The sequence below is a fragment of the Sphingobium sp. TomTYG73 genome (genome assembly GCF_055394245.1).
In genome coordinates this window covers 1455189-1677586 of the sequence record NZ_AP027339.1, presented here as the reverse complement: position 1 = coordinate 1677586, position 222398 = coordinate 1455189, and the positions used below count along the sequence as shown (strand labels likewise).

General features: G+C 61.7%; 226 protein-coding genes, 4 tRNA genes and 4 pseudogenes (2 of these 234 cut by a window edge). 100 read left to right on the top strand and 134 right to left on the bottom strand.

Annotated elements, in window-relative coordinates; genetic code table 11:
• From ACZ5TH_RS08475 to queE, 6 genes are all read left to right on the top strand, one after another.
• A protein-coding gene (locus tag ACZ5TH_RS08475) for an acetylornithine transaminase (RefSeq protein ID WP_464793609.1) crosses the window boundary here: on the top strand, positions 1–484 show its 3' end. It extends 710 nt beyond the left edge of the window; the window shows 484 of its 1194 coding nt (coding positions 711–1194); its start codon lies beyond the left edge, outside the window; the stop codon is at positions 482–484.
• A 102-nt stretch (positions 485–586) separates the two neighbouring features.
• On the top strand, positions 587–1516 hold the full coding sequence (argF, locus tag ACZ5TH_RS08470) for an ornithine carbamoyltransferase (protein ID WP_464793608.1): 930 nt from the start codon (positions 587–589) through the stop codon (positions 1514–1516).
• Positions 1517–1615: 99 nt separating this feature from the next.
• Positions 1616–2521 (top strand): Hsp33 family molecular chaperone HslO, encoded by a 906-nt coding sequence (gene hslO, locus ACZ5TH_RS08465; RefSeq protein WP_464790826.1) that lies wholly within the window; start codon positions 1616–1618, stop codon positions 2519–2521.
• Positions 2522–2667: 146 nt separating this feature from the next.
• Positions 2668–3078, top strand: a complete 411-nt coding sequence (locus ACZ5TH_RS08460) for a DUF3617 domain-containing protein (protein WP_464793607.1) — start codon at positions 2668–2670, stop codon at positions 3076–3078.
• A 45-nt stretch (positions 3079–3123) separates the two neighbouring features.
• Positions 3124–3816, top strand: a complete 693-nt coding sequence (gene queC, locus ACZ5TH_RS08455) for a 7-cyano-7-deazaguanine synthase QueC (RefSeq protein WP_464793606.1) — start codon at positions 3124–3126, stop codon at positions 3814–3816.
• Positions 3817–3827: 11 nt separating this feature from the next.
• Complete coding sequence (queE, locus tag ACZ5TH_RS08450; RefSeq protein ID WP_464793605.1) at positions 3828–4475, top strand: 7-carboxy-7-deazaguanine synthase; 648 nt, start codon at positions 3828–3830, stop codon at positions 4473–4475.
• Positions 4476–4729: 254 nt separating this feature from the next.
• Here the strand turns inward: queE and ACZ5TH_RS08445 are convergent, their stop codons facing one another.
• The 3 genes from ACZ5TH_RS08445 to lipB form a co-directional block, all read right to left on the bottom strand.
• On the bottom strand, positions 4730–5419 hold the full coding sequence (locus ACZ5TH_RS08445; protein WP_464793604.1) for a hypothetical protein: 690 nt from the start codon (positions 5417–5419) through the stop codon (positions 4730–4732).
• Positions 5420–5527: 108 nt separating this feature from the next.
• Entirely contained in the window at positions 5528–5803 is a 276-nt protein-coding gene (locus ACZ5TH_RS08440) for a hypothetical protein (RefSeq protein WP_464793603.1), read from the bottom strand.
• Between the two features lie 74 nt (positions 5804–5877).
• Entirely contained in the window at positions 5878–6582 is a 705-nt protein-coding gene (lipB, locus tag ACZ5TH_RS08435) for a lipoyl(octanoyl) transferase LipB (protein WP_464793602.1), read from the bottom strand.
• 74 nt (positions 6583–6656) lie between these two features.
• Here lipB and ACZ5TH_RS08430 point away from each other — a divergent pair, with 74 nt between their 5' ends.
• The gene (locus ACZ5TH_RS08430; RefSeq protein ID WP_464793601.1) at positions 6657–7445 is read left to right on the top strand and encodes a DUF7847 domain-containing protein; all 789 of its coding nucleotides are present in this window, start codon (positions 6657–6659) and stop codon (positions 7443–7445) included.
• On the opposite strand, the gene ACZ5TH_RS08425 is transcribed toward ACZ5TH_RS08430, so the two are convergent.
• From ACZ5TH_RS08425 to ACZ5TH_RS08415, 3 genes are read right to left on the bottom strand one after another with little or no spacing between them, the layout of a single operon-like run.
• Entirely contained in the window at positions 7427–8026 is a 600-nt protein-coding gene (locus ACZ5TH_RS08425) for a GNAT family N-acetyltransferase (RefSeq protein WP_464793600.1), read from the bottom strand. The genes ACZ5TH_RS08430 and ACZ5TH_RS08425 overlap by 19 nt on opposite strands.
• Positions 8027–8030: 4 nt before the next feature.
• Positions 8031–8894 carry an oxygen-dependent coproporphyrinogen oxidase gene (gene hemF / locus ACZ5TH_RS08420; RefSeq protein ID WP_464793599.1) on the bottom strand — a complete coding sequence of 288 codons (864 nt, stop codon included), beginning with the start codon at positions 8892–8894 and terminating at the stop codon, positions 8031–8033.
• A gap of 13 nt (positions 8895–8907) precedes the next feature.
• Complete coding sequence (locus ACZ5TH_RS08415) at positions 8908–9366, bottom strand: tRNA (cytidine(34)-2'-O)-methyltransferase (protein ID WP_464793598.1); 459 nt, start codon at positions 9364–9366, stop codon at positions 8908–8910.
• A 210-nt stretch (positions 9367–9576) separates the two neighbouring features.
• Here ACZ5TH_RS08415 and petA point away from each other — a divergent pair, with 210 nt between their 5' ends.
• The 5 genes from petA to ACZ5TH_RS08390 all read left to right on the top strand — a co-directional run bounded on the left by petA (position 9577) and on the right by ACZ5TH_RS08390 (position 13611).
• Positions 9577–10143 (top strand): ubiquinol-cytochrome c reductase iron-sulfur subunit, encoded by a 567-nt coding sequence (gene petA, locus ACZ5TH_RS08410; protein WP_449473787.1) that lies wholly within the window; start codon positions 9577–9579, stop codon positions 10141–10143.
• Between the two features lie 11 nt (positions 10144–10154).
• On the top strand, positions 10155–11474 hold the full coding sequence (locus ACZ5TH_RS08405; RefSeq protein WP_449473786.1) for a cytochrome b: 1320 nt from the start codon (positions 10155–10157) through the stop codon (positions 11472–11474).
• A gap of 17 nt (positions 11475–11491) precedes the next feature.
• The gene (locus ACZ5TH_RS08400; protein WP_449473784.1) at positions 11492–12340 is read left to right on the top strand and encodes a cytochrome c1; all 849 of its coding nucleotides are present in this window, start codon (positions 11492–11494) and stop codon (positions 12338–12340) included.
• An 81-nt stretch (positions 12341–12421) separates the two neighbouring features.
• On the top strand, positions 12422–12958 hold the full coding sequence (locus tag ACZ5TH_RS08395) for an adenine phosphoribosyltransferase (protein ID WP_464793597.1): 537 nt from the start codon (positions 12422–12424) through the stop codon (positions 12956–12958).
• Positions 12959–13029: 71 nt separating this feature from the next.
• Positions 13030–13611 (top strand): 5'-methylthioadenosine/S-adenosylhomocysteine nucleosidase, encoded by a 582-nt coding sequence (locus tag ACZ5TH_RS08390; protein WP_464793596.1) that lies wholly within the window; start codon positions 13030–13032, stop codon positions 13609–13611.
• Between the two features lie 530 nt (positions 13612–14141).
• Here the strand turns inward: ACZ5TH_RS08390 and ACZ5TH_RS08385 are convergent.
• The 3 genes from ACZ5TH_RS08385 to ACZ5TH_RS08375 are packed head-to-tail and all read right to left on the bottom strand — an operon-like array spanning position 14142 to position 18174.
• Positions 14142–16007, bottom strand: a complete 1866-nt coding sequence (locus tag ACZ5TH_RS08385) for a glycosyltransferase family 2 protein (RefSeq protein WP_464793595.1) — start codon at positions 16005–16007, stop codon at positions 14142–14144.
• A gap of 24 nt (positions 16008–16031) precedes the next feature.
• Positions 16032–17555 (bottom strand): N-acetylneuraminate synthase family protein, encoded by a 1524-nt coding sequence (locus ACZ5TH_RS08380; protein WP_464793594.1) that lies wholly within the window; start codon positions 17553–17555, stop codon positions 16032–16034.
• Positions 17470–18174, bottom strand: a complete 705-nt coding sequence (locus tag ACZ5TH_RS08375) for an inositol monophosphatase family protein (RefSeq protein WP_464793593.1) — start codon at positions 18172–18174, stop codon at positions 17470–17472. The genes ACZ5TH_RS08380 and ACZ5TH_RS08375 overlap by 86 nt, the downstream gene beginning before the upstream one ends.
• 89 nt (positions 18175–18263) lie before the next feature.
• Here ACZ5TH_RS08375 and ACZ5TH_RS08370 point away from each other — a divergent pair, with 89 nt between their 5' ends.
• Together ACZ5TH_RS08370 and ACZ5TH_RS08365 are read left to right on the top strand one after the other, a co-directional pair.
• Positions 18264–18467: a hypothetical protein gene (locus tag ACZ5TH_RS08370; RefSeq protein WP_464793592.1), complete on the top strand. Its 204-nt coding sequence runs from the start codon at positions 18264–18266 to the stop codon at positions 18465–18467.
• Between the two features lie 273 nt (positions 18468–18740).
• Entirely contained in the window at positions 18741–19298 is a 558-nt protein-coding gene (locus tag ACZ5TH_RS08365; protein WP_464793591.1) for a CatB-related O-acetyltransferase, read from the top strand.
• Between the two features lie 127 nt (positions 19299–19425).
• Here ACZ5TH_RS08365 and ACZ5TH_RS08360 read toward each other — a convergent pair whose 3' ends face one another.
• The 16 genes and pseudogenes from ACZ5TH_RS08360 to trbL form a co-directional block, all read right to left on the bottom strand.
• The gene (locus tag ACZ5TH_RS08360) at positions 19426–20595 is read right to left on the bottom strand and encodes an AbfB domain-containing protein (protein WP_464793590.1); all 1170 of its coding nucleotides are present in this window, start codon (positions 20593–20595) and stop codon (positions 19426–19428) included.
• Between the two features lie 10 nt (positions 20596–20605).
• Complete coding sequence (locus ACZ5TH_RS08355) at positions 20606–21337, bottom strand: acylneuraminate cytidylyltransferase family protein (RefSeq protein ID WP_464793589.1); 732 nt, start codon at positions 21335–21337, stop codon at positions 20606–20608.
• A 73-nt stretch (positions 21338–21410) separates the two neighbouring features.
• A complete protein-coding gene (locus tag ACZ5TH_RS08350) occupies positions 21411–22568 on the bottom strand; it encodes a polysaccharide biosynthesis/export family protein (protein ID WP_464793588.1) in 1158 nt (385 codons plus the stop codon).
• Positions 22553–24211, bottom strand: coding sequence for a glycosyltransferase family 2 protein (locus ACZ5TH_RS08345; RefSeq protein ID WP_464793587.1), 1659 nt, complete (start codon positions 24209–24211; stop codon positions 22553–22555). The genes ACZ5TH_RS08350 and ACZ5TH_RS08345 overlap by 16 nt, the downstream gene beginning before the upstream one ends.
• A 25-nt stretch (positions 24212–24236) precedes the next feature.
• Positions 24237–25346 carry a UDP-galactopyranose mutase gene (glf, locus tag ACZ5TH_RS08340; protein WP_464795080.1) on the bottom strand — a complete coding sequence of 370 codons (1110 nt, stop codon included), beginning with the start codon at positions 25344–25346 and terminating at the stop codon, positions 24237–24239.
• Between the two features lie 28 nt (positions 25347–25374).
• Entirely contained in the window at positions 25375–25953 is a 579-nt protein-coding gene (locus tag ACZ5TH_RS08335; RefSeq protein ID WP_464793586.1) for an ABC transporter ATP-binding protein, read from the bottom strand.
• Between the two features lie 74 nt (positions 25954–26027).
• The gene (locus ACZ5TH_RS08330) at positions 26028–26837 is read right to left on the bottom strand and encodes an ABC transporter permease (RefSeq protein WP_464793585.1); all 810 of its coding nucleotides are present in this window, start codon (positions 26835–26837) and stop codon (positions 26028–26030) included.
• Positions 26837–27727: a KpsE/RkpR family capsule polysaccharide export protein gene (locus ACZ5TH_RS08325; RefSeq protein ID WP_464793584.1), complete on the bottom strand. Its 891-nt coding sequence runs from the start codon at positions 27725–27727 to the stop codon at positions 26837–26839. Before ACZ5TH_RS08325 ends, ACZ5TH_RS08330 begins: the two co-directional genes overlap by 1 nt.
• 676 nt (positions 27728–28403) lie before the next feature.
• Positions 28404–28477 (bottom strand) — tRNA-Gly (locus tag ACZ5TH_RS08320).
• A 237-nt stretch (positions 28478–28714) separates the two neighbouring features.
• Entirely contained in the window at positions 28715–29098 is a 384-nt protein-coding gene (locus tag ACZ5TH_RS08315; protein ID WP_464793583.1) for a hypothetical protein, read from the bottom strand.
• Positions 29099–29768: 670 nt separating this feature from the next.
• Complete coding sequence (locus ACZ5TH_RS08310) at positions 29769–29999, bottom strand: DUF2274 domain-containing protein (protein WP_464793582.1); 231 nt, start codon at positions 29997–29999, stop codon at positions 29769–29771.
• A gap of 2 nt (positions 30000–30001) precedes the next feature.
• On the bottom strand, positions 30002–30352 hold the full coding sequence (locus ACZ5TH_RS08305; RefSeq protein WP_464793581.1) for a TraB/TrbI/VirB10 family type IV secretion system protein: 351 nt from the start codon (positions 30350–30352) through the stop codon (positions 30002–30004).
• A 58-nt stretch (positions 30353–30410) separates the two neighbouring features.
• Positions 30411–30593 (bottom strand): annotated as a pseudogene (locus tag ACZ5TH_RS08300) (TrbI/VirB10 family protein); the annotation flags it as partial.
• Positions 30594–31195: 602 nt separating this feature from the next.
• The gene (gene trbG, locus ACZ5TH_RS08295) at positions 31196–32044 is read right to left on the bottom strand and encodes a P-type conjugative transfer protein TrbG (RefSeq protein ID WP_464793580.1); all 849 of its coding nucleotides are present in this window, start codon (positions 32042–32044) and stop codon (positions 31196–31198) included.
• Positions 32041–32841, bottom strand: a complete 801-nt coding sequence (gene trbF, locus ACZ5TH_RS08290; RefSeq protein ID WP_464793579.1) for a conjugal transfer protein TrbF — start codon at positions 32839–32841, stop codon at positions 32041–32043. The genes trbG and trbF overlap by 4 nt, the downstream gene beginning before the upstream one ends.
• A gap of 3 nt (positions 32842–32844) precedes the next feature.
• Positions 32845–34056, bottom strand: a pseudogene (trbL, locus tag ACZ5TH_RS08285) (P-type conjugative transfer protein TrbL); the annotation flags it as partial.
• Here trbL and ACZ5TH_RS08280 point away from each other — a divergent pair.
• Positions 34044–34652 (top strand): hypothetical protein, encoded by a 609-nt coding sequence (locus ACZ5TH_RS08280; RefSeq protein ID WP_464793578.1) that lies wholly within the window; start codon positions 34044–34046, stop codon positions 34650–34652. The pseudogene trbL and the gene ACZ5TH_RS08280 sit on opposite strands and share 13 nt — an antisense overlap.
• 130 nt (positions 34653–34782) lie before the next feature.
• Positions 34783–36171, top strand: coding sequence for a diguanylate cyclase domain-containing protein (locus ACZ5TH_RS08275; RefSeq protein WP_464793577.1), 1389 nt, complete (start codon positions 34783–34785; stop codon positions 36169–36171).
• 7 nt (positions 36172–36178) lie between these two features.
• Here ACZ5TH_RS08275 and ACZ5TH_RS08270 read toward each other — a convergent pair whose 3' ends face one another.
• The 6 genes from ACZ5TH_RS08270 to ACZ5TH_RS08245 are packed head-to-tail and all read right to left on the bottom strand — an operon-like array spanning position 36179 to position 46507.
• On the bottom strand, positions 36179–37180 hold the full coding sequence (locus ACZ5TH_RS08270; protein ID WP_464793576.1) for a glycosyl hydrolase family 8: 1002 nt from the start codon (positions 37178–37180) through the stop codon (positions 36179–36181).
• The gene (gene bcsD, locus ACZ5TH_RS08265) at positions 37170–37610 is read right to left on the bottom strand and encodes a cellulose biosynthesis protein BcsD (protein ID WP_464793575.1); all 441 of its coding nucleotides are present in this window, start codon (positions 37608–37610) and stop codon (positions 37170–37172) included. The genes ACZ5TH_RS08270 and bcsD overlap by 11 nt, the downstream gene beginning before the upstream one ends.
• Positions 37611–37630: 20 nt before the next feature.
• Positions 37631–41098: a cellulose synthase subunit BcsC-related outer membrane protein gene (locus ACZ5TH_RS08260; protein WP_464793574.1), complete on the bottom strand. Its 3468-nt coding sequence runs from the start codon at positions 41096–41098 to the stop codon at positions 37631–37633.
• Positions 41095–45450, bottom strand: a complete 4356-nt coding sequence (gene bcsA / locus ACZ5TH_RS08255) for a UDP-forming cellulose synthase catalytic subunit (protein ID WP_464793573.1) — start codon at positions 45448–45450, stop codon at positions 41095–41097. Before bcsA ends, ACZ5TH_RS08260 begins: the two co-directional genes overlap by 4 nt.
• Positions 45447–46157 (bottom strand): cellulose synthase operon protein YhjQ/BcsQ, encoded by a 711-nt coding sequence (locus ACZ5TH_RS08250; RefSeq protein ID WP_460986346.1) that lies wholly within the window; start codon positions 46155–46157, stop codon positions 45447–45449. The genes bcsA and ACZ5TH_RS08250 overlap by 4 nt, the downstream gene beginning before the upstream one ends.
• Entirely contained in the window at positions 46157–46507 is a 351-nt protein-coding gene (locus ACZ5TH_RS08245) for a hypothetical protein (RefSeq protein ID WP_460986345.1), read from the bottom strand. The genes ACZ5TH_RS08250 and ACZ5TH_RS08245 overlap by 1 nt, the downstream gene beginning before the upstream one ends.
• Positions 46508–47155: 648 nt before the next feature.
• On the opposite strand from ACZ5TH_RS08245, the gene ACZ5TH_RS08240 reads away from it, so the two are divergent.
• The 4 genes from ACZ5TH_RS08240 to ACZ5TH_RS08225 all read left to right on the top strand — a co-directional run bounded on the left by ACZ5TH_RS08240 (position 47156) and on the right by ACZ5TH_RS08225 (position 49028).
• Positions 47156–47455: a DUF736 domain-containing protein gene (locus ACZ5TH_RS08240; RefSeq protein WP_464795079.1), complete on the top strand. Its 300-nt coding sequence runs from the start codon at positions 47156–47158 to the stop codon at positions 47453–47455.
• A 159-nt stretch (positions 47456–47614) separates the two neighbouring features.
• Entirely contained in the window at positions 47615–47845 is a 231-nt protein-coding gene (locus ACZ5TH_RS08235) for a helix-turn-helix domain-containing protein (RefSeq protein WP_464793572.1), read from the top strand.
• A complete protein-coding gene (locus tag ACZ5TH_RS08230; protein ID WP_464793571.1) occupies positions 47842–48423 on the top strand; it encodes a S26 family signal peptidase in 582 nt (193 codons plus the stop codon). Before ACZ5TH_RS08235 ends, ACZ5TH_RS08230 begins: the two co-directional genes overlap by 4 nt.
• Positions 48411–49028 carry a lytic transglycosylase domain-containing protein gene (locus ACZ5TH_RS08225; RefSeq protein WP_464793570.1) on the top strand — a complete coding sequence of 206 codons (618 nt, stop codon included), beginning with the start codon at positions 48411–48413 and terminating at the stop codon, positions 49026–49028. The genes ACZ5TH_RS08230 and ACZ5TH_RS08225 overlap by 13 nt, the downstream gene beginning before the upstream one ends.
• Positions 49029–49266: 238 nt before the next feature.
• Here ACZ5TH_RS08225 and ACZ5TH_RS08220 read toward each other — a convergent pair whose 3' ends face one another.
• Complete coding sequence (locus ACZ5TH_RS08220; protein ID WP_464793569.1) at positions 49267–49545, bottom strand: hypothetical protein; 279 nt, start codon at positions 49543–49545, stop codon at positions 49267–49269.
• Positions 49546–50149: 604 nt separating this feature from the next.
• On the opposite strand from ACZ5TH_RS08220, the pseudogene ACZ5TH_RS08215 reads away from it, so the two are divergent.
• Positions 50150–51829, top strand: a pseudogene (locus tag ACZ5TH_RS08215) (DUF3363 domain-containing protein).
• Positions 51830–52081: 252 nt separating this feature from the next.
• Here ACZ5TH_RS08215 and ACZ5TH_RS08210 read toward each other — a convergent pair.
• From ACZ5TH_RS08210 to ACZ5TH_RS08170, 9 genes are read right to left on the bottom strand one after another with little or no spacing between them, the layout of a single operon-like run.
• Positions 52082–54070 carry a hypothetical protein gene (locus tag ACZ5TH_RS08210; protein ID WP_464793568.1) on the bottom strand — a complete coding sequence of 663 codons (1989 nt, stop codon included), beginning with the start codon at positions 54068–54070 and terminating at the stop codon, positions 52082–52084.
• On the bottom strand, positions 54025–55569 hold the full coding sequence (locus ACZ5TH_RS08205) for a hypothetical protein (RefSeq protein ID WP_464793567.1): 1545 nt from the start codon (positions 55567–55569) through the stop codon (positions 54025–54027). Before ACZ5TH_RS08205 ends, ACZ5TH_RS08210 begins: the two co-directional genes overlap by 46 nt.
• Complete coding sequence (locus ACZ5TH_RS08200) at positions 55566–56582, bottom strand: glycosyltransferase family 2 protein (RefSeq protein ID WP_464793566.1); 1017 nt, start codon at positions 56580–56582, stop codon at positions 55566–55568. Before ACZ5TH_RS08200 ends, ACZ5TH_RS08205 begins: the two co-directional genes overlap by 4 nt.
• Positions 56579–56965 carry a GtrA family protein gene (locus ACZ5TH_RS08195; protein ID WP_464793565.1) on the bottom strand — a complete coding sequence of 129 codons (387 nt, stop codon included), beginning with the start codon at positions 56963–56965 and terminating at the stop codon, positions 56579–56581. The genes ACZ5TH_RS08200 and ACZ5TH_RS08195 overlap by 4 nt, the downstream gene beginning before the upstream one ends.
• Positions 56962–57876 carry an NAD-dependent epimerase/dehydratase family protein gene (locus ACZ5TH_RS08190; RefSeq protein WP_464793564.1) on the bottom strand — a complete coding sequence of 305 codons (915 nt, stop codon included), beginning with the start codon at positions 57874–57876 and terminating at the stop codon, positions 56962–56964. Before ACZ5TH_RS08190 ends, ACZ5TH_RS08195 begins: the two co-directional genes overlap by 4 nt.
• Complete coding sequence (rfbG, locus tag ACZ5TH_RS08185; protein WP_464793563.1) at positions 57873–58967, bottom strand: CDP-glucose 4,6-dehydratase; 1095 nt, start codon at positions 58965–58967, stop codon at positions 57873–57875. The genes ACZ5TH_RS08190 and rfbG overlap by 4 nt, the downstream gene beginning before the upstream one ends.
• Positions 58949–59725 carry a glucose-1-phosphate cytidylyltransferase gene (gene rfbF / locus ACZ5TH_RS08180; protein ID WP_464793562.1) on the bottom strand — a complete coding sequence of 259 codons (777 nt, stop codon included), beginning with the start codon at positions 59723–59725 and terminating at the stop codon, positions 58949–58951. Before rfbF ends, rfbG begins: the two co-directional genes overlap by 19 nt.
• A gap of 37 nt (positions 59726–59762) precedes the next feature.
• Positions 59763–60626 (bottom strand): transketolase family protein, encoded by an 864-nt coding sequence (locus ACZ5TH_RS08175; protein ID WP_464793561.1) that lies wholly within the window; start codon positions 60624–60626, stop codon positions 59763–59765.
• Positions 60619–61467, bottom strand: coding sequence for a transketolase (locus tag ACZ5TH_RS08170; RefSeq protein WP_464793560.1), 849 nt, complete (start codon positions 61465–61467; stop codon positions 60619–60621). Before ACZ5TH_RS08170 ends, ACZ5TH_RS08175 begins: the two co-directional genes overlap by 8 nt.
• Before the next feature lie 60 nt (positions 61468–61527).
• On the opposite strand from ACZ5TH_RS08170, the gene ACZ5TH_RS08165 reads away from it, so the two are divergent.
• The 5 genes from ACZ5TH_RS08165 (at position 61528) to ACZ5TH_RS08145 (ending at position 65488) form a co-directional block, all read left to right on the top strand.
• Entirely contained in the window at positions 61528–62448 is a 921-nt protein-coding gene (locus tag ACZ5TH_RS08165; RefSeq protein WP_464793559.1) for a class I SAM-dependent methyltransferase, read from the top strand.
• Between the two features lie 50 nt (positions 62449–62498).
• The gene (locus ACZ5TH_RS08160) at positions 62499–63260 is read left to right on the top strand and encodes a class I SAM-dependent methyltransferase (protein WP_464793558.1); all 762 of its coding nucleotides are present in this window, start codon (positions 62499–62501) and stop codon (positions 63258–63260) included.
• Positions 63261–63361: 101 nt separating this feature from the next.
• Positions 63362–64873 carry an ArnT family glycosyltransferase gene (locus ACZ5TH_RS08155; RefSeq protein ID WP_464793557.1) on the top strand — a complete coding sequence of 504 codons (1512 nt, stop codon included), beginning with the start codon at positions 63362–63364 and terminating at the stop codon, positions 64871–64873.
• A 62-nt stretch (positions 64874–64935) separates the two neighbouring features.
• The gene (locus ACZ5TH_RS08150) at positions 64936–65187 is read left to right on the top strand and encodes a type II toxin-antitoxin system RelE/ParE family toxin (protein WP_460986326.1); all 252 of its coding nucleotides are present in this window, start codon (positions 64936–64938) and stop codon (positions 65185–65187) included.
• A gap of 13 nt (positions 65188–65200) precedes the next feature.
• The gene (locus ACZ5TH_RS08145; RefSeq protein ID WP_449473697.1) at positions 65201–65488 is read left to right on the top strand and encodes a HigA family addiction module antitoxin; all 288 of its coding nucleotides are present in this window, start codon (positions 65201–65203) and stop codon (positions 65486–65488) included.
• Between the two features lie 95 nt (positions 65489–65583).
• Here ACZ5TH_RS08145 and ACZ5TH_RS08140 read toward each other — a convergent pair whose 3' ends face one another.
• Complete coding sequence (locus tag ACZ5TH_RS08140) at positions 65584–66621, bottom strand: tyrosine-type recombinase/integrase (RefSeq protein WP_464793556.1); 1038 nt, start codon at positions 66619–66621, stop codon at positions 65584–65586.
• Between the two features lie 547 nt (positions 66622–67168).
• Positions 67169–67243 (bottom strand) — tRNA-Val (locus ACZ5TH_RS08135).
• A gap of 128 nt (positions 67244–67371) precedes the next feature.
• Between ACZ5TH_RS08135 and ACZ5TH_RS08130 the strand changes: the two genes are divergently transcribed.
• Positions 67372–68706 carry a dicarboxylate/amino acid:cation symporter gene (locus ACZ5TH_RS08130; RefSeq protein ID WP_464793555.1) on the top strand — a complete coding sequence of 445 codons (1335 nt, stop codon included), beginning with the start codon at positions 67372–67374 and terminating at the stop codon, positions 68704–68706.
• Between the two features lie 7 nt (positions 68707–68713).
• Here the strand turns inward: ACZ5TH_RS08130 and cpdR are convergent, their stop codons facing one another.
• Positions 68714–69091 (bottom strand): cell cycle two-component system response regulator CpdR, encoded by a 378-nt coding sequence (gene cpdR / locus ACZ5TH_RS08125; protein WP_449473629.1) that lies wholly within the window; start codon positions 69089–69091, stop codon positions 68714–68716.
• A 147-nt stretch (positions 69092–69238) separates the two neighbouring features.
• Here cpdR and ACZ5TH_RS08120 point away from each other — a divergent pair, with 147 nt between their 5' ends.
• Positions 69239–70132, top strand: a complete 894-nt coding sequence (locus tag ACZ5TH_RS08120) for an N-formylglutamate amidohydrolase (RefSeq protein WP_464793554.1) — start codon at positions 69239–69241, stop codon at positions 70130–70132.
• A 66-nt stretch (positions 70133–70198) separates the two neighbouring features.
• On the opposite strand, the gene ACZ5TH_RS08115 is transcribed toward ACZ5TH_RS08120, so the two are convergent.
• Positions 70199–71503 (bottom strand): sugar MFS transporter, encoded by a 1305-nt coding sequence (locus ACZ5TH_RS08115; RefSeq protein WP_449473626.1) that lies wholly within the window; start codon positions 71501–71503, stop codon positions 70199–70201.
• Between the two features lie 165 nt (positions 71504–71668).
• On the opposite strand from ACZ5TH_RS08115, the gene ACZ5TH_RS08110 reads away from it, so the two are divergent.
• Both ACZ5TH_RS08110 and ACZ5TH_RS08105 read left to right on the top strand, forming a co-directional pair.
• Positions 71669–72763 carry an aldose epimerase family protein gene (locus ACZ5TH_RS08110; protein ID WP_464793553.1) on the top strand — a complete coding sequence of 365 codons (1095 nt, stop codon included), beginning with the start codon at positions 71669–71671 and terminating at the stop codon, positions 72761–72763.
• A 3-nt stretch (positions 72764–72766) separates the two neighbouring features.
• The gene (locus ACZ5TH_RS08105) at positions 72767–73624 is read left to right on the top strand and encodes an SMP-30/gluconolactonase/LRE family protein (RefSeq protein WP_464793552.1); all 858 of its coding nucleotides are present in this window, start codon (positions 72767–72769) and stop codon (positions 73622–73624) included.
• On the opposite strand, the gene ACZ5TH_RS08100 is transcribed toward ACZ5TH_RS08105, so the two are convergent.
• On the bottom strand, positions 73621–74610 hold the full coding sequence (locus tag ACZ5TH_RS08100) for a LacI family DNA-binding transcriptional regulator (RefSeq protein WP_449473622.1): 990 nt from the start codon (positions 74608–74610) through the stop codon (positions 73621–73623). The two genes, ACZ5TH_RS08105 and ACZ5TH_RS08100, sit on opposite strands and share 4 nt — an antisense overlap.
• Positions 74611–75199: 589 nt before the next feature.
• Here ACZ5TH_RS08100 and ACZ5TH_RS08095 point away from each other — a divergent pair.
• Positions 75200–77815, top strand: a complete 2616-nt coding sequence (locus ACZ5TH_RS08095) for a GAF domain-containing hybrid sensor histidine kinase/response regulator (RefSeq protein ID WP_464793551.1) — start codon at positions 75200–75202, stop codon at positions 77813–77815.
• Positions 77816–77986: 171 nt separating this feature from the next.
• Here ACZ5TH_RS08095 and ACZ5TH_RS08090 read toward each other — a convergent pair whose 3' ends face one another.
• The 3 genes from ACZ5TH_RS08090 to ACZ5TH_RS08080 are packed head-to-tail and all read right to left on the bottom strand — an operon-like array spanning position 77987 to position 81512.
• Complete coding sequence (locus ACZ5TH_RS08090) at positions 77987–78751, bottom strand: FadR/GntR family transcriptional regulator (RefSeq protein WP_464793550.1); 765 nt, start codon at positions 78749–78751, stop codon at positions 77987–77989.
• Positions 78752–78762: 11 nt separating this feature from the next.
• Complete coding sequence (locus ACZ5TH_RS08085; RefSeq protein WP_464793549.1) at positions 78763–79692, bottom strand: Gfo/Idh/MocA family protein; 930 nt, start codon at positions 79690–79692, stop codon at positions 78763–78765.
• Positions 79693–79709: 17 nt separating this feature from the next.
• Entirely contained in the window at positions 79710–81512 is a 1803-nt protein-coding gene (locus ACZ5TH_RS08080; RefSeq protein ID WP_464793548.1) for an IlvD/Edd family dehydratase, read from the bottom strand.
• Between the two features lie 99 nt (positions 81513–81611).
• On the opposite strand from ACZ5TH_RS08080, the gene ACZ5TH_RS08075 reads away from it, so the two are divergent.
• A complete protein-coding gene (locus ACZ5TH_RS08075; RefSeq protein ID WP_464793547.1) occupies positions 81612–82514 on the top strand; it encodes a 2-dehydro-3-deoxygalactonokinase in 903 nt (300 codons plus the stop codon).
• Positions 82511–83140 (top strand): 2-dehydro-3-deoxy-6-phosphogalactonate aldolase, encoded by a 630-nt coding sequence (locus tag ACZ5TH_RS08070; protein ID WP_460986277.1) that lies wholly within the window; start codon positions 82511–82513, stop codon positions 83138–83140. Before ACZ5TH_RS08075 ends, ACZ5TH_RS08070 begins: the two co-directional genes overlap by 4 nt.
• A gap of 192 nt (positions 83141–83332) precedes the next feature.
• Here the strand turns inward: ACZ5TH_RS08070 and ACZ5TH_RS08065 are convergent, their stop codons facing one another.
• A complete protein-coding gene (locus tag ACZ5TH_RS08065; protein ID WP_464793546.1) occupies positions 83333–85369 on the bottom strand; it encodes a hybrid sensor histidine kinase/response regulator in 2037 nt (678 codons plus the stop codon).
• 140 nt (positions 85370–85509) lie between these two features.
• Here ACZ5TH_RS08065 and ACZ5TH_RS08060 point away from each other — a divergent pair, with 140 nt between their 5' ends.
• From ACZ5TH_RS08060 to ACZ5TH_RS08040, 5 genes are all read left to right on the top strand, one after another.
• A complete protein-coding gene (locus ACZ5TH_RS08060) occupies positions 85510–86553 on the top strand; it encodes a COX15/CtaA family protein (protein ID WP_449473608.1) in 1044 nt (347 codons plus the stop codon).
• Positions 86550–86870 (top strand): divalent-cation tolerance protein CutA, encoded by a 321-nt coding sequence (gene cutA, locus ACZ5TH_RS08055; protein ID WP_464793545.1) that lies wholly within the window; start codon positions 86550–86552, stop codon positions 86868–86870. The genes ACZ5TH_RS08060 and cutA overlap by 4 nt, the downstream gene beginning before the upstream one ends.
• A 131-nt stretch (positions 86871–87001) precedes the next feature.
• Positions 87002–87481 carry a 50S ribosomal protein L13 gene (gene rplM / locus ACZ5TH_RS08050; protein WP_097092068.1) on the top strand — a complete coding sequence of 160 codons (480 nt, stop codon included), beginning with the start codon at positions 87002–87004 and terminating at the stop codon, positions 87479–87481.
• Entirely contained in the window at positions 87481–88014 is a 534-nt protein-coding gene (gene rpsI / locus ACZ5TH_RS08045; protein WP_464787091.1) for a 30S ribosomal protein S9, read from the top strand. The genes rplM and rpsI overlap by 1 nt, the downstream gene beginning before the upstream one ends.
• A gap of 140 nt (positions 88015–88154) precedes the next feature.
• Positions 88155–88337, top strand: a complete 183-nt coding sequence (locus tag ACZ5TH_RS08040) for a CsbD family protein (protein WP_464793544.1) — start codon at positions 88155–88157, stop codon at positions 88335–88337.
• A gap of 64 nt (positions 88338–88401) precedes the next feature.
• On the opposite strand, the pseudogene ACZ5TH_RS08035 reads toward ACZ5TH_RS08040, so the two are convergent.
• Positions 88402–89799 (bottom strand): annotated as a pseudogene (locus tag ACZ5TH_RS08035) (alanine/glycine:cation symporter family protein).
• An 88-nt stretch (positions 89800–89887) separates the two neighbouring features.
• Between ACZ5TH_RS08035 and glmM the strand changes: the two are divergent.
• The 5 genes from glmM (at position 89888) to ACZ5TH_RS08010 (ending at position 93827) form a co-directional block, all read left to right on the top strand.
• Positions 89888–91228 (top strand): phosphoglucosamine mutase, encoded by a 1341-nt coding sequence (glmM, locus tag ACZ5TH_RS08030; RefSeq protein ID WP_464793543.1) that lies wholly within the window; start codon positions 89888–89890, stop codon positions 91226–91228.
• Positions 91228–91452: a DUF1272 domain-containing protein gene (locus ACZ5TH_RS08025; protein ID WP_460986271.1), complete on the top strand. Its 225-nt coding sequence runs from the start codon at positions 91228–91230 to the stop codon at positions 91450–91452. The genes glmM and ACZ5TH_RS08025 overlap by 1 nt, the downstream gene beginning before the upstream one ends.
• Complete coding sequence (thiD, locus tag ACZ5TH_RS08020) at positions 91449–92210, top strand: bifunctional hydroxymethylpyrimidine kinase/phosphomethylpyrimidine kinase (RefSeq protein ID WP_464793542.1); 762 nt, start codon at positions 91449–91451, stop codon at positions 92208–92210. The genes ACZ5TH_RS08025 and thiD overlap by 4 nt, the downstream gene beginning before the upstream one ends.
• Entirely contained in the window at positions 92203–92802 is a 600-nt protein-coding gene (locus ACZ5TH_RS08015; RefSeq protein WP_460986269.1) for a ribonuclease HII, read from the top strand. Before thiD ends, ACZ5TH_RS08015 begins: the two co-directional genes overlap by 8 nt.
• A 362-nt stretch (positions 92803–93164) precedes the next feature.
• Positions 93165–93827: a L,D-transpeptidase family protein gene (locus ACZ5TH_RS08010; protein ID WP_464795078.1), complete on the top strand. Its 663-nt coding sequence runs from the start codon at positions 93165–93167 to the stop codon at positions 93825–93827.
• Positions 93828–94214: 387 nt separating this feature from the next.
• Here ACZ5TH_RS08010 and folP read toward each other — a convergent pair whose 3' ends face one another.
• Both folP and ACZ5TH_RS08000 read right to left on the bottom strand, forming a co-directional pair.
• On the bottom strand, positions 94215–95339 hold the full coding sequence (gene folP / locus ACZ5TH_RS08005) for a dihydropteroate synthase (protein ID WP_464793541.1): 1125 nt from the start codon (positions 95337–95339) through the stop codon (positions 94215–94217).
• A gap of 116 nt (positions 95340–95455) precedes the next feature.
• Positions 95456–96595, bottom strand: coding sequence for a DNA methyltransferase (locus ACZ5TH_RS08000; RefSeq protein ID WP_464793540.1), 1140 nt, complete (start codon positions 96593–96595; stop codon positions 95456–95458).
• Between the two features lie 287 nt (positions 96596–96882).
• Here ACZ5TH_RS08000 and ACZ5TH_RS07995 point away from each other — a divergent pair, with 287 nt between their 5' ends.
• The 4 genes from ACZ5TH_RS07995 (at position 96883) to ahpF (ending at position 100460) form a co-directional block, all read left to right on the top strand.
• Entirely contained in the window at positions 96883–97227 is a 345-nt protein-coding gene (locus ACZ5TH_RS07995; RefSeq protein WP_449473592.1) for an ArsR/SmtB family transcription factor, read from the top strand.
• Positions 97228–97314: 87 nt separating this feature from the next.
• On the top strand, positions 97315–98046 hold the full coding sequence (gene betI, locus ACZ5TH_RS07990) for a transcriptional regulator BetI (RefSeq protein ID WP_464793539.1): 732 nt from the start codon (positions 97315–97317) through the stop codon (positions 98044–98046).
• A 106-nt stretch (positions 98047–98152) separates the two neighbouring features.
• Positions 98153–98716, top strand: a complete 564-nt coding sequence (ahpC, locus tag ACZ5TH_RS07985) for an alkyl hydroperoxide reductase subunit C (RefSeq protein WP_196224206.1) — start codon at positions 98153–98155, stop codon at positions 98714–98716.
• A gap of 163 nt (positions 98717–98879) precedes the next feature.
• Entirely contained in the window at positions 98880–100460 is a 1581-nt protein-coding gene (ahpF, locus tag ACZ5TH_RS07980; protein ID WP_464793538.1) for an alkyl hydroperoxide reductase subunit F, read from the top strand.
• 317 nt (positions 100461–100777) lie between these two features.
• Here the strand turns inward: ahpF and ubiG are convergent, their stop codons facing one another.
• Positions 100778–101512, bottom strand: coding sequence for a bifunctional 2-polyprenyl-6-hydroxyphenol methylase/3-demethylubiquinol 3-O-methyltransferase UbiG (ubiG, locus tag ACZ5TH_RS07975; protein ID WP_464793537.1), 735 nt, complete (start codon positions 101510–101512; stop codon positions 100778–100780).
• A gap of 389 nt (positions 101513–101901) precedes the next feature.
• Here ubiG and ACZ5TH_RS07970 point away from each other — a divergent pair, with 389 nt between their 5' ends.
• From ACZ5TH_RS07970 to ACZ5TH_RS07960, 3 genes are all read left to right on the top strand, one after another.
• Positions 101902–103167: an aspartate kinase gene (locus tag ACZ5TH_RS07970; protein ID WP_464771108.1), complete on the top strand. Its 1266-nt coding sequence runs from the start codon at positions 101902–101904 to the stop codon at positions 103165–103167.
• Between the two features lie 131 nt (positions 103168–103298).
• Positions 103299–104312, top strand: coding sequence for an NAD(P)H-dependent flavin oxidoreductase (locus ACZ5TH_RS07965; protein WP_464793536.1), 1014 nt, complete (start codon positions 103299–103301; stop codon positions 104310–104312).
• A gap of 189 nt (positions 104313–104501) precedes the next feature.
• Positions 104502–105284, top strand: coding sequence for a hypothetical protein (locus ACZ5TH_RS07960; RefSeq protein ID WP_464793535.1), 783 nt, complete (start codon positions 104502–104504; stop codon positions 105282–105284).
• Here the strand turns inward: ACZ5TH_RS07960 and ACZ5TH_RS07955 are convergent.
• The gene (locus tag ACZ5TH_RS07955; RefSeq protein WP_464793534.1) at positions 105281–105949 is read right to left on the bottom strand and encodes a winged helix-turn-helix transcriptional regulator; all 669 of its coding nucleotides are present in this window, start codon (positions 105947–105949) and stop codon (positions 105281–105283) included. The two genes, ACZ5TH_RS07960 and ACZ5TH_RS07955, sit on opposite strands and share 4 nt — an antisense overlap.
• A gap of 123 nt (positions 105950–106072) precedes the next feature.
• Here ACZ5TH_RS07955 and ACZ5TH_RS07950 point away from each other — a divergent pair, with 123 nt between their 5' ends.
• The 16 genes from ACZ5TH_RS07950 to ACZ5TH_RS07875 all read left to right on the top strand — a co-directional run bounded on the left by ACZ5TH_RS07950 (position 106073) and on the right by ACZ5TH_RS07875 (position 121664).
• Complete coding sequence (locus ACZ5TH_RS07950; RefSeq protein ID WP_460986258.1) at positions 106073–106516, top strand: VOC family protein; 444 nt, start codon at positions 106073–106075, stop codon at positions 106514–106516.
• Positions 106517–106547: 31 nt separating this feature from the next.
• Positions 106548–106904, top strand: coding sequence for a DUF1428 domain-containing protein (locus ACZ5TH_RS07945; protein WP_464793533.1), 357 nt, complete (start codon positions 106548–106550; stop codon positions 106902–106904).
• 25 nt (positions 106905–106929) lie between these two features.
• Positions 106930–107733 (top strand): VOC family protein, encoded by an 804-nt coding sequence (locus ACZ5TH_RS07940; protein ID WP_464793532.1) that lies wholly within the window; start codon positions 106930–106932, stop codon positions 107731–107733.
• An 11-nt stretch (positions 107734–107744) separates the two neighbouring features.
• Positions 107745–108233: a VOC family protein gene (locus tag ACZ5TH_RS07935; protein ID WP_464793531.1), complete on the top strand. Its 489-nt coding sequence runs from the start codon at positions 107745–107747 to the stop codon at positions 108231–108233.
• A complete protein-coding gene (locus ACZ5TH_RS07930) occupies positions 108230–108697 on the top strand; it encodes an SRPBCC family protein (RefSeq protein ID WP_460986255.1) in 468 nt (155 codons plus the stop codon). The genes ACZ5TH_RS07935 and ACZ5TH_RS07930 overlap by 4 nt, the downstream gene beginning before the upstream one ends.
• Before the next feature lie 221 nt (positions 108698–108918).
• A complete protein-coding gene (gene ptsP, locus ACZ5TH_RS07925) occupies positions 108919–111195 on the top strand; it encodes a phosphoenolpyruvate--protein phosphotransferase (RefSeq protein WP_464793530.1) in 2277 nt (758 codons plus the stop codon).
• 90 nt (positions 111196–111285) lie between these two features.
• Positions 111286–112215 carry a helix-turn-helix domain-containing protein gene (locus ACZ5TH_RS07920; RefSeq protein ID WP_464793529.1) on the top strand — a complete coding sequence of 310 codons (930 nt, stop codon included), beginning with the start codon at positions 111286–111288 and terminating at the stop codon, positions 112213–112215.
• A 132-nt stretch (positions 112216–112347) separates the two neighbouring features.
• Positions 112348–113253, top strand: coding sequence for a hypothetical protein (locus ACZ5TH_RS07915; protein WP_464793528.1), 906 nt, complete (start codon positions 112348–112350; stop codon positions 113251–113253).
• 9 nt (positions 113254–113262) lie between these two features.
• Complete coding sequence (gene tilS, locus ACZ5TH_RS07910) at positions 113263–114213, top strand: tRNA lysidine(34) synthetase TilS (protein WP_464793527.1); 951 nt, start codon at positions 113263–113265, stop codon at positions 114211–114213.
• 210 nt (positions 114214–114423) lie between these two features.
• Entirely contained in the window at positions 114424–114615 is a 192-nt protein-coding gene (locus ACZ5TH_RS07905) for a hypothetical protein (protein WP_196224194.1), read from the top strand.
• Between the two features lie 73 nt (positions 114616–114688).
• Positions 114689–116638, top strand: coding sequence for an ATP-dependent zinc metalloprotease FtsH (gene ftsH, locus ACZ5TH_RS07900; protein ID WP_196226569.1), 1950 nt, complete (start codon positions 114689–114691; stop codon positions 116636–116638).
• A gap of 88 nt (positions 116639–116726) precedes the next feature.
• Entirely contained in the window at positions 116727–117077 is a 351-nt protein-coding gene (locus ACZ5TH_RS07895; protein WP_464793526.1) for a hypothetical protein, read from the top strand.
• 154 nt (positions 117078–117231) lie between these two features.
• Positions 117232–118689: an IMP dehydrogenase gene (guaB, locus tag ACZ5TH_RS07890; RefSeq protein WP_464771099.1), complete on the top strand. Its 1458-nt coding sequence runs from the start codon at positions 117232–117234 to the stop codon at positions 118687–118689.
• A 12-nt stretch (positions 118690–118701) separates the two neighbouring features.
• The gene (locus tag ACZ5TH_RS07885) at positions 118702–119877 is read left to right on the top strand and encodes an RsmB/NOP family class I SAM-dependent RNA methyltransferase (RefSeq protein ID WP_464793525.1); all 1176 of its coding nucleotides are present in this window, start codon (positions 118702–118704) and stop codon (positions 119875–119877) included.
• A 77-nt stretch (positions 119878–119954) separates the two neighbouring features.
• On the top strand, positions 119955–120473 hold the full coding sequence (locus ACZ5TH_RS07880) for a tetratricopeptide repeat protein (RefSeq protein WP_464793524.1): 519 nt from the start codon (positions 119955–119957) through the stop codon (positions 120471–120473).
• Between the two features lie 339 nt (positions 120474–120812).
• Positions 120813–121664, top strand: coding sequence for a hypothetical protein (locus ACZ5TH_RS07875; RefSeq protein ID WP_464793523.1), 852 nt, complete (start codon positions 120813–120815; stop codon positions 121662–121664).
• A 76-nt stretch (positions 121665–121740) separates the two neighbouring features.
• Here ACZ5TH_RS07875 and rsmA read toward each other — a convergent pair whose 3' ends face one another.
• The 4 genes from rsmA to ACZ5TH_RS07855 all read right to left on the bottom strand — a co-directional run bounded on the left by rsmA (position 121741) and on the right by ACZ5TH_RS07855 (position 127314).
• Positions 121741–122589, bottom strand: coding sequence for a 16S rRNA (adenine(1518)-N(6)/adenine(1519)-N(6))-dimethyltransferase RsmA (gene rsmA / locus ACZ5TH_RS07870; RefSeq protein ID WP_464793522.1), 849 nt, complete (start codon positions 122587–122589; stop codon positions 121741–121743).
• Positions 122579–123616, bottom strand: coding sequence for a 4-hydroxythreonine-4-phosphate dehydrogenase PdxA (pdxA, locus tag ACZ5TH_RS07865; RefSeq protein ID WP_464793521.1), 1038 nt, complete (start codon positions 123614–123616; stop codon positions 122579–122581). Before pdxA ends, rsmA begins: the two co-directional genes overlap by 11 nt.
• Entirely contained in the window at positions 123594–124979 is a 1386-nt protein-coding gene (locus ACZ5TH_RS07860; protein ID WP_464793520.1) for a peptidylprolyl isomerase, read from the bottom strand. The genes pdxA and ACZ5TH_RS07860 overlap by 23 nt, the downstream gene beginning before the upstream one ends.
• 100 nt (positions 124980–125079) lie before the next feature.
• Entirely contained in the window at positions 125080–127314 is a 2235-nt protein-coding gene (locus ACZ5TH_RS07855; protein ID WP_464793519.1) for an LPS-assembly protein LptD, read from the bottom strand.
• Between the two features lie 225 nt (positions 127315–127539).
• On the opposite strand from ACZ5TH_RS07855, the gene ACZ5TH_RS07850 reads away from it, so the two are divergent.
• The 3 genes from ACZ5TH_RS07850 to ndk all read left to right on the top strand — a co-directional run bounded on the left by ACZ5TH_RS07850 (position 127540) and on the right by ndk (position 129934).
• Positions 127540–128985, top strand: a complete 1446-nt coding sequence (locus ACZ5TH_RS07850) for a leucyl aminopeptidase (RefSeq protein WP_460986243.1) — start codon at positions 127540–127542, stop codon at positions 128983–128985.
• Positions 128985–129422: a DNA polymerase III subunit chi gene (locus ACZ5TH_RS07845; protein WP_464777835.1), complete on the top strand. Its 438-nt coding sequence runs from the start codon at positions 128985–128987 to the stop codon at positions 129420–129422. The genes ACZ5TH_RS07850 and ACZ5TH_RS07845 overlap by 1 nt, the downstream gene beginning before the upstream one ends.
• An 89-nt stretch (positions 129423–129511) precedes the next feature.
• Positions 129512–129934, top strand: a complete 423-nt coding sequence (ndk, locus tag ACZ5TH_RS07840; RefSeq protein WP_009820765.1) for a nucleoside-diphosphate kinase — start codon at positions 129512–129514, stop codon at positions 129932–129934.
• Between the two features lie 272 nt (positions 129935–130206).
• Here ndk and ACZ5TH_RS07835 read toward each other — a convergent pair whose 3' ends face one another.
• Entirely contained in the window at positions 130207–130881 is a 675-nt protein-coding gene (locus ACZ5TH_RS07835; protein ID WP_196224182.1) for a glutathione S-transferase family protein, read from the bottom strand.
• A 167-nt stretch (positions 130882–131048) separates the two neighbouring features.
• Between ACZ5TH_RS07835 and ACZ5TH_RS07830 the strand changes: the two genes are divergently transcribed.
• Entirely contained in the window at positions 131049–131843 is a 795-nt protein-coding gene (locus ACZ5TH_RS07830; protein WP_464793518.1) for a sulfite exporter TauE/SafE family protein, read from the top strand.
• Between the two features lie 8 nt (positions 131844–131851).
• Here ACZ5TH_RS07830 and ACZ5TH_RS07825 read toward each other — a convergent pair.
• Positions 131852–131925: transfer RNA gene (locus tag ACZ5TH_RS07825), tRNA-Cys, on the bottom strand.
• A 189-nt stretch (positions 131926–132114) separates the two neighbouring features.
• On the opposite strand from ACZ5TH_RS07825, the gene ACZ5TH_RS07820 reads away from it, so the two are divergent.
• From ACZ5TH_RS07820 to ACZ5TH_RS07800, 5 genes are all read left to right on the top strand, one after another.
• Positions 132115–132747, top strand: coding sequence for a protein-L-isoaspartate O-methyltransferase family protein (locus ACZ5TH_RS07820; protein ID WP_464793517.1), 633 nt, complete (start codon positions 132115–132117; stop codon positions 132745–132747).
• Positions 132748–132762: 15 nt separating this feature from the next.
• A complete protein-coding gene (locus tag ACZ5TH_RS07815; protein WP_464793516.1) occupies positions 132763–134223 on the top strand; it encodes a TolC family outer membrane protein in 1461 nt (486 codons plus the stop codon).
• A gap of 18 nt (positions 134224–134241) precedes the next feature.
• Positions 134242–134718, top strand: coding sequence for a DUF2497 domain-containing protein (locus tag ACZ5TH_RS07810; RefSeq protein WP_464793515.1), 477 nt, complete (start codon positions 134242–134244; stop codon positions 134716–134718).
• A 108-nt stretch (positions 134719–134826) separates the two neighbouring features.
• Positions 134827–137526: a valine--tRNA ligase gene (locus ACZ5TH_RS07805; protein ID WP_464793514.1), complete on the top strand. Its 2700-nt coding sequence runs from the start codon at positions 134827–134829 to the stop codon at positions 137524–137526.
• Positions 137527–137561: 35 nt separating this feature from the next.
• Entirely contained in the window at positions 137562–139013 is a 1452-nt protein-coding gene (locus ACZ5TH_RS07800; RefSeq protein ID WP_449473540.1) for an MATE family efflux transporter, read from the top strand.
• Positions 139014–139016: 3 nt separating this feature from the next.
• On the opposite strand, the gene ACZ5TH_RS07795 is transcribed toward ACZ5TH_RS07800, so the two are convergent.
• Positions 139017–140669: an ATP-binding protein gene (locus ACZ5TH_RS07795; protein ID WP_464793513.1), complete on the bottom strand. Its 1653-nt coding sequence runs from the start codon at positions 140667–140669 to the stop codon at positions 139017–139019.
• A 222-nt stretch (positions 140670–140891) separates the two neighbouring features.
• Here ACZ5TH_RS07795 and ACZ5TH_RS07790 point away from each other — a divergent pair, with 222 nt between their 5' ends.
• Positions 140892–141989 (top strand): acyltransferase family protein, encoded by a 1098-nt coding sequence (locus ACZ5TH_RS07790; protein ID WP_464793512.1) that lies wholly within the window; start codon positions 140892–140894, stop codon positions 141987–141989.
• On the opposite strand, the gene ACZ5TH_RS07785 is transcribed toward ACZ5TH_RS07790, so the two are convergent.
• The 11 genes from ACZ5TH_RS07785 to ACZ5TH_RS07735 all read right to left on the bottom strand — a co-directional run bounded on the left by ACZ5TH_RS07785 (position 141982) and on the right by ACZ5TH_RS07735 (position 152585).
• Entirely contained in the window at positions 141982–142971 is a 990-nt protein-coding gene (locus ACZ5TH_RS07785) for an LLM class flavin-dependent oxidoreductase (protein WP_464793511.1), read from the bottom strand. The two genes, ACZ5TH_RS07790 and ACZ5TH_RS07785, sit on opposite strands and share 8 nt — an antisense overlap.
• A 56-nt stretch (positions 142972–143027) precedes the next feature.
• Positions 143028–143468: an Hpt domain-containing protein gene (locus tag ACZ5TH_RS07780; RefSeq protein WP_449473535.1), complete on the bottom strand. Its 441-nt coding sequence runs from the start codon at positions 143466–143468 to the stop codon at positions 143028–143030.
• Positions 143469–143552: 84 nt separating this feature from the next.
• Positions 143553–143768, bottom strand: coding sequence for a sulfurtransferase TusA family protein (locus tag ACZ5TH_RS07775; RefSeq protein ID WP_449473533.1), 216 nt, complete (start codon positions 143766–143768; stop codon positions 143553–143555).
• Entirely contained in the window at positions 143755–145134 is a 1380-nt protein-coding gene (der, locus tag ACZ5TH_RS07770) for a ribosome biogenesis GTPase Der (protein WP_464793510.1), read from the bottom strand. The genes ACZ5TH_RS07775 and der overlap by 14 nt, the downstream gene beginning before the upstream one ends.
• 116 nt (positions 145135–145250) lie before the next feature.
• Positions 145251–146600, bottom strand: coding sequence for a PQQ-binding-like beta-propeller repeat protein (locus tag ACZ5TH_RS07765; protein ID WP_464793509.1), 1350 nt, complete (start codon positions 146598–146600; stop codon positions 145251–145253).
• Positions 146601–146610: 10 nt separating this feature from the next.
• Positions 146611–147309: a tetratricopeptide repeat protein gene (locus ACZ5TH_RS07760; protein ID WP_464793508.1), complete on the bottom strand. Its 699-nt coding sequence runs from the start codon at positions 147307–147309 to the stop codon at positions 146611–146613.
• Positions 147310–147383: 74 nt separating this feature from the next.
• Positions 147384–148256, bottom strand: a complete 873-nt coding sequence (panB, locus tag ACZ5TH_RS07755; protein WP_464793507.1) for a 3-methyl-2-oxobutanoate hydroxymethyltransferase — start codon at positions 148254–148256, stop codon at positions 147384–147386.
• A 195-nt stretch (positions 148257–148451) separates the two neighbouring features.
• Entirely contained in the window at positions 148452–150932 is a 2481-nt protein-coding gene (locus ACZ5TH_RS07750; RefSeq protein WP_464793506.1) for a TonB-dependent receptor, read from the bottom strand.
• A gap of 174 nt (positions 150933–151106) precedes the next feature.
• The gene (locus ACZ5TH_RS07745) at positions 151107–151298 is read right to left on the bottom strand and encodes a YezD family protein (RefSeq protein WP_464793505.1); all 192 of its coding nucleotides are present in this window, start codon (positions 151296–151298) and stop codon (positions 151107–151109) included.
• 96 nt (positions 151299–151394) lie between these two features.
• The gene (locus ACZ5TH_RS07740; RefSeq protein WP_449473522.1) at positions 151395–152069 is read right to left on the bottom strand and encodes an RBBP9/YdeN family alpha/beta hydrolase; all 675 of its coding nucleotides are present in this window, start codon (positions 152067–152069) and stop codon (positions 151395–151397) included.
• A gap of 150 nt (positions 152070–152219) precedes the next feature.
• The gene (locus ACZ5TH_RS07735) at positions 152220–152585 is read right to left on the bottom strand and encodes a PRC-barrel domain-containing protein (protein WP_449473521.1); all 366 of its coding nucleotides are present in this window, start codon (positions 152583–152585) and stop codon (positions 152220–152222) included.
• Positions 152586–152671: 86 nt separating this feature from the next.
• Between ACZ5TH_RS07735 and ACZ5TH_RS07730 the strand changes: the two genes are divergently transcribed.
• Complete coding sequence (locus ACZ5TH_RS07730; RefSeq protein WP_449473520.1) at positions 152672–153103, top strand: OsmC family protein; 432 nt, start codon at positions 152672–152674, stop codon at positions 153101–153103.
• On the opposite strand, the gene ACZ5TH_RS07725 is transcribed toward ACZ5TH_RS07730, so the two are convergent.
• From ACZ5TH_RS07725 to ACZ5TH_RS07690, 8 genes are all read right to left on the bottom strand, one after another.
• Positions 153095–153931, bottom strand: a complete 837-nt coding sequence (locus tag ACZ5TH_RS07725; RefSeq protein WP_464795077.1) for a DMT family transporter — start codon at positions 153929–153931, stop codon at positions 153095–153097. The two genes, ACZ5TH_RS07730 and ACZ5TH_RS07725, sit on opposite strands and share 9 nt — an antisense overlap.
• A gap of 212 nt (positions 153932–154143) precedes the next feature.
• Positions 154144–155673 carry a CpaF family protein gene (locus tag ACZ5TH_RS07720; protein ID WP_464793504.1) on the bottom strand — a complete coding sequence of 510 codons (1530 nt, stop codon included), beginning with the start codon at positions 155671–155673 and terminating at the stop codon, positions 154144–154146.
• A 217-nt stretch (positions 155674–155890) separates the two neighbouring features.
• Positions 155891–156145 carry an ATP synthase F1 subunit epsilon gene (locus ACZ5TH_RS07715; protein ID WP_449473518.1) on the bottom strand — a complete coding sequence of 85 codons (255 nt, stop codon included), beginning with the start codon at positions 156143–156145 and terminating at the stop codon, positions 155891–155893.
• Positions 156146–156303: 158 nt separating this feature from the next.
• Positions 156304–157749 carry a F0F1 ATP synthase subunit beta gene (gene atpD, locus ACZ5TH_RS07710; RefSeq protein WP_449473516.1) on the bottom strand — a complete coding sequence of 482 codons (1446 nt, stop codon included), beginning with the start codon at positions 157747–157749 and terminating at the stop codon, positions 156304–156306.
• 25 nt (positions 157750–157774) lie between these two features.
• Complete coding sequence (locus ACZ5TH_RS07705) at positions 157775–158659, bottom strand: F0F1 ATP synthase subunit gamma (protein WP_460986206.1); 885 nt, start codon at positions 158657–158659, stop codon at positions 157775–157777.
• A gap of 137 nt (positions 158660–158796) precedes the next feature.
• Positions 158797–160326 carry a F0F1 ATP synthase subunit alpha gene (gene atpA / locus ACZ5TH_RS07700; protein WP_460986205.1) on the bottom strand — a complete coding sequence of 510 codons (1530 nt, stop codon included), beginning with the start codon at positions 160324–160326 and terminating at the stop codon, positions 158797–158799.
• 2 nt (positions 160327–160328) lie between these two features.
• Positions 160329–160883, bottom strand: a complete 555-nt coding sequence (locus tag ACZ5TH_RS07695; protein ID WP_460986204.1) for a F0F1 ATP synthase subunit delta — start codon at positions 160881–160883, stop codon at positions 160329–160331.
• Between the two features lie 201 nt (positions 160884–161084).
• Positions 161085–162632, bottom strand: a complete 1548-nt coding sequence (locus ACZ5TH_RS07690) for a S1C family serine protease (RefSeq protein ID WP_464772614.1) — start codon at positions 162630–162632, stop codon at positions 161085–161087.
• A gap of 104 nt (positions 162633–162736) precedes the next feature.
• Between ACZ5TH_RS07690 and ada the strand changes: the two genes are divergently transcribed.
• Entirely contained in the window at positions 162737–163801 is a 1065-nt protein-coding gene (gene ada / locus ACZ5TH_RS07685; RefSeq protein ID WP_464793503.1) for a bifunctional DNA-binding transcriptional regulator/O6-methylguanine-DNA methyltransferase Ada, read from the top strand.
• A 119-nt stretch (positions 163802–163920) separates the two neighbouring features.
• Here ada and ACZ5TH_RS07680 read toward each other — a convergent pair whose 3' ends face one another.
• Genes ACZ5TH_RS07680 through ACZ5TH_RS07670 form a run of 3 tightly spaced genes read right to left on the bottom strand, consistent with a single transcriptional unit; the run spans position 163921 to position 166988 of the window.
• Entirely contained in the window at positions 163921–164091 is a 171-nt protein-coding gene (locus tag ACZ5TH_RS07680) for a DUF1289 domain-containing protein (protein ID WP_464793502.1), read from the bottom strand.
• Positions 164092–164105: 14 nt separating this feature from the next.
• Positions 164106–166277 (bottom strand): primosomal protein N', encoded by a 2172-nt coding sequence (locus tag ACZ5TH_RS07675; protein ID WP_464793501.1) that lies wholly within the window; start codon positions 166275–166277, stop codon positions 164106–164108.
• A gap of 45 nt (positions 166278–166322) precedes the next feature.
• Positions 166323–166988: a DUF2490 domain-containing protein gene (locus tag ACZ5TH_RS07670; protein WP_460986200.1), complete on the bottom strand. Its 666-nt coding sequence runs from the start codon at positions 166986–166988 to the stop codon at positions 166323–166325.
• 138 nt (positions 166989–167126) lie between these two features.
• Between ACZ5TH_RS07670 and fsa the strand changes: the two genes are divergently transcribed.
• Both fsa and ACZ5TH_RS07660 read left to right on the top strand, forming a co-directional pair.
• Entirely contained in the window at positions 167127–167780 is a 654-nt protein-coding gene (fsa, locus tag ACZ5TH_RS07665; RefSeq protein ID WP_464793500.1) for a fructose-6-phosphate aldolase, read from the top strand.
• Between the two features lie 140 nt (positions 167781–167920).
• Positions 167921–168271, top strand: coding sequence for an antibiotic biosynthesis monooxygenase family protein (locus ACZ5TH_RS07660; protein ID WP_449473499.1), 351 nt, complete (start codon positions 167921–167923; stop codon positions 168269–168271).
• A 128-nt stretch (positions 168272–168399) separates the two neighbouring features.
• Here the strand turns inward: ACZ5TH_RS07660 and ACZ5TH_RS07655 are convergent, their stop codons facing one another.
• The 8 genes from ACZ5TH_RS07655 to ACZ5TH_RS07620 all read right to left on the bottom strand — a co-directional run bounded on the left by ACZ5TH_RS07655 (position 168400) and on the right by ACZ5TH_RS07620 (position 172613).
• Positions 168400–169965 (bottom strand): recombinase family protein, encoded by a 1566-nt coding sequence (locus tag ACZ5TH_RS07655; protein ID WP_464793499.1) that lies wholly within the window; start codon positions 169963–169965, stop codon positions 168400–168402.
• A gap of 158 nt (positions 169966–170123) precedes the next feature.
• A complete protein-coding gene (locus tag ACZ5TH_RS07650) occupies positions 170124–170267 on the bottom strand; it encodes a hypothetical protein (protein ID WP_464793498.1) in 144 nt (47 codons plus the stop codon).
• 83 nt (positions 170268–170350) lie between these two features.
• Positions 170351–170593, bottom strand: coding sequence for a DUF2312 domain-containing protein (locus ACZ5TH_RS07645; RefSeq protein ID WP_464793497.1), 243 nt, complete (start codon positions 170591–170593; stop codon positions 170351–170353).
• An 85-nt stretch (positions 170594–170678) separates the two neighbouring features.
• Positions 170679–171089, bottom strand: a complete 411-nt coding sequence (locus tag ACZ5TH_RS07640) for a hypothetical protein (protein WP_464793496.1) — start codon at positions 171087–171089, stop codon at positions 170679–170681.
• A gap of 103 nt (positions 171090–171192) precedes the next feature.
• Positions 171193–171531: an ogr/Delta-like zinc finger family protein gene (locus tag ACZ5TH_RS07635; protein ID WP_464793495.1), complete on the bottom strand. Its 339-nt coding sequence runs from the start codon at positions 171529–171531 to the stop codon at positions 171193–171195.
• The gene (locus ACZ5TH_RS07630) at positions 171531–172019 is read right to left on the bottom strand and encodes a hypothetical protein (RefSeq protein WP_464793494.1); all 489 of its coding nucleotides are present in this window, start codon (positions 172017–172019) and stop codon (positions 171531–171533) included. The genes ACZ5TH_RS07635 and ACZ5TH_RS07630 overlap by 1 nt, the downstream gene beginning before the upstream one ends.
• The gene (locus ACZ5TH_RS07625) at positions 172016–172210 is read right to left on the bottom strand and encodes a hypothetical protein (RefSeq protein WP_464793493.1); all 195 of its coding nucleotides are present in this window, start codon (positions 172208–172210) and stop codon (positions 172016–172018) included. The genes ACZ5TH_RS07630 and ACZ5TH_RS07625 overlap by 4 nt, the downstream gene beginning before the upstream one ends.
• Before the next feature lie 109 nt (positions 172211–172319).
• Positions 172320–172613 (bottom strand): carph-isopro domain-containing protein, encoded by a 294-nt coding sequence (locus tag ACZ5TH_RS07620; protein ID WP_464793492.1) that lies wholly within the window; start codon positions 172611–172613, stop codon positions 172320–172322.
• A gap of 56 nt (positions 172614–172669) precedes the next feature.
• On the opposite strand from ACZ5TH_RS07620, the gene ACZ5TH_RS07615 reads away from it, so the two are divergent.
• The 5 genes from ACZ5TH_RS07615 to ACZ5TH_RS07595 all read left to right on the top strand — a co-directional run bounded on the left by ACZ5TH_RS07615 (position 172670) and on the right by ACZ5TH_RS07595 (position 176562).
• Positions 172670–173230, top strand: coding sequence for an XRE family transcriptional regulator (locus tag ACZ5TH_RS07615; protein WP_464793491.1), 561 nt, complete (start codon positions 172670–172672; stop codon positions 173228–173230).
• A gap of 314 nt (positions 173231–173544) precedes the next feature.
• A complete protein-coding gene (locus ACZ5TH_RS07610; protein ID WP_464793490.1) occupies positions 173545–173727 on the top strand; it encodes a hypothetical protein in 183 nt (60 codons plus the stop codon).
• Complete coding sequence (locus ACZ5TH_RS07605; protein ID WP_464793489.1) at positions 173721–174239, top strand: hypothetical protein; 519 nt, start codon at positions 173721–173723, stop codon at positions 174237–174239. The genes ACZ5TH_RS07610 and ACZ5TH_RS07605 overlap by 7 nt, the downstream gene beginning before the upstream one ends.
• Positions 174240–174256: 17 nt before the next feature.
• Positions 174257–175612 (top strand): ATP-binding protein, encoded by a 1356-nt coding sequence (locus tag ACZ5TH_RS07600; protein ID WP_464793488.1) that lies wholly within the window; start codon positions 174257–174259, stop codon positions 175610–175612.
• Entirely contained in the window at positions 175609–176562 is a 954-nt protein-coding gene (locus tag ACZ5TH_RS07595) for an O-methyltransferase (protein WP_464793487.1), read from the top strand. The genes ACZ5TH_RS07600 and ACZ5TH_RS07595 overlap by 4 nt, the downstream gene beginning before the upstream one ends.
• A gap of 7 nt (positions 176563–176569) precedes the next feature.
• Here ACZ5TH_RS07595 and ACZ5TH_RS07590 read toward each other — a convergent pair whose 3' ends face one another.
• The 18 genes from ACZ5TH_RS07590 to ACZ5TH_RS07505 all read right to left on the bottom strand — a co-directional run bounded on the left by ACZ5TH_RS07590 (position 176570) and on the right by ACZ5TH_RS07505 (position 191197).
• Complete coding sequence (locus tag ACZ5TH_RS07590) at positions 176570–176956, bottom strand: very short patch repair endonuclease (RefSeq protein WP_464793486.1); 387 nt, start codon at positions 176954–176956, stop codon at positions 176570–176572.
• A 44-nt stretch (positions 176957–177000) separates the two neighbouring features.
• Positions 177001–178086, bottom strand: a complete 1086-nt coding sequence (locus tag ACZ5TH_RS07585) for a DNA cytosine methyltransferase (RefSeq protein WP_464793485.1) — start codon at positions 178084–178086, stop codon at positions 177001–177003.
• Positions 178087–178232: 146 nt separating this feature from the next.
• The gene (locus ACZ5TH_RS07580) at positions 178233–179243 is read right to left on the bottom strand and encodes a contractile injection system protein, VgrG/Pvc8 family (RefSeq protein WP_464793484.1); all 1011 of its coding nucleotides are present in this window, start codon (positions 179241–179243) and stop codon (positions 178233–178235) included.
• A complete protein-coding gene (locus ACZ5TH_RS07575; protein WP_464793483.1) occupies positions 179240–179644 on the bottom strand; it encodes a phage tail protein in 405 nt (134 codons plus the stop codon). The genes ACZ5TH_RS07580 and ACZ5TH_RS07575 overlap by 4 nt, the downstream gene beginning before the upstream one ends.
• Positions 179645–179654: 10 nt before the next feature.
• Positions 179655–182105, bottom strand: coding sequence for a phage tail tape measure protein (locus ACZ5TH_RS07570; protein ID WP_464793482.1), 2451 nt, complete (start codon positions 182103–182105; stop codon positions 179655–179657).
• Positions 182105–182236, bottom strand: coding sequence for a GpE family phage tail protein (locus ACZ5TH_RS07565; RefSeq protein ID WP_464793481.1), 132 nt, complete (start codon positions 182234–182236; stop codon positions 182105–182107). The genes ACZ5TH_RS07570 and ACZ5TH_RS07565 overlap by 1 nt, the downstream gene beginning before the upstream one ends.
• 8 nt (positions 182237–182244) lie before the next feature.
• Entirely contained in the window at positions 182245–182553 is a 309-nt protein-coding gene (locus ACZ5TH_RS07560) for a phage tail assembly protein (protein ID WP_464793480.1), read from the bottom strand.
• A 59-nt stretch (positions 182554–182612) separates the two neighbouring features.
• A complete protein-coding gene (locus tag ACZ5TH_RS07555; RefSeq protein WP_464793479.1) occupies positions 182613–183125 on the bottom strand; it encodes a phage major tail tube protein in 513 nt (170 codons plus the stop codon).
• Between the two features lie 37 nt (positions 183126–183162).
• The gene (locus ACZ5TH_RS07550; protein WP_464793478.1) at positions 183163–184335 is read right to left on the bottom strand and encodes a phage tail sheath subtilisin-like domain-containing protein; all 1173 of its coding nucleotides are present in this window, start codon (positions 184333–184335) and stop codon (positions 183163–183165) included.
• A 15-nt stretch (positions 184336–184350) separates the two neighbouring features.
• Positions 184351–184701, bottom strand: coding sequence for a GPW/gp25 family protein (locus ACZ5TH_RS07545; RefSeq protein WP_464793477.1), 351 nt, complete (start codon positions 184699–184701; stop codon positions 184351–184353).
• Positions 184701–185300 carry a phage baseplate assembly protein V gene (locus ACZ5TH_RS07540; protein ID WP_464793476.1) on the bottom strand — a complete coding sequence of 200 codons (600 nt, stop codon included), beginning with the start codon at positions 185298–185300 and terminating at the stop codon, positions 184701–184703. The genes ACZ5TH_RS07545 and ACZ5TH_RS07540 overlap by 1 nt, the downstream gene beginning before the upstream one ends.
• A 97-nt stretch (positions 185301–185397) precedes the next feature.
• The gene (locus tag ACZ5TH_RS07535; protein WP_464793475.1) at positions 185398–185904 is read right to left on the bottom strand and encodes a hypothetical protein; all 507 of its coding nucleotides are present in this window, start codon (positions 185902–185904) and stop codon (positions 185398–185400) included.
• Between the two features lie 207 nt (positions 185905–186111).
• Positions 186112–186588 (bottom strand): hypothetical protein, encoded by a 477-nt coding sequence (locus tag ACZ5TH_RS07530; protein ID WP_464793474.1) that lies wholly within the window; start codon positions 186586–186588, stop codon positions 186112–186114.
• Between the two features lie 119 nt (positions 186589–186707).
• Entirely contained in the window at positions 186708–187526 is an 819-nt protein-coding gene (locus ACZ5TH_RS07525; RefSeq protein WP_464793473.1) for a DNA adenine methylase, read from the bottom strand.
• Between the two features lie 170 nt (positions 187527–187696).
• Positions 187697–187951 (bottom strand): hypothetical protein, encoded by a 255-nt coding sequence (locus ACZ5TH_RS07520; RefSeq protein WP_464793472.1) that lies wholly within the window; start codon positions 187949–187951, stop codon positions 187697–187699.
• 26 nt (positions 187952–187977) lie between these two features.
• On the bottom strand, positions 187978–189744 hold the full coding sequence (locus tag ACZ5TH_RS07515; RefSeq protein ID WP_464793471.1) for a hypothetical protein: 1767 nt from the start codon (positions 189742–189744) through the stop codon (positions 187978–187980).
• Positions 189745–189755: 11 nt separating this feature from the next.
• Complete coding sequence (locus tag ACZ5TH_RS07510) at positions 189756–190307, bottom strand: phage tail protein I (RefSeq protein ID WP_464793470.1); 552 nt, start codon at positions 190305–190307, stop codon at positions 189756–189758.
• The gene (locus ACZ5TH_RS07505; RefSeq protein ID WP_464795076.1) at positions 190304–191197 is read right to left on the bottom strand and encodes a baseplate assembly protein; all 894 of its coding nucleotides are present in this window, start codon (positions 191195–191197) and stop codon (positions 190304–190306) included. Before ACZ5TH_RS07505 ends, ACZ5TH_RS07510 begins: the two co-directional genes overlap by 4 nt.
• A gap of 167 nt (positions 191198–191364) precedes the next feature.
• On the opposite strand from ACZ5TH_RS07505, the gene ACZ5TH_RS07500 reads away from it, so the two are divergent.
• Positions 191365–191916: a hypothetical protein gene (locus tag ACZ5TH_RS07500; protein ID WP_464793469.1), complete on the top strand. Its 552-nt coding sequence runs from the start codon at positions 191365–191367 to the stop codon at positions 191914–191916.
• Between the two features lie 68 nt (positions 191917–191984).
• Here ACZ5TH_RS07500 and ACZ5TH_RS07495 read toward each other — a convergent pair whose 3' ends face one another.
• From ACZ5TH_RS07495 to ACZ5TH_RS07445, 11 genes are all read right to left on the bottom strand, one after another.
• Entirely contained in the window at positions 191985–192692 is a 708-nt protein-coding gene (locus tag ACZ5TH_RS07495) for a phage virion morphogenesis protein (protein WP_464793468.1), read from the bottom strand.
• On the bottom strand, positions 192689–193204 hold the full coding sequence (locus ACZ5TH_RS07490; RefSeq protein ID WP_464793467.1) for a phage tail protein: 516 nt from the start codon (positions 193202–193204) through the stop codon (positions 192689–192691). The genes ACZ5TH_RS07495 and ACZ5TH_RS07490 overlap by 4 nt, the downstream gene beginning before the upstream one ends.
• A gap of 132 nt (positions 193205–193336) precedes the next feature.
• Positions 193337–193735, bottom strand: a complete 399-nt coding sequence (locus tag ACZ5TH_RS07485) for a hypothetical protein (RefSeq protein WP_464793466.1) — start codon at positions 193733–193735, stop codon at positions 193337–193339.
• Positions 193732–194184 carry a D-Ala-D-Ala carboxypeptidase family metallohydrolase gene (locus tag ACZ5TH_RS07480; RefSeq protein WP_464793465.1) on the bottom strand — a complete coding sequence of 151 codons (453 nt, stop codon included), beginning with the start codon at positions 194182–194184 and terminating at the stop codon, positions 193732–193734. Before ACZ5TH_RS07480 ends, ACZ5TH_RS07485 begins: the two co-directional genes overlap by 4 nt.
• A gap of 3 nt (positions 194185–194187) precedes the next feature.
• Positions 194188–194520 carry a hypothetical protein gene (locus tag ACZ5TH_RS07475; RefSeq protein WP_464793464.1) on the bottom strand — a complete coding sequence of 111 codons (333 nt, stop codon included), beginning with the start codon at positions 194518–194520 and terminating at the stop codon, positions 194188–194190.
• A gap of 2 nt (positions 194521–194522) precedes the next feature.
• Positions 194523–194768 (bottom strand): tail protein X, encoded by a 246-nt coding sequence (locus tag ACZ5TH_RS07470; protein ID WP_464793463.1) that lies wholly within the window; start codon positions 194766–194768, stop codon positions 194523–194525.
• Positions 194768–195250: a head completion/stabilization protein gene (locus ACZ5TH_RS07465; protein ID WP_464793462.1), complete on the bottom strand. Its 483-nt coding sequence runs from the start codon at positions 195248–195250 to the stop codon at positions 194768–194770. The genes ACZ5TH_RS07470 and ACZ5TH_RS07465 overlap by 1 nt, the downstream gene beginning before the upstream one ends.
• Positions 195247–195474: a hypothetical protein gene (locus tag ACZ5TH_RS07460; protein WP_464793461.1), complete on the bottom strand. Its 228-nt coding sequence runs from the start codon at positions 195472–195474 to the stop codon at positions 195247–195249. The genes ACZ5TH_RS07465 and ACZ5TH_RS07460 overlap by 4 nt, the downstream gene beginning before the upstream one ends.
• Before the next feature lie 121 nt (positions 195475–195595).
• On the bottom strand, positions 195596–196447 hold the full coding sequence (gene gpM, locus ACZ5TH_RS07455) for a phage terminase small subunit (RefSeq protein WP_464793460.1): 852 nt from the start codon (positions 196445–196447) through the stop codon (positions 195596–195598).
• 42 nt (positions 196448–196489) lie between these two features.
• Positions 196490–197542, bottom strand: coding sequence for a phage major capsid protein, P2 family (locus ACZ5TH_RS07450; protein WP_464793459.1), 1053 nt, complete (start codon positions 197540–197542; stop codon positions 196490–196492).
• 39 nt (positions 197543–197581) lie between these two features.
• Entirely contained in the window at positions 197582–198424 is an 843-nt protein-coding gene (locus ACZ5TH_RS07445; RefSeq protein WP_464793458.1) for a GPO family capsid scaffolding protein, read from the bottom strand.
• 116 nt (positions 198425–198540) lie between these two features.
• Here ACZ5TH_RS07445 and ACZ5TH_RS07440 point away from each other — a divergent pair, with 116 nt between their 5' ends.
• Positions 198541–200442: a terminase large subunit domain-containing protein gene (locus tag ACZ5TH_RS07440; protein ID WP_464793457.1), complete on the top strand. Its 1902-nt coding sequence runs from the start codon at positions 198541–198543 to the stop codon at positions 200440–200442.
• Entirely contained in the window at positions 200439–201485 is a 1047-nt protein-coding gene (locus ACZ5TH_RS07435; protein WP_464793456.1) for a phage portal protein, read from the top strand. Before ACZ5TH_RS07440 ends, ACZ5TH_RS07435 begins: the two co-directional genes overlap by 4 nt.
• Positions 201486–201962: 477 nt before the next feature.
• On the opposite strand, the gene ACZ5TH_RS07430 is transcribed toward ACZ5TH_RS07435, so the two are convergent.
• Entirely contained in the window at positions 201963–202136 is a 174-nt protein-coding gene (locus ACZ5TH_RS07430; RefSeq protein WP_464793455.1) for a hypothetical protein, read from the bottom strand.
• Positions 202137–202376: 240 nt separating this feature from the next.
• Between ACZ5TH_RS07430 and ACZ5TH_RS07425 the strand changes: the two genes are divergently transcribed.
• From ACZ5TH_RS07425 to ACZ5TH_RS07405, 5 genes are all read left to right on the top strand, one after another.
• Positions 202377–202748 (top strand): hypothetical protein, encoded by a 372-nt coding sequence (locus ACZ5TH_RS07425; protein ID WP_449472027.1) that lies wholly within the window; start codon positions 202377–202379, stop codon positions 202746–202748.
• 70 nt (positions 202749–202818) lie between these two features.
• Positions 202819–203283: a helix-turn-helix domain-containing protein gene (locus tag ACZ5TH_RS07420; protein ID WP_449472029.1), complete on the top strand. Its 465-nt coding sequence runs from the start codon at positions 202819–202821 to the stop codon at positions 203281–203283.
• A gap of 59 nt (positions 203284–203342) precedes the next feature.
• Positions 203343–203726, top strand: coding sequence for a hypothetical protein (locus ACZ5TH_RS07415; protein WP_449472030.1), 384 nt, complete (start codon positions 203343–203345; stop codon positions 203724–203726).
• A 25-nt stretch (positions 203727–203751) separates the two neighbouring features.
• Complete coding sequence (locus ACZ5TH_RS07410; RefSeq protein WP_464793454.1) at positions 203752–204231, top strand: hypothetical protein; 480 nt, start codon at positions 203752–203754, stop codon at positions 204229–204231.
• Positions 204185–204742, top strand: a complete 558-nt coding sequence (locus ACZ5TH_RS07405) for a hypothetical protein (RefSeq protein ID WP_464793453.1) — start codon at positions 204185–204187, stop codon at positions 204740–204742. The genes ACZ5TH_RS07410 and ACZ5TH_RS07405 overlap by 47 nt, the downstream gene beginning before the upstream one ends.
• 132 nt (positions 204743–204874) lie before the next feature.
• Here ACZ5TH_RS07405 and ACZ5TH_RS07400 read toward each other — a convergent pair whose 3' ends face one another.
• The 3 genes from ACZ5TH_RS07400 to ACZ5TH_RS07390 form a co-directional block, all read right to left on the bottom strand.
• Positions 204875–207142, bottom strand: coding sequence for a TonB-dependent receptor (locus ACZ5TH_RS07400; protein WP_464793452.1), 2268 nt, complete (start codon positions 207140–207142; stop codon positions 204875–204877).
• A 468-nt stretch (positions 207143–207610) separates the two neighbouring features.
• Entirely contained in the window at positions 207611–208294 is a 684-nt protein-coding gene (locus tag ACZ5TH_RS07395; RefSeq protein WP_464793451.1) for a hypothetical protein, read from the bottom strand.
• A 104-nt stretch (positions 208295–208398) separates the two neighbouring features.
• A tRNA-Arg gene (locus tag ACZ5TH_RS07390) sits at positions 208399–208475 on the bottom strand.
• Between the two features lie 87 nt (positions 208476–208562).
• Here ACZ5TH_RS07390 and ACZ5TH_RS07385 point away from each other — a divergent pair.
• Entirely contained in the window at positions 208563–209282 is a 720-nt protein-coding gene (locus ACZ5TH_RS07385; RefSeq protein ID WP_460986198.1) for a queuosine precursor transporter, read from the top strand.
• Positions 209283–209322: 40 nt separating this feature from the next.
• Here ACZ5TH_RS07385 and truA read toward each other — a convergent pair whose 3' ends face one another.
• Positions 209323–210060, bottom strand: a complete 738-nt coding sequence (gene truA / locus ACZ5TH_RS07380; protein WP_464793450.1) for a tRNA pseudouridine(38-40) synthase TruA — start codon at positions 210058–210060, stop codon at positions 209323–209325.
• Between the two features lie 127 nt (positions 210061–210187).
• Positions 210188–211096, bottom strand: coding sequence for a methionyl-tRNA formyltransferase (gene fmt, locus ACZ5TH_RS07375; RefSeq protein WP_464793449.1), 909 nt, complete (start codon positions 211094–211096; stop codon positions 210188–210190).
• A gap of 53 nt (positions 211097–211149) precedes the next feature.
• Between fmt and recR the strand changes: the two genes are divergently transcribed.
• The gene (gene recR / locus ACZ5TH_RS07370; RefSeq protein ID WP_460986194.1) at positions 211150–211746 is read left to right on the top strand and encodes a recombination mediator RecR; all 597 of its coding nucleotides are present in this window, start codon (positions 211150–211152) and stop codon (positions 211744–211746) included.
• 48 nt (positions 211747–211794) lie between these two features.
• The gene (gene def / locus ACZ5TH_RS07365) at positions 211795–212325 is read left to right on the top strand and encodes a peptide deformylase (RefSeq protein ID WP_449473490.1); all 531 of its coding nucleotides are present in this window, start codon (positions 211795–211797) and stop codon (positions 212323–212325) included.
• Positions 212326–212520: 195 nt separating this feature from the next.
• Here def and phoB read toward each other — a convergent pair whose 3' ends face one another.
• From phoB to ACZ5TH_RS07330, 7 genes are all read right to left on the bottom strand, one after another.
• Positions 212521–213222: a phosphate regulon transcriptional regulator PhoB gene (gene phoB, locus ACZ5TH_RS07360; protein WP_464793448.1), complete on the bottom strand. Its 702-nt coding sequence runs from the start codon at positions 213220–213222 to the stop codon at positions 212521–212523.
• A 2-nt stretch (positions 213223–213224) separates the two neighbouring features.
• Positions 213225–213920 carry a phosphate signaling complex protein PhoU gene (gene phoU / locus ACZ5TH_RS07355; RefSeq protein WP_449473488.1) on the bottom strand — a complete coding sequence of 232 codons (696 nt, stop codon included), beginning with the start codon at positions 213918–213920 and terminating at the stop codon, positions 213225–213227.
• A 17-nt stretch (positions 213921–213937) separates the two neighbouring features.
• Positions 213938–214726, bottom strand: a complete 789-nt coding sequence (gene pstB / locus ACZ5TH_RS07350) for a phosphate ABC transporter ATP-binding protein PstB (RefSeq protein ID WP_449474654.1) — start codon at positions 214724–214726, stop codon at positions 213938–213940.
• Positions 214727–214731: 5 nt separating this feature from the next.
• A complete protein-coding gene (gene pstA, locus ACZ5TH_RS07345; RefSeq protein ID WP_464793447.1) occupies positions 214732–215976 on the bottom strand; it encodes a phosphate ABC transporter permease PstA in 1245 nt (414 codons plus the stop codon).
• A complete protein-coding gene (gene pstC, locus ACZ5TH_RS07340) occupies positions 215976–217370 on the bottom strand; it encodes a phosphate ABC transporter permease subunit PstC (RefSeq protein WP_464771071.1) in 1395 nt (464 codons plus the stop codon). The genes pstA and pstC overlap by 1 nt, the downstream gene beginning before the upstream one ends.
• Before the next feature lie 9 nt (positions 217371–217379).
• Entirely contained in the window at positions 217380–218435 is a 1056-nt protein-coding gene (locus ACZ5TH_RS07335) for a substrate-binding domain-containing protein (RefSeq protein ID WP_449473484.1), read from the bottom strand.
• A gap of 145 nt (positions 218436–218580) precedes the next feature.
• Entirely contained in the window at positions 218581–219834 is a 1254-nt protein-coding gene (locus ACZ5TH_RS07330; protein ID WP_464793446.1) for an ATP-binding protein, read from the bottom strand.
• Between the two features lie 200 nt (positions 219835–220034).
• Here ACZ5TH_RS07330 and ACZ5TH_RS07325 point away from each other — a divergent pair, with 200 nt between their 5' ends.
• The 4 genes in view from ACZ5TH_RS07325 to ACZ5TH_RS07310 are tightly spaced (at most 59 nt apart) and all read left to right on the top strand, a layout consistent with a single transcriptional unit that may run on beyond the window.
• Positions 220035–220373: a hypothetical protein gene (locus ACZ5TH_RS07325; RefSeq protein ID WP_449474653.1), complete on the top strand. Its 339-nt coding sequence runs from the start codon at positions 220035–220037 to the stop codon at positions 220371–220373.
• 59 nt (positions 220374–220432) lie between these two features.
• The gene (locus ACZ5TH_RS07320; RefSeq protein WP_464793445.1) at positions 220433–220714 is read left to right on the top strand and encodes an HPr-rel-A system PqqD family peptide chaperone; all 282 of its coding nucleotides are present in this window, start codon (positions 220433–220435) and stop codon (positions 220712–220714) included.
• Entirely contained in the window at positions 220711–221574 is an 864-nt protein-coding gene (locus tag ACZ5TH_RS07315; RefSeq protein ID WP_464793444.1) for an HprK-related kinase A, read from the top strand. Before ACZ5TH_RS07320 ends, ACZ5TH_RS07315 begins: the two co-directional genes overlap by 4 nt.
• Positions 221571–222398, top strand: the 5' portion of a protein-coding gene (locus ACZ5TH_RS07310) for a nucleotidyltransferase domain-containing protein (RefSeq protein WP_464793443.1). The gene runs 204 nt beyond the window's last position; 828 of the gene's 1032 nt are visible here — the first part of the coding sequence; it begins with the start codon at positions 221571–221573; its stop codon lies beyond the right edge, outside the window. The genes ACZ5TH_RS07315 and ACZ5TH_RS07310 overlap by 4 nt, the downstream gene beginning before the upstream one ends.

The window sequence follows — 222398 nt, the reverse complement described above, 5'->3', positions numbered from 1 at the left end:
CGACATCATGGCCGTCGCCAAGGGGATCGGCGCGGGCTTCCCGCTCGGCGCCTGCCTCGCGACGGAGGAAGCGGCCAAGGGCATGGTGTTCGGTACCCATGGCTCCACCTATGGCGGCAATCCGCTCGCCATGGCGGTCGGCCTGACTGTCCTGGACGAAGTGCTGGGCGAAGGCTTCCTCGACCATGTGAACAGCATCGGCGCGCGCCTGCGTTCCGCGCTGGAGCAGCTCATCCCCAACCACGACATGTTCGAGGATGTGCGCGGCCTTGGCCTGATGCTCGGCGTCAAGCTCAAGGATAGCAGCGACGCGCGCGACTTCGTGGCGCATCTGCGCGACAATCACGGGCTGCTGGTGGTGTCGGCGGGACAGAATGTCGTCCGCATCCTGCCGCCGCTCATCATTGACGAGAAGCATGTCGCCGAATGCATCGAAAAGCTGTCCGCTGGCGCCCGCAGCTTCGCGGAGGCTTCAGCGGCTTAGACACTAACCACCGTTCGCCCTAAGCCTGTCGAAGGGCTTTCCTTTCTTAAAAAGAGAAGGCTTCGACAGGCTCAGCCCGAACGGGTTGGAGGTTTACTCCCTATGACCAGACATTTCCTGAATCTCTCCGACGCTGGCGCCGACGCGCTCGCCGCCATGCTTTCCGACGCCATCGACCGGAAAACCGCCCGCAAGGCCCTGCCTAAGGGCCAGGCCGATGCCGACGCGCCGCTCGCTGGCCACACGCTGGCGATGATCTTCGAAAAGAACAGCACCCGCACCCGCGTCAGCTTCGACATGGCGATCCGCCAGCTTGGCGGCACCTCGCTGATCCTCGACGGCGCAACCAGCCAGCTTGGCCGGGGCGAAACCGTGGCGGACACGGCGCGCGTGCTCAGCCGCATGTGCGACATGATCATGATCCGCACCGATGACCATGCCAAGATCGAGGAAATGGCCCGCTATGCCACCATCCCGGTGATCAACGGCCTCACCGACCTGTCGCACCCGTGCCAGATCACCGCCGACCTGTTGACCTTGGTCGAACATGGCGTCGCCTTGCCGGGCAGCCAGTGGGCATGGCTGGGCGATGGCAATAATGTCCTCCACTCGATCATCGAAGCGGCGGGCCTCTTCAAGTTCGACCTGCGCATCGCCGTGCCCGAAGGCTATGAGCCCGATCACGCCTTCATCAAGGAGGCGCAGGCTCTGGGCGCGGGCATCACGCTTACCCGTGATCCCGTCGAGGCGGTCGCTGGGGCCGACGCGGTCGTCACCGACACCTGGATTTCCATGGGTCAGGCGCATGCGGACGAAAAGCTGAAGGCCATGATGCCCTATCAGGTCACGCAAGACCTGATGGCAAAGGCAAAGCCCAGCGCGAAATTCCTGCACTGTCTGCCCGCCCATCGCGGCGAAGAGGTCGTGCCGGAGGTCATCGACGGTCCACAATCGCTGATCTGGGACGAAGCGGAAAACCGCATCCACGCCCAAAAGTCCGTGCTGCTCTGGGCGGCCGGCCGCCTTGGTTGAGTTTGCCGGACATATTCCTATCTAGCAGCGAACCGGCCGGGCGATAACGCCCGGCCGCCGCTATATTCCCGCCCTGCACCGGGACTAACGGAGCTTGTCTTGAACGCATCCGATATCGATCAGGCCCTGGGCTTCACCATCCCGTCGCGTCACGCGCGCGGGCGCATCCTTCGCCTTGGGCCGGTGCTGGATCAGGTGCTTGCCGCCCATGCCTATCCCCCGCCAGTCGAACGGCTGCTCGCCTCCGCGCTGGTCCTCGCCGCGCTGCTCGGCTCGACGCTCAAGGATGCGGGCGGACAGCTGACGCTACAGGCGCATAACGAACATGGCGTCGTCAGCCTGCTCGTCGCCGATTACAAGGGCGGCGAAGTGCGCGGCTATGCCAAATTCGATGCCGATCGGTTGGCGGAGCTGGGGCCTGACCCGACGCTGTTCGGTCTGTTCGGCAAGGGCTATCTTGCCATCACCTTCGACCAGGCGGTCACGGGTGAGCGCTATCAGGGCATCGTCCCGCTCGACGGCGATTCGCTCGCGCAGGCGGCCGAACATTATTTCTTCCAGTCCGAACAAATCCCCAGCGTCGTCCAGATCGCCGTCCGGCACGAAGCGGGGCAGGGCTGCTTCGCCGCAGGCATGCTGCTTCAGCATTTGCCCGAAGGCGAAGTGGGCCGCGAACGTCTCCACACACGGCACGATCATCCCGAATGGGAACATGTTCAGGCGCTGGCCGTCACGCTCAGTGATAATGAACTCACCGACGAAGCGCTGCCGCTGACCGATATCGTCTGGCGCCTGTTTCATGAGGAAGAGGTGGTGCGCGTTACTGACCCGGTCGACCTGACCAAGGGCTGCCGCTGCGATCTTGCCCATATCCGTAGCGTGATCGGCCGTTTCCCCGCTGAAGAACGCGCCCAAATGGCTGATGAACAGGGGGTCATTGGAGTAGATTGCGCCTTTTGTTCGCGTCTGTTTCCAGTTTCGCTGGACAGTTTCGCGCAAGGCTGACACGAATTTATTGCGACTTCGGAACAGGTTGGGGCGTTAGCGGGGGCTGGCGCTATCAACCCGCCGGATTTGGGTGCATGAAGGCCGTGCCGCCATGCACGCGGCGAGCCGCTCCGGAGTCCGCGATGAAATACGGGGGCTATTGAATGACGTCAGGTCTGCACGTCTTGAGCGCGGCCATCGCGATGCTGATCGCTGTATCGCCGGTCGGGTCGCAGGCGCTTTCCGAACCGCCGCTCAGGGGGCTGGAACCGGGCGAATGGGAATTGCGCGAACGGCCGGAGGAAGGCGGGAAGGGCGATATACGCCGCATCTGCCTTACCGATATTCGCCAATTGATTCAGCTTCGCCATGGCCGCAACAGCTGCAAAAGGCTGACGATCGACGAAAGCGCCAAACGGCTGACGGTCAGCTACGATTGCGCTGGGGCTGGGGGCGGGCGCACCGACCTGCGCATCGAAACGTCCCGGCTGGTGCAAATCCACGCTCAGGGGATTGCGGGCGGCGCGCCCTTCTCCTTCAGCATGGAAGGACGGCGCATCGGCGCCTGCCATTGACCGCACCGCTTGCGCCAGCGCGCCTGTGGCGGTAGCGGAGCGCCCATGACTGCCAATGATGGGAAAATCGCTGTCGTCCTGCTGTCGGGCGGGTTGGATTCGATGGTCGTGGGCGGCCTCGCGCGCGAGGCGGGCTATGAACTGGTCGCGCTGACGATTGATTATAATCAGCGGCATCGCGTCGAATTGAACGCGGCCGCGCGCATCGCCACTGTTCTTGGGGTCCGGCGACATATCGTCCTTCCGCTCGATCTTACCGCCTTTGGCGGATCGGCGCTGACGGCGGACATCGCGGTGCCGAAGGACGGGGTGGGACCGGGCATTCCCAACACCTATGTGCCCGCGCGCAACACCATCTTCCTGTCGCTGACGCTTGGTCTTGCCGAAGTGTCGGGAGCGAACGACATCTTCATCGGCGTCAACGCACTCGACTATTCGGGTTATCCCGATTGCCGTCCCGAGTTCATCGACGCCTTCCAGAATATGGCGGCACTCGCGACCAAGGCTGGCGTCGAAGGGCATCCAGTCCGGATCAACGCGCCGCTTCAGCATATGAGCAAGGCCGACATCGCGCGAGAGGCGAACCGGCTGGGGCTGGATGCGGGGATGAGCTGGTCCTGCTACGATCCCGCGCCGGGCGATCAGCATTGCGGGCTTTGCGATAGCTGCCGCCTTCGCTCCAGGGGTTTTGAGGAAGCGGGCCTGCCCGATCCAACTCGCTACGCAGCCAAGCCATAAAGGACAGGCGGATGAGCTATGCCGTCAAGGAGATGTTCCTGACGCTTCAGGGCGAAGGCGTCCATAGCGGCCGCCGCGCCGTCTTCATGCGCTTTGCCGGGTGCAACCTGTGGACCGGTCGTGAAGAGGATCGGCGCAAGGCCGTGTGCCAGTTCTGCGATACCGATTTCGTTGGCACGGATGGCGACGGCGGCGGCAAATTCGCCGACGCGCAGGCCCTTGCCGACGCGGCTCTCGCCTTCTGGGGGACAGGCGAAGAAGGCCGCTACATCGTCATGACGGGCGGCGAACCCATGTTGCAGGTCGATGACGCCCTGATCGACGCGCTCCACGCCCATGGCTTCACCATCGCCATCGAAAGCAACGGCACGATCGCGGCGCATCCCGGCATCGACTGGGTCTGCATCAGCCCCAAGGCAGGCAGCGACGTCGTGCAACGCAGCGGCAATGAACTGAAGCTGGTCTGGCCGCAGCCGGGCAGGGGTCACAGCATCGCCGATGTGGAGGCGATGGAGGGCTGGGCTTTCGACAACCTGCTGATCCAACCCCTCGACAGCGCGGACGCGGCGGCGAACATGCGGGCGGCGATCGATCTGGTCATGGCGCGGCCGAAATGGCGGCTAAGCCTTCAGTCGCATAAATATCTGGGGCTTAGGTGAAAGCATAGGCGATCAAACGCCGACCGCCCTCCACTGTTCGCCCCACGCTTGTTGCAGCGTCATTGATACAGAATTATCGGCACTAAGGCTTCTTTTCCGTCACCCCGGACTTGATCCGGGGTCCCGCTTCGTGAATTTTGCCGAGGCAGCGAGACCCCGGGTCAAGCCCGGGGTGACGATCACTCAAACATGATCATGCTTTATTGATCGGAGCCCCGACAACCGCGCTCCTCACATATCACGCCATCAAAACATCACTTAGCCGCCACCTTCTGCTCATAAGCCACCTGGCATTCCGGCCGCAGCTTATCCTTCTTCCAGCATTTCTTGTCGAAAGAAGGCAGGGTCAGCGTATAGCTCCGCCCCGGATCGCCGTAAAATTGCTCACCCGCCAGCACCAACGACTTCTTGATCGACCCCAGCCCCGTGCGCGCCACCTCATGCAGCGATCCACGATTGGCGAAGATCGCCTGCCGTCCGACCTGACCCGCCGCCTGGCAGAAGCCGCGCTGCGCCTGGACGGTCGAATAGCCCGAATAGATGCGCGTGCCATATTTGTCGGCTGCGGCCTGGCCGGGCTTTCCCTTGCCAACGGTGCGCTGGAAATAGCCGAGCAGGACCGACTGGGCCGCGTCCAGTTCCGCGTCATGATGCGCGATCATCGCATTATAGTTGCTGATCGACAGCAGTGTCGGTTCGAACTGGCACTGAAGCGCCGCGACGTTGAGCGCCGCACGCAGGTTCCATACCAGGCCCGCGCGAATTTCTTCCGCCGTGGCGCCGGGCAGGCCAAGCGCGGTCGCAGCGTCCGCGTCCGTCAGCGGCGGGCTGGAAAAGTCGGGCGGCGACCAGAAAAACTGGGCGGCGGCCGGCTGAGCCAACAGCGGCGCGGCGGCAATCATCAATCCGGCACAGACCCGGCGCAGCGTGGAACAGGATGTCATGACTTCCCCTTTAAGAATGGCGGCCTTTGTGAACGACGATTGGGCAGGCTTCTCTTATGCTATGCCTTGCGTCCGGCGCCTGTATTGCGCCTGAACGCCTCTCTCCGTCTATTGATCCGACAGTATCTCTGCCTCGCCTTGCGTCGCATTGGCTGCGGCAGGTTCCGGCTGAGGTGCGGCAGCGGCGCTGTTATTCCCTCCAGCCGAGGGCAGGGCGGCCGACGGCGCTTCGCTCTGCACCCCGTCCAGGTCCGTCATGGCGTCGGTCGTCGTGCCGTCGACGACCTCCAGATCCTTCATCTGGACCGTGTTGCTCCCCTTGTCGTCCTTGCCGCACGCCGCCAGCGCGGTGCAGCCGGTCAGCAGCAAGGCGGTAAAGATCATCCTCGCTTTGCAGCGCATCCGGGTCTCCCAAACATGTGATGCCCGGCGGCCCCCACCCGGCGAAGGCGCCGACCCTAGCCGCCCGATCCGCATTGCTCAACCCCCGCGCCACAGCGCCGCAACCTGCCCAGAAAGGCAGGGAAATGCGCCTTCAAAGCCGCGTCGAGATCGGCCATTGAGGCATTCTTGCCCAGCGCCGCGATGCTGGTGACGGGATATTCCGCAAGCCCGCACGGCACGATGCCGCCAAAATGGGACAGGTCGGGGTCCACATTGATCGAAAAGCCATGCAGCGTCACCCACCGCCGCACCCGGATGCCCAGCGCGCCGATCTTCGCCTCGCGCCCGTCGCGATCATCGGTCCAGATGCCGATCCGCCCCTCCGCCCGCCGCGCCGCGATGCCAAGGTCGCCCAGCGCGTCGATCATCCACCCTTCCAGATGATGGACGAAGTTGCGCACATCCTTCCCCCGCTCGCGCAGATCGATGTTGAGATAGCCGATCCGCTGCCCCGGCCCATGATAGGTATAACGCCCGCCGCGCCCCGCATCATGCACCGGAAAGCGCGGGTCGATCAGCTCTGCCGGATCGGCGCTCGTCCCCGCCGTATACAGCGGCGGATGTTCGAGCAGCCACACCCGCTCGCCCGCCTCACCCTCAAAGATCGCAGCCGCCCGCGCCTCCATGTCGGCGAGCGCTTCCGGGTAATCCACAAGCGCCGAATCGACCCGCCATTCGATCTGTTCGGCCACGGCAGGCGAAGGGGAAGAGGATGACATGGCACTTCCTTGACTTGGGCGAGGGGAGCGATCAAGTCTCCTCCCCGATTTTAAGTACGGGAAAAGGCGAAGATATGGCGGCGATGTCGATCGGCAAGGCATGGGAAGAAGCGGTCGCCTTCGTCGCGCGCGAACGCAGCCTGCTGTTTCCCGTCGCCTTGCTCTTCGTGGCGCTGCCTGGCCTCATCCTTCAGGAGATGACGCCGCCCGAACTCGCCACCTGGACGATGGACAAGGGCGCCATGCCCGACATCCCGCCCAGTTTCATCCTGTCCACGCTGATCGGCGTCATCATCATCTGGTTCGGGTCACTCGCCCTGTTCGCACTGGCGTTAAGGCCCGGCATCAGCGTCGGCGAAGCATTGCGGCTCAGCCTCTCCCGCCTGCCCGTGCTGCTCGGCACGGCGCTTGTCGTGATCGGCGTCCTGCTTGGCATAGCCATCGTCGGCATGATCGTCGTCGTCGCCTTCTCCATGGTGGCAAAGCCCGTTGCCGCAGCCCTCGCCGCGTTGCTGGTGACCGCTGGCGGCGCCGTCATGCTCTTCGCCAGCGTGCGGCTTCTGCTGCTCAACCCGGTGGTAATCGACGGCCACGAAGGCGTCATGGCCTCGCTCCGGCACAGCTGGGCGCTGACACGCGGCCATTTCTGGCGGCTGCTCGGCTTCATCTTGGTGCTGACGCTGCTCTCCGCCATCGTCGGCTCAGCCGCGCAAGTCATCTTCGGCCTCTTCGGTCGCCTGATCGCCGGAGCGGAAGGCGCGCGGCTCATCGGCGGCGTCGCAGCGGCCGTCGTCTCGACCGTGGTGCAGGTCTATATGCTCGTCATGCTCGCCCGGCTTTATCGTCAGGCGGAGGCGCGCTGACCCAGCATTGGCACATGCGGCGCCGCATCGGCGCTCAATAAACCGGCCAGCCGAGGATCAGCGAAGGTCTCAACCTCCCGCTTATAGGGCACAAATCCCGCCCGCTGATAGAAGCTGAGCGCACCCGGACTGTCCAGCGTACAGCTATGCACCCAGAACCGGCGCACCTCCTTGCGCCATGCCAGCGACTTCGCCTGCGCCATCAGCCAAGCCCCAAATCCCTTGCCGGTCAGCTCAGGTATAAGGCCAAGGAAGCTCAACTCGCAGTCCGGCAGCGCCCGGAAATCCAGCTCCAGCAATCCCACTTCCACGCCGCGCGGATCGGTGATCGCAAAAACCTGCACCGCCGGATCGTGAATAATCGCCGTCAATTCCGCATCACTCAAGACAAGGCGTGAGAACCAGAGCCACGGCTCCCCCACCCGCCGGAACAGCGCGCGATAAGCATCCAGCGCAGGTGCCTTCCACGGCACCAGCCGCAACGGAGCAGGCGGAATCGGCGCGGGCCGGGGACGCTCCACCATCTCCAGATAGGTCACGATCGTCGCAATCTGATCATTGGCGACCGGCGTCAGCGGCATGGGTTCAGCTCCAACTCGCCATCGGCGGCAGGCTCATCAAAATCGCGTCGACATTGCCGCCGGTCTTCAGCCCGAACAGCGTGCCCCGGTCATGCACCAGATTGAATTCCGCATAACGGCCGCGCCATTCCAGCATCCTGGCGTAATCCTCCTCGCTCCAGCTTTCGCCCATCCGCCGCCGGACAATCGGGGGAAAGGCTTTCAGGAACGCATCGCCCACCGACCGGGTAAAGGCGAAATTCGCATCAAAGCCGGCATCATCCTCGCACTCCAGATGGTCGTAGAAGATGCCGCCGACGCCGCGATGAACGCCCCGGTGCGGTATGAAGAAATAGTCGTCGGCCCACGCCTTGAAGCGGGGATAATAGTCCGCATCATGCGCATCGCATGCCGCCTTGAACTCGCCGTGGAAGCTCGCCGTGTCCTCATCCCGGGGCAGGGGAGGGTTAAGGTCCGCGCCACCACCAAACCAGCTTTTGGACGTGATCAGATAGCGCGTGTTCATATGCACGGCGGGCACATGCGGGTTGGCCATATGCGCGACCAGGCTGATCCCCGTCGCGAAAAAGGCCGGGTTCTCCCCCGCGCCATGGATGGTCTTGGCAAAATCCGGCGCGAATTCGCCCGAGACGGTGGATACATTGACCCCGACCTTCTCGAATATCTTGCCCTTCATGACCCCCCGCACGCCGCCGCCGCCTTCGCCCGGCGTCAGTCCCGGCGCTTCGCGGTCCCATGGTGTGTAGGCGAAGGAGGCATCGCTGCCCGTCTCACGCTCGATCGCCTCGAATTCCGCGCAGATGCGGTCGCGCAGCGATTCGAACCAGTTGCGGGCGGCCTGCTGTTGGGGATTGAGGACCAAGGTCATTGGGAAATCTCGATCATGTTGGAAATTGTCCAGTCTGGCGAAGGGCTTCGGCAACCGCGATGCCCGTGGAAACGGCAATGTTCAAGGACCGGAAGCCCGCAGCCATGGGGATTCGGACGCGCAGGTCGGCCATGTCGCGCACCGCGTCGGGCACGCCCGCACCTTCCGATCCCATCAGCAACACGTCATTCCTGTCAAAACGCACCTCCGGCAGGGGCTGTGAAGCATGGCTGCTCATCAGCACCAGACGACGGCCCTCCGCACGCCGGACCTCGTCAAATGCCTCGAAATTGGCGTGGCGAGTCACCTCCGCCGCCGCGCCATAATCCATCGCGGCGCGTTTCAACTTGGCGTCGGAAAAGGCGAATCCCATCGGCATGATGATGTCCACGGGCACGGAAAAACAGGCGGCCAGCCGCAATATGGCGCCGACATTCCCGGCAATCTCGGGTTGATAAAGAGCAATACGCATGCCCCGCGCATAAAGCAGCGGGGCAAATTGTCATAGCCATGGCCAAATTGCTGTTGGCAAAGAAGCTACAGTGGGTCTATCAGGCCCCCGAACCACGCCAGGGGGAAAGGCGAGGCCCATATTCCGTGGGCGGCGCTACTCTCTCGATAATCAGGGCCGGTGACGGCAATGCGGCGGGTAACAGGGACGTCTTTGCAAGGGTTGAGGTGCATGGCGAGCGTTGAACATACGGACAGCCAAGGTCTATCCGGCGAAGGTGGAGTGCGTCGTCGCGACTTCATCAATATCGCCGCAGTAAGCTTCGCGGGGGTCGGGGCTGTCGCCGTCGTCATTCCGCTCGTGGATCAGATGAACCCCAGCGCGGACGTGCTGGCGCTGGCATCGACCGAGGTTGATATCTCTTCGATCCAGCCGGGTCAGGCGATCAAGACGACCTTCCGCTCGCAGCCGCTTTTCGTGCGTCATCTGACGGACAAGGAAATCGCCGAAGCCGACAAGGTTGACGTTTCCTCGCTGCGCGATCCGCAGACGCTGGAACAGCGCACCGTCGCTGGCAAGAAGCAGTGGCTGATCACCATGGGTGTTTGCACCCATTTGGGCTGCGTGCCGCTGGGTGCGGGCGAGGGCGAGAATCGCGGTGAATTTGGCGGCTATTTCTGCCCCTGCCACGGTTCGTCCTACGACACGGCGGCCCGCATCCGCAAAGGCCCCGCGCCCAAGAACCTGGAAGTGCCGAAGTTCAGCTTCACTTCCGACACCGCCATTCTCGTAGGCTGAGGTAAGAAACCATGAGCTTTCCCTGGGCTGAGCATTATACTCCCAAGCATCCCGCGATGCAGTGGATCGACGAGAAGCTGCCGCTTCCGCGCCTCGTCTACAACGCGATCGGCGCCGGTTACCCGGTCCCGCGCAACCTCAACTATTTCTGGAACTTCGGTGTTCTCGCTGGCCTCGCGCTGGTGATCCAGATCGTCACCGGCGTGATCATGGCGATGCATTATGGCGCCAACACGCTGGTCGCGTTTAGCACCGTCGAACAGACGATGCGCGACGTGAACGCGGGCTGGCTGATGCGCTATGCGCATGCCAATGGCGCCAGCTTCTTCTTCATCGTCGTCTATCTCCACATCTTCCGCGGCCTTTTCTACGGTTCCTACAAGGCGCCGCGCGAAATGGTCTGGCTGCTCGGTATCGTCATCTTCCTCCTGATGATGGCGACCGCCTTCATGGGCTATGTGCTTCCCTGGGGGCAGATGTCCTATTGGGGCGCGAAGGTGATCACCGGCCTGTTCGGCGCGATCCCGGTCGTGGGTGAGCCGATCCAGACCTGGCTGCTCGGCGGCTTTGCTCCTGGCAATGCGTCGCTCAACCGCTTCTTCTCGCTGCACTTCCTGCTGCCCTTCGTGATCGCTGCGGTCATCATCCTGCACATCTGGGCGCTGCACATTCCGGGTTCGTCGAACCCGACCGGCGTGGAAGTGAAGGGTCCGCAGGACACCGTGCCTTTCCATCCCTACTATACGGCGAAGGATGGCTTCGGAGCGGGCGTGTTCCTGATCCTCTTCGCGATCCTGTTGTTCTTCGCGCCGAACTATCTCGGCCATCCGGACAACTATATCGAAGCGAACCCGCTTTCGACGCCTGCGCATATCGTTCCTGAATGGTATTTCTGGCCCTTCTACGCGATCCTGCGCGCCTTCACCGTGGACTTTTTCTTTGTCCCCGCGAAGCTGCTGGGCGTGCTGGCAATGTTCAGCTCGATCCTGATGCTCTTCTTCCTGCCCTGGCTGGATACCTCGCCGGTGCGTTCGGGCAATTATCGTCCGACCTTCAAGAAGTTCTTCTGGATCCTGATCGTTGACGTGCTGATCCTGGGCTATTGCGGCGGCGCGCCTGCTGCCGAACCCTATGTGATGATCTCCCAGATTGCGGGCGCCTATTATTTCGCCCACTTCCTGATCATCCTCCCGCTGATCTCGCGCTTTGAACGGCCGCTGCCGCTGCCGGGCTCGATCACGGAATCGGTGCTTAACCGCTATAACATCAAGGGCGAACAGGATGCGCTTCCCGGAATGGGCGCGGATCCGCAGCCGTCGAACGCCGGCTAATAGGGGACAAGATCAACATGGTTCGCATCGGCGCATTTCTCGTCGGCCTCTTCTTTGCTGGCTGGCTGCTGATCTCCTTCCTTGTGGGCGCTGTGGCCTATGTCTCCGAACCGCCCGCTGCGACGGTGGAGCATGAATTCCACAAGCATCCCAAGGAAGTGGACTTCTCCTTCAACGGCCCGTTCGGCAAGTTCGATCAGCCCCAGCTGCAGCGCGGCTTCCAGGTGTTCAAGGAAGTTTGCTCGGCCTGCCACAGCCTGAAGTTCGTCGCTTTCCGCGACCTCAAGGGCATCGGCTACAACGAGGCGGAGATCAAGGCGATCGCCAAGCAGTGGGCGATCAAGACGCCTGACGTTGATCCCAAGACGGGTGAAATGTCGACGCGTGCTCCGGTTCCGGCGGATTACTTCCCCAAGCCCTTCGCCAATAATGTCGCGGCGATGGCGGCGAACAACAATGCGATCCCGCCAGATCTGTCGCTGATGACCAAGGCGCGCCATGAGGGCTCGGCCTATGTCTACTCGCTGCTGACTGGTTTCCAGAACCAGCCTGCCGAGCTGCTGAAGCACTTCCCGGATGCCAAGACGCCGCAGGGGCTGCACTACAACCCCTATTTCGCCAACCTGAACCTCGCCATGGCCCCGCCGCTGACGGCTGACGGTCAGGTGACCTATGGCGACGGCACCAAGGCGACCGTTGACCAGATGGCGAAGGACGTTTCGGCCTTCCTGACCTGGACGGCAGAGCCCAAGCTTGAGAACCGCCGCCGCGCGGGTCTGGCGACCATCGTCTTCCTGCTGATCGCAACGGCGCTGGCCTACATGTCCTACCAGAATATCTGGGCCGACAAGAAAAAGGCCGCCTGACCGCCTTTCGGCCAAGGGAATGAATAGGGAAGGGGCGCGGCGTCATGATGACACCGCGCCCCTTTTTCATTGGGAGTTTACATGGATCTAGATGAACTCGCCGCGCTGGTCCGGACCATTCCCGACTTCCCCAAGCCGGGCATCCTGTTCCGCGACATCACCACGCTGCTGGCCGATGCGGAAGGCTTCTCGGCGCTCGTTGGCAACCTCGCGGCGATCGCCCGGCCGCTCGACGCGGACATCGTCGTTGGCATCGAGGCGCGCGGTTTCGTGCTTGGATCGGCACTCGCTCACGCGCTCGGTCTCGGCTTCGTTCCGATCCGCAAGTCGGGCAAGCTACCCGGCAAGACCGTCGGCATCGACTATGTGCTCGAATATGGCACCGACCGCCTCGAATTGCATGAAGGACAGATAGGGCAGGGCGCCCGGGTCCTATTGGTCGATGACCTTATCGCCACCGGCGGCACCGCCCTCGCCGCCGCAGAGCTCCTCCGCGAACAAGGCGCCACCTTGCTCCTGGCCCTCTTCGCCATCGACCTCCCGGACCTCGGCGGCCGCTCCGCCCTCGAAGCCGACGGCATCGCCACCGCCGCCCTCCTCAAATTCCCCGGCAATTAACGGTTTCCTTCATGAATTTCCCCCGCCAACCAAATTGCGAGCTAATCGCCGGAAAGCGCATCCTCTTCCTAATGGCGATAGAGGATGAATATGGCCCACATCTGCGTTCCCGCTTCACGCCGCTGATGACGGGCGTCGGTCCCGTCGAAGCCGCGATCACAACCACCTTGGCGCTTCAGCACCTTCACCAGCATGATGCTCTGCCTGACCTTGTTGTGTCACTGGGCTCAGCTGGCTCCCGCGCCTGTCAGTTGGGGGAGGTCTATCAGGTCGCGAGCGTATCCTGGCGCGACATGGACGCCTCCCGCCTTGGTTTCGCAAAGGGAGTGACTCCGTTCATAGATCACCCCGTCGATCTACCGTTGCACGCACCTCTCGACATTCCCGCGGCGCGCCTTTCAACCGGCGCAAACATCGTAGGCGGCGAGGAATATGCACTGATTGACGCCGATATGGTCGATATGGAAACCTTCGCCATCACCCGAGCCTGCCAGCGCTTCACTGTTCCCCTGATGGGACTGCGCGGCATATCCGACGGCCCAGGAGAACTGAACGATATGCTCGGTTGGACACAACTCCTCGCATCGCTAGACGAGCGGCTGGCGGTAACAGTTGATTTACTGGCCGATACGTTGAACCAGGTGAGCATCTAATTTCGCAAAAAGATGGCAGAGACATGCGAAGCCCACCAGTCATTCGCTGAATCGAACGTCAGTGTTGGGCGTGCCAGACCGATTTGGCAACACCTGCGATGTCAAAGCGGCGGGTGCGAGGAAATTCTGACCGTGAATTCAATGCAATAAAGTGGCGGCCAGGAGCGCCTGCCCGGAATTTGCCCAACTTTGTCGCTGCCATCGCTCCCACACCTTCAGGATCGCATCCGGGCCACGGAAGGTCAAGCGCGCACTTGGCCTGAGAATTTGCAGTTTGACCGGTTCGGCTGATTGTTATCGTTCAGACGAAGAGTCCCGCTCCATTTTGATGCTTTGATGGGATAGCAAAGTGCAAGGGAGCCTTGTTCCCTTGCACGTTGGCCGACGATCCCGGCTGAGGTTCTCCGCCGGATTGACCCGGCCGCGATTTTCAGTTGAGGAATTCGACCGGCAGCTCAAGGGTAGCGACTTGGACATAGAGGGAGTTCGATTGAATTGCGGCCGCATCTGTTGCGGTCGGCATACGCTTGTCACGCGGCAGATAAATCTCGTTCGTTGGCACCGCGAGCATCGACTATTTTGAACCGTCTCTCCCACGCATCCTGGGTGGTCATGGACTGGCAACTCCTGCGGTAGGCTTCTTTTTGTGCCGCATAGTTGTCGAGCAACTGCTTCATCACGATCTTGAATCGCCGTCGATTGGCAAAATAACGCGCCTTGTCGATCCGGCAAATATAGCCTGTCCGAGAACCCGCGTCGAAAGTCGCTGACCAGCGGCGTCGGAAGCTGTCCCGGGGGTTAGCACGCACGTCGAGCGGAAAGAGAACGCCTTTGGAATAAAATAATTTCTCTGGAAGAATATGCCCGTTGAAGCTCAGTTTGCGCCAAAGGGCGCGCCACTTGCCTTTATTGCGCTTGGGCGAATGGGCAGCTGTATCGCTTACGGAAAATTCCAGGGGGGTGATGAGCTTTTCCTGGACGGTAAGCGCTGCCAGGTCAGCCCTGCGCTGCGTCATATCTAGATTATCTTCCCAGAACCGCTCGCCTTTCAGGACATCTTCCATCGCCATCAACAGAGCTTCCGCCGATTCATAATGATAGGCATCGTTGAATCGATCAAAATAGCCTCGCATCATATCTTGTAAATCGGCTTTGCTCAATTCAAGCCGCTCGAACATCAAATGCGCCACCAGATGATAGCGCATGTCCAGATAAACCGTCATCGGCGACTGCTTGGCGAAGAAATCCTCCTGGTGGCTAGCGATCCCCGGCACATTTAAAATGCTGAAATTGTTCGCCAGTGAAAAACATACGTCATCGCCACGCACGAAGAAGGGGAATGGCCATGATCTGACCGCCGCGATGGGAAAAGCGAAATACCACCACCCCCCATAGCGGTTCTCCCCGGAAGCAATTTGCGTGGTGCCGACGACATCTTCGAACCTACGCAAGTCGCTCCCGTTGTGAATTGGCCTGCACCGCTGGTTGAAGACTGCGCTGGCTTCCCACAGCCGCCATTTGTGCGACTCCGTGATCATGGATCCGCTGATCGCGAGCCTCGGCTCGGCGCTGTAGCGCAGGATCGCCATCGTTCGTCGCAGCGTTTCTGGGAAGAAAACGGCGTCATCATCCATGAACAGAATGTGCGAGGATGTCCCACCCTTTACCGTTTCCAAAAGGCCGCGTGTAAATCCGCCAGCACCGCCATAGTTGCTGTTCTTGATAACCTGGCCATTGGAAAAACCAATGCTATCAGTGTCTCCACCATTGTCTATGACAAGTAGATTGAAATCATCGCGCAGATCGGCATTTGCCGCGAAGTAATCCTCTAGGCGCCGCGATGTTCTTTGGACTGCCTCATTTCGCCTGAAGGTTGTGATTACGCCGGTCATTTTGACCCTGCTGCGTACAGGACCCGTGACGACATAATCGATCGACCTGATGGTCACATCATCGACCGCGACGAAGCGCGCGTAGATCAGTCCTTCGAGAGGGATCTGCGGGACCTCCACGATTTTTGTCGTGCCATCGGCATCGAAGACCCTGTGGTAAATATGCTGCCAGCTTTTGTTTTGACGCACCAACACCAGTTCGAAGATGCATTTACCCTGCGCCTCTACGTGGACCTCCAATCTGTTGGAGGGCTGAAGGTCGAAAGCATAGGCCGGGAAGGCATTGAAATAGCTGTCGAACCGTATTTCTGCGCCACGAAAAGCGTAAAAATTGCCGGCCGCCTCATCATATCCTGCCAAACCCAGACGGTGGTAAAACAGGTCCGGTTCGCAATTGATGACTGCGTCAGGCGTGATGAGCCGCTGCGCGACATGGCCCCGCTCCTGGAGTGCGTTAAAGCCAGAATCTCTAGTCACGTTCTTCTCCGCGATGGCCGATGGCACCGACGATGTTAATATGGAAGTCTGTCACTTCCGATATTTATGATGTTCACTGTCGTTCACGACCTTCTTGTCGGAACCCATGATCATTTCCGTTTCACGGATATGACTGACATATTCGCGGAATGCGCTGGTCGTAAGATCGACTGCGACGGCGTCAAAATGCGCCCATTCGGTATTGCCCAGCTTAACATGCTTTTCCAGCATCCGCGCACCAGCTGCGACGGCCAATGCGGACGCCTTCCAGCCGTGGTCATGGCTGGAATAACCAGGCACGATCAGCGGGTTCTGCTTGGACAAGTTATGATAGTGACGGACAACCCCGATGTGGCAGTGTTCAAGCGGTGTCGGATAGGCTGAATTGCACTGGAGCAGATAAATGCGTTCGCAATTGCCGAATGTATCAGTGACAAATTTCTCATAGCTCTCGTCTGTCATTCCAGTCGAGAGGATAACCGATCCCCTGTAGTTCTTGGCGACGAAGTTTAGATAGTCGCGATGCTCGGAAATGGTCGATGGGAGCTTCACCATCGGAACACCGATATCCATCATCACGTGAAATGATGGTTCATCGAGCACGGATGCAAACCATCCAATTCCAAGATCACGGCACAGCGTATCTACAAATGAAAAGTCATCCTTGCTCAATTCCAGCTGATGGCGATAATCCCGGAATGTCTTTCCGAATGGAGAAGCGTAGGGCGCAGAAAGTTGTTCAGGCGTGTAGAAACTCTCCACGTCCCGCTTCTGGAGCTTGATATAGGTCGCGCCTGCAGCCTTGCTCGCGCGGATCATCTTCTCTAGGCGAAAGCGATCACCAAAATGGTTAGTGGTCAACTCTGCCACAATATCGACGCTGGCGTCCCCGGCAACGGCACTTTGCGACGGATGGCCATTGAGCTGTTCGGCAGTCAACGCGCTGAAGGAACGGTTGCCTACATGTCGAACATCCAGATCGCTGTCGCGCAGGGTATAGAGGGCATTGATGAAATAATATTCCTGCGTCGAAATCTTCAGTGAGCGCTCATTGGAACGGTCATGAACATAGTCGGGGGAAAGGGCCTTGCTCTGGCCCATGTCGGCATTGAAATCGAAGCCGAGCATATAGACGGTCTGCGGCCGTCCGCGAACCTGAGCGATCAGACGGGACAGTTTGAGCGCTGTGACGAAGAGTATTTCCTCGATTTCGAGGCCGTCGGTCATCATCCGCTGCATGAGCAATTCAGATGATTCCTGCGTTAGCTGAATCAGCGGAGCATGAACGACCGTCTTGTCGCCCGCGCGAAAATCCCGCTGAGCGGTCAAGTACAGGCGCGAGCGGAAGCCAGATTGTTTCAGTGCCTCTTCAACCCAGTCGCCATGGAAGATGGTGATGTCGGCCGGGGCTATCCGCTCGGCGTCATTGATACCGATAACCAGAGAATTGGCGTAAACATGCGGATCGATGAGATCGACCGACGGCCCCTTACCCAGGATGTGGATCGTATCGGTGGCGTATGTCGACGCGATATTTTCGATGAGGTTCAAGAAATTGCCCGAGATAGTCTGCATCATTCACCCTAACTGAACAGCCATGTTCCAGCGCCAGCATCACGCCTGGCAAAAGATCCCAGGCATAGGCGCCCTTGGGATTGATGAAGCGTGCGAAGCTTCCCCGGATAACGTTGAAGAGATTATAGACAGCGCAACCCGTCACCCGATATTCGATTGCATCCCGGATACCATCGGCGATCTCCTCATTAAAGGAGGAAGAAAATCCAGTGATTCGCGAATGCAGCTTGGTGCAGGGGTCGCCCGTCATGATATGTTCGCCAAGTTCCGGCATCATCAGCAGGCTGCCCTGATGGATTCCGTCCTTCCAGACGCCTAGCGAAACGCCCCATTCCTTAAGGCCAGAGCAGAAATTTTCCGTGCCATCGATGGGGTCCAGGAGAACGAAATAGCCGGGCTGTTCCGCAGCCTGAAAATCATAGCTTTCCTCGCCTACAAAAGTGAGGCCTGGCAGGCGCGCCTTCAGGAAAGCGTGAAGGTTGGCCTCTATATACTGGTCCGCTTCTGTAACCGGGCTTTGATCGGCCTTATACTGGATGCGGTAGCGCCGCTCCGTGATCTCTGGCATCATAGCCATGACCATCAACCGACACTCGTCGAGCAACGCTCTGATATCCATGGGAGCCCTTTTGCTTTCGTGCCTGATCATCGACCGAGGGTGCCTAACCACTGCGGGATGCAGGGTCAACGCAAAGGTGATGCGCTGGCTTGCTTGGGCTGACGTTTTTGACGCAAAGCTTTCACATGCAAGATGGTCCCGACATCGCCAGCGCGGAAGGCATTAAGGCCTCTTATTATAAGACTCGCGCGCAAGCTTTGGAAAACAAGCTTGGCGCTCTCGCTCAGATCGTCGCGTTGCGGGCCAGCATCCTGGCCGCTGACATCCGGGCCGGAACTTTATCTTTTCTGTAGGACCGGCATGATGAGATTTGTAGAGGGAATATATTTGCCCGCAGGAGGTGGCATGGCGATTAAATATCCATTCAGATTTTCTTGGAGCAACCAAATTGAAGAAAATTTCAAAGAAAAATCAATATACTTAGGTCATCAATAATAGAATTGAAGGTGTCTTTAAAGCAGGCGAGAAGCTTATGATTCGCCAACCAATCATTGTTGAACCTTATGCTACTATGCCTCGCCGAAATTTCATTTCAATTTCAGCCTTTTCATACTCTATTTCGGCAATTGGGCAAGATTACCAAGGTTGGCAGATATTGTTCCATTGCTAAAGGAGTGGAAAAGCTCGGCATTGCTCACCCTGTAGATAGAATTACAACTCATCTGATTTCGTTTCGGCAATATTATGCCCGGGGAATTGAGCAGTCTCTTGGTCGATGTGGAGCGCCAGCGCCGTTCACAGCGGAGGGTGGCCCCGTTACTGTCGGTAATGATGTATGGATAGGCCAGAATGTTCTTATCCAGCAGGGTATAAAAATCGGCGATGGTGCTATCGTTGCTGCAGGTTCGGTGGTGACAAAAGATGTGCCACCATTCGCTGTCGTAGGCGGTGTCCCTGCTAGAGTAATCAAGTACAGGCTCACGGAGGATGTAAGAACGAGAGCAGTGAAACTTCGATGGTGGCAATTCTCTCCAGATCAATTTGCACATCTTCAAATGGATAAGCCAAGTGAATTTTTAGATGGCATCGAAAAAATGATCGATGAAGGTGTTATAAAATTCGCGCCAGATACAATAGATATAGCAGAAATGATTGATTCAATTATTAATAGTAAAACGAAATAGTTTCGTTGTTTATAGGAAATAAATCCATGTCATGCGAACTGGAGAAATCTCGTGGATGAGATAATGCTGATCTTCCCGGTCAATGTGCATCGACGCATTCTCTTCCATTGAAGGCGCCTGCTGAGCTTCAGTATCCGTCATCGGCCAGCATTGATCCGCCAACTGCATGTTTCATTTCAGCGATTTGTTTCAGTATCATGTTATTGGCTATGCGTGGTGCTGCGCGATGTCGGTCTTCATAGACGCGGAATGATGAGAAGTACGGACTAAAGACACCATTCATTGAGCGTAGCTTGTAGCCACTGAATTCATCCAGCGCCGTAATATATTTGTCTTTCGCGTTGACCGACCGGAACGAGGCCCATCCCTGCCTCCCAAAAGCAGGTTCAATGTACCACGTAGAATCCTTCCCGAATTGAGATGATCCATCATCTCTATCAAGAAAAACAATGTTATTCTTGTGGCGAATATATCGCGCACCGTCCTCCGTTACGAGGCGATAACCACCATTCTGAGCGACCAGTCGTATCAGACCGGTTCCCAGCACCACGAAATGACCATCTACATTGCGATCAAAATCGGTACGCACGGCGGAAATTTTGGTCTTTGCTAAGGACGTCTTCTCCAACGCGAAGACAACACCGCCTGGTGAGGCGTTGAAGGTTCTGACGCCTCTTTTTAGCGCAAGTGCAGCCGTTTTTTCGTGGAGATGATACATGTGGGATGGATGGGCCGCGGCGTATTTTTTCTCGTTTCCGAAAATATGCGTGCTTGGAAAGCTCGCCATCGCGCCGTCAAGGCCGAGAACGTATACATTCTTGAAGCCAAGGTAAGTTGCAAACGGAATGGCAAGATCAGTGATTACAGACCCAGCAAAATGGACCATGGAAAATTGATCGTCAAAGCTGTCGATTGTCAGAACGTCGCGAGTTAGACCGCTTCCATAATCTATATAATCTATGTCGTGATAAGCGTTGAGATTGCCGATCGTGTCCGACCTTCGTTCGGCGATCTGCTTGACCGTGATGAGCTTGATCTGCGTCCTCAACCAGTTTTCATAGTCATATCGGCGGTTATCCACCATACAGATGACATCAGGAACCACATCTGTTCGAAGGATGTAGTTCGTTCCGATAACGAATTCATCCGTCAGACCTTCTGGAGCGACTTTTGCCAAGCTTGGGCCAAGTCCAATAATGAAACATCTATCTTGGCTTAGAATTTTTCCTTTGACTTTGTCATCAAAGCCGAAGCGTTGCACCCGCGCTTCGCGCGGATCGCTGTAGCTGGGGAACATTCTTGCTTCCTTATATGTCCTGAAATTTTGCCGACGCATATTCTGACATTCGAGGCGGCGGAATGCGGTTTTCCTTTATCCAGCGTTCAGTCTTGCCGATGTCCTCCATGCTGTGCACATCCAAACATCCTTCCGTAATGTAAGGCCTGATCCGGCTTCCCATACACGGCCAAGGGCCTTGCCCATCGGGATCGCATACAGCTGACCGGCCGCGAACAACCCAAAAGCTATGATCGAAGAACACTGCCCGTGGAAGCTCCTGCCTGTTGGCTGATGCTGGACCCGGCACAAACGGTTCTAACGTCCCATCTTCTCGAACTCTCTTCGATCGCATCGGGTGATATTCCGGCATCTCATGGCTGGGAACTACGGCTGACAGTTCTTTGTTTTTCAGCAAAATGTCGATGCAATCGTCGATCATCGTTTCACTGATAGTGCCGACATTCGCATGTTGTACTATTAGGACATCGACAGGGCAGCCATCTGCTTCTATTATTTCGAGCGCATGCCTGACGGCATCGCAACTTTGCGCCGTAGCGGACGCTAGTGCCTCGGGACGCCGTATTTCCTTGTACCCCATTCGCGCTGCTGTTTGCAAAATCGCGTCGTCATCGCTCGAAATATAGTAGTCATTGACGTAGCGGCTTCGCCTCGCAGCCCCAGCCCCCCAATGGAGCAGAGGGTGGCCGTGAACGGGCAGGATGTTCTTGTTCGCGAGAGAGCTTCCCCCCCGTCCGATCATGAGAGCGCATATTCTCATTCAAACTGATCCTTGATTCACTTTATTGATTACCACGATCGTCCATCCAAACCGATCAAAACGACCGACTGACCGCCATCACCGGCAGCACGGTCGATGCGATAATCCCGAAGAAGCGTTGAAACTCGGCCACAGGCGAATTGGACACGTACAGCACGTCCCGGTCCTTCATGGCAAAACGCTGCATTGCGAAATAGGTCGCCGGATCCTTCATGTCGATGCGGTAGATGACGGGAATGCGCCCCTGTTCGTCCTTTGCCGCGTTCATCGCACCGCCGGGAACGGAGCGAGGGTCGGCCCAGCGGAACAGGAATACACCCTTCGGATCGGCGCGCCGGTCCTCAAGTCCGGCTACGCGTCCCAATGCCTGTGACAGGGTGATGCCGCGCGCCTCGAAATTGACTTCCTGATTGCGACCGGCTGCGCCCAACGCGGTGAAGCTGAAGGGCTGGAACACCGCCGTCACGACGTCGCCCGCCTGCAGCACGACATTCTCCCGCGGATTGGCGATGATGTCGGACAGTGGCATGCTTTCCACCTGGGTTCCGCGCGTCAACTGGATCATCACCTTGTCGACCGGTTGCTTGGTGCCACCAGCGCGGGCGATGGCGTCCAGAAGCCTTTCTCCCCTTGGTGTTAACGGCATGAGCGAGTTGGTGGCGACTTCGCCGACGACCGTCACCTGAGTCGATGTGTTTTGTGCAAGGCGCACGGTAACCTGTGGCATATGCGCCTTGCCCGACAGCCGCCTGACAATCTCGCGCTCGATTTCCGGCAGAGTACGGTCCTCGACGTGGATGCGGCCCGCATAGGGCACGGTGATATCGCCTGTCGGCCCAACCTGCATTTCGGGAAGGACAGTGGTGTTCGCCACCCCCAGCGACGTCGTGCTGCCGAGGTTCGTCCCGAACAGCGCGGCGGGCGGCGCTTCCCAGATAAGTACTGACAAGATGTCGCCCTTGCCGATCTGTTGCCCTGTCGGCTGTGCTTGAGGCATGTCGTCGGCGAAGCTGGTGCGAACCTCCTGCGCATGGATTTGCCGCGCCACTTGATCGGTGACGTCGATGACGCGGACCCCCTGAATGGTGCCGTCGCCTTCGATCTTTGCGATGCGGCCCTTGCCGGGGCCGACCGAGGTATCGAAACCCGCGCAGCCGGAGAGCAACGCGAGCGAAGCGACGGAGACCAGGGCATTGGCTAAATAGGATCGCATGATTTTACACTCGTCGCTTGAATCTGTTGGGAAGGAGCAATGCCGTCATCTGGATCACTTGCAAAGCCCCTGTCGTGCGAAGGCGCGTTCCCGGGCGAAGATATCGACAGGTAATCACGCCAGAAACCCGCGCTGGAAAGCCGATTGATCGCGTCGGGATTGGACCGGCGGCGCAAGCGCAGCGTAGCGATGGCTGAAAGCGCTCGGGCGGAAAGGGCAATGATGCTTTGCCAGCGGTGGCCTAGAACCATGCGCTCCAGCAGTGCCGAATGATCCTCACCGGACCAGCGTGCCAGATGGGAAGCGCCCTTGTTGAAAGCCTCCACGCCCTCCACGATGGCGCGCGCCCGCGCATAATCGCGCGCCCTGATTGAGTTGGTGAAGCTGCCCCAGGCCGAACGCGCCAATCGACGCCGGGAAAACAGGCCATGCACTTCATTCAGGAACAGCATGTTGCGGCGATCATAAAAGGCCTGCCACGGCTGAACTTTGGGTTGGAAGGGAAGGTGCCAAACCGCAACGCCGGCCCATACGGTCGTTGGGAAGCCAGCACGGGACAGGCGAAAGCCGAACTCGACATCGTCGCCCCGGATGAATAGCGGCAGGGGCAGGCCGCATTGTCTGACTGCCTCGACCGGGAAGGCGAAACACCACCATCCGTTGAAATCCGGCTTGTGATTAAGGGCCACGAAATCGCGCCCGACGTCCGTGGTCACATCATCGCACTCATCAGGTGGGGCGATATTGATGATGGCGGGCCGGCCGGGATTGATCCGGTCCCCGCAGGTGAAGAGCCTGGTCGGCGCGTGGATGTCCAGCATCGCGCCGCCGATGCAATGCCGCTCCCCGACATAGGCAAGGATTGTGGCGATCCGGGCCAGCAGCAATGGCTGCGCCTTTATGTCATCGTCCATCAACAGGATGTGCGTGACCTGCAGATCGTCCAGACTTTCGATGATGCCGCGGGTAAAACCGCCAGCGCCGCCGAAATTGGGCTGATCGATAAAGGTGATCGGCGTTTGAAAGCCGTCCCCCGGCGCTATCCTGTGTGCAAGGCCCGAAGCCGCCTGGTTAACTACGAACAGCCGATGCAGGAAAGCGGGTGCTTCGGATATCTGCGCGAGATTATCGGCGAGCATGGCTTCCTGGTTGAAGGTGCAGATCACCCCAGCGATCCGGATTTCGCGGGCAGGGGCTGTGGCGGCGCTCCAGCCCAGGTCATGCAGTTGCGCCCCCCCCGCCAGGTGGAGAACGGCTATGAGGTAGCTTGCGTCTTCTTCGCTACTCGGCTGTTGCAGGACGATCGGAATCGCGATCGGCTGCGCCTGACCTTCGCAATCCACCTCGGCAAGGGTCTGCTCCTCACCGGTTTGCGCGTTTCTGCGCCGCACTTCGATCCGCGCTGCGCCCGTCAGAGTGGCTGTGAAGGCAATTTCAGTGAGACTGGTGTAACGGCGCCAGTAGCTCTCGGGAAAGATGTCGAACAGCCGATCGAGCCGCAAGGTTGTGGTGCCTCTGGCCCGGACTGCGCCGCTGTTCAGGGTAGCGGCGGTTGTCGCCTCATAAGAAAGCTGTTCCAGCCCGTCGAGAAGGGCGAAGAGCGGGAAGGAAAAGCGGCCAGTCGAATTTGGCGATTCGGTCATCTTGCCTCAACCCATCGAAGTGCCTTCAGGCTGCAGCGCGCTTTTGAAGATAAGCGGTGGCCGCGTCCAGCGCCAGATCGATGGTCACATCCATGTCGAGGTACTGAAAGGTGCCCAGGCGCCCGGCGAAAGTGACATTCTTCAACTGGGCTGCACGTTCCTGATAGGCCTTCAGCAGGTCGACGCCACCCACCAGATTGACGGGATAATAGGGTATGTCGTCCGGCCCACAGGCGCGGCTATATTCCCGGAAAGCGACGGTCTTTTCCATCTGGTCGGCTTCCCAAGGCGCGAAATGCTTGTGTTCGGCGATCCGCGTATAGGGGATATCGCTGTCGGGGTAGTTCATGACTGCTGTGCCCTGATAGTCGCCGTCCGCGCGGACCATTTCGAAATCCAGCGTGCGATAGGCCAAGCGACCCAGATCGAAGTTGAAATAGCGGTCGATCGGGCCGGAATAGAATATATGTTCGAAATCCTCGGTCAAATCCTCAAAGCGGCAGTTGGTATGCAACTCGATCAGCGGATGGTCGAGAATCTTCTCCACAATCCGGGTGTAACCATACTGCGGCATGCCCTGGAACCGGTGGTTGAAATAGTTGTCGTCATAGTTGAAGCGCAAGGGCAGGCGCTTGAGTATAGAAGCGGGCAGCGCCGACGGTTCTATTTCCCATTGCTTGCGCGTATAGCCTGCCAAAAACGCCTCATACAGTTCTTCACCGACGAATTTCATCCCCTGTTCCTCGAAGGTCTGGGGATCTTCTATGTCCGTGCGCGCCTTCGCCGCGACAAAGGCGCGCGCTTCAGCTGGCGACATGGCCGTGCCGAAAAACTGATTGATGGTATGCAGGTTGATCGGCAGGGAATAAACCTTGCCCCGCACTGTTGTCTTCACGCGGTTCACATAAGGCTTGAACTCGCCGAAGCGGCGCACATAATCCCACACTCGCTCGCTGTCCGTATGGAAGATATGCGGGCCATAGCGGTGGATCATGACACCCGATTCCGCGTCGCGTTCGGTGTGGCAATTGCCCGCGATATGGGATCGTTCATCGACGATCAGCGAAGCGATACCCGCCTCTGCCAATTCGCGGCCGATGACAGCGCCGGTGAAGCCCGCGCCAACGATGCACACTCTGGACAAATTCCGTTCTCCGTTCAATTCAGGCCATCATTGCCTTATGCGTGGCAATGGCTTCGTCTACATCGTCAAAGCGCTGAAGCCGGCCATCATTCATCAGATAGGCGCGGCTGCAATTTTGCTGGATGTATTTCATATTGTGCGAGACGATGATCATCGCCTTGTGCGCCCGCTTGACGAACAGTTCCTCGCGGCTCTTGGCGTTGAACTTCGCGTCGCCCACCGCCATGACCTCATCGATCAGCAGGCAATCGAAATCGATCGCCATGGAAATCGCGAAAGCAAGCCGGGCCTTCATGCCCGACGAATAAATCCTGATAGGTTGGTCGAGAAAGTCGCCCAGTTCGGAAAATTCTTTTACGAACGGCAGTTTCTCGGCGGGATCCTGCCCATAGATGCGGCAGATGAAGCGCAGATTATCGCGGCCCGTAAGTCCCGACTGGAAGCCGCCCGAAAAGGCGATGGGCCAGGAAATGCTCATCGTGCGGGTTATGGATCCCGTGGTTGGCTTCTCGCCCCCGCCGATCAGACGAATGAGCGTGGACTTGCCCGCGCCGTTGCGCCCGATGATGCCGACCTTTTCTCCCATGTCGACCGTCATGTCGATGCCCTTGAGAACCTGGATGGGCCCTCGAAGCGATGGATATCTTTTCGTTACCTGGTCCAGAACGATCATTAGCTCAGCCTGTGTTCAACCGTCAGATTGCTCAGGCCCAGGCCTGTGATGGACAATCCCAGGCACCAGCTGACCAGATAGGACAGGTCGTAATGGGCCACGAAATGCGATCCAAAGAAGCCGTCACGCAGCATTTCATTGGCGTGAACTAGGGGGATGTAGAGAACAATCTCCTTAAAGCCGTGAGGCAGGGCATCGACTAGGAACATCGCGCCTGAAAGGGGATAAAGAATGTAGATCAGAGGCGGCCAGAATTTGGTGACAAGCGTGGTCAGTTCCGAGAGCGCGCCCAATGTGAGGGACATGCTCATGGCGAACCATGCAAACAGACCCCAGGCGAAGACCACCTTCAATATATCCTCCGGCGGCGAGATCTGGTTTGAGAACAGCAGGAAGAGCACGCATAGCAGGGCGAAGGAGGTGGTGGTGCCTGCCACTTCAAGCAGCATGCGCGCCAGATAGATGTCCAGCATCTTGACTGGACGGTGCCGTAGCAGCGCTCTGTTGGGTTCGATCGCATCGATGCATCGCCGCGACATGTTGCGCCAGAGCTGGATGCCGGAATAGCCGATGATCACGAAGGCGACGATCGGAATATCCGACAATTGGTGCAGTCCTCGCGCGGTCCATAGGCCGGCGACGATGACCGTAATCATCATGGGTTCGGCGAAGAGCCAGAGAAAACCGATGTTCCGGCGACCATAGCGGGTGAGCATTTCCCGCATGAGCAGCGCGCCGATAACGCGGCGCTGGACAATCAACTGCTCGTAAAAACTGTGGCCCAGGCCCGGTGGAGCAGGGGCGACCATCAGCTCTGATGTTCCCTGACGCCAGCCAAGAGGAGCGAGAGTATGCCCCAGGCGATGAGGCCGACGACGAATGTGGCAATAATGCCGCGCAACCGCCGTGGTTCAAGAGCGCTGTCCGGTCGGTTGGGATTGACGATGCGCTCGACATAGACCTGCTTGCGGCGCGCTTCATTCCGGGCTTCCTGCAAGGATGCCATGGCGCCCGCCAATTGCCGTTCGGCAAAACTGTTTTCAAGTTGCAGACGCTGATATTCCACTGCGGCGGCGGCCAAGGATCTATTGTCCCCGGCCACGCGCCCGGTCTGTTCGTAAATCTCTTCGCTCAGGATGCGCGCGCGCTTTTCCAGAACCGGAATTTGCGGGTTCTCCGGAGTGAATGCGCGCAGCTGGATCAACTGGCTTTTCACGGTGATCAGTTCATCCTGCAGCTTCGACACCATCTGCAGCTGGATCGCTGCCTGTTGCTGCGGATCGACTACGCCCTGCTTGTTGCGATAGGCGGCAAGGGCGAGCGAAGCAGTGCGTGCCTGCTGCTTGGCAGCATCCACTTCTGCCTGCGCATATTTGATAAGATCTTCCCGGCCTCGCGTATTGAGGCGGTTCACCATGTCCTCGGCCAGTTGCAACAGGCGGCTGTTAAGCCTCAATGCGTCCTCGCTGCTGTAGGCGCGAACCACCAGGGTGCTGATCGCTGATCGGGAGTCGGAAGTGACCTGGACACGGTTGGTATAATATTTGAACAGCTTCTCGAATGACCCGTCCCATCCCCACGGATTGAAGCGGTCGAAGATGGATATGCCTGGCGCGGTATAGGCAGCGGTGACCGCGTCATCCTTGTTCAACTGCTGCAAAGCCGACCGTGAAATTATATAATCGTTTGTCGCATACACTTCGTCATTGGCGTTATTGAAGCCCGCTGATTGAAGCAGCAAACCCACGCCGTCGCTGGCAGCCTGCTTGGACGCTTTTACTACGAAGCGTGATTCAGATATATAGACGTTCGAGGCAAATATTCCGAAATATAGTATTGATAATATTGTCGGAATAACAACTACGGCAAGAAATAATGCGTTTTTCTTGCGAAATATGTTAGGCATAATTTTCTACTTGCTGGTAGCCACGCGTGACGATCCGTGCACGTAAAGCTGCCTTCTGGCGATGTCTACTGATTTTTGTCGCGCATACGCCTGCGGTGTTTCCGCAATCATGACAGATTGACCGCGCGGATCACGGCGCCCGTTCCAGCATCGCGAACCGAGTCTACTTGCTCATTTTTCCAATGATAATCGAGCTGCTGCATTTCAACAGAATCTAACCCAAAATCCGGGTGGAATTGGGCGACTTCCTGCGCAGATGGCAGGCGCTCAGGATGGTGCCGTGTCACAGCGGTTCGGCATGCCCCTGAGGAAGATGTCGTGATCGGCCGCTTGCGCCACGCCTGAGCGATGGTTCCTTGAGCACGCGGGTCGACCTCAGTTAGCGCCGCAGCATCACTTCATGTTCAATGACGAGATGGGCTTTAGCGTCGAGGTCGCTCGGAGCGGTGCCGAACTTTTTTGCCGAGGGTGGAGCGGGTAGCGGGGATCGAACCCGCATCACAAGCTTGGAAGGCTAGTGCTCTACCATTGAGCTATACCCGCCCGTCAGGAGCCAGCGCCTTTGCCATCGTTCTGGGGGCTGCGTCAATAGTTTGGTTCCACGCTTGTCTGCATGATTGTACAAGAGGCTGAGCTTCGCTCCATTTGCCGCGCCGTGCATTCAGGTTGTTCCTTGGCAAAGTTCAGCAACTCCGCGTGTCCTGTTCCGTTAGGAGCGCGTCATTCGTGCATCCAGCATTCGTCAACAGAACCGGTCAGGGAACCTTGGAGGTAGAAATGTCAGGGTCGCTTGTGCGCGACTGCCGCTCTTTTCCTTTTTTGATCCCGGAACATCGCGCGAAGCAATTTGCCTTTCGATACAGGTGGGATGTCAAGATATTTCGGGGCGTTGTCGAAGAACCAGTTCATCGCTTCTTGCTCGGCTGCAGCGTAGCCGGTGCCCTGTTCACTTTCTTGAAGTTCGTTGTGTTCCCTGAATGCGGTTTCCAAATGCCTCAGTAGCGATTCTTCCGCTGCTTCCATTAGTATGCGTTCAGCGCTCTCACGATGAGCCCGGAAATGTTTCGCAGCCGCCTCTAGGTTGCCTGCGGCTGGATCAATGCCAAAAGCGATCAGGAGGTTGTGCGCTGCGATCTCATCCGTGCCGATGTTGAGCTTCTCCATGCCGTTCTCCTGAAGCACCATTGCCCCGCTGCAGCCACGGGGGACGTTCCCTTATACACCATGCGGGCGCGCCTTTCCCGAGTTGATTCCCGAAGGTGCCCCACGCGAAACAAATAGGAGGCCGACTTGGGTTGTCGCGCAAATGAACGTCGGCGTGTCATCGCGTTGAGTGCTGGAGCACCGACCATCAGCTCATCGCGCAGTTGGCTCATGTTCGGGCATCAGTGCGACGTAGCATCTCGGTCACTCTTTCGTGAACCGAACTCCTTGATGCGGAGGTGCTTACAGACTTGCGCCACTCGACCTTGGATGCCGTCTTCTCCACGGCGGCGGCTGGAAAGCAGCTTACTCTTTCCAATAGTAGCTGATATTGCGCCTCCGTCGCGGACCTGGCCACAAAGGTGAATGTAGGGCACCCGGTACTTTTCGAACGTCCGCCGCATCCATTTTGCTGGCTCCGCGCTCGTCATGCTGAGCCGTGAAAGGATGTCGTTCGGGGTTAAGAGAGCGGCCCCTTCGCTGATAGCTGGACGATGCTTTCGCGCCTCGTCACGGTCTGCATCGATTTGGCTCCGATGCCCAAGGTGCGGAAGTGCAGGTTTCTGTGAGGACACGCGATCGACGGGCGATGCCGTCCGCACACCACCAGGCGGCATTACTATTTCGTCCTTCATCCTTTCTCTCGTAACCCGGCGTCTCGGGCTTTGATGAAGTTGCGATCGCTGTCCAGGAAGGCAGTCAGCATTGCGGGGATGAGTTCGACGACCGGTTCCTCTATGCCATAGGTCTGCGCGTAGATCGCGGCATAGTCGCGCAGGGCATTCTGCAGGTCCGGCGTTATGGTGATCGCCAGTTTGACCGGCGTCCTGTCGGGCAGCTTGGGCAATTTAAGCTCTGCCATGCCTATCCTCCTGTCGATCCGCGCCAGGGCGCGAGGATGAGATCGCGGCTGACCAGGAGGCGTACCGGCGTTCCGGGGCGCACCGTGATCGTCGGCTGGATGTCGAGGTTGCGCGATGTGATCTGGTCACGGGCGCGCGACACGCTCTGCTGGGTCGCTTCCCGGATCGCCTCGACAAGGTCGCTTTCGTCGGCGATCGTCAGTTCCGAGCCAACGCCAAGAAGCGTTGCGATCGCTACGCCCTTGAGCAGAGACCAGCTGTGGAAGTCGACCTTGTCGGCAAGCCCCGCATATCCAGCCGCGTCGGTTGCCGGAAAATTGTCGAGGCGGAGCGAACTTCCATCCGGCAGCATTGAGCCGCTGCCAGATCACGAGCGCGCGTCGCTGGCCGAAGGCGACGACATTGTCATATTTTCCGACAAGGCGCGCGCCCTGCGGTACGAGCAGGGTCTGGCCGGTCACGCTGTCGAACACATTCTGCGTCACTTGCGCCGTGACGAGTCCTGGAATGTCGGAGTTCAGCCCGGTGATCAGGCTACCTGGAATGATGCTTCCCGCGGCCAGGAGATAGGGTGATGCTGGAGGTGCCAGCATGGATGTGTTCAGGTCGCTGCTAGTGGCGGGACGTTCCGCGAACGCCGCCTTTCGATCCTGCCGGGCTGGCGACGTCCCGGCATCCGGTGCAACGACGGCGGTCGAGATCGCAGGAGTCTCGGCCGCGCGGTCCACCGTTTTCGTCTGGACGAGAATGCCGGCCTCCCGGGCTGCTTTCAGTTCCGCGAGCTTCGCCAGCCTTTCGGCTTCCGCAGCGTCTGCGCTCGATCGACCGCTGCCCGACGTGTCCACGGCCTCAAGATGCTGTTGCTGCGCCCGCAGGATGGGTCGCCCGAGGTCACCCGGCAGCGGCGGCCCAAGCCTTGGAACATCGCCATATTCTGCTGGAAGGCCGGACAGCGCATCGCCGGGATTAGCCGATGGCTTGGAAAGCTCACTCTCCTGGGCCACTTGCCGGAATACCTGGGGCTTGAGGGCCAGCCACGCGATGCCCATCAGGCTGGCCGACCCCAGGGCCGCTATGCCTATGATGGCGCCGCGGCGGAATCGGATCGCTTTAATCGGTTGCGCTCGCAGGACCAGGGTCTCCGGGTCGACCTTTGCCTGGGGCGGATGCGACTGGACAGGCTTATCGGCGGCTGTCATGCCCCCCTCCGACGCTTCTGGCCACCCAGTCGGACGATCCGCACGATCTCCTGCTTCTTGAGGCCGAGCCGCAGTTCCGCCGTGCCGAACAGCCGGTCGACGACATAATAGCGGTCGCGCAGGCGGTAGTTGACGAGTTCTGCCTTTCCGTCCGGCCCAAGGAGGAAGATCGGCGGGGCATCGCCCTGGGCCAGCGCGGCAGGAAATTCGATGTAGGTCTGGCGTCCATCGTCAAAGGCGCGCAATGGCCGCCACAACGGCCGGTCGCCCGAGATCGCATATTCGAAGTTCAACCGAGCTATATCGAGGCCGGAGGCGACAGGGGCTGCGGCGCGCGCAGCATCTGCCTGCCGCTTCAAAGCGATGAGGTCATCCTGCGGGTAGGTCCAGCTTATGCCTGCCATCGCCGTCGCGGCCGTGCTGGTAAGGCGCAGATGATAGGTCCGGCGGCTGGTCGTGATGACAAGGTTGGTCGTCAGCCCGGCGGAGAAGGGCTTCACGAGGATGTGCGTGCGCTTGGCTTCCTTGTCCCCGCTGCCCTCTCCTCCGGAAGTGGTGTCGCCGATCACCCAGCGCGTCGTGTCGCCGCTGGCGACCGCGACTAGTGTCTCGCCGGGCTGCAAGGCAATGTCCGTAACGGAACCCGGCGCCGCATAGGCCTGGAAGAGGACGCCGACGGCGAAGGGATAGACTTGGATCGCATTGACGAACCCCTTGGCCGCCGGCTCAGCCGTCGCCGTGCGGTTGGCCGAGGCGACGCCCTGCAGAGGTGACGAGACCGTCTGCGCATCGGCCTGCGGGGCGATAAGGATGATGGCGGATAGGAGGATGGAACGGGTCTTCATGGATGGGACTCCTGGCTGTTCTGGATGGCTGGTCCGGCCAATGTTGGCGCGAGTGGCGCATAACGAGATTGGCCGGACCGGAGAGGTGGTTGTGGCGGCGCAGGCCGGGTTTCGCCGTCGAGTTCGCGGCTCCAGTCGATCGCATCGACATAGATGCCGAGCGGGTTTCTTCGCAGCATGTCGGCATTGGCGGGCGCCTTGGTCGTAATCGTCAGGATCGCGGTCCAGCGGCTAGTCCCGGACTGCGCGCCCCTCTCGTAAACACTCTCGGTCCATTTGACCTGGAACGACTTGTCGGAGGCACGCACGACGCTGGTGACCTGGACCGACACGGTTCGCTCGCCGACCTGGGCGAAGGGGGACGCGGCCCGGGCATATTCGCCGAGAAACTGCGCGCCCCGCCTGGTTGCAAAATCATAGGCGTCGAGCCAGCCGCGCCGCATCAGTACTGGGTCGAGCGACACCGAGCGGATGTTGGTGATGAAGCGGGCAAGGTGCCAGGCGACCTGCGGGTCGGACGGCCGATAGTCGACATTGGCGGCCTGCACCGCGCGAGCCTCGCCGAGCCGGTCGACCTCGACGACATAGGGGACGACCCGGCTCTGCAGCGACTGCCAGGCAAGGGCCGCCGAGGTGCCTGTAGCCAGGAACAGGCCGCCAAATGCCATCAGCCGCCAGCTGCGCGCCTGGACGCGAGCCGATCCGATCCGTTCGTCCCAAAGCTGGCCGGCGCGGTGATAGGGCGTTCCGGGTGGCGGCGTGCGCCCATAGCGCTGCATGCTTCGCTTGAAGAACATGGTTTAGTCGTTCCTTTCCTTGATGTCGGGCATGGCGGAGCCGCCGCCGCGGTCGCCCTGGCTAATGGCGTGGACGGCAAGCTGGCGGCGATGGTGACTGGTCTGCTCGGCGCGCATCGCGACCGCCCAGGCGGGCGCGCCAGTCTCCCCGCCGCCGCTCGCCGGCGACGGAGAGTCCTTGCTATTGAGTGCATTCCAAGCCGCCTGCCGCCCGCTCGACAGGGCTTCGCCAAGGCCGAGTGCGCTGCTGATGCGGGCGCGCGCGGCATTGCCTGCGGCCTGCGCCACGCCGGAGAGGCCAGCGCCGACCGTAGACTTGCCCGCTTGTTCCTGGCCAAGCTGGTAAGCGGTGGAGGCGGCCGAGCCCATTGCCGTGCCGGAGCGGACGGCGCCAAGCGCACCGCCACCGGCGAGGCGCGCTCCGCCAGCGGCTGCGCCGCCAGCCATCATCGCCATGCCTCCCGCACCCATGGTCGTGCCGATGGCGGCGCCAGCGCCGAGCTGCGGTGCCCCGGATACAAGGCCTGATGCGATCGACGGCCCGAAGATACCGAGCCCCAGCAGCGAGAGGCTGGCGAGTACGAGGCTCATGGCCTGCCCGACATCGGGCTCCTGGCCCTGGAGGGCATCGGTGAACTCGGTGAAGAAGTTGGAGCCGATACCGACGATGACGGCGAGCATCATCACCTTGATGCCGGAGCTCACCACATTGCCAAGCACGCGCTCGGCAAGGAAGCTGGTCCGGTTCCAGAGCGCGAACGGCACGAGGATGAAACCCGCAAGGCTCGTCAGCTTGAACTCGAGGATGCAGATGAACATCTGAACGGCGAGGATGAAGAAGGCGACGATCACCAGTGCCCAGGCGAACAGCAGCACCATGATCGTCAGGAAGTTGTCGAAGAAGGTTGTAAACCCGACCATCTCGCTCGCCTGGTGGAGCAGCGGCCAGGCTGCCGCGAAGCCGGTGCCTGCGAGCCGTCCGGGCTTCAGCAGGTCGTCGGCCGAGAGCGTGCCGCCGCCGGCGGTCAGCCCGGCCTGCGCGAACGAGCGGAAGATGATGTCGGCCAGCGTGGAAAAGCTGTTCAGGATAAACGCGAATGCGCCGACATAGAGGATTTTCTTGAGGAAGCGGCCGATGACATTGTCCTCGCCACCCATCGCCCAGAACAGCCCAGCGAGCGTTATGTCGATACCGATCAGCGTTGCCGTCAGGAACGCGCAACGACGAAGTGCGCGAAAGCGTCGAACTGTCGCGGGGCGAGGCGCTGTTCGACGAGCGCCGCCGTGCCGTGCTGGACCTGCTCGGCTTCTCCCCCGAGAAGCCGACTGTCATCGGCGGCAACGGCGATGCTGCTTGGGAGGCACGTGACACCCAGCAGGGCGTTGCCGGCGTATTTCTGCGCCTGATCGCGCTGCCGGACCCGGCGCTCATGGACGTGATCGCGGTGGTGATGGGCGAGACATTGGCGGCGGGCAGCGCCGCCGTCGAGGCGCTCTTTTCCCTGCTGCGCGACCGTGAACTGCTGGGCCATATGGTCGCTGAGGTCGCGGGCGAGACGGTCGCGACAGCCAATGGCCAAGAGAAGGTCAAGACCTTGAAGCAGATCATTGCCGACCATCTGTCGGGGGCGGATGGGCGCGCCAAGGTCGAGCGCTGGGTGCCGCGCTGGATGGCTTTTCCACCGAGCGCCTACACCGAACGGGGTGGGGTGGGCACAGTTGCGGCCCATGGCAAAGTCGTTGCCGCACGCGATCTTGTTGCCACGACAACAGCCGATGCGGGCGGGGAGTCGTTCGCAGATGCCGCATAAAGCTGTAGGGCGGGAGGTGCGAACCTTCCGCCCGCCAACGGGCCAAAAATCGCGCGTCGCGTGGGTGATATCGGAACGAGCCGGGAGGCTGGCGGGGGTGGAGCATGGAACCAGTTTGCCAGCGCCATTAGTGACTGGCGGATTTGGATTTGGTCCGACTGCGTCATTGTCGCTAAAGAAGATAAAAGCTCAAAAAAATGGGCTGATCCGTCAAGCGGGTTTTGACATTTTTAACGGCTTTGGAGTGTTGGGGGGTGAGGCCTTCTTTTGCCGGGAGCAGGATTTGACACGGTTTACGATGATGCCAGACTGGATGGTGAAGATGAGAAGAGGGGTCCTGGCATTCTCCAACCGGCTCATGACCCTGCCAATCCCGGATGCTGTCTACTGCGAACTCGTGCAGTCCCTCTTCGCCATGCGCCTGCCCATCGCCGGCATGGGTGTCCTGTTCGGCGTGGCGGGAACAACAATTTTCATAGAACATCGCGATGCCACGATCGGGCTTATAACCGCGATTGCAGTGGTAGTGACAATCGCGCGCCTGGCCCTCATCACCGCCTATCAGCGGGAGGCATGTGGAACGACCCTGACCATCGAACGCGTGAAACAATGGGAACGGCGTTATGCAGCAGGAAGTTACATTTTCGCCGGACTGCTGGGCGCGCTTAGCGCGACAGTCCTTGGTACACACACTCCGCTCAACCATCTTGTCGCCGTCAGCCTGATTTTTACTTTTGGCGCGGGGCTTGTCTCACGGATAGGCGGCAGACCACGCATTTGCGTGACCAGCCTACTACTTGCGACTGTCCCAACTGTCGTCGCCCTGGCCTTGCACGCTCGAGTTGGCGACGCGGGCGCCATGCATGCAGAATATTTCGTCATTGAGGCGCTATTGGTCAGCGCAGTGACTTTGCTCAGCCTTGAGTCAGTGCGTCATCTGTATCGATCGGACGTTGAGCATCTCACGACAAAGCATGATCTGGCTAACCTTGTGCGGCAGGACGCGCTGACCGGACTGCCTAATCGGCTGCTCCTGAGAGAGCGTTTCCAGAACAGCATGAGCACCGCAGCGTTCGAGAACAGTCAACTCGCCGTCCATTTCCTCGATCTTGACGGCTTTAAGCTGATCAACGACCGCTACGGCCACCCCATGGGTGATGCCGTTTTGCGTGAGGTTTCCATCAGGCTGCGTTCAATCGTTCGCTCAGTGGACACGGTCGCGCGCATCGGCGGTGACGAATTCATCGTCGTCCAGGAAGGCGTTCAGCATGAGAGCGAAGCAGAGATGCTGGGCCGCCGTATTATCAGACAACTCAGTGAGCCCTATCTGCTGATGGACGAGCAGATCCGGATTTCCGTGAGCGTCGGCATTGCGATGGCGCCCCGTCACGGGCTCGATCTTGAGCATCTGACAGCCTGTGCGGACGCCGCGCTCTACCGCTCCAAACGTGGCGGCAAGGCCCAGTTATATTTCTGTACGCCAGAGGACGTGTCTAATGCTGGGCGGGCGGTGGCGTAGAAAAACATCAAAGTGACTGCGACAGCATCTGCAGCGCTGCTGCATAATAATCGGTCGATAACGGCAGGGACGCAGGCATTCCAAGCGCGCGGTTGGCGATCGTCATGCCCCCAGGTGAGAGCGCGAAGTCGGCCTCTTGTCCCGTTTGAATGTCGATCCAGGCGGGAATGGCTCGTCCTGCACGGACGTAGCCCCGCCAACAATCAATGATCGGCCTGACCAACTGCTGCCTGCCTCCCGCCTGTGCATAAAGAGGCAGGCGTACAGCGTCGAAGCCGAACCGAGGCGGCTTGGCTGCCGCAGGCGCGATCGCCGCGTTCGCGGTTACATCGATCCAGTCCGTGGGTAGGCGGCGCCGGCCAAAGCGCGCCGCTGCCAGCAGCTTTTCACTGTCGCGGATCACGTCTCCCCAGACGGCTTCACCATCCAGCCGCCGGAACTGGTCGAATGCCGGCCAGACGAAATAGGAGGGGTTGACCGTCACGACATTGGGTGAGGAAAAGCCGTCGATGCCGGGCAGGAGAAGGCGCCGACCAAATCGCTCGATTACCAGATGAGAGAGAATGGCAGCCCTGATTTCCTCGGCTCGTGCAGTCAGAGCGGCGTCCTGCCACTGCTCACCTGCACGGCCCAGAGCCCAGGCGATAAAGATGTCGCCATCTGTTGCATTGTTACGGTCTGCCACCGGATTTTCCTGGCGCGGATCGTATCGCCAGGAGTAGAGCGCCACGTCGCGTCGGGCGAGGGTGGCTTCGGTCCAACGGCGCATTTTCTCGAAGGCGTCACGATCATTCGCAGTCAGCGCCAGCCATAGACCATAGCCCTGGCCTTCGCTGTGACTGATTCCCCCATTGCCGTTGTCCAGGACGCGGCCGGACGGATCGAGGAAGGCGGATTTGAAACGGGGCCACCAGCTGTTCGACAACGGCGGTCGCCCGCCAGCTCTGGCGCAGGATATGGTCAGCGCCGCCAAAGCAGTAAGCGAAAAAAACCTTCGATCAACGGCCATGCCATAGATCCAGTGTGCCGCCATTGAAATCTACCCGCCGGGTCATCAGCGCCGCGCCGCTGCCGAGTGTCCGGAACCAGCTGTCATAAGCGCCTTCGAGCACCGCAGAGATGATCTCAGCCCACAGCCCTTCGACATCGCCATCCAGTGCAGGTGGCAGGCCCTGATGCCGGATAGCTATGCCTTCCTCTTCCATGCAGAAAATGACATGACCCCAGTCAAGCGCCGACCAAAGCTTGTTGACGCGTGTCGCCAATAAGGTCAGATCGGCTGCGTCTTCCATCGGCTCTGCAGCGGCGAGTTTCCGCCCGACGGCCAGGTAAAAGTTATGGGCCTGAGCAGGCGTCGCCGTGCTCCATATCTCGGCGGCAATCATAGCGACGAGCAGTGCCAGGCCCTTTGGATCGGCCGAGGCACTGTCAACTGGCATCAGTTGCCGCGTCGCGTTATTCACTGCCCACCTCCAAGTGATTGGCGAATGCCGATCAAGGACCGGAATTCATCATAGTTGCCGAACGTATTGATTCCCATTTGTCCCCCCACTCGCATGGAAGGGCTTACGCGATAGTAAATGGCGCTGTCGGCAGAGAGGGCAAAGCCGGTTTTGCTGATGGCGTCGTAGGTTGAACGCACATCACTGTTCAGGGGTTTCAGATTGTTAAGCAGCCCCTGCGCGGCGTCGCTGGTAGGATAGAGGTTCGCGGCTTCCTGATCGTAGCTTTGATAACCTGGGGCGAAATTCCCCCTCACTTCCCAACGGCTGTCGTCATAGGCGTAACGCACGGGGAAACTGACGCTGATGAAGCTTTGCGGGCTGAAATAGCCGCCATGGCCATAAGTGAAGAAATTCTGGTTGTTATCAAAATCCTGATAGTTGACGTTGATGCCGCCAGTCAGGGATGAATTGTCACCCTGATAGAAACGCATATAGCCGCCCGCGTTCAGCTGGATGCCGTAGTTGCGACGGACATTTTCACCGCGGTAGCGGTGAAAGCTGCCGTCGCCATAAAAGCCGTTGCCGTTGCGGTCGTAGCTGAAGGACAGGCCGCCGCCCGTCTTCATGACCTGTCCCCATCGCTCTCCCATGCCGTAGGGGCCGAAAAGTCCGGGGACATCCAGCAGTCGCTGCCCGGTTACAGGGTCGCGCGCGCCTGCGGCCATGACGATCGCGCTTGTCGCCTCGACCAGCCTGGCATCGGTCGCCGGGTTACGGGCGCCTGCATAGGAAATGATGCTGTCTTTTACCGGCTGCCGTTCAAACCATAGCTTCGCCGACGCCGTGGAGGAAAAGCGTGGCGTGACCGCAGCGCGCCAGGTCGCTCTCGTATTGCCGAAGCCAAGCGGAGTGACACCTGCTTCCAGCTCCACCAGAGGGCTCTTGTAGGATGCCGACAGGGCGACGCCCGCAGCGTGTTGCGCATCAACGCCGATATTGCGCGAGGCGACCTGGCCGGCGATCGCTGCCGCCTCCGCTATTCCATTGCCGCCAAAGCGTGCCGCGCCCGACGCGCTCGGTGCCCCGGCATCCAGCACCACTGCCTCCGCCTTTACTGAAAGGCGGCCGTTACCGACGCCTGTCGATATGCTTGCCGATCCAGTGATTTCCTTCAGCTCGCTCAGCCCAGGTTCGCCGGAACGTTGACGGTATCCGGTTTCGACGTCAGCGCGTGGGCCACTCTCGCCCGCTAGCGTGCGGATGTCGGATTCCAGTCGGGCAAGGACAGGATCTCCCATGACTCCGCCTTGCGCCATCGTCGGAACGCTGGAAGCGTAGCCTCTATCGTCAAAAGCTGCAGGACTGCCGATCGCAGCAGTACCTGCAGGCAGGCGCGTAGTTGCCGCATAGCCCGGTGCGGCCTGATAGGAAGGCAAGCGTGCGCCGCCTTCAAGTGCAAAGGGATTGACCGGTTGAGGGGCGGGAGCAAACGCCTGCGAACGGAATGGATTGCTACCCATGCTGCCGCTTGTCCCGCCGATGCTTCCGAAGGGGTTGCTGGCTGTCAGTTGGACATGGCTGCCGCCCATCTGCCGGGCATAGATTTCCCGAGCGCGTTTGAGATAGCGGACTGCCCCGCTTTCATTCCCGCGTGCCTGTTCCATCCGCGCTGCGACCATGTAGACTTCATGGTCGTCCGGCCAGGTTTGGATCGCGCGTTCGACCGCTTGAGCGGCAAGTGCCCGGTCACCCGCAGCCCCCGCTGTCTCGATCAGGCCCAGTTGCGCTTCACGATCCCTGGGCGACTGCGCCAGGATCAGCTGGTAGCTTTGGGCCGCGCGGGCGGGCATGCCACCTGATTGATAAAGCCGGGCAAGCGCCGACAGGACTTCGCGATTTCCTGGTGCTGCATTCCAGGCGGACTGGAGCAGGTCGAAAGCAGGTGCATATTGCTGCGCCAGCCTGAGCCGGTCTGCCTGCGCCGCGGCCATGCCTCCGTTGATACGAGCGAGTGTGCGCTGACCATCGGCGGACGAACTTGCGAACTGGCTGGCGCGTTGCAACGCTGTTGCCGCGAGGTCATCCCGTCCTGTCTTTGCAAGTACGCGAACAATAGGCTCATACCCTTCGACGTCGCTGATCTCACCGGAAAGCGCTTGCTCCGCGAGTTGGGCTGCACCGCTCGTATCGCCCAGATCATACAGCGCGTCGGCGATCGCCGCTTGTTTGGCCGCAGACAATCCTGCCGTTCCGCTTAACTGATTCAGTGCGGCGCGTGCTTCGGCCTGACGGCCCATCGCGCCGATATCCCGCGCCCTCTGGATGGCCTGATCCGCCTTCAACCCCATGGCGAAGTTCCGCATCTGCGAGGTGCGCTGATCGTCGGGGATGCGATCCACCAATGCTTCGGCCGCGCTGAAGCGCTTGAGCGAATTATTGAGGAGAGCGGCTGCGTAGAGTGCGTCCGGGCTGGATGAAGACGATAGTGACCGCAACAAGGCGTCAGCGTCTGACACCCGACCGCGGTCGATCATGAAATGCGCATATTCATACCGAATCCAGGGATCATTTTGATCGAGGAGCAGGCCGGATTGAAACTCCTGTTCGGCAGTGACTTCGTCGCCGCGCCCGATTGCAGCGAGCGCCCGTCCCCGAGCCGCCCGGCTCTTCAGTCGAAGCTCGGACTGTTCACTTCCAGCACTGCCCGATGCCTGTCTCAAAATATCTGCGGCGTCGGCATAGCGCCCCTGCCGCTCGTATATATTGGCGAGCAGCTCAAAAGCAGGCTGTCGATCGGAAAAGCCAGACCTGACCAACCCTTCGGCTTTTGCCTGCGCTTCCCCGAGCCGTCCTTCGGACAGGGCCGCCTGGGCTTCACCCAAATCGGCATAGAAGCGCGATGAGGCGAGAGCCTCAACCCATTTGGACGGCGTCCCCCGGCGTGAAGCCTGTTCAAGCAGGTCGCGGGCCTCGGCAAAACGGTTCTGACGCAGTCGTACGATTCCGAGGCCGCCTAGCGCGTCGGCATCGTTGCTGTTGCGGCCCAGGGCTCGTTCGAAAGATGTCGCGGCTTCGCCCAGATTACCCTTGTCCAAAGCCTTGAAACCCGCGGCGCGGGCGTCGCCGCCGCGGTCGGCTGGGGCAGGGCGGGGCGGGGCGGATCGCGCGGCCTGCGCCGGTCGTGTCAATTCCGGGGCAGGTCGGGACCCTGGTTTGGCCCCGGTTTTTGCCGCTGGCGGCCTGGCGGGGCGCGATTGCGCGCCACTCAGCCCGTGTCTCGCTTCGCTATTGACAGGATCGAGTACCAACGCCCTGCGAAAGGCCTGGTCTGCCAAGTCATTTCGCCCCTTCGCCCGCCAATAGCGGCCCTGTTGAATCAGCGCGGCGACACCGGGCACCTCCGCAACGGCGATGGTGGGCGTGACGGTTGATGCAAGCAGGGCAGCGACAAGGAATTTTCGCATCGTTATCGCTCCGGTCATGCCTCGTCAGCCCCTTCGAGGCGGCGTTTGGCCTGTGAATTGAAATAGAGATATGCAGGGCCTGCGAGAAGCAATGCCAGCAGCAGGCCGCTGGCCGCCATGAGGATCGGTCGCAGGCTGAACCAGTAGGCGATACGCATCCAGACGGGCAGGGAGCCCACCCAATAGGTAGGTCCGACCGCGAAGCTGGTCATACCTTCACCATCGGTGACGGCAAGGTCACCCTGGATCTGTGCATTGATCTTCGTATCGGCCATGCCGTTCACCAGCTGCGGCAAGGCATTAGGGTCGTCCGCGAGCAAAGCGACTACACTGCGGTCGCTGTCGAACGGGGAGCGGAAGCCCACAATGCCGGAAAATCCACGTGCGTTATAGATAACCTGCTGCGCATCTTCAGGATTGGATCGGTCGCCGAGCGAGAAGAAATTCTGGGCGTTCTGGAATGGGGACCGCTCAGCCACCTGGAGTGCGCCATCGCTGAAGCGAACCGGGGCGTTGCCGAACAATTGGCCCGACCCTGCGACACTGCTGGCGCCAATTATCAATATGTCCTTCCCCTCCAAGGCGCTCGGGTCGATCCTGTCCATCACCGTGACGCGGGTAGCGGGGAGGCCGGTCGAGTCAGCAAAGCGGCCCATCATGGCCAAAAATGCCTCGATGGTGCTCGCAGTGGCCCCGTGCGGCATGATAACGGCCGTTTCCGCCAGATCGGGCCGGATCGTGAAGGGATAGCCCGCCCCCGCGAAGGTCGCGAGGTCCGGCATCTGCAACGCATGATAGGCATGGCTGAAGTCAATGGTGCTGGTCGGGCTGATGCTGACGCGGACATTTTCCGGCAATGTGCCTTCGCACTTCTTCTTGTTCGCCAGGATCAGATTATAGTCGAACACCAACTCATTCTGGCCGAACAGATTATAACGCGGCAGCACGAGCGAAGCCTTGCTGTCCTGCGATGATGGCCCGCGACCGCGGAAGACCTGGTCCCACAAATCGCCACCGGCGAGGGGCAGGGTGCGCAGATACTGATTGTTGATCGACACATCGAGGCGTGATCCCCGCTTGTCCAGCCAGTCTGCTGTCGGATAACGATATTGCAGGTCCAGCCTACCGCCCTGACGAGGCCAGAAGAACAGATCGGGCGCGATGCGGAAGCGCGCGCTAAGCGGCCCCGGCGGCAGCCCCAGACCTTGCAAGGCATAACTGTCGGTGAGTTCACCCAGACGTACGGGCCGGTTCGTGTCGATCCAGCGCGGAGCAGAATAACGGCCATGTGCAGGGATGCGCACATTGTCGAATGCCATCTGTGAGCCGCCGAATACTCCGCGCCCGCTGGCCACGGCCGCCGCCGCAAGCTTCAGTTCCTGCGTGTTGCGGCCCATGATGACGAGGAGGTTGCCAAAGGTGTCGCGCGGGTTCCGGATGACGGCAACCGATGGCCCGCGGACCTGCATCGCTATGCCCCCCACGGGCCGATTGCCCAACAGGAAGACGACCGCATTTCCCTGGGGAAGCTGGTTGAACATCGGTTTGAATGAAAAGCCGCGATAGCTTGCCAGTCCCCCAAACCATGACGCCGCACTGGCGGCTGCCTCCAGTTCCCCGTTGCTGGGCCTGCCAGCGAATACGAAGGGTAGGCGGAGAGGCAGATTGTCGTTCCGATCGAAAAAGGGACTCGGAAGGCGTGACAGGTCGGGCGTGAGCGGCAGGCTCTGGACGCTAAGGTCAAACCAGGAGCGGACATTGCTGATGTTGGCCCATAGCGAACTATGGAACGGGTCCTCGCAATCGCGCGTGTAATGTCCGAGCAGGCGCAGGTTGAGGCGGTTGTCGCCCGGCAGGAACAGTGCCGGGTTGACCGGGATGTTCAGAATCTGCCCTCGTGCATCACTGGAGCGAAGCGGGACCACCTGCACAACCTCGCCGTTCAGCAAGATGACCAACTGGCTGAGGTCGCCGATCATGGCCGGCGACCAGGCCAGATTCAGCCTCAATGTGGCGTTCGTCACCACGTCGCTACGCCGCATGCCGAAAGGAATGCCGATTTCGCCCCTCGTGCCTTCGAGGCGGATGGGCGACTTTACCTGAAGATCGCGGAAGGTCAGCCGCTGCTGCCGGGTTCCACTCGCTGACGCCGTGCTCACGCTTGCGGCGGGAGCGGGAGTCGGAGCAGCTTTGGCCGCTTGCGGTGTGCCGCTCATGAGAGCGCCGGTCGCCAGCAGGATGGCGGAAGCCTTTAGCCCGGTCATTGCAGCCGTGCGCTTCACATTCCGGCGTTCGGTCCTGTTCAGACGAAACAGCCGTTTGAGTGTCGTAAGATCGACGACGATGATGTCCCACAAGGACCTGAGGCCAGAGACCGGAGGTTGCGGGGCGACCGGTTCCCAGGCATCGGCACGGCCGAGAATGGCCCGGACAAGATGCCGGGACAGCGTCATATCAAGCGGCTGAAAACGCAGAAACGCCTCCCCATGTTCAATTCGAATGGTATCGACAGGTAATGTCAGCTTCTCGTCACCCATGGGCAGCGAGATGTGCGTGACGACCCGGTCGCGCAAAGATATGTCCTGCGGCAGGCGTATGGCGGCGCCGCCCATCGACAGGTCGATTGTGACGGCATCAAAAACATGCCCATCCTGGACATAGATGGTGACCGGAACCTGAGTTTCGATGCGAATGAATTCGCGCGCCTGCTTTGTCTCCCGAGCGACGGACACAGCGGCCAGCAGGATAATGAGGCTGAACAGCGCCCATGCTCCGTTCAACAACAGGGTATCGGCCTGGATGTTGAAAAGGTGCGGAAAGAAAATCAGCTTCACCACGCCCAGTGCGATGCCAAAGAGCATCAGCGCGATGCAGAGCAAGTGAGGTTTCACCGTCCCCAGATCGAAATAGGTGCGATCCAGAAGGCTTCCCTTGTCGGTGACGTTGAACTTGCCCTTGCGGGGATTGAACAGCGTGAAGACAGTTGCCGGCACCAGATGGAAGGCAAGGATCGTTTCATAGATCTCGCCCCAGAACGGGCGCCGGTCACCGCCTTGCGACCGCGCACCCGACACCATCGAACAGTAAAGGTGGGGCGCTGCATAAGCGAAAATCAGCGATGCAGAGGCGTGGATGATATTCTGCCCGAAGATGAGATAGGCGAGCGGGCTCGTCAGGAACACGATGCGCGGCAGCGGAAACTGGAAATGCAGCATCGCATTCAGATAACAGAGCCGTTGCTGCCATTTGAGGCCTGGCCCCAGCAGTGGATTTTCGATCCGCAGGATCTGGGTCATCCCGCGTGCCCATCGTATGCGCTGGCCGATATGCAGCACCAGACGTTCCGTCGCGAGACCTGCGGAGAGGCGGGCACTGATGAAGGCAGTGTTCCACCCCATGCGCTGGAGCTTGAGCGCCGTGTGGGCGTCCTCAGTCACTGTTTCACCAGCGAACCCATTGGTCTCCATGAGCGCCTCACGCCGGATGATGGCGCAGGAACCGCAAAAGAAGGCCGCGTTCCACAGATCGTTACCCTGCTGGACACTGCCATAAAACAGGTCTCCCTCACCGGGGAGGTCCTCTACTGTACGCAGGTTGCGCTGCGCCGGATCGGGGGAATAGAAATGGTGCGGCGTCTGCATGAGAGCGAGCCTGGAGTCTTTCTGGAACCAGCCGGCCGTCATTTGCAGGAAAGCGCGTGTCGGTACATGGTCGCAGTCGAACACAGCTATCAGTTCGCCCGCAGTCTTCTTCATGGCGGCATTCAGATTGCCTGCCTTGGCGTGCAGATTGTCAGGCCGGGTCAGATATCCGCAGCCGACCTGCCGGGCAAAGGCGCGGAACTCGGGTCGGCGACCATCGTCCAGAATGAAAACCCTGAAGCGATCAGCGGGATAGTCCATGTCCAGCGCCGCGAACACCGTGTTACGCACGATGGTGAGACTTTCATTATAGGTGGGGATGAAGACGTCGATCGTGGGCCATTGCGAAGGTTCCCCCTGAAGCTCTACGACCGGGCGATGAAGCGGCCAGCTGGTCTGCAGGAAGCCAAGCAGCAGGATGATCCAGGCGTAGATTTCCGCCAGGTAAAGGCCAGCGCCGAGCAGGAATTCCAGCGGTGTGCCGAATTCCAGCGTCTGCGTCGTACGCCAGAACATGTAACGGGTAGACACTAGGATCGACAGGAGGCCGAGCGCAAGGGTCGCTTTCCGCGTGCGGGATCGGCCGAGTATCAACGCACCGCCAATCGTAATGCCACTGAATAGCCATTGGGCCTGGAGGTCCAGCGGCACGCCGATAACCAGCAGAACCAGCAGGGCCGCGAAAACTGAGATGCCCCATTTGGCGATAGGCGAGGACAGCAGCTTCATGACAGCTGTTCCGCATTGGCGTTAAGCCCCAGCCTGGCCTCGATATGCTGGGCGACTGCCCGGATATCGGCCAGAGCTGCACTGGCGGGAGCATATTTGCTGATCGGTTCGAACATGGCGGCCGCCTCGTTCACGGCCTCGTCTCGCCTGACCGTACCCACGAGCCGGTCGCCGACCAGTTCGCGCAGGAAAATATGCGTGTGCCGCGAGAAGCGGTGCGTGTCATCCAGCTGGTTGAGGATGAAGGCGGTACTACTCAACTCGATGGTAGGAACACCCGCCTGTACCTTGCTGAGCGCCGCAAGGGAGACAGGTTGCGGTAGCAGCGTGCAGACATGCAGGTCCGTATGTGGGAGCAAAAGATCCTTGGTTTCCCGATCACCCGCCGCAACGTCGGCAACGTAGACCTTGCCCGAGCGGAACGGCGATTTGCCATGACGGAGCGCCTCGATGAAATCAGGCTCCCTGCTGAGGCGATAAGCGGAGAAAAGTTCTACTCCCGCGACAGCAAGGGCTGATCCGCCGCCATGAAATTCGGCAAGTGCCTGCGTTGGAAGCAGGCCGAAAAACAGCTTGAGCGTGTCCTGATAGGTAAAATCGATTGCAGCGACATCATGCCCCTTCCGCGCGAGATGCATCGAGAGATGAGCCGCGATGAAACTCGTTCCGGTTCCGCCTTTGGGGGAATGACAGAGGATCAGGGGCATCAGGCGCGGCCCCCTTCATCATTGTCGGAGATGCGCTGGAAAAAGGACCGCAGGTCGTTTTTCGTTTCGTCTGAGGATGTATTCTGTCGACTGGAAGAATAGCCGCCGAAAATACCTGCGTCCGACTGTGACACTGCCGGTTTTGCTGGTGCCGCCTTGACTGTGGGAAGCACATCTTCGACGCTGCGGGCTGCGAGCGCGGAAACGGGTTTGCCTACAACGCGATCGTCTGTCAGCAGGGCTTCGAATATGGGCCAGAGCTCCATATCCGCAAAATTGTCGGTGAATTCACGGTATCTGAAATCCCTGCGCCCGAGCCGGGCGAGCAGGTTGGCGGCGTCTGATCGCATAAAGAATCCCCTTTGATGCCTTCGTGCGATATATATCGTTGGTTAAAAAGGCCTTTGCGATCAAGCGGGGAATATGAATAAGGTCAACTAAATATTCGGCTCACCCAGTCGATTTGAAGATTAGCTATACAATTGTAGAACAGTGGCGCTCAGGCAGGTGAGCCCCTTGTTTGTGAACTGCCGGCTCCAGCGGACGCTGACGTCGTCAACATGACCATGGTGTGCGGCACCGGCAAATATGGTCGCCCGGCCTGTGCGACCGTCCTGCTGATGAACCGGAAGCTCGTCGAGCGCTAGGGGAGAGCCGGGGCATCCGAGTCAAGGAGGGCTTGGATATCGCCTCCGATATCGATCGTCGCTGGGCGAAATCCTGCGTTCCGATCCTGTCCAAAGATCCTCGCGTGCTGGTGGCAATGCCGCACCGGCCTCTCTTTCATGGCAGGTCTGGCGCCGGCACGGCTTGTCCGCGCAACGGCTTCGTCGGCTTTCTTCCCCGCCCTTACGGGCTTCCTCGCGAACCAAGAAAACCGGCTCCGGCCGCCCTTCGCTGGCGCTTCGGCCCAGGGGTGCGCGGCGTCGTGCCATCGCCTCATCGACTGCCATCGAGGCCGCATGGGGCGGCATTCGAGCAAGCAGAAGGAGACTTTCATGGCGCAGATCGGCAGCTTCACCCGCAACGAGGACGGCGTCTATACTGGCGAAATCCGCACGCTCACCCTTCGCGTCAAGGCCACGATCCGGCCTGTCGAGCGCGAGCATGACAAGGCTCCGGACCATCGCGTCAGCGCCGGTGGCGTCGAGTTCGGCGCGGGCTGGACCAAGGCGGCGCGCGAGACCGGCGCGGAATATCTGAGCCTCAAGCTCGACGACCCGTCCTTCCCCGCGCCCATCTACGCGCCCCTCACCCAGGGCGACGAGGGCGAGCACAAGCTCATCTGGTCCCGTTGAAATGAAGAGGCTCCGCGCCAGATTCGGCGCGGAGCCTCTTTTCTCCCGGGGTGTTGAAAATGTCGGAGTGGTTTTCGACACTGATGCCGAGATGTCCCTGTCCGCATCCTGGGTGCCGCGATCGCGCCGTTGCGATCCCGTCAGACAGGATAGCGCCCCATGGATACCAACGATGACATTGCCCGCGCGAACCGCGCGAAACGCGGCTCGCCCTTCCTCAATACAGACCAGGCCGCCGCCTATCTCAAGATCTCGAGCCGTCTGCTCAAACGCCTGCGCCGCGACGGCAAGGGGCCGGTCTTCCGCCGCCATTGCCGTTTCGTCCAATATCATATCGATGATCTCGACAGCTGGTCCGCCGAGCATTCGGCGCGGGAGCTGGGCGCGTGAGCCGCCGTCGCAGCCCTGCCGCTGATGCGCCGTTGCTTGCCTGGGGCGAGACCTTGCGGACGGAAAAGCGGAGGCACGTTCGATTGCGCGGGCGCATCTTGTGCGTTGGTGCTGGCACTCTCATCCCCCTCCTTTCCGCCGCGCTTCCGTCCACGCCGCGCCTCGTCTGGAATGCGAGCGCCAGCGCGCCGATCGGACTCTACAGGGTAGAACCCGGCGCCGTGGTGGAGCCGGGTGACATGGTCATCGCTCGCGTGCCCAAGCACTATCGGCTGCTCGGTGCGTCCCGTCGCTACCTCCCGATGAACGTGCCGTTGGTGAAGCGCGCCGTGGCCTATGCGGGCGATAAGGTCTGCGCGCTGGCCGAGGACATCTTTCTCAACGGGCGATGGATTGCGAGCCGCTGCGCAGCTGATGCCGCTGGTCTCCCGATGCCCTGGTGGAGCGGTTGCATGGTGCTGCGGGGACGACAGCTTTTCCTACTGATGGACAGTCCGGCCTCCTTCGACGGCCGCTATTTCGGGCCGACCGATGGCGACGATGTGATCGGGAAGGCGACGCTCCTGTGGCGCCGTTGAAACGCGCCATCATCCTGCTGGCGCTCGCCCTAGCGACGCCTGCCAAAGCTGAATCGGTCGCCACATGGCAGCCTTATATCCGCGAGGCATCGCTGCGGTTCGGCATCCCCACCGTTTGGATCGAGCGGGTCATGCGCGCCGAAAGCGGTGGGCAGACTCGCTGGAACGGCCGACCCATCCGCTCTTCCGCTGGCGCCATAGGTCTCATGCAACTCATGCCTGCAACCTGGACGGAAATGCGCGTCCGGCTGGGACTTGGCGACGATCCCGACGAGCCCCGCGACAACATCCTCGCCGGCACCTTCTATCTGCGGCTGATGCATGAACGGTTCGGATATCCCGGCCTGTTCGCCGCCTATAATGCCGGGCCGGGGCGCTATGCCGAACATCTTGCGGGCCGCCGTCCGCTGCCGGGCGAGACCATCGGCTATCTCGCAAGCGTGGCGCCGGAGCGGCAGATGGGCGGGGTCAGTGCGACGGCATCACCACCGGTCGAGCCGCTGTTCGCCATACAAAAGGGCGGCGGATTGGCCCCGGCCGCCGCCGTCGGCGCACCATCGCCAAGCCCGATCTTTGTCGCTCTGTCGCAAGGGAAATTGAAGTGATGCCGCATGTCCAGGAGAGGGTGGAGGCTCGTCTCGACAGACCCAGCATGACGGGTGGCGAAGCGCCTATCAAGGCCCGCGGGCGCCCCCCAATTTGCTGCGCAAATCGGTTCCCCCCGCGTCCGCTTCGCGGCGCCGCGCTACGCGCCGCGGCCCTGACAGCCGCCCCGCCACCCGTCCCCCGGACGCCGTTCTCGATGGTGAGGACGAAGTGCAAGGAGGTCATCATGGGCATGGTTCAGGGCATCGGAACGGCGTCGGACAGCGTCGTAGCAACGCTGGTAGCAGGACTTGAAATCGAGCTGGGACGGGTGCGGGAGAAGCACTGGCGCAGCGCTTCCTGGACGCGGAGGAGAGCGATTTCCACTGGGATGGGCGCGGCGAGGAGCGTTGGCTGGGTTCCTATGAGGGCCTTGGCGAGGATGATCTGGAGCTCGACCGGATCGCGATCTGGGGTCGGCTGGATGGCCGCTGGTTCATGGCCATCATCCTCGTGGATGGCGAGGGAATGCCGCATGGAACGATTGCGAAGCGCATTTGCCACAGTCGCGACGCTGCTCGAAAGGCTATGGCTGGTGCGCGCTAAGGACGCATTGGCCGGCGGGGAGAGGCGGCGTCGAACCGGCGCCGTCTCTCCCCTTTTTTCGAGCCGAGGGGGTGTCGAGAGAGGGGGTAAGGGGAAACAAGATAAAGGCAGTGTCTCGCGACCCGGCTTAAGTGTTTGTCTGCACATCCTTTTTTCACGAGATCGTGCCCTGACTTCGAGAGGCAGGACGGGCGGGAACGGCGGAAATCCGCCAGTTTCTGGCCGAATTCGCGAGATGGGGCGGCGTTACCATGTCTGACGACGACCTCACGCCCAGGCTCGGCAGGATGCGGGGCAATGATGGCAAGCGCACCGTCAAATATGGCGGGCGCATCCTCGCGGCGACGCGGCTGGCTGGTAACAAGACAGGCAAAAGGTCGCGGCGCTTTGATGGCAGTCGGATGGGCCGGGGCGCGAGCATGGGACGGCTTCTCGCCAGTCGCGACAGGTTGGGCGGTTTCCGCGGACGCCGCGCGGTGGTGAAGGCGAGCCTCATCCGGCTCGGTGGCAAGGCTGGCCAGGCAGCCCGTGCCCTATGCGCTACATCCAGCGCGACGGCGTCACGCGCGAGGGCTTGCCGGGGGAGCTCTATGGTCCCGCGACCGACCGCGCGGATGGCGACGATTTCCTGAAGCGCGCGGCTGGTGATCGCCACCAATTCCGCTTCATAATCTCTGCAGAAGATGGGGCAGAATATCCCGACCTCAAGCCCTATGTCCGGCGGCTCATGACTCAGGTCGAACAGGACCTCGGCACCAAGCTCGACTGGGTCGCGATGGATCACTTCGACACCGAGCGACCGCACACGCATATCGTGCTGCGCGGCATCGATGATCGCGGCGATAATCTCATCATCGCCCGCGAATATATTTCACACGGCCTGCGCGAGCGCGCGTCCGAACTGGTGACGCTCGACCTGGGGCCGCGAACCGATCACGAAATCGAGGCCCGCCTGCGTCACGACGTCGATCAGGAGCGGTTGACCGCGATCGATCGTCGCCTGCTGCGGCGGATGGATGCCGATCGTATCGTATCGCCCGCCGACAACGACCCTTTCCAGCAATCGGTGGCGGCCGGCCGGCTTCGCAAATTGAAGGCGATGGAACTTGCCGAAGATATCGGCGGCGGGCGCTATCAACTGGTCGATGGAATGGAGGACACGCTGCGGCGCATGGGAGAGCGCGGCGACATCATCCGCCTCATGCAGCGCGAGTTGACGGCACGCCGCCTTGATCGCTCGGGTGTCGAACAGGTGGTGACGACCGAGCTTCGCGAGCCGATTGTCGGGCGATTGATCCAGCGGGGCTTCTCCGACGAGCATCGCGACCGTCATTATGCGATGCTCGACGGCGTCGATGGCCGGGTCCATTATATAGACATTGGCCGGGGCGATGGCGCGCCATCGTTGCCAGAGAATGCGACCGTGCGGATAGAGCCGACGAGGGCGAGCGTGATGCAGGCGGATCGTACCGTCGATGCTGTCGCTCGCGCCAACGGTGGACGCTATTCGGTCGATCTTCACCTGGCGCATGATGCTCAGGCCAGCGAAGCTTATGCCGCGAGCCATGTCCGGCGGCTGGAAGCTATGCGGCGGGCGGGGGCCGGGCCGGAGCGATCAGAGGATGGGAGCTGGGTCATTCCCGACGATCACCTCGCCCGTGCCGGGGCCTATGTCCAGCGGCAGAAACATGACCGGCCGGTGGCGGTCTCGATCTTCTCGCGAACACCTGTAGCCGACCTGGCGGCAAAGGAGGCGTCGACCTGGCTCGATCGCGAACTGGCATCAGGTACACCGAGCGCGGTCCGCGATGCGGGCTTTGGTCGCGAAGTACGCGATGCAATGTCGGCCAGGCGTCAGTAGCTCATCGAACAGCAATTGGCCGATCGCGAAGGCCAGGTTTTCCAGTTGCGGCGCGGCGCATTGGAGGCCCTCCGCTTGCGCGAGCTTCGCGATATTGGCGACAGGCTTGGCAAGGAACTCGGCAAGCGATTTGAGTCGATCAATGTGGGCGAGCGAGTGGAGGGTATCATTGGGCGGCGTTTGGACCTTGAGAATGGGCCGTATGCGGTGGTCGAGCGTGCGCGGGATTTCACGCTTGTGCCATGGCGAAACGTATTGGAACGCAACATTGGAAGGACGGCTACGGGGATCATGCGATCGGACGGGATTAGCTGGCAGTTCGGGCGGGGGCGATCGGGGCCTGCAATTAGCTGACGCCATAGCGGATGGAACTCCCGAATTGGCGGATTGACCGGGTATTAGAGATGAGATGGGAAACCCAATATTCACGCGTCCGTCACGGCTCGGAGCAGCCGCTCAAGGCCAGAATCGACTAGTATACCCGTAGCGAAAGACTTCCTTACCATGGCAAGCATAAGCGGAGGTACTGCCTTATGCGTATCGTGACGCCGCATCTATAGAAGTTTAAACGTGCACTGCAGCAAGCGCGAGCCAAGATAAATGGGCTTAAAAAGGTTTGGGGGCTTCCGTGCTGCGCGGCACGAGATAATATGCCCGGTAACTGCCGAACGACTGTTCTCGCTGCACGTCATAAGCCACCCGGAAGGCGTTCACCCAATGTCGATGATCGGCGTCTGCCAGGATCCACCCGGGCCGACGGTAAGCAGCCGCGCTTCGGCGGATGTAATGTTCAATGGATGCCTGGGGCAGCGGCACAAAGTTGGCGAGGTTGTTCACGCTGGTCCATGCCCTACCTGAGGAGCGAACCATCAGGTAATTGTGATCGAATAGGGCGATAGCCTCGGCTTTCTGATCCCGGAGATAGCGCAGGCCAGCGATTGCATCAGCGGACAATATCGCGGGGCGATCATTTGCTTCGGGGGTAAAGCGCGCAATCAGCCGGTATGGTCCGAGATGTAGCGCCCCGGCCCGGGTGGCGCCTTCTCGCCAAGGTCTAAAGTCGAAGGTGACTGTGAAAGCGACCATGGCGATGAGTAAGGTGTGGATGAAGGCGCGTCCGAAACGTCGCGCCGTGTCGCTGACATTGTCGAGATTGGCGAGAGTCGCCAGCAGCACCGGGACCAACAATGGGAACAGGTTGAGGATGTTATTATCGTGACTGCGGCTGATGTAATAGGTGCCCGCTGCCAGGAAGCTCAATAAGCAGGCATAGAGGGGGCGGGCCTGCTCTGACAGGCCCTGCCGCGCCAGCACGGTTATGCCAAGTGCAAGTGTCGCAAGCGCGATCCAGATAGTCCCGACGGGATTGACGGGCAGCGCGCCTGGGGGATGCTGCACATAGGCGAAGAAATCCTCCAACGTGATCGTCTTGACGGACAGCAGCCAGAGGGTAAGCGCAAGGATGCAGATCCCGGCCGCCAGAGCTACCACGCCTCGGACAGCCCCTCGAGCGAGAGCAATGATTGCCCCGCGCCGTCCATCTGCTGCGGTGGCATCGCGCAATGCCAGATATGGCCACCAGATCAAGGTCCCGAAAAATGCCGCTTCGGGCGACCAGAAGAGGTCGATTAACCAGATGGCATGCCCGATCCAGTCGCGGCGCTGTTTGCTTTGTTCGGTGTAGAGTATGTGAAGCAGCAGCGTGGAAATTGACAGGAACCGGAGCCCCGCGACTGATGGTGTGATCACCGGCCCGGCGAAATTGCTCGGAAAGCCAGTCCACAGGAAGGCGGCGCAGAACATCGCGAGTAGCGCCAGCCAGCGTACGCCTTTGGGTGATTGCGCGGTCAGTACAATCACGATTCCGGCAAAAGTTGCAAAATAGAGAGCGTTGGCGGCGACGGTCACCTCATACATGCCGCGCCAGCAATCCTGGCCGCAGCTTGCCATCAGGGTGACCGTAGGCCCTAGCCCATATTGTATCGGGAAATCCCGGTAGGGCACGCCACCGCCGCGCCATGCTTCCACCGGGGCCAAGTAGGCGCCCCAATGATGCCAGGCGAGATAGATGGTGTCCGCCGACTCGAAAGGTGCGGTGAGAAGCCCGGCGCCTATGCCGATGGTCCCGCACAGCAGCATCGTTGGGAGCAGGCCCGATTGCGTCGCGACAGAGTGTGGTTTCCAGCGCGGCAGAAAGCCGGCTCCCACGCTGAGCAGGGCGGCGATCAAGGTCGGGATGAGCCCGAATGTCATGGACTGCGTCCACCAAATCGTAGTGGCGAAGAGTAGGACGGCCGTTATGCTGCCTAAAAGTGCCGCAGCCCCGAGGCCGAAAAGCGGGATCAGGACAAATATGCCGATCAGCGGAAATGCCCAATGCCGGAACGCCGTTAACGCTATTGCCCCTATCAGGAGCAGCGCACAGCCGACTAACTCGACGCGGCGTTGTTGATCTGCCCGCGAACCAAAGGCCGACGCCAAATAGGGCGTCAGCAGCACAGCAAACAGCAGCGCCGCATATACAGACAATGTCATCGTAGATGAGGTCATCAGCGGCCCTGCACTTGGAGGAAGAAGGGCGCCGGTGTGTGCCATGAGCGGTCCCAGCATCGATCCCGGTCGATGGATTGCACGCGATCGACAGGCCTCACCCTGAACGGTATCGAGTCACTAGGCGCGAAATAAGAACTGTATGATGAGTGCAAAGTTGACTGGCGTTCCCATACGCCCGCCACCGAACAACGTGGAACTGGAGACGGGGCGAAGCGGAGGGCATTCGCAATGCCTACAACGCCGGTTACCGAGCCGAGGACGATGATCACGCAAAAGCTGAGTTTCTCGCGCCAGCCGACGATCCGCGTCGCCCAGTCGGCATAGGCCACCGCCAGGATCGCCAGCGGCACGATGGATGCGCGGGTTTGAAAATCGTTGAACATGCCGATGGCCCAATTTGGCATCAGGAAAAGACATACAGCCACAATGGCGAGGCTCGTCCGATCGACGCTATTGTTGCGGTCGAAGAGGGTCGGCAGGAGAAAGGGCACAACCTCCAACAGTATGATCACGATATAAAGGATGGCATTGGGAGGGCGCAGACCGCCTCCTACGCTTGTCGAATCCGTAACCAGATAAAGAAGAGCCGGAACTGCGATCGCGGTTGCGATCAGGCAGAGTGATAGGTCGAGCCGGTTCCACGAACGGGAGCCAATTGTTCGCAGCCCTGCGAAAAGCGCAAAAGGCACCGCTCCGAACAGGATGAGCGGCGACCATAATGCAACGAGCGGTAAGGTTGCGCCCAATATCCCGATTGGGACAAGATTTCTGCGCCACAGGAGATAGGTGAGAGCCGCGGCCCAGCCAGCAAGAGCGTGCTGCGGGACCCAGAATAATTGAGTGATATGGGCGCTATATTGAAAACCTGCGGCCCAATCTTCGATATGATCCCACCGTGTATGACCGGTAGCCCATTGCTCGATGAGACTACCCAGAATGTCGAGACCGCTGAACGCCACAAAGATGGTGAGGGCAATCCACCGCGCGCGGTGCCCCTGAAACAGCACTGATCCCAACGCTAACAGCAGGCCGAGTGCGAAGCAGTTCTGCGCCAGCAAAATCCAGTCGCGGGCGACCTGGCCTGCACCGCCGAGCAGGGCAGGGAGCAAATACATGCCGATGGGCGCGCGCAATATTTGCGATCGGCCTTCCAGCCAGTAATCGAAGGGCCACCGATGCTTCCCCATGTCGGCGAGTACCGCATCGCGAACCTGCCAGTCGGTGGGAGCGTAGAAGAGGCGTCCTTCTCCGCCGAGCATCAGTAGGATAGCAGCGACCAGGAGACAGATCAGGACGGTCGATAAGTCGATGCGGCACTCGCCTGGCGTCGCTCGGTAAGCCAGGAATCCAAGTAGCGCTGGCCCACCAACAGCTAGCGCCGTCACCAGCAGGGACGGCTGGCCGAGAAAGCCCAAGAGCAGCACGTTGTCCAAGCCGAGCAAGGCAATGAGCATCGCCGCCAGTGCGCGAAGCGGAACGGATATTGTTGATGTAGAACGTCCGGGATTGGCCGCCGACGTCAGCGCTGGCGACAGCGTCACGCAGCCTCCACGCCGATTTGCTGCTGCAGGTCGTGCACCGAGTTGCCGGCAGCCGCGTCCATCGACACAGCTTCCATATTGAGCCGCTCCCGCTCTACGACCAACGGCCGTTTGCGAACCTGCGCATGGATTGACGTCACATATTCGCCCAATATCCCCATGAAGGCGAGTTGAATGCCCGACAGGAAGAAGAGGGCGACGATCAGCGTCATCATCCCGCGCGGTGCGAGATTGGGCCAGATGAAATAAAGGCCGACCGAAGCCGTGGCGTAGATCATGCATAGCATGGCCATGGTGATACCGGCGAAGGTGCACAGGCGCATCGGCACATTGGTGAAGCTGAAAATGCCGTTCAGTGCCTGATCGACTAATCGCGGCAGATTGTTCTTGGAGATGCCGGATCGCCGTGCGGCCCAGGTATAGGGGACGATGACGCGACGAAAGCCCACGGAAGCGATGATGCCGCGAATATAGGGATAATGATCGTCATGGCTCACGACCGCTTCCCATACCTTGCGGTCAAGAAGCTGGAATTCGCCAACATTAACCGGGATGTCGATGTCACTGAAACTGCGTACTGTGCGATAGAAGATCGCGCGGCAGGTACGAAGCGCAAGGCTTTCCTGACGGTTGACGCGGGCGCCCGCCACGACTTCCACACCACCTTCCCATAGCTTTACGAACTCCGGGATCATTTCCGCCGGGTCTTGAAGGTCTGCGGGCAGGAACACGACGACAGCATCACCCGTCGCGGCGCGAAGCGCATTGAAGTTGGAGCGGAAGGGGCCGTAATTGCGTGCGTTCAGGATAACCTTCATCGAGGGGTCGTTTGCCGCCAGCAGACGCAGGATGTCCTGCGTACCGTCGCTGCTGTCATTGTCGGCGAAGATATGCTCACGCGCGTAGCTCGCCAGCGGTGCGCCGGGTGCGAACAGGGCGGCGACGGCATCGCGGCAGGCTTCGACATTGTCCGCCTCGTTGAAGCAGGGCGTCACGATGGAGATTGTCTTCATGAGGTCTGCTCCGGCGAGGCCGCGAACACGAAGCGGCGCATGGCAAGGAAGGTGAGGGTGAAGATGGGCAGGACGAGCGCCTGCGCCAGTAGCGGACCAAAGCCCTCGCGCATGGCAATCTCGAGCAACAGGATGTTGAGGCTGAGCATGAAGCCATAGACGATGAGGAATCGCGGCAGTCGGCGTAGTTCACGTGAACGGAACACGGCACTCGTAGTCAGGAAGTTGAAGAGGACGCCCGCAATCGTGCTGACCGTCACCGCCACGTGAGGCTTGATGCCCATCAGCACTTGGGCGCTATAGACGCTGTAGCCGAACAGCGTGTTGATCCCGCCCGCGACGAGAAAGCCGAAGAAACGGCGGTCAAGGGCGGGCATGCTCATGCGGCCTGCCTCAGGGACTCGACCACGGTAGCAAGACCATCCTCGATCATGATGTGAGGGGTCCAGCCGGTCGCGGCGATCAGGCGGCTGCAATCCCCTTCCAGATGCATGATTTGATTGGGGCCAAAAGGAATCTCGCCGAAGGTCAGCGGAAGGCCGGGGCAAGCGAGGTCACGAAGACGCTCGACGATCGACCGGACAGTGACCGCATGGCCGCTCGACAGGTTGAATACGCCATGGGCGTTTTCCGTTACGGCCGTCGCCAATATGCCCTGCGCACAATCATCAATGTGCAGATAATCCCATTTTTGCGTGCCCGCGCTGGTGCGCGGCGCTTGGCCCGCAAGAATCTGGGCCGCCACCGACGGGATCAACCAATTGGGATTGTCGCCGGGACCATAGGGCGAAAAGAGACGCAGCCAGGCGAAGCCCATGTCTGCCTCGCTCGCGCGTTGGCGCGTCAGATGGCAGGCGGAAAGTTTGGCCGCACCGTAGAGGAGGAAGGGTTCGGTTGCGGTATTTTCGTCGATCCGACGATCATGTCGGCCATATTCTGCCTGGCTGCCGATGCCGATGAAGCGGCGGGCGCCCGCCGCGATAGCGCTGTCGAGCAGATCGACCGTCGTGCGGATATTGTCGAGCTGGATGTCGCCTGCGCGATCCGGACCGCCCACGCCCTCCCACGCAGAATGGATGACGTAATCGGGGCGCGCCTCTGACAGCACAGCGCGAACGGCATCGCGATTGGACAAGTCGGCGACGGCGATGTCGCAGCGCCCCGCCAACGACACCGCGCGAGGAGACGAGGGATTACGCACCAATGCCGTGACCTGATGGCCCTCGCGGGCGGCGAGATCGGCGACGGCGGCGCCTACGAAGCCACTTGCACCAGTGACGAGGATCCGGCTCATACTGGCGCCATGGCGAGGAAAGCCTCTGCCTGCTCGCGAGTGATGGCGCGCTTGTCCTCAGCGCGATACCAGGCCGCTGTCAGCGCGAGTGCTCGATCAAGCGTAAGGCGCGGCCGCCAACCGAGCGCTCCAGCAGCGCCAGAGGAATCGAGCGTCAGCATCGCAGCTTCGTGCGGATGATCGCCGGGCTGCGCTGCCCAAGGCTGAGCTACACCCCAATGACGGCCCAGAAGATCAATGACGTCGCGGACCTTTGCCATGTCGGCGGGCGCCGGGCCAAAGTTCCAACCCCGCGCGAAGCGGACGGGATCGGCGGTCAGCGCTTCGGCCAACAGCAGGTAGCCCGCCAGCGGCTCGAGCACATGCTGCCAAGGGCGCACGGCTTCCGGATTGCGGATCTCCAGCGTTAGCCCCGCCGAGAAGGCACGGATTGCATCCGGCACCAGCCGGTCGGCCGACCAGTCGCCGCCGCCAATGACGTTACCGGCGCGAGCAGTGGCGAGACCAGTGCCCCGCTCTGCAAGGAAGCTGTCGCGCCAGCATGCGCTCACCAGTTCGGCGCAGGCTTTGCTGTTGGAATAAGGGTCATGGCCACCGAGCGGCGCATCTTCGCGGTAGCCTTCGATGCGGCCGTCATTGGCATAGCATTTGTCGGTCGTAACGGAGACGATCGTGCGAATGGACGGCGTCTTGCGACATGCCTCCAGTACATGGGCGGTGCCCATAACGTTGGTCTGATAGGTGCCGATCGGATCGACATAGGATGCGCGCACCAGCGGCTGCGCGGCGAGATGCAGGACGATCTCCGGCTCGGCTTGAGTGATGATTGCCTCAACAGCGGCTGCATCGCGAATGTCCGCGATATGATGATCGCAAAGGTCAGCGCCGCCGATCAGGTCGAACATGGCGGGCGTGGTGTCGGGCGCTAGCGAAAGGCCTGTGACGCGAGCACCGAATATATTGAGCAGGCTAAGCAGCCAGCTCCCCTTGAAGCCGGTATGGCCGGTCACGAGCACCCGTCGCCCAGCCCAGAAGCGGGCGTTCGGCGTAAACGCCACCGCGCCGGCGCGCTCTAGTGCCAGGTTTTCCATGGGGCCTCTTGCCGGTCCCACATGCCTTCAAGCATCTGCCGGTCGCGCAATGTATCCATCGGCTGCCAAAAGCCGTCGTGGAAGAAGGAGCGGAGCTCGCCATCCGACGCCAGACGCTCCAGTGGCTCGCGCTCCCAGACGCAGCTGTCGGAATTGTTCAGGTAATTTCCGATGGAGCGATTAAGCACGAAAAAGCCGCCATTGATCCAGCCGGCTTCATCCAGAGGCTTTTCAGCGAAGGCCGCGACGCGGTCCCCTTCGAGGTCAAGCTGACCATAGCGGCTGGCGGGACGCACCGCCGTCACGGTCGCCTTGCGCCCATGCGAGCGATGGAAATCGATAGCCGCGCCGACGTTGAGATCGCTGACGCCATCGCCATAGGTCAGGCAGAAATCCTCGTCATCGCCGAGATATTGCATCGCCTGACGCAACCGCCCGCCCGTCATGGTCTCCGCACCAGTGTCGATCAGGGAAATCTTCCAATCCTCGCATGCGTTGCGATGCACGTCGGTCGTGCCTCGCCGCAGGTCGATCGTCACATCCGACATGTGGAGGGCGTAGTTGAAGAAATATTCCTTGATCATGTAACCCTTGTAGCCGAGGCACACGATGAACTCATCCACGCCATGCTGGGCATAGATCTTCATGATGTGCCACAGGATCGGCTTGCCGCCGATTTCCACCATGGGCTTGGGCCGGACCGATGTTTCTTCGGCGAGGCGGGTGCCTAGGCCCCCTGCAAGGATGATCGCTTTCATGGGTCAAATCCTATGAACAGGCGTAGTTAAAAAAGGGTTATGCAGCGAGCCCGCCAATCCGGTTGAGTGCGGACTGACTGGCCACCAGGTCGCAGATTTCCGCAGACAGGGCGATCGGCTCGATGCAGGCGGCGGCAGCCGTGCCCGCCACCGATTCCATCAACCATGAACCAAAGCCGCCGTCCACGAGATGATCTTCCAGCGTCGTGACGCGGGCATGCTGCGCGATCTGGGCAGGCTGGTCCGCCTTCGCGGCCATGCTCCACAGCGGAAGGGACCACACGGCCCGGCCATCTGCCCGCCCGATGGCCGGGCCCAGAGCCGCGCCGGTCGAGAGCAGGACGGAGCCTTCGCCGCCGTCACGCACCTTGACCCAGCGCCCAAGCGCAATTTCGGGGATGCTGTCGTGGAAGCGTGGCTCTCCAGCCTTGCCGAGCCGCAGATAGGAAGGGCCGGGATTGTCGATTAGCCAGCGCAAGCAGGCGCGGGTCTCTAGCGGATCACCCGGCGCGGCGATCGTCATGTTGGGCATGGCGCGCATCAGGGCGTAGTCCTGCACGGCATGATGGGAATAGCCGAGCGCGCCATAGGATACGCCTCCACCTACAGCCACCACGGTGACGGGCAGGCGATGATGATCGACGTCGTTGCGGATCTGCTCGGCGCAGCGGAAGGTCGGGAAATTGGCGATCGAGTAGGTAAAGACATGATAGCCCTCACTCGCCATGCCGGCGGCGAGACCCGTCATATTCTGTTCCGCGACGCCCGCATTGATGAAGCGGTCGGGAAAACGATCGGCAAAAGGCTCGATCACGTTGAAGCCCAGATCACCGACGATGAGGGCGATATTGTCGTGCGTCGCGGCGAGCGTCGTCAGCTCATCGATGAAGGCGTCACGCACGGCCATTCTCCCCTTCGATTTCAGCCAGCGCCGCTTCCAGCAATTCAGGGGTGGGATTGCGATAATGCCATTCCACCTTGTTCTCCATGAAGCTGACGCCCTTGCCCTTGATGGTATGGCAGATGAGCATCATCGGCTTGCCAACCGCCCACGGTGACCCCTCCAGCGCAGCGGTGAGCGCCTCATGATCGTGCCCATCGACTTCCTGTACGGCCCAGCCAAACGCTTCGAACTTCGAATGCAGCGGTTCGAGCCGCAGCGTTTCATCCACTGACCGCAGGCTCTGCAGCTTGTTATAGTCGAGGATGCAGATGAGGTTGTCGAGTCCATGATGCGCCGCGAACAGCGCCGCTTCCCAGTTGCTTCCTTCGCCCCATTCCCCGTCGCTGGTAAGGACGACCGTGCGCCAGGCCTCTCCTCGACGCCTGGCCGCAAGCGCCTTGCCCGTCCCGAAAGGAAGGCCGTGCCCCAGCGCACCAGTGGAAAACTCGGCGCCCGGCACCTTGTGGCTGATGTGCGCCATCAGCATTGATCCGTCGGTGCCATATGTTTCGAGCAGCGCGGGATCGATGAAGCCGGTTTCGGCCAGCGCGGCATAAACCGCGACACAGGCATGGCCTTTGGACAGGATGAAACGGTCCCGCTCCGGGTGGCTTGGCGCTGCTGGATGGACGTGCAAGGCTCTGCCGTAGAGCACAGCTATGATATCGGCGATCGAGAGGGCCGATCCGATGTGAGATGCTTTGGCTCGCGTGACCATGCGCAGGGCCTGGCCACGAATGCGCGCGGCCAGCGTGAGGGTCTCAAACGGTCGCGCCGCAATAAGCTGTGCTTCTTTCATGCCCCACATTCCCCCGATATGGTTAACATTTGCTCAACCAAGATGCACTAGGCAGATTGCATGAATTACGAACCCATCGTTGCCGCTCGCAACTGCCCTCTCTGTGGAGCCGGGCCCGAACAGGCCGAACCCTTTCTGTCGGATACGCGGGACGAGAGCCGGGTCAGTGCGTCGAGCTTCGCGTCGCGCAAGGTACCGGAATATATGAGCCACGCCATGGTGCGCTGCCGATCATGTGATCTGGCCTATGTGGATCGTCCGCCGACCGTCGCCTCGTTGGCGGCGAGCTATCACGAGGCTGATTATGACAGCGCCGACGAGGCTGAAGACGCTGCCGACGCCTATGCGCGCGCGCTAAGGCCGGTGCTTGAAAGATTGAAGGGGCGGGGGGCTGCGCTGGAAATTGGGACCGGAACCGCAGCCTTTCTGGAACGGCTTGAAAATGCCGACTTTTCCGAACTGGTAGGGGTAGAGCCATCCAAGGCCGCCATCGCTGCCGCGCCGGCACACCGTAGGGCATGGATCCGCGAAGGCATTTTCGAAGAAGAGGATTTCGCTGCCGACAGCTTCGACCTCATCTGCTGCTTCATGACACTGGAGCATGTGCAGGACCCAGGCGCGCTTGTAGCTTCGGCTTATCGCTTGCTGAAACCGGGAGGTGTGTTCGTCGGAGTCACACATGACCGCCGCGGGATGCTCAACCGCCTGCTGGGGCGACGGTCACCCATCGTCGATATTGAGCATATGCAGCTCTTCTCGGCGGAAAGCGCGCGTCGTCTCCTACAGATCAACGGTTATGGCGATGTCGGCGGTACGAGCTTCTGGAACAGCTATCGCCCAAGCTACTGGCTGCGGCTTGTGCCGATGCCCGATGGACTGAAGGGCGTGCTCACCCAGATGCTGCGCGGCTCCTGGCTGGACCGTCGGCGGCTCTCGGTTAACGTCGGCAATTTCATGAGCTGGGGGTTCAAGCGGTCCTAAAGTCTATGAAGCGCTTACTCGCGAGCTAAATATCTGCCAGGGAATTGAACATGTCCAAGCCAACTGAAACACCGGTGGAATATTTTAAGCCGATCCCGCTGCGATTCAGTTCTTCGCGGTCTTCGCGAATGGCGTTCAAACTACGGCGCTTAGTCGATCTGCAACTCGGAACGATTTGGGATTTTCTTGGTCCGGAGATCTCTGCTCTTAAGGGCACTCTCTTGGATGTGGGCTGCGGAGAAATGCCCTATCGGACCTTCTTGCCAGAGGGCATACGCTATGTCGGCATCGACGTGCCACAGGCAGGGGCATTCAGCATGCAGGCCAACGAAGAAATAGTTCCATTCGATGGACGCCGCATCCCCTTCGCAGATGCTACCTTCGACACGGTATTGTGCACAGAAGTGCTTGAACATTCGCCCAATCCGACGGCGCTGATAGCCGAAATGGAACGTGTGTTGAAACCGGGAGGCAAGCTGGTCGCGACCGTGCCTTTTTCGGCGAGAGTCCATTACGCGCCATATGACTATCATCGATTTTCCAGATACGCGCTCGCCGATATGCTCAATACTTTCGCCGATGTGGACATCGAAGAAAGAGGGAACGATGTAGCGGTTATAGCGAACAAGATTATCGTGCTGGCGATCCGCCTGATAAGGCCGACGCGCTATTTTCTGCTCCAAATATTGTGCCTGATACTGCTGCTCCCGCTAGCACTCGTTTTCTTGTTATTTGCGCATTTTACTATGGTGTTTAACCTGGGATCGAAAAATGATTGTCTTGGATACGCAATGACGGCGTGTAAAAAATGAGGGAACCTTCGTTGAAGACGATTTTTTGCAGGGTGGTGGTTAGCGGGATTTTCACTGAATTGGTTTAATCCTTTTTCTTCAGATTTTAGTGGGGCTTAAGGATGATGATCGGAAGCCGGATAGACGATCGGCGGTTTTTGAATGTACGCTTCCTTGCGGCGCTATTCACCACATTTGTAATATTCTTTTATTTCGTAGGCAGACCCATCCCGGTGATTATCTGGGATGAAGGGCGCATCATCATCAGCGCCATGGAAATGCGGCATAGCGGCATCGGACTGGTGACAACCTATGACTACCACCAGGATTTGTGGAATACGAAGCCGCCCCTGCTCGTCTGGCTGATGACGGGCAGTATGGCTTTGTTCGGAAGCACGGAGTTTGCGCTCCGACTTCCGTCTCTCCTCAGCGCGATTGGCACGGTTTTGCTGGTCATGCTTTTTCTGCAACGGATCACATCTTCCGCGGCGATATCCGCCTTTGGCGGCATCGCGCTTGCAGCCAGCATCAGTTTTTTCGGAGAACATGGTGCGCGAACAGCGGATTACGATGCCCTGCTGACCTTCTTTACAACCAGTTATTTGATGCTGCTCTTTTTCGCAGCGCATCGATTGCGTCCGCCTCGAGGCTGGCTGCTGCTGGCTGGCATCATGGGGGCTGGCGCTCTCATGACCAAAGCTGTCGCAGGCGCAGTTCCAGGTGCCGGGTTCCTGCTCTATTTGTTGGTTACCCGTCGTTTCCAGAAGGTGATCAAGAATTCAGACTATCTCATTGGGGCAGTCCTCGCGGTCGTTCCTATTCTGCTATTCCTGGTCCTGCGCGAGCGGGCCGATCCTGGCTATCTGAACGCCATGATTTACAATGATGTCAGCGGCCGTTTCAAAGAGGCGCTGGATGATCATGCCGGACCGCCTTGGTATTATGTCGATGGCACGTTCTTCAGCGGACTGTTCAGCCTTGGCGTGGCGGCTTTGCTTTCTCCCTTCGCGTTGCCGGTTGCAAAGGGACAGGTACGCCTCGCTCTGATCTTTTCCTTGTGCATCGCCCTTGCGCAACTTGTCGTAATCACGATGACGAGCACAAAACTCAGCCATTATTATCTGCCGGCATATCCATTCATCGCCATCGCGACCGCGCTTGCCGTTCAAGCCATTCTTGTCCGTTTACGTGCACAAGTTAAGTCTGGAGCAGCACCACGGCAAAGGCTTTGGCTGGCCACGACAGTGTCAGCATTGCTGCTCACATTTGGAGTGGCGCGGGCAGTTCATGTTGATCACACATTGCTGTTCGAACGTGAACATTATCCCCGTTCGCGCTACGGCGCTCTTTTGGAAGCGCTTTCCCACGAACGTGCGCCAGTGCTGGCGATCGAGCCTGGCTGGAGTATCCCCGACGATCCCCATTATGCACCTGAACTGCGCTACTATATGATGGTCGCCAGTGAAAGCGGGCGTGTTGTGAAGCAGGCTGGCAACCTGCATAGTCTGGATTCCACACCCTCCGGTACGATTGTCGCGACCTGTCATCCAGAGATTGCGCCGATCCTCAAGGCGCGACTGACGACAATTGTGGTTGAGAAGGATGGCTGTGTAGTAAGTCGGAAGGATGCCTAAACAGGCCAAGTGAATGGGAACTCGTCTGACATTTCGGTTACCGCTGCCGTGACCCAAATCCAGTGCCGCAGGGAATTGGTAAGGCGGGCAAGGGCTTCCCTTCCGATTTGTTTCGGGTTGCTGTCCGCAAAGTCGCTATGTTGGAAGCTGCTATAAAGCTGGATGATCTCCGTGCTCCACCAGCCAACCGATTAAAAGCTCTTTCCGGCGACAAAGCAGGGCAACATTCGATTCGGATCAATGACCAGTGGCGTATCTGTTTCACTTGGTTCGACAATGGCCCGGAAAGTGCTGAAATTGTGGACTACCATTGAAAGGAGAACGCTCATGACCATGCTGCAAGTGCCGGTCCATCCCGGCGAAATCCTTAAGCATGAATTTTTGGAGGAAATGGGTATTAGCGCGGGAAAGCTGGCAAAGCATATCCATGTACCCCGCACGCGGACCGAGCGCCTATGTGCGGAGGAGACTTCCGTCACCATTGATACCGCTATGCGGCTGGCGCGGGCGCTGGGCACGACCGCTGCGTTCTGGCTAAACCTTCAGGCGCATCATGACCTGCTGGTGACGGACGCCGCGGACATAAAGGAAATACAGCCGCTGCTTGCAGCCTGACCTTTTATCACGCCGTCCCGAGCGGGCTTTTTTCAGCGTGAAGCGAAAAAGTGGAGTCGGTTCTCGCCGCCGATTCTACCTTTTGGCCGCTCCCTTCAGCTCAGATTATTGATGCAGCCCCACATATGATCCACGCTGACGCTGGAATAGCGCTGGACCATCCGCAGTGACTTCCAGCCGCCCATGTTCATGATGGTGATGAGGTCTATCCCGGCCATCACGCAGTGGGACGCCCAATGGTGGCGCCAGTCATGGACGGTGAAATCCTCGATCCCAGCGCGCGTGCAGGCGGTCGCATGCTGGTTCCTGATCGGGTTGCCGCCGGGGATATTCGCCTTGCGCGTGTCCGAATAAGGTTTGCCAAACCGGTTGAGGAAGACATGGCCATTTGTCGGCTGTCCTCGTTTTTCCCAGATCGGGTGGAGCACATCGAACACGCGGGAATGCATCGGCACCGACTTGATGACCGCGTTTTTGCTGTGGTTGAGCCGGATGGATCTTTCCTTCATGTCCACTCCATCGACGCCCCACGGGATCTGCAATGCCGTCTGGATCCGGGGACCCTGGAAAGCCAGCATCGTGATGATCGGCTGGATGTGAGGGGAATAGGCGGCGATCAGCCGATCGCGGTCCTCCTTGCTGAGGAAGCGCACCCGCTCATTGTTGAACGGGATTGCCTTGATCCGCAGCGGCGGGAGGTCGTGCAGATCATAATGGACATTGATCGCCGCCTGAAACACCGAGCGATAACGATCCTGACCACCCGGGTCATGGCCGGTCAGGTAAGCCCGGCGAAAATGCTCCCACGCCTGCTTGGGTTCGCGCAGGCTGAAGTCGCCGATGATGCCATTCAGTTTGCCGACGCGCAGGATGTCGGATGCGCAAGGAGGCTTGGCCTTTGACAGATAGCTGTCGAAGGCATCGGCGATGGTTCCCTGAGCGACAAGCGCAGCGGGACCGAACATGAGCTGGTGGCGCAGCTTCGTTTCATGTTCCGCCATCAGATGAGCCGCGGCATCGCGATCGGTCGTTCTTAGGCTAAACTCCTGGACCTCGATATGCTTGTCGCCAAGCGAAACCGAGCCTCGGATGTAGTATATGCCTTTCTTCCCACGGGTACGGATTGAGAGCATGTGATCTTTTCCAGTCGCATGTGATTTCGCGCCTCCGCCGCACGGATTTTATCCGCATTCCTGAACGTGGGGCAGGCCATGTTTCGTGGTAGGTCTGGCGCATTCCGGTGCATGCACGGCGGTGGCCATGCCGGGCTGGTGCAGAGTGTCGCGAGACGCGAAGGGGCTTGTGTCTGTTTCGGGGGATCGCGGGCTCTATGGGGGGCGGAGTCGGCGTGTCGTCCTTTGCCTGCTGACAAGATTGCCTGCTCTGCCGTGGCACAGCACCGTTTTGCTGCCGCAAAATGCGGCTCACGCGCGACTGGGGTGACGACCCGTCCGTGGATCGACGATGGGGGATCATGAGGCTTTGCGAGACCATGTCGGCGAGGCGCTAGCGAATCGGAATCTCGCTGGGTTCGCCCGGCATTTTCATGCCCAGAATTTGCCCAAAGAGGCGTCGATATGCCCAAAATTTGCCCAAAAATCTCTTGGGCAATGCGGGGGAGGCGACCTCCATCAGGCAAACAAAAACCCCGCCAAATCGTTGATTTGACGGGGTTTTCGATGGTGGGCGTGGCAAGGATTGAACTTGCGACCCCTGCGATGTCAACACAGTGCTCTACCACTGAGCTACACGCCCACGGGAGTTGCGCCAATAGCGGGGGGTGGTGGGGTGTGCAAGCGCGAAATTCGCTTAAAAGCTAATTCTCTGGACAGAGGGTGTGCAGCCCATATTGTGCGGCGAAAATAGGGGGCGGCCGGGCGCGCATGAAGGACATCCACAACGCAGCGGGCAGAGCAGCCGCGCCGCTGCCTTTTTACCGGCAGCTTTACGTGCAGGTGCTCGTCGCCATCGCGATCGGGGTCCTGATCGGCCATTTCTTCCCGCAAACGGGCGTTGCGCTCCAGCCGCTCGGCGACGCTTTCATCAAGCTGGTGAAGATGATCATCGCGCCGGTCATCTTCCTCACCATCGTGACCGGCATCGCGGGCATGAAGGAATTGGGCGCGATCGGGCGGGTGGCGGCAAAGGCATTTGCTTACTTCCTCACCTTTTCCACCCTTGCGCTGATAGTCGGGCTGATCGTTGCCAATGTCGTGCATCCGGGCGCGGGGCTGAACATCGACCCGACGACGCTCGACGCGGGCAAGGTCGCGGAATATCAGCAGCAGGCGCATGACCGGTCGCTCATCGGCTTCCTGATGGACATCATCCCCGCCACGCTGATCTCAGCCGTAGCGGATGGCCACAACATCCTTCAGGTGCTGTTCGTGGCCATATTGTTCGGCATCGCCCTGACCCTGATCGGTGACAAGGCGGACCCGCTCATGCAGGTCCTGGAATCCGCCAGCCACGCCATTTTCAAGCTCGTGTCGATCCTGATGAAGGCCGCCCCTATAGGCGCGCTCGGCGCCATGGCCTTCACCATCGGCAAATATGGCGTGGGGGCACTGGCGAACCTCGCGGAATTGGTCGCGACCTTCTACCTCACATCCTTGTTGTTCGTGCTGGTCGTGCTGGGCCTCGTCGCCAAACTGATCGGCTTCAACATCCTGCACCTCATCCGCTACCTGAAGGCGGAACTGCTGCTTGTCCTCGGCACCTCATCGTCCGAAGCCGCGCTGCCTAGCCTGATCGAGAAAATGGAGCGGGCAGGGTGCCGCAAGTCAGTCGTCGGGCTGGTCGTGCCGACGGGGTACAGCTTCAACCTCGACGGCACGAACATCTATATGACGCTGGCGGCGCTGTTCATAGCGCAAGCGACCAACGTCCATTTGAGCATCGGCGACCAGATCCTGCTGCTACTCGTCGCCATGCTGTCCAGCAAGGGCGCGGCGGGCGTCACGGGCGCGGGTTTCATCACGCTCGCCGCCACGCTCTCGATCGTCCCGTCCGTGCCGGTCGCGGGCATGACCCTGATCCTCGGCGTCGACCGTTTCATGAGCGAATGCCGCAGCCTCACCAACTTCATCGGCAATGCGGTCGCGACGGTGGTCGTGTCGGCGTGGGAGAGGGGGCTCGACCGCGATCGATTCTCGGCTGCCATGGCGGGCAAGCCACTGCCTCCGACCCCCGACATGGAAGAGGTCGTCCCCGGTTAAGCGGCTTTTAGTTCAGTTCGCTCATGCTGGTGCTGCCGAAAAGCCGGTCGATCTCCAGCACCAGGTCTCGCAGATGGAACGGCTTGGACAGCACCTTCGCCTGCGGCACCGCTTTTCCAGCCTTCAACGTCACGGCGGCAAAGCCCGTGATGAACATGATCCGCATATCGGGCGCGACCGTGGCCGCATGCTGGGCCAGCTCGATGCCATCCATCTCGGGCATGACGATGTCGGTCAGCAACAGGTCGAAATGATCGTCGTCGATATGCGGCACGGCCTGCGCGCCGGTGGCGACCGCCACCACCTCATATCCCGACCGCTCCAGCGCGCGGGCGAGGTAGACGCGCATGCTGTCATCATCCTCGGCCAGCAAAATTCGAACCATCGCTTGGATCAATCTCGTCTCTGGCCGGTGTCGGCCGATCTCGTGCGGCACCCCTCGCGGGTGGCGCTGTATGCCATTATATGCGACAACCAGCATATATATCCAGCCGGGTAACCATTTTTGCCGCGCCCTGTGGAAGGAGATGATTTGAGCTATTCCGCACCGCGCGCTCCGGCCCAATCCACAGCCTCTCATGATCTTTACGGACCGGACCGCCCGATCGCTCCGGTGGTTATTTCGGTGCCCCATGCCGGGCGCGAATATGCCCCGGCTCTGCTGGGCGCCGCCAGAGTCGCGCCGGACATATTGCGACGGCTGGAGGATCGCTGGGCCGACCTGCTGGCCCATCCGTTGATCGAGCGCGGCTATCATGTGCTGGTGGCGCGCGCGCCCCGCGCGATGATCGACCTCAATCGTCATGAACGGGAAATCGATCCCGCGATGGTGACGGGCCTGCCCCGCGACGTCCCCCTTCAGAGCAGCGCGAAGCTGCGCGGTGGCCTTGGCCTTCTACCCCGTCGCCTGCCGGGCGCCTATGAACTGTGGCAGCGGCCCATCGGGTGGGACGAAGTCCGTCGCCGGATCGACACGATCCATCGGCCCTACCATGATGCGTTGACACGGATGCTGCGGGCGGCTCGGGAAGTCCATGGCCACGCCGTGCTGATCGATCTTCATTCGATGCCGCCGCTTCCCGCTGCTGCTGCCGGACAGCCTGCGCCCAGCGTGGTGCTGGGGGATCGATTCGGCCGGGCTGCGTCGGCGCGGCTCATGACGCTGGCGGCCGATGTGCTGGAAGGGCATGGGCTGACGGTGGCGCAGAATCATCCCTATGCGGGCGACCATATGATCGAACGCCACGGGCATCCGGCCCATGACTTCTACGCCTTGCAGGTGGAGGTTGACCGCAGTCTCTATCTCGATGCCGCCCTGGACAATCCCGGTCCCGGCCTGCCAAGGGTTCAGGCGGCCATCAGATCCCTGATCGACGCGCTGGCCAGCGAAGCGCCACGCGCCGCCTATCCACTCGCCGCTGAATAGCCGCATATGCAAAAGGCCGGGGCGCTATCTGCACCCCGGCCTTCGCTTGATACCGCTATGCGCGCATTATTCCAGATGCTGATCAGGCAACGCGTGCGTGGGCCTTGAACCCCAAAGGGCATAGAAGAGGATGTAGAGTTCGCAGACGGCCGTCAGCAGGAAGCTGTTTTGCAAGCCATAATTGTCGGCCAGCCATCCCTGCACCACCACCAGCGATCCGCCAGCGATCGCCATGATCAGCAGGCCCGATCCTTCCTCGGTCAGCGGCCCCAGGCCACGAATGCCCAGGGTGAAGATGGTCGGGAACATGATCGAATGGCCCAGGCCCACCAGAATCAGCGCCCACATGGCGACCGGCCCGTGGCTGAAGACCGCGACAAGCATCACGATGAACGATCCGGTCGCGAAGGCCGCCAGCACCTTGCCCGCGTCCACCTTCTGCATGATCGCCGATCCCACGAAACGGCCGACCATCATGCCGCCCCACAGGAAGCTCAGATAGCGGCCTGCCTGCTCATGGGTCAGGTTGGCGATGTCAGGCTGGCTGACAAAATTCACGAAGAGGTTGGCGACGCCGATCTCCGCGATCAGGTAAATGAAGATGGCGGGGACGCCGAAGACCAGGTTGCGATGCGCCCAGAGCGAGTGGTTCTTGCGGTCCTCCTTCGCCAGACGCGAGGTGGACGAACCCATGGCGGGCAGGGGAAAGCGAGCGATCACGATCGCCAGCACCAGCAGGACCGCGGCAACCAGGCCGTAGGGCAGGATCACCGATTGCGCATCGGCCAACCGTTCCGCCTGGGTCAGGACGACGTCCGCGCTCGCCGTGCCGCCCTTTGATCGGCCAAGGATCAGATAGGCGCCGAACAGCGGAGCGAGCATCGTGCCAGCCGAGTTCATCGCCTGCACCAGATTGAGGCGTGACGACGCTGTCTCCGGCTTGCCGACGACCGCCACATAGGGATTGGCGGCCACCTGCAACAGCGTGATGCCGCTGGCGATGATGAACAACATGGCCAAGGTGACGCCATAGGATGGCAGGCTGGCCGCCAGCATCATGCCCAATGCTCCCGCCGCCATGATCAGCAGCCCGATCACCAGCGCCTTTTGATAGCCGACGCGTTCGATCAGCTTGGCCGACGGAATGGACGCCACGAAGTAGGCGATGAACCAGACGGACTCGATCAACGTTGTCTGGGTATAGTTCAGTTCGAACACGCTGCGCAGATGCGGCAGCAACGTGTTGTTGATGACGGTGATAAAGCCCCACATGAAGAACAGGCTGGCCAGCAGCGTCAGGGCAGGCCCGTACCGGGTGGCGGGGTGGTCGCCCGCCGTCAGAGTGGCTGATGATGAGGGAGGTGCAGGCATTCATCTTCTCCAACAGGCGCCAACAGGCTTGTGCTGCTTCAATTTGTCCGAGTATATAGCTGCCGGTCGGGCGTCAATATACTCCGGCGGTAAGGGGATCGTATGCAGAGGGGCTGGATCAGCCATGCTTTTCGAACATCGCCGTCCTATTATTTTGCATGTCTGATGGCAAGCACGTCAGCATGGGCGGGTGAAGCCAGCCGCGCCCCCGCAGGACAGCTTCCAGACGGCACGGCGGTCGAAGCGATCACGCTCTCTAACGACCACGGCGTTTCGGCCCGCATTCTTACCTATGGCGCGACTTTGCAATCGCTGACGGGGCCGGATCGGGACGGCAAGCAGGCCGACGTGCTGCTCGGTTATGATGATCTGGCGGGCTATCTGGCTCGGCCCGATTATTTTGGGGTGACCGTTGGCCGCTATGCCAACCGCATCGGGCATGGCCGGTTCACTCTGGATGGTCAGACCTACCAGCTGCCCCTCAATGACAAGGGCAATACGCTGCACGGCGGCGGCAAGGGGTTCGACAAGCAGGTGTGGAAGGTCGTGTCGGTTCGCCGCGAACCGCGGCCCGAAGTCGTCCTCTCCTACAGCAGCCCGAATGGGGAGGCGGGCTATCCCGGCCAGCTTGACACCCGCATCAGCTACGCACTGGACGAAAGCGGCGGCCTGACCATCAGTTTCGAGGCGAAGGCGAGCAAGCCCACGATCGTCAATCTCACTAACCATGCCATATTCAATCTGGCGGGCGAGGGGGCACCGGGCGGCGCCCTTGGTCATTTGCTGACGATACCCGCCAAAGCCTACACGCCCGTCGATGCGGGACTCATTCCCACCGGCGAGATCAGGCCGGTCGCGGGAACGTCGTTCGACTTCCGCGTCCCTCGCCGCGTGGACGATGCCGTGCGCGACGGCGCCGATCAGCAAATCACTTTCGGGCGGGGCTATGATCATAATTGGGTGTTGGACAAGGGGCAGACGGCGACGCCGGAACTGGCTGCGCGTCTTGAGGACCCTGGGTCAGGACGCGTGCTTGAAGTGCTGAGCACGGAGCCTGGACTTCAATTCTACTCCGGCAATTTTCTCGACGGGACATTCCTTGGTAAAAACAGTCATCTCTATCGCATGGGCGACGGCTTCGCGCTTGAGCCACAGAATTTCCCCGATGCGCCAAATCACCCAAATTTCCCTTCGGCTCGGGTCGATCCCGGCAAGCCCTATCGCCACGTCATGATCTATCGCCTCTCGGTAAAGCGCTGACCCATGGCGCAGTGGCAACTCATCAAGCGCGACATTCGCGATCAGCTGGGCGAGGGCACTCTCTGGTCGGCGCGCGACAATGCGGTCTATTGGACCGACATCATCGCACCCGCGCTCAATCGGCTGTCGCTGACGGATGGCCGCATCGACCGCTGGGCCATGCCGGAGCCGATCGGCTGGGTTTCCGAGCGGCAGGGGGGCGGCTTCATCGCCGGATTGCAGAGCGGTTTCGCGCGCCTTTCTCTCGATCCGCTGACGATCGAGCCGTTCGGCGACCCTGAACAGCATTTGCCCGGCAATCGCATGAACGATGGCAAGGCGGATGCGGAAGGACGCATCTGGTGCGGCACGATGGACATGGCGGAGAAGGAGGATAGCGGGGCCTTCTACCGGCTGGACCCGGACGGTCGCTGGACCCGGATGGACAGCGGCTATCGCGTGCCCAACGGCCCTGCCTTTTCCCCCTGCGGCAACTGGCTTTATCACACCGACAGCGCGCGCCGAACCGTCTACCGCTTCGCCCGCACCGAAGGCGGCGGCCTTTCCGCGCGAGAAGTCTTCATCCAGTTCGGCGACGCGGACGGCTATCCCGACGGCATGACGGTGGATGCCGAAGGACATCTCTGGATCGCGCATTGGAGCGGCAGCCGCATCAGCCGCTTCACTCCGGATGGCAAGCTGGACCGTGCCATCGCGTTGCCCGCGCAGCAGGTGACGAACATCTGTTTTGCAGGCCCCGCGCTCGATCGCATGTTCGTGAGTTCGGCGGCCGTCGGATTGCCGGACAGCGACTATGACGGCGGCCTGTTTGAGGTCGATGCCGGTGTGAAGGGCATGCCGACGCCGCTCTACGCAGGCTAGGCAGTCGGCGGCGCGGAACTTTCGCGCCGCACCAGCTCGAAATCGAACTGCGGCGCCTTGGCGGGTCGGTTGATCAGCGCGTCGATGACGGCCGCGCCCATCTGCGCCAGCGGCTGCCGCACGGTCGTGAGCGGCGGCCAGGCCGTCGCGCTGGCGGGCGTATCGTCGAACCCGACCACCGAAAGATCATCCGGCACCCTCAGGCCCCGCTGCCGCGCCAGTTGCAGAACGCCCAGCGCCATGTCGTCGTTGGTCGCAAAGATCGCGGTCGGCGGCTCGGCCAGCCCCAACAGCATCTCGCCCGCCGCGATCCCCGACGGATAGTCAAACCCGCCCTCGACGAACAATTCAGGCTCCTCCGCCAGCCCCGCTGCCGCCAGCCCCTCGCGAAACCCGTCCACGCGATGCGTCGCTGCCTCATGGCCGGACGGCGGCGTGATGACGCCGATCCGGCGATGACCCAGGCCAAGCAGATGATCGGCCACCATCCGTCCGGCGGCCCATTCCGGCGTAACGATATTCAGGCTCTGCGCCCCATTCGGCCCCGCTATCCGGGCGCAGGGCAGCTTCTTGCGGGCCAGCCATTCCAGCACGGCGGGATCGTCGGACAGGGGAGGCGCGAGGAATACGCCATCCGGACGCAGCGCCGCCGCAAGCCCCTCCAATATGTCGAACCGCTCCTCACCCGCCAACGGGATCAGCTCGACCACCAGATGATAGCCCAGTTCCCGGCACCGGTTGACGGCGCCTGCCTGAATGCCGCTGATGTAGCTTGCCACCGGATTATTGTAGAGGAAGGCGATCATGAACGACCGTCCGCCAGCCAGCCTCCGCGCGGACTGGTTCGGGCGATAGTCCAGCTCCGCTATCGCCGCGGTCACCCGGTCCCGCAGTTCCTCGCTGACATTGGGCGCCTTGTTGACCACGCGCGAGACGGTCTTGATCGAAACGCGCGCCAGTGCCGCCACGTCATGGATGCTGGCCATGAAACTCCCGGCGAATTTCGCCCAATCCTGTGTGACAGCCCCTACGCATTTTTCCGGCCTTGGCACGGAAATGCCGCCCAGCACAAGGCTGAGGCGCAGGGGCCAAGGATCGCGTCCGGATTTTCGGCTCAAGACAGCAAAAAGGGACTTGATCGATCATCGCAAATGTCTAAAGAAAGACAGCGTTGTCATTCCCTGAATGGCGATGAGGTCATCCCGGACAGCTATGGGCTAACTGCACGAGCACGCGGCTGTCCGGGATGCGCTTTCCCTTCATCACCGAAAAGCTCGGCGGGCATCTGGCGCAGGCGATCCATGTCCGCCATGCCGCCTCCCAGCCATTTTGCTGAACGACGCGAATCGATCGTGCAGCCTCGGCGCGATCATAACCGATTGCCCGCCTCGCCGCCCTGACCTTCATCAACCCCCGTTTATGCAATCAGGGTTAAGAGCTTTTCACCATCTTGCGGCAATTCGGGCGGTTGGCGGTTCAAAAACAAAGCGTTATGCTGGGGCGTCCCAATTTCCGAAAGCTGCTTTGTTGGACACGTTGCTGCCTGCTCAAGACGCTCCTCACCGATGGACGCCATTGTTCGCGGCAGCGGAGCGTCTGGCGAACGCCCGTTCGCTGGACGACGTGGTGGAAGTCGTGCGGACGGCGGCGCGTACCATCGCAGGGGCGCAGGGCATCACGGTCGTGCTGGCGGAGGGCGATGACTGCCTATACGTCGCCGAAGATGCCGTCGAACCGCTGTGGAAGGGGCAAAGGTTCCCACGTTCGGCCTGCGTTTCCGGCTGGGTGATGGCGCATGGGGAGGCGGCGGTCATCCCCGATATTTTCGCCGACGCGCGCGTCCCCCATCATTTGTACGCGGACACCTTCGTCCGCAGCATGGTGATGACGCCGGTCGAAACCGGATCGCAGCCGATGGCGATCGGCGCCTATTGGTCACGGGCAAATGCGCCGGACGATTTTTCGGTCGACTTGCTCGGCCAGCTTGCCCGGCTTGTCGGGGCCGCCGTGCGCAACGTGTCGTTGCAGACCTCGTTCGAGATCATCAATCGCATAGGCGCCGCTGTCGCCGCCGAGCCGAATCTGGACATAGTCGTTCAGACGATCACCGACGCCGCCGTGGAACTGACCGGCGCTGAATTCGGCGCCTTTTTCTATAATCTGATCGACCAGCATGGTGAGAGCTACATGCTGTACAGCCTATCGGGCGTTCCAAGGGAAGCCTTTGCCGACTTTCCCATGCCGCGCAACACGGCCGTTTTTGCACCCACTTTCTTAGGCGAGGGCATCTTCCGGTCCGATGACATCCGGCAGGACGCCCGTTATGGTCATAACGCCCCGCACAAGGGCATGCCGCCCGGCCACTTGCCCGTCACCAGCTATCTCGCGGTGCCGGTCATCTCGCAAAGCGGCGAAGTGCAGGGCGGCCTCTTCTTCGGTCATCATCTGCCCGGCCGCTTCACCGCCGAACATGAAAAGATCATGGCCGGTGTCGCCGGGCACGCGTCGATCGCCATCGATAATGCCCGCCTCCATCATAAGGCGCAGCGGGAAATCGCGGCGCGAACGGTGGCGGAAGGAGAATTGCGCCAGCTGAACGCCACGCTGGAACAGCGGATCGAACAGCGCACCGAACAGATTCGCGCCGCCTTCCGCGAACTGGAACAAAGCGAACGGCGCTTCGGCCTGCTGGTCCAGGGCGTGACCGATTACGCCATGTGCATGCTGGACGCGAACGGCACGATCACCAACTGGAACGCTGGGGCGGAACGGATCAAGGGCTATACGGCCCATGAAATCGTCGGGCGTCACTTCTCCTGCTTCTACACCGATCCGGACCAGCAAGCGGGCATGCCAGCCCACACCCTTCAGGTCGCGGCCAGCGCCGGGCGGTTTGAGGCTGAAGGCTGGCGCGTGCGCAAGGACGGGTCCGAATTCTGGGCCAGCATCATCGTCGATGCCATTCATGACGATCAGGGCCGTCTGATCGGCTTTGCAAAGGTGACGCGCGATCTCACCGAAAAACGGGCGGTCGAGGAACAACTGCGTCAGGCGCAGAAGATGGAGGCGGTGGGACAACTCACCGGCGGCATCGCGCACGACTTCAACAATCTGCTGACCGTCATCAATGGCAATATCGAACTGGCCGAACGCAATCTGGAAAAGGGATCGGACCCGGCGAAGATCAGCCGTGCGATCGCCAATGCGCGGCAGGGGGCCGAGCGTGCGGCGTCGCTCACCCAGCGGCTGCTCGCCTTTTCCCGGCGGCAACCCTTGTCGCCCAAGCCGCTGTACCTGGACCGGGTGGTGGACGGGCTTTCTGATCTGCTGAAGCGCGCCCTTGGCGAACTTATTCAGCTGAAAACGGTGAGCGGCCCGCATCTATGGCTGGTAGAGGCCGATCCCAACCAGATCGAAAGCACGCTGCTGAACCTCGCGGTGAATGCCCGCGATGCCATGGCGGACGGCGGGACGCTGACGATCGAAACCGGCAACGCACATTTGGACAGCGGCTATGCCGCCGCTTGTGGTGACGTGACGCCGGGCAATTATGTGATGGTTGCGGTCAGCGACACCGGCACGGGCATGGCGCCCCCCGTGCTGACGCGCATCTTCGAACCCTTTTTCACGACCAAGGAAATCGGCCGAGGCACGGGGCTCGGCCTCAGTCAGGTCTACGGCTTCGTCAAGCAGTCGGGCGGCCATGTCGAAGTGCTGTCGAAACAGGGGCAGGGGACCACCGTCAAAATCTACCTGCCGCGCTTTATGGGGGAGGCGGATGAAGCGCAGGAAAAGGCCGCCCCGCACGACCTGTCAGCCAATGGGGAAACCATATTGGTGGTGGAAGATGACGACGGCGTGCGTGCCTATTCCGTCGAGACTTTGCGCGAACTTGGCTACCGGGCTCTGGAGGCAGCCGATGGCAACGCTGCACTGCGCCTGATCGAAGCGGATGATCAGCCGATCGACCTGCTTTTCACCGATGTGGTTATGCCGGGAATGTCCGGCAAGGAGTTGAGCGAAAAGGCCCGCGCATTAAGGCCTGACCTCAAGATTCTCTACACCAGCGGCTACACACGCGATGGCTTCCTGCGCGACGGAAAGCTGGATCCGGACATCGCCTTGCTCGCAAAACCGTTCACGCTACAGGAACTGGCAAGTCGCCTTCGGGACCTCATCGATCAAAGCTGATCCGATCGGCGTCACGGCCCGCTTCACAAAACGACACCCCCGTCCCGTCATCCCAGCGAAAGCTGGGATCTCAGGAGGTGCAGTACCATTTCGCCCAAGATCCCAGCTTTCGCTGGGATGACGTAAAGTGTCGATGCGCGTAGATTCCGGCTCACCCTCCGATAGCGCCCATCAAGAACCCACCCCCGGCCCGGAAAGCGCAACATCCATATCCGCCAGCGCCAGCCGCAGCAGCTCCGCCATCGCCGATTGCGCCCCGTCCGCATCCCGCAAAGCAATCGCGTCGAACACAGCGCGATGATCCGCGAAAGGATCGCGCGGCGGCGACTTCTTCCGCTGCTTGAATGTCGTGGTCCAGCTGACCGCCGCGCCCACCGAACTTGCCAGCGCAGCCAGAGCGTCATTTTGTGTCGCGGCAAGGATGGCATGGTGAAAACGCCGGTCGGCCGCGCGTCCCTCTTCCGTCGAAAGGCCATGATCGCGCATGCTCGTCAGCGCCTGCTCCATCGCCGAAAGCTGCGCATCGGTGCGCCGCCGCGCCGCCAGTTCCGCCGCAGCTGGCTCTATGACGCCGCGCAGTTCAAACAAGTCACGGACGAAGGCGGGGTCGGGTTCTCCCGCGAACATCCAGGCGAGCATCTCCGGGTCCAGCACATTCCAGCGGCTGCGCGGCAGGACGCGCGTGCCAGCCTTGGGGCGACTTTCCAGCATGCCCTTGGCCACCAAAATGCGTACCGCTTCCCGATAGGCGGTGCGGGACACGCCCAGCCGTTCGGCGGCTTCGATCTCACCTTCGAAAATATCGCCGGGCTTGTGGACTCCCGCGACGATGGCAGTGCCAAGCTGCCGGGCAATGGCCTGATGAATGCGAAGGCCGCCTTCCTCATGTCCGAACTTGCGTTCGGCTGGACGCCGGTCTTCCCTCCCCAATGCCATGCTCCTTTTGTCTAATCGTCGAACGCCGCCGTAGGGCAATGCTTGCCGCAAAGGAAGGCGTCAGCCACCAGCCGCAATGGGCTGGTATCCGCATCGATCGCGCCTTGGCCCGCCAGTTCGACGAACAGGCGGTACATATCGGGATATTCATGGTCGGGCGCCTGCACCATCACGTCCCCGTTCAGCGTCAGGCGGTTTCCGCCCTCTGACAGGATCAGCCCGCCATCGTCTGTCTCGACCGCAATGTCCCATGTTTGCGGGCCGGTCTGCCGCCAGTCGAACGCTGCATCGATCGGCGCGCCCGACGCGCTCGCCATCTTCAGGGCAGCGGCGATGGGGGCGTCCTTATTGGCAGGAACTTCCAGGCTGGCGGACAGCATCGTCACCGGCTCCGGCATGATTTCGGTCAGGATCGACAGCGCATTGATGCCCGGATCGAACACGCCAAAGCCGCCCGCTTCCCAAATCCACGGCTGGCCCGGATGCCAGTGCCGCACATCTTCGCGCCATTCGATCGACACGCGCGTGACCTTGCGCACGGCGAGCCATGCCTTTGCCTGCGCCACGGCGGCGGCATGGCGACTGTGCCAACTCGCATACAGCGTCACGCCCTGCGCCTTCGCCAGGGCGATGAGCGCCTCGACCTCCGTCACCGTCGCGCCGGGGGGCTTTTCCAGAAACACATGTTTGCCCGCCAATATGGCCTTGCGCGCGGCTTCGTACCGCACCTGCGGCGGCTGGCACAGTATCACCGCATTCATGTCCGGCTCTCCCGCCAGCATCGCGTCGAGCGTAGGGTAATTGTTCACCCCGTCCGCCTGCGCGTTGCGGCTGGCGACCGCGACCAGATCGATGCCGCTTGTCTGTTCGATAGCGGGCAGATGCTGATCGCGGGCGATCTTGCCCAAGCCAACCAGCCCCGCCTTGATGATGCCGCTCATGCCGCTTCCCTTATCTCTTAGTGATTGTCGCGCGGAAGGCCCTGAGTCTGGGCAATCCGCTGGAATTTCTCCGCACCCTCCAGGATCGCGCCCTTGTCCAACTGCCCCACCAGCGCCCGCTGAATCTCCTGCCACGGCGTCTGCGAAGCGGGATAGGTATAACCGCCCTCGGCCCGCAATGCCGCCCGCCGGGCCTCCAGTTCCTCGTCGGGAATAAGCACATTCACCGTCCGCGCCTTCAGGTCCATCCGCACCCGGTCCCCAGTCTTCAGCAGCGCCAGCCCGCCCATCGCCGCAGCCTCCGGCGAAGCGTTGAGGATCGAAGGACTCCCCGAAGTCCCCGATTGCCGCCCGTCGCCGATGCAGGGCAGGGCGGACACGCCTTCGGTGATCAGGTAAGCGGGCGGCCGCATGTTCACGACCTCCGCCGCGCCCGGATAGCCGATCGGCCCCGCGCCGCGCATGAACATCAGCGTGTTGGGCGTGATGCCCACCGCCGGATCGTCGATCCGCGCATGATAATCCTCCGGCCCGTCGAACACGACCGCCGGCCCCTCGAAGGCATTGGGATCGTCAGGATTGGACAGGTATCGCTGCCGGAATTCCTCGCTGATGACGCTCGTCTTCATGATCGCCGCGTCGAACAAATTGCCCGACAGCACCAGGAATCCCGCCTCCTCCTTCAGCGGCTGGGCAAAAGGACGGATGACATTCTCATCCTCGATTCCGACATCCCGGCAATTCTCCCCCATCGTCCGCCCGTTGACCGTCATCGCGCCCTCGCGGATCAGGCCCTGCGCGATCAGCTGTCCCACCACCGCAGGCACGCCCCCGGCATGATAATAATCCTCGCCCAGATATTCGCCCGCCGGTTGCAGGTTCACCAGCAGCGGCACGTCATGCCCCACCGTCTCCCAATCCTTCAGCGGCAGTTCAACACCGACATGCCGCGCGATCGCCGCCAGATGGATAGGCGCATTGGTCGATCCCCCGATCGCCGAGTTCACGACGATCGCGTTATGAAAGGCATCCAGCGTCAATATGTCGGACGGCTTCAAGTCCTCCGCCACCATCTCCACGATCCGCTTGCCCGTGCGCCAAGCCGCCTCCTGCCGGTCGCGATAGGGCGCGGGGATCGCCGCCGATCCCGGCAACATCATTCCCAGCGCCTCGGCCAGCGAGTTCATCGTCGTCGCCGTGCCCATCGTGTTGCAATAGCCGGTCGAGGGCGCCGACGAAGCGACGAGCTTGATAAAGCCCTCATCATCGATCTTCCCCGCCGCCAGCAGCTGCCGCGCATGCCAGACGATCGTGCCCGATCCCGTCCGCTGCCCCTTGTGCCAGCCATTCAGCATCGGCCCGACCGACAGCGCGATCGCGGGAATATTCACCGTCGCCGCCGCCATCAACAGCGCAGGCGTCGTCTTGTCGCAGCCCGTCGTCAGCACCACGCCGTCGATCGGATAGCCGTACAAAGCCTCGACCAGCCCCAAATAGGCAAGGTTGCGGTCCAGCCCCGCCGTCGGCCGCTTGCCAGTCTCCTGGATCGGATGCACCGGAAATTCCAGCGCGATCCCGCCCATCTCGCGGATGCCCTCGCGAATCCGCTCGGCCAGCACCAGATGATGCCGGTTGCAGGGCGACAAGTCGCTCCCCGTCTGCGCGATGCCGATGATCGGCTTGCCGCTGCGCAGTTCCTCCAGGCTCAACCCGAAGTTCAGGTAACGCTCCACATAGAGCGCCGTCATGTCGATATTGTCGGGATTGTCGAACCAGGCGCGGCTGCGCAATTTCCGGTTGGGCTGAGACGAAGCGGCCATGAGAGTTCCTGAAAGACATGAGGTGCGCGACGCATTGACGCTATCGACCGTTGCATATACTCATACAAATAAGCAGACAAGAACGGAAATGACTTCGGCATGAGCAGCTATGACGTCGTCGGCGACTGGGGCACCAGCCGCCTGCGCCTCTTCCGCATGGAGCAAGGGCAAGTCACCGCCCGCCGCGAAGGTCCCGGCATTGCCGAAGCGGGCGCGAATGCCACGCAAGCCTTCGCGCAAACCATCGCGCCCTGGCTGGAAGACGGCACCCCCGGCAGCATCCGCCTGTGCGGCATGGCGGGCGCGCGCGATGGCTGGGTCGAGGCGCCCTATGCCGACTGCCCCGCCACCGCGGAGCAATGGCGCACTGCGGCCATGCGCTTCGACTGGCAAGGCACGCCCGTCACGATCCTCGCGGGCCTGGCCTGCACCGACAAGGACGGCGTGCCCGACGTCATGCGCGGCGAAGAAACGCAAATCTTCGGCGCAATGCATCGCCATCCCGACCTTGCGCAGGGCCGCCACCTCATCGTCCTTCCCGGCACCCACAATAAATGGTCGCTGGTCGAGGATGGCCGCATCGTCAGCTTTCGCACCGTGCCCACCGGCGAACTCTTCGCCCTGCTGCGCGATCACTCCACCCTCGGCTCCAAAGCCGCCCCCGCCGAAGCTTCCGAAGAAGCCGAAGGTTTCGCCGAAGGCCTCGGCCGGGCAGGGGAGGGCCGCCTCCTCACCAACCTCTTCGCCGCCCGCGCCAAACGCCTGCGCGCCGGACGCTCCCCCGATTGGGCCGCTGGCTACCTCTCCGGCCTGCTCATCGGCTGCGAAATCGCGGAAGTGCGCGCCATGCTCGGCGAAGTAAGCGGCATCACCCTCATCGGCGACCAGCGTCTTTGCACCCACTATGCAGAGGCGCTGGAGGCGCAAGGCCTTGCTTCCCGATCCTTGAGCGGCGACGATTGCGTCCTCGCTGGCCTCACCCTTCCGGAGAATGCCGCATGACCCTAGATTCCCTTCTTGCAGCCGGCGCACCCCCCATCGCCGCAATCCTGCGCGGCCTTCGCCCCGAAGAGGCGGTAGAGATCGGCGCGGCCCTCATCGATGCGGGCATCCGCATCATCGAAGTACCGCTGAACTCGCCCGAACCCTTCGAAAGCATCACCGCGCTCCAACAGGCGTTCGGCGCCACCGCGCTGATCGGCGGCGGCACCGTGCTGACGGTAGAGGCGGTGGACGATCTGCGTCGCACCGGCGGACGCATCATGGTCACGCCTAACACCGACCCGGCCGTCATCGCGCGAGGCGCGCAATATGGCTTCGATATGCTGCCCGGCTTCATGACCCCCAGCGAAGGCTTCGCCGCCGTTCGCGCTGGCGCTCGCCGTCTGAAACTGTTCCCCGCTGCCAGCCTTGGCCCCGCCTATATAAAGGCCATCAAGGAAGTGCTGCCGCGCCATGTCGGCCTCTGGGCAGTGGGCGGCACTGGCGCCGACACGATCGGCCAATGGCTCGGCGCAGGCTGCGAAGGCATTGGCGTCGGCGGCGCTTTATACCGCCCCGGCGACAATGCCGCGACGGTGGCGGAACGCGCGAGGGCGTTGGTCACGGCATGGCGCGCCATTGGCTAAGTGCGCTAACCCCTATCTCCGTTCGCCCTGAGCCTGTCGCAGGGCTCCACTTCCTTCTCAAGAAAGGAAAGGGCTTCGACAAGCTCAGCCCGAACGGATTTAAAGTGATTGGATCGGGGCGAGGCTTTGACGGGGCTGAACTGCCCCACCCCCGTTCAGGCCGAGCGAAGCGAAGCCACTCCAAAGCTCAACCTACCCCACCCTCTGCTCTTCCCGCCGGTCCAACACCTCACGCACTTTCCCCGCCAGTTCCGCGTAAGTAAAAGGCTTGGTCAGCAACTCCACCCCCGGGTCCAACCGCCCATGGTGGAAAATAGCGTTGCGCGCATATCCGGTCGCGAACAGGATCTTAAGCTCTGGCCGCCTCACCGCCGCTTCCCGCGCAACGTCGGCGCCGGTCATCCCACCGGGCAGCACGACATCGGTAAATAGCAGATCGACCGGCACCGGGGCCTGCTCCAGCGCATCCAGCGCCGCCGCTCCGTTACTGGCTTCGATCACTCGATATCCCAACTCGTTCAGCACCTCGACCGCATAGGCGCGGACTTTATCGTCATCCTCGCACACGAGAACCGTCTCATCGCCCCCGCTTACGACCGGGGGCGGTGCCTCCTCCAATTGATCATTTGCGGGCACCAGGCCATGGAAACGAGGGAGGTAAATCTTGACGCTCGTCCCTTCGCCGACCTCCGAATACACCCGGATGTGGCCGCCGGATTGCTTGATGAAACCATAGACCATGGACAGCCCAAGCCCGGTGCCACGACCCACCTCCTTGGTGGTGAAGAACGGCTCGATCGCATGGCTCAACGTCTCCGCATCCATGCCCTGTCCCGTGTCCGACAGGCTGATCAGCACATATTGTCCGGGCTGCACATCCTCTTCCTGCGCCGCGTAACGGTCATCTATATGTGTATTGGCGACCTCGATGGTCAGCTTGCCGCCATCGGGCATCGCATCGCGCGCATTGACCGCCAGATTCAACAGCGCATTTTCCATCTGATTAAGATCGACCTCGATCGGCCAGGCGCGCGCGGTCTGGATCGTCTCAACCTCGATCCGCTCGCCCAAAGTGCGGCTTAACAGCTCCGACATGCGGCTCACCAGCCGGTTGGGGTTCACGCGCTCGGGCGCTAATGGCTGGCGGCGGGAAAAGGCGAGCAGCCGCTGCGTCAGCATGGCCGCACGTTCGGCGCCCGCCATCGCATTGTCCGCCGCACGGCGCATCCGCTCATTATCTTTGAGGCCGCGCTGGAGCAGTTCAAGATTGCCCGTCACCACCTGCAACAGGTTGTTGAAGTCATGGGCCACGCCGCCGGTCAACTGGCCTAGCGTCTCCATCTTCTGCGCTTGCCGCAACGCGGCTTCCGCTTCGGCAAGCGCGCGGGCATGGGCGCGCTGTTCGGTGACATCCCGCGCCACACAATAGATCAGCCCATTGTCCGGCACGGCCGTCCAGCTGAAGTTGCGATAGCCGCCGTCCTTTGTTCGGAACCTGTTTTCGAAGCGCAGCGAGGGAACGCCTTGCTGGAGCGTGTCAACTTCTTTCCGGACGCGTGCGACATCATCGGGATGCTCCATCCATTCCGACGTGCGGCCGATCAGCTCCTCTTGGCTCCATCCCAATATGTCCGTCCATGCGGGGCTGGCGGACAGCCATGTGCCGTCCATGTCGGCGATCAGAAAAGGGTCGCGGGCCAGCGTCCATAATCGGTTCCGATCCGCCAGCATCTCTCGCTCGGTTCGGACGCGCTGCGTCGTCTCACTGACGATGCACAGCGCCCCGCCGATCGACCCGTCTGCTTCGAACACGGGGGAATAGCTGATGTCGAAATAGACTTCCTCGCCACGGCCGCCGTCGCGTTCGATGTAAAAGGGGCGGTCCTTGGCATGCACCGTCTCGCCCCGCTCGATCACCGACAGCAGCAGCGGCTCCAGATCGTCCCACAGCTCGGCCCAATTCTCCCGCGCCGGACGGCCCAATGCCCCCGGATGCTTGTCGCCGATCGTCGGCGCATAGGCTTCATTATAGAGTGCGCAGAGTTCCGGGCCCCAGAACAGAACGATTTCTGCCTTGGAAGACAGCATCAGCCGCACCGTTGATATCAGTGCAGGCGACCATCGGCTGACCGGCCCCAGAGGGGACGCATGGCCGATGCGCGCCGTCAGGTCCCCGATCGGACCCTGTGCAGCGATCATCCCGGCAATGTGGGTCGCCGGGGCGCTCATCGATTATCCTCTGTTAAGAAGTGCATAGACGGGATACGCCTGTCCGTTGATTTGTATCCGCTCGTTACGGAGCGTTGCGACCTTTTGTCCTATGGTCGCCCTCTTGCAACAATCCGGGCATCGGCGCATGGATCGGCGCCATGACTGAACTTGCCCTTCGCCCGGCCATGGATGTTTCCCGTCCCGTCGCGATCGCCCGCTGGCTGCTCACGGTGGCAGCGCTCGTTTTCTGCATGGTGGTGGTGGGCGGCATTACCCGGCTTACCGAATCGGGCCTGTCGATAACGCAGTGGAAACCGATCACCGGCGCCATTCCGCCGCTGACCCATGATCAGTGGATGGACGCCTTCCGCCTCTATCAGCAGATCCCCGAATATCAGCAATTGCGGCAGGGCATGACCCTGTCCGATTTCCAGTTCATCTTCTTCTGGGAATGGGTGCATCGGCTTCTTGGACGATTGATAGGCCTCGCCTTTGCCCTGCCGCTCCTGTGGTTCGCCTTTCGCCGCGCTATCCCGTACGGCTACGGCTGGCGTCTCGTCGCTTTGCTGGCGCTCGGCGGCCTTCAGGGTGCGATTGGTTGGTGGATGGTGACTTCTGGCCTGTCCGTGCGCACCGATGTCAGCCATTACCGGCTCGCGGTTCATCTGCTGACGGCACTTTTCATCATCGGCGGCCTCATCTGGACCGCGCTTGATCTGTTTGCCTTGGCGCGGAACCCTGCCGCCCGTCCTGCTGCGCTGAAGCCCTTTGCGCTGGTCGCCCTGCTGGTGCTGTTGGTCCAGCTGATGTTCGGCGCGTTCACCGCTGGGCTCGACGCCGGTTATGTCTCGAACACATGGCCGCTCATGAACGACCATCTCGTGCCGGAGGGGATTTCGTGGCTGGGATCGCTTTGGGCGACCTTGTCCAGCGACCCTTATCTCGTCCATTTCATCCATCGCTGGTGGGCATGGGTTGCCGCCGCGATGTTGGTCCTGCTTGCGCGTAAGGCAAAGCGGGCGGGGCGGCGCGGTCCCTCAATCGCCATCAACGCTGCCGTCGGCACGCAGATCGCGCTGGGCATCGCCACTGTCGTCAGCGGCATCGCCTTGCCGCTCGCGGTGCTGCATCAGGCGGTCGGCGCCCTCGTCGTCGCTTCCGCCGCCTGGGGCGCGCATGCGGTCGGGTCGCGCCGGGGGTGAGCGGCGTCGCGCTCGTCTACACGCTCTTCGGCTCCGCGGAGGCCGCCGACCGCGTCGCGCGCCAGCTTATCGGGGAAGGGCTTGCTGCTTGCGCCAACATGCTCGGGGCTGCGACGTCGCTCTATGAATGGAACGGCGTGCTGGAAAGCGCGGCGGAGGTGCCGGTGTTGTTCAAGACCACGCCCTCGCGCCGCGACGCGCTGATGGCGCGCATCGCGGAGCTTCACGACTATGAAGTGCCCGCAATCCTCGCATTACCGGTGGAAAGCGCTGATTTACGCTACGCAAAATGGGTGGCTGAACAGATCGCAAAGTGACGGGTATTATTTTACCCGTCAGGAAACCCGCCGAATCTCTTGACTTCTTGAACCTCGCCGGTCATTAGCGCCCATCTTTGAACGCCCTCAAAACGCGTTCAATTCACTATTTCATTCTGGAGATTGGCACCATGAAGGCGCTGATGAAGACCACTAAGCCGGCAACCCCGGCAACGGTCGAAAAGAAGTGGATCCTGATCGACGCGGAAGGTCTCGTCGTCGGCCGCCTCGCCTCGACCGTCGCGAACATCCTTCGCGGCAAGCACAAGACCAGCTTCACGCCCCACGTCGATTGCGGTGACAATGTCATCATCATCAACGCTGGCAAGGTGAAGTTCACCGGCCGCAAGCTGACCGACAAGGTTTACTACAAGCACACCGGCTATGCTGGTGGCATTAAGGAAACCACGCCCGCCAAGATCCTGGAAGGCCGTTTCCCTGAGCGCGTCCTGGAAAAGGCCGTTGAGCGCATGATCCCCCGTGGTCCGCTCGGCCGTCAGCAGATGCGCAACCTGCGCATCTTCGCCGGTGCTGAACATCCGCACGAAGCGCAGAACCCCGAAGTGCTCGATTTTGCATCGCGCAACCGCAAGAACAAGGTGGGTGCATAATGTCTGATAACCGCCAGTCCCTGTCCGACCTCGCGTCGCTGACCACCAACGCTCCCGCGCCCGCCGCTGGTGAGACCGTCGCTGCCGACGCGCCGATCGCTCCTGTTCAGCCCTCGGCTCCGCTGCGCGCCCAGGAAATCGACAGCCTTGGCCGCGCCTACGCCACCGGCCGCCGTAAGGATGCCGTTGCCCGCGTCTGGGTGAAGCCCGGCACCGGCAAGATCACGGTCAATGGCCGCGATCAGGAAGTATATTTCGCTCGTCCGACCCTGCGTCTGGTGATCAACCAGCCCTTCGGCATCACTGAGCGTGAAGGTCAGTATGATGTGATCGCCACCGTCAAGGGCGGTGGTCTCTCGGGCCAGGCTGGTGCGGTCAAGCACGGCATTGCCCAGGCTCTGTCGAAGTATGAACCGGCGCTGCGTAGCGCGGTCAAGGCCGAAGGCTTCCTGACCCGCGATAGCCGTACCGTCGAGCGTAAGAAGTATGGCCGCGCCAAGGCTCGCCGCAGCTTCCAGTTCTCGAAGCGCTAAGCGTCAGCTACCATTATTTTGGAAGGGGCCGGTTTTTCCGGCCCTTTTTCTTTGTCTGCAACCGTTGCGTAATCGTACCGGTGGCAACCTTCGGTTACTCCAAGTTGTTGACCCATCGTAGCTTTCGACAGGAGGACGTTATGGGTGAAATGACTGACAAGGTTAAAGCGGCAGGCAATAAGATTGCTGGAGCGGTCAAGGAATCTGCGGGCCGGAACCAGAATGATGCCGATCTGGTCGCAGAGGGAAAGGCGCAGCAGGCTAAGGGCACCGCTCAGGACATCAAAGGCTCTGTGAAGGGTGCGCTTGGCGACAAGATCTGAACCAACCCAACCCGATATAATTTAAGAGAGGCCTCGCCAACTGGTGGGGCCTTTCGCTTATCGGTTAGTCCTTAAATCCGCTTGGTGAGGCATGTTCTTCCGCTTCGCTTAGATAGGCACGCACGTCTCGCCGTAATTCCCCCGCACAGAGATAGAGGGCAATGACGTTGGGAATCGCCATCAGGAAGAAGCTGCTATCGACGATGTCCACGACCCGACCAAGGTCGATCGCGGCCGCAGGAGGCAGCGCGACGATATAGAGGATCTTGTAACTCCACTGCGCCTCTGGACCATGACCGAACAGGTATCACCAAGCCTGAAGGCCGTAAAAGCCCCATGCGACAAGCGTGGAATAGGCGAACAGCACAACGACGATCGCTAGCAGCCATGGAAACCACGGTGATACCTGCGAGAAGGCGGCGGACGTGATCGCGATACCTTCCAGTCCCGACGTCCAAGTGCCCGCGACCACCAGCGCCAGACCACCCACCGAACAGACGATCATTGTGCCGAGCAGCGCTTCAAGCAGGGCCACCAGTCCTTCTGAAACCGGATGACGCACTCGTGCCAGGCTGTGGGCCATCACCGCAGAGCCGACACCGGCCTCGCTCGCAAAGACCGCTCGCCTCATTCCCGAGACAAAGGCGCCGACAGCGCCCCCTGTGGCCGCGCTTCCATTCCAGGCGCCGTGCCATATCTGGGCCAATGCGTCGGGTATAGCTGGCGCGTGGATGATGAGGACGGCAGCGACACCAATGAGATAGACGGCCACCTTGAGCGGGGTGAGCCGTTTCGCGACCTCGCCAAGCCATGCCGCGCCGCCCAATGTCACCAACGCCACGGCGGCGGCCAGAAGCACGCCATAGGCCCAACCGTTAGAGAGACCGGTCACAACCTTCACCTGCGCGAAGCTCTGGTTAACCTGGACCATCGGGATCGCGCCAAACAGGGCGAAGAAGGCGTAAAGGCCGCCGAGCGTCAGCCCAAGACGGGGCCAGCCTCGGGTCGTGCCTATGGCTTTGAGCACATACATGGGGCCACCATGCACATGGCCGCGCTGATCGAATGTCCGGTATTTGAGGCCGAGCGTCACTTCGGCCATCTTCACGGTCATTGCGAACCAGCCGATCACGAACATCCACAAGATCGCGCCCGGCCCACCCATGGTCAAGGCAACCGCGACCCCGGCGATGTTGCCGAGGCCGATCGTTCCGGCGAGCGCGGTAGTCAAAGCGCCCCACTGACTGACGTCGCCCGTGGCCTCGCCTACGCCTGGCTGGGTCCGCAATATTCTTAACGCTCGTCCCACGGCGCGGACATTGGGGAAGCCTAGCCAGATGGTGAAAAACAACATCGGGACCGCAAGATAAAGGACGATCAGTTCGATCCGGACACCCAGAACGGGTACCTTGAAGAAGACCGCACTTGAAAGCGCGTCCACCGCTGCATTGAAACCGTCCATCTGCTATGGGATGACTGTCGGCCAGTGGAAAGTCGAACAAAGATTGCTATGGACGACGGCAACTTAGGTCGCGTTGCAGGACAGAATCATGAGCAGGCGTTATTTCGGCACCGACGGGATCAGGGGCCGTACGAACCGATGGCCGATGACCGCCGAACTGGCGATGAAGGTCGGCATGGCCGCCGGGAAGCATTTTCAGCGGGGGAGCCATAGGCATCGGGTTGTGATCGGCAAGGACACGCGCCTGTCCGGCTATATGGTCGAAAACGCGCTGGTCGCGGGGTTCACTGCGGTGGGGATGGACGTTGTTCAGTTCGGGCCGATTCCCACGCCTGCCGTGGCGCTGCTTGCTCATTCGATGCGGGCAGATTTGGGCGTCATGATTTCGGCCAGTCACAATCCCTATGCGGACAACGGGATCAAGCTGTTCGGACCCGATGGTTACAAACTTTCCGACGAAGATGAGATGAAGATAGAGGCGATGCTGGAGCAGGATATTCCGCTTGCAGCATCATCGGAAATCGGACGTGCGCGCCGGGTCGAGGATGCCCGGGGCCGCTACATCCATGCGGTCAAATCCAGCTTTCCCGCCGACCTTCGCCTCGACGGGCTGAAGATCGTCGTCGATTGCGCGAACGGTGCTGCTTACCAGGTCGCGCCGTCGGCTCTGTGGGAATTGGGCGCTGAGGTGATCGCGATTGGGGTGACGCCGAATGGCATCAATATCAATGATGGTTGTGGATCGACCTCCCCGCTTCTGTGCCAGGAAACGGTCGTGTCGTCCGGTGCGGACATCGGGATCGCTCTTGACGGCGATGCCGACCGGCTGATCGTCGTGGATGAGAAGGGCCAGATCGTTGATGGCGATCAGATCATGGCGCTGATCGCCAGCAATTTCGCACGCGACGGATTGCTGCGGGGGGGCGGATTGGTTGCGACGGTTATGTCCAACCTCGGCTTGGAGCGCTTCCTGGCCGCGCAAGGCATTAATCTCGAGCGCACCAAGGTTGGGGATCGCTATGTGCTGGAGCGGATGCGTGAGGGTGGCTTCAATGTCGGCGGTGAACAGTCGGGTCACATGATCCTGTCCGACTATGCGACGACCGGCGATGGGACCGTAGCGGCGCTTCAGGTGCTTGCTGCGCTTGTCCGCGCGGGCAAGCCCGCCAGCGAAGTTCTGCATCAGTTTGATCCCGTGCCTCAACTACTCAAAAATGTCCGCTTTTCCGGGGGCAAGCCGCTGGAGCATGAGGAGGTTAAGCGGGTGATCGCGCAGGCGGAGGGTGAATTGAATGGTTGCGGCAGATTGGTCATTCGTCCGTCCGGCACAGAGCCTGTGATCCGTGTCATGGCCGAGGGCGATCGGGAAGATCAGGTGAAGGACGTCGTCGAACGGATATGCGACGCGGTGGCGAGGGTGGCAGCCTGATGCTGGATATGCGTCCTGATTGCGAACGATGCGGCGAGGATCTGCCAGCTGCGGAGCCGGGTGCGTTCATTTGCTCATTCGAATGCACCTTTTGCGCTGCCTGTGCCGAGGCGCTTGATGACCGTTGCCCTAATTGCGGCGGGGAACTGATGGACCGGCCGACACGCATAGGCGATGCGCTTGCGCGCCATCCCGCCTCTACCGAGCGTCACTACAAGGGATGAAGCCCGCGCGCATTTTGATCATCGCTGGTTCGGACAGTGGCGGGGGGGCTGGCATTCAGGCGGATATCCGTACAGTCACGCTGCTGGGTGGGCATGCGATGACGGCGATCACTGCGATCACTGCTCAGAATACGCTGGGGGTGCAGGGCGTGCATGCGGTGCCGACGGAGATGGTGGTGCAGCAGATGGATAGCGTCATCAGCGACATCGGTGTTGATGCGGTGAAGATCGGGATGATCGGTTCGGCGGAGACGGCGCAGACAGTTGCTGATCGACTGGCGGAATTGGTCGATGTTCCGATCATATTCGATCCGGTGATGGTCGCTACTAGTGGATCGGTGCTGGCGGACGTGGCGACGATTGCGGCGTTTGAGCGGTTGATGGCGCTGGCGACTTTGGTGACGCCGAACATTCCTGAGCTGGAGGCGTTGGGGGGCGAGGAGATTGCGATCCGTTTCGGTACGCATGTGCTGGCGAAGGGTGGGCATGGCGAGGGGGCGATGCTGACGGATCGGCTGATTGGGCCGCAGGGGTTAGTAAAGTCATGGAGCAATGCGCGAATTGAAACGATTCATACGCATGGGACCGGGTGTACCTTGGCCAGTGCTATTGCTGCTCGGCTGGGGCAGGGTTCAGGACTAACAGAAGCTATTGAATTTGCTCGTAAATATGTTCGAGAGGCGTTGATGTTGGCGCCGGGGCTGGGGCAGGGTCATGGGCCTATGGGGGCGCCGTTCGGGTTTCACCAGCATGCCTGATTTTGCGCATGAGCGGTTGCATCATCCGGGCTTGGTCGCCGGGGTGGACGAAGCGGGCAGGGGGCCGCTTGCGGGGCCGGTGGTGGCCGCTGCCGTCATCCTGCGGCAGGAGGATTGCCCGGATGGCCTTAACGACAGCAAGCAGCTGACCGCCGCTCGGCGCGCCGTGCTGGAGGTCGAGATCAAGGCGCGGGCGCTGTGCTGGGGGATCGGGGTCGCGTCGGTCGAGGAGATTGATGAGATCAACATCCTGTGGGCGACGATGCTGGCGATGACGCGGGCGGTGGAGGCGCTGGCGCATGATTGCGCACATGTGCTGGTGGACGGCAATCGTTGCCCGAAATGGCGGTGGGCGTCGACGGCTGTGGTGGAGGGCGACGCCAAATGCCTCTCCATCGCCGCCGCGTCGATATTGGCCAAGGAAGCGCGCGACCGCATGATGATAGAGGCGGCGGCGGTGCATCCCCATTATGGCTGGGAAAGCAACAAGGGCTATGGCAGCCCGATGCATCTGGCGGCGTTACGCGAACATGGGCCGACGCCGCTGCACCGCCGCAGCTTTGCCCCGGTCGCGCAGTTGGTGCTGTTGTAGGATCGATGGGGCGAAATTGACGGTGCGGCGCTTGGTCGCTTCATCCCATTGGCATCGAAGAGGATCAGGCGGCCGATTGAACGGCTAAGGCATCCGATCAGATCGGGTTGGACCATGCCCAAGGAGGGATTCAGCCCTTCCCATGATTCTACCGGCGTCAGCAGATCAGTCATTGCGCTTGTCATCCGCACTTTCCGGGTCAGCAGAGATGCCGGTTGCCTGACCAATGTTCTTGTGCGCCGTATGCGGAAAGGATCAGCATTCTTAACCTGTGTCGCAATGGGATTAAGAATAGCGAGCAATTGACCGCTTCCCGGCTGGCGTAGCCGCGCATTATGGCTAAGAAAGTCTTTATGCGCGTGATGCCGTTCCTGCTGGCGCTGGTCGCCCTAGCTTCTCTTTCGCCGACGCGTGACGCTGCTGCTCAGCCCACGATTCCGGATGGTGAGGTGGTGCAGCCGGGCGGCTATCGTTGGCTAGAGGAAGGACCGTTTGACGGGCCGCTTTACCTGATCATCAGCCTTCAACGGCAGATGGTGCATGTCTATAGCGGGGACCGGCTGGTGGGCGTGGCGAGCGTGTCGACCGGCACGGCGGGACATCGGACGCCGACCGGCGAGTTCACGATCCTGCAAAAGCGGGAATGGCATCGGTCCAACCTCTACAGCAACGCTCCCATGCCGTTCATGCAAAGGCTGACATGGGATGGGGTGGCGCTGCATGCGGGGCATAATCCGGGTTATCCGGCGAGCCATGGTTGCATAAGATTGCCTACCGCCTTTGCCCGGACATTGTTTGGGATGACGGAGCTTGGCACGCTGGTTCGGGTGAATGCGGATGAGTTGGGGCCTGCGTTGATGCTGGATCGGCTGGTGCTGGATGATCCGGGGACGGCGGTGGTCACTTTCACGCCGGGTGCCAGGCCGCCGGTGGTGGAGCAGGCGGAGGTTGAATTGGCGGCTCGGGATGTACCGGTGCTGGCGATTGATCCGAGTGTGTTTCGGCCGAGGTTGCGGCGGTGGTAGGTTACGTGCCTGTTTTCCGGAGGTCTGACGCCTTCGTTTTGAATAGGTGAGGGCTTCGATCCGCTCAGTCTGAACGGGACGGAGGCGGGCGGCTTAGCGCCGATAGCGGGTCATTGCAGCTTTCCGGGTTGATTGCTGAAGAGAAGGAAGGGGCTTCGACAAGCTCAGCCCGAACGGGCTTGGGTTGTTGGCCTGAGGCTCAGGGCGGCCGGGTTAAGAGTGCTTGCGATCCTTAGAGGCTGATCGTTTTACACGGAAGCATCGCATTAAGGCTGATTTTCCGTCATCCCGGGTTCCACCCGGGGTCCCGCTGCATCGGCAGCGTCAGAAAAGAAGCGGGACCCCGGATCAAGTCCGGGGTGACGATCACTCAAGCATGATCATGCTTCAGACCGCGCTCAGCCCTGCGTCGGCGAGGCCGCGCCAGAGGTGCAGGGCTTGCACGCTTTCCTTTACGTCATGGACGCGCACCATCTGCGCGCCGGATTGCGCGGCGCGGAAGGCGAGGGCGATGGAGCCGCCGAGGCGGTCGGGGGCGGGGGCTTCGTTGGAGAGGGCGCCGATCAAGCGCTTGCGGCTTCCGGCGAAGAGGAGGGGTACACCGAGGCCTTGGAAGGTGGCGAGGCCGTTGACCAGCGCGAGATTGTCGGCGAGCGATTTGCCGAAGCCCAGGCCCGGATCGACCATGATCCTGTCACGCGTGATGCCTGCGGCGACACAGGCTTCAATGCGGCTTTCGAGCATGTCGAACACGTCGGCGACGACATCGCCATAGCCGCCGGGATTGTCGTGCGGGTCATCGCCGGAGGAAGGCGCATGCATCAGGATGGCGGGGCAGGCTGACCGCGCCGCGACTTCCATCGCGCGGGGATCGTGGGCGAGGGCGCTGACATCATTGATGACCTTTGCGCCTGCTGCGAGCGCCGCTTCCATGACGGACGCCTTGCGGGTGTCGATGGAGACCGGGACGCCTGCGGCCGCAAGCTTTTCGATGACGGGGACGACGCGGGCGATTTCGTCGCCCTCCCAGACTTTGGGCGCTTTGGGGCGGGTGGATTCCCCGCCTATGTCGATCAGCGCGGCGCCTGCGGCCGCCATGGCGAAGCCTGCGTCGGCTGCGGCTTGCGGGTGGTCCATATGCTTGCCGCCATCGGAGAAGCTGTCGGGCGTTACGTTGAGGATCGCCATTACTTGGGGCGCGTCGAAGCGGATGGTGCGATCGCCTAGTGCGAGCGGCTGGCGTTGGGCGGAAATGTTTGCAGCCAGGCGCTGCGCTCGTTCGGCGAGCGCGTCGGGGAGGGTGGCGATGGTTTCGGCGAACTGGGCGACCGGGATTGTGGTCCGGGCGAGGCGTTGGGAGCCTTGAAGTGCGGTTAGCTCATAGGCCTGGAACCAGATGAGGCCGTTCGCCATGCGCGCCGCTGACCCATCGGGCAGGCCGATGGGGGAGGGGACGAACCATGTGGGCTTAAGGTAAAGCCGGGCGTCTTGGGGGAGAGTGGAGAGGGTCATGGCTGGTCTCGTTCACGCTGCGCCTGTCGAGGGCTTTTCCTTGTTAAAGGAAAGGAAGGGGCTTCGACAGGCTCAGCCCGAACGGAGGTTGGTTTGGAGTTTTGGTATGGGCGCTATCAGGGTTCGTTTGCCAGCAGGTAAGTCTGGCGCAGCGTGTCGATGGGCTTGAGGGCGCCTTCGACCTCGTGGTGCCAGAAGGTCCAACCATTGCAGCTGGGCGCGTTTTGCAGGGTTGCGCCCATTTTGTGGATCGAACCCGTGTCGGTGCCGACGCTGAGCGAGCCGTCCGCGCGCACGGTGGCCTGCCAGCGGCGCTTGGCGTCGGTCAGGATCGCGCCGGGCTGGAGATAGCCGGTTTCGACGAGCGTGCCGAAGGCGACCTTGGGTTGGCTCTTGGCGCTCTGCATGATGGTGAGCGCGGATTCGTCCAGCGGCAGGGCGGCTTCGATGCGCTCCATGGCGACTTCGATATAGCTGTCTTCGCGTTCGATGCCGATCCATTTGCGGCCGAGACGCTTGGCGACCGCGCCGGTGGTGCCGGTGCCGAAGAAGGGATCGAGCACGACGTCGCCCGGCTTTGTGCAGGCCAGAAGCACGCGGTAGAGCAAGGATTCGGGCTTTTGCGTCGGGTGCGCCTTGGTCCCGTTACGCTTCAGCCGTTCCTGGCCGCCGCAGATCGGCAGCACCCAGTCGGAGCGCATCTGAAGCTCGTCATTGAGCGTCTTCATCGCCTTATAGTTGAAGGTATATTTGGCGTCTTCGCCCTGACTGGCCCAGATCAGCGTTTCATGCGCGTTGGTGAAGCGGGTGCCCTTGAAATTGGGCATGGGGTTCGACTTGCGCCAGATGATGTCGTTGAGAATCCAAAAGCCTTCGTCCTGAAGGGCGGTGCCGACGCGGAAGATGTTGTGGTAGCTGCCGATGACCCAGATGCTGCCATTGGGCTTCAGGATGCGGCGGGCCTGCGCCAGCCATGCCTTCGTAAAGCGGTCATAGCTGCTGAGCGTATCGAATTTGTCCCAGTCATTGTCGACGGCATCGACCCGGCCGCCTTCGGGGCGGAACAGGTCGCCGCCGAGCTGAAGGTTATAGGGCGGATCGGCGAAGATCATGTCGATGCAGGCGCCGGGCAGCTTGGCCATTTCGGCGATGCAGTCGCCGCGCAGCAGGCAGTTTGCCGGGACGTTGACCGCCTCTTTTTCGATCGGCGCAACCGCCCTTTTACGCCGCGGTGCGACGCGTTCCATGACACCCATTATGTGACCCCCATTCGTTTCGAGGACCAGCGTTGAGTCGTCGAGAGTCCGGCGTCAAGATCAACGGCTTAGCCATTGAGCCTCAGACAAAAGTTAACAGCGTGAGAACGAAAGAGGTAGACACGACATGTTGAGTCCGGATTTAGTCGCGGGACTCAATATCAGGTGGTGTGACTCAAAAGACTCAGCTGCTGGACCCCGCCAACTTTTTTTGGTTAACGTCGCTTCGACCCGTCAAAAACGGTCTTCGCTTGATCTTCTCATAATCATTTGGTTATGAGTTCGCAATGAATGATCCTGTTTCAAGTGGCGACCGCTCGGCGGCATGTGACGAACTTTTCAAGGCGCTTTCCGATGGGACGCGGCGGGCCTTGCTGGAATATCTGGTGAAGGAGGGCGAGCAGAGCGTGCATGCCCTGACGGCCGTCTCCGATGTATCGCAACCGATGGTGTCGCGGCATTTGGGGAAGCTGAAGCGCGCGCGTTTGGTGACGGCTCGCCGGGCGGGGCGGGAGACCTATTATGCGGCGCGGGTGAAGGGCCTGGCTCCGGTCGTGCAATGGATGGCGATTTACGGGGCGCTGTGGTCGCAACGCTTTACCGCTTTGGAAGAGTTGAGCGAGCCTGCCTGACGGGGCTGCGCACCATAATTCCCCTTGCATTGCTGGCCTAAATGGTGATCGAAGGCGCGGTGATCCATGTTGCGGGAAGGGGGCGGGATGGACCGCCCCGAGGGGGTGCGGCATGGTGACGGGAAAAGAGACGTGGAGAAGACCGCAGGCCGCCTTGGCAGGATACAGATTGGCAGGATCCAGGGGCGCGCGCGCTTTGTCAGGGAAACACCCGATGTCAGGCGTCAGGCGCTGATCGAAGCGACGGCGCAGTGCCTTGCGGAGAAGGGCGTGGCCGCGACTTCCGTTCGGGCGATCTGCGCGCGGGCCGGTGTGTCGGCGGGATTGCTCACCCATTATTTCGACGGCGTCGATGCCCTTATCCTCGCCACCTATCGCGAGGTTGGAAATAAGGTGGCGGCGGCTTTGGAGCAGGCCGTTGCAGAAGCGGGGGCTGATCCGCTTGACCGGCTGTGGGCTTATATAAGGGCGAATTTGCAGCCGCCGGTGCTGGACCCCAATTTGCTGGCGACCTGGATTTCCTTCTGGAGTCTGGTGAAGACCAGTCCCGAGATCGCTGCGACGCATGCGGAAACCTATGGCGGATCGCGCGAGCGGTTGGAGGTGTTGCTGCGCGAGGCGGCGCCGCAGATACCGCGCCCGGCTGCGCGGATCGCGGCGATTGGTTTGACGGCCATGCTGGATGGGTTGTGGCTGGAGCTTTGTCTGGATTCCTCGACCTTCACTATCGATGAGGCGCTGGAGATGGCCAGGGAAGCCATGACCTATGTCCTTCAGAAGCCAAGGGATGAGCCGGTCGATCAATCGTTAGGGGCTTGATCGCTTTTCTCAATAAGTGGTGTGAAGAAAAGCAATTTCCCCTTACCCTGCTACCTCCCTACATAGGCCGGGCAACAGCAACCCCTCAGAAGGAACTGGAAAGCCCATGGCTCTCATCAACACCAGCATCAAGCCGTTCAAAGCCACCGCGTTCAAGGAAGGCAAGTTCGTCGATGTTACCGACGCAGACGTGAAGGGCAAGTGGGCGATTTTCTTCTTCTATCCCGCTGACTTCACTTTCGTGTGTCCGACGGAGCTGGAAGACCTGGCCGGCATCTACCCGACGCTGCAGTCGCTGAACGTGGAAGTCTATTCGGTTTCGACCGACACGCATTTCAGCCACAAGGCATGGCACGACACTTCGCCCGCGATCAGCAAGATCAACTATTATATGCTGGGCGACCAGTCGGGTCAGATCACCAACAATTTCGACGTGATGCGTCCGGGCGTCGGCTTGGCTGATCGCGCGACGTTCCTGGTCGATCCCGAAGGCGTGATCCAGTTCATGGAAATCACGTCGGAAGGTGTCGGCCGCAACGCGACCGAACTGCTCCGCAAGGTCAAGGCTGCGCAATATGTCGCCGCTCACCCCGGCGAAGTGTGCCCGGCCAAGTGGGAAGAGGGTGAAGAAACCCTGGCTCCCTCGCTCGACCTCGTCGGCAAGATCTAAGCAAACCTGACCTTTCGCCGGGCCGGGTTGAGCAACTCCCCGGCCCGGCGGGGGTTTTACCTGACAATTTGACCGCTGACATGCCGGACCTTCGGGTCGTATCGTCCGGCAAGCGGACCCGCGTGCCCACGGGCGGTGCGCCAATTCAATGGAGCTACGATAGATGTTGGACGCAAATCTGAAGGGTCAGTTGAAGACCTATATGGCGAACATCACGCAGCCGATCGAGCTGGTGGCGTCGCTGGACGAAGGCGCGAAGTCGCGTGAGTTGGAAGGCTTGCTGAACGAGATTGCCGAGCTGTCGGACAAGGTGACGGTGACCTCCGGTAATGACAGGCGCAAGCCCAGCTTCATGATCCGGCGGGCGGGGACCGATATCGGCGTGACCTTCGCGGGCATTCCGATGGGGCATGAGTTCACGTCGCTGGTGCTGGCGCTGCTACAGGTGGGCGGGCATCCGTCCAAGGCGGCGCAGGAGTTGATCGAGCAGATCAAGGAGCTGGACGGCGATTTCAGCTTTGAGACCTATTTCTCGCTGTCGTGCCAAAACTGCCCCGACGTGGTGCAGGCGCTGAATCTGATGAGTGTGCTCAACCCGCGCATTAAGCATGTCGCGATCGATGGCGCGCTGTTCAAGGAAGAGGTGGATGCGCGTCAGGTGATGGCGGTGCCGACCGTGTTCCTGAATGGCGAGCCCTTCGCTTCGGGTCGCATGGAACTGGAGCAGATCGTCGCAAAGATTGACAGCGGCGCGGCGGAACGCGCGGCGGAGAGGATCAAGGCGCAGGAGCCCTTCGAGGTGCTGGTGGTCGGCGGTGGACCCGCTGGTGCGGCGGCGGCGATCTATGCGGCGCGCAAGGGCATCCGTACCGGTGTTGCGGCGGAACGATTCGGTGGGCAGGTGCTCGACACGATGGCGATCGAGAATTTCATTTCGGTGAGCCACACCGAGGGACCGAAGCTGGCCGCGCAGCTGGAAGCGCATGTGAAGGATTATGATGTCGAGATCATGAACCTGCAAAAGGCGGCCAAGCTGATCCCGGCAAAGACTGAAGGCGGCTATCATGAGGTCGTGCTGGAAAATGGCGCGTCGCTCAAAGGACGCACCCTGATCCTGTCCACGGGCGCGCGCTGGCGGCAGATGGGCGTGCCGGGCGAGGATGAATATCGCAACAAGGGCGTGGCCTATTGCCCGCACTGCGATGGCCCCTTGTTCAAGGGCAAACGTGTGGCAGTGATCGGCGGCGGCAATAGTGGTGTCGAAGCGGCGATCGATCTTGCGGGCATTGTCGCCCATGTGACGCTGATCGAGTTCGATAGCCAGTTGCGCGCCGACGCGGTGTTGCAGCGCAAGCTCGCCAGCCTGCCCAATGTGCGGATCATCACTTCGGCGCTCACCACCAAGGTGGACGGCGATGGAGCCAAGGTTACGGGCCTGTCCTACAAGGACCGCAACAATGGCACCGAGCATGATGTCGAGCTGGAGGGCATTTTCGTGCAGATCGGGCTGGTCCCGAACACGGAATGGCTGAAGGACGCGATCGCGCTGTCGCCACGCGGAGAGATCGAGATTGACGCCAGGGGCGAAACGAGTCAGCCAGGGATATTCGCTGCGGGCGACTGCACGACCGTGCCCTACAAGCAGATCGTGATCGCCATGGGAGCAGGATCGACAGCGGCGCTTTCCGCCTTCGATTATCTTATCCGCCTGCCCGCTTCGGAAGAGGCGGCGCAAGCAGCCTGACGAGACAACCCTCCGAGCGGGGGGTTGGGAAGCGGTCGCCCCCAGGCCCGGGGGCGACCGCTTTTTAGGGTGCTGATGTTTTGGTTGAGATGCGACGTGTTCCTGCGAAGGCTGGGGCCTAGTTCAGAATTAGCGGCTAAAGTGGTGTGTGCTTAGTCTGAATTACTCACCCCGTTCGGGCTGAGCTTGTCGAAGCCTTTTCCTTGCTAAAGAGGAAGTAGAGCCGTTGGCTTCGCCGGCCTTCGGCTCGACAGGCTCAGGGCGAACGGTGTTTTTTAAAGGTGGTGCCGATTTACGCCTCGATGCTTGGAATGAGGCTAGCCAGCGTGGCGCGCCGTCAGCAGATAGTTGATCGCCTTGTTCGATGAGAGCGTGAAGCCCTTGCGCGGGTCGAAGGAGAGGCCGGTGACATCGGTCACCTCCAGTCCGGCCTTGACGAGCATCTCGGTCAGTTCATCGGGCGTCAGGAACTTGTCCCAGTCGTGCGTTCCCTTTGGAATGCCGCCGATCCCTTCGCCGATGCGGATCATCGCGAGGCGTGAGAGTGGGGTGCGGTTTGGCGTGGACATGATGAGCAGGCCGTTGGGATTGAGCTTGTCCGCCAGCGCACGGACGAAGGCGGCGGGGTCGGTGACATGCTCGACGACTTCCATGGAGGTGACGAGATCGAAGCTTCCGGCGTTGAGCTGTTCGACGGGCGTCGCGCGATAGTCGATCAGGAGACCCTGACCGTCCGCATGGGCGCGGGCGATGGCGATATTTTCTTCCGCCGCGTCGAGCGCGGTGACCGCAGCGCCCAACCGTGCCAGAGGTTCGGACAAAAGGCCCGCGCCGCATCCCACATCCAGCGCAGATTTGCCTTCAAGTGGGTGGAAGCTGCTTTCCTCGCCAAGCCAGTGCCGGTCGATCGCGCTACGAATATAGCGCAGCCTTACCGGATTGAGTTTGTGCAGCATCGCGCTGCTGCCCTTGGGATCCCACCAGTCGGCCGCCATCGCGCCGAAGTGGGCGGCTTCGCGGGGATCGATCGTGCTTGTCGCTGAATTGGCCATGCGCTCTGACTACCAAGCTGCGCGCCGGCGCGCCACGGGCATTTAAATCATCATGCTTTAAACAGGCACCGCCTCCTGCTTCCGTTTGCCGTGAGCCTGTCGAAGCCTGTCCTGAGCGCCTGCTGTAAGCAGGTAGTTGAAGGGGGCTCTGTCTCTTTTCATGAAAAAGAGGGCTTCGACAAGCTCAGCCCGAACGGGGTAGGGTGATTCAGATAGAGGTATGAAGCTCTAAGTCTTGCGGGGCGGCGATATGCATGAGCGACGGCACTATGGGGTTCCGCCCGGCCGATGGCTTGCTTGCCATATCTGCCGCTGCTGCTATAGCGGCGCCGTTTTTCCCCGGAGGGGGACAGACGCTTTCCAGATCAGCAGACAGGTTTGACAGGCAAATGGCGCGCATCGTGATGAAATTCGGCGGCACCTCCATGGCGGGGATGGAGCGAATTCGCAACGTGGCCGCGCGCGTCAAACATGTCGTCGAGCAGGGCCATGAAGTTGCTGTCGTCGTATCCGCGATGGCGGGCGAGACGGACCGGCTGGTGGGGTTCTGCAAGGAAGCTTCCGCGCTTTACGATCCCGCTGAATATGACGTTGTGGTCGCTTCAGGCGAACAGGTGACGAGCGGCCTGCTCGCCATGACGCTGAAGGCCATGGGTGTCGATGCGCGCAGCTGGCTCGGTTGGCAGCTTCCCATTCGCACGAACGAAGCTCATGCCAAGGCGCGCATTGGCGAGATCGATACGCTAGACCTTCTTTCGTCCATGCGCGGTGGCACCGTGGCGGTTATCCCCGGTTTTCAGGGCATGATGGAGGATGGCCGCATCTCGACCCTGGGTCGTGGTGGTTCGGACACTTCGGCGGTCGCAGTCGCGGCGGCCCTGAAGGCTGATCGCTGCGACATTTATACCGACGTCGATGGCGTCTACACCACCGATCCCCGCATCGTGGCGCGCGCGCGCAAGCTGGACCTCGTCACCTATGAGGAAATGCTGGAACTGGCATCGGTCGGCGCCAAGGTGCTCCAGACCCGATCCGTCGGCCTCGCCATGAAGGAAGGCGTGGTCGTGCAGGTGCTTTCCTCCTTCGATGATCCCACCCAGACCGACCTCCCCGGCACGCTGATCGTCAGCGAAGAGGAACTGGAAGCCAAGCTCAAGGAAGACAAGATGGAACGTCAGCTCATCACCGGCATCGCCCATGACAAGAATGAGGCGAAGATCACCCTGACCCGCGTGCCGGATCGTCCGGGCGCGGTGGCGCACATCTTCGGCCCGCTGGCAGATGCCGCGATCAACGTCGATATGATCATCCAGAATGTCGGCCGCGACAAGGGCGAGACGGACGTTACCTTCACCGTGCCGGGCGCTGATCTGGCCCGCGCGCTCGACGTGCTGGAAAGCCAGAAGGAAGAGATCGGCTTCAATCGCGTGATCCCCGATACGAAGGTCGCGAAGATTAGCGTCGTGGGCGTCGGCATGAAGAGCCATGCGGGTGTCGCGTCGACGATGTTCAAGTCGCTGGCCGAGCGTGGGATCAATATCCTCGCCATCTCGACCAGCGAGATCAAGGTTTCGGTGCTGATCGACGAGGATGAGACGGAGCTGGCGGTGCGTGTGTTGCACACGGCTTATGGGCTCGACGCGCCGGTCGCTTGACCTTTTCTCCCCTCCCCTTCAGGGGAGGGGTCGGGGGTGGGGCCGTGCCCCATAGAACAATGCGTGGGGAAGCCCCCCACCCCAACCCCTCCCCTGAAGGGGAGGGGCTTTGTGATTCTAGGAATATGCATATGACCAACGCCAAACTCACTTCCCTGATGGCTCGCGGCACCGAATTTCTCGGGTGCGAGGTCGCTATCATGTGCGGGGCGATGAGTTGGGTGTCGGAGCGGAATTTGGTTGCGGCCATTTCCAACGCTGGCGGGTTCGGCGTGATCGCTTGTGGGGCGATGACGCCGGAACTACTGGACAAGGAAATCGCGGCGACGAAGGCGCTGACGAGCAAGCCTTTTGGCGTGAACCTTATCACCATGCACCCGCAGCTGTTCGACCTGATCGAAGTGTGCGCGCGTCATGAAGTCGGTCATGTCGTGCTGGCAGGTGGCCTGCCGCCCAAGGGCAGCATCGAGGCGATCAAGGCGAAGGGCGCGAAGCTGATCTGCTTTGCCCCGGCGCTGAGCCTGGCGAAGAAGCTGGTGCGTTCGGGCGTGGATGCGCTGGTGGTCGAGGGGATGGAAGCGGGCGGTCATATCGGCCCGGTGGCGACCAGCGTGCTGGCGCAGGAAATCTTGCCCGAAATGGCTTCGCAGGTGCCGGTGTTCGTCGCGGGCGGCATCGGGCGCGGCGAGGCGATCGCCGGCTATCTGGAAATGGGTGCGGCGGGCGTGCAGCTGGGCACCCGCTTTGCCTGCGCCAGCGAGAGCATCGCGCATCCGAATTTCAAGAAATCCTTCTTCCGCGCGTCCGCTCGCGACGCGATCGCGAGTGTGCAGATCGACCCGCGGCTGCCGGTCATCCCCGTGCGCGCACTCAAGAACAACGGCACAGAGGCTTTCACCGCCAAACAGCGCGAAGTCGCCAACCTGCTCGACAGCGGATCGGTCGATATGGGCGAGGCGCAGTTGCAGATCGAACATTATTGGGCAGGCGCCCTGCGTCGCGCTGTGATCGATGGTGATGTCGAAGGCGGGTCGCTGATGGCGGGTCAGTCCGTTGGCATGGTCACCAAGGAAGAGCCGGTCGCGGAGATCATCGCGCAATTGATGGCCGAGGCGGCGGTTGCGCTGGAGCGGCGTAGCGCCTGAAGTGTACCCGGTCCCGATATCGGGATGAGCCGAATCTCCTGAGGGATGAAGTGATCCGGGCGGTCATCGCCAGGAACGCGCGGCTTTGGCATGAGTTTGGGCCATGAGTTTTTGCGCAGAGAATTATTCATAGGGGATATCGGGTTGCCGCTGCGTGCCGTTTCATGTCGCGTCTGGACAATCGCTTCGGTGGCCGCCTTGGCGCTGGTTGCAGGCTGTTCTACTCCAAAGGCACCGCCCACGCCTCCGCCGCCGGTCGTTCGGACGATCAAGCCATTGCCGCCGATGGGCGCGGTGGAGGATATGAGCATTCCCGAGGTTGATCCGGAGGGCAAATATCTGACGCCCAATCGCGGGGTGACGGCCAATACGGCGCTTTGGCATGTGCGGATGGCGTTGAATGTCGCCGCGCTGTCCTGTCATGGCGTAAACGAACCGGCGCGGGTGCAATATAATCAGATATTGCGGGTGCATAAGGACGTGCTGCGGGAGGCCAATGCCGCAGTCGATCGCAACTACACCGCCGCTTATGGGAGCGGGGGTCTTCAGTCGCGTGAGTTGCTGAATACGGTCGTGTATAATTTCTTCTCGCTGCCGCCGGTTCAGCCGACCTTCTGCAAGGCCGCGATCGAGGTCGGGGCGAAGGTGCTTACGATGCCGTCGAGCCAGTTGCTGGGCTATGCTCCCGAGGCGTTGACCGCGCTCGAACAGCCGTTCCAGGAATTTTACGAGGCCTACGCCGACTATCTGCGGCGGCTGGCGGAGTGGCAGTCGCGCTTTGGCGGGACTGTGACGGTGATTGTGTCGCCAACGCCTTTGCCGCCGCCGCCCAAGCCGCCTGCGGAAATCGGAGCGGGCTTCGTCCCGCCGCCCGCGCTGCCAAGGTTGCGTGAGGAAAGCGGGCAGGCGCTGGTGCCGGGCGCTACATCCGCGCCCCGTGTGATTGTGCCGACTTTCCCGATTACGCGCTAAGCGGAGGGGTAGGTCGCGGGGGCCTTGGCGGGCAGGGGGAACAGGCGCACGAAGCGTTCCGCCAATGCGCGGTCGCCCTTGACCTGGAGCGCGTCGGCGACATCCTTGAAGCTGGCTCCGCCATAGACGACGGCGGCCAGGGCGTTCTGATCGCCGCTGAACAGCACGTCTGCGTCATGGGCTGAGCCGCGATCGATGGTGAAGTCGCCATCCTTCAATAGCGCGCGAAATTCTTCCTCGCCGAAGCGGAAGCCGATCACGGCGTCCAGATCGCCAATGCGGCTGCGGTCGATCATCGTGCGCATGGAGAGGACGACCGAGACGTTGCTCATTGGCTGGCCGGGTTGCATCGTAGGTGAGCGGCAGGCCCAGCGGCCGAGGACCTGGAAAAGGATTTCCGACTCGCGGCCCCATTGCGTCAGTTCGTAAATCTGGCTGGCGGCGGGTGGGGGCAGGCGGCGGCGGATGAGGACGCTGGCCGCCTCCAACTCCTCCAGTCGCTGCGTCAGCACGTTGGCGCTGATTCCGGGCAGGCTGGCGCGCAGATCGGTGAAGCGCTTTGGCCCCAGCATCAATTCCCGCATGATGGGCATGGCCCAGCGGTCCCCGACAAGGTCCAGCGCATGGGCGACTGCACAGCCATCCTGATAGGCGCGCTTTTTCAATTGCGAGTCCTTAGTTATTTTTTCTAACTTATATGTTGCATAAGATAATCTATGGGTCCACAAAGTTCAAGGCGGTGAGTCGAGAGCGATAGTTCCTCGCCGCGATGTTCAAGGAGATGCGTGATGCCCAATGCCCCCGCGCCCAAGATGATTTTCGTTAACCTGCCGGTGAAGGACTTATCCGCTTCCATCGCCTTTTACGAAGCGGTCGGTGCCGTGCGGAACAATGACTTTGCCGATGACAGCGCGCAGATGGTCAGCTTTTCCGACACAATCCACGTCATGCTGCTGACGCATGAACGTTTTTCCAGCTTCACGGCGCGGCGCATTCCCAATGCGCATGAAACGGCGCAGGTGCTGCTTGCGCTCAGCGAGGAAAGCCGGGCGGCGGTCGATGCGACGATGGCCAAGGCGCTGGCGGCGGGAGGGACCGAGCCCAATCCGTTGCAGGATCATGGCTTCATGTACGGCCGCGATTTCGCCGATCTGGACGGCCATATCTGGGAACTCGCGTGGATGGATATGGAGGCGGCCCTGGCTGTGAATCAGCCGGAAACGACGGCCTGACTTCGTCCTGACAGATATAAGGAGAGAGATGATGAGCTATATCGATGGCTTCGTGGTTCCCGTGCCCAAGGGGCAGAAGGAGCGGTATCAGCAGTTTGCCGCCCGTTCCGCGCCCGTTTTTCTGGAACATGGCGCGCTGCGTATGGTTGAATGCTGGGGCAATGATGTCCCGGTGGGGAAGGTGAATGACTTCCGGACATCCGTGATCGCCGAAGAGGACGAGGATGTCGTCTTTTCCTGGATCGAATGGCCCGACAAGGCGACCCGTGATGCGGGGCAGGAAAAAGCGATGAAGGACCCCCGCATGCGGGAAGATGGGGAGATACCCTTTTCCGGCAAGCGAATGATCTATGGCGGGTTCGACGTGATGCTCGACCAAAAGGCCTGAAACTTCCTTCTAGAGGAGACGGATGATGACCGATCTCACCGGCAAATTCTTCTGGTACGAACTGATGACCAGCGACCCTGACGCAGCGATCGCCTTCTACGGCGACGTGGTAGGCTGGACGGCGCAGCCCTTTGGTGGCGAGCGGACGGACGATCCCTATAATGTCGTGTCCGGCAGCGCGGGTCCGGTGGGTGGCATCATGCGGATTCCGGCCGAAGCGAAGGAATGCGGCATGTCGCCCTGGTGGGGCGGCTATGTCGGATCGGCCGATGTCGATGCGGATGCCGGGCGGTTGAGCGGTGCGGGGGCAAGCGTGAAGCGGCCGCCGGAAGATATTCCGGGGGTTGGCCGCTTTGCCGTGATGAGCGATCCGGGCGGGGCGATCTTCATGCTGCTCAAGGGGTCAAGCCCCGATGGCATGGACGCTGCGCCGCCGATGGCGAACGGCCATGTCGGCTGGCACGAGCTTTACAGCGGCAATTTCGATGCGGACCTGGCTTTTTACACGTCGCAGTTCGGCTGGGGGAAGGGCGAGGCGATGGATATGGGGCCGATGGGAAGCTATCAGCTTTTCTCCATGTCCGGCGCCACCGAGTTCAACGCGATGGAGGGCGGCATGATGCGCAAGCCCGAGCAAATGCCGGTGCCGCAATGGCTTTTCTACTTCGTCGTGCCCGACATTGATGTGGGTGTTGAGAAGGTGAGGGCAGGCGGCGGCACGGTGCTTAATGGCCCTGCCGAAGTGCCGGGCGGCGCCTGGATCATCCAGGCTACCGACCCGCAAGGCGCGATGTTTGCGCTGGTCGGCATGCGCTCGACCGCAGCGTAAGGAGAGGAACGATGTCCAAGATTTCACCCTGTCTGTGGTTCGACGGACAGGCCGAGGAAGCTGCGCGCTTCTATGTCTCGGTCTTTGGCGGATCGGTGGATTCGATCAGCCGCTATCCCCATGATGTGCCCAGCCCCGCGCCTTTCAAGGGAGGGGATGTGCTGATGGTGGAATTTAGCCTGTTCGGGCAAAGCTATCAGGGATTGAACGGTGGGCCGAAATTTCCCTTTACCGAAGCGGTGTCCTTGTCGGTGTCCTGCGAGGATCAGGCGGAACTGGACCGCTATTTCGATGTGCTGACGGCCGATGGCGGCTCGCCCGGTCCCTGTGGTTGGGTGAAGGACAAATATGGCCTGTCCTGGCAGTTGGTGCCCGAAGAGGTGATGGAGATGCACCGAAAGGGCGGTCCCGGCATTCAGCCCATGATGGCGGTGATGATGACCATGCAGAAGCTGGACCTTGCCCGGATGAAGGCGGCTTATGAGGGGGCGACGGTATGAGCAGCGCGCAACATGAGCTGTCGGTCAGCTGTCACATCGCCGCCCCGCGCGAGATTGTGTGGAAGGTGTGGACGGACCTGAAGGACCAATGGTTTTGCCCCAAGCCGTGGCGGGCCGAGGTGATTGAGGAAGATTTGCGCCCCGGTGGCCGCAGTGCCGTGCGCATGTTCGGCCCCGATGGCGAGGATACCGGGCCGATGGAGGGCATTTTCCTTGAGGTGGTGCCGGGCGAGCGGGTGGTGTCGACCGATGCTTATGCTTCCGGCTGGATACCGCAGGAGCCGTTCCTGACGTCGATCTGGAGCTTTGCGCAAGAGGGTGAGGGCACGCGCTTTACCGCGACCGCGCGGCATTGGAGCGAGGAAGCGCTGAAGCGGCATGAAGAAATGGGGTTTCATCCTGGATGGGATCAGATGGCGCAGCAGTTCAAGGAATTGTGTGAGACTTCGGCGGCGACGGCTTGATGGGTAGATGGGGAGGTGGCGGCGTATAGTGCTGACGGAGGGAGGTGGGCTGACGTTGCGCATTTTCCCCTCCACCGCCTTTGGCGGTCCCCCTCCCCATCTGGCGATGGGGAGGATTTTGGGGGGAAGGCGCTCGTCTTTTGACGATTTGATGGGGTTCTCTCCAGATTAACCCTGACTTCCTCTTGGAAAGGGGGGCTGCGATCTGTTAGCGCTTGATCATGCCCACGACGCCCGCCGCAGCCGCCCGCCACATCCTCACCAGTTTGCAGGAGGTGATGGCTGCGCGAACGAGCGCGCAGGCCAAGCTGAACAAGGTCGTGGACATTATCGGCCAGGCGCTGTCGAGCGAGGTTTGCTCCATCTATCTGGTGCGCGAGGGGCTGCTGGAACTGTTCGCGACGCGCGGTTTGAAGCAGGAGGCCGTCCACGTCACCCGCATGGCGATGGGCGAGGGTCTGGTCGGTCTGATCGCCACCAATGTGGAAACGCTGAACCTGGACGAAGCCGCGGCGCATCCGGACTATAGCTACCGGCCGGAAACGGGCGAAGAATTGTTCCACAGTTTTGCAGGCGTGCCGATTGTACGGCGCGAGCGCGCGATTGGCGTCTTGTGCGTGCAGCATGTGGAACCGCGCCGTTATGAAGAGGTCGAGATCGAGGCGTTACAGACCGTGGCCATGGTGCTGTCGGAATTGATCGCCAATGCCGAACTGGCCGACGACGGCCCGGCGGATTCGCGCGTGCAGGATACGGGCACGATCATGTTGCAGGGTTTGCAGCTAGTCATGGGGATGGCGCGGGGCCACGCGGTGTTCCACCAGCCGCGTGTTCATGTCGAACATACGGTCGCGGAGGATACCGAGGCCGAGCGGCAGCGCGTCATTTCGGCCTTCACCAAAATGCGCGAACAGATCGACCGCATGACGGGCGCGGTCGAATTCGGGATGGAGGGCGAGCATCAGGAGGTGCTCGAGACCTACAAGATGTTCGCCTATGACGAAGGCTGGATCCGGCGGATCAATGAGGCGATCGACAGCGGATTGACCGCCGAGGCGGCGATCGAGCGCGTGCAGCAGCGCACCCGCATGCGCATGCGGCAGATTGATGACGCGCTGTTGCAGGATCGGATGCACGATCTGGAGGACATGGCCAACCGGCTGTTGCGGATCGTGTCGGGGCAGTTGGGCACAGCGGCAACCATGGGCCTTAGGCAAGACGCCATCCTGATCGCGCGCAATCTGGGTCCGGCGGAACTGCTGGAATATGACCGGCGTCGGTTGAAAGGCGTGATCCTGGAGGAAGGGTCGCTGACCGCGCACGTCACTATCGTGGCGCGCGCCATGGGCGTGCCGGTGCTGGGGCGCGTTCGCGAGATCCGGCACAAGGTGAATGAGGGCGACCTCATCCTGATGGACGTCGTGTCGAACAACCTGTTGATCCGCCCGACGGCGGACATGGACGAGGCGTTCGAGAACAAGCTGCATGTCACGCAGAAGCGCCGGGCCGAATTTGCCGCGATGCGCGATCTGCCGTCGGTGACGGCGGACGGGCAGCGTATCGAATTGATGGTGAATGCGGGCCTGCGTGAGGACGCGCAGGCGCTGGACCTGGTCGGCGCTGACGGCATCGGGCTGTTCCGCACGGAGTTCCAGTTCCTGGTTTCCGCCACGCTGCCGCAGCGGGAAAAGCAGCAGCGCCTCTACAAGGATGTGCTGGACGCGGCGGGCGACCGGCCGGTCATCTTCCGCACCGTCGATATCGGGGGTGACAAGGCGCTGCCCTACATGCAGCGCGATGAAGATGAGGAGTTGGAGGACAATCCGGCGATGGGCTGGCGCGCGCTGCGGCTGGCGCTGGACCGCGACGGGTTGATGAAGGCGCAGGCCCGAGCGTTGCTGGAAGCGTCGGCGGGCAAGGTGCTCAACATCATGTTCCCGATGGTGTCGGAGCCGTGGGAATATGAGAAGGCACGCGCTCTGGTGGAGCATCAGCGCGAATGGTTGGTGTCGCAGCGCAAGAAGGTGCCGTCGGCGGTGCGTTATGGTGCGATGCTGGAGGTGCCTGCGCTTGCGGAAGTGCTGGACCTGCTGCTGCCCAAGCTGGACTTCCTGTCGATCGGCACCAATGATTTGACGCAATTTCTCTTTGCAGCCGACCGGGCGCATCCGAAGTTGGCGGAGCGCTATGACTGGCTGAGCATCGCCATCTTGCGCTTCCTCAGCCGGGTGGTGCGGACTTGCGAGGAATATCAGGTGCCGGTTGGCGTCTGTGGGGAAATGGGCGGGCGGACGCTGGAAGCGATGGCGCTGGTTGGCCTGGGCGTTCGGCGCCTGTCGATTACGCCCGCGTCGGTTGGTCCGGTCAAAGCCATGATCCGGGCTATCGATGCCGCCGAATTGCAGGCGTTGATGCGCAAGCTGCTGGACGACGGGATCGTGGATATTCGTGGCGCGCTGACGCAATGGGCGGATGAGCGGGGCATCGAACTGAATTGAACCGGAAAATGGGTCAGGCACGACCCCGGCGGCGTTGACAATCCCTGTGCCGGAATGAGACAAGACCGGCTTATAAGATCGCGGAGCAGCATGGCAGAACAACCCGAAGTGGAAAGCGGCGCGACGGCGCCGGACGTGCAATTGGGCACTCCGGGCGCAAAGCTGCGCGCGGCGCGTGAGGCGCATGGCCTGTCGATCCAGGACGTGGCGACGCGCACGCGCATTGCGCAACGTCAATTGGAGGCGATCGAGCGGGACGACTATTCTGCGCTTCCGGGAATTCCCTATGCGGTCGGCTTTGCCCGCGCCTATGCCCGCGCGGTCGATCTGGACGAGGTGGCCATTGCCGCCGATGTGCGCCATGCCGTCCATAATTCCGACCTGGGCGCCAATCGCTACGAGGCGTTCGAACCGGCCGATCCGGCCCGTGTGCCGTCGCGCCTGCTTGCCTGGACGGCCGCGGCGATCGTGATTGTGCTGGTGGCTGGCTTCACCATCTGGCGTACGCAGATGCTGACTCCGCCGACAGGGCAGGAGATCGCCGCCGAACAGGCCAAGCCCGCCGTTGCCGCGAAACCGGCGCCGGGCGCGCGTCCCGCCGCGCTGGTGGCGCAGACGGTGGTGTTCACCGCCAATGACGATGTGTGGCTGCGCATTTATGATGAGGCTGGCGACCGGCTGAAAGATGGCCTCATGAAGAAGGGTGAAAGCTTCACCCTGCCGGCCACTGCTCGCAACCCCATGATCCTGACCGGCCGTCCGCAGGCGTTGACGGTTACTGTCGGTGGCAAGCCTATTGCACCGCTTGGCGCGCCCGATCGCACGATTTCCGATGTGCCCGTTTCGGCGGCTGCGTTGCTGGCTCGGGCTGCTCCGGCGCCGGTCGCTCCGGCCGCTTCGCCTGCCCCTGCGGCTGCCCCATCGGCTCCGCAAACGCCTGCCGCGCGGCCCGTGACCGGGAGTGTGGCGCCTGCGATCCCTGCGGAGCCCGCGCCAGCTGCCCCAACCTCGGCGGATTAAGGCGTCTCCAATCCCTGTTTGGGTCGCACGTCCTGCTTTACGGCGGCGAATATGGCCTTATGGTTAAGAGCGGGGAGCGCGGCCTTTGCGGGCCGTATCGTCGGTGAATTTAAGTTTTAGTCGGGGATCATCATGCGTTACGCCTTGTTTGCGACAACCGCCCTGCTGCTGGGGGCGCCCGCTATGGTTGCGCTCGCGCCAGCAGCGGCCGCCCAGAATGTGGCGTTGGATGTGCGCGTCGACCGGCTGGAAAAGGAAATGCGCGCAGTACAGCGCAAGGTCTTTCCCGCAGGCGCTCCGCTGGAGGCGGAAATCAATCGCCCGGTGACGCCCACCGTCCCGCCCGGCACGCCGTCATCTTCGCCGGTCGCCGATCTGACGGCGCGCGTGGGCGCACTGGAATCGCAGCTTGCCTCGATGACCGGACAGGTTGAGGAAAACAGCTTCAAGATCCGTCAGCTGGAAGAGGCGTTCAACAAATATAAGGCTGAGGCGCAGAGCCGCGCCGAAGTGGTTGCTCCGCCGCCCGTGCGCCCCGTGGCTCCTGCAGATAATGCAGCCCCGGCCACGCCAAAGCCGGGCACTAATGGTGGTGCGACCGAGGCGCGCAAGGCGGCCGTGGCGGCGATCGAACGGCCATCGACCGGCGATGCGGCGGCCGACGCCTATAGCTATGGCTTTCGTCTGTGGGACGCAAAATTCTATCCCGAGGCGCAGGCGCAACTGAAGGCGACGGTGGATAAATATGGTACTGCGCCGGTCGCGAGCCGCGCTTCGAACCTGCTGGGTCGTGCCTATCTGGACGATGGCAAGCCCGCGCTGGCTTCCGTCGCTTTTTACGACAATTATCAGAAGCGCCCCAAGGGGGATCGCGCCGCCGACAGCCTTGCCTATCTGGGTGAGGCGCTGATCCAGCTCAAGAAGCCTGCCGACGCGTGCAAGGTCTATGCGGAGTTGGAACAGGTCTATGGCGCCACCATGTCGGCCAGCCAGCGCGGCATGATGGACAAGGGACGCGCCAAGGCGAAGTGCAGCTAAGGCACCCGCATGGCCGCGCCGCATTCGGCTCAGCCTGACCTGGAAGCGCTGCTGACGCGATCGGTTGGTGCGCTGGCGGGGGACGATGCCTTGCTGCGTTTTGGCGTGGCGGTGTCGGGCGGTCCCGACAGCATGGCGTTGCTCGCCCTAGCTGCGCATGCCTTCGCGGGCAGGGTGGAAGCGGCCACCGTTGACCATGGATTGAGGCCGGAGTCCGCGGAAGAGGCCGCAATGGTGGGGCAGTGGTGCCGTAGCAACGGTGTCGCGCATGCCGTTCTGCATCCGCCCCAGCCTCTTACGGGCAATGTCCAGCAATGGGCGAGGACCCAACGCTATGCGGCGCTGGAACAATGGAGGACCGATCGCGGGATCGATTGGATCTTCACCGCGCACCATGCCGATGATCAGCTGGAAACCGTGCTGATGCGGCTTAACCGGGGTGCCGGGGTCAATGGTCTGGCCGGAATCCGCGCGCGGCAAGGGCGGGTATTGCGGCCCGTGCTTGGCGTGCGACGCGCGCAACTGTTGGACTATGCGGGTGAGCGCGCGCTTCCCTTTGTCAACGATCCTTCCAACGTCGATCCGCGATTTGATCGGGCGGTGATTCGACGGCATCTGAAGGAAGCCGAATGGCTCGACCCGCAAAGTGCCGTCCGCAGTGCGGCGGCGCTGGCGGAGTGCGAGGAAGCGTTGGACTGGATGGTAAATGATATCGCGGCGGCGCATGTTCGCAGGGAAGGGGAGGCGTGGCTGCTGACCCGCACGGATTTGCCCCGTGAACTGCTTCGGCGCTTGTTGCTGCGCATCATTACGGAGGTGGAGCCCGGCGCGGAACCGCGAGGCGACACGCTCGACCGAGCGATTACGGTGGCAATGCGGGGCGGGAAGACGAGCCTTGGCGGATTACTGCTGAAAGGGGGCGCCGCCTGGAGAGTCAGCGTGGCGCCGCCCCGACGTTGAGTCAGAATCGATCTTGGACGCGAAAGCCCGCCGATACCGCGATGATGAGTCTCGTCCGAAACGACTTCGGGCATTGAATTGATCGTTACGGAAAGGTTCCACGGATCAACGCGCCGACGCCTCGCTCCGTCGAATTGTTGCAGCGCAATGACCTTTCCTTAATAGCCTTCAGGCGTATTGGGGTCGGCACTCAGGCATGGAAAGTCATTTATGTTCGAATTTGCGGCGTTGACCTATGGTGTGCTCGCCAGTGTGATCCTTTCGGCGGCGCAACGTAACCGGAAGCTGGCTCGCCCGCATCCGCCGTTGCTCCTGTATGTCGGATATCTGCTGTGCGGTGTGTCGGCGGGCCTGGCGATGATCCTGGCCTATATCGCCCTGTCGCAGTTCGTGGGCGGATAACGTCAGCAGACCGTTGCACCCAACTTGCGATTTTGCCGGAGCATCCTATCTTGCCCGGTGAAAGAGAGTGATGATGAACGACGAGAAGGACCCGCAGGGTAACCCCTGGATCAAGAGCGCGATGATTTGGGCGGGGGTGATTGTCGCTCTGCTGCTATTCGTCTCGATGTTCGACAGCCGCTCCGCTTCGCAGGCGGGTAGCGGCCTCGCCTATTCCGAATTCCGGTCAAAGGTTCAGGAGGGGCAGGTCAAGGACGTTGCGATCGCGACCGACAAGATTACCGGCACACTGACCAGCGGACAGCGCTTCAACACCGTACCCGTGAATGATCCGGGGCTGACCGGGCTGCTTGACGATTATAACGTCAAATATTCCGGACAGACTGAGGAGCAGCCGAGCTTCTGGCAAATCATGCTGTATCAGTCGCTGCCATTCCTGCTGATCCTGGGCATCGCCTTCTTCGTGTTGCGGCAGATGCAGAAGGGCGGCGGCGCTGGCGGTGCGATGGGCTTTGGCAAGTCCAAGGCCAAGCTGCTGACCGAAAAGCATGGCAAGGTCACGTTTGATGACGTTGCTGGCATCGATGAAGCGCGCGAGGAATTGCAGGAAATCGTCGAGTTTTTGAAGGACCCGACCAAGTTCGCAAGGCTGGGCGGCAAGATTCCCAAGGGCGCATTGCTGGTCGGTTCGCCCGGCACCGGTAAGACGCTGCTGGCCCGCGCGATCGCGGGTGAGGCGGGCGTGCCCTTCTTCACCATTTCAGGTTCTGACTTTGTCGAAATGTTCGTCGGCGTGGGTGCTTCCCGTGTCCGTGACATGTTCGAGCAGGCGAAGAAGAACGCGCCTTGCATCGTCTTCATTGACGAAATCGACGCGGTCGGCCGCCATCGCGGCGCGGGTCTGGGCAATGGCAATGACGAGCGCGAGCAGACGCTGAACCAGTTGCTGGTCGAGATGGACGGCTTTGAGGCGAATGAGGGTATCATCATCGTTGCGGCGACCAACCGCCCCGACGTGCTGGACCCTGCGCTGCTGCGTCCGGGCCGTTTCGACCGTCAGGTCGTGGTGCCGCGTCCCGACATTGAGGGCCGCGAGAAGATTCTGGCCGTGCACATGAAGAAGGTGCCGCTGGCGCCGGACGTCAATCCGCGTACCATTGCGCGCGGTACGCCGGGTTTCTCGGGCGCTGATCTTGCCAACCTCGTCAACGAGGCGGCGCTGATGGCGGCGCGGCGGGGCAAGCGTCTGGTCGCCATGGACGAGTTCGAGGCGGCCAAGGACAAGGTCATGATGGGCAGCGAGCGCCGCTCCATGGTCATGACCGAGGATGAGAAGAAGATGACCGCCTATCATGAGGCGGGCCATGCCATCGTCGCAGTCCATGAACCGGCGTCCGATCCGATCCACAAGGCGACGATCATCCCGCGCGGCCGTGCGCTGGGCATGGTGATGCGTCTGCCGGAGCGGGACAGCTACAGCTATCACCGCGACAAGATGCACGCGAACATGGCCGTCGCCATGGGTGGCCGCGTCGCCGAGGAGATCATCTTCGGTTATGACAAGGTGTCGTCGGGTGCTTCGGGTGACATTCAATATGCTACAAAGCTCGCGCGCGACATGGTCACTCAGTGGGGCATGTCGGACAAGCTGGGGCCGCTCCAATATGAGGAGCAGCAGGGCGAAACCTTCCTCGGCTATTCGCAGAGCCAGCGCGTTCATATGTCGGACGAGACGGCAAAGCTGATCGACAAGGAAATCCGCGGACTGGTGGAGCAGGGCTATACCCGGGCGCAGGAAGTGCTGAAGGGTCATGAGGACCAGCTGCACCTGCTGGCCAACGCGATGCTGGAATATGAGACGTTGTCGGGCGAGGAGATCAAGACGCTGCTCGACAAGGGTGAGATTACCCGCGACGACGGCACGACGATCAAGCCTTCGGTGGTTCCGGCGGCGGGTTCGTCTATCCCCAAGACGCGCAAGCGGAAGGGGCCGTTCGGCGATCCTTCGCCTGCCGGAATCTGATCTGCGATCTGTGATTTGAAGGGGCGCTGCCGTCGGGCGGCGCCCTTTTTATTTGCGGCTGCCTCACCGTGGTGAGATAGGGATGGCCATGGCAAAAGCTGACCGACTGGAACGCCTGGACTCCCGCCGCCTGGAACTGGAGGCGGAATATACCGAAAAGCTCATCGACGCATTGCGCGTGACCGCTTCGGGGAAATGGGGCCTGTTCGGGCATAAGGAGGACCGGGCAAGCCGCGCCGCATCCGCTCCGGTCATCGAACAGTTGGCGGAAATCGGGGAAGCCATCGACAAGGCGCGGGAGCAACTTTTGATGCCGCCGTTTGAGTTGCAACAGGAGTTTCTTGCATCGCGCGGCCCGGTCAGTTCGCAGGCTGTTGGGGAGCCGAAGCAGGCGCAGGCATGGCTGGATCGGCTTGTGGGCGCGACTGCCAAATCCTGAAAAGCGCCCGTCCTCCTGTGCCGTGAGGCGGCCAGCAACAAAATGCGCCTAAGGTCTGGCCGTTTCGCTGGTTAATGGTTACATGGGCCGCCACGAATCCCCAGCGATCGCGCTATGCCCCTTGGCAGGTCGCACAGAAGAAAGTGGCTTTTACATGGATATCCGCCTCGGCCTCACCTTTGACGACGTGCTGTTGCAGCCCGGCGAGTCCGATGTGCTGCCCAGCCAGGCGGACACCAGCACTTATGTGACCAAGCAGATCAAGCTGAATATCCCGGTCCTATCATCTGCGATGGACACGGTGACGGAAGCCGACATGGCGATCGTGATGGCGCAGCTGGGCGGCATCGGCGTCCTGCATCGCAATTTGTCGATCGAAGAGCAGGCGGATGCGGTGCGTGCGGTCAAGCGCTTCGAAAGCGGCATGGTGGTGAACCCTATCACGATCACGCCCCGCGCAACCCTGGCTGACGCGCAGATGTTGATGGAGCGGCACCGGATCAGCGGCATTCCGGTGGTCGAGAACAGCGGCAAGCTGGTCGGCATCCTTACCCACCGCGATACGCGCTTTGCGGAAAATCCCAATCAGCCCGTCAGCGAACTGATGACCAAGGATAATCTTGCCACGGTCAAGGTGGGCGTGGGGCAGGATGAAGCGCAGCGTCTGCTGCATCAGCGTCGGATCGAAAAGCTGCTGGTGGTGGATGATGACTATCATTGCGTCGGCCTTATCACCGTCAAGGACATCGAAAAGGCGGTCACCTATCCGCAGGCGACCAAGGACGGTTCGGGCCGCCTGCGTGTCGCGGCGGCGACGACCGTGGGCGATAAGGGGCTGGAACGCAGCGAGGCGCTGATCGACGCCGAATGCGACCTGATCGTCATCGATACCGCGCACGGCCATAGCAAGCAGGTCGCGGTCGCGGTTGAGGCGGTGAAGCGTCTGTCCAACCATGTTCAGGTCGTGGCGGGTAATGTTGCGACCGCTGAAGCGACCAAGGCTTTGATCGACGCCGGGGCCGACTGCGTGAAGGTCGGGATCGGGCCTGGCTCCATCTGCACCACGCGCGTGGTTGCGGGCGTGGGCGTGCCGCAGCTGACCGCCGTCATGGACTCCGCCAACGAAGCGGCAAAGCATGGCGTTCCGGTGATCGCTGACGGCGGGCTTCGCACCTCGGGTGACGTTGCGAAGGCGCTGGCGGCGGGCGCGGGCTGCGTCATGGTAGGATCGCTACTGGCGGGTACGGCCGAAGCACCGGGTGAAACCTTCCTGTATCAGGGCCGCGCCTACAAGAGCTATCGCGGCATGGGCAGCGTGGGCGCGATGGCGCGGGGGTCGGCCGACCGCTATTTCCAGGCGGACATCAAGGACCAGATGAAGCTGGTGCCCGAAGGGATCGAGGGGCAGGTGCCGTTCAAGGGGCCTGCGAAGGACGTCATCCATCAGCTGGTCGGCGGCGTGAAGGCGGCGATGGGCTATACTGGCAGCCGCACGATCAAGGACCTTCAGGAGCGCGCCCGCTTCGTTCAGATCACCAATGCGGGCCTGTCCGAAAGCCATGTCCATGATGTGACCATCACGCGGGAAGCGCCCAACTATCCCACCCGCTGAGGGTAGGGCGGGGTGACCCCCTCCGCGCGTGTTCAGGCCGCGATCGAGCTGCTGGACGCCATCATAGCGTCGGCGCGCGATGGCGGACCGGCTGCCGATACGCTGATCGCACGCTATTTCAAGGAACGGCGCTATGCCGGTTCGCGCGACCGGCGGGCGGTGCGCGATCATGTCTATGACGCGGTGCGCCGGGCTGCGGAACGGCCGGAAAATGGCCGCGAGGCGATGATCGGACTGGCGCGGGAAAGGCCGGATATCGCGGCTCTGTTCGATGGATCGCCGCATGGGCCTGCGCCCATCCTTGCCGAGGAGGCGGGGGCTATTGCCGGAGCGGTGCCTGCCTGGCTCAAGCCGCTGTTTGCAGCGCTCGTCGAGCAGGACGAATTGCTGGGCCGGGCGCCTGTGGATTTGCGGGTGAACCGGCTGAAAGCGACGGCGGAGAAGGTCGCGCCGCTATTTCCCGAAGCGGTGCCTATCCACGGCTTGCCTGACGCGCTGCGCCTGCCGGAGGGTTGGCCGGTTGAGCAGAGCGATGCGTGGAAGCGGGGGCTGGTCGAGGTGCAGGATGCGGGCAGCCAGCTCATTTCGGCGGCTTGCGGCGCTGCGCCCGGCATGACTGTTATCGACCTTTGCGCGGGCGCGGGCGGCAAGACACTGGCGCTTGCGGCGGTGATGGCCGGACAGGGGACGCTGATCGCGGCGGACACGATCCGTTCGCGCCTCGCACGGCTCAGTCCGCGCGCCGAGCGGGCAGGGGCGAGCTTCATTAAGACATTGCTGCTGGATCAGGGGCATGAGGCACGCGGGCTGGAGAGCCTGCAGGGCCAAGCGGACGTCGTGCTTGTCGATGCGCCCTGTTCCGGGACCGGGACCTGGCGGCGCAATCCCGAGGCTCGCTGGCGCCTGACACCCGCGCGGCTCGAACGGCTGGTGGGCGAACAGGCGCGCATATTGCACTTCGCGGCGCCGTTGGTGGCGCCCGGTGGGATGCTTGTGTACGCCACCTGCGCCCTGACCGATCAGGAAGGGGCGGGGCAGGTGCAGGCGTTTCTCGATCGCCACGAGGGATGGGTGGCTGAGGCGATCCCGATCGCGGCTGGGCGGGTGCATGGGCATGGCCGTTTGCTGACGCCGGGGCATGACGCGACGGACGGTTTCTATTTCGCCCGGCTTCGGCGCGGTGCATGAAAGAGGCGATGGACAAGCCCCGCCAAAATGACGACACTCGGGTAGAATCAACGCCTGAAACATGGCTGGAGTTGTGCATGCGTTTTACCCCTGCTTCGATCGCCCTCGCCGTCCTGCTGACCACCGTGTCGAGCGCCGGTCTGACGCAGCGGCCGGATGCCCAGATTTCGCCTTTGTCGATCGAATGGCAGCAGGCGGGCGTCACCGCGCGTCGGGCGGGGAATTTCAATGCGGCGAACGATGCGCTGGAAACGGCGCTGGCGGTCGATCCGCGCAATCGCTCGGCCTATATTGAGCTCGCTGAAGTAGCCCGTGCGCAGGGCCTTCAGGGCAAGGCCATCCGCCTCTATCGCGAGGCGCTGCTGCTCGACCCGAACGATGTGCATGCGCTGGTCGGGCAGGGCGAGGCGATGGTCGAGAAGGGTGCGATCGCCAAGGCAAAGGAAAATCTCGCTCAGGCGCAGAGCGCTTGCAAGTCCGACTGCGCGGCTGTCGGCAAGCTCGCCGCCGCGATCCAGAAGGGGCCGCCTGCGACGGTGTTGAGTGCGAAGGATGCTGTCGTGGTGCCGAAGGCTGCGACGACCGAGACGCCTTGAGGCTGTCTTGAAGGGGTTACCTAAGACATTCCCTCCCGTAGGTGGGAGGGGTTGTCGATAGGCGCGAGCGAAGCGAGCCTGCTGGCGTGCCGTTGAAGAATAAGGTCGGGCGTTGCGCTGGCCCACCCCCTAGCCCCCTCCCGCCAGCGGGAGGGGGGATGACTGAAATCCACGCTCGCCCGCCATTGACGGCGCTAATCGTGAGGCTCTGCGCTCCATAGGTGGCCTTCCGGCTAGAGATGAGTAAGCTGCCCAGCTGTAAGCGACCAAAACTGGTCGTCGCCGAGCGGTGAAGTGCGCCCGATAGCGAACGCCGCTGAGTTAGGCTAACCATTCGGCATGGTGGGTTTAGCAGCGAATCCTGACAGCAAGTCAATTGTCATCCTTGGACACGGATTGACGATTACGGCAGATGCTGAGTTGAGTTCTGGGATATTCGTTTCGTCAGATATCCCAAAGTTTGAGCTTGATGCCGCGGCAGCTGGCTGCCGCGATTTCAGGGATTACGCCGCTGCTCTACAAGGGAGCGAGATAGCAACCTTTGCGTTGCGCATTGAGCATGAGGAAGGTGGAAAAAGCCTAATCATCAAGGCTTGGAATGCGCTTTGGCTCTTTCATCTTTTGAGTATCGCGTGCCGGGCGCCTTGCTTCTCTCTATATTCGATCTGCGATGGTGGTACGCCGTTGTTTTCGGCAGCCAGTTCGTCACCCTTCGATCGCCCCTTGGCTGATATTCACGCTGCAACTTCTGCCGAGTTAGATTGGGCACGCCGATATTCTGAGACCTTCCAAGAATTGGTCCAAGTGCCGGAATTCAGCGCAGCAATACGATCTTATGGCAACGCACACCTCCTCCCCGAACACGATATCCGTATCATGCTGCTGTGGGCGGGCATCGAAGGGCTGCTTTCGGTTGATGCGGAGTTAAGCCGCCGATTGGCACTCTACGCCGCACTCTTGTTGGATGGCTCACCAGACGAGAAAGCTGAGTATTTCAATGACGTAAGGAAGGCTTATGCTGTTCGGTCGCGCGCAGTGCATGGCGGCGGGCTGAAGAAAGCAAAGCTAGAAGAAGGCTATGGAACCGCCGGACGCATTTTGATTGGGCTCATTGCAAAATGTGTTGAACTCGGTCGCGTTCCGTCTCCATCCGAACTGGATCGTCTCGCAGTATCATCTGTCGTTAGCTAGGCCTCGGTCATTTTTGGTCGGCTGTCACCACAGTCAAGTTTCAAAGCTGCCCTTCGCCTAACCACCTAAAACAGATCTATGATCCGCCCCCTCCCATCACCCGGGCCACATCAACAAATTCCTCGACGCTGACCGTTTCGGCGCGGCGTTGGGGATCTATGCCGATTTGCTCCAGCGCATCGAGTGCGCCCGGTAGGCCTTTGAGGCTTTGGCGCAGCATCTTGCGGCGTTGGCCGAAGGCGGCGGCGGTTAGGCGTTCGAGATGCTTTAGTTGCACGCCCTCTGGCGCTGCTTTGGGCGTGATGTGTACCACGGCGGACATGACCTTCGGGGGCGGGGTGAAGGCGCTGCGGTGAACTTTCATGGCGATGCGGGCGTCGCTGCGCCATTGGGACAGGACGGCTAGGCGGCCATAATGGTCGCCGCCGGGTTTCGCGACAATGCGCTCGGCGACTTCCATCTGGAACATGAGCGTCAGGGAAGACCACCAGGGCAGCGGGTTCCATTTCACAGACAGCCAGCCGATCAGCAGGGCGGTGCCGACATTATAAGGCAGGTTGGCTATGATGTGGGCATGTTCGCCAGCTTCGGCATGCGCGTCCACCTGCATGGCGTCGCCGGATATGACGCGCAACTGGCCGGGGAAGGCGTCCGACAATTCAGCAAGAGCGGGCAGGCAGCGATGATCCCGTTCGACAGCGACCAGCCGCGCTCCAGCGCGCAGGATCGCGCGGGTCAGGCCACCGGGGCCGGGTCCAACTTCGAACGCGGGCTGATCTTTTAGTGATCCGGGGATCGCGGCAATGCGATCGAGCAACTGTTCATCGAGCAGGAAGTTCTGGCCGAGAGCTTTGCTCGCTTGCAGGCCGTGCGCAGCGATGACTTCACGCAACGGCGGCAGGACCGGCCGCGTATCAGCCCCCATGGCTTAACCGCGATCGCGCAGCTTCCGCCGCCATCTTGAGCGCGGCCATCATCGCGCCGGGGTTCGCGCTGTCCGTTCCGGCAATGCCGAAGGCGGTGCCATGATCGGGCGAGGTGCGCACGATGGGCAGGCCGAGCGTGATGTTGACGCCCTCATCGAAATGCAGCGTCTTGAGCGGGATCAGCGCCTGGTCATGATACATGCACAGCACCGCGTCGTAGGTTTCGCGGGCACGGGCGTGGAACAGGCCATCGGCGGAAAGGGGGCCGACAATGTCCATGCCTTCCGCCCGCAGCGATTCGATCGCGGGGCTGATGATGTCGATTTCTTCCCGGCCCAGCGCGCCGCCCTCACCCGCATGGGGGTTGAGTCCGGCGACGACGATGCGCGGGCGCGGGATGCCGAAATTGCGCTGCAATCCCTTGACCGTGGTCGTGGCGCGGGCGCGGATCAGGTCGATGGTCAGGGCCGAGGCGACCTCCGCCAGCGGGATATGGATGGTGACCGGCACGACCTTCAATGAAGGACCGGCGAGCATCATCACCGCATTGTGGGGGGCTACGCCGCAACGTTCGGCGATGAACTCGGTCTGGCCAGGATGGGTGAAGCCGACGCCGTAAAGCTGCTCCTTGCCGACAGGGGCGGTGACGATCCCGGCGGCCGATTCGGTGCGGGCGAGGCCGACCGCCACTTCCAGTGCCTGAAAAGCAGTGCGCGCGCCGTCGATGCTGGGGGAGCCCGGTACGATGTCACCGGCGTCGGCAACCTGGAGGCAGGGAAGCGCGGTGTCGAACAGCGCCACTGCCTCTTGCGGCGTGGCGATGGGCGCGACAGGGCCGGACCAGACCCGGCGCAAGGATGCCGCATCACCCACGGCGAAAAAGGTGGGCAATCCGCGTGCTTCGCGCATCACCCAGCTTTTCGCTACGATTTCCGGCCCGATCCCCGCCGGGTCGCCCAGCGGGACGGCAAAAGGTGCCAGCTCCGGTCGAGCCGAGGCTGGATCAGTTATAGTCGATGATGGCATCGCGGCGAAGGTCACGCAGATAGATGCGGGCGCGCTTGTTGACCCGTTCTTCCTCAAGCTGAGCCATGATCTGTTCGGCGTTCGGCGCGGCGGCGCTGTTGGCTTCATCGCGGCCGCAAACGACGAGAACGCGCACGCCGTCATTGACCGAGCCAAAGGGAGGGGTCGCTTCGCCAACTTGCAGGCCGAGGAGGATTTCCTGCAACTGCGGGGGCAGATCGCGCACCTTCACATTGTCATTGTCCACGACATCGGCGCCGATCTTGCCACCCAGTTCGTTCGCCTGGCCGCATCCCTTGATCGTCTTGATCTGCGCGGCGAAGCTGGCTGCCTTGGCACTCGCCTGCTCCTTGGTCGTGCCGGGCGGGAAGCTGATCGACAATTGCTTGAGGCTGAGCAGAGAGTCGCGCGGGTCAGCGGTCAGCACCTTGCGCTTGTCCATGACATAGATGACGGAGATGCCGCCCGGAACGGGGATGGGACCAGCGAGCTGCCCGACCTGCATCTCATTGGCGGCCTTGGCCAGTTCATCGGGCAACTGCGCCGGGCGTACCCAGCCGAGGTCGCCGCCAACCGCAGCAGTCGATGCTTCGGAAAACTGCCGGGCGTAGGCGGCGAAGCTGCCGCCCTGCTTGATCTGTTCGATGATGTTGCGGGCGTTCGAGACGATCTGCGCCTCATTTTCGGGCGTTGCCGACAGGTAGATCTCACCGATGCGATATTCATCGCTGCCCTTGGCCGCGTTCATGCGATCGACGACCGACTTCACCTCGTCTGCGGAGACGTTGACGAAGGGCTGGATGTTGCGGCGGAGCAGGCGGCTCCACGCCAGTTCGCCCTCAATCTGACGCCTGATGCTGGCGGGAGCGCTGCCCTGAGCGCGCAGATATTGGTCGAACTGGGCGGGCGACTGCTTGAAGTTCGCCGCGACACGTTCATAGCTCTGGTCGATTTCCGACTTGTCGATCTTGATGTCGTGGGCGGCGGCTTCCTGAATCTGAAGCGTTTCGTCGATAAGGTTGCGCAGCACCTGCACGCGCAGCCGCTCCCGTTCCTCTGGCGACACCTTGCCGCCATTTGCCGCGAGGATGAGCGCCAGGCGCTGGTCAACGTCCGTGCCGGTGATGATGCGGCCGTTGACGATGGCCGTAGCCTTGCGGACGTTGGGATCGCTTTTGCCAAAGACGGTCACATCCTTGGGCAGGTTCAACTGCTGCGCGGCAACCCCTTCATCGTCATTGACGGTCTGGGCGGCGACAGGGCTGCCGATCGATCCCAGCAGGATGGAGGACAGGAGCAAGGCGCGCGCGCTGGTCCGAAACGATTGTCCAAGGCGGGAAGGCGGGGAAACGACAGGCTGCATCGTCGACAAAACTCTCCATTACGGTCCAGCGCGTGATGCGCCGGTCCGCCTTAACCGGTCCTGAGCGGCCAGAACCGGTCCTGAACGGGAAGGCTGATCCTTATATGCCGATATTCCGAAAAGCCAGCCGTAGTTGGAAGCTATTGCCCTTTCGCGCGTCACCGGCGGCCAGATAATCGCGACGCCACGTCAGGCCCAGCGTCAGACAGTCATCCTGATAGGCGATGCCGAGCCGGTGACGGACGGGTTCGTAGCCGTCAGAGACGCTGAGCGGATCTTCTTTTCTGTCGGTAAGATCGACGACGGTGGACCCAAAGACGGACCAGAAGCGGGCGAATTGCACACGGCCGCCGAAACGCAATTCCTCGCGGTCCTGCAAATCCTCAAGCCCCGTCGCGGCGTTCCGGTTGAGCCGGAGATAGCCGACCATGGCATAGGTTTTGCGGCTGCCGATCGTCGCGTCGATTTCGTTGCGGCGTACCGCCAGCCCGTCCTTGTCCAGGCGGAAACGGTGGATGAGGCTGACGAAATCCCGGAAACGCACGGTCGTGCGGCCGACGATGTCGGACATGCGATCGGAAAGGCCGGTGCCGTCGGGCAGGATGCTTTCGCGACTGTTAAGGCGGTAGCTCTGGCCGACCACGCTTTCCAGCGAAAAGCCGGGCAGAGAGAGGCTATATTCCAGACCGTAGGTGATGCGGGTCGAATCTTCGAACCGGTCATAGCCTGCGAAGCGATTGAGCGCGAAGAGGTTGCTGTCCTCCAGATCGATGGCGCGCGCGTCTTCATTGGGGAGCGAAAGATTTGCCAGCCGGGGCGCTGCTACGATCTGCACGCGGGGCGCGATCCGCTGCACACCGCCGAACGCCTCACCCATGAAGGGCCAGCGAACATCGATCGCGGCTGCGGCGATGCCGCGCGCCTGCCAGCCGGGATCGCCGGCATAGCGGGCGATGTTGTTCTGCAGATTGTCACTGCTGTGATAGACGTCGCCGCGCAGATAGGTGGTGAAATTCACCTCCTGACCCATGCCCGTCAGCTTGCGCAGGTTCCATTCAAAGGCAGCGAAGGCGCGCTGCGTATCCTGGCCGTGGGTGCGGGTGATCGCGAGGCTGTTCGCTTGAAACTGAATCCGGCCGCCGAGAAGCGGGTCGATCAGGCGCAGGCGATAGTCGATCACGGGCAGCGCGATCGGCGTTTGCCCCTGCGGATCGCCAAGGCGCAGCGTCTGGACGGCCCAGCCAGCGATGGAGAAATAGCTGTTCTTGCCGATGCGCTGAGCGCCCAGGGTCGAACGCAGCCGGTCGTCGCGGCTGATGTCGTAGCGGCGAAGGAAGGTGCGGTCGCTCGCAACGCGGAGTGATCCGTTGACGCTCCATTCCGGCGTCAGTTGCATGGCGCCGCTGGCATCGACATAGCCGCGAAAATCCTTTTCCGATCCTGCTGGGCCGGTGGAGCTGGGCAGGGAACTGCTGGCGTCGATCCGCCGCGCATGGGTCACATATCCGGTGATCTGATAGGCGCCACGGTCCCAGCGATGGCGGAAATTTGTCTCCAGCATCGGCAGCGTCTTGGAATAGACATGCGGCGTGATCGTCAGGTCGCGGTTTGGCGCCAGCTTGATGTAATAGGGCAGGGCGACTTCGACGCCGTTATTCCGGTCGTAGCGGAGGTTCGGCACCAACAGCCCCGTGCCCCCCGTGTCGCCGACCGGGTGTGAAAAGCCGGGCAGCGGAATGAGCGGCAGGCCGAATATTTCCACGCTGGCATTGCGGTATCGCACGCGAGCGGCGACGGGGTCGTAGACGACCTTGACCGCCTTGATCTGCCAAGTGGGCTCCTTGGGACAGCCGTCGCTGTCCACTACGCTGCAGCCGGTATAAGCGGCCTTGTGCAGCGTATAGACGCCGTTCACCCGAACGCCCTGCACCGCCGCCAATCGGCCGCCCGACTGAAGCACCAGCAGCATGTTTTCGACCGTGCCGTCCTTCAGCGTGTCGGTCACCTGGAAGCGGTCGCCATAGGCGATATTGCCTTCCGGGTCAGTCGCCGAGACATTGCCGCGCGCTTCCACCTGCCCCGTGGTGCGGTTCCACACCACCTTATCCGCGCGCAGCCGGTTGCCCTGCCGGAGCAGCTGGACATTGCCGGTCGCCGTCACGATTTCGGTATTATTGTCATATTCCAGGGCGTCGGCCGAAAAGCCGATTTGCTCGTCGGTCGCGGGCACGGGAGCGTCGGGCGCGCTGACGGGCGTCGGCGGTGATTGCAGTTCCTGCGCGAAGGCATGCGGCATCCTGCCCATGCAGGCGAGCGCCGCGCTTGCGGCCAGCATATGTTTCAGACGCGAGGAACGGGAAAAATTCTGCAAGGGGATCGTGCCTCTTCAGGGGCGCTTCGTTGCCCGCCTATCGCATTGCTTTGCGCGCGCCGCAATCTTTCGTCACGCTTCTTTTGCGGGAAATCGGTCGAACGGCTTTGCCAGATGGGGCAAGCGACATTATCTGGCATGGAGCGTTCCTAGCGCCACACGATCAGAAAAGCAGAAGAAGGACCCTTGATGGAAATCGCATTCACCCCGGTGCGTCCCGACGCCGACACGCTGGTCTTTGCCGTTCCCAAGGGCGGTTTCGATGCCTTGCCGATCGCGGCGGCGCCTACTCTGGCGGCGGGAGCAGCGGCGGCGCGCTTCACGGGTGAGGCGGGGGCAAGCTTTGAAAGCTTCGCCGAAGAGGGTGGCAAGGTGCTGCGCATCGTTCTTGTCGGCACGGGCAGCGGGAGCGAGGCCGATTATGAACGGGCGGGCGCGGCGCTGACGGCACGCCTGCTGACGAGCGGGGCGAGCCATGCCGCAGTGGAGTTTTTCGGCGGCGCGGCTGGCGATAAGGCGGCTCATTTTACCTTTGGAGCATCTCTGCGCGCCTGGCGGATCGATACCTATCGCACCCGGCAGCCGGAAAAGACAAAGCCGACATTGATGAAGCTGTCGGTCGTTGCGAATGACGCGGATGCGCATTGGCAAAGGCTGTCGGCGGTGGCCGATGGCGTCACCTTCACGCGCGAGCTGGTCTCTGAACCGGCGAACATCCTGTACCCGGAAAGCTTCGTCGAACGCTGCCGTCATCTGGAGCAGCTGGGCGTCAAGGTCACCGTTCTCGACAAGGCGGCGATGGCGGAACTGGGCATGGGCGCGCTGCTCGGCGTTGCGCAGGGGTCGGTACGCGAACCACGCCTGTTGGCGATGGAGTGGGATGGCACGGGCGGCGCGGGCGACAAGCCTATCGTCTTTGTCGGCAAGGGCGTGACCTTTGATACCGGCGGCATTTCGTTGAAGCCCGGCGCGGGCATGGAAGACATGAAGTGGGACATGGGTGGCGCAGGCGCGGTCGCGGGCGCGATGAAGGCGCTCGCGGGACGCAAGGCGAAGGCGCGCGTCATCGGCGTTTGCGGCCTTGTGGAAAACATGCCGGACGGCAACGCGCAGCGCCCCGGCGACATTGTCACGTCCATGTCGGGCCAGACGATCGAGGTCATCAACACCGACGCCGAAGGGCGGCTGGTGCTGTGCGACGTCATTACCTGGGCGCAGAAAACCTATTCTCCCGAGGTTGTCATTGATCTTGCCACCCTGACCGGCGCGATGATCGTGGCGTTGGGCGATCAATATGCCGGACTGTTCGCCAATGACGAAGGGCTTGCCGAGGATTTGCTCGCTGCTGGCAAGGCGGCGGGGGACCAGCTTTGGCGCTTTCCGCTGGGTGACGCCTATAACAAGCTGATCGACAGCCCGATCGCGGACATGAAGAATATGGGCGCGCGCTATGCCGGATCGATCACCGCAGCGCAGTTTATCAAGCGATTCGTTGATGATGGGGTCAAATGGGCTCATCTCGACATTGCGGGCATGGTGTGGGCCGACAAGCCCGGCGCAACCTGGGACAAGGGCGCGACCGGCTATGGTGTGCGCCTGATCGATCGTCTGGTGGCGGACAAGTTTGAGCGCTGATGCAGGTCGATTTCTACCAGCTTAGCCGTGATCCTGTGGACCGGGTGCTGCCCGCCATTGCGGCGCGCATACTCGGCCTGGGTGAACGGTTGCTGGTGGTCGCGCAGGACGAGGAACAGCTGGAACGCATTTCGGCTGGGCTGTGGAACGGGCCGCCGGAAAGCTTCCTTGCCCATGGCCGGGCGGGGGAGGGCGGCGAGGCGATGCAGCCGGTACTTTTGGCGCAGGATTGCAGCCCTGCGAACGGTGCCCGGCACGTCGCGATTGCCGATGGCCTATGGCGTGAAGAGGCGCTCGATTTCGAGCGCGCTTTCTACTTTTTCGACACGCTGACCGTCGATGGCGCGCGCGAAAGCTGGCGTGCCCTGTCGAAGCGGGAGGGGGTGACGCCCCGCTTCTGGCGGCAGGAGCAGGGGAAATGGGTGCAGGGTCCGTGAGCAAGCGGGGCGGCCACGCCCCCTTGCGGTGCGAAGCGGCGCGGTCTAAAGGGCGCGCCAATTCCAACAATCCGGAGCTTTTGAGCCTTATGGCCGTGACCCGCACCTTTTCGATCATCAAGCCTGACGCCACGCGCCGCAACCTGACCGGCGCCGTGACCAAGAAGCTGGAAGAAGCAGGCCTGCGCGTTGTCGCGTCCAAGCGCATCCGCATGAGCCGCGAGCAGGCCGAAGGCTTCTATGCCGTTCACAAGGAACGCCCTTTCTTCGCTGATCTGGTGGCCTTCATGATTTCCGGCCCGGTCGTCGTCCAGGTTCTGGAAGGCGAAGACGCCGTAAAGCGCAACCGCGACATCATGGGCGCCACCAACCCGGCCAACGCCGACGAAGGCACCATCCGCAAGGATTATGCCGAGTCGATCGAAGCAAACTCGGTCCATGGTTCGGACAGCGAAGAAAATGCCGCGATCGAGATCGCCTATTTCTTCAAGCCCGAAGAAATCGTCGGCTGATCTAATCGATCAGGATGAAAGAAGGGCCGGGGACGCAAGTCCGCCGGCCCTTTTTTGTTAGCAGTTCCTTGCGGCCTGGAGATCTTCACCCTCTCCCCTTCAGGGGTCGGCCAGAGGCACGTGACTCTGGCCGACGTGCCGAGCGTAGCGACGGCGGGAGAGGGGACATGCTGATCTTCGGTTGCTCCCCTCTCCCCGGCTCTCTGCCCTGAAGGGGAGAGGGAGATTTTAGCGAAATGCGTCTCGCCTCCGCCGCTCAGCCCCTCACAACCTTAATTCGAAACCGGCGGCGCTTCGAATCGATCGATCACCCATTCCTCAGCCTGTGCGCCGCCGATCCATTCCTGCATCCAGGGATGATTGACGACCGCCTGCATATAGGCTTCGGCAAAACGTGCGACGGGCAGCTGATAGGTTATGAAGCGCGTCACGACCGGGGCGAACATCACATCCACTGCACCAAATTCGCCGAACAGGAAGTCGCCCACGCCGCCATAACGAGCCCGGGCCTGTGCCCATAGCTGCATGATACGGGCGATGTCCTGCGCAACAGCCTCAGAGGGCGGCACGGCGTCGTAAATCTGGCGAATGTTCATGCTGTGCTCGCGCCGCAGCGCCGCGAAGCTGGAATGCATTTCCGCCGCCATTGACCGGGCCATCGCCCGCGCCGCCGTGTCGGTGGGCCAGAATTTGTCGCCGCCAGCCTTCTCATTCAGATATTCGATGATCGCCAGGCTGTCCCAGACAACGGTGTCGTCGCCGTCCCACAATATGGGCACCTTACCTGAAGAAGGGGCGAATTCATCGCCTTCGCGCCGTCTTTCCCATGCTTCATCATAGAGGGGGACCACGACTTCCTCAAACGGCAACCCGCTGAGCTTGCAGGCGAGCCAGCCGCGCAGAGACCAGCTGGAATATGCCTTGTTGCCTATGAATAGCTTCATCATCGCCCTTCTTTAGACGGGCGAAGGAAGGGGTGTCGAGAGCAACCGGATGGCGCATTCGAATCACTTTCTATATTATTTTGGTAGAAAATCCTTGGTACAGGGCTTGGCTGCATCATGGGGGCCGTCGTATGGCCCAACGGCGAACTGAACGCCGAGTGGGGGGAATTATGGACTGGCTGCATGGAATAGCGGGCCTGTTCGTCGGAATCATGGTCGGAATGACGGGTGTTGGCGGCGGGTCGCTGATGGCGCCAATCCTCATCCTGCTGTTCGGCGTAGCACCGGCGACGGCGGTCGGCACCGACCTATGGTTCGCGGCCATCACCAAGTCAGTGGGTGGTGCGATCCATCACCGTCACGGCGGGCCAGATGGCGGCCCGGATTATCAGGTGGTGAAGCGCCTGTGCCTGGGGAGCCTCCCCGCCGCGCTGATCACGCTGCTGATCCTTTCCCAGACGCATATGCAGCAGATCAAGAGCGGCATTGTCACTAGCGCGCTGGGTGGCGTCTTGGTCGTCACGGCGATCGCAACCCTCCTACGCGGGCGATTCCATCGCTGGGCCTTGGCTCGTCGCGTTGGCACCGCCGATCGCTTTACGCGTTGGCAGCCTCCGCTGACGGTTGCCGCGGGTGCGCTGCTAGGGGCGATGGTAACATTGACGTCCGTGGGTGCGGGGGCGATCGGCGCGACCTTGCTCCTTGCGCTCTATCCCCTCCGCATGCGGCTGCAACGGTTGGTGGCGACTGATATTGTCCACGCCGTGCCGCTTACCCTGATCGCCGGGCTTGGCCATTTGTGGATCGGCAATGTGAACGGCATGCTGCTCGCCAACCTGCTGATCGGATCAATCCCGGGCATCATCATCGGATCGCTGCTGGCGACGCGCGCATCGGATCGCGTGCTTCAGCCGTTGCTGGCGATCATCCTGGTTCTGGTGGGCTGGCGCCTTATCGCGGGATGAGGCAGCTTTGGAGGCCCGAGCCGGAATCGAACCGGCGTGCAAGGATTTGCAGTCCTCTGCGTAACCACTCCGCCATCGGGCCTCGGCGTGGGTGGCCGCAAATGTGCGGCTTTTGATGCAAAGTCAAGCGCGGCCATGTTGACCGATCCCAAGATTATCGCTCACGGGCGTGGAAAGCCGCTTGGCGTTGCTTGTCGCGTGATCTAGACGTTCCGGTAATGTCAGCGCTGTATTGTCATGCCAATACAGTTATGCCAATCGAGGTAGTATCGTGACCGAGCAGAATTTTTCATCGATGCGGGCCGCCATGGTCGAAAGCCAGCTTCGCACCAGCGATGTCGATGACCCACGGGTGATCGCCGTGATGGCGCGCGTGCCGCGGGAAGATTTCGTACCTGCTGAACGGCGCGCGATGGCCTATGTCGATCGTTCGATTCCGCTTTCTTCCGGCCGTGCGCTCAATCCGCCGCTGGCCACCGGACGGCTGCTCAAGGAAGCGCAGGTGGAAGAGGGTGATCGCGTTCTGCTCATCGGCGCGGCCACGGGATATAGCGCGGCGCTTCTGGCCGCTCTTGGCGCCCAGGTGACGGCAGTCGAGACGGAGGATGGCCCGCAATTGTCGGGCAATGGCGCCACGATCGTACGCGGCCCGTTGCAAGCGGGCTATCCGCAGGGCGCACCTTATGACATACTTTTCATTGATGGGGCGGTGCAGGAAGTGCCCGCGACGCTTGTCGGGCAGCTTGCCGATGGTGCGCGTGTGGTGACCGGTCTTGTCGAGCGCGGCGTTACACGCCTGTGCAGCGGGCGGGTGGTTTCCGGTATTCTGGGTCTTGTCAGCCTGACCGACCTTGAGATGGTCATCCTGCCCGGTTTTGCGGCGCCGGAGCGTTTCGTCTTTTAACCGGCTGGGGGGGTCATGACGGCAAAGCAGGTGTTTCTTCGGCACTCGGCCGCCACGGCTCTGCTGCTCCTCAACGCTGGGATCGCGCAGGCCGAAACCCTGCAGGGCGCGTTGGCAAAGGCTTATCGTTCCAACCCCACGCTCACCGGCACCCGGGCGCAGCAACGGGCGACGGATGAGACTGTGCCGATCCGCAAGGCGGATGGGCGGCCCAATATTGGCACCACCACCGAATATCAGGAGTTGCTGGTAAAGCCCGCGCGGTCCTTCCTCGCGCCTGATCGCTCGCTCGTCGGCACCGCTACGGTCAATGTTCCTATTTATCAGGGCGGCGCAGTCCGCAACGGGGTGAAGGCGGCGAAGGTGCGCGTGCAGGCGGGGCAGGCCAATTTGCGCGGGACCGAAGCATCGATCTTCTCTCAGGTTGTCGCCGCCTATATGGACGTGATCCGTGACAGCGCGGTCGTGTCACTCAATCTGGCGAATGTCAGCGCACTTGGCGTCAATTTGCAGGCAACGAACGACCGATTCGAAGTGGGCGATCTGACGCGCACGGACGTCGCCCAGTCCGAATCGCGGCTCGCGCTGGCCCGATCCAACCTGCAGACGGCGCAGGCGAACCTGATCGCCAGCCGCGAAAATTACATCGCCCTGGTTGGTGCCACGCCGGATGACTTGCAGCCGCCGCCGCCGCTCCCCGGCCTTCCCGCCACCCCGGAAACGGCGGTGCAGGTGGCGCTTGCCGACAATCCTGACCTTGTCGCCGCGAAAAAAGCGCGTGAAGCTGCTCGTTATGACGTGCGGGTGGCGAAGGCAGGCGTCCTCCCGACGCTGTCCGGTTTCGCGCAGGGCAGTTATACCCATTATCTGGGATCACTTGATGACCCGACCGATCCGTCGCAGCTGAACAAGCAGGTGGTTGCGGGAGCGACGTTGCGCCTTCCGCTTTATCAGGGCGGCCGGCCCGGCGCGCAGGTGCGCCAGAACCAGGCGCTCGAATCGCGGGCGATGGAGCAGGAGATTGAGGTTGAGCGTGGCGTCATCGCTCAAACGCGGTCTGCCTATGCGAGCTGGCAGGCATCGCTGCAAAGCATCGAATCCAACCAGAAGGCGGTCGAGGCGGCCAATCTGTCGCTTGAAGGGGTGCGCGCGGAAAATTCCGTGGGCAGCCGCACCATCCTGGACATATTGAATGCGGAACAGGAAGCGCTCAACGCCAAGGTGCAGTTGGTGTCCGCTCGCCGCAATGCCTATGTTGCGGGCTTCAGTCTGCTGGCCGCGATGGGCCATGCGGAAGCGGACGACCTCAGCCTGGAAGCAGGCACGCTCTATGATCCCATGGTTAATTATGATCGGGTCAAGGGCAAGTGGTTCGACTGGAATTTCGGTCCCGCACCCAAGCCGGAAGCGACCAGAACCGTTGACACGCCTGCACAAAATGCCAATGTGCCTGCTGGTTTGGCGCAACAACCTTAAGGTTAACAGGGGTTATTCATGGGCGACATGAGCAAGGAACCCTCGATGGAGGACATTCTTTCGTCCATCAAGCGCATCATTGCCGAGGAAGGCGAGGAGGCTGCGCAGGCGGCGTCGCGCCGGGGTAAATCCGACGCCGCACCCAAGCAGGCTGCCGAACCCGCCGAACCCGCGGTCGAGGAAGTGCTGGAACTGACTGACGAGGTTGGAGCGGAGGAGCCGATGCCTGCCCACAAGACTGGCCGTGCAACGCAGGTCGAAGCGCCGGTTGAGGAAAGCTCAATCCTCTCGGTTGAAAGCGAAGTGGCCGCGCGGCATTCGCTTTCGGCGCTTTCGTCCATGCTGGTAACGCCCAAGGATGGCGAGGATAACACGCTGGATGGTCTGGTCCGGTCCATGTTGAAGCCGATGCTGAAGGAATGGCTGGACGCCCGCCTTCCCGCGTTGGTGGAAGACATGGTGGCAAAGGAAATCGCCCGCATCACTGGCCGCTGATCTCGCAGGCTCTCCGCGTTCCAACTTATCGCGCATTGGCTCGGTTGACGCCTGCAAGGCGGTAAAAGCGCTGGAATGGTCAGGGAAGGGGCTTTAAGGCGCCTTTCCATGACCGAACTGCCCAAGACCTTCGACCCCGCCGAAATCGAATCCCGCTGGTATGCCCATTGGGAAGAAAAGGGCTTGTTCCGCCCGGAACGCCCCGATGCCGAACCCTTCACCATCGTCAATCCGCCGCCGAATGTGACCGGCAGCCTGCATATCGGCCATGCGCTCGACAACACGCTTCAGGACATCGTGATCCGGTACGAGCGGCTGCGGGGCAAGGACGCGCTGTGGGTCGTGGGAACTGACCATGCGGGCATCGCGACCCAGATGGTCGTTGAGCGGCAGATGGAGGCGCGGCAGGACAAGCGCACCAACTACACGCGCGAGCAGTTCCTCGAGAAGGTCTGGGAGTGGAAAGCCGAGAGCGGCGGCGCGATTACGCGCCAGTTGCGGCGGCTTGGCTGCTCGATGGACTGGGCCAATGAGCGCTTCACCATGGATGAGGGCTTTTCGAAGACCGTCATCAAGGTGTTCGTGGAACTTCACGAGCGCGGTCTGCTCTATCGTGACAAGCGGCTGGTGAATTGGGATCCGCGTTTCCGCTCTGCGATTTCTGACCTTGAGGTCGAGACGCAGGAAGTGAAGGGCGGCTTCTGGCATTTCCGCTATCCGCTGGCCGATGGCGTGAAGCTGGCCAATGGTGCTGATCATATCGTTGTTGCGACAACCCGGCCGGAGACGATGCTGGCCGACATGGCGGTGGCGGTGCATCCTGACGATCCACGCTACAAGGACGTGATCGGCAAGGATATTCTCCAGCCGATCACGGGGCGGCGCTTCAAGGTGGTGGGTGACGAGCATGCTGACCCGGAACTGGGGTCGGGCGCGGTCAAGATCACGCCGGGGCATGACTTCAACGATTTCGAAGTGGGCAAGCGGGCGGGCTTCCGCGCGGCCGAGATGCTCAACATGTTCGATGCCGATGCCAATGTCGTGCAGACGGCAGATGGATTGATACCGGAGCGCTTCCTGGGGCTACACCGATTCAAGCGCGATGGCGTCGATGGCGCCCGCGAACTGGTCGTTGCGGAGATGAAGGCGCTGGGGATGCTGGTGCCGCATGTCACTAAGAACAAGGACGGCGAGGAGGTCGAAGCCGATTTCGAGCCGCGTACCATCCAGACGCCTTTTGGCGATCGTTCCGGCGTGGTGATCGAACCGTGGCTGACCGATCAATGGTATGTCGATGCCGAGAAGTTGGCTGTCGCGCCAATGCAGGCGGTGCGCGACGGGCGGATCGAGATCGTCCCCAAGACGTGGGAAAAGACCTTCTTCAACTGGATGGAGAATATCCAGCCCTGGTGCGTATCGCGCCAGCTTTGGTGGGGGCATCAGATTCCCGCCTGGTATGATGAGGATGGCAATCCCTATGTCGCGGAAAGCGAGGAGGAAGCGCAGGCGCTTGCCGGCAACAAAAAGCTGGTTCGCGATCCCGATGTGCTCGACACATGGTTTTCCTCGGCGCTCTGGCCTTTCGGCACGCTGGGTTGGCCCGAGCAGGGCGAGACGCTGTCGCGCCATTATCCCAACGACCTGTTGATTTCCGGCTTTGACATCCTGTTTTTCTGGGATGCGCGCATGGCGATGCAGGGGATGGAGTTCATGGGCGATGTGCCTTGGCGCAAGCTCTACCTCCATGGGTTGGTGCGTGCGGCGGACGGGCAGAAAATGTCCAAGTCCAAGGGCAATGTCGTCGATCCGCTGGGCCTGATCGACAAGTTCGGCGCCGACGCGCTGCGTTTCTTCATGTCCGCCATGGAAAGCCAGGGCCGCGACGTGAAGATGGATGAGAAGCGGGTCGAGGGTTATCGCAACTTCGCGACCAAGCTTTGGAACGCGGCGCGCTTCCTGCAATCCAACGGTGTCACCGCATCGAGCAGCCATGAAGCGCCTGCCGCCGCGGCGCCGGTCAACCGCTGGATCATTGCCGAGACGGTGGCGACCGTTCAGGCGATCGACACCGCCATGACCGAGCTGCGCTTCGACGCAGCAGCGAATGCCATCTATCATTTCGTCTGGGACCAGTTTTGCGATTGGTACATCGAACTTACCAAGGGTTCGATGGACGATGAGACAAAGGCTGTCGCGGGCTGGGCGTTCGACCAGATCCTCGTCATGCTCCACCCCTTCATGCCCTTCATCACCGAAGAGCTGTGGAACCTGACCGGCACGCGCGAGACGGAATTGATCGTCGCTCGCTGGCCGCAGGCGCTCTATGCCGTCGATAGCGAGGCGCAGGCAGAAATTGACTGGCTGATCCGCTTGATCAGCGCGATGCGCACGGCGCGAACGGAACTGAACGTGCCGCCGGGCGCCAAGCTGAAGGTCGTTGTCAGCGAAGCGTCGGAAGAAACGCGACGCCGCATCGATCGGCAGGGGGCGGCCCTGGCGCGCTTGGGACGGGTGGAGAGCCTGTCCTTTGGCGATAGCGTAGCTGGTGGCGCGGCGCAGATCGTTGTCGATGAGGCGACCTTCATCCTCCCGCTGGAGGGCGTGATCGACATCGCTGCGGAAAAGGCGAGGCTGGCAAAGGCTCTCGCCGCTGCGGAAAAGGAACGGGATTCGCTTTCCGGGCGTCTTTCCAATCCGAGTTTCGTGGAAAAGGCCAAGCCCGAGGCGGTGGCCAAGGCGCGTGAAGATCATGCCGAGAAAACCGCGGAGGCGGACAGGTTGGCGGCGGCGCTGGATCGTCTGGCCTGATCGGTTAATGATGAAGCGCTTAGGGGAGGGCAAGAATGGCGGCAGGGAAGCGTGAAACAAGGGACCTGGTAAACGGGCCTATCGCGTCGTCCTTGCTGGTCTTTGCCGTGCCGACGCTGGCGTCCAATGTGCTTCAGTCGTTGAATGGATCGATCAACGCGATCTGGGTCGGCCGCTTTCTGGGCGCGCAGGCTCTTGCCGCCACGGCCAACGCGAACATCACCATGTTCCTGATGTTTTCCATCGTGTTCGGATTCGGCATGGCATCGACCGTGGTGATCGCCCAGGCGGCGGGTCGGGGCGATATGGATGCCGCCCGCCGGTCCTTCGGGTCAGCGACGGGCTTTTGCACCATATTGGGCACCGTTGTCGCTGCGGCCGGATGGGCTGCATCGCCCGCAATGTTGCACCTGCTGGGAACGCCTGCCGAAGCATTTGACATGGCGCTGATCTATCTGCGCGTGATTTTCATTGCGATGCCCGCGACGTTGATCAGCGTCATGATGATGATGGGATTGCGGGGCGCTGGGGACGCGCGCACTCCGTTGATCTTCATGTTCGTCAGCGTCGGGATCGATCTGGTGCTGAACCCGGTATTCATCCTTGGGCTGGGGCCGATTCCGGCGATGGGCATCGGCGGATCAGCGGCGGCCACGGCGGCCGCCGGCATCGCCAGCCTGCTTGGCCTGATCTTCTATGTCTATGCCAAGGACCTGCCGCTGCGTTTGCGAGGGCAGGAGCTGCGCTATCTGATCCCGGCGCCGGACCAATTGCGTATCCTGCTGGGCAAAGGGTTGCCGATGGGGCTTCAGATGATCGTCATGTCGGCGGTTGGCCTGATGATCATCGGTCTGGTTAACCGCGAAGGGCTTATCGTTACGGCGGCTTATGGCGCGGCGCAGCAGATCTGGACCTATTTGCAGATGCCTGCGATGGCCATGGGTGCGGCTGTCAGCGCCATGGCGGCGCAAAATATCGGTGCGGGCCGGTGGGACAGGATTGGCCGGATTACCGCTTATGGATTGGGCTATCTGCTGCTGATTACGGGCGCGATGATTGGCGTGATCCTGTTGTTTCACGCGCCGTTGCTCTCGCTCTTCCTTGGCGACAACAGGGCCGCGATCGATGCCGCCTGGAAAATGCAGTTGCTTGCGACCTGGAGCTATATGCTGTTCGGCGCGACGATGATCCTGTTCGGGGTGATGCGGGCGAATGGCGTCGTGGTGAGGCCGCTATTGATCCTTACCGTTACGTTGTTCGGCGTTCGCCTTGGCTTTTATCACTTCAGCTATCCGTATCTGGGCGCCAATGCCTTGTGGTTGAGCTTCCCTGTGAGTTCGGGATCAGCCCTTCTGATTGCAGGTCTCGCCTATCTGCAGGGCGGCTGGCGCAAGGCGACGCTGCTCGTCCCCGTGCATGAGGAAGAGTGCCGGGAAAGCATCAGCGCGGAGAGTGAACCCGCAGGGCGGTTCGCACCTGCGGGCTGACGCTTATCGTCCTTGGCTGCGCCAGCGGGTGATGGTGCGGTCGAGAATGTCTGCCTCTCCACCGGACTGACGCCAAAGATCCGTGAAGCTCGGATCGCCCGATGCGGGCCGCCGGTGCTCCTCCAGATTGTCCAGCGCGACGCGGATGGGCACTGCGACACCCTCACCGCAGATGATCGCCTCGCGATTACGCAGCGCGGGAATGGAGTCGAGGAAGCCGCGTGCGCCTTCGGGCATGGCGGCCTTCACGAATGCTTGGTCGCGATCATTGTTGAGGCGCATGGAAATGATGGTGCCGCATTGCGACAGCACGCCTTCGGCGAGGTCTGACGGTCGCTGCGTGATGAGGCCGAGCGATACGCCATATTTACGACCTTCCTTGGCTATGCGCTCCAGGATGCGGCGGACGGCCTGGCCGGTGCCGGTGGTTGTGCTGGGAATATAGCGGTGCGCCTCTTCGCAGACGAGCAGGATCGGCCGCTGAGCCTCGTCCCGCGCCCAGATGGCATAATCGAAGACCAGACGGGACAGTACCGATACCACCACGGAGGTGATGTCCGACGGCATGGCCGACACGTCGATGATCGAAATCGGCTTCCCGCCCGATGGCAGGCGGAAGATCTTTGCCAGAAATTCCTGCATCGTGTCCGCGACGAGCATGCCTGAGAACATGAAGCTGTAACGCGGGTCCGCCTTGATCTCGTCGATCTTGGTCTTGAGCCGCATATAGGGGAGGGCGCCCGTGCCCTTGTCGAGTTTCCCCATCTCATTTTGCAGGATGTTGGTGAGGTCCGACAGCAGGTAGGGGATAGGCGAATCGACGGTCAGCCTGCCGATGCTTTCCGCGAGCCGGTTCTTCTGCCGCGCGGCGAGCAGGCATTTTGCCAGAATGTCGCAGTCGACCGTGCGATCGGAGCCTTCGGAGGTGACGAAAACCTCGCAATGCTCCTCGAAATTCATCAGCCAGTAGGGCAGAGCGAGGTTGCCTACGTCGAAGACCGCGCCATTCTGGGCAAAGGCCGCCCCATATTCGCCATGCGGATCGACCATCACGATATGGCCTTCGGGCGACAGGTCGCAAATGCGGTGAAGAATGAGAGCGGCGCTGGTGGATTTGCCCGTACCGGTCGAACCCAGCAGGGCGAAATGTTTGCCCAGCATCGAGTCGACATAGAGCGCGGCACGCGTGTCCGTCGTGGGATAGACGGTGCCGATCTGCACATGGGGCCGGTCATCGGCGGCGTAGATCTGCTGCATGTCGGCGCTGGATACGGGGAAAATTTCTGTGCCCGGTGCAGGATAGCGGGTGACGCCGCGACGGAAGTGATGAATGCGACCGGTAAGCGGTTCCTCGTCACCTTCGCCCAGAAAATCGACGTCAGCGATGATCAGGCCGCTGTCCTGCCGATCCATCGTCATGGAGCGCACGCTGGCGATAAGCCATGCACTGCCCACACGCATTTTCACTTGGCTGCCGACTTGCCCCGCCATTGCCGTGCAGGGGTCGCTGTCATGGGCCAGCGTCGCGATGGAGGCCGCGTCGATCAGCACTTTGGAACTGGAACCCGCTATCTGAAAAACCGCGCCCATGGCGTTGGCTGCGGCAGGCTTCGGTTGGCCGTGCGTGAATTCGGCAGCTCCCGGCATGTGGCTCATACACCCCCCTTGAATCTCATTTCCGGCGCGCGCTGCCGGAATTCGGCCTGCCTGTGTAGCCGTACATAGGTAAAGAAATGGCTTATCGCCGATGTTTTGCGCCTGCGATCGCGCGACCCTGTTAACCCCGCTATCGCCACATTCCGCCGCGCGTTCGGGCACCTGCTCTGGCGCGAATCGTTCGCCATGCGTATCGGCCGCTGACTGCCGTAAGATCAGGATATGCATTTGACCCAGTTGATGACGGCCGATGCGGCGCGCCGATCCGATGCGATTTCCATAGCTCGGGTGATCTGCATATTGGGTGTGGTCTATGTGCACGCCTGGACCGGGTTGAACGGTCATGACCTGGAAATCGCCCGCGGCACACCGCAGGAAAATCTGCGCTGGCTGCTCATGGAAATATTCGGGCGCAGCGCAGTGCCGTTACTGGGCGTCATTTCGGGGTGGCTGGTGGCGGGATCGTCCCGCGCGCAGAGCTGGTTCCGTCATGTGCTGCAAAAGGCGCGGACGATCCTGTTGCCAATGATCCTGTGGAATGGCCTTGGCATCTTGCTGGTATCCGGCGCGGCGTGGTCCCTTGGGTTGTCAGCGCCCGTGCCGGTGTCGTTTGACTGGCTGTTTCAGGAGCTGTTCGTCGTGACCCGGAACCCGGACATCAACGTGCAGATGCCGTTCCTGCGCGACTTGTTCCTGTGCATGGTCGTTGCTCCGCTGCTGCTTCGCCTGCCCAATCGCGTGCTGATTGCCGTTGCTGCTGTCGCAGCGGTCGCCCAACTTGCGGGTTGGGGGCCGCCGGTGCTGATGCGCCCGGCGATCCTGTTCTTCTTCGTGCTGGGCATGATGGCCCGGCGAACCGGGCTGGCGGAGCGGGTTGCGGGACTGGGTTGGGCCGCAGCGGCCATCCCTTTCCTGTTGCTCATGGCCGTGCAGCTTCATTTTTCCCTGCAAGCGGCGCAGGGATCGGCCATAGGCGTCGGCTTGCTTGACCTTGCCGTGCGTGTTGCGGCGGCCACCTGTTTCTGGCGGCTGTCCTGGGGGCTGGCGGGAAGCCCCGTGCGGGGAATGCTGTTGAGGATCGAGCCTTTCGCCTTTCTGCTATTCTGTTCGCATCTGATCCTGATCTGGCTGGGCGGGCCGTTGCTGGGCGTGTTGTTCGGGAAGCTCGGTTCGCCCTTCTATCCCGCTTATCTGTTGATTCAGCCCTTGCTGGTCCTGATCGCGGTATTGCTGTTGGGATCGCTCCTCAGCCGTGCCTGGCCCGGTCTGGCCAAGGTGCTGAGTGGAGGACGCTTGCAGGGAGCTTCGGCGGTCAGCTAATCGCCTTGGCGGCGGCCATGGCGATTTCCAGGCTACGCTTGCGGGCACTGAAATCATGGATTTGCCCGCCGATGATCAATTCATCGACACCCGTCCGCTCTACGAAAGCGGCAAGATCCTCTTGGACCTTGTCCTGCGGGCCGATCGACGTGGCGCTCAGGACATCCGAAAGCATCGCCTGCGCGCCGGGTGGCAGGCTTTCGAAATAGCCGGGCACGGGTGGTTGTAACTTGCCCGGCTGCCCCGTGCGGAGACGAACGAAGGCCTGTTGCATGGAGGTGGCGAGCAGCTGCGCTTCTTCCATGCTATCCGCCGCGAATATATTATAGCCTGCCATCACATAGGGGCGATCAAGCTGGGCCGATGGCCTGAAGTCGCGACGGTAAACCGCGATCGCGTCCTCAAGCGCGCCAGGAGCGAAATGGGAGGCGAAGGCATAGGGCAGGCCCAGCGCGGCGGCGAGTTGGGCGCCGTAGAGGCTGGACCCGAGGATCCAAAGTGGCACATCTTCGCCCGCGCCGGGCGTCGCCTGAAAGCCGAGCCTTCCGTCACCCGCGAAATAGGCCTGCAATTCCAGCACGTCGCGCGGAAATTCATCCGGCCCACCGGAAAGCGTGCGGCGCATGGCCTGAGCCACCCGCTGGTCCGATCCGGGCGCGCGGCCTAGCCCAAGGTCTACTCGACCGGGGAAAAGCGCTGCGAGCGTACCGAACTGTTCGGCTATCAGCAGGGGGGCATGGTTGGGGAGCATGATGCCGCCCGAACCTATGCGGATGGTCGATGTCGCCTGTCCGATATGCGCCAGCACTACCGAAGTTGCGGCCGATGCGATGCCCGGCATGCCGTGATGTTCGGCAACCCAATAGCGATGGAAGCCGAGTTGTTCAGCATGAACGGCGAAGGCCGCGGCGTTGACGAGGGCTTTGCCAACGGTGCTTCCTTCAATGACGGGGACGAGGTCCAGAACGGAAAAACGGATCATTGCCCGGATATGGGGCGATGATCCGTTTTATTTCAATACCTAGATGTTAGCTAAGATCAGCCTACGCGGCCGAACCCCTGCGACGGTGGTTCGGATCGGCGGCCAAATGTGGCGGGGCGACGTGCGACTAACGGATTGGAGTCGTGATCGAGGAGGGACATTGTCTCGGTAAAGCAGGGCCGCAAACTGACGACAACCTCGATCAATTCGTCAGGACCCTCGCGTGTTTCGACGCAGCGGCGCGCGACCATTTCAATGCGTTCGGCCATGCTGCTCAAGCGATGGGCGCCAAATTGAGCCGATTCGCCCTTCAATGTGTGAGCGGGCGTGACGAGCGCGATGGCATTGCGTTCGCGGATCGCCTGCTCGATCGCGCCAATGGCCTTGTCGCCATCCTCGCGAAAATAGCTGAGAATCCGGAGAAATGCGCTGCCCAGTTCCGACCGGGACTTTGCCAGATCGGCCTGATTGACCAGTTCTGCCTCTTGATACGACACCCTGTCACACTCCCTGTTTCGACTTCAGCATAGAAGCCGCGCGTAAACAGCAGGTTAAGCGGAGGCGTCAGAACAAGGTTGGCGTCAGGATTTACGCGACAATTCAAAGCGATCGCCAGCAGCGGCGGAGAAATTCCAGCCATGCTGCCGGGTAAGCGCCTCCAATTCGCGGGCGGCGTTGGGGTCGTCCGCTTCGACCGTTACCGCATTGGCCGACCGCATCGCGCGGGCGGCGCGCAATGCGGGCCAGGGGCATTTCATTCCCCTGGCATTCACATAGGCGGTATCATTTGGTGGCATAGGGATTGCGCGCGCTGCGCAACGTAAGGCGCACGGGCACCGCGCCGAAGCCCAGTTCCTTGCGGATGCCGTTGACGAGATAGCGCCGGTAGCTTTCCGGTAGTTCGTCCAGACGGGTGCCGAATAGCACGAAGGTGGGCGGGCGGGTCTTGTTCTGGGTGATGTAGCGGAGCTTGATCCGCTTGCCGCCGGGGGCGGGGGGCGGGTTGGCCTCCAGCGCGCGTTCGAACCAGCGGTTGAGAATGCCGGTAGAGACGCGCTGCGACCAGGCGGTGCGGGTTTCGAAAGCGACGCGGATGAGGTCGTCCAGACCTTTGCCAGTCGCGCCGGAGACGGTCATGATGGGAACGCCGCGTATCTGCGCAAGGCCGTCGGACAGCGCCTGCTTGATGCCCTGATACAAGGCGGAGCCATGTTCCACCGTGTCCCATTTGTTGAGCGCGACGACGAGGGCGCGGCCTTCTTCCAGCACCTTGTCGGCAATGCGCAGGTCCTGCGCCTCCAGCCCGCGCGTGGAATCGAGCAGAAGCACGACGACTTCGGCGAAGTTCACAGCGTTCAGACCGTCCGAAACGGCGAGCTTTTCGAGCTTGTCCTGAACCTTCGCGCGCTTGCGCATGCCAGCGGTGTCGATCAGGCGGACGGGGCGGGGTTCAGCCTCCTCATTGCGGGGGTCTGTCCACGTCCAGTCCACTGCGATGCTGTCGCGGGTGATGCCTGCTTCGGGGCCGGTGAGCAGACGGTTTTCGCCGAGCAGCCGGTTGATGAGGGTCGATTTGCCCGCATTAGGACGGCCAACGATGGCCAGCTTGAGCGGCGCGGCCTCCAGATCGGCCTCGCTCGGTTCGGCTTCCTCTTCTTCCTCATCCTCCCGGTCGATATAGGGGAGGAGCGCCTGGAACAGGTCGGCAAGTCCCTGACCATGTTCGGCGGAAAAGGGGATGGGGTCGCCCAGGCCCAGGCTGAATGCCTCCATCACGCCGTCGTCACCGGCCTTGCCCTCGGCTTTGTTGGCCATCAGCACGACGGGCGCGTCGCCTTCGCGCAGCCAGCGGGCAATTTCCTCGTCCAACGGGGTGATGCCAGCGCGTGCATCGACGACGAACAGGGCGACATCGGCATTTTCGACCGCCGCCTGCGTCTGCATGCGCATCCGGCCGGGGAGGGTCTGAGGATCCTCGTCCTCATAACCGGCGGTGTCGATGATGGTGAAATCGACGCCGAGCAGGTTCGCTTGCCCTTCCCGCCGATCGCGCGTGACGCCGGGCTGGTCATCGACCAGCGCCAGCTTCTTGCCGACGAGCCGGTTGAAGAGGGTGGACTTGCCCACATTGGGCCGCCCTACAATGGCAACTGTGGGCAGCATGATAGCCCGTTTCCTTTAAAATGACGGTGCTCCTGCGCAGGCGGGAGCCCAGTCCAAACGGCGGATCTGGGCTCCCGCCTGCGCAGGAGCACGCTTATCTAACATCATCTAAGGCGTTAACGAAACGCCGTCAGCTTGCCGTTGTCAGCAAGGATATAAAGCATGTTGTTGGCGACAACGGGGGAAAGCGACATGGACTTGTCCATATCAACTGCCGATTGAACGGCGCCCGTCGCCGGATCGACATAGTTGAGATCGCCATGGGTGGATACCAGGATCAGGCGACCGCCTGCCAGAACGGGACCTGTCCAACGGATGGCGTTCGCCTTCTTCTTTTCCTTTTCCCAGCGGCGAAGCTGGCTGATCCAGCGAATCTTGCCGGTCGCGCGGGCGACGCAGAGCAGCTTTGCATCGCTGGTCACGACGAATACCCATTCGCCCGCAACCCACGGCGTCGAGATGCCCGCAATATTGATTTCCCACAGGCGTTGGCCGCTCACCAGCTCATAGGAAGCCATGCGGCCACCCTGACCGATGGCGAAGACGCGGCCACGGTCGATAACCGGATTGGCATCAATGTCGGTGAGGGAAGCGACGGCCGTCGAGATGCTGGTGCGCGACAGGGCGTCGCCCCAGAGGGTGCGGCCATTTTCATAACGGTAGGCAGTGAGTTCGCCCGAGCTATAGCCCGCGATCACAGTGCCCTGCGCAGCGGCGGGGGCGGCGACGCCGAACACGCCGGTCACCTGCAACGTGCCACTGTCGGTCCACTGCACTTCGCCATCGCTCTGGTTGAGCGCGAAAATCTGGTTGTCCTGTCCCATGACATAGACATGGCCGTTGGCGAGCGTCGGTGCGCCGCGCAGCGGGCCGCCGGGGCGCTTCTTCCACAGGATGGAGCCGTTTGCGGCGCTGAGCGCGGCCACGTCGCCCACGCCGGTGCTGGCATAGACCTTGTCATCGACGATGCTGACGCCGCCGCCGAACAAGGCCCGGCCGCTGCCTTCGGCGGGCAGGGCAGTCTGCCAGAGCTTCGCGCCGGTCGCGGCATCGAAGGCGATGACATGGGCGCCCGCGTCGATGACGTAGAGCTTCCCATTGGCGATCACGGGTGAGGAGGCGAGACGCGCGCGAGGCGTGCTGCCCTCGATCGAGCTGGTCCAGGCCGTGGCGGGCGAGGTGCTCAGCGCAAGGTTGCCCATCGCCTTGGCAGGGCTGCCGCCCGGCTGCGACCATTGGTCGTTGGCATAGGCTTCGGGTAGTGACACGGGCACATCGGCCAGGGTCGGATCGACCTCGACGCCTTGCTCGTTGGTCAGGATGGATACGCGGTTGCCGACCACGGGGGTCTTGGGTCCGCCCTTCTTGCCCCCGACGATACCGCAGCCCGCCAGTAGCGCGACCATCGCGGCGACGGTCAGGGCCCGGCGCGTGCCCGCAAATTTCGTCATGCTGTGCATCCCCATGCGCTTATCTTCATCCCTGTCCCGGTACGGTCGGCGTTTCGACTGCATCTATGCCCAATAAGCCAGCCATCTGTCGCGCGCGTGAACGGATCGACTGAGGCACGGTGGCATCCTTTGCCATCGCTGCGAACAGCGGGCCAGCAAGATCGGGCTTGCGCATCTTCATATAGGATATGGCGACCAGTTCGCCCGCGCTGCCGAACCATGGCGCGCCTTCAACGGCGAGGGGCTTGAGGCGATCGACCACCTGTTGCGGCTGAAGCGTCTCGAACTCGAGCGTGGTCTGGCGGATCAGGGCTAGGTCGCGATAGGGCTGATCAAGCGAGCTGTCCGCAGCCATTGCCTTGTAAGCGGCGATCGCGGCCTTGTTGTCGCCCTTGCGAGCGGCGACACCAGCCTTCACGAGCAGGGCTGACGCGCGGAAGCCGGGCTGGCTGGCGTCGGTCAGCGTGTCGAGTTGCTTCGCATCCGGGGTCCCGCCGCCCGCGGCGGCCGAGATGACCTTGTCCATTTCCTCGGACACGGCTTGCGATTGAGTGGCGCTGTAATGCTGCCAATAAAGCCATGCCGCAAAGGCAACGAGGCCGATGACCACGGCTGCGACGATCAAGCGGCCAAAGCGCTGCCAGAAGGTCAGCAATTGGTCCTGACGCACGGCCTCGTCGACCTCGCGCATGAATGCTTCGCTATTTTGCGGCGTCAGGGCCACGTGGGTCTCCAGATATGCGTCAGAAAAAGCTCGCGGAAGGCGCGATCAATAGCGGCGGTGGCGCTTAGCGCAAATCACTTTTTGGGGCGATAGACCTGATCTGCGGTGGGAAAGCTGCGATTGCGCACTTCGGTGGCGTATCGCTCGGCTGCGCCGCTGATGGTGTCGGCGATATTCTCATAGCGTTTGACGAAGCGCGGCGTGCGTTCGAACATGCCCAGCATGTCCTCGGCGACCAGCACCTGGCCATCGCAATGGGCGGATGCGCCGATGCCGATGACGGGGATGTCGAGGCTGTCGGTGATGGCGATGGCGAGATCTTCCATGACGCCTTCGAGGACCACCGCGAAAGCGCCAGCCTGCGCGACGGCGCAGGCGTCATCCATGATCTTGGCATGTTCTTCCTGGCTTTTTCCGCGAGCGCCATAGCCGCCCAGTGCGTTGACGGCCTGGGGGGTGAGGCCGACATGCGCCATGACGGGGATGCCGCGCTGGGTGAGGAAGGCGATGGTTTCCGCCATGGCTTGCCCGCCTTCCAGCTTTACGGCTGCGCAGCCGGTTTCGGCCATGACGCGGCTGGCGCTGGCGAAGGCTTGGGCGGGCGAGGCTTCGTAGCTGCCGAAGGGCATGTCGACGAGGACGAGGCTGTGATAGCTGCCGCGGACGACGGCGGCGCCATGGGCGATCATCATGTCGAGCGTGACGGGAAGCGTTGAAGGCAGGCCGTAGATGACCTGGCCCAGCGAATCGCCGACGAGCAGCATGTCGCAATGCGGATCGAGAAGCTGCGCCTGCCGGGCGGTGTAGGCGGTCAGCATCACCAACGGCTCGTCCGTCTTCCCTTCGGCCTTGCGGCGCTGGATGGCGGGGACGGTCAGCCGCTTCATCGGCGCGGGCGTGGGATTGGCGCGGCTGGTGGAGGTGTCGAGCGTGAAGGTGGTGGACATGAAGGCGATGTACCCCAGTGGGGTGGCAGGCGCAAATCGGGTTGTAATTCCGTCATCCCAGCGGAAGCTGGGATCTCCTTGGACCAGGCTTTGCCTGAGATCCCAGCTTTCGCTGGGATGACGAACCCCTGTACCAAAAAGAACGGGAGCGGCGGGCCTGTGCCGCTCCCGCAGGGGGTGAACATCGTTACGGGATCAGAACGAGAATTTGATCGTCCCGCCCCAAGTCCGGGGATCGCCAGGCTGGCCAGCGATCAGGCCGGTGTTGCCGGGAGCGACTTGCAGATTTTCGATATAGTTGACGTCGAAGGCGTTGCGGACCCAGCCGAAGACGTCGAACCCTTCGCCGCGGAAGCCTGCGCGGAAGTTGGTGAGCGCGTAGCCCTTTACTTCGGTGTAGCGCGAGGGCGAGGCGTTGGAGTTCCAGCGCGAGCGGTAATTGCCGTCCACGCCCAGATAGAGCTGACCTTCCTTCGCCAGCAGCGTGACCGGGATGTTATATTCCGCGCCGTAGGAGAAGGCCCATTTCGACACGCCGGGCAGGTCCTGGCCGGAGATGTCGCACTGGCGGGGGCTCGCCGCGCCCGGAACGCCCGGCTGCGAGTAATCGGGCGTAGCTCCGGAAGGCTGTGACGGTCCGCCGGACAGTTCAGGCGGGCAGGGTGCGTTGGTGAACTTCTTATATTTGGCGTCGGTGTAGGCCGCGTTGGCATAAGCGGTGAAGCGGTCGCTGGCGACTACCTTGAAGTCCGCTTCGATGCCCTGCGACCGGACCTTTTCCGCATTGGCGAGGTAGCCGCGCACAGTGCCGAACTGGCCGCCGTTCACAGTCGCCTGGAAATCCTTGATCGTGGTGCGGAAGGCCGAGATGTTGAAGGTCGCGCGGCGATCCCACAGCTGGGTCTTGAGCCCGACTTCGAAATGCTGGACCGATTCCGGCTTCACGGTTGCGGCGTCATAGTTGACCGTATTGTCCAGGTTGAGCGGCAAGCCGTTCTGGTTGATGCCCAGTGTCTTGAAGCTCTTGGCATAGGTCGCATAGGCGAGGACGTCCCGCGCGAACTTGTAGTTGACGTTGAAGTCGTAGGTGAAGTTCCACGCGCTGTCCGATGGCGCACTCACCTGCGGCTGATAGACGCCGCACTGCTGCGATGTACCCGCAATCGTGCCGGGCGCCGCGGGCGTGGTGCAGCTGATGGTCTGACCCTGCGCGTTCGTCACGACACGCTGGTAGAAGCCCGACTTTTTATCATAGTTGAGCCGGAGGCCGGGCTGGATCGTCAGCGCGTCGGTGACTTTCCAGCTGAGCTGACCGAACAGCGCGGCGCTTTCGCTCTTGAGCCACTGCGTGTTGCTGGCGGTGAGGCCCGCGAGCGTTGCGGGGTTGTTGGCCGGGTTCAATGGGTCGGCCGAGGGTGCAAGGCTCCACTTGGCGGCTGCTGCCCCCTGCTGCTCCGTGCCCTGCGTGTCGATCCGCTGCTTGAAGCCGAAGAGGCCGACTACGAAGTCGATCTTCTGGCTTTCGTAATTGTAGCGGAATTCCTGGCTATACTGGTTCTGTTGCGAGGGGTTTTGCGATTTGGACACAATCGGCAGGCCCGTAAAGTCGCGGTCATTTTCCGGCTTCCAGTCCCAGAAGCGCCAAGCGGTGACCGAGGTCAGCGTGCCGGGGCCGACGTCCCACTTCACCCGCGCCGAAACGCCGCCAATCTTGTTGCCAGCGTTCAGATTGCTGTCGAGGTCGGACAGGCGGTCATAGGGATTGCGGCTGGGCACGACATAGCCCTGCGCTGCGGCGAGAGCGTCATATTGACGGTTCAGCGGGCGCTGCGTGCGGCCGACGCGGACGAAGGTGGTGCCGCAGCATTCGGGGTCCTGCTTGCTATAGTCGCCTGACAGGGTGATGCTGAAATCGTCGTTGGGCTGGAACAGCAACTGGCCACGCAATCCCAGATTGTCCTGCTCGTTGATCCAGCGCTGCGAGGTGACGTTGTAGAGCGTGCCCCTGCGGCTGGTCGCGGCGACCGCGAGGCGGGCGGCGACTGTGTCGGAAAGCGGGCCGGAGATGGCGGCCTTTGCCTGCCGGTAATTGAGGTTGCCGACGCTGAGTTCCGCACGGCCTTCGAAATCGAAGGTCGGTTGGTTGGTCGTGATGTTGATCGCGCCCGCCGTCGTGTTCTTGCCGTAGAGCGTGCCCTGCGGGCCGCGCAGCACTTCGACCTGGTTCACATCCAGAAAGTCGAAAGTCGCGGCGGCGACGCGGGAATTGTAGACGTCATCGACATAGATGCCGACGCCCTGCTCGAAGCCATCGCTGGTAAGGCCGAACGGCACCCCCAGACCACGGATGTTGACCGAGGTGTTGCGCGGATTGGTGGTATAGACCTGCAAGGTCGGCGCAAGCTGCTGGAGCTTCACGACGTTGAAGTTGCCGGTCGCTTCGATGCTGTCGCCGCGAATGACGGAGATCGCCAGCGGCACTTCCTGCGCCGTTTCCGCGCGGCGGCGGGCGGTGACGATGATCACGTCGCCGCGAGGATTGGCGGGCTGTTCGGCCGCGTCCGTGGCCGGGACTGCTGCATCGGCAACTGGCGCAGGCACTTCCTCGGCATGGACGCTGGACGCAAAGATGGATGCGCTCGCCACACCGGCGAGCAACAAAGAACGCGCAATCATAAAAATTCCCCTTCCGGAGGTCCGGTGAATGTTGATCGCGGCGTTTCCGGTTGGCCGGTCAACACCGATGGTCTGGGAATGGTACTGGACAGTTGGCGGCCCACCCCCTGCCGCCTATCATTAACCGCCTGTCCGGCGGCTCGGTTTTGCAACCCTTGAAGGCCCCCGCCTTTTTCAGGCGGTGAGACGAGTCTTTTCCGTCACGTCGATCTGGACGACGCGGGCATCATGCACGGTCAATGTGATCGACCCGAAACGCAGTGCTTCAAGAACGCCGCGAACCTTTTCGATGCTGACGGAAATGTCCGCCCGCTGGCCATCTGCGCGGCCGTTGCGGGCAAATTCTGCTGTTCGGCTATCACTCATAAGCACCTCATGCCCGCTTTTATCTCAACTAATTCAATAGACAAAAAAGCAAATATATAGGGCGCCCAAGTTTGCCTTGTCGCGCCCCTTTAAAATTCAACCGATCAACCGCATCGCCGCCAGTTTGCGGTCATGTTGATGATGGGCCAGGGGAATGGCTGGCCGCATCTGCCGCATGAGCGAAGCCTGTTCATGTGCGTTGTCGACCAGCCGTTCCAGCAGTGATTGGCCGAAATCCCATGTGCCAAGATTGGCTTCAGCATTGATATGTCCGCTAAAGCCCGCGTCGACAAAGCTGCTGCCCCAGTTTTTGGCGATACTGTGGGCGCGTTCGAAGAAGATATAAGGGTCGTTGCGGCTGGCGACGACGATCGACGGGAAGGGCAGCTGTGCCCGTGGCGTCGGTCCAAAGCCCCCGATCGTTTCGGGCGTTTCCATCCTGTCGCAATCAGGCGGGGCGACCAGCAATGCGCCCGTCACCGGCCAACCATAAGCCTGGCTCTGCAACGCGCCCCACCAGGCGACAGCGAGGCAACCCAGGCTGTGCGCGGCCAGGATGATCGGCCCTTCAACTTCACGAATCGCCGCATCGAGGCGAGTGACCCATGCATTGCGGTTTGGGCTGGCCCAACTGCCCAGATCGACACGTTCGCAATCGCCGCGCATGCCTTCCCAAAGGGTCTGCCAATGACCGGGGCCGCTGTTGTTGAGACCTGGTATGGTCAGCACGACAGGATTGCGCGCGTCGCCCAGATGTCCGAATCGGTCCATGGTGTGATCCTCGTCCAATTGCACGATGGATGTATATTCTATTCTTTAGGTAGACAATGCTTCAGCGACCAAATGTGTCCAAATTTAGGCGACTGGATTCATCTGGGGTTCAGCATTGGAAGAGCGCCGTCAGGGCAACAACTTCGCCTGTTACCAAGGATATATAAGACCGTAATAGGAGTAGACGTTGCGGCCATAGGCCTCGTCATATTCCGGCCGAGTGTCCGCGAGATGACGGGGGGCGCTGTCCAGCATCTCCTTGCTAAGATCGACGATATAGCCGCCCTTGCCCGTGTCATAGCTCAGCATCGCCCATGGGATGGGGTAATGGTCATGGCCGATGCCGAGAAAGCCGCCAAAGGATAGGACGGCGTAACGGACCTGGCCGCTGCGTTTTTCCACCATGAAATTCGAGATATGGCCCAACCGTTCGCCTTCGCGGTTGTAGACGGCGGTTCCTTCGACACGGTCGGATGCGATCAGGTCGCCGGGATTTTCCACTGCCGGGTCAGTCATTGTCACCCTCCTGAACAGGAATCAGGCTATGATGATGAAACCGAGCAGGGTCAGCGGGGTTCCCACTCTTCACGCAGGAGGATGACATGAAGATCAATCGCAGTGGTTCGGCGGTATGGAGCGGCGGCCTGAAAGAGGGCAAAGGCGCGATCTCCACGCAAAGTGGCGCTTTGGACGCGCATCCTTATGGCTATGCCATGCGGTTCGAAGGGGTGCCGGGGTCCAATCCGGAAGAATTGATCGCCGCCGCCCATGCGTCCTGCTTCACCATGGCGCTATCTCTCATTTTGGGGGAGGCCGGGCTGACGGCGGAGAAAATGGAAACGAACGCGGTCGTGACGCTGGAGCAGCAGGAGGGCGGCTTTGCGATAACGGCGAGCAAGCTGACGCTGAAGGCGACCATTCCCGGTGCTGACGACGCCAAATTCCAGGAGCTGGCCGCCAAAGCCAAGGAAAATTGCCCCGTGTCGAAGCTGCTGAACGCGCAGATCAGCCTGGAGGCGGAATTGCTAGGCTGAAGCGAAACGGCGGGTGCGGACATGCTCCCGCCACGCAATGTATAGGCCGCTGGCGATGATGAGCGCTGCGCCTACCCAGGTAGTGTGCATCGGCCATTCACCCCAGATCAACAGGCCCAGCAGTGTGGACCAGATGATGGTGCTGTAATCCATCGGCAGCACCACGGATACAGGCGCATGGCGAAGCGCGCCGGTCATGCAGAGCTGCGCAATACCGCCTGTCAGCCCGACGCCGACGAGCATGGCCCAGGTCATGGGATCGTGCGCCTTCCCGACGAACAGCATCAGGATACCCAGCGGCGGCACGGACAGGATGGTGAACCAGAATACGATGACGCCGGTCTTTTCGGTGCGGCCAAGGTCGCGCAACAGCAAGCCGATGCAGGCCGTGATGATGGCGGCGGATAGCGCGACAGCAAGGCCGAACGGCGGGAAATGCGTGCCATCAGGGCGGACCATGACGATGATCCCGGCAAAGCCCAGCATGATGGCGGCCCAGCGGTGGGGGCCGGTCGCTTCGCGCAAAAGGATGGCCGACAGCAGCGTGGCGAAGATGGGCATGGTGAAGCCGATCGCGGTGGCTTCGGTCAGGGGAAGAAGCAGATAGGAGCCGAAATTAAGGACCATGCCGGTAAGGCCGAGGACAGTCCGGCTCACATGCGCGCCCAGCCTGTTCGTGCGGACCGAGGGGAGGCCATCGGTCATCGCGACCCACGTGACGATAAGGGGCAGGGCGAGCGCCTGACGGTAGAAGATCAGCTCGACCAAGCTGACGCCCCGCGTGCCCACAAGCTTGCCGAGGGCAAACATGACGGCCATGAACAACATCGCCAGCAAACGCAGGCCGATGCCTGTCAGCGCATGTTCGTCACGCGCCGATGGTGGCGGCGGAAGCTCCTCTGGCGGGCTAATGGGGGCAGGGGGTTGCACGCAGGTCGCTTTAACCGGCGGACAGGATGACGCAACCACCCCCTGATAATTATCGACTCGTCTTTGGAAAATGTAGCGGCGGTCGTTCCCCTGCTATCCTGCCGACAAGATCAGAGGCAGGCTTCCAGGAAAGGCTGGTCGAACCCGAACTGGCGCGCCTTGTCGAGCGTGTAGGGGCGCAGGCCCATGGAGCGGTATTCGCCAACGATCTTACCGCTGTCATCTTCGTCATGATATTCGAACTTGAACAGTTCCTGCGTGACGATGACGTCGCCTTCCATGCCGATGACTTCGGTGATGTTGGTGACGCGGCGCGAACCGTCGCGCAGGCGCTTTACCTGCACGATCAGGTCGACCGAGTCGGCGATCTGCTTGGAAATCGCTTCCTTGGGGATCTTGATGTCGCCCATCAGGATCATGTTTTCCATACGGCCCAGGCACTCGCGCGGGCTGTTGCTGTGAAGCGTACACATGGAGCCGTCATGGCCTGTGTTCATCGCGGCGAGCAGGTCGAAGCATTCCGCGCCACGAATTTCGCCCAGGATGATGCGGTCAGGACGCATACGCAGGGCGTTCTTGACGAGGTCGCCGATGGTGATTGCGCCTTGGCCCTCAAGGTTCGGCGGGCGCGTTTCAAGGGGGAGCCAGTGCGGCTGCTGAAGGCGAAGTTCGGCAGCGTCCTCGATGGTCAGCACGCGCTCGCCCGGGTCGATCATCTTCGACAGGGCGTTGAGCATCGTGGTCTTGCCTGAGCCGGTGCCGCCCGAAATCACGATGTTCATGCGCGATGCGCCAGCGATCTTGAGCGCGGTGGCCATCTTCGGGCTCATCGCGCCCCATTGGGCGAGCATGTCGATGGTGATCGGCTTGGCCGAAAATTTACGGATCGAGATGGCGGTGCCCCGCAGCGAGAGCGGCGGCACGATGACGTTGACGCGGCTGCCGTCGGGCAGGCGGGCGTCGGCCAGCGGCGTGGTCTGGTCGACGCGGCGGCCGACCTTGTTCACGATGCGCTGGGCGATCTGGAACAGATGCTCCTCATCACGAAACTTGATCGGCGCGATGATCAGCTTGCCCTTCTTTTCGATATAGGTCTGCTCCGGCCCGTTGACCATGATGTCGGTGACCTCGGGGTCGGCCAGCAGCTCCTCTAGCGGGCCGAGGCCGAGCAGTTCATCGACCAGCACCTTTTCCAGCGCGAACTGTTCGCGGCGGTTGAGGGTGAGCTTGAGCTCTGCCAGCACCTCCATGATGATCGGGCGGAATTCCTCGGCCAGTTCATCCTTGCTGAGCGTCGCGGCCGCTTCCGGATCGACGCGTTCGAGCAGGCGGGGGAGGACCTGTTCCTTGATCTTGTGGACGGAGGCTTCGAAGCCTTGAGGGCCTGTGTCGGCGACATGTTCGGCGTTGGCGCGATCGGACAAGCGCTGCAAGGCGTCGGCGTTGCGCTGCATCTGGCTGGTGGGCGCGGACAGCGGATCGACCGGGGCGTCGGCGGCGGGCAGGGGAGCCATGTCTAGCGGCGGGAACTGGTCGCCGCCTCGCGCTTCCTCACGCGGGGCGCCGCCCTGCATTGGCCGGGCTACACCGAATCCCGGCTTGATGCCGGCAGGTCCATTTTTCCGTCCAAACGCGCTCATAATTCTCCGCCGCGATATCGTAGGATTTCCCTGCCGGAACAGGCTGATCCGAATTGGTTGCAATGGTGAATAAGGCGGAAACTTTGACAAATGGCTAATGGCGCTGATCGGGGTGGCCTGGTGACCGGCGGTGGCGGGCTTGGGCCAGATAGGAAAAAGGCCGCGCTCCTGTTGGGAGGCGGCCTTTTCAATTCACCGGCGGATTAGCTTTGGCGCGTCAGCCCGCATGCTCCGCGAGGACGGTCAGGCCCTTTTCATTGACTTCAGCGAAGCCGCCCTGGACGGGGATGATTTCGGGCGCGGCGCCCGCGCTGGCGAAGATCTGGATCGCGCCGTCGCGGACGGTGGACATGAACGGCGCGTGGCCTTCCAGCACGCCGAAGTCGCCATCGGTGCCGGGGACGACGACCTGATAGACTTCTTCCGAGCGGACGAGCTTTTCGGGGGTCACGAGTTCGAAATGCAGTGCCATCTGTAACTCTCCCCCCTCCCTTTCAAGGGAGGGGCAGGGGGTGGGTGCGGTTGCGTTAGCAATCGCCTGCAACGCTTCGGGATAGGTCGGGAGCTCGCTGCGCTCGCGGCCCACCCTTATATCCCCTCCCGCCTGCGGGAGGGGAAACATTTGGTAGCTTACGCTGCTTCCGCAGCCAGCTTCTTCGCCTTTTCGATGGCTTCGTCGATGCCGCCGACCATGTAGAAGGCGTTTTCGGGCAGGTGATCATATTCGCCTTCGACCACGGCCTTGAACGACTTCACCGTGTCTTCGATCTGGACGAACTTGCCCGAGATGCCGGTGAAGACTTCGGCGACGTGGAAGGGCTGCGACAGGAACTTCTGGATCTTGCGGGCGCGGGCGACGGTGAGCTTATCTTCTTCCGACAGCTCGTCCATGCCCAGGATCGCGATGATGTCCTGAAGCGACTTATACTTCTGCAGGATCGACTGGACAGCGCGAGCGGTGTCGTAATGCTCCTGGCCCACGGTGCGGGGTTCCAGAACGCGGCTGGTCGAGTCCAGCGGATCGACCGCCGGATAGATGCCGAGTTCCGAAATGGCGCGGTTGAGAACGGTGGTGGCGTCCAAGTGCGCGAAGGAGGTTGCAGGCGCCGGGTCGGTCAAATCGTCCGCGGGGACGTAAACGGCCTGAACCGAGGTGATGGAACCCTTGTTGGTCGAGGTGATGCGCTCCTGGAGAGCGCCCATGTCGGTCGACAGGGTCGGCTGATAGCCCACGGCCGAAGGAATACGGCCGAGCAGAGCCGACACTTCCGCGCCTGCCTGGGTGAAGCGGAAGATGTTGTCGACGAAGAACAGCACGTCCTGGCCTTCCTGGTCGCGGAAATATTCCGCGATGGTGAGGCCTGACAGGGCGACGCGTGCACGGGCGCCCGGGGGCTCGTTCATCTGGCCGTAAACCAGCGCCACCTTAGAACCTTCGCTGATGGCGTTGCCATCGGCGTCCTTGGCGATAACGCCAGCGTCGAGGAATTCGTGATAAAGGTCGTTGCCCTCGCGGGTCCGTTCACCGACGCCCGCGAAGACCGAGGTGCCGCCATGGCCCTTCGCGATGTTGTTGATCAGTTCCTGGATGAGGACGGTCTTGCCGACGCCCGCGCCGCCGAACAGGCCGATCTTGCCGCCCTTCGCGTAAGGGGCAAGAAGGTCGATGACCTTGATGCCGGTGACAAGGATCGAGCTTTCCGTCGACTGATCGACGAACTCGGGAGCCTTGGCGTGGATCGGTGCGGTCAGCGTGGTCGCGACCGGGCCGCGTTCGTCGATCGGCTCGCCAACGACGTTCAGGATGCGGCCGAGCGTGGCCGGGCCGACGGGAACGCTGATCTGCGCGCCGGTGTCGGTCACTTCCTGACCGCGGGTCAGACCCTCGGTCGAGTCCATCGCGATGGTGCGGACGGTGTTTTCACCCAGATGCTGGGCGACTTCCAGAACAAGGCGGTTGCCGTTGTTGCTGGTTTCCAGCGCCGAGAGAATTGCGGGGAGTGCATCGGGGAAGGTCACGTCGACGACAGCGCCGATGACCTGCGAAATGCGGCCTACATTGTTGGTGGTTGCCATGACTGCTTCCTTGCGTGCGTGATCTTTAAAGGGCTTCTGCGCCCGAGATGATTTCGACCAGTTCGGTGGTGATCGCGGCCTGGCGGCTACGGTTGTACTGAATGGTCAGCTTGTTGATGAGGTCGCCTGCGTTGCGGGTCGCATTGTCCATGGCGGTCATCGATGCGCCCTGTTCGGACGCGTTGTTTTCCAGCAGCGCCTTGAAAATCTGCACCGTGATGTTGCGCGGCAGCAGGTCGTCGAGGATCGCTTCTTCGCTCGGTTCATATTCGACCGTCGCGGGGATGGCGTTGCGATCCGCGTCTTCGGGGATCTTGACCGGGATGATCTGCTGCTCCGTCGGGATCTGGGCGAGGGCCGACTTGAAGCGCGAGAAGAAGAGGTGCGCTACGTCGAACTTGCCGTTCAGATACATGTCGGTCAGCTCATGCGCGATCGCTTCGGCCTGAGCGTAGCCCGGTTCCTTCGCGCCGGTCGTCTCGAACTGCGCGACGATCATGCCGGGGAAGGTGCGGTTGATGACCGGACGACCCTTGCGGCCGATCAGGTAGAAGCGCACGGTCTTGCCCTGCTGGATCAGCTCGTCCGCCTTGGCGCGAGCCGCCTTGACGATGTTCGCGTTGAACGCACCCGCAAGGCCACGGTCGGAGTTGGCGACGACCAGCAGATGGACGTCATCCTTGCCGGTGCCAGCGAGCAGCGGCGAAGCGCCTTCGCCGGAGCCGCCCGCGATCTTCGACGCGAGGCTGGCGACGACGGCTTCCAGACGGCTGGAATAGGGGCGCGCGGCTTCGGCGGCAGCCTGCGCCTTGCGCAGCTTCGCGGCGGCGACCATCTGCTTCGCCTTGGTGATCTTCTGGGTCGATTTAACCGACCCGATGCGGATCTTCAGTTCCTTGAGGCTGGCCATATACCGTCTCGTTTAATCCTGTTCCGTCATGCCAGCGAAGGCTGGCATCTCAGGCCGTCAGGTCGGACCTATCCGGCCTGAGACCCCAGCGTTGACCTTCGGTCGCCCTTCGGGTCGCTGGGGTGACGGCTTATGTTTTAGGCGAAGGTCTTGCCGAAGCTGTCGAGCGCGGCCTTCAGCTTGGCCTTGGGCTCGTCGCCCAGGTCCTTGCTGTCGCGGATCGCGGCGAGCACGTCGGCATGGTCGTGACGCAGGTAGGCGAGCATCAGCTCTTCATAACGCGTCACGTCCTTGACGGCGACGCTGTCGAGATAGCCGTTGGTGCCAGCGAAGATCGACGCGGTCTGTTCTTCGAACGGCAGCGGCGAGAACTGGGCCTGCTTCAGCAGTTCGGTCAGGCGCGCGCCACGGTTCAGCAGCTTCTGGGTCGAAGCGTCGAGGTCCGAACCGAACTGGGCGAAGGCCGCCATTTCGCGATACTGCGCCAGCTCCAGCTTGATCGAGCCCGACACCTTCTTCATCGCCTTGGTCTGCGCGGCGGAGCCGACGCGCGACACCGAGAGGCCCACGTTAATGGCCGGACGGATGCCCTGGTAGAAGAGGTTGGTTTCGAGGAAGATCTGGCCGTCGGTGATCGAAATCACGTTGGTCGGGATGTAGGCCGACACGTCGCCGGCCTGCGTCTCGATGATCGGCAGTGCGGTCAGCGAGCCATTGCCATTGGCGTCGTTCATCTTCGCAGCGCGTTCCAGCAGGCGGCTGTGCAGATAGAAAACGTCGCCGGGATAGGCTTCGCGGCCCGGAGGACGACGCAGCAGCAGCGACATCTGACGATAGGCGACGGCCTGCTTGGACAGATCGTCATAGACGATCACGGCGTGCATGCCGTTGTCGCGGAAGAACTCGCCCATGGTGACGCCGGTATAGGGCGCCAGATACTGGAGCGGGGCGGGTTCCGAAGCGGTCGCGGCGACGACGATCGAATATTCCATCGCGCCATTTTCTTCGAGCTGCTTGACGATCTGCGCGACGGTCGAGCGCTTCTGGCCGATGGCGACGTAGATGCAGTAGAGCTTCTTGCCCTCGTCGTCGCCCGCGTTGATGCCCTTCTGGTTGATGAAGGTATCGATCGCGACGGCGGTCTTGCCGGTCTGACGGTCGCCGATGATGAGTTCGCGCTGGCCACGGCCGACGGGGACGAGGGCGTCGATCGCCTTCAGGCCGGTCTGCACGGGCTCGTGCACCGACTTGCGGGGGATGATGCCCGGCGCCTTGACTTCAACGCGCTTGCGCTCGGTATACTGGATCGGGCCCTTGCCATCGATGGGGTTGCCGAGGCCGTCGACCACGCGACCCAGCAGACCCTTGCCGACCGGAACGTCGACGATGGTGCCGGTACGCTTGACGGTGTCGCCTTCCTTGATTTCGGCGTCCGAGCCGAAGATCACGACGCCAACATTGTCGGCTTCGAGGTTGAGCGCCATGCCCTGCACGCCATTGGCGAACTCGACCATTTCGCCCGCCTGGACGTTGTCGAGGCCATGGACGCGGGCGATGCCGTCACCCACGGTCAGCACGGAACCGACTTCGCTCACCTGCGCTTCGGTGCCGAAATTGGCGATCTGGTCCTTGATGACCTTCGAAATTTCTGCGGCGTTGATATCCATGTTCAGCCTTTCATCGCCTGGGCGAGACTATTCAAACGGGTGCGGATGGAGGAATCGATCATCTGGCTGCCGATCTTTACGACCAGCCCGCCCAGGATCGCGGGATCGACCTTGGCTTCGAGCGCGACGTCGCGGCCGACGCGGGTGCGGAGGTTTTGCGCAAGCGCGGTGATCTGGTTCGAATCGAGCGGATGCGCGCTGGTCACTTCCGCGCGGACCTCGCCCTTGTGATTCGACAGTAGCGTTTCATAGGCGCGGATGACGGCGGGCAGCTGCGACAGGCGGCGGTTCGCGGCGAGGACGCCAAGGAACTTCGTCGTCAGCGCGTCGATGCCGATGGATGCTGCGACCGCTGCGATCGTCTTTCCAGACGCGTCGCGGCTCAGCACGGGATTGTTGATGAGGCTTTTGAAATCAGCCGATTCGGCGATCGCCGCCTTGATCGCACCGAGGCTGGCCGCCACGGTGTCGAGGGCGTTGCCGTCGCGGGCCAGATCGAACAGCGCAAGCGCGTAGCGTCCGCTGAGGCTAGCCTGAATGCCGCCGGTAGTCTCCACGCGCTTACCGTCCTCCAATTTCTGTCACTGGCACTTGATTTGCCGGTCATGCGAAAAGAGGGGCGCGGTCTTATCCGTCCCGATCCCCTGTTGCCCGGCCGGTTAGCAGCGGCTTTATGACTATGCAAGTCATGGAACGCGATTCCGTCGCAAGGATGGAATGGAGACGATTAGGCGGCGCTTTCCGCCGCGCGATTTTGATCAGTTTGCGGGGTCGGGGGGAGCGAGGCGGCCCTTGCGGCAATGATAGACCAGGCGTTCGTTGGGTTGCGCGGGCAGCAGGGAGGCAAGATCGCTTCGCAGGGCGGCGATCCGGGCGAGCAGATCGGGATCGGTCCCGCACGCCTTGATCGGGCCGTCCTTCAACAAGGCGCGAGCCTTGCCCATCGCATCGCCATCCGGCAGCCAGCGCTGGACGCGTAAGGTGCCCGTTGCCGGGTCGAAGCGGCTGACGGTGATGAAGTTGCCCGAATCCGGGACGGCGGCGCGTTCCCATTCATTGCCTGCGCTGACATATTGGCTGTTGCCGTTGGCGCAGCCGGTGCCGGTCCAGTTGAAGGAGATGTCGTTGGCCTCCGACACGGTGAGGCGACTGCGGTTGAGGTCGATCGCGCAGACATTGTCGCCTTCCCATGCATAGGCATGGTTGCCCGCCACCCTGCCGTCGTCGGGCAGTTTCACGCGCTCATCCACGCTGGAGAAGCTCGGCCGCAGCAGGAACAGCGCGACGGCGCCCAACAGCAAGAGGCCGCCGCCCGCCAGCGACCATGTTGCGCGGCGTTCGCGGCCCTGGCTGTAGAAGAGGCCGCCCGCGCCGAGCCCAAGCACCGCTAGCGCCAGAAGCACGGCGGCGCCCGCCATCGCATTTTCGCGGCCAGAGATGACTTCGCGTTCCGCCGCATCGCGCGCCTTGCCCAGCGCGGCTTCGCGCGCGTCGGCCCGGGCGCGTTCCGACTGTTCGCTTTGCTGCGCCGCGCGCTGGGTGAGCGCGGCGTCTGCGGCGTCGGCTTCGGCCATGGAGCGGCAGGGAACGACGGTACGCAGGGATGAAACACCTGCCTGCCGGAGGAAAGACGCGATTTCGCGCCAGGACACGGCGAAACCGAACTCCGCGTCATTGCCGTCCGAGATGGACCCGAAGCTGTTGACGCCCAGCACCCGGCCGCAATCATCGACGAGCGGGCCGCCGCTGTTCCCGGCGGCGAGCGGCGCGGTGTGGAGGATGGTATCGAAACTGTGGCTCGATCGGCCCGACGACACGTTGCCGCTGGTCTTTACCGTGCCGAGCGGCTCCACCATTTCCTTGAGGCCAAGGCCCTGCGCCCGATCGACCGTGCCGGGATAGCCGATCGCGGTCACATGCTGCCCATCGCTGACGGCGCCCGCGTAGAAGGTGCTGACCGGCAGGTGGCCTTCCTCAAGCTGGATGAGCGCGAGGTCGTTGCCGGGCGAGTAGGCGATGACGCGGCCGCCGTAGCTTTTGCGGCCTTCTGAAGGGACGACGCCGATGACGAGGTTTTTTTCCTCGCGGGTCAGTTCGACGACATGGGCGTTGGTCAGCACCTTGTCTGGCGCGACCGCAAAGCCGCTGCCATGGCCGACGAAATAGGCCTCACTGCCGTCCGTCGCCACGATGGCGATGCGGACAACACCGCGCGCGGCGGCGGCGATGTCCTGCTGTTCGGCGCGCGCTGTCGCGGGCAGGGCGAGGGCGAGCAAGATGCAGAGGCGGCGGAAGAATTCGACCATGATGCGGCGCATTCATATGGTAAAGTCTGGCTGAGGCAATCGGGAAATGCTTTGGGCGCAAGAGGCGGGAAGGCTGGCCCGGTCGCGCCTGTTATCCCATATGCATGAACCAGATGACCGAAGTTTCCGCCTCGACGCCGCTGCCGATGGATGACGATGCCTGCTGGAACGCGTTCCTGCGGCGTGATCGGGACGTGGATGGGCGGTTTGTGGGCGCGGTGCTGACCACCGGCATATATTGCAAGCCAAGCTGCGCGGCGCGGCATCCCCGGCGGGAGAATATGATCTTCTTGCCCGATCCTGCTTCGGCGAGGGCGGCGGGCTTTCGCGCCTGTCTGCGTTGTCGGCCGGATGAGGTTGGCCGGGATCGGTTGGCGGTTGAGGCGGCCAAGGCCTTCATTGCTGGGTGCGATGCGGTGCCCTCGTTGGAGGAGGTCGCAGCGCATGCGGGCTATGCGCCGCATCATTTCCATCGGCTATTCAAGCGGGATACGGGCCTGACGCCTGCTGCTTATGCTCGATCGCTGCGGGCTGAGCGGTTGAAGGCGGCTTTGGAGGGAGGAGGGAGCGTGACCAGCGCGATCTATGACGCGGGCTATAATGCGCCGAGCCGGGCCTATGCCGATGCGGATCGGCATTTGGGCATGACGCCGAGTGCGTGGAAGGATGGCGGGCGCGGCGTTGCGATCCGATACGTTGTGGTGGGGTCGAGTCTTGGGCCTGTGCTGGTGGCGGCGACGGCCAAGGGGCTCTGCCGGATCAGCTTTGATGAGGATGAGGGTGATCTGCGGCGGCGCTTTCCCAAGGCGGAAATCGTGCCGGGAGATGCGGCGCTGGAAGCGTTGGCGGGGCAGGTGGTGCGGTTGATCGAGAATCCGGCTGAGCCTTTGGATTTGCCGATGGATGTGAATGGCACGGCTTTCCAGCAGGCGGTCTGGGCGGCGTTGAGGGCGATTCCGGCGGGAGAGACGCGGAGCTATGGCGAGATCGCGGCGGCGATTGGGCGGCCGGGGGCAGTGCGGGCTGCGGGGACGGCTTGTGGGGATAATGGGTTGGCTGTGATTATTCCCTGCCATCGGGTGTTGCGGAGTGATGGTAGCCTTGGCGGATATGCCTATGGGTTGGAGCGGAAAAAGGCTTTGTTGGAGCGGGAGCGTGGGGGCGAGTGAAGACGTGTAGCGGACTTACTTCTCCCCTCCCGCAGGCGGGAGGGGCCGGGGGTGGGGCTGCAACATTGGCGGTGTTCATCAAAGGCTAGTCATGGAGCTCGCTTTGCTTGCGCCCACCCCTAGCCCCTCCCGCCTGCGGGAGGGGAATGGTTTAATTGCTCCATGATCGCGCGGCGCTCCGCTTCGCTCATGCCGCGCCAGCGGGCGATTTCCTGAACCGTCCGGCCGCAGCCGGTGCAGATGCGGCCTGCCTTGTCCAGCTTGCAGATGTTTATGCAGGGGCTTTCCATGGGCGTTCAGGCCATCACATGAAGCTGTAGGGATCGACGTCCACCGCGACCCGCGTCCCTGATTTCCAGGTGACATTGTCCAGCCATTCGCGGATCGCCGCCTGTACATCAATCTGGCGGTTGGCGTGGATCAGCAGGCGATGGCGGTGGCGGCCGCGCAGGACGGAGAGCGGCGCGGGCGCAGGGCCGTAAACGCGCATGCCGTCGATCAGCGGGGCGGACTTGCCGATCAGACGGGCGACCTGCGCGGCTTCATCGGCATCCTCGCTGGAGACGATGATCGCGGCGAAGCGGCCGAAGGGCGGGGCATTGGCGCGGCGGCGGTTCTCTGTCTCCACCTCATAGAAGCGTTCCGAATCGCCTGCGATGAGGGCCTTGATGACTTCTGATTCGGGCATGCGGGTCTGGATGAAGACTCGGCCCGGTTTCTGCCCCCGGCCTGCCCGGCCCGCGACCTGGACGATTTGCTGGAAGGTGCGTTCGGACGCGCGGAGGTCGCCGCCTTCGAGGCCGAGGTCGGCGTCGATCACCCCCACCAGCGTCAGGTTGGGGAAGTGATAGCCCTTCGTCACCAACTGGGTGCCGATGATGATGTCGACCGCGCCTGCTTCGACCGACTTCACGAACTCGGCAGCTTTGGCTGGCGACCAGAGCGTGTCGGAAGTGACGATGGCAATGCGCGCCTGCGGCCAGAGCGCCTTTACCTCGTCCGCAATGCGCTCCACGCCGGGGCCACAGGCGACGAGGCTGTCCTCCTCCTTGCAGTCCGGGCAGAAGCGGGGGGAGGGGATGACATGGCCGCAATGATGGCAGGCGAGGCGCTTGGTCAGTCGATGTTCGACCATCCAGGCGGTGCAGTTGGGGCATTGGAAGCGATAGCCGCAATGGCGGCAGAGGGTGAGCGGCGCATAGCCCCTGCGGTTGAGGAAGAGGAGGCTTTGTTCGCCCTTCTCCATCGTTTCATCGATCGCGCGGATGAGGGGCGGCGCGATCCAGCGTCCGCGTTCTGGTGGATCGGTGAGGAGGTTGATGCCCTCTATGCCAGGCATTTCCGCGCCGCCGAAACGGGAGGGCAGCTTGATTTCGCGATAGCGGCCAAGTTCGACCTGATGCCGCGTTTCGATGGCCGGTGTGGCCGATGCGAGGATGACGGGGAATTTTTCCATGAGGCCGCGCATCACCGCCACGTCGCGGGCGTGGTAGTGGACGCCGTCTTCCTGCTTGAAACTTGCCTCATGCGCTTCATCGACGACGATGAGGCCGAGATTGGGATAGGGCAGGAATAGCGCGGATCGTGCGCCGACCACGACCGCGGCTTCGCCTGCCGCGATGGCGCGCCAGGCGCGGCGGCGTTCGGATTGGCGCAGGCCGCTGTGCCAGCTGATGGGGACGGTGCCGAAGCGCTTTTCGAAGCGTTCGAGGAAGGGTTCGGTCAGGGCGATTTCGGGCAGGAGTACCAGCACTTGCCGTCCTTCGCGGATGGCTGCGGCGATGGCTTCGAAATAGACTTCGGTCTTGCCGGAGCCAGTGACGCCGTCGAGCAGGAAAGGGGCGAAGTCGCGCTGGCGTACTGCGTCCACGAACTCGGTCGCGGCGCTTGCTTGGCCATCGGACAATTGGGGCGGCGCATGGTCGGGGTCGGGCCGGGGGAAGGGCGTGTCGATGCTCACTTCCACCGCCTCGAAGGCGCCTGCCTTTACGAGACCACGGATGACGGCGTCGCTGACACCGCCGATCAGCGCCAGTTCGCGGATCAGGCCCTGCCGATCGCCGATGCGCTCCATGGCCTGGGCGCGCTGTTCGGTCATGCGGTCCGGCAGGTCGCCGGTGGCGCGATATTCGATGATGGTGCGCGCGCCTTCCAGCGCCGACATGGATGCCAGCGTCATGCGCAGGACCGAGGCGATGGGGGCGAGATAATAGTCCGCCGTCCATTCGATCAGGCGGCGGAGGGTTTCGGGGATCGGCGGCGCGTCCACGGGTCCCACGATGTTGCGCAGGCGGTTGTCGCCAACGCTTTCGACTTCGGGGAAGCTGTCCTCATCCCACACCACGCCGATAATCTGCCGTGGGCCGAGTGGCGCTACGATGATGCTGCCCGGCTGCGCGTTCATGCCATGGGGCACGCGATAGTCGAGCGGCCCAAGGGCGGCGTTCAGCAGGATGACACGGGCGCGCGAACTCATCCGCCCCTCCCTATCGTCTGGGGGGCGGGAGGCAAGGCGGCGCGTTCAGATTTTCCAGTTGAGCGTCAGCCAGGGGACATGGGCGACCGCGTCGGGCCGGTCGTCGCGGAAGGTCTGCTGGCGCATATAGAGTGCCTGGATATCGATGGACTTGCCGAGCGCGTGGCGCAGCCCGGCTTGCTGGCGCATGACGGCAAGGCCGGTCTTGTCGCTCGGCTTGGCCCGGTTCAGGTGGAAGAAGAGCTCGCCTGCTGCGACCAGCGTCCATTTTTTCGCGGCGTCCAGTGGAATGGAGGCCTGCACTCGCTGCCGTAGCCGCCAGCTTGCTTCGTCAGTCGTGTCGAAGAAGCGCTGCTCCAGCCGGGTGCGGCTTTGCCAGATGCCGTGGGTGAGGGTCAACTGCTGGAACGTGCGCAATTCCTGTTCAGGACCGGAATGGAAGAAGGCCAAGCCGCCGCCGATCTGGACATCTTTAGCAAGCGCATGATCTAGCGCGATGCGGGCGAGTTGCTGTTCGCCGCCCGATTCATCGCGACGGAAGCGGTGGCCGATGTCGATCAGGACGATGTTGTGAGGGCTGGCCTTCATCGTTGCCGATGCGCCGAGCCATAGCTGCGTTTCCTCTTCGGCCGCCTGCGCAGCGGGGCTGAAGGCGAGTAAAATGAGCGCGAGCGCTGCCAGAGCGCTGCGGCCGGGCGTGGGGACGGGCATGCGGTATCCTTGGAACGGTGTAGCGCTCATAATGTTACCGACCTGTTTCCGTAAAGCCCGCCGCTGGCAATAATGGCTAAACCGGCGATCAGCCGCTAAAGGGGAGCCGATTCGCACATCCCGCCCCGGAGCAGACCCATGAAGTTCTTCGTCGATACCGCCGACACCAACGAAATCCGCGACCTTGCCGCGACTGGCCTGCTGGACGGCGTGACGACCAATCCGTCGCTGATCCACAAATCAGGCCGCAAGTTCATGGAAGTGGTCGAGGAAATCTGCGGCATCGTCGATGGCCCCGTTTCCGCCGAAGTCGTCGCACTCGACCATGAGACGATGATGAAGGAAGCCGCCGTGCTGCGGAAGATCGCGGACAATGTCTGCATCAAGGTGCCGCTGACCATCGATGGCCTCAAGACCTGCAAGGCGCTGACCAGCGATGGCGTGATGGTGAACGTCACGCTGTGCTTTTCGGCCAATCAGGCGCTGCTGGCGGCCAAGGCGGGCGCGAGCTTCATCTCGCCCTTCGTCGGACGGCATGACGATAACGGCTTGGATGGCATGAGGCTGATCGAGGATATCCGCCTGATCTACGACAATTATGCGTTCGATACCGAGATTCTGGTGGCAAGCGTTCGGCATCCTATCCATGTGCTGGAAAGCGCGAAGATCGGCGCCGACGTGATGACCGCGCCGCCTTCGGTGATCAAGGCGCTGTTCAACCACGTGTTGACCGACAAGGGAATTGCGGGCTTCCTGGCGGACTGGGAGAAGACCGGGCAGTCGGTTCTCTGATCTGGGAGCGAGGTGTTCCTGCGCATGCAGGAACCTAGTCCCGCCGCTTGAACTGGGCTCCTGCCTGCGCAGGAGCACGGTGGATTTAAGTCGCAACCTCTTGTCCGCTGCATCATTCTCTCCTGTAAAGGAGAGGTGCGATGTTCGTCGCGGTCTATTGGTGGCGGGTGCATCCGGGAAAAGAAGATCAGTTCCGCGCGGCATGGCGGCGCGGAACTGACCTGATCCGCGAAAAATATGGCAGCTTCGGTTCACGGCTCCACCGGGATGCCGATGGGCGCTTTGTCGGCTATGCGGAGTGGCCGGACGAGGAGACCTGGCGCGCGGCGTTCGACCAGAAGATGGTCTATGATGAGCCGGAAACCCGAGCCGCCTTTGTCGATGCGATCGCGGAAGTGCCGCCTGATGCGGATCCAATCTTCACCATGACGGTGACCGACGACCTGCTGATGCGGGCGCGGCCACAAGACAGTCCGCTCGATGGCGAATAGGAACGGCTTGGATTTTGGCTGGGGATTCCTGGCCGCGGCGATCCTCATTGCCGGGCTGCTGATGCTGTTGTTCGGATGGCGCTTGTAGGGAAGATGGCGACCCCGAAGCGTTGCCCACGATAAGATAACTAGAAGGACTGCTTTGCTAGATTGATGATTTTGGCCATGCGGCCGGTGACTTGGATATCGACGCCTCGGCGCTCTGCCTTGGGCGTCAGGATGATCGATTCGATCATTTCGCGGATTGCGTTGGCCGCTCGCTCGCGGGCTATGCCTTCGGAGGCTAGGGCGGTGTCCAGTTCGCCAACGAAGGCGCGGTAGCGGTCGCCCAAATCCTGTGACAATTCGATCGGGGCGTCGGCTTCCAAGCTTGCCAATCGGTGCTCAATGTCGCGTAGCTCCTTTCTTGCGGTATGAAGGCGTTCCTTGACCTCCTGAAATTCTCCGGCGCCATCCGCGATGGCATCGACCAAGCGAGTTATGCGTGAGCGGAGGTCGGCCGCTTTGCTTTCCAGAGGCGTGCGATTGACTTTGGCTTCGCTCTGGCGTGCCCGGATACCGGCATTGTAGCGTGCCACGAACAGGGTGACGGCTTCCGGGTTAAGAAGGATTTCCTTCAGTTGGCCCAGAACGCCATGTTCGTAGTGGCGCGTCGATATGGAACGGGTGTTGGTGCAGTCGCCTTGCGCCTTATGGACGGAGCAACCCCACCGTTCGCGGCCGATGACGGTCCAGAGGCCGTTGCATTCGCCGCACCGGCCAAGCATCGAAAGCAGGCGCTTGGGACGACGTTCCAGCTTTCTGATGTTGCCGTCGAACTCCAAATAGCGGGTTTCGATCTGCGCCCATTGCTCATCGGTGACGATGCGAAGGTGGGGGACATCGACCGAACGCCATTCGCTTAGCGGATTGGAGCGGAGAATGCGGCGGCGCGTCTTGGGGTGGTAAAGTTTGCGGAAGCGGCCATAGATCATGATGCCGCGATAGAGATTGTTCCGCAGGATTCCGTTTGCCCGCGCTCGGCCACCATGGATGACACTGACGCGCCAGTGTTCGCCTCTGGGCGCGGGGATGCCTTCATCGTTCAAGGCTTTGACGATCGCGCGAGCGGGCACCCCTGCGATCGTTTCATCAAAGATGCGGCGGATTATCTTCGCCTCGTCCTCGTTCACCTCCAGAATGCCGCGTATGATTTCGCCGTCGTCACCGATTGGCTTCAAGACGCGGTAGCCGTAGGCGCGACCGCCAGCATTGAAGCCACGGCTATGCTGACCACGCTGGCCGCGCCGGACGCGATCGGCCAAATCCTTGAGGAAGCGGGCATCCATCAGTCCCTTGATGGTGCCGGTGATTTCGTCAACATGGCCGTCCGCCAGCGTGAAAAGCCGCGTGCCATAATGTTCAAGGTGCTCGCGGACGGCATGGGCGTCACCGATGTGGCGAGCCACGCGGTCGGTCGATTCGGCTAGCACTTGATCAACGTCGCCGCGCTCGATTCGGGTGAGCATCGCGTTAAGGCCGGGGCGCTGCATTTCGTTGATGCCAGCGCGACCGCTAATTTCCTCGTCGGAGAAAATGTCGATTACCTGCCAGCCTTCGCGACCTGCATGCTCGCGCAGGGACGAAAGCTGGTCGGCCGTTGAAAGCGGATTTTGAAGGTCCGAGGAAAAGCGGGCGTAGAGAATTGTCCGCATTGATCAGTTCGCGCTCTTTACGTTTGTCATTGCGGCTTTGGATTTGCGCGGCTTCGTCGCCGCGAACATGGCGATCTGACGCCCTTCGTTGGGATGAGCAGTATCGAGTTGCTGGCACACCGGGCATGTGCACAGAGCAGACATCCGAGAACGGGGCATCAGCGCGAACTCGTCATGATGGCAGGCGAGCGAGGTGGCAGCGTCGCACCGCGCAGGCGGGCAATGTCGCGGTCGACCATCAGGTCGGCAAGGGCTTCAACGATTCGCGCGATGGCGGGATCAAGGGTGCGGTTCTGTCCCATTGGACCTTGTTCCTTATGCGGGAGGCGCTGGGTCAATCCGGCGCATTCGGATACGCGCCCGGCAGGATGCCGGGCGCTGCGGATCATTCCATGCCCAGGGCGGACAGATAGGTCTGGAGGATGGCTTCCATTTCCTGTCGGTCATGCGCGGGCATCTTCCGCAGGCGAATGATTTGGCGCATGATCTTGGTGTCATATCCTGTAGCCTTGGCTTCGAGGTAGACGTCGCGGATATCGTCGCCGATGCCCTTCTTTTCCTCTTCAAGGCGCTCGATCTTTTCCAAGAGTAGGCGCAGTTGGTCGGCAGCTACATTTCCGTCGCTCATCGTGAGTTTCCTTTTGCGTTGGTGAGCGCCCAGGCAATGATGAAGGGCGCGGCGAGGATGGTTGCTAGGATCAGCAGGATCTTGATCAGGCGCATTGATCGACCCCTCCGGGCTGGCCGGTTTGCTCGCAGCGAGTGCAAAGCAACGGCGTTTCGCGAGACCAGGCCGTGAGGCCGTTCCGTAAGTCCGCGACGTCGGCGTGAGCATCCCACCCGCAGCCCAGGCACAACTGCGGATGCTGATGAGGCGGCAGGTCAGCCAGCTGGCGATAGACGTCCTGGCTGAACGGCATTGCGACCGCCAAATCGGCAATGATCTTCATCCGGACGCCCGGCGTTTCGATCAGGCGCAGATGCCGACAATAGGCGCGGCCGCCAAGTGCAGCTGCGACCTGGTCGATCGACAAGCCCGACGCGCGGCGGCGCATCGCGACATATTCCCACGGGTGAATGATTGGCGTTCCCGCGCTGGAGCGCAGCAAGTCGCTATGCATCATCTCGTTACTCCTGAATGGGGCAAAGAAAGGGCGTTCCGGCAAATGGGGGTGCCGGTGAAAGGGAAGGAAGCGGGGATGGGGCGGGGTCTTGCCCGCGCTTGCGTTAGCCGGTCACGGCATCGGTTCCCGGCTCGCTGGGCGGGCCGTCGTCATTGGCGGCACGGTCGTTGTCGGCATGCCGCCACCGGGTCATCGGAACGACGGCCAGGGGCTGGGGCATCCGGGTCGGCACCGTCGCCCGCAGCGTCGCCATGCCGACGACGAACTGGCAACCGCACCGCTCGACGTTGCGGCAATGATAATAGACCTCGCGATAGAGCAGCGTGGCCTTGCCGGTTGTTGATCGGGCGAAGGCCCGTTCGCCGCAGCCGGGGCATTGCACCGACGGCATGCGGGGCGCGCCCCCGCCTTTGTTGAGTGTCGGCCCCAGGCCATCGGTCATCATGCTTCCCCCGCTGATCGCTGCCTGGCCCCATTGCCGGGCAACATGGATTTCAAATGAGCCAGGATGCGCGAGAAGAGCGGCTGCGCTTCCTCGGCTTCCATGATCGCCCGATGGATCATCGCGGGCGTGGCGTCGGGCTGAATCGCCTGAATGCAGAAGGCGAGCGCCTCCCCCGTTTCCCGCGATGCCAGCGCGATGTCGTTGGCCAGCGCGATGCGGCACCCCAGGCTGTTGGCTAGGGCGATGTCCAGCTGGCGCGCATAGCTTTCGAGGATCGGGGCGCAGCCGCCGCCCTGCTCGATAAATTCACGATCAAGGGCAATGGCCTGATCGAGCGTCGGCGTGCCCTGCCGGTCGCTCTCGCTCCAATGCTGCACCGTCCGTTCGGCGCGGCCAGTAATTTCCGCCGCGCGCGACCAACCGACGCGGCCCGCGATTGTGGTGATGGCTAGGGAGAAGGTGAGAGGGGCGCGGACCTTGGTCATGCCCCCGGCCTCCCCATGGCGCACATGGCGAACAACGTGGCGCTGCTCATCAGCAGGAACATGGCGGCGCCATACCAGCGCGGTAGCTGGGGCGCGGGCGCGGGTTCGTCGCGCAGGGTCAGTTCCTCTGGAATCGTGATGCTCTGACGAGCGGCGTAGCGGCCGCGGAGGCGATATTCGGGGGCACTCATGCCGCCACCGCCTGTTCCGACGCGGCTCGGCCTGCGGCGATCGCAAGGCGCGCTGCTGCGGTCAGTTCGATAGGCTGGCCCTTGCGCGCAGGCATGGTTACGACGGGCATCAGTGGATGTCCTTCCGTTGCAATTTGACGATCCGATCGCAAGCGACGGGCGAGAGCGCTTCCGCTATTTCCGCGTCAGGGGCAGCGCGGGGCTGTCCCAAGGGGAACACGACATGATCAGCGGTGATGGGCAGGCCAAGAGACTGTCCGACCTCCAGCACATGAGGTTGCTTTTCGGCGGGGATGCGACCGACTCGCTTCCAAGTGGCCACGTTCGAGGACGGTTCGCCGATGGCGCGAGCCATGGGCCGAACGCCGCCGAACAATGTGAAAACTGAGATGTTCCGTTCCATGAGCCAGCTTGTGCAAAATATTTGCACAAGAAACAAGCTATAATTTGCGCAGACTCGTGCAAAAATTTCACACACAGTCCGACATGCCTTCTGTCGGACCAAAACTTAAATCGCTCCGTTTACGCGCCCAACCCACGCTCACCATTCGAAAAATGGCGGAAGAGCTAGGTATTGGGTACTCCCGCTACGCCTATTTCGAGGATGAGAAGCGGTATAAAAAGGCGACATTGCCGCTCGATCTGACGCGTGTGATCGCGGACGTGCTGGATCGCTATGGCGTCGATCCGGCTGAAGTGATGACCCTGGCCGGATTGACCGATGCTGAGGCAGAGCCAGAGGCGCGCGATATTGAGGCTCAGCGCCCAACGCTGGTGTCGATCAATTTACCTGTCGTGCTGCCTAGTGAAGCCGCGTTGCGCGATATGTTCCGCAGCTTGCTTGTGCTGGTGCCAGAGGGGGCGACGAAGGACGAAGCCGCAGCAATTCTCGCTCGACGGCTTCCATCTGGTCTTGCAGCGATCGGACCTCTCTCGCTCGATCAAGCGTCGGTCGCATCGCTTGTAAGCGCTGAAGTTGCTCGATCTCCCGCCACAGATCGCCCCGCATTGCGGCCATAGTGGCGCATCTAACCGAGCAGGCCTGACAGGAAAATTCGCATCCCGGCGTCAGTCTGATCACTCGCCCACTCAACTCTGCACCCCCACATGTTCCTGATTCGTTCTCATTATGGTGTCGGTGAGGAGAGTAGGAAATCCCCAAATTCGCGTAAGAAATCCTATCCCTGAGAAGTTGCGATTTGAAACGGCTTTCGGAAATACCGCTGGACAAGATCCCCCATCCTCGTGAAAACGTTCGGAAATATTGAACAGGGTCGCGGCGATATTTACCGACGTGCACGGGGGTGCATCGTCATGTTGCAGGCGGGGGACATATGAAGGTGATTGAGCAGCTGGCCCAAGCTGTAAATGGCATTACGGTGATCGGAGCCGTGACGGTGGCGGATGAGCAGTTGCACGCCGACGAACTGGAATGGTCGGCGCTGGCGAAGCTGTCATTAACGTCGATAGAGGAGCAAAGTTCTTCGAGCGCGGATCGCGAGTTGCCTATATGCTGAGCGCTATCTGGAACTGGTTTTGTACGCTCGACTGGCTTGCGCTATTATCTGGTTGTGCGTTGACTACAATCGGGTTTGGTATTCGCGCTTTGATGCGCGAACCGTTGCGGGCGGTAACGCGCGACGCACGTTTCATCAGACTGTTTTGGTGGTTGACGCCTCAGCGGCCGTTCAAAGGCAGTTGGACAGTTCGGTGGAACGTGAGCAGCTCTCGTTTTCCACTGCAAAATGTCGATACCGTTTCGGTACGCCATTTCTTCAATTACGTTGCGTTCAAGACGCAAACCACTCTGAATGACGGCGAAACGGAGGAATGCGTCTTCATAGGAAAGCTGCATAACCAGAAACTAACCGGCCGGTGGCATAACGCGGCAGATGAAGCCAATGGCTACTACGGCGTTTTTCAGATGCATATTCATGCGGGCCGGAAGGAAGCGAACGGCGCATGGGCTGGATTTACGAATGACGGTAATATTCAAGCCAATAACATGACGATGACGTACAACCCCTAATCGGGCTGGGAACGAAGATGCAACAGATTGCCACCGCTAACGCGAATGCGAGCCGAGCGTTTTTCGTGCGAATGTTGACACGAGACATTACGGTCGAGGATTGTATTCTCGATCTAATGGATAACAGCGTGGACAGCGCCTGGAAGAAGCTTGGAAAAAAACCCTTAACGCTGACGGGCGGGCCAAGCTTCAAAGGTGTTCGCATCGAAGTTGTATTCGATGATGCAAAGTTTAGGATTTCCGACAATTGCGGTGGTATGTCTCAGGCCAGCGCCGAGAACCACGCGTTAACTTTTGGACGCGTGGAAGACGATCCCGCAGATAGCGGCGAATTCAGCATCGGTGTGTACGGCATCGGATTAAAGCGAGCCATATTCAAGATCGGTGCTCTTATCGAGATACGAAGCAGTTACGAAGGTAAGTCCGGGAAGGAAAGTTTTGCCGTTCCTATCGACGTAAACCAGTGGGTGGAGGATCGAAGCGATCACTGGACCTTTCCGATCATTAAAGCCGAGCCGCTCGACGATAATGGAGTTTCGATAAATATCCAGTCGCTTACATCATTAGCGCAATTGACATTTGCAAACCCTGAGTTCGAGGGGCATCTTGTCCGAACGATAGCGCGCGACTATGCGCTTCATCTCCATCGCGGGCTTGAAATCTTTGTCAACGGCCAAAAGGTGATTGGGGAGGATTTCCGCCTCTATACCGGCGGCGATTTTACTCCTCAGTTTGTTCAGTGGACGGAAGAGGTGGATGGCAAGAAAATTGCCGTCGAGATCGTCGCTGGTTTTGCCTTTCCTCCGCCGCCAAACAACGATCCAGCTGAGAGGCGTGAGCGAGAGGCAAAATCGGGATGGTACGTCGCCTGTAATGGTCGGATCGTGATGGCTGCCGATAAATCGGATCTGACAGTATGGGGCGCCGACTTTCCCGCATGGCACCCGCAATATACAGGCTTTTTGGGGATGATCTCATTTTCAACGGAGCATACCGAATTGCTTCCGTTGACGACGACGAAGCGGAGCGTCGATTTATCTTCGATCGTATACAGGCGTAGTCGGCCGAAGATGAAAGATTCCACGCGTATCTGGATCAATTATACCAACACGCGAAAATCCGATCTGGCTGCGGCTGAAGCGATCGAGCAGCAGGCAAAGCGAGAACCGATATTTTCGGTCAAACCACAGCCGCAGTTGGCGCTGCCTTCCATATCAAAAGTGAAGGTTAAGGAAACGATCATCCAATTTCCCATGCCGAAGGGACGCATCACGGCGTTGGGGGAAGCATTTGGCAACAAGCAAATGAGTGCGCGCGAAGTTGGAATTCAGGCGTTCGACTATGCATATGAAGAGTTGGTAACTAACGAATGAGTGAAAATTCGTTCAAGGGTGTCAACTACAGCATCCGCCCCAGTAAGACGATCCAGCGAGGCTTGGTTTTTGAGGGTTTGCGCGCACTCCAAGAGGATTTGGATTGGCGGCGTGCGACCTACGTCGGCATGGGATCGATATGGTTCACGGATTTCACGCTGGCGCACCGGCAGCTTGGAATAGATCGGATGGTGTCGATCGAAGCGCACGAGATAGGGTTCAGACGCGCTTGCTTCAACAAGCCATACAAGTTCGTACGTGTAAAAGAAGGTCTAACCTATAACGTAATTCCTAGTCTTTACGATGAAGAAACGCTGTTTCCTAAAAATCCTGCAATCGTTTGGCTCGACTATGACGAAGAACTAGATGAAAAAAAGTTGGACGAAATTAGGTATGTAGTCGACAACGCGAAGGATGATAGCGTTCTGCTCGTTACTTTCAATGCGAAGGAAGGGCGTTATGGAGCCGGACCATTTGATCGCGTCGAGAAGGTAAAAGAATTATTCGGTGATCTTGTGCCGCAAAAAATTCGCGGCGGGCGCGTCAGTGGCATGAGGCTTGCCGACACTCTCGCCGATCTAACCGAAAAGGTTATGTTATCTACTGCGATCGCAGCTAGAAAGAGCAATCCATGCGTTTCCGCGTTTCGTATGATCTATCAAGATACTGCGACAATGGTGACTGTAGGTGCTGTGTTCCCGCGAGCGGAAAAATTGTCGGCCGTTAAGCGCAGGGTAGAGGGAAGGCACTGGACAGGGTGCCCGGAAGAACCTGTTATTGCACCACATCTGACTTCAAAAGAAGCTTCCGTTCTGCAAGCCAACCTACGGAAAGGCTCACCCCTGACACGCTGGGATGTGCAAAATCTTGGCTTCGATTTGGAAGACGAGCAAATCGAAGCGTTCTCGAAATTCTACAAGCATTACCCCACTTTTGCTCAGGTTGTTTGAGAATTATTCAAGGATCGCAGGTGGAGCATTTGAATAGTTCTGATAATTTAGATTTCAATAAATCGGATCTTTTTGTTTCGCATTCCCAAAAAGTCGCTGCTTTCCAGCCGAGATCGCTCAGTGCCTCCAATGCCCTCGCATCACGAGCGACGTTAGCATCGAATTTGCTTTGCCAGAAAGCGGTGTTTGTTTTTGGCGTGGATGCGTTGGAGCATCCCGGATGGCGGTGCCAGAAACAACCATGTACGAAAACAACAACGTGATACTTCGGAAAGACAAGATCTGGCTTTCCCGGCAAATCCTTACGGTGGAGCCTGAAGCGAAGGCCCATGGCATGCGCGGCGCGACGCACTTTCATTTCCGGCGAGGTGTCCTTGCCTTTGACCCGAGACATCAACCAAGATCGGCGCTCGGGAGAAAGACGATCAATCACCTGAGCTATTCCGCCGCTATGGAGTAGCCTTCGGCCGGAAGGGCGAGCCTGTCTCTCACGGCAGACAGCAGGGCTTTTGCCATGATCGGTGACACGGAATTGCCAATCATGCGGAAGCTATGCCAGACGGTAGGGTGAAAAAGATGGCTGTCAGGGAAGCCCTGGATCCGGGCGGCTTCGCGAACCGTAATCACCCGCGGAAGATCGGGGTGGATCGGTCGCACGGACTGAAAAGACCCTTTGTCGGCCCCGGTGCCCGCTCGAAGCGTGGGGCACTGGCCGGTCCAAGCCAAACGTGGATGACGCCCCACCTTATCGAACGCTCCTTGCGGAACGGCGGTGAACCTAGCTTTCACAGCTTCGGTGTGCTCCGTTTTGCGATGACCGGTAAATCGGCCATCCGCCGATCTCATCCTCTGAGCATAGATCGACGGACGCCCCCGCTTCGCGATTTTCCATATATCGAAGCCGTCATCGTCTACTTCGATCTCGCGAACCTCGGTTAGGTCGGCGATCGCGTCGGCGATGGTCGAGGGTGGCTTACGATAGGCCGCAATATCGGCCGCTTCAATCATGCTGGTATCGGATTTGCGCGTGCCGATTACGACCAGGCGAGGTCGTTTGGTGGCCGCCCCAAAATCCGCAGCGTCACAGGGGTAGGGGCCGAAGATATGATAGTCGCCGCGAACCATGTCGATGGCCGCATCGAGGACATGGCGGGTGTCGCTGTAGCCCAAGCCCTGCACGTTCTCCATGACGAAGAAACGTGGGCGTAGTTCCGACACGATCCTGAAATAGTGTCCAAGCAGACTGCGTCGGGCATCTTGAGGATCGCGCTTTCCGATCGCGCTGAAGCCTTGGCAAGGCGGCCCCCCGATGACGCCATCGACTTCTCCGCCGACGAGTTTGCGAATTTCGGAACCCGTCAGTTCCGCCACATCTCGCTGCCGAAAAATCGTCTCAGGGAAATTTTTGGAGTAGGAAGAACTCAGTATCGGATCGAGGTCGAAGGCCGCCTTCACCGTAAATCCGGCCTGATGTGCGCCTAGCGAGAAACCGCCACCGCCGCTGAAAAGCTCAATCAAATCCATGGGTTATTCGTCTGCCCAAAACGGTTTCAGCAGATGCCGAAACAGCCCCACCGCCGATCGTAGATATCAATTTTCGTGAATCGTCAAGCCCGGCCGATCTCCAGGCCGATGCTGTCGGAGGGCAACGCCGTGCCGAACTGTCGATGTCAAGGGGCCGTTTCCATTTTGAGGTCGGTGCGGAGGCCGCCGTTATTGTCGAGCCGGTGGGTCGCTTCCGCAATCAACCACGTGGCGGCATCGATCTCGTCTTTGAAGCCCGACGCCTTCAGCCGGGTTTCCGGGAGGGCGTCGGGCCTGCCCAGCGCCAGCTTCATGTCGAACGTCGCCGGGGCACGCTTCATCCGGTCCCGCTCCGCTATGGCCGCGCGCTTGGCGGCGGCCTCGTCCGGATAGACTTTCCGCAGCTTCTTCGCGCCGTCCGCCTTGCCCACGGTGAAGGATTTCCGCTTCGCGCCCTTCTTATCGTGCCAGCTGGCCGTCACGCCTTCCTGCCCCTCGCGCTTCTGCCGCGCCCAATTGTGGCCGTCGCCATCGCGGCGGCTGATCTCCAGCACCGGCAGCGCCTTGCCGCTGGTAGTCGTGCCAGCGCCCTTACGCGCGAAGATCAGATGCTTGTCCTTGATGGTGGCGACGGCGTCGTTTTCGCGGCCGAGGCGCTTCAGAAAGGCGATGTCGCTTTCCCGGTTCTGCGTGATCGATGGCAGCGCCATCGATGCCAGATCGGCCGCTACCTTGAGCGTCAGGCCATTGCGCCCCGCAATATCCTTCAGCACCGCGCCCAGCGTCGTGTTCTTCCAGCTCTGTTCGCGCCGGTTACGGATCGCGCTGGTGAAGTCGGCGGCGCGGGCGCGAATCCTGACCTGATCGGGCGGGCCGCTATGGGAGACATCGTCCACCTTGAAGCTGCCCTTGTCGATTAGGCCGACCGTGACATCGCGGCCCTGCTTCCAGCCCAGATGAACGTGCAGGGTCGCGCCTTCCTTCGGGATCGCCAGCAGGCCGTCGCTATCGTCCAGTACGATGTCCAGCTGGTCCGCTTCGTCACCTCGCTTTTCCGACATGGTGAGCGACACCAGGCGCGGGCGCAGGCGGTCGGTCAAATCCTTCCCGTCCAGCGTCACCCGCCAGTCTGGGATGTTCATGATCCGGTCGCTCATGCGCTGGCCTGCGCTGTCGTGGGATCGTCCACCCGCCAAAGGTCGATGCCGAAGTCGATGCGCAGCGGTCGCCCGTCCGCCATCATCACCGCATGGCGCTCGTCGATCGAGCGGATGATGAAATTGCCGAACACGGCCCCGGCACCGCTGACCAGCGGCAGCGCCTCCCCGGTGTTGGCCATGTCGCGCAGCGTGTCGAGCGACACCGCGCCATCGGAGATTTCGGCATAGACCGACCCCGACAGGCTGACCGTTTCATCGCCCACGCCCAGAAACTGCGCCGCGTCGCGCGTGCCGACGCGGCCCGACATGGCGAAACGCCAGTCCGTCTTCCGCTGCAGTTCATCGAACGCCAGCGTCGGGATCTGAAACAGGAACATGCCAAGGGCCATCAGGTGCATGGGTGTGTCCTCAATCGTCGCCGAAGCCGCGCCCGCGCCGCTCGCGCTCGATTTCCTCGATCGCCTTGCGGACCTCGTCGGCGATGTCTTGCGCGCTGCCGCCACCGGCGGTGATGTTGATATTGTAGGTCGCCTGCATGGGCGGCGCGGCGGCACCGGGGCTGCTGCCCGCTTGCTGGGCGGCAGCGGGCGACGCGGCGGCCATGGCGGTGCCGACAGCGCCGACGCTCAAGGCGCGGGTCATTTGCCCCGACAGGTCGGTGATACGGGCCAGCGGGCCGGACGTGTTGGCGGTTAGTCCCTGATCCAGACCGGCCATGATGAAGCCGCCCAGCCCGGCGAACACGCGGGACGGGGAGTGGATGCCCAGCTTCGCCTTGAACCAGTTGGCGACCGCACTGGCCGTGTTGACGATGGTCGATTTGAGCGCGCCGAGCATCCCCGTCACACCGTTGATCAGCCCCTGAATGAGGTTCCGCCCGATTTCGGTAAAGTTGAGCGACTGGAGGTAGGCCAGCGCAGGCATGAAAGCGCGAATGAGCAGGCCAAGCGGATGGAAGGTCAGGAAGGCGTCGATCAGGAAGTCGATCGCGCCGCTCACCATGGCCTTGATGCGTTCCCACAGGCCCGAAAACCAGGCGGTGATCGCACCCCAATTGTCATAGATGAGATAGGCTGCGGCTGCGACGGCGGCGATGGCTGCAACGATCAGCAGCAACGGCCCCAGGGCGATGCCCAGCGGCGCTGCGGCGGCGGTCAGGGCGGCGAAGGCGAGGGCTATGCCGCCGAGCAGGATCAGCAGCCCCGCGCCGACGCCCAGGAACATCATGATGGCCTTAGTGATCAGAGGGTGATCCTGCGCCCATTTGCGCATGCCGCTGGCGGCTTCCTTTACATGGCCAGCCACCGCGACCACGGTCGGCAGCAGCGCCTTGCCCATGGTGATGTTGAGGCCCGACAGCGCATTGGCGGCAAGGCCGGTTGCCCCCTCGCTGGTAGCGATCCGATTAAGGAATTCGGCGTGCATCGATCCGGCGGTCTCGCTGGCGTCGCCCACCAGTTCAAGACGCGCCTTCAGCCCGTCGAGGTTGGTCAGCATCGGCGCGATGGCCGCGACGCTTTCGGAGCCGAACAGCTCGGTCAGGATCCCGGACTGTTTGTGGGCATCCAGCTTGCCGATCCGGTCCATCACATCGACGATCGTTCCGGCTGCGTCGGTCTGCATGCGCTTTGCGACGTCGGTGGACTTAAGGCCAAGTTCAGCGAAGGCGGCCTTTTGCGACTTGGTCGCCGCCTCGCCCTTGGTAAGGGCGAGCATGGTGTTCTTGATGCCGGTGGCCGCGACCTCGCTCTGCACGCCGATGCTGTCGAGCGTGGAACCCATGGCCGCGATTTCCGGCGCGGCGAGGCCCGCGACCTTTCCCAGGGGGCCGATGCGCGTCATGATGTCGGTGACGTTGGCCGCCTTGCCGCCGAAGGTGTTTGTCAGGGCGTTGACGTTGTCGCCAAGGGCAACGACGCCAGCCTGCGGCAGTTCGAAGGCCGTGCGCCACTTCGCCATCGTGTCGCCCGCAACGTCAGCGCTCATGTCGAAGGCAACGCCCATTTCGGCCGCGTCATTGGTGAATTGCAGCAGCTGCTTGCGCTGGTCGCGCATGGGTCGGCCGAATTTGTCCACGCCGACGCCAGCGGCACCCGCAGCAGCGGCGATGGTCGCCAGTTCGTTCGCCGCCATGGGGATCCGCTCGCTCATGTCGAGAAAGTCGGTCGACATCCGCTCGATCGCTGGCGTGGTCATGTTCGTGACCTTACGCACATCGGCCATGGCGCTTTCCAGCGACATCGCCTGTTTGGTCGCCATGACGACCGGCGCGCCAGCGGCGGTGCCTGCGGCGATCATGCCAAGGCCCATGCCGGTCGCCTTGCCGCTGATGTCGTTCAGTTTCTCCGAATTGCGGTTGGCCTGGTTGATCTTGTCCAGCTGCGCCGCCTGCTGCTTCAGTGCGCGGTTCGCTTCCGCCGTTCGGTTGGCAAGCCGATCCTCATGCCCCGCCAGATCGAGGATATCGACGCCTGCGGCCGACAATTTGGCGGACAGCTGCTGCAATTCAGCGCCGCCCTGGTCGAGCCGGGCCGCCAGCTGCGCCGACTGTTTTTCGGCGCGGGCAAATTCATCGCGCAGCTTCTTCGTGGGTTTTTCCGTCGCCTCCAGCTGGGCGCGCAGCTGGGCCAGTTTCGCCTGCTGTTCCTCATATTGGCGGGTGTCGCTGGCGAAGCGCGATTCCGCGGACTTGTAGCTGCCGATCTGTTTCCGCAGCGCGCCCAGCGATTTCAGTTCGTCCTGCGTCTTAGCCAGATCCCGGCGCGCGGCGGAGGACGCGCCGGTGATCGCCTTCAGCGGCGACGTCACCTTATCCAGCGCCTCAAGGACGATCTGGAGTCGAAGATTCCTGTCCGCCATTATCGCTTTCCGGGTGTCGCGGGGGGCTTGGATCGACGGGCGGCCTGTTCGCGCCAGCCCATCAATTCGGACAGGTCCATCCCGTCCATGACGGCGGGCGACCAGTGAAAAATGATCGCTACGTCCGCCATTGCGTCATCTACGAAGCGAGGACAGCCGCACGCTGCGACCTCTGCAACAAAAAACCGCCGATCTCCGCGCCGCAGGCCAGCAGGTCCGCCGGGTCGAGATTGGCGGCTTCGGCTTCGGAGATGGGCGGCGTGGAGATGCGCGGCAGCACCTTGGTGATCGCATCGACCTTCAGCTGGCCGAGATCGACCAGGGAAAGGCCGCGCAGTTCGCCCGACTTGGGCTTGCGCAGCTGCAGGCTGTCGATCTTCTGTTCGCCACGCTCGATCGGCGTGTCTAGGGCGACGGTGCGGAAAATGGGGGCGGTGGCTTCGCTCATGGTGATATCTCGGTGATGATATGGAAAGGGTGCCCGACGCGGCGCGCCGGGCAGATGGATCAGCTTAGGCCCAGGGCGCTGCGGCGTTCGGCGAGGCGATCGACGCCGTTCACGATCTCGACCATGCGGATCGGGTCGATCTCGATTTCCGTGCGGCCATTCCAGATCAGCTTGTAATAGGCGACGGCGAAAGTGACGCTGAATTCGGTCGCTTCGCCCGTTTCCTGGTCGCCCATTTCGATTTCGGAATGGCGGCCGCGCACGATGACTTCGACATGATCGACGGCGGCGGTGCTGTCCGTCTGATAATTGCCCGCAACGCGCAGATAGACGCCGTCGGCGGTCGGCGTGCCCCACTGGCGCAGGACGTCGCGCATGGGGCCGCCACAGGTGAAGGACATTTCCATGGCCTCCATCCCCATGTCCATGCTGAGCGGCGCGCTCATGCCCGCGCCGCGCCATTCCTCCATCTTGCGGGTGAGCGTAGGAAGGGTGACGCTTTTCGCGTCGCCCAGATAGTTCAAGCCCTCATTGAAAAGCAGCATGTCCTTGAGGGTGCGGGGCAGTCCCATGGCGAATTCCTTGTGATCGAGGGATGAGGCGGACGGATCAGGCTTCGCTCACCAGGCTGGCGAAGTCGGCGAAATAGCTGTCGGTGATGCGCTGGTTGAAGCCGAGATCTTCGAGCGGCGGCGGCACGGTGTAGTCATAATCGATGCGCAGCTTGCCCGCGCGGAGGCTGGCGACGCTGTTGTTCGCCTCGTCGAACTTGGCGTTGAAGCCGAGCAGCACGCCCGACGCGACCAGCTGTCGGCCGAAGCCGTTGATCGTTTCGACGATGTCCTTCGCCAGGCTGGGGACCAGTGGCTTGTCGATCGCCCACAGCATGCCGTTGACGACGGTGTCCGCCAGCAGCTGCGCGACGCGCACGGTGCTTTCGAACACGAACAGGCTGGTCGGATCGGCGCAGGTGCGATTGCCCCAGAAGCGGTAACCCGCATCGGTGCGGATCAGGGCAGTGATTTCCTTGGCATTCAGCTGCCCCGCCTCGCTGCCTGCATCTTCGATATCCCAATAGATATCCTTGGTCAGACCGACGACGCCCTGCACTTCGTAATTGGACAGGGTCTTGTGCGGCCCCACTTCCTCGTCGATGCGGGCGCGCAGACCCATGGCGCGTGCGGCGGCGTAGCTGGGGACATTGGCGGCGGCAGCGGTGTCGAACGCGAGAAAGTCCGGCATCAGCAGCATCAGTTCACGGGCGCTGAAATTGGCGCGGTAGAGGATGGCGTCGCCCACCGTCTCACCGACCGCGCGGGCATAGGCAAAGCCGCGCAGCTTCTGCGCCACGATGGCAAGGGCGGCGGTCACCGCCTGCGTTTCAAGTCCGGGCGCGCCAATGATCTTGGGCTTCACCCCCAGCTGCGCCTGCGCCGCCAGCAGCGCCTGCATGCCGGTCTTCTGCCCACTGGCATCGGTGGTGCCGATGACGTTGGCCGAGGTTTCGGCGTCATCCTCGCCTTCCTCGACGCGGACGACGACGACGACGGGCCGGGCCTGATCGGCAATGGCGCGGAGAGAGCGGGCCAGCGTGCCGTCCACGCCCGCCTTGCCGATCGCGGCTTCGACATTGGTGAGGCGCACGGCCTTGTTGAGCGGGAAGGTGGCGGCGTCGGCGTCGGCCGCCGTCGCGACCAGGCCAATGATGGCGGTGGAAACGGCGGTGAGCGTGCGCGCGCCCTCGCTGATTTCGGTGAGGGTGATACCGTGCTTGAAGGCCATGGTGCGGCTCCTTGGTTAAGCGGAAAGGGGGATGGACAGGCGGACGAGGGCGTTCGACGCGGCAATGTCGGTGCGGGTGGCGTCGATCGTGATGGTCGCAGATCCGGGACGGTCGCCGACGACCAGGCCGACACGGCGCAGGCGGATGCGATCTTCCCAGCGCGACAGGGCGACGGCGGTTGCGGCATAGAGGCGCAGGATATTGGCCGGGGTCATGGGCTGGTCGATCAGGTCGAACAGCAGCGATCCATATTCGCGGCGACCGACGCGCGATCCCATCGGCGTGGCGAGGATGTCGGTGACCGACTGCCGGATATGGTCGAGGCCATTGAGAACCGCGCCGCTGATGCGCGCCATGCCGGTCATCAGGCGGGCGCTCCCGTCTGTGAGCCGCCGCCCTGCACCCCGCCATGCTTGTGGCTTTTGAGGCTGATGCCGCCGCCGACAACATCGTCGGTCGCGGCCAGCCTGCCGACTACGCCGACATCGCCGATGATCGTCACGTCGCCGGTGATGGTGACGCCGCCCGGTGCTTCGATAGCCGCCGTGCCGCCTTCAGGCAGCGTGACGGTCAGCGCATGGGCAGCCTGGTCATAGGCAATGACCGCACCGTCGGCGAATTCCAGATGGATAGTATCGGGGCTGGTGGACGGCGGCGGACAGGCGTCGGAATAGAGGCCTAGCACGACGAAGGCGCTTTCGATGTCGCCTTCGGGAGAAAGGATGACACACTGTTCCCCAACGGTCGGTGGCGACCAGGCGCGGACGCCTCCCGCGCGCTGGGTAATCCATGGCAGGTCGCCGGTGACGATGTCGCCGGTTTCGACGGTGCAGGTCGCGTTGGCATGATCGACCGAAGCGATCGTGCCAAGCTGGATGACCTGCCCGGTCAGCTGTTCATGATCTTGAGGTTGCGCCATGGGCGGACCATGGCGCGCACGGTCCACCGTTTCGCGGGCGCGCATTTGTAGAGGCGGCCTCTACAAATGCAGCCGATTGCCGGTCGGGCGTTAATATCGGGCCGATAAAGAAAAGGGCGGCCTTCAGGCCGCCCCCGTCGTTTTATTGCGCCGGTGCCCCTGCGCCTTGGCTCGCGTCTGCGCTGCCATTCAAACCAGCCAGTTGCGGGCCGAGCGTCTTGGCCACGTCGACGCGCACGGAGTCATTGTGCTGGCGCACCGACGTGACCACCTTACCGTTCTTATCAAGCAGCATCGCTTCCTGATCGGAGCCTTCAGGCGCGAGTTGCACGATCAGCGGCCGGGGATACAGCCGGTTGCTCGAACCGTTGGTGCCGTCGACCACCGCGCCAATTCCGCCGCCGAGGAGGATGTTGCCGAAAGACGACCCGCCTAGCTTGGACTGGATCAGAACATATGTCGGCTTGTAACCGGGGAGCGTGATGTCCGCGCGCTGATCGTTCTTGCGTTTGAATTCGAGTTTGCAAGGCGTCTTGCATTCCGAGCCATCGGTGAACTTCACGGTGGCACCACCTGGCTTCGTATCGCTGGTATAATCGACCTTGGTGCCGTTCATCACCGTGGCGCAGCCCCCCAAGGCAAGCGCCATCGATGTGGCAACGCCAGCGAAAACTATTCTTTTCATATATTTCCCCCTCCAAGAATCGCGAGATGCGATCTTGTGCGAGGACTAAAGCGCCCTGTTGAAATATGTCAATTAAGTATTCGGAATCATGCGTTTACAGGGCGATTCGGGTGGGAAGTGGACTGTCAGGTTACAAAGCTAAACGGCTAGATGCTGACGCTACAGCACCATTCAGCAGGAAAGTTCGCTTTGAAACTTTTTGCGATATGGTGATCTACCTTCCCCCATCAATGGAATGCATTCTGCGCGACGAGACAGAGCGCCATCTATAATAACGCCAATGTAATGCCATGAATCGGAATCCCGATCCCTTAGCTTTTTCTTGTCTTCGTTAAGAGCTACTGGCGCACTGTCGCTTGTCACGCGAAAAAACACTTCTTCACCACCTTTGCCAATGACGACAAGCTGACTTGATGGCGTTTCATATATGTTGGAGCGAGGATTATCGCCTACAGCAAACATCGTATCTGAGGCGCTGCCATATTTGTTCTTTACGGTAACTGTCCATCGACCGTGATCGAAATACGAGCCCACCCTTACGGAGGTCGTCCCACCGGGAAGCGTTTGGAATTGGCGAGCCCGACATGCGGTCAACCCTATCGAGGCTAGCAAGCAAATCGAAACGACGAATTTCGAGCGTTTAATCATTATCGAAGCATGTCCGAGCGCCTGCTTCTAGGCAAACAAGATTCGAGGTTAATTGTCTGAACTTGGTCGTTTTCGGATCGTCGGCTTACCCTGCGCTGTTACCAGCGCAGGGCAGCAACTCAGACGTCGTTTGCGGGCAGCGGGAAATTGCTGATCAGCACTTCGCGCCCCTTTGTCGGCTTCGGCCCGAATGTGTAGGTCGTGTCGATCGCGCCGATCGTGAAGCGGGCGAATGTCTCACGCACGCCCTGATTGTCATTGAGCGACATCAGGAAGCGGGCCTTGATGCCAGCCAACTGGTCGGCCAGCGCGGCGAAGTCGGCGCGGCCGAAGACATCCGGTCCATAGTCGCGCTCGCACGCCCAATAAGGCGGGTCGAGATAGAAGAGCGCCCCTTCCCGATCATAGCGGCGGATGAAGTCGGCATAGGGCAGGCGTTCGATGACAACGGATTGCAGCCGGTCGTGCAGATCCGCCAGCATCGGTTCGATCTTGCCGACATCGAAGCGCGCGGGCATTGACGCGGCTACGCCGAACTTGCGGCCCGACACCTTGCCGCCATAGGCGAGGCGCTGGACGTAAAGGAACCGGACGGCGCGCTGCAGATCGGTGAGCCGGTCAGGATCCTGCCCCAGAAGACGTTCGAATTCGGCGCGGCTCGCCACGCGAAATCGCAGCATGTCGACCAGATAGGGGTAGTGTTCGGCGAGGCAGCGGAACAGCGTCACCACGTCGCCGGAAATATCATTGATCGCTTCGGCGCGCGGACGCCGCGTGCGGCGCAGGAAGATGCCGCCCATGCCAACGAAGGGTTCGGCATAGCTGCTATGCGGGGTGGCGTCGATGATGGCGCAGACGCGCTTCGCCAGATTGCGCTTCCCGCCGATATAGCCTGCGGCAGGGGAGACGGGGCGGACGGGAACAAAAGGGGTAGACATGTAGGAAATCCTGCAAGATGTCCCGACGCGGCATGCCACGGAGGGAGTTTGGACGGGCGGGCGCGCTGCCCGGACGAATGCGAGTGCAGGCTCGCGGTTTGGAGATGTGGGGACATCCCAAGCCCCCTCCGGAGCGGGGAAGCGGCGGCGTTCAGAACCGCCGCTGATCTTCATGCGGAAGCAGCGGCTTCGGCAGCAGGCGCTTCCACCGGCTCCGCTAGGGAAGCGGTGATGACGCCCAGGGATATCTTGTGCGCGACGCCTTCCGCGACTTCCTCGACGCGGGCCTTGGTGGCGGCTTTGTCATAGCTGCCATCTTCCTTCAGCACCGCATTGACCTGTCGTTTATGCTTGATGTCCCCCTCAGCGAAGGTGACCGGCACCTGACGGGTCTCAGGATCGAATTTGCCGATGGTGATCTTCATTGCCTGTCCTTTGTACTGTCGGGAAATCAGATGGTGCCCAGCACGGACCATTCGACGGTCGTGGCCACCCCCAGGCCGTTGATGACGCGAACACGATCGAGGAAAGCCCCTTCGCGCTGGCAGTAGCAATTGCCTTCATCGCCGCTTTGGGTGCGAATTGGTTGTGCCCGCAAGTGGCGGATGCTTGCCAGCGGGCGCTCCAGCATGACGACGGCCGAGCTATTCGCACCAAGCGCCGTCGCGCCGCCGGTTTCCCGCATGGTCTGCCCGTTCGCCAACGGCTTATCGACCCACCAGTGATTCGCGCTAAGGTCGCCATTGCACTGGATCTGCGATCGATGCTGACCGTCCAGCAGATCGGCGTCCGCGCCGGATCCGGATCCGTCGTTGTGCGGGCCGAAGAACTGCGATGCATGGTAGCCATCGACCGTGTCGGCATTGCCCGCCCCGGCGGCATAGGCGACGCTGAAATTCGAGGGGTTGTAGACGTAGAAGGCACCATTGGCATTGCCACCCCACAACCAGCTGGGCTGTCCACCCTGACCGGACCAGTTCCAGGGCTTGCCGAGCAAATTGTCCCAATGGCGAATGTCGTCGCGATGCCAGCCATCGACCAGATCGGCGTCGATTCCAGAACCTGACCCGTCGACGGTGAGGAGCTTCGCTTTAACGTCGGCGGCGCTGTAGGCTGTGGCGTTGAGCGGGGTGTAGCCAAGGCGACCGACGACGTCGGCATAGAAGCTGCCCTGCTGGCCGTCGAGCAGGTCGGCATCCATCCCGGATCCCGCGCCATCATTCGACGCGCGCCAGACGTCGGAAATGTGACCGTCGAAGACGAGATTGCCCTGATCGGTCGCATCGACCGTCACCTTCAGGCGCGAACCGGACCAGCCGATCTTCACGGCGTTGCCCAGCTGCCCCACGCCGCCACCCTGCTGCACGGGCGTGAAGCCCAGCCGCGCCGGGATGTTCGTGAAGTAGCTGCTGTCCTGGCCGTCGAGCAGATCGGCGTCCAGCCCCGATCCGGCCCCGTCATTCGACGGCCCCCAAGGGACGTAGCCCAAGCGAGCCGTGATGTTGCTGTAATATGTGCCGTGCTGACCATCGAGCAAATCGGCGTCGAGGCCGTTGCCCGCGCCTTCATTTTTGAGCGCCGCGCTCTTGATGCCGAGAGCCAGGCGCATGGCCGCTCCATTGACCGAGGTCAGCAGACCCTTGACGAAAGTGGAGGGCGCACCCTCGCCGAACCGGCTGTTGAGCCAGTTGGTGACGGCCGACTTCATCCCCTTCGGCGTGACCGCCCGTTGGTTGTCGGTTCCCTCTTCCGCTTCGGCTTCGGTCGATAGTTCGACCACGCCTTGCACGTCGGTGGTCGCGGGGGGATTGGAGAAATTGGCATCGCCGAAGGTGATCGACGTTGCGTCGATGTCGGGAAACTGCACGTCGATATCCAGCAGCATCATGGCCTGCGCCGACTTCTCAATCAGGACGGCGGCCTGCCCGTAAAGGCCGAACAGCGTGCCGTCGCCCAGATAGAGCGCCAGGCTGCGCACGGTGAAGACCTGATTGCTTTCATCGCGCACGGTCAGGTGGATCGTGTCGTCGGCCACTACGCCGCCCGACAGCGTGGCGACGCGATTGAACTCGCCCGGCAACGCCGACATCGCTGGCGTGGGCACCACGGCGGTGGCGGTAAAGCCGACCTGCGCGATCGTCACCGGCGCGGTGCCGGTGTTGGCCGCGTTGATCAGCGCGGCACGGCCTGCGGTGGTGATGGTGAGTTGAAGGGCCATGATTCCTCCGGTCAGGCCGCCGTCGCCGTGCAGTTCAGGCGGGCGTAGATGACAGGGCGCACGGCCGCGATCAGGCCGATGTCGGCCTTGGCGGTGATGCCCTGGGTAAAGGTGAAGTGGCTGCGCACGGGCTTGGCCCGGCGGACTTCGGCAATGACCTGATCGACGAACGCGGCCGACGCGGGCGCGCCGTTCTGATCGAGGTTCAGGACCAGGTCGAATGTGTGGGGTTCGCCCTTCGGCTCGTGCTGCCACCATTCGCGAATTGCGACCGATCCGCCGAAGCTGGCGACGACGGTGCGGACCGATTCCGCCGTGCCCTTGCGCCGGGCGATGGCAATGGCGCTGCGGACGCGGGCGCGCTTGACGCCCTCGGGCCAGTCGCTCGACCAGTTGTCGAGCGACAGACCCCATGCCAGCCATGGCAGCAGCGCGCTGGGGCAATTGGACGGCGACCAGACGTCGCGGACCAGCACGGCGATATCGAGCAGCCGGGCAGCGACCTGTTCCAGCGCCTTTTCCAGATCGGTCGATCCGGGCGGCAGAATGGACGAATAGGTCATTCGCCGGTCCCCGCGTAGTTGAGCGCGATGCCGGTGCAGAACGGAGCCTGCTCACGTGAGATGATGATGTCGGCCGCAGGGGCGGTCAGGACGACATTGTGCACGCCTTCGACATGCAGGGCGGCAAAGAGGCCGGATCGCGTGATGTCGCGGCCCAGGCGGTGGCTGGAGGTGACATAATCGTCCAGCTTGGCGCGCGCCGCGTCCAGGACGACGCTGCCATCCGGGCCGCTGAAGGTGGTGATGGTCGCCGCCACATCATATTCGACGATGTCGGCGGACTGGACGGTGACGAAGTCGGTGAGCGGGCGGCGCTTTTCGTCCGACACATAGGCCGCGACCGCATCGACCAGCGCAGGAGAGGCTTCGCCGGATCCGGTGCGCGACAGGACCGACACCAGCACTTCCCCCGGCGCGGGGCTGGTCGCGCTGGCGTCCAGCACATCGGCATGGGCCGACAGGGAATGAAAGATATAGGCTCCCTCCGGCCCGGCGACCGAATAGCCCTCCGGAGCCAGCACCATGCGGCGGCGGAAATCGGCGTCGCTTTCCATGACCGCCGGGATGCCCAGCACGACGTCCGCCGGGGTGATGGTGAAGCGCGCGATGCCGAACAGCGCCGCGATATTGTCGAGATCCGCGCCGATCGCATAGGCAGGCATGACGGCGCGCGCCGCGTCGTTGACGCGCTGGCGGTGCAGCTGCGCGAGATAGGCGAAGACCTGCAGCAGCTTCGACACCGGATCGCTGTCGCGGCTGACGAATTCCGGCATCAACGTCTGCAGATGCGTCACCGCGTCGGCATAGATGGCCTCGAAATCGAGCGGATCTATGATGTCGGGCGCAGGAAGGCGCGACAGATCAACAGCGGTGAAGGTTGCATCGGCCATGGCCGCCATGTCGGGCGGCGATCAGGGAGTGCGCTACCGTCGGCATTTGTAGAGGCGGCCTCTACAAATGTCGGTCACGCCCGCAATACGGCTACCGACCGGATCGCTGACGGCCCACTTTACGGATGCTCATAGCTTCCGATGACAGATTCCGCTAACTCCATGAAATGAACCAAAGCAAAACGAACTCCAGTTGGGACAGCCTCGCCGGTGACTTGTTTCGTCGCGCCTTTAGCTTTGGCCTATCAGCTTTCCAACTTACCCATGTGGCGACGGCCCTAGCGGTACATCGCAACGAAAACGATGTTGATAGGGCTGTTTACAACGGTGCCCACTCGCCAGCTATCTGGTTCCTCGCTCATTTTGCCTTCGAGTTGTTTCTGAAGTCTGCAATAGCCGCGAAAGGACGCAATCCCGCTGAGATCAAGGCGATAGGTCATGATCTCGAAAAGGCGTTGGAAGGGGCTGAGGCGCTTGGCCTAGGGATCAACGAGAGCACACGCTTGTCGATTAAGATTGCTAATCGTGCTCACAAGCGCGACGGCGAGAACGCTTTCTTCTTCCGCTACGGTGGAAGTGCCAAGGCCGATGTAGAAACCGTGGAAGCTTTGGTTGCTTCTCTGAAAGATCTGCTTGAGCAGACACGTGTCTTGGTTAACGAGCCTCAGATTTCTTATGAACGGTTCCTTGTGCCGTTCGAAAATGCCGAAGAACAATGACTGTAAATACTCTCAGTCGGTAAATGCATCAGATCTACAGATATTCGCTTTTGGAAGTTGCCGGTTGCTCATTCGCATTTTGAATTGGAGCGAAAATGCGGCCATGACTCTGTGACGTGGCTGTAAAGCATATCTATCAGCCGCTCCCGATCCGCTGGCGTCGCGCCCAGCGGCTCGCGCCGGGGATAGGGTACGGCCTTGGCCCTTAGCGACGGCTTGTCCCGCAGGCCATATTGGTGGACTCCCGCGATCTGTGACACCTTGCCGGAGAAGCCGACCCAAAAGCCCTGGTCATCGGTGCCGGTTTTCAGGAATCGTGAACTGGCGAGACGGCGGAACATGGCCTTGCGGCGCAGGCCGCCGCGTCGGCGCAGCTTGCCCCCCGTGCTGGCGTTACGATGTTCCTCCGGGACCGGGAGCCATTTGACGACCTTGGCGAATTCGAAGGAGCGGATCGCGCCAGCCTCGATATCGAAGCCGGTCATCATCTGGCCGCTCCCCCAGGTGAAGCTTTTCATGATGACGCGGCGCGGCGGCCCGCCGCCGCCCGCTGGATAGAGGAAGCAGGCCGCGCCCCGGCCCGACACCGGCGGCTCCTTCTTCTTGCGCGCTTCGAAAGCCGATCCATCGGGCTGTCGCTGGGCAGTGATGCGCTCGCGCTGGCTGATCGCCAGTTCGCGGGCCATGCGGCGCATGAGCGCGCGGCGCTGGCCGGACGAAAGGCCGCGCAGCAGGCTTCCCGCGATCCGTTCGATTTCGGTCAGGTCGTCGGTCATGCCGCTGGCGGTACAGCCGGGGTCAGCACGGCGACGGGATCGGTGGTTTCCACCATCAGTTCGGCGTTGCCGAAGCCCTGCAGGAAAGATGCCGTCACGCCTGCGAACCCGTCAAAATTCGGTTCGTCAGGGTGCGTCACGTCATAGCCGCTGCCATCGGCGCGCGGGATGACCAGCACGGTTTCGGTGAGATCGATCGACAGTTCGACGTCGGACAGGTCGCCGTCGAGCAATTCCGCTTCGAACGAAAAGGGCTGGCTGTCGCGGGCGACCAGCAGCTGGGGCTGTTCCTTTTCGATCCACGCCAGCACCGGCACCATCAGCCGATCGCTGTCGCCCGCAAAATCGGTGAACAGCGCCTTCAGCGTATAGGCATAGACGAAGGACAGTGTGTCGGACCTGCGCGTCAGGATGCTGCCGCCCTCGACATAGATTTGCAGGCGGTCCGCATGGGTCGCGAGTTCGGGCAGGAAGGCGGTCAGCCAGCGCCGAAGGCTGTCGGCCTTGCGCATGGTCAGTCCGCCTGTCCGTTGGCGAGGCGGGCCTGCGCCTGCAGTTCGACCAGCGTCGCGCGGATCTGGCCCGCCATGTCATAAAGGCTGGTCAGGCTGCCATGGCATTGCGCGCCGGTCATTTCGCCCGTTTCAGTCCGCTGCACCCTGGGCAATCGGGCGGGTGTCGCCAGCAATGCCCCAGATATCGTCACCATTGGCCGTTGCGGCCGCGCGGTCGAGCAGGCCGACGCCGTCAGCATCAACGCAGATGCTGCGATATACCGGGCGCTCGATGACTTTCTGGCTTTCATGATAGATCTCCCTGACAGCGCCCTGCCGGGCATATTCCCTGGCCTGCGCCCCTTCGGTCGAGGCATCCAGCTGGCCCTGCAGTTGCTCGCGTTCTTCCTCCCGTGCGTCGTCGGCGCGCTTCTGCGCCGCTTGTTCCTGTGCGACGCCGACGCTGGTCCCGTAGAAGAAGCCGCCAATCCCTGCGGTGCAGGCGGCCAGCGCGGCCGCCATGGCGAGGTGCGATTTTCCGATCATCATGGCTGCAGCCCCCTGAAATAGGTTCGGCGCGAATAGGTCAGCACGTCATGGCGCAGGCGGCCATCGCGGTAGCTGACATGGATCCAGCCACTGTTCGGCTGACCCTGGACATAATTTTCGAGGATCAGCTGGTCGAAGGCGAGGCGATCCCGGATGAAGGTGGCGACGGTGACATTGTCGATGCCGCCGACTTCGAAATCGGCAGCTTCGCCAAAGGCATGCTGGCTGGTTTCCGAAGAGCCGACGGCGACACAAAGCCGAGGAGAGCGATAGCCCGACGACAGAAGAACCGGCCTGCCGAAATGGGCGCGAACCGGCTCCAGCACCTTAGTGCAGAGCGTCTTCATCGCGGCGATATCCTTCGCGCCGGGCGTGTTGTCGATCCGCTGCGCCTTGGCGGTGGCGGAGGCAGTGAATTCGGCCAGGCTGAAATTGGGCGACAGCTGCATGGGTCAGTCCTTCTTCGGCAGGAAGCGGTCGGCGAAGCGGCCCGGCACGCTCACCAGCGCGTCGATCGCGGCCCTGGCGATGCGGGGGGTGGCGTCGAAGGCCAGCAGGGCGATGGCGAAGGCGATCGACTGCGCGATGAAACCGTTGAGGCCGGTGACGGCGACGACGGCGATGGTCGCGTAATAGCTGACCGTTGATCCCACGATCCATTGCAGGAAGCGCTGGCGGAAGGGCAACGCGGGCTTCCACGCCTGCGCCACGGCCGATCCGATCAGCGACGGCGTGAGCGAGCCGATCATTTCAAGGGCGGATTCCAGAAAGTGGCGCTGGTCCATGGTCAATCCCAAAGCTGAAGGAGGGGCCGGACGCGGGTCGCGCCCGCTTCGGTGGTGGCGATGCCCGGCACGATGACGACGGTGCCGAGCGGGAGGACGGGGCCAAGGTCGGCAAGGCCCGGATTGGCGTCGAGGACGCGGGTCAGTTCGTTGGGGCCAAGGCCAGCGTCCCGGAACAGCAGCTGGTCCAGCTTGTCACCCTGACGGGCCACCAGCTTTCGCGGCGGAGAGCGGAGCGGGCCTGCCATCAGATCAGCCACACGCCGGTGCGCGATTGGCCGAGCATGTCGCGGATCGCATGCATGGCGTCGCGGCGCAGTTCGTCGATCGAGGGCGAAAGTTCGTCGGCCTGGTTGCCACCGGCGGCCGTGGTGTCGAAATCGCGATGACGCTCGATCAGTTCGGCCTTGGCGAACAGGGCAACGGCGCGCCGGTAGCGGATGATCTGCACGCTGATGCCGTCCAGCTTGTCCGCCGGGACGTCCGCCAGCTTGGCAAAGCCAGCTTCGCGGCAGTCCGCAGCATAGCGCCGCAGGTCGATCTCCGCCGTCATGATCCCGCCCAGGATCGCCGCACGCAGGCGAGCGGGCGTGATGCTGGTCGAAACGCGCGCCACTTCGCGAACGGCCGCAGGATCCACGTCCGGAAAAAAGCCATCATTGACGATGACCGTTTCCGGCGCGGGCGGCTGCTCGATCTCCTCTTTCGAAGGGCGCGCGACGAAGCTCATGCCAGCGCGACCTGCACGAAACCGGAACCCGCATAGACGAAGACGGCGAGGCCGAGACCGACCATGCCCCAGCAGAGCCAGCCAAAGCGAGCGATCGTGGACGGGTTCGCCTCCAGCCCCATGACGAAGCGGATCAGCACGCCGTAGGCGACGAGGACGCCGCCGACCGCCATGATGATCAGGAGCATGAAGGCTTTGATGATGAGCCAGGCGAGTGCGAGCATGGTGGTCTCCGATTAACGGCCCGCCGACTTACGGGGGTGAGGATCGGGACAGAGGGCGGCCCTGCGGTTCGAAAACCTCCCGCCTCGCGCGATCCGCCCCCGAGCGCCGGGGGCGAGCCTGTCAGGCGGCCTGCTGGCCGCCCTGTTCGTTGTTCGTGGCGTCGGCGACGGCCGCCAGCAGCTTCTTCGCCCGCTTGATCTTGTCCTTGACGCCGACGCGGTCATGCAGGCGCTGGGCTTCGGTGAGGCTCGACAGCGCGCGCTGCAGCGCCGGGCCGCTTTCAGCCGCATCCATGGCTTCGGCGACTTCCAGCTGTTCGACGCCGATCGCCTTGTACAGCTTGGCCCGGACTTCATCATGGATGTCGCAGGCGTCGGTCAGGTCGGCGAGGCGGTCGAGGACGTCGCGGGGGAAGGATTCGCCAACGCCCTGCGCCTTGATGGCGGCGGTGGCGATTTCCTCGACGATGATCGTCGCCGCATCGCGCTGGTAGCGGGACGGCATGGCGACGCGGTGGCGCAGCACGAATGCGGCGAGGGTCAGGGCCGCTTCATAGTCGCCCACATCGATCAGCCAAACCATGCAGGTCGGCACGACTTCGGCAGCCAAGCCGGTCCCGACGCCCGCATCGGCGGCAAGGACGCCTTCGATCCATGCCCGATATTCCGGCAGCATTTCCCGCTTCGCCGCGATCTTCAGGTCGATGGACTTGATCTCCTTCAGGCGGCGCAGGTCATGGGTCAGGCGCAGCACGATCTGCGCGGCGATCCGGTCTTCAGCCGACGTTACGTTTTCGGGCGCGGCGACGATGGCGGTTGCCGCGACCTGTTCGCGGTGAATCATGGCCGGGGTGCGATCTATGATCGCGGGAGCGGGTTGCCCGCCCCCATCGGAGGAAACGACCGGATTCGGGTCAACGCGCTGCGCGGCAAGGGCCGCCATGCGTTCCCGATGGGCACGTGCTGGTGTCATGATGTCGTTCCTGCTCGATGGTGGCGGGCGGGAGGCGAAGGATTAGACCTTCGCCCCAAGCTGGATATTTTCGAGCAGGGCGGCCTTGCCATACTCCTCGACCATGAAAGCGTCATTGATGCTTTCGAAATTGTCGATCTGATCCATGGACGGATTGTCCTGAATGGCGCGCCGGGCGGTGCCGATCTGCCAGTAATAGGACAGGTTTTTGAAGCTGGTGACGAGGATGCTGCCCGCCGGGAAGAAGGGCACCTGCACCGTCGGCTTTCCGCCCAGCTGACGGCTCGAAAGGATCACGTCGCGCGCCACCTGTTCGGTCGCCTTGTCGCCAGCCTCCGAGACGATCTTGAAGTATTTTTCGTGGACGAGGTCGCTGCCGACCATCACGACCAGGTCGGTCGCGGTGCGATAGCGTTCGTGGATCAGGTTCTGGATCGCGTCGAAGACGAGCGCGTCGAGATTGACATAATCCGCCGTTCCGGTGCCGGACACATAGATTTTGGCATTGTCTTTGGTCCCGTGCGCCATGACGCGCGAAGGCGCATTGTTGCGGATCTTGTGCAGCCAGCCAAAATTGACGTCCTGCAGCAGCGGGAATTCTTCGCGATCGGTTTCGACCGCCGCATCCACGCCGTTGAAGCCGATGCACATGACGTCTTCGGCCTTCTGCGCCAGCACGGCGTCGCGCATCAGCTGCTGGAATTCGGGGCGATGCGACCAGGCGTCGAGCAGTTCATACGACCAGGCATAGTCATAGTCGGTCTTCTTGCAGAAATACTGGTCGATCTGGTCGGAGCCGGTCACGTCTTGCGGTGTGCGCTTGTGCCCAGCTGCCCGATTGGTCCGGCCCGCCAGCGAACGATTGACGCCCACCCCGACACGGCTGCCCTGCTGATTGACGACGGGCACGACGTTCACGCGCGACATGAAGTCGCTGACCTCGCGCAGCTTCGCCTGCAGTTTCTGTTCGATCGCGGGGGCGACGTTGAATTCGGCCAGCTGGCCGGGGGTGGCGGTGAGGCCGGGAGGAAGCCCGTTCAGCCTCGCTACCTGGGCGACGAAAGCATGAAGAAGCAGGCGGGTGGAAGTCAGCATGTCCGGGGTCTCCGATGGGGAAAGGGCGCGGGCGAGGGATCAGCAGTCGGTCAGGAAGGTGGCGTTGCCACCGCCGCCGGTCGCCGGTTGGCGCGAGAAGCCCGGCTGTTCGGTGTTTTCCAGCTTGGCGGTCAGTTCGGCGACGGCGGCCTGCGCCGCATGCGCCGCGTCCAGTGCAGGCTTGACGGCATCGGCGACCTTCTCGCCCAGGGCGGCGCTGAAGGCGGTCAGGTCGATGCTATTGTCGTTGGCGGGCTTCTTCGGCTCTTCCTTCGGCTTTTCGAGTTCCGACCGGTTGAACATGGTGGCGAGGCTCGCGATCCCGGCTTTGATCGCGTCCGTCACGCTGGCGCTGTCACTACCTTCCGGCTCCATGGTGATCGTCGTTTCGATCGAAGCCGAAAACAGATTGTCGGGATGCAGCTTGCGCGCGTCGAACATGGGCTTGAGGCCGGAGAAGGACAGCGCTTCGGTGCCCAGCGACGCCGGGTTGTCCGTGACGGCGAGGCCGACCAGTCCGACCTTGCCGGTGCCTGCAAAATCGGGGCTGATTTCGACCGACGTGAAGATCTTCTGACCGGCCTTGTTGACCCTCAGCAGTTGCTCGTTCGGTTCGACCTGGGCGTAAAGGGCGCGGCAGCGGACCTTCTGGCCGTCGATCTCCAGTTCGTCGGTCTGGGCCTTGACCGCCGTCACGCTGCCATAAGCGTTGAAGGGCGGTTCGGGGCTGAAACCCTTGATATGTTCGCAGTTGATGCGCGGCGTGAAAGTGGCCGGGTTGAAGGTGGCGACGATGTCGTCGATCCATGCGGCCTCGATCTTGCGGCCGTCGCTGGCGGTGAAGCCTTCGACGAAGACGCGGAAAAATTTGCTCTTTGCCATGGTCGATCCCGGTTCTCGTGGTTGCGGCGCGGCGCGCGCCTGCGTTGACGAGAGCAGAAAGGGACCGGGCAGCGCCGTTCCTCAAGGCGGTGCATTTGTAGAGGCCGCCTCTACAAATGGACGGGCATGATCAGCGGGTTAGCGGCGCGGCATGGTCCGCCGCGATGACTGCTCAACCTCCCCAGTCCGGCGCGCCGTCTGCCATGTGGCAGGTCGATCCACGCCGCCATGCGCGCAGCCTTTACTGGCGCGGGTGGGGCGTGACGCAGATCGCGGAGGAATTCGCGCTGCATGGCATCGTCAATGACAAGGGCGGGCCGATCCCCCGCGCGACGATCGAGGCGTGGAAGCAGCGGGACCGTTGGGATGACGCGCCGTCGATCCGCAAGATCGAGGACGGGCTGGAGATCCGGCTGCTGACCCTGATCGCCAAGGAAAAGAAGACCAGCGCCGACCTGGTCGAAATGGATGCGCTGGCCCGGCAGATCGAAACGCTGGCGAAGGTCCGCCGCTACGAAGCCCCCGGTGGCCATGCCGGTGACCTGAACGACAAGGTCGCCAACCGGAACGGTGGGCCGCGCAAGAAGCCGAAGAAGAACCATTTCACCGCCGAACAGGCGGAGGAACTGAAGCGCGTCTTCCTCGACGGCCTCTATGATTATCAGCACCGCTGGTGGCAGGCGAAGGATCAGCGCACGCGCATGATCCTCAAATCCCGCCAGATCGGTGCGACCTATTATTTCGCGTTCGAGGCGCTGATCGACGCCATCGAGACGGGCCGCAACCAGATCTTCCTGTCGGCATCAAAAGCCCAGGCGCATCAGTTCCGGTCCTACATCGTCAGCTTCGCCAAGCTGGTCGGCGTCGCCCTGACCGGCGATCCGATGCTGATCACGTCGGATCTGCGGCCGCAGGAGGAAGCTGCGGCGGAACTGCATTTCCTTGGCACCAATTTCCGCACCGCGCAGGGCCGCCACGGCAATTTCTATTTCGACGAATTTTTCTGGGTCCATTCGTTCGAGGAATTGAACAAGGTCGCCTCGGGCATGGCGACACACAAGAAGTGGCGGAAAACCTACTTCTCGACGCCGTCCAGCGTCGCGCACCCAGCGCACCCCTATTGGACAGGAGAGCGGCGCAACCGGCGGCGCAAGAAGGAAGACCGGATCAAGATCGACGTCAGCCATGCGGCGCTGGCGATCGGCAGCGTCGGTCCCGACCGGATCTGGCGCAACATCGTCAACATCCGCGACGCCGAAACGGGCGGGTGCGACCTGTTCGACATTGAGGAACTGGAAGACGAATACGCGCCCGACGAATTCGCCAACCTCTTCATGTGCGACTTCGTGGACGACAGCATGTCGGCCTTCAAGTTCAACGACATGATCGCCTGCGGGTGCGACAGCCTGATTGAATGGCCCGACTTCAATCCAGAGGCGGCGCAGCCCTACGGCAACCGGTCGGTCTGGGCAGGCTATGATCCGCAGGAAAGCGAGAATGGCGATAATGCCGCGCTTGTCATCGCCGCGCCGCCGCTGATCGAAGGCGGCAAGTTCCGCATCCTTGAGCGCCACCAGCTGCGCGGCCTCGATTTCGAGCAGCAGGCCGAATTCATCAAGGCGGTGCTGAGCCGCTATACCTGCACCTATCTGGGCATCGACGCCAAGGGCGTGGGCGCGGGCGTTTATCAGCTGCTCGCCAAGCCGGGCGCGCTGCCGGGCTGCGCCGTCGCCAAGATCGAATATTCGCTCGAACTGAAGGCGCAGATGATCATGAAGGCGCAGAATGTCATCCGCCGGGGCCGTCTCGCGTTCGACGTCGGCTTGCTCGACATCGTGTCGGCCTTCGTGTCGATCAAGAAGACGCTGACCACCAGCGGGCGCAACATCACCTTCAAGGCGGGACGCGGCGGCAATGACGGCCATGCCGACCTCGCCTGGGCGACCATGCATATCCTCATGAACGAACCGCTCGACGGCAAGGAAGCGCCAAAGGGCACGATGGAGATTATCGAATGAGCAAGCGCGCCCGCAGAATGAACCGCCGGGAATCGGTCGAGGCGTCGAAGGGCGCAATCTCCCACGCCAACGATAATCGCAGCGTGGTCGAGGCCTTCACGTTTGGGGATCCGGAGCCGGTGTTGAGCCGGGCTACCATGCTCGATATGCTGGAATGCTGGAACAATGGCCGCTGGTATGAGCCGCCGGTTTCGCTCGACGGCCTTGCCCGCGCCTATCGTGCGTCGCCGCACCATAGCAGCGCGATCATGCTGAAGCGGAACCTGCTGGCGGCCAGCCTGGACCCGACGCCCTGGCTATCGCGCAAGGCGTTCGCCGGGATGGTGCAGGACTATCTGGTGCTGGGCAACGCCTATGCGCAGGAGATCCGCAACAGGCTGGGCGGCGTCATGCGGCTCGACCATCCGCTGGCGAAATATACACGGCGCGGCGTCGAACCAGGCCAATTCTGGTGGGTGCCGGGGCATCGCGGCGAAAGCGAATTTGAGCCGGGCACGGTGCATCAGCTGCTGGCGCCCGACATCAACCAGGAAATCTATGGCCTGCCCGAATATCTGTCAGCGCTGCAGTCGGCGCTGCTGAATGAAAACGCGACCCTGTTCCGCCGCCGCTATTATGAGAACGGAAGCCACGCGGGCTACATCCTCTATGCGACGGGCGAGTTCGCCAATAACGACGTCGACGCGATGCGCGAGGCGCTGAAGCGGGCCAAGGGGCCGGGCAATTTCCGCAACATGTTCGTCCACTCGCCCAGCGGGAAAGAGAATGGGATCAAGATCATCCCCATCGCCGAAGTCGCGGCGAAGGACGAATTTCTGGGGATCAAGAACACGACGCGCGACGACGTGCTGGCAGCCCACCGCGTGCCGCCCCAGCTGCTGGGCATCATCCCGGCGAACGCGGGCGGCTTCGGCGATCCGGGCAAGGCGCTCGACAGCTTCTTCGAACTGGAGATCCAGCCGCTACAGTCGGTTTTTCTGGAACTCAACGACAAGCTGGGCTTTGAGGCGGTGCGGTTTCTGGAGCGAGTGAAGGCGGCCTGATCTGCCCTCAGAAAAGCGAGCGCACCATAGTCCAGGCGGCGGCGATCATCGCGGTGGCGAGGATTGCCGCCTCAATCCGCAGCGGCCAAGGGTTTGGCGGGTTCTCCAGATCAGCCCGGCGGTCTTTCCATCGGTAGCGCATGCGGTCAGCCTCTAAACCGGTTGACCGCCCTTTTCCATTCCCTTTCATCAGGCATGGGTAACATGATCAGCGGCCCCGAATATGGCTTTATCAGATCCATTCGGCGCGGGCGGACCTTTGCGCCGGTCGAGTGACGGCATTGCTTGCACCACATTTTGGAACGCGCGCTGCGGAAGTCGTCAGGCCAGCCTTTACGGTGGAAGTGACACCACAGGCCGTATGGATTGAACGCAGCGAAGTGACCGCATCCGCAGCCGACCTTAACCGCATAAGCCCATAGTGCCGCTTCAAACAGGCAGGTGGCCTCATTCAAGCCATCGCGGTAGCGCGCCACATCAGTCCGCCGCCACTTCCATGCGGCACAACTGTGCGCAGGCGAGCGCGCCGATCATGTATGGTCCATCATCCCGCTGACCGTTTCGAATTTCATCCAAGAATTTACGATTGTCGAAGCGGCGCGCCTCCAGCGCCTTAGCGACCGCGTCACGAATGTCTTCAATGCGTTCCATGTCCTCGTCTCCGAACCAAGAACATATGAAGAACAATATTCGATTCGGTCAACGTCAATTTTATGGGAAAGCCCTGTGAAAGGGGCGCAAGAATGCCGCCTAATAGCCTTCGGCAATTTCGTTTCGAAATCGTCACGACGTTACGTAATGTTAACCGTATATTCGGAAAAACTTACGCAAGTGAGTGGCAAAATAGGTATTTCCCTAGATATATATCGCGAATCACTTGGGGGGATTTTCATGCCAGAAAAGGCGCGCGCACTTCTCGACGACCTGATTACGCTCAGCGGGGAGACCTACCTGTCGATTTCCCAGCTGCTCAAGAAAAATCCTGCCTATATCCAACAGTATGTCAAACGCGGTGTTCCCGTCGCGCTGAGTGCCGCAGATCAGCAGAAGCTGGCCAGCTTCTTCGGCCAGCCAAATGATTTTCTGCTAGTTGTGGATGATCCGGCAAAAACCGAGGCCGCCTTCATCGCATCCTTTATCGATCGCGCGATTGCTGGCTGCGACCGGGCAGGCTTCCAGCTGGTCGCTTGTCATCTGCAGATGGCTCGCGATTTGCTCGTTGAGCAGGATGCTCCTCGGGCCAGCGCGTCTGTTTCCGGGTGATGCTGGAGCAAAGGGTGCCGCGCGTCACAAGCGGAAAGCCAAAATTACTCATCGAGGGGAGCTCCAAGCGGTGAGGGACGTATCGTGTCTTACCGATAAGCAGAAGGAGGTTCTCCGACTTGTCGCTCAAAACCTCAACACCAAGCAGATCGCGCGGATCATCGACAAATCGGCCCACACGGTCGATCAGCGTCTTCGTCAGGCCATCAAGATGCTGGAGGTTGGCGATCGCTTCGAAGCGGCGCGCATATTGGCTGAATTTGAGGGACGGCAAACATATCAGCCTTTGATATATCAACCGGAAGGGGTTGTTGAATCCACCGAAACGGCGCTTTTCGGGGGGCAGGGACTGCCGGGCACCCCCGTCGCCGAAGAACGGAAAGCGGGGCCGTCGATCCCTCCTTTGGGAGGCCGAGAGAATGACCTAGATCTTCATCAGCGGATCAAGATGATCCTGAGCCTGGCGCTCATGATCGGGGGGACCATCGCAGCCATCGTCGCGGCTGGCCTGTGGATCATGTCCTTCTTTCACTAGCCCGCGACATTCAGCTCCAACTTAACGAGATGCGCGACTTCGCTCGCCAAGGAGAACTCATGCCTAACGCAAATGATCGCCTGCCGCTCACGAAGGAAGAGGCACAAGCCGTAGTGTTCGATTTGAACAAAGCCTATGCTCAGCTGGACGACGTGCTTGCCCACACGCTGAGGGCCAGCGCCAACATGATCGAAGTTGGCCGTCAAATGGGACTGGATCCGTTAAGCGGCCAGAAAATTTACGCCGATCTTGGCCGCTGTACTAACGCCATCATCGAAGGTCGCCAGAGCCTGGTGTCTGCGCACGCGAAAGCGCACCGCGTCCGCAAGCTATCGGAAATGGCGGATGAAGATATGTTCGGCTGTCCTCGTGGATCAAAGACCGACCGTGCGGAAAAAGCGCCAATACTGCGTGAGGTCGAAAAATACCCTGTTGCTTGCTGATCCATTATCTTATTTCGGGCGCGTCATGGACTTGCCCACAGCCTTCAACGCCGCACTCATCTGCATCGTCATCTATATTTGGCTGCAAGGTGGATGGGTCGGCAGGGTAGGCGCGGCGCTCGTCCTGTCTGCTTCCGCCATCACCTATATCGGAATGGGTGGCCAGCGGCCTTTCGGCAGCTTGAACATCGTCATCTTTGCTGGTGACGTCCTGCTGCTGGTCGGGTTCATCTATCTTGCGATCGTGTCTTCACGATGGTGGCCGATCTGGGCGTCGGCATTGCAGTTGAACGGCGTCTGTTCGCATCTGGTAGCCTGGCTGGCACCTACGGTGGTCAGCCAGGTCTACTACAGAATGACGACCGCATGGGGCGTGCCGATCCTTATCGTGATGGCGGTCGGAACCGCGCTCGATCAGCGCGCTACAAAAATGAAAAATATGAACAGGGGCATATTCGATGACGATGATGATCAGTCAGCGGGAGATGTCATCCGCGAAAGTTGATCTGAAAACCTTGGAACGCGACGCAGCCAAACTTGCTGAAGCCATCCGAAAATTATCGGTCGCACCTAACATATCCCCCGTCGCAGATAACGGTCCGGAGGCGGCCCAGCATCCCCTGACCGACCCCGAGCTTGCCGCTCTGGCCAGACGGCTGTTGCAGGAAAGCTTCGCGCGCGAGCGCATCTTGTCGTTCGACCTCTTCGCCGACCCAGCCTGGCACATCGTGCTCGACCTCTTCGCCTCTGAAGTCGAAGGCAAAAGCATTTCGGTGAGCAGCGCCTGCATCATCTCAGGCGCGCCAAGCACGACAGCGCTTCGGCATTTAAATTGGCTGAGCGAAAGAGGCGCCGTGCTGCGGATCAAGGATCGGAATGATGCACGCAGATGGTACGTCCGGCTGAAGCCAGAATATGCGGAGCGTATTCGTCAACATTTGCAGCAAGTAGCAGCGAACCGCTGCTTTAGAGCTATCAATCTGGCTGGCCAGACTGAAGAAGGAAACGAGGCATGATGTTAGCCATTCTCTCCGCCATTGCGACCCTGTTCCCACTGTGCGCGGATGCGGACAGGGGGCAGGGATGCCGAGTTGCCTTGGTCCGGCAGGACCTTCCAGCCCGCGCAGATGCCGTCCAAGAGCGGGACGCTAGAAGCGCCCCTCAAACCCGATACTGATGACGCGCGGGGCGTTGACCATGCCCCGCGTCCGACCGTCGAAATCGGTAAAGAACTGAGTCTTCTCCTGAATGTTGAAGATGTTCCGCGCCGTTACGAACGCGCCCAAATACTGACCTTGCCAGCCAAGCTTTGCATTCACCAGCGTTCGTCCGCGGATATCGCGCGCCGCTTGATTGACGGTGTCCTGAAAGTAGGAACTGCGATAGTTTGCGTTGATATCCAGTATCATGCCCGTGGGGTGGCGATAGGTCGCTCCCGCAGAGGCGGTCCAGCGAGGAGCAAGCGCGAATTCATTTCCTTCTGCTGCGCCCTGAAGGAGCGTGCCCGCTGAAACGTTAAAATGCTGGAATTTTGTGTTGCTGTAGCCGAGGCCGGAATAGACTTGCAGATGGTCGACCGGACGGCCGCTCAATTCGACTTCGAACCCATAGAGCCGCGATTTACCAGCGTTGACGACCTGGCGGTCGAACACAGCGCCCGGCGTAAGCTGAAGGGATATTTGCTGATCTTTCCAGTCCATCCAATAGGCATTGGCGTTGAGCGTCATGCGACGATCAAGCCATTGGGACCGCATCGATAGCTCGTAATTCCAGGTATATTCAGGATCATATTCATAGGGGGTGGCGCGCTGCTGGTTAAGTCCGGCGCCGCCCGCGCGATAGCCCCGCTGGGCCGTGAAGCCGAGCGTAACCTCACGAGCGACGTCATAGGATATCCCCGCCTTGGGGAGCCATGCATGATATGTGATCGACCGCGTCGGCTCCACGCTGTTGGCATCCGCTGCTGTCGCCTGCAGCAAACCGTTCAGTTGCGCGATGATCGGCCGCAAGGCCACGAAAGGTACGGTGGCCGGGTCTGGCAGATCTCCCGTGATTTCAACCAGCTGCGTGGCACTTCGTTCTTGCCGTTCATGGTCGAAGCGGAGACCGGCATGAAGGCGCAATCTATTGGTGAGAGGGAAAGTGAGATCGGTAAACAACGCGTGGTTCGTCGTAAGTCGGGGCTGGGCCAACGAATTGCGGATGGGCACGACGCCGCCGTAGAGGTTCAGCACAGCGCTGACGACGGACGGGGAAAGACCGAGGCCCAGCAGCTGTTGATCGACGCCGAGGCGGACGAGGTTGAGTTCCTGCGTCGAATCGAAGAAATAGCCGCGATTGTCGTCGCGAAGATAATATGCGCCGACCACGCCCTGAACCCACCCCGCATCAATATTCAGTCGCAGTTCTTGCTGGAAGATCCTGCTGGGGTCATCGATCCGGCTTGCCTGTCCGGCTGAAGGTCCGCGATCCGGATCGCTGATGGTCGTCGACCGGAAATCGCCGAGGTTGGTGACGGAATGCAGATCGATTCCGTTCGCGATCGGGTAGCTGACCTCCAGCGTGCCGATGTCGCTTTCGACCTCCTGACTTCCCATGACGTCTTCCGCCGTGATGCGATCGGTCGGTCGGAAGGGTGCGTCGAATTCGGTGTAGAAAGTTCCGCGCCGGTGCCGGTCATGCATGAAGCTGGCGAGGATCGTCAGGCCAGGAAGTGCGGAAGGCGCCAGCAGAAGCTTTCCCCGCAAGGTCTCCGACCGGCGGCGATCGGCGTCCTGATGCGTCGTGACGTTACGGATCAAGCCGTCGGCACGCGCAATCTCGCCAACGAGGCGGAACGCAAGCTGGCCATCGATCACGGGGCCGCCGACCGCAGCCGCAGCCCGGCGCTGTCCATCTTTGTCCGACACAAGCATGCGCGCACGGCCACTCCATTCATTGGTCGGATCGGCCGACCTGATGATGAGGGCACCCGCCAGTGCGTTTCTGCCCTGAATGGTCGACTGCGGTCCCCGATAGACCTCCACCTGGGCGATATCGAACAGGTCGAGAGGCCCGGCGCTGAGCGCCTTTTGGGGCAGGAACGCGCCGTCGAGATATACGCTGGCGAGAGCGCCATCGCCGCCGCCTGACACGTTGAAGGCATCGATGCCCCGAATCGAGAATGACGACCGGTTGCTGTCGATCGTGATGTTCGGCGTCTGCTCGAGAATGTCGTAGACGTTGATCAGGTTCTGATCGGTGATCTTCCGATCGGTAGTGACCGATACGCTGGGCAGGGTCTGCTGCAGGGGGCGGCTCAGCTTGAGACCCGACACGATGATGTCGGGCTGCTCATCATTCGCCGGAGCCTGGGCAAAGGCAGATGGCGTCGCTGCTGCGAGCAGCAGGACGGCCGAAAGGCGGCAAGCGTTCACGATAAATCCCCCTGAAGATCGGGGACGCGGCTAGGAAGCTGAGTTTCCGATGTCAACTAGCCTCCCCCTGTCAGAGCGTCGGGACGGCCCGCCGCGCCACCACAGGCGATCGGCCCGCTGCGACCCCAACGCGCGCGCTTTTCCCCCCGCCTCGCCCGCGCTCTTTTCGTGCCCCATTTGATGCATTTCGATAGGGTGATTGCCAGCCCGGAAGATCTAAGCCGAATGCCGGTCCATGGTGAGGTCTGATTGATGCATTTTGATGCAGCTACGGCTCCGCGCACGCTGCGCTAGTAACAGAGCGCGATCCCGGCCTAGGGCGCCCGCTGGGAAGCCCTCGGTGGCGCGTAAGCGGCACCGCCCCCCAACTGTGCGTCGGGAGTGCTTATTGCCCATTATGGGTGACAGTGGTGGCGGTTTCCTCAAATTAACGTCTGCCGAAGGCAGGCCTTTCCCCTTTTAATATACCTACACCGGGATAGTGTCGGGACTTCCGACTAGCGCTCGCTCTTTAAGATCGACCGCCTTTTCCAAAGCACTAAGGCACAGGAGCAGGGGGGCGTGTTCTGGAGCCTTCGTAGGCTTGCGGAGATTGCGAGGGGCTTTCCCATGCTTTTTTACTGCCCGGCGTTTGATCGCAGCCTTAAAGGTCGCCCAGACACGGGAAGGCGCGGACGCGAGATCGAAGTAGAATGCATTACTGATCTGCTCGCGCTGTGGACCTGCCTGGCCGACGGTTTCCGCTTTCACGGTACGGCGGACCCATTTCAAGCCTAGCCATTTCCCGAATCGCTTGCAGGCTTCGACAGCGGTGGCCCTGTGGCATCCAGCGCGGTCAGCGATTTCCTGATAGCTTGGGTCTAGTTGGCCTGTCTTGAAGTCGATGCACTTCAAGAAGCTCCACAAAATGCGGCGGTCACCGTCTTGCAGACGATCGGTTCCCTTATATTTGCTGGTGCGCTGGTGATGCAGCAGTTCGTCGAACGCCTGCATAATCGAGCCGACCCAATCCCAGCCGTCGCGTATCGGTTTGAAGACTTGCGAGCGCCGATCTTCGATGTCGTAGCTGTTCCGGCGTGGGGTGCGCTGACGATCTGGATTTTTTTGGTTTGCAAATGCACCAGCGATGTCACCAAAGGAGAGCGCGGTCATGCGTGCGCTCCCTTGGAATTGCTGCGGAAACTCGGTTGTATGTTGCGTTCTACGAGCACATTATGCCCCTTGGGAACGCAAAGCCGCCTCAGTTATCTTATCGTTGGCGACCCCGACAGGATTCGAACCTGTGACCATTCGCTTAGAAGGCGAATGCTCTATCCAGCTGAGCTACGGGGCCGCATCGGCGCTTCGATAGCGGGGCTTGTGCCCGCGCGCAATCATGCCTGCCATTGCATTTGCTTGGGCAGCCGATATGCAAGGGCGCATGACCGATTTGGGGGTTCGGAAAATCGATGCACAGGCGCTCTCTGGGCGGCCGATGCGCTATTTCGATTTCTTCATCGCGGCGTTCGTCGCCATATTGCTGCTGTCGAACCTGATCGGGGCGGCGAAGCTATCGACGGTTGGCGGCTTTACATTCGGCGCTGGCATCCTTTTCTTTCCGCTTGGCTATGTGCTGGGGGACGTGCTGACCGAGGTCTATGGCTACGCCCGCGCCCGCCGATGCGTTTGGGCGGGCTTTGGCGCGATGCTGTTCATGGCGCTGATGAGCTGGGTGGTGGTGAAGCTGCCTCCGGCGGAGGGCTGGCCGGACCAAAAGGCCTATGAAGCGGTTTTCGGCAATACCTGGCGCATCGTCTTTGCCTCGCTGGCCGCATTCTGGGCGGGGGAGTTCGCCAACAGTTTCGTGCTGGCCAAGATGAAGCTGCTGACGCAGGGCAAGCATCTGTGGATGCGGACGATCGGGTCGACGATCGTGGGGCAGGGTGTGGACAGCCTGCTTTTCTATCCGCTGGCTTTTGTTGGCGTGTGGAGCAATGCGCAGGTGCTGACGGTGATGGTCACCAATTGGATGTTGAAGGTGACGTGGGAAGCGGTTTTGACGCCCTTGACCTATCTGGTGGTGAACAGCCTGAAGCGCGCCGAGGGGCTGGACGTCTATGATGAGGGGACGGATTTTACGCCGTTCCGGACGCGGATTTAGGGGGCCTTAGATCCCAGCTTTCGCTGGGATGACGAGGGGTTCAGTAGCGCGCTTGCACGAAATACAGGCCGTCTGGCGGAGCGTTTAGGCCGAGCGCGGCTCTGTCCTTCGCGTCTCGGGCAGCGCGCATGTTGGCTATCGACCAGCGACCCATGCCGACCAACGCCAGGCAACCGACCATCGAGCGCACCTGATGGTGGAGGAAGGAACGCGCCTCGGCATGGATGGCGATGCGGTCGCCTTCGCGTTCCACGTCGAGGCGGTCGAGGGATTTTAGCGGGCTTTCCGCCTGGCAATGGGCCGATCGGAAGGTGGTGAAGTCGTGACGGCCGACGAGCAATTGTGCGGCTTCCTGCATGGCGTCGGTGTCGAGCGGCTGGATAACGCGCCAGACCAGACCGCTTTCGAATGTGAGCGGCGCGCGGCGATTGGCGATGCGGTAAACATAGGCGCGGCCGATGCAGGAGAAGCGGGCGTGCCAGTCATCGGGCACGGTTTCGCAGGCGAGAATGGCGACGGGGTCGGGACGCAAGAGCGCGTTCATCGCTTCCATCAGGCGGAAGGGCGCGATCGGCTTCTCAATGTCTGCATGGGCGCGCATGGCAAGGCCGTGGACCCCGGCGTCGGTTCGGCCCGCTGCGTGAATCACGGCGCGCTCGCCGGTGATGGCGTGGATGGCGTATTCCAGCGCCTGCTGGACGCTGGGACCGTGCGCCTGCCGTTGCCAGCCCATGAACGGGCGGCCGTCAAATTCTACGGTGAAGGCGAAGCGGGTCATTGGGGGCTATATCAGCGAAAATATTGACGCCGTCATCCCAGGGAAAACTGGGATGTTGGACCATGTGGCATGCCGTCCCCTGAGATCCCAGCTTTCGCTGGGATGACGGTTGTGGGGTGAAGTGGGATTAGGCATCGACGCGCGACCCGGCGGGCATGTCGTAGCCGCGCAGGAGTTCGCCCGGAGACATCGCACCCTTGCCGGCGCGCTGGATCAGGGTCGGACGGATCGCGCCGTGGCCGCAGCCGATGAGCAGGCTGTTGTCGAGCAGTTCGCCTGGCGGGCCTTCATGCTCCTCGACATGGGCGGCGAGGATGCGGAAGCGTTCGCCGCGATATTCCAGGAATGCGCCGGGGAAGGGGTTGAAGGCGCGTATCTGCCGTTCGACCTGATGCGCGTCGCGGGTGAAGTCGAGACGGGCTTCGCATTTGTCGATCTTGGCGGCGTAGGTGACGCCCTCTTCTGGCTGGGGCACAGCCGGGTGTGCAGGGAGGTCGTCCAAGACCTCGATCATCAGTTCAGCCCCTGCCTGCGCCAGCTCGGCGGTGAGCGCGCCTGCGGTCTTGTCCTCGATCGGGGTCACATGCTTGGCGCGCATCGGGCCGGTGTCGAGGCCCGCTTCCATATCCATGATCGTGACGCCGCTGACATTGTCGCCCGAGAGGATAGCGCGTTGGATCGGCGCTGCGCCGCGCCAGCGGGGAAGCAGGGAGGCGTGGATGTTGAGGCAGCCGGAACGGGGGGCGTCCAGCACAGCGCGCGGCAGGATCAGTCCATAGGCGGCAACCACTGCGACATCGGCGTTCAATGCGGCAAAGGCGGATTGCACCTCCGCGTCCTTGAGCGAAATCGGCGTGCGAACCTCGATGCCCATCTGCTCCGCCTGAGCCTGAACGGGGGAGGGGCGTAGCGCCTTCCCACGCCCGGCGGGGCGGGGCGGTTGGCTATACACCGCCACGATCTCATGCCCGGCCTTGGCCAGCGCCACGAGGGCGGGGACGGCGAAATCCGGAGTTCCCATATAGATGATGCGCATAGTCGCCTCTCAACTCTTTTGACCCCGGACTTGCAAGCCCCTATCTCGGTTCCATGGCTTCTCTCGAGATTGATGCGCTGACGCAGGCGCTGTCCCGTCTGCCGGGCCTTGGCCCGCGTTCGGCGCGGCGTGCTGTGTTGCACCTGCTGAAGAAGCGGGAAAGCGCGCTGGAACCGCTGCTGCGTGCGCTTGATGCGGTGAATGATCGGCTGGTTACGTGCGGTTTATGCGGGAATGTCGATACGGTGGATCCCTGCGGCATCTGTGCCGACCCGCGCCGCGACGCTCGCGCGCTGTGCGTGGTGGAGGATGTGGCGGACCTGTGGGCGCTCGACAAGTCGAGGCTTTTTCCGGGGCGTTTCCATGTATTAGGTGGGCGATTGTCGGCGCTGGAAGGGGTGCGGCCGGAAGACCTTTCCATCGATGCGCTGGTGACGCGAGTCGAAGCGGGCGGCATTGATGAAGTGGTGCTGGCGATGAATGCGACACTGGAGGGGCAGACCACCGCGCACTATCTGGCAGAACGGCTGGAGCGCTTTCCGGTGCGGCTGACGCAGTTGGCCCATGGCGTGCCTGTGGGCGGTGAACTCGACTATCTGGATGAGGGCACATTGGCGCAGGCTTTGCGGGCGCGGCGGCCTCTTGGGTGAATTTGGCGGTCGCTTGAAAAAGCCCGTCATTGCGGCTATTTTAACCACATGGCCATTCTTCCAATCCTTGAGGCGCCTGACCCGCGCCTGCGTACCATTTCGTCTCCGGTGGAGGCGATCGATGACGATTTGCAGCGTCTGATCGATGATATGTTCGAGACCATGTACGACGCTCCGGGCATCGGATTGGCGGCGATACAGGTTGGCGTGCCGAAGCGCGTGCTGGTGATGGATTTGCAGGAGCCCGAATCGGATGAAGAGGGTGCGCCTTCGGTGAAAAAGCCGATGGTGTTCATCAATCCCGAGATTTTGGAGGGTTCGGCGGACCTGTCAGTCTATAATGAGGGCTGCCTGTCGGTGCCGGACCAATATGCCGAGGTGGAGCGGCCCGCGACGATCCGGGCGAGCTGGATGGATCGCGAAGGGCGTATTCATGAGGAGCAGCTTGAGGGCTTGCTGGCCACTTGCTTACAGCACGAGATGGATCATTTGCAGGGCGTGCTGTTCATCGATCATCTGTCGCGGCTGAAGCGGGACATGTTGATGAAGAAGCTGGTGAAGGCGCGCAAGGCGGCTTGAGACGCCTGTAAGAGGTCAGGGAAGCGCTCTGGCTTGAAATATGATTCGCTCTCTCCTTCAGGGGTCAGCCAGAGGCACGTGACTCTGGCCGAGGTGCCGAGCGTAGCGAAGGCGGGAGACGGGGCTATGAAGGCGATGTTCCCTCATTCCCCTCTCCCCGGCCCTCTCCCCTGAAGGGGAGAGGGAGCAGGTACGCTAACCCACCCCATCCGTGTCTAGCGCGTAACCCGCTGAACGCACGGTGCGGATGATGTCGCGATATTGGCCGTCGGCGTTGATTGCCTTGCGCAGGCGGCGGATGTGGACGTCGACGGTGCGCAGTTCGATGTCGCTGTCCTGACCCCAGACGCTGTCCAGCAACCGCTCGCGCGAGAAGACCCAGCCGGGATGCTCCAGGAAATGCTTGAGCAGGCGGAATTCTGTGGGGCCGAGGGGGATCACCTGGCCGCCGCGACGGACCTTGTGACCGACGGTGTCCATTTCCACGTCTGCAAAAGTGAGCGTCTCGCCAGCCAACGCCGGGCGGACGCGGCGGAGGACTGCGCCGACGCGCGCCACCAGTTCGCGGGGGGAGAAAGGCTTGGTGACATAATCGTCGGCGCCGGTTTCCAGGCCGCGAACCCGATCTTCCTCCTCACCGCGCGCCGTCAGCATGATAATCGGCACATTGGCCGTTCCGTTCATGCGGCGGAGGCGGCGGCAGACTTCGATGCCGGACAGGCTTTCCACCATCCAGTCGAGCAGCACGATGTCGGGCACATTTTCCTGCGCCATCAGCAATGCCTCCTCGCCATCGACGGTGTGGGCGACCTCGAAATCCTCGCGCTTGAAATGCCAGATGAGAAGTTCTGCGAGGGCCGCGTCATCTTCAACCAGAAGCATCTTGGCTCTCGCCATATTCAGTCCTCCAGGGGCTGGGTGCCGCCGCGTTCGCGTTCCGGGGCCATCTGGCCGGTCGCGGCGTAATAGACCATCTCCGCGACATTCGTGGCGTGGTCGCCGATCCGCTCGATATTCTTCGCGATGAAGAGCAGATGCGCGCACTCGCTGATGGTCTTGGGATTTTCGACCATGTAGGTAACGAGGCTGCGGAAGACGCTGTTGTAGAAATCGTCCACCACCGTGTCGCGCTCGATCACCGCCGTGGCGAGATCAGCGTCGCGGGCCGCGAAGGCGTTGAGCGCGTCATGCACCATCTCGGCCGCTACCTGACCCATGGAGGGCAGTAGCGACACCGGCTCCAGCGTGCGCTGGTTGGTGGCGATCAGGGGAACGCGTTTGGCGATATTCTTGGCATAGTCGCCGATGCGCTCCACCACGCCGACGATCTTCAGCGCGGCGATGACGTCGCGCAGGTCGTTGGCCATGGGCGCGCGCAGGGCGATGACCTGGATCACCAGCTTTTCAACTTCCGCCTCGATAGCGTCGATGCGCTTGTCGTCGGTGACCACCTGCGCGGCGAGCGTCTTGTCCTGCCGCTGGAGCGCAACCATTGCATTCTCGATGGCGGCTTCGGCACGACCGCCCATTTCGGCGATAAGGCCGCGCAGCTTGTCGATTTCCTCGTCGAACGCCTTGATCGTATGTTCAGCCATTGTCTGTCTCCCCCGGGTCAGCCGTAGCGTCCGGTGATATAGTCCTTGGTGCGTTCCTGGCGGGGGTTGGTGAAGATGTCGCTCGTCACGCCATATTCGACCAGTTCGCCCAGGTGGAAGAAGGCCGTGCGCTGCGACACGCGGGCGGCCTGCTGCATATTGTGGGTGACGATGACGATCGCGTAACGACCGCGCAGTTCGTGGATCAGCTCCTCGATCTTCGCAGTCGCGATCGGGTCGAGTGCCGAGCAGGGCTCGTCCATCAAGATAACTTCCGGTTCCACCGCGATGGCGCGGCCGATGCAGAGGCGCTGCTGCTGGCCGCCGGAAAGGGCGGTGCCGCTGTCGTGAAGGCGGTCCTTCACTTCTTCCCAAAGGCCCGCGCGGCGGAGCGATTTTTCAACGATGACGTCAAGATCCGCTTTGGCATGGGCCAGGCCGTGGATGCGCGGGCCGTAGGCGATGTTCTCGTAGATCGACTTGGGGAATGGGTTGGGCTTCTGGAACACCATGCCGACGCGGGCACGCAGTTGCACCACGTCCATCGAGGGGGCGTAGATATCCTCGCCGTCAAGGGTGATCGCGCCTTCGACTCGGGCCGAAGCGACGGTGTCGTTCATGCGGTTCAACGTCCGCAGGAAGGTCGACTTGCCGCAGCCCGACGGACCGATGAAGGCCGTGACATTGTCCATATCGACGTCGATCGAGACGCCCTTGATCGCCTGCTTTTCACCATAGAAGACCTTCACATCGCGCGCGGTCATCTTGACTTGGGTGGCGGGCACCAGTGTTTGCGGTTCGTGCATCATTGTTACCACCGTTTTTCGAACTTGTTGCGCAGGTAGATGGCGAGGCCGTTCATCGCGAGCAGGAAGACCAGCAGGACGATGATGGCGGCGGAGGTCTTTTCGACAAAGCCCTTTGAGACTTCGTCGGACCACAGGAAAATCTGCACCGGCAGGACGGTCGCAGGGTCGGTGATCCCGCCCGGCGGCGTGGCGATGAAGGCGCGCATGCCGATCATCAGCAGCGGCGCGGTTTCGCCGAGCGCGCGGGCCATGCCGATGATCGTGCCGGTGAGGATGCCGGGCAGGGCGAGCGGCAGGACGTGGTGGAAAACCACCTGTACCGGCGAAGCGCCGATGCCGAGCGCGGCATCGCGGATGCTGGGTGGCACGGATTTGATGGCGTTGCGGCCTGCGATGACGATGACTGGCATGGTCATGAGCGCCAGCGTCATGCCGCCGACGAGCGCGGCGGAGCGCGGCAGGTGCAGGAAGTTCAAGAAGATCGACAGACCGAGCAGGCCAAAAATGATCGAGGGGACGGCGGCGAGATTGTTGATCGACACTTCGATGATGTCGGTCAGCCAGTTCTTGCGCGCATATTCTTCCAGATAGACGGCAGTCGCGACGCCGATCGGGAAGCTGAGCACCAGCGTCACCAGCATCGTCAGCAGCGATCCCTTGAACGCGCCCCAGATGCCGACCTGTGTCGGGTCGGTGCCGTCACTGGCGGACAGGAAGCTCATATTGAAACCGGTCGTGAGCAGGCCTGCCTTGTTCAGGCGCTCCACAGCGGCTTCGGCCTCGGGCGAACCCTCGCTCTTTGCCGCCAGATCGATGGTGGTCGATGCGGGGAGTTTGATGGTCTCGGTGCGGCTCAGGATGCCGGGATCAGCCTTGATAGCGTCACGCAGAACGACCCAGGCCGTGGGCGACACCCATTCCTCGGCATCCGCGCCCAGCGCCTTTTTCACGACGTCGCCCGTCACCATCGGCAGGTTCGCGTTGGCGAGCGACTGATCGGTGATCGCATTCGGATCGAGCAGCAGCGGTGACGCGGGGAAGTCGATCTTCACCGCTATTTCCGTCCGCGTGAAACCGCGCAGGCCATTGCCCATCATGTTGAAGAGCAGGAAGGCAAGAAAGGCGGCCGACAGTGCCACGGCGAGAAGGCCAGCCGCCTTGAAGCGGCGTTCGGAAGCATAGCGCCGGGCGATCCGCTTGCGCATCGCGTCCGACTTCCAGTCGGTGGGGAGGCGTTCGGGTGCCATTATTCGTAAGCCTCGCGATATTTCTTCACGACCCGCAGGGCCACGATGTTGAGCAGCAGCGTCACCACGAAGAGGACGAGGCCGAGGGCGAAGGCGGCCAGCGTCTTTGCGCTGTCGAATTCCTGGTCGCCGGTCAGAAGCTGGACGATCTGCGTCGTTACAGTCGTGACGCTGGCGAAGGGATTTAAGGTGAGGTTTGCCGCCAGACCGGCTGCCATCACCACGATCATCGTCTCGCCGATCGCGCGGCTGACGGCCAGCAGCACGCCGCCGACGACGCCGGGAAGGGCGGCGGGGATCAGCACGCGGCGGATTGTTTCGCTGGTGGTTGCGCCCATGGCGAGGCTGCCGTCGCGCATGGATTGCGGCACGGCTGCGATGCTATCGTCCGCCATGGAGGATACGAAGGGTATGATCATCACGCCCATGACCAGACCAGCGGCCAAGGCGCTTTCCGAAGAGGCGCCCTGGATGCCGATCGCCACGGCGAGGTCGCGCAATGCGGGGGCCACTGTCAACGCGGCGAAATAGCCGTAGACGACGGTGGGCACGCCTGCGAGCACCTCAAGGATGGGCTTCATCCACTTGCGTACCGTGGGGCTGGCATATTGGGTCAGATAAATGGCGCTCATCAGGCCAAGCGGGATGGCGACGACCATCGCGATGATCGCGCCGATGAAGATCGTGCCCCAGAATAGCGGGACAGCGCCGAACGCGTCATCATTACCGTAGCCCAGCGCCGCCGATTGCGGGCTCCATTTGGTGCCGAAGAGAAAATCGAACGGGTTCACCATCGAGAAGAAGCGCAGGCTCTGCCACAGTAGCGATACGACGATGCCCAATGTGGTGACGATCGCGAGCAGTGATGCCACAAGCAACACCGCCATCACGAGCCGTTCGACCCGCGTGCGCGCCCGGAAATCAGGACGCACGCGAGTGAAGGCATAGGCGCCCCCGGCAAAGGCCAGCACCAGTGCGAGCGCTGCGCCCGCGATGCCATATTTGCCGATGGCGTCCTTATAGGGTTGGACAAGGCCCTGCGAGAGTGGGTTGAACGCTCCCGATTGCGAACCGCTGGCGATCGCTCGCGCTTCGCCCAATATGGCCGAGCGCGAGAAATCATCTGCTGGCAGGCTGTGCGCGGCCGGGCTGCTCAACACTTGCTGAGTGACGAGCCCAGGGGCGACGTTCGCCCAGACGGCGAGAAAGATCGCCGCTGGGATGAGCGTCCAGAGCGCGACATACCAGCCATGATAGCCAGGAAGGCTATGCACGGCGTCGCGGCGGCCCGAAGCGCGCGCGGCGGTTTGCAGCCGCAGCGCGCGCGTCCGGGCACTGACCCAGGCGATGGCGCCCAGGCCTGCCAGCAGCAGGAAGATTGCAGGACCTGTCATATTTTCCGCTTACTTGAGCTGCGAACCGTCGAGAACAGTCAGCGACTTGATCGTCTCGGCACTCGCCTTGCGCACGTCTTCCGGTGCAGCAACCATGCCGCGCTTTGTCAGCGCGCCGTCGGGCGCCCAGTTGGCGGCGAAGGTGTTGAGATAGGCCTGAAGACCCGGGATCGCGGTCATGTGCGCCTTCTTCACATAGATGAAGAGGGGGCGAGCGCCCGGATATTTGCCGGTCGACACTGTTTCATAGGTCGCTTCGACGCCGTTGATCGACACGTCCTTCAGCTTGTCTTTGTTTTCCTCAAGATAGCTGAAGCCGAACACGCCGAGAGCATTGGGGTTCGCGGCGAGCTTTTGAACGATCAGATTGTCGTTTTCGCCCGAATCCACATATTTGCCGTCTTCGCGGATGCGGGTGCAGGTTGCCTTGAACTCGTCCTCACTCTTTTCCTTGAGCGCCTTCATGGCCGGATCGGTTTCGCAGCCCTTGGTCAGGATCAGTTCGGCAAGCGAATCGCGGGTGCCGCTGGTCGAAGGCGGCCCGAATACGCTGATCGCGGTTGCGGGCAGGCTCGGGTCAACGTCCTTCCAGGTTTCCGCCTTGTTCGGACCCTTGCCATAAGGGTTGGCGGCGAGCGCTTCATAGACGATCTTCGGCGTCAGCTTGAAACCCGGGCCGTCCTTTGACTCGGCGAAGGCGAGGCCATCGACGCCCACCTGGACTTCGATGATGTCCTTAACGCCGTTCTTCTGGCAGTCCTCGAACTCGGCCTTCTTCATGCGGCGCGAAGCATTGGCGATGTCGGGATGCTGTGCGCCGACGCCCGCGCAGAACAGCTTCATGCCGCCGCCGGTGCCGGTCGATTCGATGATCGGCGACTTCATGCCCGAATTGCCCTGAACGAACATTTCGGCGACCGCTGTCGCGAAGGGATAAACGGTCGAGGAACCGACCGCGCGGATCTGGTCACGCGTGCCACCGGCGCTGCCGCCCGATTGGTCGCCGCAACCGGCAAGAGTAAGAGCGGCCGCTGCGGTAGCGGCCATCAGAGCGAAATGCTTCACGGATAGTCTCCTTTGTCAAAGGCCGCGATTCGCAATCGCTGCCCCCCTTGGCGCGCAGTAGCCGCGGTAGGTCGCGCCTTTGTGACAGTCCAATTGCACTTTTATGACATTGGGGCCGGAAGCTCAAAAGATGAGCAGAATTTATTCAATGTCTGACCACTGACAGCCTTTCTTCAGCGGGCATCGGCGGCAGCAGGACCGTGATCGTGGTCCCCTTTCCCGGCGCGCTTACAATGTCGAGCCGACCACGGTGCCGCTCCACGATATGCTTCACGATGGCGAGGCCAAGGCCGGTGCCGCCCACAGCCCGGCTGCGCCCGGAATCGACGCGGTAGAAGCGTTCGGTCAGGCGGGGCAGGTGATCCGGGCCGATCCCTTCGCCCTCGTCAGCAACGACGAGCCGGGTCATCCCGCCAGGGCCTTCCGTCAGGCTCACGCGGATCGGTGTTCCGGCCTTTCCATATTTCACCGAGTTGCCGATCAGGTTGTGAAGCAGCTGTGACAATTGCGGCCTGTCTCCCGCGACTTCCGGCAGACCGGGCGTTACGTCCAATTCCACTTCCCGACCCCGGTCGCCATGGCTCGTCCGGAAAACGCCCACCACCTCGGCAGCCAAGGCGCCAAGATCGACCGGGCTGTCAGGGACGCGGTATTTTTCCGCCTCTATACGGGATAGGGAAATGAGATCGTCGATCAGCCGCTGCATCCGGCGCGCCTCACCGTCCATGATCTTGAGGAAGCGTTGCCGCGTATCATTGTCGCGGCCAAGGTCCGGATCACCCAGCGTTTCGATGAAACCCAAAATGCCCGCAAGGGGCGTGCGAAGCTCGTGACTGGCATTGGCCACGAAATCGACGCGCATCTTTTCGGCGGCATAGGCGCCGCTATGGTCGGCAAGATGCACCAGCCGACGTACTGCGGCATCATCGCCGACCGGTGCAATGCGCATCTGCCAGCGTTGATCACGTGTCCCGAGGCCCACCAGTTCCAGCATTACCGCCTCGCTCATCGGCGCAAGGCTGGCGAGCCGTTCGGCGGCGGCTGGATGGCGGATGGCGATTCGGGCATCCTCACCCTCGATATGCGCGCCGAGCAGGCGTTGAGCCGCCCGGTTGGCCCGGATGATCCGGCCGCGCTCGATCAGCATCAGAGGGTCCGCAATTGCCTCCATCATGTCGGCGAAGTCGGGATGTTCGACTATGTCTGTGACAGGGTCGATCGAGGCAGGCTCGGCAGGGCGGGGCGCGGGCGCTTGCGCGGCGATGATCAGGACGGCGATGCCCGCTAGCACAGGAAGAGCGATGGCTGAGAGCGCCGCGCCCATCAGCAATGCGGTTCCGGTAGCCAAAAACAGCATGGCGAGCGACGCCGTGATCTGGGAAATGCTCAGTCGATTCATGGTTACCGCGCTGGATTATTGGCTGCTTTGCTGCAATGGCTGGCGCAATAGCGTGGATTCTTTACGCTTTGGCAAGCGCGATAGCGGATCAGGACGGTATGAAAGATCAATCGCCCGGACAGCATGCTTCCGATTCCGTGCCTTCAGAGGCCACGGAGCGGGACGCCGACTCGATCGCGTCTTCGCGCCGCCAGCTGCTGATGGGTGGCGCCGTTGCCGCATCAGCGATTGTGTCCATCCGTCCGGCTCTGGCCAATACCGCCGCGTCCGTGCTGAACTGCACCATTCCGGTTCCCGATCAGGCGCGTGCGGGAAAATATATCGCGCCCAATGGCCAGCTTGTACCGGCAGGGACAGCGGGTGCCGTGCCCGCGCAAGGACGCAGCTATAGCGGTGAGCAGGTCCGGCAGGCTCTGCGCGGCGGCAGGCTGCCTGGCACAAGCTATGAGCAGAATCAGGCGTATCTGAACTATATCCGGCGCCTTCAGTCCGGAACCAGCGGCTTCACCTGCTACGCATCATTACAAATGCCGCGTTAGGCACCTGCTTACTCCTGTGCGCTACAGCTGAGCGCCGCCAGTGAGTTTGAGAGCAGTTTGTGACCGCAGAACGCCTTTATCGTAGAGACAAGGACGCCGTCACGTGCGTGTTGGAGGACATCATCGTCCTCTACCATCGTGCGTCTGGGCAAACGCATATGATGGTCAGCCCTGCTCCAGAGATATTGGAGGCGCTGGATGACGAAGCTGACTCGACAGCGGCGCAACTGCATGCGCGGCTGGAACGCCACTATGATCTGGGCGAGCGCACACAGGCGATTGCGGAAATCGAGACGCATCTGGAAGGGCTGACGGCGCTTGGTCTGGTGCGCTGTTCATGAGGCGCCAGCTTTCCTTGTCTATCGGCCCCGCGTCATTTCGGATCGGTTCAGCATGGCGGGAGCCGCTGGAACTGTTGGCGCAGTTGTACGAGGGCTATCCTCAGCCGAAGGAAGATGTGGCCGACTTCACCGTGCGGCTGGAGCCGACGAGCATGGTCCGGCGATGGGTCAGGCCGTCCATCTTCATCACCGGCGACCATGGCCTGGCCGATGCGGCGCCGATGAGTTTGACGCATGGGCTGTTGGCGGCGGAAATGGGCATGAACCTGCAAATGGCGTTGGGTTGGGGGCGGCACCTGCTGCTCCATGCGTCAAGTGTGGAGAAGGACGGTCGCGCGCTTGTGATGACCGGGGAGTCCGGGTCGGGCAAGTCGACGCTCGCGGCCCAGCTTGGCGAACGTGGCTGGCGGCTCATGGGTGATGAATTTGCTCTGCTGGATTTGGCTACCGGCGAATTACTGCCTTTCCCTCGACTCGTTTCGCTCAAGAACGGCGCCATCGATGTGATCACGGGGGAGGTTTCGGCCGAGCGGATGGGGCCGTTAATGGCTGGCACGGCGAAGGGGGATATTCGACACCTCATGCCTCGCTCCGATGCGGTCGCGCGGATGACGGAAGCGGCAAAGCCCGCCCTGCTGCTGTTTCCGCGTTTCGGGCATGCCGCCGACGTTCGCCCGGTGGGGCAGGGCGAGGTTTTCATGCGCCTGACTCAGGCGTCCACCAACTATGTCGCATTGGGAGAGGCGGGGTTCGGTGCGCTAACCCGGTTCGTTCAGCATGTGCCCGCGCGGGCGATCGACTTTCCCTCAGGCGACGAGGCCATCGCGATGGTCGAGCGGTTGTGGGAAGAACTCGCATGAGCGCCGCGCTTTTGGTCAGGTCGCTCCGCGATCCGGCGTCGGTCAGGCGGCTGGACAGTGCCGGGTGGAATGCTTTGATTGCGGCAGCTAGGGCTGAGCGGCTGATCGGAACGCTGGCTATGGTTATCGATGAGGGATTGGCGCCCGAGCGGGTGCGGCCGATTCTGGCAGATGCCCGGCTGGATGCGGAGCGGGAAGCTCGGCAGGCTTTATGGGAAGCGGATCGGGCTGCGCAAGCGCTGGGGGAGCCGGTGCTGATGTTGAAGGGGACTGCCTATGCGGCCGCTCGCCTCAAGGCAGGCGAGGGGCGGTTCATCGGCGATCTCGACATCATGGTTCCGCGCGGCTGTTTGAAGCAGGTCGAGGAAAGGTTGATCGCGGCGGGGTGGGAGTGGGTCAAGGAAGACGCCTATGACGACGCCTATTACCGGCAATGGATGCATGAACTGCCGCCGATGATCCATCGCGAGCGCGACCGGATGATCGATGTGCATCATACGATCCTGCCGCTGACCGCGCGGCCGAGGCCGAACGCGGAGGCGATGCTGGCGGATGGGGTGCCGGTGACTGATCGGTTATCGGTCTTGTCGCCGGAGGATATGATCTGCCATTCCGCCGCGCACTTGTTTGCGGATGGCGATCTGGCGGGTGGTTTGCGCAACCTGTGGGATATCCACTGCCTGTGCCGCGAATTTGGGGAGAGTCAGCAGGATTTTGATCTTGGCTTGCTTGAAAGGGCGGCGGAGCATCAATTGTATGCGGTGGTTTTGCGCGCGCTGAGACTGGCGCACTTCCTGTTTGGCACCCCTGTTCGGCCCCTTCGC

Bases quoted from the DNA above. Each gene is read 5' to 3' on its own strand.
- ACZ5TH_RS07765 (WP_464793509.1), bottom strand. From the start codon at position 146,600: ATGGGGATGCACAGCATGACGAAATTTGCGGGCACGCGCCGGGCCCTG.
- ACZ5TH_RS08060 (WP_449473608.1), top strand. From the start codon at position 85,510: ATGACTGAACTTGCCCTTCGCCCGGCCATGGATGTTTCCCGTCCCGTC.
- ACZ5TH_RS07655 (WP_464793499.1), bottom strand. From the start codon at position 169,965: ATGCGGACAATTCTCTACGCCCGCTTTTCCTCGGACCTTCAAAATCCG.
- ACZ5TH_RS07570 (WP_464793482.1), bottom strand. From the start codon at position 182,105: ATGGCGGACAGGAATCTTCGACTCCAGATCGTCCTTGAGGCGCTGGAT.
- ACZ5TH_RS07790 (WP_464793512.1), top strand. From the start codon at position 140,892: ATGCATTTGACCCAGTTGATGACGGCCGATGCGGCGCGCCGATCCGAT.
- ACZ5TH_RS08025 (WP_460986271.1), top strand. From the start codon at position 91,228: ATGCTGGATATGCGTCCTGATTGCGAACGATGCGGCGAGGATCTGCCA.
- ACZ5TH_RS08000 (WP_464793540.1), bottom strand. From the start codon at position 96,595: ATGGGTGTCATGGAACGCGTCGCACCGCGGCGTAAAAGGGCGGTTGCG.
- ACZ5TH_RS08445 (WP_464793604.1), bottom strand. From the start codon at position 5,419: ATGACATCCTGTTCCACGCTGCGCCGGGTCTGTGCCGGATTGATGATT.
- ACZ5TH_RS07470 (WP_464793463.1), bottom strand. From the start codon at position 194,768: ATGGCAGGCCCGCTCCGCTCTCCGCCGCGAAAGCTGGTGGCCCGTCAG.
- ACZ5TH_RS07520 (WP_464793472.1), bottom strand. From the start codon at position 187,951: ATGAAGATCACCATCGGCAAATTCGATCCTGAGACCCGTCAGGTGCCG.
- ACZ5TH_RS08075 (WP_464793547.1), top strand. From the start codon at position 81,612: ATGAGCAGCTATGACGTCGTCGGCGACTGGGGCACCAGCCGCCTGCGC.
- ACZ5TH_RS08190 (WP_464793564.1), bottom strand. From the start codon at position 57,876: ATGAGCCGGATCCTCGTCACTGGTGCAAGTGGCTTCGTAGGCGCCGCC.
- ACZ5TH_RS08100 (WP_449473622.1), bottom strand. From the start codon at position 74,610: ATGGCCAGCATCCATGACGTGGCGGCACTGGCGCGCGTTTCGATCAAG.
- ACZ5TH_RS08335 (WP_464793586.1), bottom strand. From the start codon at position 25,953: ATGACGGTCGACATGGGAGAAAAGGTCGGCATCATCGGGCGCAACGGC.
- ACZ5TH_RS07970 (WP_464771108.1), top strand. From the start codon at position 101,902: ATGGCGCGCATCGTGATGAAATTCGGCGGCACCTCCATGGCGGGGATG.
- ACZ5TH_RS08400 (WP_449473784.1), top strand. From the start codon at position 11,492: ATGGTTCGCATCGGCGCATTTCTCGTCGGCCTCTTCTTTGCTGGCTGG.
- ACZ5TH_RS07880 (WP_464793524.1), top strand. From the start codon at position 119,955: ATGCGTTTTACCCCTGCTTCGATCGCCCTCGCCGTCCTGCTGACCACC.
- ACZ5TH_RS07800 (WP_449473540.1), top strand. From the start codon at position 137,562: ATGGCGGCAGGGAAGCGTGAAACAAGGGACCTGGTAAACGGGCCTATC.
- ACZ5TH_RS08395 (WP_464793597.1), top strand. From the start codon at position 12,422: ATGGATCTAGATGAACTCGCCGCGCTGGTCCGGACCATTCCCGACTTC.
- ACZ5TH_RS08140 (WP_464793556.1), bottom strand. From the start codon at position 66,621: ATGCTCTCAATCCGTACCCGTGGGAAGAAAGGCATATACTACATCCGA.
- ACZ5TH_RS08200 (WP_464793566.1), bottom strand. From the start codon at position 56,582: ATGAAGACAATCTCCATCGTGACGCCCTGCTTCAACGAGGCGGACAAT.
- betI (WP_464793539.1), top strand. From the start codon at position 97,315: ATGGACCGCCCCGAGGGGGTGCGGCATGGTGACGGGAAAAGAGACGTG.
- ACZ5TH_RS07650 (WP_464793498.1), bottom strand. From the start codon at position 170,267: ATGGGACAGAACCGCACCCTTGATCCCGCCATCGCGCGAATCGTTGAA.
- ACZ5TH_RS08355 (WP_464793589.1), bottom strand. From the start codon at position 21,337: ATGATCGGACGGGGGGGAAGCTCTCTCGCGAACAAGAACATCCTGCCC.
- phoU (WP_449473488.1), bottom strand. From the start codon at position 213,920: ATGGCTGAACATACGATCAAGGCGTTCGACGAGGAAATCGACAAGCTG.
- cpdR (WP_449473629.1), bottom strand. From the start codon at position 69,091: ATGGTTCGAATTTTGCTGGCCGAGGATGATGACAGCATGCGCGTCTAC.
- ACZ5TH_RS07505 (WP_464795076.1), bottom strand. From the start codon at position 191,197: ATGGCCGATGCAACCTTCACCGCTGTTGATCTGTCGCGCCTTCCTGCG.
- ACZ5TH_RS07690 (WP_464772614.1), bottom strand. From the start codon at position 162,632: ATGGTCGAATTCTTCCGCCGCCTCTGCATCTTGCTCGCCCTCGCCCTG.
- ndk (WP_009820765.1), top strand. From the start codon at position 129,512: ATGGCCGTGACCCGCACCTTTTCGATCATCAAGCCTGACGCCACGCGC.
- ACZ5TH_RS07855 (WP_464793519.1), bottom strand. From the start codon at position 127,314: ATGCTGGCCGCAAGCGCGGCGCTCGCCTGCATGGGCAGGATGCCGCAT.
- truA (WP_464793450.1), bottom strand. From the start codon at position 210,060: ATGACCCGCTTCGCCTTCACCGTAGAATTTGACGGCCGCCCGTTCATG.
- ACZ5TH_RS08380 (WP_464793594.1), bottom strand. From the start codon at position 17,555: ATGCAGACTATCTCGGGCAATTTCTTGAACCTCATCGAAAATATCGCG.
- petA (WP_449473787.1), top strand. From the start codon at position 9,577: ATGGCGAGCGTTGAACATACGGACAGCCAAGGTCTATCCGGCGAAGGT.
- ACZ5TH_RS08170 (WP_464793560.1), bottom strand. From the start codon at position 61,467: ATGAAAGAAGCACAGCTTATTGCGGCGCGACCGTTTGAGACCCTCACG.
- ACZ5TH_RS08165 (WP_464793559.1), top strand. From the start codon at position 61,528: ATGAATTACGAACCCATCGTTGCCGCTCGCAACTGCCCTCTCTGTGGA.
- pstB (WP_449474654.1), bottom strand. From the start codon at position 214,726: ATGCACGAACCGCAAACACTGGTGCCCGCCACCCAAGTCAAGATGACC.
- ACZ5TH_RS07810 (WP_464793515.1), top strand. From the start codon at position 134,242: ATGGGCGACATGAGCAAGGAACCCTCGATGGAGGACATTCTTTCGTCC.
- pstA (WP_464793447.1), bottom strand. From the start codon at position 215,976: ATGGCACCCGAACGCCTCCCCACCGACTGGAAGTCGGACGCGATGCGC.
- pstC (WP_464771071.1), bottom strand. From the start codon at position 217,370: ATGACAGGTCCTGCAATCTTCCTGCTGCTGGCAGGCCTGGGCGCCATC.
- ACZ5TH_RS07715 (WP_449473518.1), bottom strand. From the start codon at position 156,145: ATGGCACTGCATTTCGAACTCGTGACCCCCGAAAAGCTCGTCCGCTCG.
- ACZ5TH_RS08010 (WP_464795078.1), top strand. From the start codon at position 93,165: ATGCCGTTCCTGCTGGCGCTGGTCGCCCTAGCTTCTCTTTCGCCGACG.
- ACZ5TH_RS07645 (WP_464793497.1), bottom strand. From the start codon at position 170,593: ATGAGCGACGGAAATGTAGCTGCCGACCAACTGCGCCTACTCTTGGAA.
- recR (WP_460986194.1), top strand. From the start codon at position 211,150: ATGGCTTCTCTCGAGATTGATGCGCTGACGCAGGCGCTGTCCCGTCTG.
- ACZ5TH_RS07605 (WP_464793489.1), top strand. From the start codon at position 173,721: ATGCTGAGCGCTATCTGGAACTGGTTTTGTACGCTCGACTGGCTTGCG.
- ahpC (WP_196224206.1), top strand. From the start codon at position 98,153: ATGGCTCTCATCAACACCAGCATCAAGCCGTTCAAAGCCACCGCGTTC.
- ACZ5TH_RS07475 (WP_464793464.1), bottom strand. From the start codon at position 194,520: ATGGACCAGCGCCACTTTCTGGAATCCGCCCTTGAAATGATCGGCTCG.
- ACZ5TH_RS07635 (WP_464793495.1), bottom strand. From the start codon at position 171,531: ATGACCGATGGCCTGGGGCCGACACTCAACAAAGGCGGGGGCGCGCCC.
- ACZ5TH_RS07445 (WP_464793458.1), bottom strand. From the start codon at position 198,424: ATGGCAAAGAGCAAATTTTTCCGCGTCTTCGTCGAAGGCTTCACCGCC.
- ACZ5TH_RS07440 (WP_464793457.1), top strand. From the start codon at position 198,541: ATGGACGGGCATGATCAGCGGGTTAGCGGCGCGGCATGGTCCGCCGCG.
- ACZ5TH_RS08375 (WP_464793593.1), bottom strand. From the start codon at position 18,174: ATGGATATCAGAGCGTTGCTCGACGAGTGTCGGTTGATGGTCATGGCT.
- ACZ5TH_RS07725 (WP_464795077.1), bottom strand. From the start codon at position 153,931: ATGTTGTTCATGGCCGTCATGTTTGCCCTCGGCAAGCTTGTGGGCACG.
- rplM (WP_097092068.1), top strand. From the start codon at position 87,002: ATGAAGGCGCTGATGAAGACCACTAAGCCGGCAACCCCGGCAACGGTC.
- hemF (WP_464793599.1), bottom strand. From the start codon at position 8,894: ATGACCTTGGTCCTCAATCCCCAACAGCAGGCCGCCCGCAACTGGTTC.
- ptsP (WP_464793530.1), top strand. From the start codon at position 108,919: ATGCCCACGACGCCCGCCGCAGCCGCCCGCCACATCCTCACCAGTTTG.
- ACZ5TH_RS07930 (WP_460986255.1), top strand. From the start codon at position 108,230: ATGAGCAGCGCGCAACATGAGCTGTCGGTCAGCTGTCACATCGCCGCC.
- ACZ5TH_RS07580 (WP_464793484.1), bottom strand. From the start codon at position 179,243: ATGAGCGACCGGATCATGAACATCCCAGACTGGCGGGTGACGCTGGAC.
- ACZ5TH_RS08350 (WP_464793588.1), bottom strand. From the start codon at position 22,568: ATGCGATCCTATTTAGCCAATGCCCTGGTCTCCGTCGCTTCGCTCGCG.
- ACZ5TH_RS07435 (WP_464793456.1), top strand. From the start codon at position 200,439: ATGAGCAAGCGCGCCCGCAGAATGAACCGCCGGGAATCGGTCGAGGCG.
- ACZ5TH_RS07325 (WP_449474653.1), top strand. From the start codon at position 220,035: ATGGGTGGCGCCGTTGCCGCATCAGCGATTGTGTCCATCCGTCCGGCT.
- ACZ5TH_RS07660 (WP_449473499.1), top strand. From the start codon at position 167,921: ATGTTCGTCGCGGTCTATTGGTGGCGGGTGCATCCGGGAAAAGAAGAT.
- ACZ5TH_RS07950 (WP_460986258.1), top strand. From the start codon at position 106,073: ATGCCCAATGCCCCCGCGCCCAAGATGATTTTCGTTAACCTGCCGGTG.
- ACZ5TH_RS07895 (WP_464793526.1), top strand. From the start codon at position 116,727: ATGGCAAAAGCTGACCGACTGGAACGCCTGGACTCCCGCCGCCTGGAA.
- ACZ5TH_RS07965 (WP_464793536.1), top strand. From the start codon at position 103,299: ATGACCAACGCCAAACTCACTTCCCTGATGGCTCGCGGCACCGAATTT.
- ACZ5TH_RS08220 (WP_464793569.1), bottom strand. From the start codon at position 49,545: ATGCGGCATTCCCTCGCCATCCACGAGGATGATGGCCATGAACCAGCG.
- ACZ5TH_RS07945 (WP_464793533.1), top strand. From the start codon at position 106,548: ATGAGCTATATCGATGGCTTCGTGGTTCCCGTGCCCAAGGGGCAGAAG.
- fmt (WP_464793449.1), bottom strand. From the start codon at position 211,096: ATGCGCATCATCTATATGGGAACTCCGGATTTCGCCGTCCCCGCCCTC.
- ACZ5TH_RS08425 (WP_464793600.1), bottom strand. From the start codon at position 8,026: ATGCCGCTGACGCCGGTCGCCAATGATCAGATTGCGACGATCGTGACC.
- ACZ5TH_RS08345 (WP_464793587.1), bottom strand. From the start codon at position 24,211: ATGACCGAATCGCCAAATTCGACTGGCCGCTTTTCCTTCCCGCTCTTC.
- queE (WP_464793605.1), top strand. From the start codon at position 3,828: ATGAGCTATGCCGTCAAGGAGATGTTCCTGACGCTTCAGGGCGAAGGC.
- ACZ5TH_RS08110 (WP_464793553.1), top strand. From the start codon at position 71,669: ATGGCAAGCACGTCAGCATGGGCGGGTGAAGCCAGCCGCGCCCCCGCA.
- ACZ5TH_RS07705 (WP_460986206.1), bottom strand. From the start codon at position 158,659: ATGGCCAGCCTCAAGGAACTGAAGATCCGCATCGGGTCGGTTAAATCG.
- argF (WP_464793608.1), top strand. From the start codon at position 587: ATGACCAGACATTTCCTGAATCTCTCCGACGCTGGCGCCGACGCGCTC.
- ACZ5TH_RS07920 (WP_464793529.1), top strand. From the start codon at position 111,286: ATGGCAGAACAACCCGAAGTGGAAAGCGGCGCGACGGCGCCGGACGTG.
- folP (WP_464793541.1), bottom strand. From the start codon at position 95,339: ATGACCCTCTCCACTCTCCCCCAAGACGCCCGGCTTTACCTTAAGCCC.
- ACZ5TH_RS07905 (WP_196224194.1), top strand. From the start codon at position 114,424: ATGTTCGAATTTGCGGCGTTGACCTATGGTGTGCTCGCCAGTGTGATC.
- ACZ5TH_RS07405 (WP_464793453.1), top strand. From the start codon at position 204,185: ATGACGATGATGATCAGTCAGCGGGAGATGTCATCCGCGAAAGTTGAT.
- ACZ5TH_RS07480 (WP_464793465.1), bottom strand. From the start codon at position 194,184: ATGCAGCTGTCGCCCAATTTCAGCCTGGCCGAATTCACTGCCTCCGCC.
- bcsD (WP_464793575.1), bottom strand. From the start codon at position 37,610: ATGCCAGTTGACAGTGCCTCGGCCGATCCAAAGGGCCTGGCACTGCTC.
- ACZ5TH_RS07720 (WP_464793504.1), bottom strand. From the start codon at position 155,673: ATGAGCGCGTTTGGACGGAAAAATGGACCTGCCGGCATCAAGCCGGGA.
- phoB (WP_464793448.1), bottom strand. From the start codon at position 213,222: ATGGCGAGAGCCAAGATGCTTCTGGTTGAAGATGACGCGGCCCTCGCA.
- fsa (WP_464793500.1), top strand. From the start codon at position 167,127: ATGAAGTTCTTCGTCGATACCGCCGACACCAACGAAATCCGCGACCTT.
- ACZ5TH_RS07785 (WP_464793511.1), bottom strand. From the start codon at position 142,971: ATGATCCGTTTTTCCGTTCTGGACCTCGTCCCCGTCATTGAAGGAAGC.
- ACZ5TH_RS07535 (WP_464793475.1), bottom strand. From the start codon at position 185,904: ATGGCGCTTGCCTTGGGGGGCTGCGCCACGGTGATGAACGGCACCAAG.
- ACZ5TH_RS08260 (WP_464793574.1), bottom strand. From the start codon at position 41,098: ATGACCGGAGCGATAACGATGCGAAAATTCCTTGTCGCTGCCCTGCTT.
- ACZ5TH_RS07385 (WP_460986198.1), top strand. From the start codon at position 208,563: ATGACCGATTTGGGGGTTCGGAAAATCGATGCACAGGCGCTCTCTGGG.
- ACZ5TH_RS08245 (WP_460986345.1), bottom strand. From the start codon at position 46,507: ATGCGATCAGACGCCGCCAACCTGCTCGCCCGGCTCGGGCGCAGGGAT.
- ACZ5TH_RS07875 (WP_464793523.1), top strand. From the start codon at position 120,813: ATGGTGGGTTTAGCAGCGAATCCTGACAGCAAGTCAATTGTCATCCTT.
- ACZ5TH_RS07460 (WP_464793461.1), bottom strand. From the start codon at position 195,474: ATGCTCGCACTCGCCTGGCTCATCATCAAAGCCTTCATGCTCCTGATC.
- ACZ5TH_RS08440 (WP_464793603.1), bottom strand. From the start codon at position 5,803: ATGATCTTTACCGCCTTGCTGCTGACCGGCTGCACCGCGCTGGCGGCG.
- atpD (WP_449473516.1), bottom strand. From the start codon at position 157,749: ATGGCAACCACCAACAATGTAGGCCGCATTTCGCAGGTCATCGGCGCT.
- pdxA (WP_464793521.1), bottom strand. From the start codon at position 123,616: ATGCCATCATCGACTATAACTGATCCAGCCTCGGCTCGACCGGAGCTG.
- ACZ5TH_RS08235 (WP_464793572.1), top strand. From the start codon at position 47,615: ATGGATACCAACGATGACATTGCCCGCGCGAACCGCGCGAAACGCGGC.
- ACZ5TH_RS07740 (WP_449473522.1), bottom strand. From the start codon at position 152,069: ATGGACCGATTCGGACATCTGGGCGACGCGCGCAATCCTGTCGTGCTG.
- ACZ5TH_RS08460 (WP_464793607.1), top strand. From the start codon at position 2,668: ATGACGTCAGGTCTGCACGTCTTGAGCGCGGCCATCGCGATGCTGATC.
- ACZ5TH_RS08065 (WP_464793546.1), bottom strand. From the start codon at position 85,369: ATGAGCGCCCCGGCGACCCACATTGCCGGGATGATCGCTGCACAGGGT.
- ACZ5TH_RS08015 (WP_460986269.1), top strand. From the start codon at position 92,203: ATGCCTGATTTTGCGCATGAGCGGTTGCATCATCCGGGCTTGGTCGCC.
- ada (WP_464793503.1), top strand. From the start codon at position 162,737: ATGAACCAGATGACCGAAGTTTCCGCCTCGACGCCGCTGCCGATGGAT.
- ACZ5TH_RS08405 (WP_449473786.1), top strand. From the start codon at position 10,155: ATGAGCTTTCCCTGGGCTGAGCATTATACTCCCAAGCATCCCGCGATG.
- ACZ5TH_RS07745 (WP_464793505.1), bottom strand. From the start codon at position 151,298: ATGAGTGATAGCCGAACAGCAGAATTTGCCCGCAACGGCCGCGCAGAT.
- ACZ5TH_RS07560 (WP_464793480.1), bottom strand. From the start codon at position 182,553: ATGAGCGAAGCCACCGCCCCCATTTTCCGCACCGTCGCCCTAGACACG.
- ACZ5TH_RS07315 (WP_464793444.1), top strand. From the start codon at position 220,711: ATGAGGCGCCAGCTTTCCTTGTCTATCGGCCCCGCGTCATTTCGGATC.
- ACZ5TH_RS07815 (WP_464793516.1), top strand. From the start codon at position 132,763: ATGACGGCAAAGCAGGTGTTTCTTCGGCACTCGGCCGCCACGGCTCTG.
- ACZ5TH_RS07680 (WP_464793502.1), bottom strand. From the start codon at position 164,091: ATGGAAAGCCCCTGCATAAACATCTGCAAGCTGGACAAGGCAGGCCGC.
- ACZ5TH_RS07750 (WP_464793506.1), bottom strand. From the start codon at position 150,932: ATGATTGCGCGTTCTTTGTTGCTCGCCGGTGTGGCGAGCGCATCCATC.
- tilS (WP_464793527.1), top strand. From the start codon at position 113,263: ATGGCCGCGCCGCATTCGGCTCAGCCTGACCTGGAAGCGCTGCTGACG.
- ACZ5TH_RS08040 (WP_464793544.1), top strand. From the start codon at position 88,155: ATGGGTGAAATGACTGACAAGGTTAAAGCGGCAGGCAATAAGATTGCT.
- ACZ5TH_RS08115 (WP_449473626.1), bottom strand. From the start codon at position 71,503: ATGCCTGCACCTCCCTCATCATCAGCCACTCTGACGGCGGGCGACCAC.
- ACZ5TH_RS07795 (WP_464793513.1), bottom strand. From the start codon at position 140,669: ATGAGCCACATGCCGGGAGCTGCCGAATTCACGCACGGCCAACCGAAG.
- ACZ5TH_RS07415 (WP_449472030.1), top strand. From the start codon at position 203,343: ATGCCTAACGCAAATGATCGCCTGCCGCTCACGAAGGAAGAGGCACAA.
- ACZ5TH_RS07675 (WP_464793501.1), bottom strand. From the start codon at position 166,277: ATGAGTTCGCGCGCCCGTGTCATCCTGCTGAACGCCGCCCTTGGGCCG.
- ACZ5TH_RS07730 (WP_449473520.1), top strand. From the start codon at position 152,672: ATGAAGATCAATCGCAGTGGTTCGGCGGTATGGAGCGGCGGCCTGAAA.
- ACZ5TH_RS08155 (WP_464793557.1), top strand. From the start codon at position 63,362: ATGATGATCGGAAGCCGGATAGACGATCGGCGGTTTTTGAATGTACGC.
- ubiG (WP_464793537.1), bottom strand. From the start codon at position 101,512: ATGGCCAATTCAGCGACAAGCACGATCGATCCCCGCGAAGCCGCCCAC.
- ACZ5TH_RS07565 (WP_464793481.1), bottom strand. From the start codon at position 182,236: ATGGCGGACGTAGCGATCATTTTTCACTGGTCGCCCGCCGTCATGGAC.
- ACZ5TH_RS07935 (WP_464793531.1), top strand. From the start codon at position 107,745: ATGTCCAAGATTTCACCCTGTCTGTGGTTCGACGGACAGGCCGAGGAA.
- ACZ5TH_RS08270 (WP_464793576.1), bottom strand. From the start codon at position 37,180: ATGGCCGTTGATCGAAGGTTTTTTTCGCTTACTGCTTTGGCGGCGCTG.
- ACZ5TH_RS08105 (WP_464793552.1), top strand. From the start codon at position 72,767: ATGGCGCAGTGGCAACTCATCAAGCGCGACATTCGCGATCAGCTGGGC.
- ACZ5TH_RS08330 (WP_464793585.1), bottom strand. From the start codon at position 26,837: ATGGTCGCCCCTGCTCCACCGGGCCTGGGCCACAGTTTTTACGAGCAG.
- ACZ5TH_RS07610 (WP_464793490.1), top strand. From the start codon at position 173,545: ATGAAGGTGATTGAGCAGCTGGCCCAAGCTGTAAATGGCATTACGGTG.
- ACZ5TH_RS07330 (WP_464793446.1), bottom strand. From the start codon at position 219,834: ATGAATCGACTGAGCATTTCCCAGATCACGGCGTCGCTCGCCATGCTG.
- ACZ5TH_RS07490 (WP_464793467.1), bottom strand. From the start codon at position 193,204: ATGCGCAAGGCCGACAGCCTTCGGCGCTGGCTGACCGCCTTCCTGCCC.
- guaB (WP_464771099.1), top strand. From the start codon at position 117,232: ATGGATATCCGCCTCGGCCTCACCTTTGACGACGTGCTGTTGCAGCCC.
- ACZ5TH_RS07845 (WP_464777835.1), top strand. From the start codon at position 128,985: ATGCAGGTCGATTTCTACCAGCTTAGCCGTGATCCTGTGGACCGGGTG.
- ACZ5TH_RS07640 (WP_464793496.1), bottom strand. From the start codon at position 171,089: ATGATGCATAGCGACTTGCTGCGCTCCAGCGCGGGAACGCCAATCATT.
- ACZ5TH_RS08080 (WP_464793548.1), bottom strand. From the start codon at position 81,512: ATGGCCGCTTCGTCTCAGCCCAACCGGAAATTGCGCAGCCGCGCCTGG.
- ACZ5TH_RS07835 (WP_196224182.1), bottom strand. From the start codon at position 130,881: ATGATGAAGCTATTCATAGGCAACAAGGCATATTCCAGCTGGTCTCTG.
- ACZ5TH_RS07450 (WP_464793459.1), bottom strand. From the start codon at position 197,542: ATGCTGACTTCCACCCGCCTGCTTCTTCATGCTTTCGTCGCCCAGGTA.
- ACZ5TH_RS07500 (WP_464793469.1), top strand. From the start codon at position 191,365: ATGAACCAAAGCAAAACGAACTCCAGTTGGGACAGCCTCGCCGGTGAC.
- ahpF (WP_464793538.1), top strand. From the start codon at position 98,880: ATGTTGGACGCAAATCTGAAGGGTCAGTTGAAGACCTATATGGCGAAC.
- glmM (WP_464793543.1), top strand. From the start codon at position 89,888: ATGAGCAGGCGTTATTTCGGCACCGACGGGATCAGGGGCCGTACGAAC.
- ACZ5TH_RS07425 (WP_449472027.1), top strand. From the start codon at position 202,377: ATGCCAGAAAAGGCGCGCGCACTTCTCGACGACCTGATTACGCTCAGC.
- ACZ5TH_RS07850 (WP_460986243.1), top strand. From the start codon at position 127,540: ATGGAAATCGCATTCACCCCGGTGCGTCCCGACGCCGACACGCTGGTC.
- ACZ5TH_RS07410 (WP_464793454.1), top strand. From the start codon at position 203,752: ATGGACTTGCCCACAGCCTTCAACGCCGCACTCATCTGCATCGTCATC.
- rsmA (WP_464793522.1), bottom strand. From the start codon at position 122,589: ATGGGGGCTGATACGCGGCCGGTCCTGCCGCCGTTGCGTGAAGTCATC.
- ACZ5TH_RS07735 (WP_449473521.1), bottom strand. From the start codon at position 152,585: ATGACTGACCCGGCAGTGGAAAATCCCGGCGACCTGATCGCATCCGAC.
- ACZ5TH_RS07830 (WP_464793518.1), top strand. From the start codon at position 131,049: ATGGACTGGCTGCATGGAATAGCGGGCCTGTTCGTCGGAATCATGGTC.
- ACZ5TH_RS08250 (WP_460986346.1), bottom strand. From the start codon at position 46,157: ATGCCCCTGATCCTCTGTCATTCCCCCAAAGGCGGAACCGGAACGAGT.
- ACZ5TH_RS07515 (WP_464793471.1), bottom strand. From the start codon at position 189,744: ATGGCCCTTCAACTCACCATCACCACCGCAGGCCGTGCCGCGCTGATC.
- ACZ5TH_RS07575 (WP_464793483.1), bottom strand. From the start codon at position 179,644: ATGCACCTGATGGCCCTTGGCATGTTCCTGTTTCAGATCCCGACGCTG.
- ACZ5TH_RS08305 (WP_464793581.1), bottom strand. From the start codon at position 30,352: ATGCTGCCGGATGGAAGTTCGCTCCGCCTCGACAATTTTCCGGCAACC.
- ACZ5TH_RS07395 (WP_464793451.1), bottom strand. From the start codon at position 208,294: ATGACCGCGCTCTCCTTTGGTGACATCGCTGGTGCATTTGCAAACCAA.
- gpM (WP_464793460.1), bottom strand. From the start codon at position 196,447: ATGACACCAGCACGTGCCCATCGGGAACGCATGGCGGCCCTTGCCGCG.
- ACZ5TH_RS07600 (WP_464793488.1), top strand. From the start codon at position 174,257: ATGCAACAGATTGCCACCGCTAACGCGAATGCGAGCCGAGCGTTTTTC.
- ACZ5TH_RS07775 (WP_449473533.1), bottom strand. From the start codon at position 143,768: ATGCCACCAAATGATACCGCCTATGTGAATGCCAGGGGAATGAAATGC.
- ACZ5TH_RS08070 (WP_460986277.1), top strand. From the start codon at position 82,511: ATGACCCTAGATTCCCTTCTTGCAGCCGGCGCACCCCCCATCGCCGCA.
- ACZ5TH_RS08415 (WP_464793598.1), bottom strand. From the start codon at position 9,366: ATGCGTATTGCTCTTTATCAACCCGAGATTGCCGGGAATGTCGGCGCC.
- ACZ5TH_RS07525 (WP_464793473.1), bottom strand. From the start codon at position 187,526: ATGTCTACCCCTTTTGTTCCCGTCCGCCCCGTCTCCCCTGCCGCAGGC.
- ACZ5TH_RS08090 (WP_464793550.1), bottom strand. From the start codon at position 78,751: ATGGCATTGGGGAGGGAAGACCGGCGTCCAGCCGAACGCAAGTTCGGA.
- rfbF (WP_464793562.1), bottom strand. From the start codon at position 59,725: ATGAAAGCGATCATCCTTGCAGGGGGCCTAGGCACCCGCCTCGCCGAA.
- ACZ5TH_RS07860 (WP_464793520.1), bottom strand. From the start codon at position 124,979: ATGCAGCCTGTCGTTTCCCCGCCTTCCCGCCTTGGACAATCGTTTCGG.
- ACZ5TH_RS07585 (WP_464793485.1), bottom strand. From the start codon at position 178,086: ATGGATTTGATTGAGCTTTTCAGCGGCGGTGGCGGTTTCTCGCTAGGC.
- ACZ5TH_RS07670 (WP_460986200.1), bottom strand. From the start codon at position 166,988: ATGCCCGTCCCCACGCCCGGCCGCAGCGCTCTGGCAGCGCTCGCGCTC.
- ACZ5TH_RS08210 (WP_464793568.1), bottom strand. From the start codon at position 54,070: ATGGCACACACCGGCGCCCTTCTTCCTCCAAGTGCAGGGCCGCTGATG.
- ACZ5TH_RS07555 (WP_464793479.1), bottom strand. From the start codon at position 183,125: ATGGGACTGCCCCGCACCCTCAAGGACATGCTGCTTTTCAATGAGGGC.
- ACZ5TH_RS07915 (WP_464793528.1), top strand. From the start codon at position 112,348: ATGCGTTACGCCTTGTTTGCGACAACCGCCCTGCTGCTGGGGGCGCCC.
- lipB (WP_464793602.1), bottom strand. From the start codon at position 6,582: ATGTCATCCTCTTCCCCTTCGCCTGCCGTGGCCGAACAGATCGAATGG.
- ACZ5TH_RS08310 (WP_464793582.1), bottom strand. From the start codon at position 29,999: ATGGCAGAGCTTAAATTGCCCAAGCTGCCCGACAGGACGCCGGTCAAA.
- ACZ5TH_RS07510 (WP_464793470.1), bottom strand. From the start codon at position 190,307: ATGACCTATTCGTCCATTCTGCCGCCCGGATCGACCGATCTGGAAAAG.
- ACZ5TH_RS07595 (WP_464793487.1), top strand. From the start codon at position 175,609: ATGAGTGAAAATTCGTTCAAGGGTGTCAACTACAGCATCCGCCCCAGT.
- ACZ5TH_RS08130 (WP_464793555.1), top strand. From the start codon at position 67,372: ATGAAGGACATCCACAACGCAGCGGGCAGAGCAGCCGCGCCGCTGCCT.
- ACZ5TH_RS07630 (WP_464793494.1), bottom strand. From the start codon at position 172,019: ATGACCAAGGTCCGCGCCCCTCTCACCTTCTCCCTAGCCATCACCACA.
- ACZ5TH_RS07495 (WP_464793468.1), bottom strand. From the start codon at position 192,692: ATGACCGACGACCTGACCGAAATCGAACGGATCGCGGGAAGCCTGCTG.
- ACZ5TH_RS08360 (WP_464793590.1), bottom strand. From the start codon at position 20,595: ATGTTCCCCAGCTACAGCGATCCGCGCGAAGCGCGGGTGCAACGCTTC.
- ACZ5TH_RS07530 (WP_464793474.1), bottom strand. From the start codon at position 186,588: ATGATTAAACGCTCGAAATTCGTCGTTTCGATTTGCTTGCTAGCCTCG.
- ACZ5TH_RS08430 (WP_464793601.1), top strand. From the start codon at position 6,657: ATGGCGGCGATGTCGATCGGCAAGGCATGGGAAGAAGCGGTCGCCTTC.
- ACZ5TH_RS07625 (WP_464793493.1), bottom strand. From the start codon at position 172,210: ATGAGTGCCCCCGAATATCGCCTCCGCGGCCGCTACGCCGCTCGTCAG.
- ACZ5TH_RS07540 (WP_464793476.1), bottom strand. From the start codon at position 185,300: ATGCGCGCCCGCGAAACGGTGGACCGTGCGCGCCATGGTCCGCCCATG.
- rpsI (WP_464787091.1), top strand. From the start codon at position 87,481: ATGTCTGATAACCGCCAGTCCCTGTCCGACCTCGCGTCGCTGACCACC.
- ACZ5TH_RS08145 (WP_449473697.1), top strand. From the start codon at position 65,201: ATGACCATGCTGCAAGTGCCGGTCCATCCCGGCGAAATCCTTAAGCAT.
- trbG (WP_464793580.1), bottom strand. From the start codon at position 32,044: ATGAAGACCCGTTCCATCCTCCTATCCGCCATCATCCTTATCGCCCCG.
- queC (WP_464793606.1), top strand. From the start codon at position 3,124: ATGACTGCCAATGATGGGAAAATCGCTGTCGTCCTGCTGTCGGGCGGG.
- atpA (WP_460986205.1), bottom strand. From the start codon at position 160,326: ATGGATATCAACGCCGCAGAAATTTCGAAGGTCATCAAGGACCAGATC.
- ACZ5TH_RS07805 (WP_464793514.1), top strand. From the start codon at position 134,827: ATGACCGAACTGCCCAAGACCTTCGACCCCGCCGAAATCGAATCCCGC.
- ACZ5TH_RS07940 (WP_464793532.1), top strand. From the start codon at position 106,930: ATGACCGATCTCACCGGCAAATTCTTCTGGTACGAACTGATGACCAGC.
- ftsH (WP_196226569.1), top strand. From the start codon at position 114,689: ATGAACGACGAGAAGGACCCGCAGGGTAACCCCTGGATCAAGAGCGCG.
- thiD (WP_464793542.1), top strand. From the start codon at position 91,449: ATGAAGCCCGCGCGCATTTTGATCATCGCTGGTTCGGACAGTGGCGGG.
- ACZ5TH_RS07590 (WP_464793486.1), bottom strand. From the start codon at position 176,956: ATGTCTCGGGTCAAAGGCAAGGACACCTCGCCGGAAATGAAAGTGCGT.
- ACZ5TH_RS08085 (WP_464793549.1), bottom strand. From the start codon at position 79,692: ATGAGCGGCATCATCAAGGCGGGGCTGGTTGGCTTGGGCAAGATCGCC.
- ACZ5TH_RS08240 (WP_464795079.1), top strand. From the start codon at position 47,156: ATGGCGCAGATCGGCAGCTTCACCCGCAACGAGGACGGCGTCTATACT.
- ACZ5TH_RS07545 (WP_464793477.1), bottom strand. From the start codon at position 184,701: ATGACCGGCATGGCGCGCATCAGCGGCGCGGTTCTCAATGGCCTCGAC.
- ACZ5TH_RS07465 (WP_464793462.1), bottom strand. From the start codon at position 195,250: ATGAGCTTCGTCGCGCGCCCTTCGAAAGAGGAGATCGAGCAGCCGCCC.
- def (WP_449473490.1), top strand. From the start codon at position 211,795: ATGGCCATTCTTCCAATCCTTGAGGCGCCTGACCCGCGCCTGCGTACC.
- ACZ5TH_RS07550 (WP_464793478.1), bottom strand. From the start codon at position 184,335: ATGGCCTTCAAGCACGGTATCACCCTCACCGAAATCAGCGAGGGCGCG.
- ACZ5TH_RS07485 (WP_464793466.1), bottom strand. From the start codon at position 193,735: ATGATGATCGGAAAATCGCACCTCGCCATGGCGGCCGCGCTGGCCGCC.
- der (WP_464793510.1), bottom strand. From the start codon at position 145,134: ATGCTGCCCACAGTTGCCATTGTAGGGCGGCCCAATGTGGGCAAGTCC.
- ACZ5TH_RS07995 (WP_449473592.1), top strand. From the start codon at position 96,883: ATGAATGATCCTGTTTCAAGTGGCGACCGCTCGGCGGCATGTGACGAA.
- bcsA (WP_464793573.1), bottom strand. From the start codon at position 45,450: ATGAAGCTGCTGTCCTCGCCTATCGCCAAATGGGGCATCTCAGTTTTC.
- trbF (WP_464793579.1), bottom strand. From the start codon at position 32,841: ATGTTCTTCAAGCGAAGCATGCAGCGCTATGGGCGCACGCCGCCACCC.
- ACZ5TH_RS07430 (WP_464793455.1), bottom strand. From the start codon at position 202,136: ATGGAACGCATTGAAGACATTCGTGACGCGGTCGCTAAGGCGCTGGAG.
- rfbG (WP_464793563.1), bottom strand. From the start codon at position 58,967: ATGGAAAACCTGGCACTAGAGCGCGCCGGCGCGGTGGCGTTTACGCCG.
- ACZ5TH_RS07620 (WP_464793492.1), bottom strand. From the start codon at position 172,613: ATGGAACGGAACATCTCAGTTTTCACATTGTTCGGCGGCGTTCGGCCC.
- panB (WP_464793507.1), bottom strand. From the start codon at position 148,256: ATGTCCACCACCTTCACGCTCGACACCTCCACCAGCCGCGCCAATCCC.
- ACZ5TH_RS08160 (WP_464793558.1), top strand. From the start codon at position 62,499: ATGTCCAAGCCAACTGAAACACCGGTGGAATATTTTAAGCCGATCCCG.
- ACZ5TH_RS08315 (WP_464793583.1), bottom strand. From the start codon at position 29,098: ATGGAGAAGCTCAACATCGGCACGGATGAGATCGCAGCGCACAACCTC.
- ACZ5TH_RS08390 (WP_464793596.1), top strand. From the start codon at position 13,030: ATGGCGATAGAGGATGAATATGGCCCACATCTGCGTTCCCGCTTCACG.
- ACZ5TH_RS08195 (WP_464793565.1), bottom strand. From the start codon at position 56,965: ATGAGCATGCCCGCCCTTGACCGCCGTTTCTTCGGCTTTCTCGTCGCG.